Consider the following 224,535-nt stretch of genomic DNA (forward strand, 5'->3'; position numbering starts at 1 on the left):
GATATGAAACCCGGGCCAGGCGCGGACGCCACGAACGTGGCAGCAAAGACTTTTGTGGGGACCACCTCGGAACGAGGTGTTGGGCAGTAGCCAGGTATGCGTGCCGCAGGCGGGAGTCAGACCCCACGCCAGGCCGGCCGTACCCAGCCATGCCCTCTTTTATGCCGCCCCGCAGGCCATGCCTGCGCGGCCTTTTCATGCACCGGCGCCAGCGCCGGCGCGATCGCCTTACAGGCCCAGCGCGGCGATGCCGGCACGCGCGACCTGCGCGTCCTCGGTCGACTTCACGCCCGACACGCCGACGGCACCCACCACCTGCTCATTGCAGACGATGGGCACGCCGCCCTCCAGCATGCCGTGCAGCACGGGCGCCGTCATGAACGAGTAGCGACCGTTGTTGATCATGTCTTCGTAGACCTTCGACTCACGGCGGCCCAGCGCCGAGGTACGCGCCTTTTCGCCGGCGATATAGGCCGAGATCGGCGCGGCGCCGTCCAGGCGCTGCATGCCCAGCATATGGCCGCCGTCATCGACCACGACGATGGACACGGCCCAGTGATGGTTCTTTGCTTCGGTTTCCGCTGCGGCCATGATCTTCTTCACGTCGTCTGCCGTCAGAACCGTCTTTTGCTGCATGCCACTCTCCTGGTCATTGATTTGGATTGAGGCCGAAGTATAGCGCCGCACCTGCGCCATCGTCATGGCAAGCGGGCCGCCATGACCTGCCGCCGGACTCACCACGGCAAAATGGCCCGCGAGCGGGCCATTGGTCATGCGACGGCTGCAGCGGTGCGCTCAGGCGCCGTCGGTAAACGTATCGGGCTTGCCGAGCTTGGCGCCGTCGGTGTACGGGTCAGCCTTGCCGACACGTGCGCCGTCCGTGAACGGATCCGGCTTGCCAACCTTCGCGCCGTCGGTGTACGGGTCGACTGCGCCGATCTTGGCGCCGTCGAGATACGGGTCGACCTTGCCCGCAGCGGCGAACGAGGCGGTGGAGGCAGTGCCCAGGACCGCCAGGGCGGCGGCGGCAATCACGGCTTGTTTGATCTTCATAAGATTCCCCTTGCTTCTTGGTTGGTCAAGGCACCGCCGGCCAGGACAACAGGCGTCATAGCGATGTCACACCATTAGTTTAGGGAAAACCCTTATCCCGGTGCAGGTGACGCTTTGAGCAGTCTGTTCAAATATTTTGACGTCGATCAAGAACCGCTGCTATGTCTGGAACCTGTCGCCCAGCGTTATGTCGTAGTGCAGCGCCAAATAGCAAAGGGCCCGGAACCGGGCCCTTTGCTTCAGGAAAAACTGTGGTCGAAGACCGCGCCTAGTCGCGCCACCGGCCATGTCCGTGACCATGGCCACGGTGATAGCCCGGCGGGCCGTAGTAACCGCGGGGGCCGCCGTAATAGCGCGGCGGGCCATAGTAGCCAGGCCCGTAGTAGACCGGCCGCGGTCGAACCACCACCGGCGGCGGCCCGTAGTAGACCGGCGCTGGCGCCACCACCACCGGCGGCGGACCATAGTAAGCCGGAGCGGGCGGATAATACGCCGGCGCACCAATCACCACGCCCGGAACGCCGACGGCCACGCCGACGCTCACATGGGCCATGGCTGCGCCAGACGCCAACCCGGCGGCAATACCGAATGCTGCAAGCCACCAACGTTTCATATCCGCCTCTCAAAGTGGGAATTCTCTTAACTGGTATTGTAGGGGTTCGGAAATTTCCAGGTGCAACGGCGCACACGACATTGTTACCAGCCGTAACAGTGTCGTCACTTTTCCGTCTGAGGCGGCGGGGCGACGACTGGTTAGTGGTCTGCCCGTCGGCGCACTTGCGTCCGGGATGCCAAGCCACCACAATACCGGGCTTGCCGTGCGGCCGTGGAGAAATTGGTAGACTCAGCAGACTTAAAATCTGCCGCCTTTCCAGGCTTACGGGTTCGAGTCCCGTCGGCCGCACCAGCAAGAGTTGCCAGGCCAGTTGCCGGCCGTTGCTGCCTCAAAGCAAAAAGAGGGAGCCATCGCCCCCTCTTCCGCTTACGTCAGGACCGCGCCCGTCACGCCATCGCGTAGCACATCAGCGCCCCTACCCCCATCAGGAACACAAACAACACCCCTGCCAGCGCCAGCGGCTTGCGGCCGGCGCGCACCAGGTCGCCGATGCGGGTGTGCAGGCCGATCGCCAGCATGGCGCAGGCCAGCAGCCAGTTGTCGAGCGCGATCAGCGGGCCCTTCCAGGCGGTAGGCACGGCGCCGGCGGAATTGACTGCCATCACCGCGACAAAGCCCACGGCGAACCACGGTACCGACTTCATGATGCCGCGCAGGCGGCCGGCACCGGCGCCGTCTTGTGCCGACTGCGATCCGCCCTGCGGCCACAGCGCCATCAGCAGCAGCAGCGGGCCCAGCGCCAGCACGCGCACCATCTTGGCCACCACGGCGGCGTCGGCGGTCGGCTCGCTGATCATCTTGCCGGCGGCGATCACTTGGGCCACCTCGTGCAGCGTGGCCCCGGTGAAGATGCCGAACATGCGCTCGCTGACAGCCCAGTGCCAGTGGCCCGTGGCCAGTTCGTACAAGTAGGGATAGAGCAGCATGCCGACGGTGCCGAACAGCACCACCGTCGCCACCGCCACGGCGGTCTGCTTGTCATCGGTCCGCACCACTGACGACACGGCAATGGCCGCGGCCGCGCCGCAGATGGCGCTGCCGGAACTGACCAGGATGGCCTCGCGACGGCTCAGGCCGAAGAATGCCGTGCCCACCCAGGTGCCGAACAGCAGCGTGGCGACCAGCATGGTCAGCGGCACCGCGATACCCGGCAGGCCCAGCGCGACGATCGAGGCGAAGGTCAGGCGCAGCCCGTACAGCGCCACGCCCAGCCGCAGCAGGTAGTGCCGCGCGACTTGCATGCCGGGCGCCAGCGGCGCCAGCCACTGGCGCGGCAGCGTATTGGCCGCGACCATGCCGGCGCACATGGCCAGCGTCAGCGCGCTCAGCCCGTAGCGCGATACCGCCGGGTGCTCGGCCAGCGCAATCGCCAGCCAGGCGATGCCGCCAAGCGGGAGCAGTGTCAGCAGCCGCTGTGACCAGGGGGGCGGTAAGGCCGGCGCGGCGGCCGGAGTGGTGCGGGGGCTGGAGACGGAAGACATGGCGGGCTCAGGTGATGTGCTTTAGTGACTCCAGCGTAATGGCGCGCACCTAACCCGTAAAACGGGTAATATCGTTATGCGTTATTGATATTTTCGATATGGACCTGCATCCCACCCCACCTGCGGCATCCCGGCCCGAGCAACGCCCGCTGCGACTGACGCTGCGCCAGCTGTCGGTCTTCGTCGCGGTAGCCCAGCATGGCAGCACCATGGCGGCGGCGCAGGCGCTGGCGATGTCGCAGTCCGCGGTCAGTGCCTCGCTGGCTGAGCTGGAGCGCGCGCTGGACAGCCCGCTGTTCGACCGCATCGCCCGCCGCCTCAGCATCAATGAAACCGGTCGGCAGTTTTTCCCGCGCGCGCTGTCGTTGCTGGACCAGGCCCAGGAACTGGAACGTTTTGCCGGCCAGACCGGGGTCCAGCTGCGCATCGCCGCCAGCAACACCATCGGCAGCTATATGCTGCCGCCGCTGCTGGCGGGCTTCCGCCATTCGCGCAGCGGTCCATGCACGCTGGACCTGCGCATCGGCAATACCCGTGAAGTGCTGCAGTCGCTGCTTCAGTTCGAAGCCGATATCGGCCTGGTCGAAGGCGCCAGCCATGAACGCGACCTGCGCAGCGTGCGCTGGTGCGACGACGAGATGGTGGTGATCGTCGGCCCGTCCCATCCGCTTGCCGCCGCCCCGCATGACATGGTGGCACTGCGCGATGCCGAATGGATCGTGCGCGAGCCCGGCTCGGGCACGCGCGAAGTCATCGAGGAGCGGCTGGTGCCGCTGCTGGGCGAATTGCGCTTCGCGCTGGAACTGGGCAATGCCGAGGCCATCAAGCGCGCAGTGATGAGCGGCTTTGGCGTAAGCTGCCTGTCGCTGCACGTGGTGCGCGACGAGCTGGAGCGCGGCACGCTGGTGGCGCTCCGCGAGGGCCTGCCGCACATCGTGCGCCCCTTGCAGTTGGTCGTGCACCAGGACAAGTTCCCGACCCAGGGGCTGCTGGCGTTCACCGAATACCTGCGCACCATGGCGCCGCGCATCGGCGCCTGAACCGGGCGGCGCCGGGCCCCGGCCGCTCAGGCCGGCTGCGGGTCCGCGCCACGGCCGCGGCGCGCCGTGTACAGGTCCAGCATGTGGAACAGCACGGGATTGAGCATAATCGACAGCAGCGCGCCGGCCAGGATCAGCGCCTGGCCGCGCTCCGGCAGGATCTTCAGGTAGACGCCCAGGCTGGCGAGGATGAACGAGAATTCGCCGATCTGCGCCAGGCTGACGGCAATGGTCATGCCGGTCTGCCCCGCATGCCCGAAGGCGCGCACGATGCCCAGCGCCGCCAGCGACTTGCCGACCACGATGATAAACACCGTCGCCAGCACGCCCCACGGGTCATTCACCAGCACCATCGGGTCGAACAGCATGCCCACGGACACGAAGAACAGCACGGCGAACGCGTCGCGCAGCGGCAGCGATTCCTCGGCCGCGCGGTGGCTGAACTCGGATTCCGCCAGCACCATGCCGGCAAAGAACGCGCCGAGCGCGAACGACACCCCGAACAGCGCATAGGCGCCATAGGCCACGCCCAGCGCCGTCGCCAGCACGCCCAGGCGGAACATCTCGCGGTTGCCGGTCCAGACGATGCGTTCGAGCATCCAGGGGATAAAGCGGCGGCCGATCACCAGCATCACCGCGACGAAGGCCGCCACCTTTCCGAGCGTGGCGAAGACTGCCAGCATCACCTCGCCAGTGCCTGGACCGGCATCGCTTGCCGTCTCGCCCGCGCCGGCCAGCAGTCCCGCCATCGCCGGCAGCAGCACCAGCGCCAGCACCATTGCCAGGTCTTCCACGATCAGCCAGCCGACGGCGATGCGTCCCTGCGGCGATTCCACCAGGTTGCGCTCCTGCAGGGCCTTGAGCAGCACCACGGTGCTGGCCACCGATAGCGCCAGCCCGTACACCAGCCCCTGCCCCCACGACCAGCCGAAGCCCCAGGCCACCAGCATGCCCATCAACGTGGCAATGCCGATCTGCACCACCGCGCCCGGAATGGCGATGCGCTTGACCGCCATCAGGTCCTTGATCGAGAAATGCAGGCCCACGCCAAACATCAGCAGGATCACGCCAAGCTCGGCCAGTTCCGGCGCCAGCGCCTGGTCGGCGGTGTAGCCGGGGGTATGCGGCCCCACCACGATGCCCGCGCACAGGTAGCCGATCAACGGCGGCAGGCGCAGCCGGCTGGCGACCGCGCCAAGGATAAAGGCCAGGACGATACCGCCGACGATGGTACTGATAAGCGGGGTGGCGTGATGCATGCGTGCGGGATTCCTCGTGTCAGGGGCTGAACGGCTAACCCGCTCCCTTGCCCTGGCAAGTGGCACAGCGCATCCGGCGCGCACCAGCGGTCAGCGCGGGACAGTCGCCGCGGCCATCGGCAGCCGCATCGGAACGGGGAAGGGAAATGCCGCAGCGGCCCCGGACACGCCGGCGGCGCGTCACGGATCGGGGATGGCGATTGACATGCTGCCCCGCGATCCAAGCCGCGGAGCCCCCCGAAAAGCGTACGACAGGAGTAATGTAACATGCCCGCCACCTGTGGGCGGCGCAGCCCGCGCGGGAAAACAAAAACGGCGCCATAAGGCGCCGTTCTGCTTGCAACTGGAGGCGGAGGTCGGAATCGAACCGGCGTACACGGCTTTGCAGGCCGCTGCATAACCACTCTGCCACCCCGCCAGGTGACGTGCTGCTGGATTGTATCCGCATTCAGCCTAAGCTGCCGCAGCGCTTCGGTACGGCAAGGTGCTGCGCGGATTCAACCCAAACAAAAAGGGAAGCGCTGCTTCCCTTTGGGGATTGGAGCGGGAGACGAGTCTCGAACTCGCGACCTCAACCTTGGCAAGGTTGCGCTCTACCAACTGAGCTACTCCCGCATACAACTCTGACTGCCAGCCCCGCACCGCGAAGATCACGCTGCCGGGCCTTATTTGACCTGGAGCGGGAGACGAGTCTCGAACTCGCGACCTCAACCTTGGCAAGGTTGCGCTCTACCAACTGAGCTACTCCCGCAGGGCACCACTGAAATCAAAACAAGGTGTTTTATGCTGCAAAACGCTGATATCTCACAACATCTTGCGCTAAACCCACCTTATCTCGCTGCTTTCGTTTGTGTCGTCAGCAACGAGAATGAGATTATGCAAAGAACTGCCCTCGCCGTCAACCTCTTTTTCCGATTTCTTTTCATTTTGGCGCGCCTGCCCGCGCCACCACGCCGCTGCGTTCGCGGATCTGCGGCCACGCCAGCTTCATGTAGTAGATCATCGACCAGAGCGTCAGCACCGCCGCCAGGTAGATCATCCAGGTGCCGAGCCGATGGGCATCGAAGCCGAACAGCGGGTCGCTGAACAGCAGCAGCGGAATCGCAATCATCTGCACGGTGGTCTTGAGCTTGCCGAGGAAATTCACGGCGACGCTCTTGGAGGCGCCGATCTGCGCCATCCATTCGCGCAGCGCCGAGATGGTGATTTCCCGCCCGATAATGACCAGCGCGATCAGGTCGGTGACCCGGCCCAGCGCCAGCAGCGACAGCAGCGCCGCGGTCACCATCAGCTTGTCGGCCACCGGATCCAGGAACGCGCCGAACGACGAGGTCTGGTTCCAGCGCCGCGCGAGGAAGCCGTCGAGCCAGTCAGTCACCGCGGCGATGATGAAGAACGCCGCCGCGGTCAGGTTCTTGGTGTGCATCGGCAGCCAGGCATCGGGCAGGTAGAAGACCCCTACCACCAGTGGAATCATGGCAACGCGAAGCCAGGTCAGCAGGATCGGGATATTGAAGGGCATGGAACTCGGACGGCGGGGGACGGTAACCAATCTTGCGATTGTCGCCGATTTCCGGGCCCGATCGAGCATTATTGGCGATTCACGTGCCGGCCCGCACCCTGTACGGGGCCGCAGTCAGTGCAGCTGCCGGTAGATTTCCTCGGCCAGCCCGCGGGAAATGCCCTCGACGCTGGCCAGCTCATCGATGCTGGCGGCCATCACGCCGCGCAGCCCGCCGAAGCGGGTCAGCAGCTTCTGGCGCCGCCGCGCGCCGATGCCCTCGATCTCTTCCAGCCGCGAGGTGGTGCGCGTCTTGGCGCGGCGTGCGCGCATGCCGGTGATGGCAAAGCGATGCGCCTCGTCGCGGATCTGCGCCACCAGCATCAGCGCGGCACTGCCCTGCCCCAGTTCCAGCGCGGGGCGGCCATCGGCGAACACCAGCGTCTCCAGCCCGACCTTGCGGCCCTCGCCCTTGGCCACGCCGACCAGCAGGCCGATATCCAGCCCCAGCTCTTCGAACACCTGCCGCGCCACCTCGACCTGGCCCTTGCCGCCGTCGATCAGCACGATCTGCGGCACCAGCGCCGCGGCCTCGCCGCCGCCTTCGATGCCGCCGTCTTCCTGGATCTGTTCGACCAGCTTCTGGTAGCGCCGCGTCAGCACCTGCCGCATCGCCGCGTAGTCGTCGCCGGGGATGATGTCCTGGATGTTATAGCGGCGGTATTCGCTGTTCTGCATGTCGTGATGGTGATACACCACGCATGATGCCTGCGTGGCCTCGCCGGCGGTATGGCTGATGTCGAAGCACTCGACGCGCAGCAGCGCCAGATCCTCCAGGTCCAGCCCAATGGTTTCCGCCAGCGCGCGCGTGCGCGCTTCCTGGCTGCCCTGCTCGGCCAGCCGGCGCGACAGCGCCAGCGCCGCGCCCTGCTGCGCCATCTCCAGCCAGATCTTGCGCTGGCCTTGCGGCTGGCGCACCAGCGTGACCTTGCGCCCGGCATGCAGCGCCAGCGCCTCGAGCACCGCGGCATCGTCGGGCACATGGCTGACGACGACGATAGGCGGCGCCGGCTGTTCAAGATAGTGCTGCACCATGAAGGCCGACAGCACGCGCGTGGCGATGCGGTCAACGGTCAGCGGCAGCGCGGGGTCCGCGGCGCCGCCGCCGTCGCCGCTATCCTCGGCGCGCTCGTCGGCATCCTCGACGATCATCGCCGCCTCGTCCGCATGGGCCGGGAAGTAGGCCTTGTCGCCGAGGTGGCGGCCGCCACGCACCATGGCCAGGTTGACGCAGGCACGCCCGCCTTCGACCGCCACCGCCAGCACGTCGATGTCGCGCGCCTGCCCGCCCACCTCTTCCACCGCCTGGCGCTTGAGCACGGTCGACAGCGCCGCGATCTGGTCGCGCACCGCCGCCGCCTGCTCGAATTCCAACCGTTCCGCGTGCTGTTCCATCTTGACCTGCAGGCCTTCCAGCACTTCGCTCTGTCGGCCTTGCAGGAAGCGCGCCGCGTTGGCGACATCGCGCGCGTAATCGTCTTCGCTGATGGCGTTGACGCACGGCCCGGTGCAGCGGTGGATCTGGTGCAGCAGGCACGGCCGCGTGCGGTTGTTGAAGACGGTGTCCTCGCAAGTGCGCAGCTGGAACACCTTCTGCAGGATCTGCATGCTCTCGCGTACCGCGTAGGCGCTCGGGAACGGGCCGAAGTACTGGTGCTTGCGGTCGGTCGCGCCGCGGTAGTACGCCATGCGCGGGAAGCGGTGCCCGGTCAGCTTCAGGAACGGGTACGACTTGTCGTCGCGGAACAGGATGTTGTAGCGCGGCGCCAGCGCCTTGATCAGGTTGTTCTCGAGCAGCAGCGCCTCGGCCTCGGTGCGCACTACCGTGGTGTCGATGCGGGCGATGCGCGACACCATCATCGCGATGCGCGGCGACAGCTGGGTCTTGTTGAAGTAGCTCGCCACCCGCTTCTTCAGGTCGCGTGCCTTGCCCACGTAGAGCACATTGCCGTTGGCGTCGAAATAGCGGTAGACGCCCGGCAGGCCGGGCAGGCGCGAGATGACCGGGCGGGCATCGAAGGGCTCGGCCGGAGCGTCGGCTTCCGGCTGTTCTGCCTGCGTTTCGGCCGCTGTTTCGGCGGGCGCCGGCGGCATTACGGCGTGCGCCTCGGCCGGTACTTCATCGGCAGGATTCGGGGAATCGGGTTGCTGGTCTGACATGTGGGGACGGTGACCGCTACGGGCCGGCGCGCGACAATGCCTCGCGGCCTCTAAAATCGCAAGTTTAGAGCAATTCAACGGGCGCCCCGCCGACATCCACCTCTCATGCCTATCCGCTCCTGGGACATCTTCTGCACCGTGATCGACAACTTCGGCGACATCGGCGTCTGCTGGCGGCTGGCGCGCCAGCTGGCGCAGGAGCACGGGCACGCGGTGCGGCTGTGGGTCGATGACCTGGCGAGCTTCGCACGGCTGGCGCCGGAACTCGACACCGCGGTTGCCGTCCAGCACCTTGCCGGCGTGGAAATCCGGCCCTGGCATCCGGCTGCCGCGAGCGGGCAAGCCGACGGTACCGACGGCGCCGTCCCGCACGATGCCGTCATCGAAGCCTTCGCGTGCCACTTGCCGCCAGCATTCCTCGACCGCATGGCGCAGCGCGCGCCCAAACCCGCGTGGATCAACCTGGAGTACCTGAGCGCCGAGCCGTGGGTCCGCGAGCACCACGCAATGCCCTCGCCCCATCCGCGGCTGCCGCTGGTCAAGCACTTCTTCTTCCCTGGCTTCGAGGCGGGCACCGGAGGCCTGTTGCGTGAATCGATGCTGGGTGCGCAACGCCAATCGTTTCTGGACGGTGCGGCTGCGCAGGCATCACTGTGGCACCGGCTGGGCGTGACGCCGGTAACCGACGCGCTGCGCGTAAGCCTGTTCGCCTACCGTAACCCCGCCCTGCCGGCGCTGCTGGAACAATGGCGCGACGGCGCCGAGGCCGTCCATTGCCTGGTGCCGGCCGGCCTGGCCGCCAGCCAGGTGGCGGAATGGCTGGGCGCCCCGCTGGAACCAGGCCGGCCGGTAGCGCGCGGCAGCCTGTGCGTGCAGGCCATTCCCTTCGTGCGGCAGGAGCACTACGACGAACTGCTGTGGGCCTGCGACCTCAATTTCGTGCGCGGCGAGGACTCCTTCGTGCGCGCGCAGTGGGCGGCGCGGCCGCTGGTCTGGCATATCTATCCGCAGGACGACGAAGCGCACCGGGTCAAGCTCGATGCCTGGCTGGATCTGTTCGCCAGATATGGGGCCGCACCGGAAGCGGCCGCCGCGCTCGCCGATTTCTGGCACGCCTGGAACGGCTATGGCAATGCGCCCGACTGGCCACGTTTGCGGGCGCAGCTGCCGGCCCTTGCCGCGATCGCGCCGCGCTGGGAGCGGCGTTTGCAGCATCCGGGCGACCTTGCCGCCAACCTGGTGGCGTTTTGCGAAAATCAGGTAAAATAGCCGGTTGATCCAAATGGCGACCGGGCCGGAGAACCAGGGTCTTGCCCAGCGTGAACCACCGCGCGGGGCAAAGACCTAAAGCAAGCTGGGCACGGGGTCGCGAGCGCGTGGATCCTGGCTCTCGCGGGCTTACCGCGGGCACGCCGGCAGCGCGCCTTCGCCATTCCAAATTCCTAGACTTTATTTTTCAGGAAATCAGTTCAGATGAAAATCGCACAGGAACTCCGCGTCGGTAACGTGTTCATGATCGGCGGCGATCCGATGGTCGTGCAGAAGGCCGAGTACAACAAGTCGGGCCGCAACGCCGCTGTGGTCAAGATGAAGTACAAGAACCTGCTGACGGACGCACCGGGCGAGTCGGTGTTCAAGGCCGACGACAAGTTTGAAGTGGTGGTGCTCGAGCGCCGCGAATGCACCTACTCGTACTTCGCTGACCCGATGTACGTGTTCATGGACGCCGACTACAACCAGTACGAAGTCGAGAAGGACAGCATGGGTGACTCGCTGAACTACCTCGAGGACGGCATGAACGTCGAAGTCGTGTTCTACAACGACAAGGCCATCTCGGTCGAAATGCCGACCACGCTGGTCCGTGAAATCGTCTACACCGAGCCGGCCGTCAAGGGCGACACCTCGTCGGGCAAGGTGCTCAAGGGCGCCAAGATCAACACCGGCTTCGAGCTGCAGGTGCCGCTGTTCTGCAATATCGGCGACAAGATCGAAATCGACACCCGCACCGGCGAATACCGCAGCCGCGCCAACTAAGGCACTGGCTTTGCCCGCTCCAGTGCAGGGCGGCAAATAAAAAATGGCAGCCGCGGCTGCCATTTTTGTTTTCTCCGGACCCTTCGTTCAGGCGATCAGGTCGTGCTCGTTCAGCGTGCGCAGCGCGGCGCGATACTCGCCTTCCTGCTGCAGCTTGTTCCAGTCCAGCGGCTTGCGCCGCGCGAACAGCTTGCGGATGCGGCGCTGCGAGGCCTTGTCGATGCCCACGTCGAGTTCGCCCAGCAGCTGGTCGGCGCGGTCCGGGTGGTTGCAGATCAGCACCATGTCGCAGCCCGCGGTCAGCGCGGCCCGCGCGGCCTCGGTGACGTTGCCGGCGACGCTGGCGCCTTCCATGCTGAGGTCATCGCTGAAGATCACGCCCTCGAAGCCCAGCTGCGCGCGCAGCACGTCCTGCAGCCAGTAACGCGAGAAGCCGGCCGGATTGGGATCGACCTTGGGGTAGATCACGTGCGCCGGCATCACCGACGACAGCGACAGCCCCAGCCACTCATACGGACGCGCATCCTGGCCCAGGATCTCGTCCAGCGCGCGCTCGTCGACCGGGATCGCCACGTGCGAGTCGGCTTCGACGTAGCCATGGCCGGGAAAGTGCTTGCCGCAGTTGCTCATGCCCGCCAGCAGCAGGCCGTGGTTCAAGTGGCCGGCCAGCATGGACACCACGCGCGGATCGGCGTGGAAGGCGCGGTCGCCGATCACGGCGCTGCGGCCGTAGTCGAGGTCCAGCACCGGGGTGAAGCTCAGGTCGATATCGCAGGCCCGCAGTTCCGCGGCCAGCACATAGCCGCACGCGACCGCCGCCTTGGTCGCAGCCAGCACGTCGCGCTCCCACAGCTCGCCCAGGCGGTGCATCGCCGGCAGGTGGGTAAAGCCATCGGTCTTGCAGCGCTGCACGCGCCCGCCTTCATGGTCGATGCAGATCAGCACGTCGTCGCGCACCGCGCGGATCGCGCGCGTCAGCGCCTGCAGCTGCGCGCGCGACTCGAAATTGCGCGCGAACAGGATCACGCCGCCGGTGAGCGGATGCGCGATGCGGCGCGCGTCTTCCGCGTCGAGCTGCTTGCCGACGACATCGAGGACCACCGGGCCCGGCCGCTTGCCGGAATTCTTCTTGGACATGGAAGGGGTTGGGTTCACAAGGCTGTAGGTTGAGACGCCGCCGCGCCGCTGCGCTCGGCAATGGCGAAGGCGACTGCGTAATCATGTTCGTCACTGACACTGACCCGCACGACCAGCCCGCGTTCCGCCAGCCACGCAGCCAGCTCGCCATGGCACACCGCGGTGGGCTCGCCGGACGGCAGGTTTATCAGTTCCATCGCGCGCCACGTCATCGGCCAGCGCATGCCCAGCCCGATCGCCTTGGAGAAGGCTTCCTTGGCGGCGAAGCGCGTCGCCAGGAAGGCCAGGCCGCGCTTTTCGGAACGGGCCTTGCGCGCGTGGTACTTGGCCAGTTCGTCGGGACCCAGCACCTTTTCGGCGAAACGGCCGTTGGTACGGGTCATCACGCCCTGCACGCGGACGATCTGGATGATGTCGGTGCCGACGCCGTAGATCACGCCGGATTGCTCCCGGCGGGATATCGCGTGCCCAACCGCGCGGCCACCATGATGGCCTTCATTTCGCGCACCGCGTTCTCCCAGCCCGCGAACACGGCATGCGCTACGATGGCGTGGCCGATGTTCAGCTCCTGGATGCCAGGGAGTGCCGCGATCGGCTGCACGTTGGTGTAGTGCAGCCCGTGGCCGGCATTGACCACCAGGCCATGCCGCTGCCCGGCATCGACACCGTCGGCGATGCGGCGGAATTCGACGGCCTGCTCGTCGGGCGTATGCGCGTCGGCATAGCGGCCGGTATGCAGTTCAATCACGGGCGCGCCGCAAGCCGCTGCAGCGGCGATCTGGTCGACGTCCGGATCAATGAACAGCGACACGCGGATGCCGGCACCGGCCAGCTGCGCGCACGCGGCCTTGACCTGCTCGAAGCGGCCGGCTACGTCCAGCCCGCCCTCGGTCGTCACCTCTTCGCGGCGCTCCGGCACCAGGCACACGTCCTGCGGGCGGATCTCGCAGGCGATGTCGAGCATCTCCTGGGTGATCGCGCACTCGAGGTTCATGCGCGTGGCCAGTTGCGGGCGCAGCGCGCGCACGTCGGCATCGCGGATATGGCGGCGGTCTTCGCGCAGGTGCAGCGTGATCAGGTCGGCGCCGGCCTGTTCGGCCAGCAGCGCGGCGCGGAGGGGATCGGGGTACACGGTGCCGCGCGCATTGCGCAATGTGGCCACGTGGTCGATGTTGACGCCAAGGTCGATGACGCCCGGATTTGCGTGGAAGATCATGCGAGCAGGTGCAGGAGTAGGTCGGAGTTCTTGTCGGTCAGAGATACTGCAGGTCGATCAGTATCTGGCGCGTCTTCAGCGGCGCGCCTTGCAGATAATAATGCAGCAGGAAACGCATCAGCGCGCGGCTTTGCGCGGCGGTCTGCGCGCGGCTGTAGTCGTCCTGCGCCATGTCCAGCAGCGTCTGGCCAGACACCACCGGCCATGTGGACGGGTCGCTCGGCTGCGCACGGCGCACGCCGCGCTCGGGCTGGTAGACATAATCGAGGCCGGGCAGCACCCGCTCGCCGGTGCTGAGGCACTGGTCGAAGGCCACCGCGAAACCGGTTTCCTGCAGCAGCACGCGCTCGAAACCGCGCAGCACCAGCCCGGCCTGCTCGCCATGCGCCAGCCGCGTCAGCGTCGCCAGGTAATGGCGGAACAGCACCGGATGCGCATCCTCGCGCGGACAGAAGCGCATCAGCAGTTCGTTCAGGTAGAACGCCGACAGCAGCGCGTCGCCGTCCAGCGGCGGCATGCCGCCGACCCACTCGGCCTTGGTCAGGGTCTTGACCTCGCCGCGGCCGCTCCACGATACCGAGACCGGGTGGAAGTGCTGCAGCACCGCGCGCAGCGCCGAATGCGGCCGCTTGGCGCCCTTGGCCACCATCGAGATGCGGCCGTAGTCGCGCGTGAACATGTCCAGGATCAGGCTGGTCTCGCGGTACGGCCAGGCGTGCAGCACGAAGCCGGGCTGTTCGGCCACGCGCGACTCGGGCCGGGCCGGCACGATCCGCATGGCGCGGTCCATCATGGCGCGCGCGGCGGCGTCGGCCATGCCGGGCAGCGCCTTGCTGTCGAGCAGTTCGGCAGCCTCGTCGACCACCGGATCAGCGCGCCGCGACCGTGGCGCAGGCGCGCGGGCAATATCAGCCGTCTTGCTCACCGGTCGCTCGCTGTTGTGCTCACTCGTAGCCGTACGCGCGCAGCCCTGCCTCGTTGTCGGCCCAGCCGCTCTTCACCTTGATCCACATTTCCAGGTAGACCTTGCCGTCGAACAGCTTTTCCATGTCAAGGCGGGCCTCGGTGGAGATCTGCTTGAGCTTGCTGCCCTTGTTGCCGATGATCATGGCCTTGTGCGCATCGCGCTCAACCAGGATGGTGGCAAAGACCCGGCGCAGGCGGCCTTCGGTCTCGAACTTGTCGATGATCACGGTGCTGGTGTACGGCAGCTCGTCGCCGGTCCAGCGGAACACTTTTTCGCGGATGATTTCCGAGGCCAGGAAACGCTCGCTGCGATCGGTCATGGCGTCGGCGTCGTACATCGGCTCGCCTTCCGGCAGGTAGGGCCGGATGATCTCGAACAGCCGCGCGACATGGTCGCGGGTCTTGGCCGACATCGGCACCACTTCGCGGAATGGGAACAGCTGCCCCATCTTCTCCAGGAAGGGCATCATCACTTCCGAGCGGTTTTCGCCAATGCGGTCGAGCTTGTTGGTCACCAGCAGCACCGGCGTGTTCTTCGGCAGCAGCGACAGCACCTTCTCGTCGTCGGCACCGTAGTAGCCCGCCTCGACCACGAACAGCACCAGGTCCACCGACGACAGCGTCGACGTGACCGCGCGGTTCAGCGAACGGTTCAGCGCACTGGCATGGCGGGTCTGGAAGCCCGGTGTGTCGACGAACACATACTGCGCGTCATCCGTGGTCTGGATGCCGACGATGCGGTGCCGCGTGGTTTGCGCCTTGCGCGAGGTGATACTGATCTTCTGGCCGACCAGCGCGTTCATCAGCGTGGACTTGCCCACGTTGGGACGGCCGACGATGGCCACGGTGCCGCAGCGGAACGCCGCGGCCGGGGTATCCGCCGCGTCTTGCTGCGGATGGGTAGATTCGGTCATTCCTTCAACCTGAGAGACAGCTGCGGATCCTGCGGCTGGGGTTGCTTGCGGGTCTTGCCGGTACGCTCGGCGCGGCTGCGCTTGAGCAGCTGCGGCACCAGCTTCTGGACTTCATCCAGTGCCAGCTTGGCGGCGGCCTGCTCGGCGGCGCGCCGCGAGGCGCCGGTGCCGAACACCCGGACTTCCAGTTTAGGCACGGTGCACTCGACTTCAAACTGCTGGCTGTGCGCGGCGCCGTGGGTGGCGATTACGTTATATTGCGGCAGGGCAATCTTGTGGCCCTGCAGGTATTCCTGCAGCAGGGTCTTGGCGTCCTTGCCCAGCGTGCGCGGGTCGACCTGCTCCAGGATCGGGATATAGAGCTTGCGGATCAGCGCCCGCGCAGCATCGAAGCCGGCGTCGAGGAAGACCGCGCCGACAATGGCCTCGAGCGCATCGGCCAGGATTGACGGGCGGCGGAAGCCGCCGCTCTTCAGCTCGCCTTCGCCCAGGCGCAGGGTGTCGGACAGCTGCAGCATCTGGGCGATTTCGTACAGCGCCTGCTGCTTGACCAGGTTGGCCCGCACCCGCGACAGGTCGCCCTCGTCGAGCTTGCCGAACATGCCATAGAGCATGTCGGCCACGGCGCAGTTGAGCACCGAGTCGCCGAGAAACTCAAGGCGTTCGTTGTGCTGGGCGCTGTGGCTGCGGTGCGTCAGCGCCTGTTGCAGCAATTCGGGCTTGCTGAATCGGTAGCCGAGTCGTTGCTGCAAGGCGTCGAGGTTCATATCAGTGCTGCGTTCCTGAATAGGTAATCAACAGGCTCAGGGGTCCGTAGACAGGCACCTCGGTCCGGTACGAAAAATCGACCGACCGGATGGTGCCGTTATCGTCTTCCCGGATCAGCAGGTCTTCGCCCTTGACCGCGGTAATCCGGTCGATGGCGGCCTGCTTCTCGAAGAATTCGACTACTTCACGTTTGTTGGCGGCGCGCTGCTTGGCGTAGCCGGCGGCGCGCTTGACCGAAAAATATTCCACCAGGCTCGGGATCGCGCGCAGCGCCGGCAAGGCGACGCCGACCACGAACACCACGATCACCAGCAGCGTCCACACGGAAAACCCGCCGGCGCCAGCCCGGCGCCGTGCCGGATGGCCGCTTGCCCCCACCTTTCCAAATCGACCCATATCGCGCCTGCCCTCGTTATGTTGAGTGTTCTTGCGCCGCGGAGATGCTTATTTGAACGATCCCACGCGTCCGAAATTGCCCAGGTTCATCCAGATCACGAACGCCTTGCCGACGATATTCTGGTCCGGCACGAAACCCCAGTAGCGGGAGTCCAGGCTGTTGTCGCGGTTGTCGCCCATGACGAAATAGTGACCTGCGGGTACCTTGCAGGTCACGCCCTGCTGATTGTAGGTGCAGTTGTCCCGGTACGGAAAATCCGGGTCCGCGCCGGCGACAAAGGCCGGCCGGTCGGCGTCGTTCAGGATGCCATGATCGACGCCGCCCGGGAGTTTTTCACGGAAATGCCGCGAATAGGCCAGGCGTTCCTCGTCCAGGAAATCCGGCAGCGCGGTGTACTCGGCGGGCTTGCCGTTGATGGTCAGGCGCTTGTTGGCGTACTGCACCACATCGCCCGGCACGCCGATCACGCGCTTGATGTAGTCGAGCGACGGGTCCTTCGGGTAGCGGAACACCATCACGTCGCCGCGCTGGGGCTCGCCCATGTCCATGATCTTCTTGTTCACCACCGGCAGGCGGATGCCGTACTCGTACTTGTTGACGAGGATGAAATCGCCGATCAGCAGCGTCGGGATCATCGAGCCGGACGGGATCTTGAACGGTTCGACCACGAACGAGCGCAGCACGAACACCGCCAGGATCACCGGGAAGAAACTGGCCGAATACTCCAGCCACCACGGCTGGCGCAGCTTTTCCTCGGCCAGGCGCTTGCGCGTGGCGTCGGCATCGGTCGCGCCGAAGCTGCCCTGCAGGCGGCCCTGCTGCGAATCGAACTCGGCCAGCGCGAGCCGCGCCGAAGAGCGGCGCTGCCGCTCGAACACGAGCTTGTCGGCCACCCACGCCACGCCCGTAATCACCACCAGCACAAAAAGGATCAGTGCAAAATTCATGACGGCTTCTGGTTCTTGGAAATCCTGGTACAGCCTGTTCTGTCACCACGCCGACAAGGCTGCCGGGCGTGGCCCTGGCACTGCCCTTGCCCGCGGCAATTTATTTGTCGTCGACTTGCAGAATGGCCAGGAAGGCCTCTTGCGGAATCTCGACGGTACCGACCTGCTTCATCCGCTTTTTGCCCGCCTTCTGCTTTTCCAGCAGCTTCTTCTTGCGCGAGATATCGCCGCCGTAACACTTGGCCAGCACGTTCTTGCGCAGCGCCTTGACGTTCTCGCGCGCGATGATGTTCGAGCCGATCGCGGCCTGGATCGCCACGTCGTACATCTGGCGCGGAATGATCTCGCGCATCTTGGCTGCGACTTCGCGCCCGCGGTATTGCGAGTTGGAGCGGTGCACGATCACCGACAGCGCGTCGACCTTGTCGCTGTTGATCAGGATATCGACCTTGACCACGTCCGACGGACGATATTCCTTGAACTCGTAATCCATCGACGCATAGCCGCGCGACACCGACTTCAGGCGATCGAAGAAGTCCATCACGATTTCCGCCATCGGGATCTCGTAGGTCAGCTGCACCTGCTTGCCGTGGTAGCTCATGTTGATCTGCGAGCCGCGCTTCTGCGTGCACAGCGTGATCACCGAGCCGACATACTCCTGCGGCATATACAAATTCACCGTGACGATCGGTTCGAGGATCGCCTCGATCTTGCTCGGGTCCGGCATCTTCGCCGGATTTTCCACGGTGACCGTGGTGCCGTCGCGCATCTCGACCTGGTACACCACCGTCGGCGCGGTCGTGATCAGGTCCATGTCGAACTCGCGCTCCAGGCGCTCCTGCACGATCTCCATGTGCAGCAGCCCCAGGAAGCCGCAGCGGAAGCCAAAGCCCAGCGCCTGCGACACCTCGGGCTCGAACATCAGCGAGGCATCGTTGAGGCGCAGCTTTTCCAGCGACTCGCGCAGCGCCTCGTACTGGTTGGCTTCAACCGGGTATAGGCCAGCGAACACCTGTGGCTTGACTTCCTTGAAGCCCGGCAGCGGCGCTTCGGCCTTGCGCTGCACGGTGGTGATGGTATCGCCGACCTTGGCGGCCTTCAGTTCCTTGATGCCGGCAATGACAAAGCCCACCTGCCCGGCGGTCAGCACGTCGCGCGGGATCGACTTGGGCGTGAACACGCCCACCTGCTCGACCAGGTGCTGCGAGCCGGTAGCCATCAGCAGGACCTTGTCCTTGGGGCGCAGCGTGCCGTTGACCACGCGCACCAGCATCACCACGCCGACATAGTTGTCGAACCACGAGTCGATGATCAGCGCTTGCAGCGGCGCGTCGGCATCGCCCTTGGGCGGCGGCACCTTGGCGATCAGCGCCTCGATCACGTCCTGCACGCCCTGGCCGGTCTTGGCCGAACACGGCGTGGCGTCCTGCGCATCGATGCCGATGACGTCCTCGATTTCCTGGATCGCGTTGTCCGGGTCGGCTTGCGGCAGGTCGATCTTGTTCAGCACCGGCACCACTTCCACGCCCAGCTCGATCGCGGTGTAGCAGTTGGCCACGGTCTGGGCCTCGACGCCCTGCGAGGCATCGACCACCAGCAGCGCGCCTTCGCAGGCGGACAGCGAGCGGCTGACTTCATAGCTGAAGTCGACGTGCCCCGGGGTGTCGATCAGGTTCAGGTTATAGACCTGGCCGTCGCGCGCCTTGTAGCTCAGCGCGGCGGTCTGCGCCTTGATGGTGATGCCGCGCTCTTTTTCGATATCCATCGAATCGAGGACCTGCGCTTCCATCTCCCGATCCGACAGCCCTCCACAAAGCTGAATGATCCGGTCGGCCAGGGTGGACTTCCCATGGTCGATGTGGGCAATGATCGAGAAATTACGGATATGGTCCATCTAGTGTTCAGGGAAGCGCCGGCTGAGAGCCCGGGCGGCAACAAGCAGTGAGCGGCCCGGCGCCGCGCGCCGCAAGGCGTGCGCGGGCGTACCGCGGGTTCGGGGGCGCAATTTTTGCGCCAATCCGCAATTTTACCGGATTTTCAATGACTTCCGGGTCGTCATCTGGTGCGTGGCGCGGATGCCGGCGGCGCTCAGCGGGCGGCGCGCGCGGCGCCATGTGCGGCAAGCCAGACCCTTGCCACCGCTTCGTCGAGGAAATAGTGACAAAGGGGCGCTGCACCCGCCGGCAAGTCTTCCGGCGTGCCGGGCATCAGCACCGGCACCAGCTCGCCAAAGCGCGCTTCGAGCGCGGCATCGGCGTCGACATCGACCTCATGCAGGGTAAAAGAAAAATCGCGCCGGAGCGGCTCCAGCGCGACTTTCATGTCTTCGCACAGGTGGCAGTACGCCCGGCCGTACAGCGTCAGCGCGGGCGTGGCGGCCATGGCGGATCAGCGCGCCGAGGCGGCGCCGGGTCGCAGCGTCAGCACCTGGGTGGCATCGCCGCGCCGCACGAACACCGCGGCGATGCGGTTCTTGTCCAGGCCGCGCACCAGCTCATTGAACTGGCGCGCGTTGGTCACGTCGGTATCGCCAAGGCGGAGGATGATGTCGCCCGGACGGATGCCGGCCCGCAACGCGGGGCCATCGGCCACCTCAACCTCGACGCCGGACTTGAGCTTGAGCTCTTTCAGGCGCGCCTCGGGCAGGTCGCTGACCACCAGGCCCAGCGCGTTGGGCTTGCCGGCCGGCGGCGCACCGTCGTCCTTGGGCGTCGCACCGCTGCGGGCGCGCGCCTTGCCGTCCGGCTCCAGCTCGGTGACGGTGATGCTGACCTCGCGGGTCGCGCCCTTGCGCCACAGCTGCAGCGGCACGCGCGTGCCGGGCTTGGTCTCGCCGACCATGCGCGGCAGGTCCGAGGCGCGCTCGATATCGCGGCCGTTGAACTTCAGGATGATGTCGCCGGCCTCGATGCCCGCTTTCTCGGCAGGACCGCCGGGCTCGACGCTGCCGACCAGCGCGCCGCGCGCACGGCCCAGGCCCAGCGAATCGGCAACTTCCTTGGTCACGTCGCCGATGGCCACGGCAATGCGGCCGCGCGTCACGCGCCCGGAAGACTTCAGTTGCTCCGACACGCGCATGGCCTCGTCGATCGGGATCGCGAACGAAATCCCCATGTAGCCGCCGCTGCGGCTGTAGATCTGCGAGTTGATGCCGATCACTTCGCCGCGCAGGTTGATCAGCGGCCCGCCGGAGTTGCCGGGATTGACCGCGACGTCGGTCTGGATGAACGGCAGGTAGTCGCCGGTGTCGCGGCCCTTGGCCGAGACAATGCCGGCGGTCACGCTGTTGTCCAGCCCGAACGGCGAGCCGATCGCCAGCACCCACTCGCCGGCGCGAACCTTGTTGGAATCGCCCAGCGGCAGGCGCGGCAGCCCGCTGGCCTCGACCTTGAGCAGCGCCACGTCGGTACGCTTGTCGGAGCCGATCAGCTTGGCCTTGAATTCGCGCTTGTCCGGCAGCGTCACGTAGATGGTTTCGGCATCCGCCACCACGTGCGCGTTGGTCATCACATAGCCGTCCTGGCTGATGATGAAGCCCGAACCCACGCCGCGGCTCTGCTCTTCCTGCTGTGGCGGCTGCCCGCGGCGCGGCGGGGTGCCGGGAGCCGGAGCGCCAGGCATCGGCACGCCGAAGAAGCGGCGGAAGAATTCCGCCATTTCGTCATCGCTGCCGGGCGCGCCGCGCTGGCGCACCAGTTCGGTGGTGCGGATATTGACCACCGCCGGGCTGGCTTTTTCCACCAGGTCGGTGAAATCGGGCAGGTTGTAGTTGGAGGCAGCGGCCTGGGCGTGGCTGACTTCGGCAACGGTCGGGCCGAGCAGCATCATGGCAGCCATGACCACGGCCCGCGCCAGGGCTGGAGATCTGAACATCATCGACAACTCCCGGGATTCAGCGAAAAGAAGAAAAACTGACTGGATGTGATCCCGTGGCGGGGACCCCTGCGCAGGTTTCATGGAGCCGGGCCCGGACGACATCCGGGCACCGGCCGCACCTGCTCAGGCTCAGTGTACCGTCTTGGGCGGGCGGTACTCTACGGCCGTCGCAAACTGGCGCACGGTGCTCGCCGGCACCTCGCCCACCACGGTGATCCAGAAATCGGCAATCCGGCGCACCACGACCTGGGTCGCGCCAAGCGCGGCCACGCCTTCGCGGCGCGCACGTTGCTCGGACACCGGCTCAATGAAGACCGACAGGCCGGTCAGCCCGTCGCTATAGACCACCTGCAGCACCTCGAACACCTGCCCGCGGGCATTGCCCGGGGCCGGGGCGCGCAACTCGCCGAGCGGGCGGCGGACCTCCCTGATCTTCTGGAACCCCTTGAGCGGCACCGCGATCGACCAACCCTCGTCGGCGATGTTGGTGGACTGGTAGGTCACCTCATAGTGATTCCAGCCGCTGGAATTCTTGATCGCGCCAAGGATGCGCTGCTTCTCGGACGGCACGCCGATCTGCACCTGCGAGAACGACACCTGCTCCAGCACCTTGCCGCCGTCGCCGATGGTCTGCGCGCGCATCAGCAGGCCAGAGTTCTTTTCCGCCCACAGCCGCACCGCGTAACGCGCGGCATCGTGCGGCTCCAGCGCAAAGACCTCGCACTCCATGCCGGCCACGCGCTCGGCGGGCATCTTGCGCATGTCGTACAGGTCCAGCACATCGTTCTTGTTGGTGGCGAGCAGCGCGGGGAAGCGGTCCTTGGCTTCCTGCTTCTCCACCACCACCAGCTTGGCTTCAGGAATCAGGCTGTGCACCACGTCGTTCTGCCGCAGCACTTCGCGCGGCTTGCCGTCGAGCGTTTCCAGCCGTTCGTATTCGTTGTGGACGAGATCGCTGTAATGCTGGATACGCGAGGCGTGCATGACGCTGCCGCGCTGATAAATCAGCGTGCCGACATAGTTTTCGCGCTGTGCGGCTTTGTGGATCTTGTTGAGCCAGGCAGTGGCGTCGCGTCGGTTCAGCGTATTGTCCGAGGGCTGCGCGGTCGCCGCTGCAGCGCTCAGACACAAGGCCAGAAAAAAGGACCTGCGCAGGGTCCTAATTCTCTGCGCGCCCGCTACATGGGCGGGCGAACCTCCTTTATGCATGTCCGGCATTATTCCTGCGTATTTTCCTGAGTGAAGTTTGCACCGTTGGCAACCGTGCGCATGGTCGGCACGAAAGCATCCGTTGCCACTGAAGTGCGATGCGCACGCAGGTATTCGTCCAGGCGCGGGTCGCGGATCATCTGCGGGGCATCTGCAGCTACCGTCACGATGCCAGCGGCGTGGGCGGGGGCGGGCTGCTCGGCACGGGCCACCACGGCGTCAGGCGTTCCCACCGTCGCCGGGCCGCGCAGCTGCGGCACTACCACCCAGCTGACCGCGGCCACAGCGGCGGCGATCGCGGTGCCAGGCATCACGCGGCGCACCCACGACGGCCTGACCAGCAGGCGATGGCGCGCGCCAGCCTGCGCCACCGCCGGCACCAGCACGTGCGGCTCGGCTTCCAGGCGCGCGGAGAAACGCGAGAGGAAATCGGCGGTGGAACCCGCCTGCGTCAGGTCTTCGGAACGCAGCGCGTCGCCAATCAACTGGTATGTGGTCCAGTCCGAAATGCCGGCCTCGCTCTTCGCAAGATCCAGCACGGCATTCACTTCATGCGGCGCCAGTTCGCCATCCATCAATACGGAGATCTGCTCCGCTGCTTCCACTACATGAACCGACTGCTTATGAGCCTGACCCATTTCCCACCCCAAGACATTCCATTGAACACCGATAATCCCGTTACTGCTGTCGCTTATCGATGCAGGAATAGGCTGCAACGCTGGCCGCACGACATTCTTCTATATAACTGAACCGCCACTACCACCGCTTGCCCTCTGCCGTTCCCAGCAGCGGACGCAATTTCTCGGCAATCGCCTCGCGCGCCCGGAAGATCCGCGAGCGCACCGTGCCGATCGGGCATCCCATCGCTTCGGCGATTTCCTCATAACTGAGGCCCTCGATCTCGCGCAGCGTGATGGCGGTACGCAATTCTTCCGGAAGTGCTTCCATCGCGCGGTTCACCGTCTCGGCGACTTGCCGCGTGTGGAGCATCGACTCCGGCGTATTGATATCCCTTAGTTGTTCACCGTCCGCAAAAGTTTCAGCCTCTTCCGCATCGATATCGCTGGACGCTTCCGGGCGGCGGCCCTGGGTGGCCAGGTAGTTCTTGGCGGTGTTGACGGCGATCCGGTACAGCCACGTGTAGAAGGCCGATTCCCCGCGAAACTGGGGCAAGGCGCGGTATGCCTTGATGAAGGCATCCTGCGCCACATCCTCGACTTCAGCGGGATCCCTGACCAGGCGCGAAATCAGGCGAATGATCTTCCGATGGTATTTGGTCACCAGAAGTTCAAAGGCCCGCTTGTCGCCCTGCTGGACGCGTTCAACTAGGAGCTGATCGGCTTCGCGTTCGCTCACGTATGGCTCACCTGCAGTGTATCTCTTGGTTTGGTCGTCACGACAAACGTTGTATTTTACCTACGATTCTCAGCCCGCCCGGTGAAGCAACGCGCCTCCTGTGACCGCAAGCTAACAAAATCGTTCCCTGTCCGGGCATCAGGTTGCACCCGCAGTGCAACTCGCGCGGACCGTTGCAGCCACCGTGCCAGCTCGGGACCGGCCGCCTGCCAGGGAAGAAGAATGACGCCGGGCATGGCGGGGTCACCGGGGGCAAGGCACACCACCGCGACGCCTCCCAACTGCCAGCACTGCCGTACAACGGCCTCCCGCCGCGCACCGCCTGGCGCTTCCAGCCAGATACGCAGGGGCCCTTCGGCGTCGGCGTCCTGCACGGCCGTACAGACCCAGCGCAAGCCGCGCCACCATGCCGGCCAGGCGCGCAATGTCGCCACCGTGACCAGCGTGAGTCCAATGCCGGCGGCAAGGTGCCACCACAGGAATCCAGCCTGGCTGCCGGCGATGGCGTGGGCCAGCGTCCGCGCCAGCAGCGCCAGCGCCAGTAATTCGACGGCACAAAACACGAACAGGGCCCACCCCAAAGGGTGGACCCTGCCATGGCGCAGCCCGTGCAGGGCCCGCCTCAACCACGGATCAGGCGCGACGGAAAACAAGCGTGCCGTTGGTGCCGCCGAAACCGAAGTTGTTCTTCACCGCCACGTCGATCTTCATCTCGCGCGCCGTGTTGGCCACGTAGTCCAGGTCGCACTCGGGATCCTGGTTGTCGATGTTGATTGTCGGCGGCGAGACCTGGTTGTGCAGCGCCAGCACGGTGAAGACCGATTCCAGCCCGCCCGCGCCGCCCAGCAGATGGCCGGTCATCGACTTGGTCGAGTTAACCACCATCTTGTAAGCCTGGTCGCCGAAGGCAGCCTTGATCGCATCGGATTCGTTCTTGTCGCCCAGCGGCGTGGAGGTGCCGTGCGCGTTCAGGTAGTGCACCTGGTCGGGGTTGATGCCGGCGTCCTTGAGCGCATTGACCATGCAGCGGCGCGGGCCGTCCATGTTCGGTGCGGTCATGTGGTAGGCGTCGCCGCTCATGCCGAAGCCGATCAGCTCGGCATAGATGCGCGCGCCGCGCGCCTTGGCGGACTCGTACTCTTCCAGCATCATCACGCCCGCACCCTCGCCCAGCACGAAGCCGTCGCGGTCCTTGTCCCACGGACGCGAGGCCGCTGCCGGATCGTCGTTGCGCGTCGACAGCGCGCGCGCGGCGGCGAAACCGCCGATACCCAGCGGCGACACGGTCGATTCGGCGCCGCCGGCCAGCATGGCGTCGGCATCGCCGGCCTGGATCAGGCGGGCCGCCAGGCCAATGCTGTGCAGGCCGGTGGTGCACGCCGTCACGGCTGCCAGGTTCGGGCCCTTGATGCCGTGGATGATCGACAGGTGGCCAGCGATCATGTTGATGATCGAGCCGGGCACGAAGAACGGTGAAATCCGGCGCGGACCCCGCTCGCTCAGCACGGCATGGGTATCCTCGATCATCGGCAGGCCGCCGATGCCCGAGCCGACCAGCACGCCGATGCGCTCGGCATTGGCTTCGGTCACTTCCAGGCCGCTATCCTTCAAGGCCTGCGTACCGGCCGCGATGCCGAAATGGATAAACGTATCCATGTTGCGGGCTTCCTTGGCGGGGATGTAGTCCTCGGCATTGAAACCCTTCACTTCGCCGGCGAAGTGCACGGACAGCGCGGAGTGATCGAATTTGGTGATGGTGGCGATGCCGGACTTGCCGGCTACCAGGTTGGCCCAGCCTTCGGCAACCGTGTTTCCGACCGGAGACACAAGGCCAAGCCCAGTGACGACGACGCGACGACGGCTCACTATGTTTTCCTACGGGTGCGTGAAACGGGAACGGAACGCGGAGCTGCGCGCCGCGGGCCCTGCGGGCCCTGCGGCGAAGCACATTCCATTCTGCTTCTTCGAACAGACGAAAGCCACAGAAAACAGCAAGGCGCGGCCGCAACGGCCCGCCCACCTGCCTTCTGTGGCTCGGAATGCAGAGACGACGGGCTTAGGCCTTGACGTGCGCGGTGGCGTAGTCGATAGCTTGTTGCACGGTCGTGATCTTTTCGGCTTCCTCATCGGGAATTTCCATGCCGAATTCATCTTCCAACGCCATCACGAGTTCAACCGTGTCCAGCGAGTCCGCACCGAGATCGTTCACGAACGAGGATTCGTTCTTGATGTCTGCCTCGGCCACGCCAAGCTGTTCTGCCACGATTTTCTTGACGCGTTGTTCGATATTGTCCATGTAACCCTCCAGGGAAGTTCGACAAAAAGTGGGCGCATTTTAGCAGGTTTGGCACAACAGAAATGCTGCCTGCCAAGCTTTGCAAGAATCGCGCCCGATTGGTTCGGAAAACTACGACTTCCGGCAGCTTCTTCCGGCTTCTTGCCGGAAAATCACTACCGAAAAACCCTCAATTCATGTACATCCCGCCGTTCACATGCAGCGTGGTGCCGGTGATGTAGGCGGCTTGCGGACCGGCCAGGAAGGCCACCGCATTGGCGATATCCTCGGGCTGCCCCAGGCGGCCCAGCGGGATTTGCGTCTTGAGCGAAGCATGCTGCTCTTCCGACAGCGCCTTGGTCATGTCGGTATCGATAAAGCCCGGCGCGACGCAATTGACCGTCACGTTGCGGCTGCCGATCTCGGCGGCCAGCGAACGGGTCATGCCGGCCACGCCCGCCTTGGCGGCGGAGTAGTTCATCTGGCCGGGATTGCCGACCGAGCCCACCACCGAGGTGATATTGATGATGCGGCCCTGGCGCGCCTTCATCATCGGGCGCAGCACCGCGCGCGACAGGCGGAACACCGAAGTCAGGTTGGTCTGGATCACGGCCAGCCAGTCCTCGTCCTTCATGCGCATCGCCAGCTGGTCCTGAGTGATGCCGGCATTGTTGACCAGCACGCCGATGCCGCCGTGGCCCTTGACGATCTCGTCGATGAGCGCGTCGCAGGCGGCGGCATCATTGACGTTGAGCACGGCGCCCCTGCCCTTCAGGCCTTCGGCGCCGAGGTAGTCGGTGATGCCGGCCGCGCCGGCTTCGCTGGTGGCGGTGCCGATCACGGTGGCGCCCTGGCGGGCCAGTTCCAGCGCGATGGCGCGGCCGATGCCGCGCGACGCGCCGGTGACCAGCGCAATCTGGTTATCGAGAAGTTTGGTCATGCGGTTGTCCTGTTGCTTACTTCAGCAGCGCCAGCGTTTCCTGCAGCGAGGCGGGATCAAAGATCGCGCCGCCGCTCAGGCTGCCGTCGATGCGCTTGGTCATGCCGGCCAGCACCTTGCCGGGGCCGCACTCGATCACATGCGTGATGCCTTCGGCGGCCATCTTCTGCACGCACTCCACCCAGCGCACCGGCGCGGCGGCCTGGCGCACCAGCGCATCCTTGATGGCTTCGGGATCGTTGACGATGGCGACGTCGACGTTGTTCACCAGCGGGATCGCCGGCGCCGAGAACGCGAGGCCGGCCATGCGCTCGCGCAGGCGGTCCGACGCGGGCTTGAGCAGCGAGGAATGGAACGGCGCCGACACCGGCAGCGGCAGCGCGCGCTTGGCGCCCTTGGCCTTGGCGATTTCGCAGGCCTTCTCGACCGCGCCCTTGTGGCCGGCGATCACCACCTGCGACGGGGCGTTGAAGTTGACGGCCTCGACCACGCCGGCGGCCGACGCTTCGGCGCAAGCGGCGCGCACGTCGTCATCGGACAGGCCCAGAATCGCGGCCATGCCGCCCTCGCCCACCGGCACGGCTTCCTGCATGGCCTGGGCGCGGAAACGCACCAGCGGCACCGCCTCGGCGAACGGAATCACGCCCGCGGCCACCAGTGCGGAGTACTCGCCCAGGCTGTGGCCGGCCACCAGTGCCGGCGCCGGGCCACCGGCATCCAGCCAGGCACGGTAGACCGCCACGGCGGCGGTCAGCATCACCGGCTGCGTATTGGTGGTCAGGTTCAGTTCTTCGGCAGGGCCTTCGGCGATCAGGCGGCCGAGATCCTGGCCCAGCGCGGCCGACGCTTCTTCGACGGTGGCGCGCACCACGGCGTTGTCGGCGAAGGCATTGAGCATGCCGACCGACTGCGAACCCTGGCCAGGAAATACGAAAGCGAATTTCATCGGATGGAAACCCTAACAAGAAATCACGGGCCGGCGCCGCGGCAGGAATGCCTGCGCGGCACGCCATGGCGCCGGCCGCTTATCACATGCGCAGCAGCACCGCGCCCCAGGTGAAGCCGCCGCCCACGCCTTCCATCAGCACGGTCTGGCCCGGGCGGATGCGGCCGTCGCGCACGGCGACGTCGAGTGCCAGCGGAATCGAGGCGGCCGAGGTGTTGCCGTGCTCGTGCACGGTGGCGACCATGCGCTCGGCCGGCAGGCCGAGCTTCTTCGCCGTGCCCTGCATGATGCGGATGTTGGCCTGGTGCGGGATCAGCCAGTCGACTTCGGCCGAGGTCACGCTGGCGGCTTCCATGGCTTCGCGCGCCACCTTGTCGAGCACGTTCACGGCGAGCTTGAACACCGCCTGGCCGTCCATGTGCAGGAACGGGTTGCCGGTGATATTGCCGCCCGCGACGTTGCCCGGCACGCACAGGATGTCGACATGGCTGCCGTCGGAGTGCATGGCGCTGGACAGGATGCCCGGCTCGTCGGACGCCGCCAGCACTACCGCGCCGGCGCCGTCGCCGAACAGCACGCAGGTGGTGCGGTCGTTGAAGTCGAGGATGCGCGAGAACACTTCGGTGCCGATCACCAGCACGTTGCGGTGCGAGCCGCTGCGGATGAACTTGTCGGCCGTGGCGAGTGCGTACACAAAGCCAGAGCACACCGCCTGCAGGTCGAACGCCGGGCACTGGTTCGTGATGCCCAGCTTTTCCTGCACGATGCAGGCGGTGCTGGGGAACACGAAGTCCGGCGTCGAGGTGGCGACGATAATCAGGTCGATGTCCTGCCGGTCGATGCCGGCGGCCTCGATGGCCTGCTCGGCGGCCTTGACCGCCAGCGCGCTGCTGGTCACATCGGGCTCGGCCCAGTGGCGTGCCGAGATGCCGCTGCGCGAGACAATCCACTCGTCGCTGGTCTCGATGCCTTTTTCGGCAAGCTGCGCGGCCAGGTCATGGTTGGTCACGCGCCGCGGAGGCAGGTAGCTCCCGGTACCGATGATTTTTGCGTACTTGGTCATGTATTGTCGGATCGTATGGCCCGCGGGCACCCTCGACCGGCGCGCGTGGCGCTCAGGCGACGTGGGGGCTGGGATGCGCGCCAGGCGTCTCTGTCTCCGGGGCGGGTTGGGTACCGCCTGCGGCGCTGGATTTATCGGCGAAAGCCCGGGTAATGCGGGCGATCACGCCATTCTTGGCGGCATCATACCCGCGTTTGATGGCCCACTCAAAAGAATGGGCATCGGCCGAGCCGTGGCTCTTGATCACCAGCCCGCGCAGGCCCAGCAGCGAGGCGCCGTTGTAGCGCGCCGGGTCGAGCCGCTGGGCCAGGCGCGACAGCACTGGCATGGCGACCGCGGCCAGCAGCTTGGTGAACCACGAGCGGGTAAATTCTTCCTTGATCATGCTGCCGATCATCTTGGCCAGGCCCTCGGTGCTCTTGAGCGCCACATTGCCGACGAAGCCGTCGCAAACCACGATGTCGGTCGTGCCTTTGAAGATGTCGTTGCCCTCCACGTTGCCGTAGAAGTTCAGCTCCGAGGCGCGCAGCAGTTCGCCGGCGCGCTTGACCACTTCGTTGCCCTTGATGACTTCCTCGCCGATGTTCAGCAGGCCCACCGTGGGGTGTTCCTTGTGATCGACGACGGCCACCATGGCCTCGGCCATGCGCGCGAACTGCAACAGGTGCTCGGGCTCGCAGTCGGCATTGGCGCCCAGGTCCAGCACGGTGGTGCCCCAGCCCTGTTCGTTGGGAATGGTGGTGGCGATGGCCGGCCGCTCGATGCCTTCGAGCGTCTTCAGCACGTAGCGCGATACCGCCATCAGCGCGCCGGTGTTGCCGGCGGAGATGCAGGCGCCGGCCAGGCCTTCCTTGACCTGGGTGACGGCAACGCGCATCGAGGAGTCGCGCTTCTTGCGCAGTGCCACCTCGACCGGGTCATCCATGGTGATGACCTCGGTGGCCTCGACGATGCTGACGCGCGGATGGTCCAGCGCGTGCAGCTTTTTCAGCTGCGCCCGGATGGCGTCGGGCAAGCCGACCAGCACCATCTCGGCATCGTCGTGGCGGGAAAGAAAACTGATCGCCGCAGGCACCGTCACGGAAACACCGTGATCGCCGCCCATGCAGTCGATAGCGATTTTGATCGTCATTGTTCCTGGTACGGATAGCGCGGCGGCGCACGCCATGCCCGGCGGGAATCCCGAGCGCCCAACAAAAAAGCGGCAACGATCTTGCCGCTTTTTTGTGTCTGACCGATTATTGTCCGACCTACAGGCATGCGCGAGCGAGACGCAACGTCACGCCTAGCGAAGCTATCAGTCGTTCTTGGTCTTGATGACCTTGCGACCGCGGTAGTAGCCATTCGGGCTCACATGGTGGCGCAGGTGGGTTTCGCCGGTGGTCGGCTCGACTGCCAGCGGCGCGGCCGACAGGTGATCGTGCGAACGGTGCATGCCGCGCTTGGACGGCGACTTCTTGTTCTGTTGAACAGCCATGATGACTCCTTCGAGAATTTTTCAATATTAACACACGCATCCCGCCCAGGGCGTAGCCGGGGCCCGGCCGGATGCTTCAGATTCACCTGCAAGACCCTGCAGGCCGCGCGTTGGCGGCTTCAGTGCCGGTTCTTCAGGCCGGCCAGCGCCGCGAAGGGCGAAGGCCGCTTTTCTTGCTCAGGCTCAGCTTCAGGCTGGGCCTCGCCGTCCGATCCGGTCACGAGACTTTCGTGCACCGTCGGGCAGACGTCATGCTTGGGTGCAACCGGCAATGCCAGCAGCACTTCATCTTCAATCAGTTCCAGCAGCGAGAACCGTTTCGAGCCGGCGATCACGTCGACTTCGTCGTCGTCCACCGGCGCGGCATCGGCGGCCTCTTCGCTTTCCACCACCTCGAAACGCGTTGCCGTGTCGATCGGCTGGGCATAGGGCGCCAGGCAGCGCTGGCAATCCAGCCACATCCGGCCCTGCACCGTTACGTCGAGGAACAACCGCTGCGCCACCGGGGCGCCGGGCCCGGCCGCCTCTTCGCGCACGAAGCCGGTGGCCGTATAGGCAAGCGTCTCATCGGGTGCCGAGGCTGGCGCTTGCGCGGCGGTCTCGGCTAAGATGCGCGGCAAATCCCGCACCGCCACGTCGCCGGCCAGGCTTTCACCCTTTCGGCACATGGCGAAGAGGTCAAGCGCGCGCAGGTCGATCGGCTGGGTCATGTGCGGGGCTCCTGTCGCAATTCAATGACGGGTTCGCCACATTCCCCACCTGACGGATTGCGGGCCGCGCACATTGGCGGCACTGCGCCCGGGTGCGGATGCGGCTAAACGCGCGATTATACGGTGTAAACCTTCCCGAGGTCAAAGGCCTTGATCCGGAAGCCACTTGGCTCCCTGCTCCGATTCTATTACTTATGTCTCCAGACCCTCGCCCCCGGCTTATCCTCGGCTCCGGCTCGCCCTACCGCCGCGAACTGCTGGAACGGCTGCGCATCCCCTTTGAAGTCGCCGTGCCGGACATCGACGAAACCCCGCTTGCCGGCGAATCGCCCGAGGCCACGGCGCTGCGGCTGTCGCAGCGCAAGGCCGAGGCTATCGCGACTCGCCACCCCGGCGCGCTGGTGATCGGCTCGGACCAGGTGCTGACGCTCGATGGCGCCCAGATGGGCAAGCCGGGCACGCACGACAATGCCGTGGCGCAACTGCGCCGCATGCGGGGGCGCACCGCCACCTTCCACTCGGCGCTGTGCCTGCTGGATTCCCGCACGGGCGCGGCGCAACTGGCCGACGTGCAGACCCGCGTGACATTGCGCGACCTGACCGACGCTGAAATCGAAACCTACCTGCAACTGGAGCGCCCATACGACGTCGCCGGCAGCGCCAAATCCGAGGGACTGGGCATCACGCTGCTGGCGCGGGTCGAGTCCGACGATCCGACCGCGCTGGTCGGACTGCCGCTGATCGCGCTGACCGGCATGCTGCGCCAGGCCGGCTACCCTCTCCTTACCGCATGACCCGCACCCACCCACGATGAGCGGCACCCTTTACCTGATCCCCAATACCCTCGGCAAGCGCGACGAAGCCGACCCGCTGGCCGATGTGATCCCGGCTGGAGTGCAGCAGATTGCAGCCGGCCTGGACTACCTCGTCGCCGAGAACGCCAAGACCGCGCGCGCTTTCCTGAAGAAGCTGGGCGAAACCGCGCCGCTGGCGCGCCCGATCCAGCAGATCGAAATCCGCGAGCTGAACGTCAATACGCGCGCCGATGCCCTGGCGGCGCTGCTGGCCCCGCTGGCATCCGGGCGCGACGGCGGCCTGCTGTCCGAAGCCGGCGTGCCGGCGGTGGCCGACCCGGGCGCCGACCTGGTGCGGCTGGCGCATGCGCGCGGCATCCGCGTGCGGCCGCTGGTGGGTCCCAGTTCGATCCTGCTGGCGGTGATGGGCTCGGGCCTGAATGGCCAGAGCTTTGCCTTCAATGGCTACCTGCCCGTCGATGCCGGGGAACGCGCGCAACGGCTGCGCGAACTGGAACAGCGCTCGCGCAAGGCCAGCCAGACCCAGGTCTTCATCGAAACGCCATACCGTAACGGCGCGCTGCTGGAGGCCATGCGCCAGCATTGCGCCGGCACCACGCTGCTTTCCGTGGCGGTGGACCTGACCCTGCCCAGCGAGGCCATCGTCACGCTGCCGCTGTCGGACTGGCGCCCCGAGCGGATCGCGCTGCACAAGCGCCCGGCGATCTTCTCGCTGCTCGCCATATAACAAGCGGCGGGCCGGCAAAAAACGACAAGGGGGCGTGAACGCCCCCTTTATCCTGACCGGTCACGCCAGGCTTCAGCGCATGCCCTGCATGCCGGTACTCCACAGCATGGTCTTCATCGCCGCCGTGCCGACGGCCGCGCCAAAGCGCTTGGCCACGCGTTCGGCGATGTTCTCCTTGACCGTGTAGTCGACGATGTCCTCGGCCTTGAACAGGTCGCGCGCCACGTAATCGGCACTGCCCAGGCCGTCGGCCAGCCCCAGCGCGACGCTGCGCTCGCCCGACCAGAACAGGCCGGAGAACAGCTCAGGGTCGTCCTTGAGCCGGTCGCCGCGCCCTTCCTTGACCACGTCGATAAACTGCTGGTGGATTTGCTTGAGCATCGCTTCGGCAAAGGCCTTCTGCTTCGGCACCTGCGGCGAGAACGGGTCGAGCATGCCCTTGTTGGCCCCCGAGGTGTAGAGCCGGCGCTCCACGCCCAGCTTGTCCATCAGCCCGGTAAAGCCGAAGCCATCCATCAGCACGCCGATCGAGCCGACGATGCTGGCCTTGTCGACATAGATCTTGTCGGCCGCCGCCGCCACATAATAGCCGCCGGACGCACAGATTTCCTCGACCACCACATAAAGCGGCTTGGAGGGGTAGAGGCCGCGCAGGCGGTGGATCTCGTCGTTGATGAGGCCGGCCTGCACGGGCGAGCCGCCGGGCGAATTGATCTTCAGGATGACGCCGGCGGCGTTGTGATCGGCAAAGGCCGCCTGCAAGGAGGCATTGATCGCTTCGGCGCTTGCCGGCGTGCCGGCGGCGATTTCGCCTTCCAGCGTGACCATGGCGGTGTGGCGGCCCGAGGCGGTAAGGGCGCCATCGCCCTTGAAGTCGAACACCGCGAACAGGATCAGCGCCAGCAGGCCCAGCGTTACCAGGCGGAAGAAGATGCGCCAGCGCCGCGCCGCGCGCTGCTCGCGCAGCGATGCGGTGAGCACCTTTTCAAGCACATCGCGCTCCCAGCCTCCGCCCACCTGTCCGCCCACTTGTCCGCTACTGGTGGCGGCGGCCAGGCGCGCCTTGCGCTCGCGCGCTTCGCGCCGCGTGGCATCATCGCCCGCGCGGAGTTCATCCTCCAGCGGAAAATCGGCATGCGGCGCCGTCACCAGGCGCTCGGACTCCGGCACGGGCGCGGCCCCGGCCGCGGCCGACCCGGCCTCTCCGACGGGCTTGCGCTCGTCCCCCTGCCCCGGTTCATTCAGCTCACCCGAAGGCGGTTTCTGTTGTTCTGTCATGCAAATCGCTCGTGGAAATCCATTCAGGCACCGCCTGAAGGCTCGGCCGCGCGGTACGGCGCCCGCGGCAGCCAGTAGACCTGGCCATCGCGCTCTTCGACGTGCAGCTTGGCCAGGGCGGCGCCGCGGCAGGGACCGCCGACGCACTCGCCGCTATCCGGCGCGTACACCGCGCCATGTGTGGCGCACATCAAGTATAGGCCCGAGGCATCGAAGAACCGTCCCTCCTGCCAGTCCAGTTCCATCGGCACGTGCGCGCACTGGTTCAGGTACGCATGGGCAACGCCATCGAAACGCACCACGAAGGCGCTGATTTCGCGCCGGTCGACCGCAACCGAGAAACGTATGCCAAGTCCGCCCTCCTGCAACGCATCCGCGGCACACAGCCGTACCGGCGCCTGGCCGGAGGGTGCGTCAGGCATGGGCCAGCAGCCACTCGGTGAGGTCGGCGATCGAACTGGCGCAGTGCACCGGCGCCATGGCGCGCAGCGACTCGGCGGGGTGTGCTCCGTAACAGACCCCAAGCCCCTTGGCACCGGCGTTGGCCGCCATCTGCAGGTCATGGGTAGTGTCGCCGATCATCACCGTGCGCTCCACGTCCTGGCCGAGTTCGCGCGTCAGTTCGTGCAGCATGGCCGGATGCGGCTTGGAGAAGGTCTCGTCGGCACAGCGGGTGGCATCGAACAGCGCGGTCAGGCCGCTGGCCGCCAGCGCGCGCTGCAGCCCGACGCGGGTCTTGCCGGTGGCCACGCCAAGAAAATAGTGTTCTCCGCGCAGGGTTTCGAGCATGTCGCGCACGCCGTCGAACAGTACGAGATCGGCGTCGCGGGTCAGGAAATGGTAGCGGTAGCGCTCGGCCAGCCGCGGATAGTCGGCGGGGTCCAGGGTCGGCACCGCATACGACAGCGCATCCTTGAGTCCCAACCCGATGACGTGACTGGCGGCGCTGTCGTCCGGCACGGGCAGGCCCAGGTCCCGGCTGGCCAACTGGATGCACTTGGCGATGGTCGGGGTCGAGTCCATCAGCGTCCCGTCCCAGTCGAAAACGATCAGGTCAAATTGTTGCCTGGCCATGGAAATCCTTGTGGCGTTTGAGGCACTACCCTACTCCGGGGCGTGCAGCTCACGCAATTGTTGCAGGAATCCGACGCATTCGTCGGGCAAGGGCGCTTCCACGGAGAGCGGTTCGCCAGTGGCCGGATGGATAAACACCAGCCGGTGCGCGTGCAGGAACATGCGCTTGATGCCGGGCCTGGCCCCGGAACGCGCCAGCGCCTTGTTCAGCGTGAAATCGCCATATTTTTCGTCGCCGACAATCGGGAAACCCGAATGCGCCAGGTGGACGCGGATCTGGTGCGTGCGGCCGGTTTTCAGTTCAGCCTCCAGCAGCGTGAAACCCGGGAAGGCCTCGACCCGGTTGAACACGGTATGCGAGGCCAGCCCGTCGGCCTGGACCCTCACCCGGCGCTCGCCGTCCGGAGTGCTGTACTTATATAGCGGCAGCTTCACGTGCTGGCGGGCGTTGAGGAACGCGCCGGCGACGCAGGCGAAATAACGCTTGTCCATCGCGTTGGCGCGAATCTGTTCATGCAGGTGGACCAGCGCCGAGCGCTTCTTCGCCAGCACCAGGATGCCGGAGGTCTCGCGGTCGAGCCGGTGCACCAGTTCCAGGAACTTGGCGTGCGGCCTGGCGCGGCGCAGTTGCTCGATCACGCCGAACGCGACCCCCGAGCCGCCATGCACGGCGACGCCGGCCGGCTTGTTGATGACCAGCAGGTGGTCGTCTTCGAACAATACCGGGAATTCCCCGGCCGGCACCATGGCGGCCCCGGATTGCGCAGGCGCCGCCACCCGCATTGGCGGGATGCGCACGACGTCCCCCGACTGGAGCCGATACGTGGCGTCGATCCGCCCTTTGTTGACGCGCACCTCGCCGGAGCGAAGCACCCGGTAGATGTGACTCTTGGGGACCCCCTTGGCGACTTTCAACAGGAAGTTGTCGATGCGCTGCCCTTCGGAGCCTTCGTCAATCGTGACATACGCCACCTGGGGGCTGGCCGGCGCAGCTTCGGCCGCCTTTTCAATTTGATGGCGTAACTCATTCATTTTCAATATAATTTCCTCGCTGTTCCGGCATGTGGCCGGCAGCGCAAGACCTGTGTAAGCGATCGATCTCGAGTTTTATTCGATTTTTCGCATTCTACACTTGGGGTTGCCGCCAGCCCCGCCCGTCTCCCGCAACTTCGCGTTCCGCCAAGCGCCAGACGGGCAAATGGCAGCAAATAGCAGCACGCACGGTGCCGCCGGCATGCAGGAAGTCGCCCAAAGGTGGCTTCGGCACGGGCAGGCGGTGACGTGGGAACTGAGTGTTCAGGTAAAACAGAATTTAAGGGCGGATGCCGCAGCCGGCATCCGCTTCGGTGAGAGAAGTCCCGCCCGCACCGGGAAACGGTGCCGGCCGGCAGGTTGAGCTGCCGCCTGACTGGAAGTTACCGGCGCCCGGTCGCAGAACTCCAAGAAGTAGTAGGTGCGCCCGCCAGGAGAAGTCAGGCAGCAACGGCAACCATGCCGTGTCCGAAAAATTTGCTCTTTGACGCGTCTAGGCCTTCCGCGGCCGGCCGCGATGCCGCCGGCGCTGGTTGCGCCGGCGTCCAGCATCGCCTCCGGCGCAGGAATGCGCCGGATGTCTGCGCAAGAGCAGCCTCCGGTGTCCTCTCCTGCCCTGCGGTCGTTACCCCGACGTCATCGCTCTCTTTCACCCGCGCCCAGCCGCTCGCATGTCTTGCACAGCGGCGCTTTCCGGCAATTCTCGCGCCTCGCTCGCTCCCTCGCGTGCTCCATGGATCGCCGCGGACACCGCCCAGACGGTGCCACCCGCGACACTGGAGTGAGGTATTGCGATGAAACGCATGCTGTTCAACGCGACGCAACAGGAGGAATTGCGCGTCGCCATCGTCGACGGTCAGAAACTGATCGATATCGACATCGAGACTGCCGGGCGCGAACAGCGCAAGGGCAACATCTACAAGGGCGTCATCACCCGCATCGAGCCGTCGCTGGAGGCCTGCTTCGTCAATTACGGCGAAGAGCGCCACGGCTTCCTGCCGTTCAAGGAAGTCGCCCGCGCCTTCTTCAAGGAAGGCATCGACGTGCGCAATGCGCGCATCCAGGACGCCCTGCATGAAGGCCAGGAACTGATCGTCCAGGTCGAGAAGGAAGAGCGCGGCAACAAGGGCGCGGCCCTGACCACGTTCATCTCGCTGGCCGGCCGCTACCTGGTGCTGATGCCGAACAACCCGCGCGGCGGCGGCGTATCGCGCCGCATCGAGGGCGAGGACCGCCAGGAACTGCGCGAGACCATGGCGCAGCTGCAGGTGCCGGAAGGCATGAGCATCATCGCCCGCACCGCCGGCATCGGCCGCTCGGCCGAGGAACTGCAGTGGGACCTGAACTACCTGCTGCAACTGTGGAAGGCCATCGACGGCGCCGCCGGCGACAACAAGGCGCCGCTGCTGATCTACCTGGAATCCAGCCTGGTCATTCGCGCGATCCGCGACTATTTCCAGCCGGATATCGGCGAGATCCTGATCGACACCGACGAGATCTACGAACAGGCCCGCGCCTTCATGAGCGTGGTGATGCCTGACAACATGAACCGCGTGAAGAAGTACCGGGACGACGTGCCCCTGTTCTCGCGCTTCCAGATCGAACACCAGATCGAGTCGGCCTATTCGCGCATGGTGATGCTGCCCTCGGGCGGCGCCATTGTGATCGACCACACCGAGGCGCTGGTCTCCGTCGACGTGAACTCGGCCCGCGCCACCAAGGGCGCCGACATCGAGGAAACCGCGCTGCGCACCAACCTGGAGGCTGCCGACGAAATCGCCCGCCAGCTGCGCCTGCGCGACCTGGGCGGCCTGATCGTGATCGACTTCATCGACATGGAGTCGGGCAAGGCCCAGAAGGACGTGGAAACGCGCCTGAAGGACGCGCTGCGCCACGACCGCGCGCGCGTGCAGATGGGCAAGATCAGCCGCTTCGGCCTGATGGAGCTGTCGCGCCAGCGCCTGCGTCCGTCGCTGTCCGAGGGCTCGCACATCACTTGCCCGCGCTGCAACGGCACCGGCCATATCCGCGATACCGAATCGTCCGCCCTGCAGGTGCTGCGCATCATCCAGGAAGAGGCGATGAAGGAAAACACCGCCGCCATCCATTGCCAGGTGCCGGTGGAGGTTGCCGCCTTCCTGCTGAACGAGAAGCGCCAGGAAATCAACCTGATCGAGCTGCGCTTCAAGGTCAACGTGCTGCTGATTCCCAACAAGCACCTGGAAACGCCGCACTACAAGCTGGAGCGCCTGCGCCACGACGATCCGCGCCTGGAAGACAGCACCGCCAGCTACAAGATGGCCGAGGCTGCCGCGAAGGAACTGGAAGCCGACACCAGCTACAGCAGCCGCCGCAAGGAAGAAGCCAAGCCGCGCCAGGAAGCCGCGGTCAAGGGCATCACGCCTGAGCAGCCCGCCCCGGTTTCGGTGCCGCGCCCCGAGCGCGCCCCGCGCCCGGAAGCAGCGCCCGTGGCCCCGCCCGTGCCGGCCACCAAGCCGGTGGAAGCCGGCGGCTTCATCGCCTGGCTGAAGGGCCTGTTCGGTGCCCGCCCGGCCACCCCGCCGGTGGCGGAGCCGGCCAAGCCCGTAGCCGCCGCGGAAACCCGCAGCGCGGATGGGCGCCGTGAGCGCGGTCCGCGTGGCGAAGGCCGCGGCCAGCGCGGCGAGCGTGGCGAACGCACCGAGCGCGGCGAACGTGGCGAGCGCCAGGGCCGCGGCCAGCGCGGTGAACGTGGTGAACGCGCCGAGCGTGGCGAACGCGCCGAGCGTGGCGAACGCCAGGCCGCCGGGGAGCGCGGCGAGCCGCGCGAGGGCCGTGGCGAACGCCACGGCCGCCAGCCGCGCCAGCAAGGTGAAGGCCAGGCGACGCCGGCCGTGGCGCGCCAGGCCGAGGCCATGCCGGCTGAGCGCGCCCAGGGCGAACGCGCCGAGGCGCGCCAGGAAGGCCGCCGCGACCGCAACCAGGAACGCCGCGAGCGCCAGCGCGAACGCCAGCGCGAGCGCAGCGAACTGCGCGAAGCCGAAGCCGGTGAAGCGCCGCAGCCGGAAGCCATCGCTGCCGCCCAGGCCCTGGGCGTGCTGCCCGAGGCCGTGACGGAAGACATCCACGCCCGCGCCGAACTGCCGGAAGGCGCCGAAGGTGCCGCCGAGACCGCCGAAGGCGAGGAACGCCGTCGCCGCAACCGCCGTGGCCGCAACCGTTATCGCCGCGAACGCGACGAGTCGGTGCAGGGCGCGCCGGGTGAAGGCGAAGGCGCTCCCGAAGACTTCGCCCCGGCCAGCGCCGAAGCGGACGTGCCAGCCGAGCCCGCGCCGCAAGCGGCCGTGACCGCGCAAGCTGCGGCCGAACCCGTCGAAGCCCTCCGCATCGCCGTGCCGGCAGAGGTGACGCCGGCCCCGGCCGCGGAACCCGCCCCGGCGGCCCAGCCAGTGGCCGCGCAAGCTGCCGCACCTGCTGAAGCTGTCACTCCGGTGGCCGTGGCGGTGACCGAGGCCGTTGCCGCCGAAGCCATCGCCGAGCCCGCCGTCAGCGCGGCGGTCGAGACAGCCGTGCCGGTCGTGCCGGCCGCTGCACCGTCACCGGCACCGGCATCCGCGCCGGAGCCCGTGCCCGCGCCGGTCGCGGAAACCGTTCCGGTAGCCGAGCCGGTCGTTCCGACCCCGACTCCGGTCGCCGCCGCGGCCCCGGCAGCGCTGGAAAATCTGGAGCCGATGCTGGCCACCGCCGGCCTGCAATGGGTCCAGACCGACAGCGACAAGCTGCGCACGGCGCAGGAAGCCGCTGCCCGCATCGTGCCGGCCCCGCGCGTGCCGCGCGAGCGCAAGCCGTTGCCGCCGCTGCCCCAGGGTCCGATGATCCTGGTGGAAACCGGCAGCCGCGAAGTGCAGATGGCATCGCAGCAGTAAGCGACGCCGCTGCGCTGCAGCGAAAGCAAGAGGGGACGGCCTGGCCGTCCCCTTTTTTTATGGGCGGCGGGCGCGGGAATCCCCGTCATCACCGGGGGATGCGGATGCCCCGCCCCCGCCTCGGCTAGAATGGCAGCAGAATGCATCCGGCCCCCGAGCGCCCCCGTCGCATCGCCTTTTCGCCTTGCGCCGGCCGCTTCCCGGACGCCGCGCCCACCCACAGGCCATGACCGAATCCGTCATCCCGATTTTCGACCTGCGCGACCATCGCTACCGCTCGATGACGCCCAGCATTCCCGGCAACCTGGTTGCGCCGACCGGTCTGGTGGCCGACAGCCGTGGCCGGCCATTGCACGACCTGCGCATTTCGGTGACGGACCGCTGCAACTTCCGCTGCGTCTACTGCATGCCCAAGGAAGTGTTCGACAAGGACTACACCTTCCTGCCGCATTCCGAACTGCTGAGCTTCGAGGAAATCGAGCGCACCGCGCGCCTGTTCGTTGCCCACGGCGTCGAGAAGATCCGCCTGACCGGGGGCGAGCCGCTGTTGCGCAAGAACATCGAGCACCTGGTCGAGATGCTGGCGAAGATCGAGACCGTGTCGGGCAAGCCGCTGGACCTGACGCTCACCACCAACGCCTCGCTGCTGGCGCGCAAGGCGCGCGCGCTGCGCGACGCGGGCCTGACGCGGGTCAGCGTCAGCCTGGACGCGATCGACGACGCCACCTTCCGCCGCATGAACGACGTCGACTTCGCCGTCGCCGACGTGCTGCACGGCATCGAGACCGCGCAAGCCGTGGGGCTGGCGCCGATCAAGGTCAACATGGTGGTCAAGCGCGGCACCAATGACCAGGAAATCGTGCCGATGGCGCGCCACTTCCGCCACAGCGGCATCATCCTGCGCTTGATCGAGTTCATGGACGTCGGCGCCAGCAACCACTGGCAGATGGATGAAGTGCTGCCGTCGGCCGACGTGGTCAAGCGTATCGATGCCGAATTCCCGCTCGAACCGGTCCAGGCCAATTATTCGGGCGAAACCGCCGAACGCTGGCGCTACCGCGACGGCGCCGGCGAGATCGGCGTGATTTCCAGCGTCACCCACGCCTTCTGCGGCGACTGCAGCCGCGTCCGGCTGTCCACCGAAGGCCGGCTCTACCTGTGCCTGTTCGCCACCGAGGGCTTCGACCTGCGCGCGCTGCTGCGCGGCGGCTACAGCGACCTGGAAATCTCCAACGCGATCGCCCAGGTGTGGCAGGGCCGCTCCGACAACTATTCCGAGCAGCGCGGCGACCCCGCAGTGCGGGCAAGACGCGCCGAGCGCAAGATCGAGATGTCCTATATCGGCGGCTGAACCCGCCGCACCTCCCATCCATGATTGCACGCGACGACATCACCGGCCTGATCCTCGCAGGCGGCAGGGGCAGCCGCATGGGCGGCACCGACAAGGGCTTGCAGCCGCTGCGCGGCACGCCGATGGCCATGCACACGATGATGCGGCTCACCCCGCAGGTGGGCGCGCTGATGATCAACGCCAACCGCAACCTGGCCGCCTATGAATCCTTCGGCGTGCCGGTCTACACCGATAGCGTCCCCGACTTCGCCGGTCCGCTCGCCGGCATGCTGGCCGGCCTGGAGCAATGCACGACTTCGTGGATGGTGAGCGCGCCGTGTGATTCGCCGTTCCTGCCGACCGACCTGGTGGCGCGCCTGGCGCAGGCGATCGAGGCCGAAGGCGCCGAGCTGGCGATCCCGGTCACGCTGGACCAGGACGGCCGGCGCCAGTCCCAACCGGTGTTCTGCCTGATGCCGGTCAGTGCGCTCGACAGCCTGGTGGCTTACCTTTCCGGGGGCGGCCGCAAGATCGAGACCTGGGCCGCCTCGCACCGGCTGGCCGAAGTGCTGTTCGACGACGCTGCGGCCTTCGCCAATATCAACACCCTGGACGAACTGCGCACGCACGAAACGCGCTGAATCCCTGCCGAGCCACCATGCCCTCCCTGCAATCCGTCATTTCCTGCTTGTCCGACTACGATCCCACGGCACTGCCGGTGGACCACGCCAACCGCATCATCGGCGAGGTGGTCGAGCCGGTGCGCGGCATCGAGCAGTTGCCGATCCGCAGTGCGCTGGACCGCGTGCTGGCCGAGGACATCGTCTCGACCATCGACGTGCCGGCCCATGACAACTCGGCAATGGATGGCTATGCCTTCCAGGGCGCGGCGCTGGCCGCGGCGCAGACCACCACGGTCGAGCTCGAGGTGATCGGCAGCGCCATGGCCGGCGGCGCCGGCGCGCTGGCCCCTACCGCCGTGCAGGCGGTGCGCATCATGACCGGCGCCGTGATGCCGGCGGGCTGCGATACCGTGGTGCCGCAGGAGTTCGTCGAGACCGTGGCCGACGGCGCGCGCATCCGCTTTGCCGCCGACTGCGTCCGCATCGGCGACAACCGGCGTTTGCGCGGCGAGGACCTGGCCCGCGGCCAGGCCGCGCTGCAGGCCGGGCGCATCCTGCAGCCGGCCGACCTGGGGCTGCTGGCGTCGCTCGGCGTGGCCGAGGTGCGGGTGCGCAGGCGCCTGCGCGTGGCGTTTTTCTCCACCGGCGACGAATTGCGCTCGATCGGCGAGCCGCTCGACCCCGGCTGCGTCTACGACTCCAACCGCTACACGCTGCACGGCATGCTGCGCCGGATGAACGTCGACCTGCTCGACATGGGCGTGGTGCGCGACCACCCCGATGCGCTCGAAGCCGCGTTCCGCACCGCGTGCGAAAGCGCCGACGCGGTCATCACCTCGGGCGGCGTCTCGGTCGGCGAGGCTGACTACACCAAGCAGATCATGGCGCGCCTGGGCGATGTCACGTTCTGGAAGATCGCCATGCGCCCGGGCCGGCCGATGGCGTTCGGGCGCATCCAGGCCAACGGCGCGAACGCCCACTCGGCGCTGCTGTTCGGCCTGCCCGGCAATCCGGTGGCGGTGATGGTCACCTTCTACCATTTCGTACGCGCCGCGCTGCACCGGCAGATGGGCGCCAGCGTGCCGCCGCTGCCGCTGCTGCGCGTGCGCAGCGCGCAGGCCATCCGCAAGAAGCCGGGGCGCACCGAATACCAGCGCGGCATCCTGGCGCGCGCTGGCGACGGCGAGTGGGAAGTGCGCATCACCGGCCAGCAGGGCTCCGGCGTGCTGCGCTCGATGAGCGAGGCCAACTGCTTTATCGTGCTCGGCCACGAGCAGGATTCGGTCAAGGCCGGCGACGCGGTCGAGGTGATGCTGTTCGACGGGCTGGTTTAACGCCGTTACGGCGGGTCGCGCGCAACCATTCGCTACGCGGCGGTAGCAATGTGTCGTTTTTGTGCTGCACATTTGCCATCGGCGCGCGGTTGTCGCGCGGCTTTCGGCGGCCCCGCGGCCGCCGGACTATGCTTGGCATCGGCCAATCGCTACACTTGGCGCACGATTCAGAAACATTCGAGTATCCCCCGTCATGAATCAGGAGATCGCGTACCTCCACCCCGTCAAGACCGCCCGCGCGCTGGTGCTGGTCTACTTGTGCTTCTCGCTGCCGATCGTGTCGCTGGGCCTGTTTGTCACCTTCGTCCGCTATGGTGACCTGCCGGCCATCACCGTCTTCAGCGCCATCATCCTCAATGCGCTGATCGGCTTCGGCCTGCTGTGGCTGGCCTGCAAGGCCTACAACTGGGTGGCCGCCCGCTTCGGCGGGATCGAAGTCCACGTGCGCGAGTTGTCCCCCGAAGAAGACCGCTGAACGGCGCCAGGTCAGTCGCGGCCGGGCGCCAAGCCGGCCGCCCTTCCCGCTTCTCTCAGATACCTGTCTTGCCGCACGGTCAAGGCTGGCTGTTTTCCGTGCTTTCCGGCGCGCCGTCCACCGGCGTTTCGAGACCAAGGCCGAGCAACTGCTGCGCGGCCTCGCCCGGCAGGGCTTCCACCGTGCGCAGCTTGCGCGCCATCTGCCGCGTGCGCACTTCCGCCTGTTCGATATTGCGCGCGGCACGCTCGAGCGTATCGCGGGTCTTGGCCAGCACGTCGCCGAACTTGCCGAACTCGGTCTTGACTGCACCCAGCACTTCCCACACTTCGCTCGAGCGCTTTTCCAGCGCGAGGGTGCGAAATCCCATCTGCAGGCTGTTCAGCAGCGCGGTCAGCGTGGTCGGCCCGGCCACGGTCACGCGGTAGTCGCGCTGCAGCTGGTCGGTCAGGCCGGGACGGCGCAGCACCTCGGCGTAGAGGCCTTCGGTCGGCAGGAACAGGATGGCAAAATCCGTGGTCTGCGGCGGCGCCAGGTATTTTTCGGCGATGGTCTGGGCCTCGCGCCGCAGCGCCGCTTCCAGTTCGCGGCCGAACGCCAGCACGCCGTCCGGATCGCCCCGCTCTTGCGCGTCCACCAGGCGCTCGTACTGTTCCTTGGGAAACTTGGCGTCGACCGGCAGCCAGACCGGCGCGTTGTCCGAGCCCGCGGCCCTGCCGGGCAGGCGGATGGCGAACTCGACCCGCGCGCCCGAGTTGCGCACGGTCTCGACGTTCTTGCCGTACTGCTCCGGCGTCAGCATCTGCTCCAGCAGCATTTCCAGCTGCACCTCGCCCCAGGTACCGCGCGACTTCACGTTGGTCAGCACCTTCTTCAGGTCGCCCACGCCCTGCGCCAGCACCTGCATTTCGCCCAGGCCGCGATGCACCTGCTCGAGACGGTCCGACACCAGCCGGAACGATTCGCCCAGGCGCTGCTCCAGCGTCGCGTGCAGTTTTTCATCGACGGTGCGGCGCATTTCTTCGAGCTTGGCGGCGTTGTTGGCCTCGATGTCCTGCAGCTTTTTCTCAAGCGTGGCGCGGACCTCGCCCAGGCGCCGCTCGTTGGCTTCGGACAATTGCGCCAACTGCTGCTGCAACCCGTCGCCGAAGCGGCGCAGCGTGCCGCCCTGCTCGTCGCGCGCCTGCTGCGCTTGCAGCATCAGCTGCTGGCGCACCTGCTCGAGCTGCTGGGTGTTGCTCTCGGTCAGCTTGGCCAGTTGCTGGGCGAAGGTGTCGATCTGGTTGTTCTGCAAGGTGGCGATGCCGGTCAGCTGCGACGACAGCGCCTGCTGGAAGCGCAGCATCTGCTGCGCCGATTCGCCGCGGCTGCCGCGCGCGGCCTCGGCCACCTCGGTGCGCACCTCGCGCTCCAGGCGCTCCATGCCGCGCGCGTGGTCCTGCCGCATCTCGTCGAGCTGCCGCGCCATGCCGGCCCCGGACGAGGCCCCCTGCTGCCGCAGCAATAAAATAGCCAGCAGGACGACCGCGAGCAGCGCCGCGGCCAGCGTCAGGAACGGAATCAGGTTCATGCGAGAGACATGCGGTTGACGAAGCGCTGCGCCGGGCTCAACGGCGGTGCGGCATTACTTCGGGATTGATCACGGTCGGCGGATGGCCGGCCTGCGGCCCCTGGTCGAGGGCTGCAATCAGGTTGTCGGCGGCCAGCATGGCCATGGCGCGGCGGGTCTTCTCGGACGCGCTGGCGATATGCGGGGTCAGCACGACGTTGGGCACGGTCAATAGGTCCGGGTGAACCGAGGGCTCGCCCTCGAACACATCCAGCCCGGCGCCGAAGATGCGCTTGTCACGCAGCGCCTGCGCCAGCGCGGCGTCGTCGACGATGCCGCCGCGTGCCAGGTTCACCAGCGTCGCGGTCGGCTTCATCAGCGCCAGCTCGGCGGCGCCGATGGCGTGGTGGCTTTGCGGGCCATAGGGCAGCACCAGCAGCAGGTGGTCCGACTGGCGCAGCAGGTCTTCCTTGCTGACATAGCGCGCGTTGAGCGCGCGCTCGGTGTCGGCCGGCAGCTGGCTGCGGTTGTGGTACAGCACGTTCATGCCAAACCCGCCCGCGCGCCGCGCCAGCGCCTGGCCGATGCGGCCCATACCCAGGATGCCGAGCGTGCTGCCGTACAGGTCCATGCCGACCAGCATGTCGTAGCTCCAGCGCTGCCACTTGCCGGCGCGCAGGTAGTGCTCGGCCTCGGTGACGCGGCGCGCGGTCGCCATCAGCAGGGCCCAGCCAAAGTCGGCGGTGGTCTCCGTCAGCACGTCCGGCGTATTGGTGGCGACGATGCCCGCCGCCGTCAGCGCCGGCAAATCCAGGTTGTTGTAGCCGACCGCCATGTTGCACACGGCGCGCAGCGACGGCAGCCCGGCAATGACATTGCCGTCGATGCGGTCGGCGGCGTTGGCCAGCACGCCGGCCTTGCCCGCCAGCCGCGCCTGCAGCGCCGCGGCGTCGAGCACCGCGTCCTGCTGGTTGTCGTCGACATCGAAATACTGCGCCAGGTGCGCGATGACTTCGGGATAGATGGCGCGGGTGACCAGGACGGACGGCTTCATGGCATCAGATATGGAAGAAGAGGAAGGTCATGATGACGAACAGCGGCACCAGGAAAATGCCGGAGTACAACATGTAGCCGAAAAAGCTCGGCATGCGCACGCCACGGTTCTCGGCAATGGCCTTGACCATCAGGTTGGGGGCATTGCCAATATAGGTGTTGGCGCCCATGAACACTGCCCCGGCAGAGATCGCCGCCAGCGTCGAGGCATCGCGCGTCATCAGCGTGGCGGCATCGCCACCGGCGGTATTGAAAAACACCAGGTAGGTCGGCGCGTTGTCCAGGAAGGACGACAGCACGCCCGTCGCCCAGAAATACATGCCGTCGACCGGCTGCCCGTTGGCGTCGCTGACCGCGCGGATCACCCCCGAAAACGCCCCGTCAGTGCCGGCCTTCAGCATCGCAATGACGGGAATGATGGTCAGGAAGATGCCGGCGAACAGCTTGCCGACCTCGAGAATCGGCTCCCAGTTGAATTCATTGCCCACGCGCGCCGCACGCGGCGTGGCCAGCAGCGACACCACGGCCACCACCACCAGCAGGCCGTCGCGCACCGCGGCCTGCAGCGGCACCTCGGTGCCGAGGATGTCGAACGAGACCCCCGGCTGCCACAGCCCGCTCATCAGCACCAGGCCGACCACGGCCAGCAGCAGCACGAAATTGAACTTGCCTTCGATGGCGATGCCGCCGGAATCCGGGGTAGGGTCATGGCGCGGCGGCAGTTCCTCTTCCTTGTTGTGGAAGTAGTACCGGTCAACTAGATAGAACAGCAGCAACAGTGCTACGCAAATAAATAGCGTCTCCGGGAAGATATTGCGCAGGGTCCAGAAGAAGTCCACGCCCTTGAGGAAGCCGAGGAACAGCGGCGGGTCGCCCAGCGGCGTCAGCGAGCCGCCGGCATTGGCCACCAGGAAGATAAAGAACACCACCACGTGCGCCACATGGCGGCGGTTGTCATTGGCGCGCAGCAGCGGCCGGATCAGCAGCATGGCCGCGCCGGTGGTGCCCATCAAGCTGGCCAGGACCGTCCCCAGCGCCAGGATGCCGGTATTGAGCCCCGGCGTGCCGTGCAGGTTGCCGCGCACGCAGATGCCGCCGGCAACGATATAGAGCGTGGTGATCAGCGCGATGAACGGAATGTACTCGGCCAGCAGCGCATGCACGGCGCTGACCGCGGCGGCATGCGTGCCGAACACGAACGCGAATGGCAGCAGGAACAGCAGTCCCCAGCCGGCGGCGATCTTGCCGTAATGGTGGTGCCAGAACTTCGGCCCCAGCAGCGGCCACAGTGCAATCGACAGCAGGATGCCGGCAAAAGGCAGCCCCCACAGCGGCGACAGCGACGCCCCGTCGAGCCCGGCGGCATGGCCGGCGGCGGGAAAGGCGGCCAGCATGGCCAGCAGCGGCAACAGCACGGAGGCACGTCGCATCAGGCAGGATCTCCTCGGAAATACAGCAATCATGGGGCGCGCACAGGATGATGCCAAGGCGCGCGGGCAAGCCTGCAAGTGTAATGCAAGGCCCTGCCGCGATTACCCTGGCGGCGTGCATTTTGCGGATTGCGGCGCGCCGGTCCGCGCCATGTGGCTCAGGTCCCGTCGACCACGATCACATGCACGCGGTACGGGCCGTGGGCGCCGAGCACGATGGTCTGCTCGATATCGCCCGTGCGCGAGGGCCCACTGATGATATTGGTCGCACGCGGCAGCTCGCCGCGTTCGCTGCGCACCAGCGCAAACGCGTCTTCCAGGCCGGCGACGATGCGCGAGCGCGGCACCACCGCCACATGGGTCTCGGGCAGCAGCGCGGCCGAGGCGAAGGTGGCAGGGCCGGACAGCAGCATCAGCGAGCCGGTCTCGGCGATCGCACAGAAGCAGCCGGTGATGCCGACCAGGTCGCCGTGCTCGCGGTCGGCCACGGCGTCGCGCACCGGCGGGCGGCATTCCACGGCTAGGCCCGCGGCCTGCCACGGCAGCGGGCCGAATTCGTCCCACGCGATCGCGCGCCGCAACAGTTGGAGGCTGTCGAGATAACGCGCGGTGGCCGCGGGCACGTCTTGCATGGTCGCGACGCGGTCCACGGTCGAGGCCATGCGCTGCGCCTGCGCCAGGAAGGCTTCGGCCAGGTCAGGCATGGCGGCCGGACGCGGGCCCTGCGGGTGGCGAGCCAGGTAATCGGCGACGGCGCCGCGCTCGCCCGCGCTCGGCCGTGCCGGCCTGCCCTGGGCGGCTCGGATGCGGGCAAAGATGCGGTCGCGGGCGTCGTTGGTTTCCATAGGGCGGGCTGGGATAGCTAGGCGCAAAAGCGCGATGCGCCGATTATAGGGGCGAGCGCCGCGCCAGCATGGTGTCGCGGCCGACGCACCGGTTGAATGTCGCTAAGCGGCGGACGGCACCGAATACACCTGGCGCAGGTAGGCCAGGTAGCCGGGATCGTCGCACATGGTCTTTTCCGGCGTGTCCGACAGCTTGGCCACCGGCTGTCCGTTACAGCGCACCATCTTCAGCACGATCTGCAGCGGCGTGTAGCCCAGGTCGTTGGTCAGGTTGGTGCCGACGCCGAACGCCAGCCGGCAGCGGCCATGGAAGCGTTGATACAGCTCGATCACGCGCGGGATGTCCAGGCTGTCGCTGAAGATCAGCGTCTTGGTGCGCGGGTCGACGCGGTTGGCGGCATAGTGGGCCACCATGCGCTCGCCCCACAGCACCGGATCGCCGGAATCATGGCGCACGCCGTCGAAGAGCTTGCAGAAATACAGGTCGAAGTCGCGCAGGAAGGCGTCGAAGCCATAGGTATCCGACAGCGCGATGCCCAGGTCGCCACGGTACTCACGCGCCCAGCGTTCCAGCGCAAAGACCTGCGAATCGCGCAGCCGCGGCCCCAGCGCCTGGCAGGCCTGGAGGTACTCATGCGCCATCGTGCCCAGCGGCACCATATTGTGCAGGCGCGCGAAGTGGACGTTGCTGGTGCCCGCCAGTTGCGGACCCAGCAGCCGCCGCATGGTCAGCAGCACCTCTTCCTGCCAGTCGCGCGAGAAGCGCCGGCGCGTGCCGTAGTCGGCGATCACGCAATCGACCTGTGCGGGGGTCTTCAGCAGCGCCAGCTTGGCTTCCAGCCGGCGGCGGCCTTCGGCCAGGTCGGGCCGCGGCTGGGTGCGGCGGAAGTAGACTTCGTTGACGATGGCCAGCACCGGCACTTCGAACAGGATGGTGTGCAGCCACGGGCCGATGATGGAAATCTCGATCTCGCCGTTGCCCTGCGGTGACGGGCGCACCGAGACATATTTCTCGTTCAGGTGGAACAGCCCGAGGAAATCGACGAAATCGCTCTTGATGAAGCGCAGCCCGCGCAGGTAGGCCAATTCGTCGTCGGTGAAGCGCAGCTGGCACAGGTGCGCCAGCTCGGCGCGGATCTCGTCGATATACGGCGTGAGATCGATGCCCGCGTTGCGGCACTTGAAGCGGTATTCCACTTGCGCTTGCGGGAACTGATGCAGCACCACCTGCATCATCGTGAATTTGTACAGGTCGGTGTCGAGCAGAGACTGGATGATCATAGCGAGCCAGACGGCGATGCCGGGTCAGAACGCCATGCTACCTGAAGTCTGCCCGCTGCCGGCTGGCCAGGTGCTGCCGCGCAGCATGCCCGCGTACTGTCAAACCCGCTCGCCGCCCACCATGCGTCAAATCAAAAGTACATAAAGAAATAAGAAAACTATCTGATCCAGCTATATAGACCCGCTATCCTTGCCAGAAGGCTCGGCTACAATATCGGTTTCCGATAGGCCTCGGCCGGCGCTCGCCCAGCCCATGCTGCCCTGCGGCATGCGGGCACCTCAATGTGATGGAAGCGGCGCGTCACGCCGGCAAAAAACGGCCCCATAGTTTCCCATTAAAAGCCGACCCGTTTTCCTGGAACCGAAATGACCCACGTTGTCACCGAATCCTGCATCCGTTGCCGCTACACAGACTGCGTTGACGTGTGTCCGGTCGATTGTTTCCGCGAAGGCCCCAACTTCCTGGCCATCGACCCCGATGAGTGCATCGACTGCGCCGTGTGCGTGGCCGAGTGCCCGGTGAACGCCATTTACGCCGAGGAAGACGTACCGGGCGACCAGCAGCAATTCATCGAACTGAACGCCGAGCTGGCGCGCAACTGGCCCTCCATCACCAAGACCAAGGCCCCGCTGGCCGAGGCCGAGGAATGGAAGGACGCCACCGACAAGCTGCAGTACCTGCAGCGCTGACCGAACCCGAAGGCCGTCCCCACGCGCTTTCCGCAATACCGGGCACCCGTGGCCCACGCAAACGTATCAGGACGAATATGGACTTGAGCATTCCAAATCCCGTCGCCGACACGACCAGGCAGGTCGACGGCGCCAGCCCGGCCGGCGGCCAGCCGCTGGAAATCGATGCGCTGATCGTCGGTGCGGGTCCGGTGGGCCTGTTCCAGGTGTTCGAACTGGGCCTGCTCGAAATCAAGGCCCATGTCATCGATTCCCTGAAGGTGGTCGGCGGGCAATGCGTGGAGCTGTATCCGGACAAGCCCATCTATGACATCCCGGCGGTGCCCAGCTGCACCGGCCAGGAACTGACCGACAACCTGCTCAAGCAGATCGAGCCGTTCGAGCCCACCTTCCACCTGGGGCAGGAAGTCGCCGTGGTCGAGCGCCGTGACGACGGCCGCTTTTTTGTCGAGACCTCGCTCGGCACGCGCTTCATCACCAAGACCATTTTCATCGCCGCCGGCGTGGGCTCGTTCCAGCCGCGCACGCTGAAGGTCGACGGCATCGACAAGTTCGACGGCAAGCAGCTGTTCTACCGCGTCAAGGATCCGAGCCGTTTCCACGGCCGCAACCTGGTGATCGTCGGCGGCGGCGACTCGGCGCTGGACTGGACCCTGGACCTGGTCGGCAAGGCCGAGTCGGTGGTGATGATCCATCGCCGCGACGGCTTCCGCGCCGCGCCCGCTTCTGTCGCCAAGATGAAGGAACTGTGCGAGCAGATGGAAATGCAGTTCGTGGTCGGCCAGATCGGCGGCTATGAAGAGAAGGACGGCGTGCTCACCGAGATCAAGGTTACCGGCGCCGACGGCGTGACCCGCCGCCTGCCGCTGGACGACCTGCTGGTGTTCTTCGGGCTGTCGCCCAAGCTGGGCCCGATCGCAGAATGGGGCCTGGACCTGGAGCGCAAGCAGATCAAGGTGGACACGGAGAAATTCCAGACCAACATCCCCGGCATCTTCGCGGTCGGCGATATCAACACCTACCCCGGCAAGAAGAAGCTGATCCTGTCGGGCTTCCACGAGGCCGCGCTGGCCGCGTTCGGTGCGGCGCCGTATATCTTCCCGGAGAAGAAGATCCACATGCAGTACACCACCACCTCGCCGAAGCTGCACAAGGTGCTGGGCGTGGAATCGCCGGTGTTCGACTGAACTCGCGCGGCACCCGCACGAAGAAACCGCCCACGTGGCGGTTTTTTTTCTGGCACCAAGCCGGAACCGTCGCTATAATGCGGCCTCGCTGTTCAGCGCGACGGTCCGAAGCTGGCTATAAGCCCCTTTGCACCGCCTGCCCCGGCAGCAAGCCAGCCTTCCCGGCACGCTCCGACCAGAACTAAATGTCGAAAGGGTGTTGACGAAGAAATCAGAAACTGGCTATAATTTCTTTCTCAGCTGTTCCCCGATAGCTCAGTCGGTAGAGCGACGGACTGTTAATCCGCAGGTCCCTGGTTCGAGCCCAGGTCGGGGAGCCAACCGATACGGAAGCCCGGTGCAAACGCACCGGGCTTTTTCGTTTTCCGGATTGCCCGTTCCAAGGCTCGACGCGGAGCGCCACGGCCATCCGGCCGCAACGCCCTGCTCTGTCCCTTTCTAGCCGTCCCCCCTATCCCTGCAGCGACGGGGCCGCCGCCTCCAGCGCCGCGGCAATGCCCTGCGCGTTGATTTCCACCCGATGCAGCGGCCCTGCCACCGACAGGCCATAAACGACGCCGCCGATTGTCACCGGCACGGCGATCGCACCAAGGTCGGGAAACGATTCGCCGAAGTTCGGATACCAGCCCTGCTTCTGCCAGCCCTGCATCGCGGCTTCCAGCGCCTGCGCCGAGCTGATGGTGCGCGGCGTGCGCGCGGCAAAGGACAAACCTGACACCAGCTCGGCGCGCGCGCCGGCGCTCAGCGTGCCGAGGATGGCGCGGCCGATCGAATTGACATGCGCATCACGCAGCTCGCCCGGCGCGGCGATATAGCGCACCGGGTTGGGGGACTCGCGCACTTCCAGATACAGCACGCGGCCGTCGTCCTGCAGCTTGCCGAAGACCACGGTCTCGCCGGTGGTGTCGCGCAGCGACTCCAGCACCGGCTGCACCCGCTCCAGCAGCGGGTCGTTGCGGGCGATGCGTTGCGCGATGTCGAGCAGCCGGCGCGTCGGGTAATAACCCTGGCGGCGGCCGGTCTCGTAGAGATAGCCCAGCGAGGCCAGCGTGCGGATCAGCCCCAGGCAGCTCGACATCGGCGCGCCCAGCAGCTTGGCCAGTTCGGTCAGCGTCAGCGAGCGCCCTTCGCGCGCATAGATTTCCATGATCTCGATCACGCGCAGCGCCGTCTTGACGCTGCCGTAACCGGACTTCTCCGCCGCTTCGTTTGCTGCCATCGTTGGCTTCCTCGACTTCAGTATCCGTTGGCCGGGATTGTACGCGGCGGCAGCGCGGCTCAGTCCTCCGTACCCCGGGCTTGCGGCAAGGACTGCGGCCAGCTGCGGAGATTGCCGGGCGTGCGCGAGAAACGCGTGGGAATGCCCACGCCGCGCAGGCGCCCTTCGCTCGGATGGTCGTACTCGAACATCATGCCGGTGGCGCGCAGGTGCGGATCGTCGGGGAGGCTGTCGAAGTGCGGTACCTCGCTATGCGGGATGTCGGCATCGCGCAGCAGCGCCAGCCATTCGGCGGTGGTGCGCTGCGCGACGATCTCGGCCAGCGTGGCATAGAGCGCGTCGATATTGGCGCTGCGCGCGGCCGGCGTGGCATAGCGTGGATCGCTGGCCAGCGGCGCGTGGCCGGACACGTCGAAGAAGCGCTGCCATTGCGCGCTGGTGTAAGGCAGCAGCGCGAGATGCCCGTCGCGGGTACGGTACGGCTTGCGGTGCAGCGACATCACGCGCGGATAGCCGGCCGGCCCGAGCGGCGGGACAAAGGTCTGCCCGGCCAGCTGTTCCGCGGCCAGGAACGACACCAGCGTCTCGAACATCGGCACCTCGATGGCCTGGCCCCGGCCTGAGCGCTCGCGCTCATACAGCGCCATCGGAATCGCATAGGCCACGGTCAGCCCGGCGACCTTGTCGGCGAGGATGGTGTTGACGTACTGCGGCCCCTCGTTCGAGTTGGCGCCCTGGAACTGCGCCATGCCGCTGCGCGCCTGGATGATGTCGTCGAACGCCGGCGCACCGGCATACGGCCCGGCCTCCGAATAGCCATAGGCGCCGCAGTAGATCAGGCGCGGATGCAGCGCGCACAGCGACACATCGTCCAGTCCGAGCTTGCGCAGCGACTGCGGGCGCACGTTCGAGATAAAGACATCGGCGCCGGCAATCAGCGCCTTCAGCGCCGCGAGGTCGTCGGGCTGCTTCACGTCCAGCACCACGAACTGCTTGTTGCGGTTCAGGTTCAGGAAGCTGGCGCCCATGGCCGCATGCCGCGCCGGCTCGGCATGGCGGAACACGTCGCCGGCCGGCGGCTCGACCTTGATCACCTCCGCGCCCATGTCGCCGAGGATCTGCGTGGCATACGGGCCCATCGCCACCGAGGTCATGTCGATCACGCGGATCCCGGCGAGTGGGCCGGTGGGCGCGGTGGCCCCACTGGCCTGTGCTGGCTTGTCTTGCATCGCCGCCTCCGCTCAGTACGACTTGGGCAAACCCAGCACTCGCTCGGCGATAAAGCACAGGATCAGCTGCGGACTGACCGGCGCGATGCGCGGGATATACGATTCGCGCAGCAGCCGCTCGACGCGGTATTCGCGCGAGTAGCCCATGCCGCCCAGCGTCAGGATCGCGGTCTGGCAGGCATTGTGGCCCGCCTCCGCAGCGAGGTACTTGGCGGCGTTGGCCTCGGCGCCGCACGACTGGCCCGCATCGTAGCGCGCCGCGGCCTTGAGCATCATCAGGTTGGCCGACTCCAGCTGCATCCAGGCCTGCGCCAGCGGATGCTGCACGCCCTGGTTCATGCCGATCGGACGCCCGAACACCACGCGCTCCTTGGCATACTGCGTGGCGATGGCCAGCGCAGCGCGGCCGAGCCCGATCGCCTCGGCGGCGATCAGGATGCGTTCCGGGTTGAGCCCGTGCAGGATGTACTCGAAGCCCTTGCCTTCCTCGCCGATGCGGTCTTCGTCGCGGATGAACAGGTCGTCGATAAACAGCATGTTGGTGTCGACGGCGGCACGGCCCATCTTGTCGATCTCGCGGATCTCGATCTTGCTGCGGTCGACCTTGGTATAGAACAGCGACAGCCCTTCGGTCGACTTCTTCACCGACTCCAGCGGCGTGGTGCGCGCCAGCAGCAGCATGCGATCGGCCACCTGCGCGGTGGAAATCCAGATCTTGCGCCCGCTTACCGAATAGCCGCCCGGCACCTTGCGCGCAAAGGTCTTGAGCTTGGTGGTGTCCAGCCCCGCGTCGGGCTCGGTCACGCCGAAGCAGGCCTTCTCCTGGCCGGCGATCAGCGGCGGCAGGAAGCGGCCCTTCTGCGCGTCGGTGCCGAACACCACCACCGGATTCAGGCCGAACACATTCATGTGCACCGCCGACGCGCCGGTCATGCCCGCGCCCGACTGCGAGATGGTCTGCATCACCAGCGCCGCTTCCAGGATGCCCAGCCCCGCGCCGCCGAAGGGCTCGGGCATGGCCACGCCGAGCCAGCCGCCTTCGCACAGCGTCTTGTAGAACTCGTGCGGATAGGTGCCGGACTTGTCGAGGCGGTCCCAGTATTCCATGTCGAACTGCGCGCAGACCTGCTGCACGGCCTCGACGATGGAGGCCTGTTCTTCGGAGAGATCGAAATTCATCGCGTTTCCTGCTTGCTGTCGTTGTCTGGTTCGATGCGGGTTGTTTCTTATTCCGGCTGGATGCCTGCGTCCTTCACCAGCCGCGCCCACTTCTGCAACTCGGCCACGACGAACTGGCCGAGCTCGGCCGGCGTGCTGCCGAACGGCTCGAAGCCCAGCGCGTGGAACTGCGCCGCATGCTGCTTGCTGGCGGCTATCGCCACCAGTTCGCGGTTCAGGCGCTCGACCACCGGTGCCGGCACCCCGGCCGGCGCGAACACGCCGTTCCACGAGGTCACGTCGAAGCCCTTCAGTTCCGGCACGCTCGCCAGCGGCGGCAGGTCCGGCAGCAGCGCGCTGCGCTGCGCGGTGGTCACCGCCAGTGCGCGCAGCTTGCCGGCGCGCACGTTGGCGATGCCGGCGGCAAAGTCGACGAACATCGCCTGGACCTGGCCGCCCATCACATCGGTCATCGCCGGCGGCGTGCTCTTGTACGGCACGTGCAGCATCTTCAGCCCCGCCATCTTCGACAGCGTGGCGCCCGAGACGATGCCGGTGCTGTTGCCGCTGGCATAGCTCAGGCCCGGATGCGCCTTGGCGTAGTCGACAAACTCGCGCAGGGTCTTGACCGGCAGCGCCGGGTTGACCACCAGCATGAACGGCAGGTTGCCCATGCGCGAGATCGGCGTGAAATCCTTGACCGGGTCATAGCGCAGCTGCTTCATCAGCGACGGGTTGGCCGAATGCGTGGTGTTGGTGGTCATGAACAGCGTGTAGCCGTCGGCGGGCGCCTTGGCCACGAACTCGGCGGCGATGGTGCCGTTGGCGCCCGGCTTGTTGTCCACCACCACCGGCTGCTGCAGCGACTCGCCCAGGTACTTCGCGGTCAGGCGCGCCACGGCATCGGTGCCGCTGCCGGCGGCAAACGGCACCACCAGGCGCAGCGGCCTGGACGGGAATGCATCGGTGGCGAGTGCCGGGGTGGCGGCCAGCGCCGCGCCGCATCCCAGCACCAGGCTGGCAAAAGCGTTCTTGAATGACTTCACGGTGGTTGTCTCCTGTCGTTTTGTGCCCTGCCCGTGACCGCGCCTCAGGCGGGCCGTATCACGCGCTCGGGGGATTCCTCGTAAGGTGGGGAATAGATCACCAGAATCTTCGCCGGCTCGTCGCTGACCACCGTGAACACGTGCATCTGGTCGGGCGGGAAGAAGCAGCAATCGCCCGGGCCCAGCTCGCGGCGCTGGCCACCGACCTCGGCGACGGCGCGGCCTTCCAGCACGTAGCAGACCTGCTCGATGCCGGGATGCGCGTGCGGCAGCGCCCCCTTGCCTTTCTCGATGGTGCCGTGGATCACTTCCAGATGGCGCGAGCCCACCGTTTCGGGCGCGATCAGGCGGCGGTTGAGCGTGCCGACATGGTTGGCGGGATGGTAGCCCTCCACATCTTCGGTCGAGACGAAATACACGGGTTGGTCCGGCATGCGGGACTCCTACTTAAATTCACGTTTATGAATATTAGTTTATACATATGAATTTTACCGTCAAACCTTTTCGACGTGTTTGCGGGTTTACCGGGAGCGGTTGGCACGCGCGAGCATCGTCCTCACGCGCCGCGTGATCAGACGGAAATGGATGCGAAGGGAAAGGCCGCGGGCTCAGCCGGCGAAGCGGTAGCCTACGCCGACCTCGGTCAGCAGCCACGCGGGCTGGGCCGGGTCGTCCTCCAGCTTGTGGCGCAGGTGGCCCATGTAGACCCGCAGGTAGTGGCTGCTGTCGGCGTGGGACGGCCCCCACACCTCGCGCAGCAGCTCGCGGTGCGTCATGACCTTGCCGCGGTGCGCCAGCAGCACGGCAAGCAGGCGATATTCGATCGGTGTCAGGTGCACTAGCTCGCCGCGGCGCTTTACTTGCCGGTTGGCGAGGTCGACCGCAATGTCGCCGAACGCCACTTGCGCCCGCCCTTGCGTGCCGGCGCGCGCGTGCCGGCGCAACAGCACGCGCAGCCGTGCCACCAGCTCGCCCACGCCGAAAGGCTTGGTCAGGTAATCGTCGGCGCCGGCGTCGAGCGCGCGGATCTTCTCGGTCTCGTCGGTGCGGGCCGACAGCACCAGCACCGGCACTTCGGTCCAGGTGCGCAACTCGCCGATCAGGGACACGCCGTCGCCATCGGGCAGGCCCAGGTCCAGGATCACCAGGTCCGGCTGGCGCGTGCCGGCGTCGATCAGGCCGCGCTGCAGCGAATCGGCCTCGTGCACGCTGCAGCCCTCGTCCTGCAGCGCCGCGCGCACGAAGCGGCGGATGTGGGGCTCGTCTTCCACCAGCAGCACCGTGGGCGAAAACTCGAATGGCATGACGCGTCGCTTCCTTGCAAGTTTGGCGGGTTCAGGCCGGCAGGCCGGCCGCTTCCGGCTCCAGCACGGGCGGGGTGCCGCGCGGCAGCGTAACCACGAAGCGCGCGCCGGCCCCCTCGCCCTGTGCCCCGGCATGCACCGGCTCGACCCGGATGCTACCGCCGTGCGCCTGCACGATCGCGTCGCACACGGCCAGGCCCAGGCCCACGCCGCTGGTGGCGGATTCGCGCTCACCGCGGGTAAATTTTTCGAACACCTGGCGCGCCATCGCGGCCGGCACGCCGGGGCCGTCGTCCTCGACGATCAGGTTCACGGCGTCTTCGGTCACCTCGCCGCGCAGCCGGATCTCGGTGCCCGGGGCGGTGTACTTGGCCGCGTTCTCGAGCAGGTTGCACAGCACGCGCTCGATCAGCACGCCATCGCACTCCACCAGCGGCAGCGCCGACAGGCCCGCCACCACCACGCGGTGCTGCGCCAGCGCGTCGCGCAGCGACGCCAGCGCCGCGCCGGCCAGTTCTTCGAACGACTGCCATGCCTTGCGCAGCGCCACGTTGCGGCTCTGCAGCCGCGCCATGTCGAGCAGGTTCGCCACCATCGCATGCATGCGCCGCGCCTGGTCGCGCATGGCGCCGACCGTTTCGGCAACGTCCGGGGCCAGCGGCGAGGTGCCGCGCTGCAGGGTCTCGGCCATGCCGATCAGGCTGGTCAGCGGCGTGCGCAGATCATGCGACACCGCGGCCAGCAGCGAGCTGCGCAGGCGCTCCGATTCCATTGTCAACAAGGCCTGCTGCGCGACCTCGACATAATGCAGCCGCTCCAGTGCGATCGCGATCAGCGTGGCGAAGACATCGGCCTGCCGCCGCAGCGCGGGCTGCGCCAAGGCGCGCCAGGCGCGCGGCTCGACCGCGAGCACGCCGCGCACTTGCATCGGCGCTTTCAACGGCAGGTACAGCACGGTGCCGGCGGGCAGGGTGTCGGTGCCGGTGCCGGCCGGCTGGCCGTGGTCGAATACCCATTGCGCCAGCACGTGGTCGATCGCATCGCTCTGCGCGGCCGCGCCGGCTTTCGCGCCGGCCGGGTCATCGGTCTCGGCATCGGGCGCGGCCGAGCGCAATCGCCCCTGCGGCCCGGCCAGGAAGAAGGCCGCGCGCGCGTCGAACGCCGCGCGCAGGAAGCGGCTGCCGATGGCGACGATCTGAGCATCGGTCAGCGCCGCCGACAGTTCGCGCGCCAGTTCGTACAGCGTGCGCGCATCGGTCTCGCGCTGGACCGACACCTGCGCCTGCTCGCGCAGCCCGGCGGTGAGCTGCCCGATCACCAGCCCCACCGCCAGCATCACCAGGAAAGTCACCAGGTACTGCACGTCGCTGACCGCGAACGACAGCCGCGGCGGCACGAAGAAGAAGTCGAACGCGCCCACTGCCACCACGGCGGCAAAGGCACCGGCCGTGCGCCCGTGGCGCAGCGCCACGCCGGCCACTGCCAGCAGAAACAGCATGGCGATATTGACCAGGTCGAACCATGTCCGCGCCAGCGCCGACAGCACGGTGGCGCCGGCGCACCAGGCCACCGCCCACAGCAGGCCCGGCCACTGCGCCGGACTTGCTTCGCCAGCTTGCGGTTCGATGCGACGCACGCTGCCGGGGGCATCGGGTGTGTCATGCCGGACCCCATCGGCAGCGACGCGGATCACGTCGACCTCCGGACACGCCGCGGCCAGCGCATCGGCAAAGCTGCTGCGCCCGAACAGCCAGGCGCGCGCACCCAGCCAGGGCGCCAGTGCCCACGCCAGCCACGCATGCAGGCGCCCGGGCAGCGAACCGCCGCTGTTGCGCCAGCGCGCCGGCGTGCGGCCGATCAATACCTTGGTCAGGTTGTGCCGCCGCACGTAGCCGGCCACCGCGGCCACCATGTCGCTGCCGGCCAGGGTCTCGGTGCGCGCGCCCAGCGACTCGGCCAGCCGCATCGCCTCGTCGAGCTGCGCGCGCGGCGTGTCGGGCGCGGGCGCCAGCCGCGGCACCGACACCGTCACCACATGGCAATCGGCATCCAGCTGCGCGGCCAGCCGGCGCGCGCTGCGCACCACCTGCGCGGCATCGCTGCCGTGGCCGATGCAGGCCAGCACGGCTTCGCGCGTGCGCCACACCGGCGCGATCGCGGCTTGCTGGCGGTAGGCGCGCACATCGTCGTCGACGCGGTCGGCGGTGCGGCGCAGCGCCAGCTCGCGCAGCGCGATCAGGTTGCCCTTGCGGAAGAAGTGCTGCACCGCGTGGCGAGCCTGTTCGGGCACGTACACACGGCCTTCGCGCAGGCGGCGCAGCAGTTCGTCGGCGGGCAGGTCGACCAGCACCACTTCGTCGGCGTCGTCGAAGACCGCGTCGGGCACGGTCTCGCGCACGCGGATGCCGGTGATGCCGGCCACCGCCTCGTTCAGGCTGTCGAGGTGCTGGACGTTGACAGTGGTCCAGACGTCGATGCCGGACGACAGCAGCTCGGCAATGTCTTGCCAACGCTTGGGATGGCGGCTGCCGGGAGCGTTGCTATGGGCCAGTTCGTCGACCAGCACCAGCGCTGGCCGGCGCGCCAGCGCCGCGTCCAGGTCGAATTCCTGCAGCGCGCGGCCGCGATAGTCCAGTTCGCGCCGCGGCAGCTGCTCGAGTTCTTTGGCCAGCGCCTCGGTCTCGGCGCGGCCATGGCTTTCGACCACGCCCACTACGACGTCGCCGCCCTGTTCGCGCAGGGCGCGCGCCGCCGCCAGCATGGCAAAGGTCTTGCCGACGCCCGCCGAGGCGCCGAAGTAGATCCGCAGGCGCCCGCGTGCGGCGCGTTCGCCGTCGGCCCGCAGGCGTTGCAGCAGGTGGTCGGGATCGGGGCGGAGGTCGTCGGCTGGGCGGGGCGCGGGCATGGTTGGGGCGCTCATCCTGCGGCGGCGTGAGCGTAGCCAGATTGTGCCATGCGGGCCGGCGCGTGGCCCGCCGCCGCCTCAGCGCGCCGGCAGCGCATCCAGCGCCAGGTTCAGCTTCAGCACGTTGACGCCGGCCTCGCCCAGCACCGGCAGCAGCGGCTTGTCGGTATGCGCGGCGATCAGCGCGCGCACCTGCGCCAGCGGCAGGCCCCGCGCCTGCGCCACGCGCGCCGCCTGGTATTCGGCCGCGGCCACGCTGATATGCGGGTCCAGGCCGCTGCCGGACGCGGTCACCAGGTCCACTGGCACCGGGGCTGCGTTGCCCGGATCGGCCGCGCGCAGCGCGTCGAGGCGCGCGCGTGCCGCGTCGGCCAGCGCCGGGTTGGCGGGACCCAGGTTGGAGCCGCCGGACGCGCCGCCGTTGTACGGCATCGGCGCGGTTGCCGAGAGCCGGCCCCAGAAGTCCCCGGGCTCGGAGAACGGCTGCCCGATCAGCGCGGAGCCCAGCACCTTGCCGTCGCGCACGATCAGCGAGCCGGCCGCCTGGTGCGGAAAGGCCGCGGCGGCAAGTGCCGTGATCGCCGCGGGGTACAGCAGGCCGGTCAGCAGCGACAGCGCCAGCAGGATGACCAGCGCCGGGCGCATCAGGCCGCCCTGCTCTGTGGTTTGCGCATCGCGCGCGGCATCGGGCGTGATTGGATAGGACATGGTTGCTCCGAAAGTGGTTTTGCGTCGATCAGGCCCAGCCCATCGCGGCCAGCCCCATATCGATCAGCTTGATGCCGGGAAACGGCACTGCGATGCCGCCCAGCCCGTACACCAGGAGGTTGCGGCGCAGCAGCGCGGCGGCGCCGAGGGCGCGATAGCGCACCCCGCGCAGCGCCAGCGGGATCAGCACCACGATGATCAGCGCGTTGAAGATCACCGCCGACAAAATCGCGGAAGACGGCGTCGCCAGGCCCATCACGTTGAGCAGGCCGAGCTGCGGATAGGTGGTGGCAAAGGCCGCGGGAATGATCGCGAAATACTTGGCCAGGTCGTTGGCCACGCTGAAGGTGGTCAGCGCGCCGCGGGTCATCAGCATCTGCTTGCCGATGCCGACGATCTCGATCAGCTTGGTGGGATTGCTGTCGAGGTCGACCATGTTGCCGGCCTCGCGCGCGGCCTGCGTGCCGCTGTTCATCGCCACCGCGACATCGGCCTGCGCCAGCGCCGGGGCGTCGTTGGTGCCGTCGCCGGTCATCGCCACAAGCCGCCCTTCGGCCTGGTACTGGCGGATCAGCGCCAGCTTGGCTTCGGGCGTGGCCTCCGCCAGGAAGTCGTCGACGCCGGCCTCGGCGGCGATCGCGGCGGCGGTCAGCCGGTTGTCGCCGGTGATCATGACGGTGCGAATGCCCATGCGGCGCAGTTCGCCGAAGCGCTCGCGGATGCCGCGCTTGACCGTGTCCTTCAGCTCCACCACGCCCAGCACGCGCACCTCCGCGCCGGCCAGCTCGGCCACCACCAGCGGCGTGCTGCCAGCCCGCGCCACGTCCTCGACCGCATGCGCCACCGCGTCGGGGAACTTGCCCGCTTGCTGGGCCACGTAACGGCGCACGGCATCGGCGGCGCCCTTGCGCACGCTGCGCCGCGACGCGCCCTCGTCCAGGTCGACGCCGCTCATGCGCGTCTGCGCGCTGAACGGCACGAACACCGGCCGCGCCGCGCCCATGCCGGGCGCCTCGACGCCGGCCTGCTGGCGCGCCAGCGCCACGATGCTGCGCCCTTCCGGGGTTTCATCGGCCAGCGACGACAGCCACGCGGCGGCGGCCAGCTGACGCTCGGTCACACCCGGCGCCGGCAGCAGCCGTGCGGCCTGGCGGTTGCCCAGCGTGATCGTGCCGGTCTTGTCGAGCAGGAGCACGTCGACGTCGCCGGCGGCTTCCACCGCGCGGCCCGAGGTGGCGATCACGTTGGCCGCCATCATGCGGCTCATGCCGGCCACGCCGACCGCCGACAGCAGCCCGCCGATGGTGGTCGGGATCAGGCACACCAGCAGCGCCACCAGCACGGTCACGGTAACCGGCAGCCCCGCGCCCGTCGCCACCACGCTGTAGGCGGAGAACGGCAGCAGCGTGGCCGTGGCCAGCAGCAGCACCATGGACAGCCCGACCAGCAGGATGGTCAGCGCCAGCTCGTTGGGGGTCTTCTGGCGCCGGGCGCCTTCGACCATCGAGATCATCCGGTCGATAAAGCTCTCGCCGGGATTGGTGGTGACGCGCACCACGATCCAGTCGGACAGCACGCGCGTGCCGCCGGTGACGGACGAGAAATCCCCGCCCGATTCGCGGATCACCGGCGCTGACTCGCCCGTGATGGCGCTTTCGTCGACCGAGGCCACGCCCTCGATGACGTCGCCGTCGCCGGGAATCATGTCGCCGGCCTCGGCCAGCACCACGTCACCGCGGCGCAGCGTGGTGGCCGGGCGCACCTGCACGGCGCCGTCGCGGCGGCCTTCGGTTAGCACACGCGCGGTCGCGGTACTTTTCAGGCCGCGCAGCGACGCGGCCTGCTGGCGGCTGCGCCCTTCGGCCAGCGCCTCGGCAAAGTTGGCAAACAGCACGGTGATCCACAGCCAGAGCGTGACCGCGACGATAAAGCCCGCGCTTTCAGTGGCATGCGGCAGCGGCGACACTATCGCGCGCAGCGCCAGCAGCGTGGTCAGGATGGCGCCGGCATAGACCACGAACATCACCGGGTTGCGCAGCTGCTCGCGCGGCGACAGCTTGCGCAGCGCCGCGAGCAGCGCCGGGCGCGCCAGTTCGGGCGACAGTATGCGGCGCGGCGCGCGTGCCGGGTGGTGGGTGGCGCCGTCCTCGGCGCGGTCAGTCGCGGCCTGGGGCCGCGTGGTCAGGGTATCGGGTTGCATGATAGACAGGTTCGCGATTGGCGATTCGTCAGGGCGAGCGATCAGCGCGCGGCGCCGGTCAGCACGCCCTGCAGGTGTTCGGCGACGGGGCCCAGCGCCAGCGCCGGGACATAGGTCAGTGCGCCCACCATCAGCACCGAGCCCGCCAGCAGCACCACGAACAGCGCGCCGTGCGTGGGCATGGTGCCGCCGGTGGCCGGCAGCTTCGGCTTGGCCGCCAGCGAGCCCGCCAGCGCCAGCACCGGGATCACGATCCAGAAGCGGCCGAACCACATCGCCGCGGCCAGCAGCGTGTTGTAGAACGGGGTGTTGGCCGACAGGCCAGCGAACGCGCTGCCGTTGTTGTTGGCCGCCGACGACAGCGCGTAGAGGATTTCGGAGAAGCCGTGCGTGCCCGGGTTGAGCACCCCCGCGCGGCCCGCCCCCGCCATCACCGCCACCGCCGTGCCCAGCAGCACCAGCAGCGGCGTGACCAGGATCACGATCACGGTCATCTTCATTTCGAAGGCCTCGATCTTCTTGCCAAGGTATTCCGGCGTGCGGCCGATCATCAGGCCGGCGATGAACACCGCCAGCACCGCATAGACCAGCATGCCGTACAGGCCCGAGCCGACCCCGCCAAACACCACCTCGCCCAGCTGCATCAGCAGCATCGGCACCATGCCGCCCAGCGCGGTGAAGGAGTCATGCATGGCATTGACCGCGCCGCACGACGCCGCCGTGGTGACCGCCGCGAACAACGCGGAGGCGGCCACGCCGAAGCGCGTTTCCTTGCCTTCCAGGTTGCCCGCCTGCAGCGCGGAACCCGCGTGATCCAGCGGCAGCGCGGACAACACCGGCCCGGCCTGCTGCTCGGCGAGCGCGGCCAGGCCAGCCATGGCCACGAACAGCAAGGTCATCGCCGCCAGCACCGCCACGCCCTGCCGGCGGTCCTTCACCATCTCGCCGAAGGTGAAGCACAGCGCGGCGGGGATCAGCAGGATGGCCAGCATCTCGATCAGGTTGGACAGCGCGGTCGGGTTCTCGTATGGATGCGCGGAGTTGGCGTTGAAGAAGCCGCCGCCGTTGGTGCCCAGCATCTTGATCGCTTCCTGGGACGCCACCGGCCCCATCGGCAGCGTCTGGGTGTGCGCCGTGGCCGGACGGGTCAGCGCCTGGCCCCGGGCATCGGTGACGGGCGCGCCGGCGGCGTCGGTCACCGGCTGGCTGTACGTCACCGGACGTAGCAGGGTGGCATCGCGATTGCCGCTGAAATTCTGGATCACGCCCTGGCTGGCGAGCACCAGCGCGATCACCGAGGCCAGCGGCACCAGCACATACAGCGTGATGCGCGTCAGGTCGACCCAGAAGTTGCCGATGACGCTTGCGCGCTGGCGCGCAAACCCGCGGATCAGGGCAAACACCACCGCGATCCCCGTGGCCGCCGAGACAAAGTTCTGCACCGTCAGCGCCAGCATCTGCGTCAGGTAGCTCATGGTCGATTCGCCGGCATAACCCTGCCAGTTGGTATTGGCGACGAAGCTCACGGCGGTGTTGAAGGCCGAATCCGGCGACACCGGGCCAAAGCCCTGCGGATTCAGCGGCAGCCAGCCCTGCAGGCGCTGCAGCGCATAGACCGCCAACGCGCCGAGCAGGTTGAAAACGAGCACGGCCAGCGCGTATTGCCGCCAGCCCATCTGCGCCCCGCCCTGCACGCCGGCGAGCCGGTACAGCGCGCGCTCGAGCGGACGGCCCCAGGCGGTCAGCCGAAAGCCGTCGTCTTCGACCGCGCGGCGCAGGTAGCGGCCAAGCCAGGGCGCCAGCGCCAGCAGGATGGCCAGGTAAAGGGCCAGCAGGCCCGGGAAATCGGTCGGCATCAGAACTTCTCCGGACGGCACAGCGCAATCAGCAGGTAGAGGAAGATGGCCACGGCAAGCACGCCGGCCAGCAGTTCGGTCCAGTCCATCAGCGCTCTCCGCCGGTGGCTGCGCCCGGCTGCGGCCGGTCCGCGGGCAACACCGGCCGCGCCGGGCCCAACAGCCATTCGCATAGCGCAATCAGGGCGACGCTGGCGGCGCCGAAGGCAATCAGAACGAGCAGGAACATCGCATCCATGGCGGGCAGAATCTTGAGTGGCAGACGTCACCCAGATTAGGGATGCGGGGATAAAAACGGGATAGAAAGAGCCGCTGCGCCTGTAAAAACGGTATAAAGACGCCTCGCGGCTCCGCGCGGACCTTGGCGGTTTGTCTTAAGTGCCGGAAAAATAACAATCCAACCCGGCCGCCGCGCGTACATTGCACTGCATTCTTGACAGCGTCGTCGTATACATGCCATAGTTACGGGCGTATAGCATTCATGGAAACCGGTACTGTCAGGCTCCAGTTATGTTTTGGACCTGGCGCTATCACCCCTGACACTGGTTGCACGGACTGAAACGTCCACATCTTTCAGGTTCGCGGGGGCGCACCAGGGCATTAGCCCGGCGTGCAATACCAGTCGCTCCGGCGACCGCAGTTTCCCCCCGTGTGAACCAGCCGCCCCGGCGGCAATCCCCTAAAGGACTGAATTGACTAAGATCGTCTTGAAACCCGGTGAGCCCGTTGAAGTTGCCATGCGGCGTTTCCGTCGCGCCATTCTGCAGACTGGCCTGATCGTTGAACTCAAGAGCCGTACCGCTTACGAGAAGCCGACGACCGAGCGCAAGCGCAAGAAGAAGGCCGCCGAAGCACGCCTGCGCAAGCGCCTGCGCATGCAGATGCTGCCGAAGAAGATGTACTGATTTCAGTACGCTTCGCTGCCTGGAGTATCAGGCAAGAAAGAACCGCCAGTTCGCTGGCGGTTTTTTTATGCCCGCACGCGGGCGGGGGGCTCGCCTGCGGGAACCGCGGCGTCTGCTGCACCGCGCCACCTGAGCGCGGCGCCGATGACCGGCATAATGTCGGCAATTGCGCCGTTGCGGCGCCACACCGGACCCTGCCTTGACTGCCATCCTCGAGTTGCGCAAGGTGCGCAAGCAATACGGCGACACCATCGTGGTCGACGACCTCGACCTGCAGGTATTCCGCGGCCAGTGTTATGGACTGCTGGGCCCCAACGGCGCCGGCAAGACCACCACGCTGCGGCTGCTGCTGGGCCTGACCACGCCCATGGCCGGCACGCTGACGCTGTGCGGCGAGCCCATCCCGGAGCGCGCGCCGCAGGCGCGCATGCGCGTGGGCGTGGTGCCGCAGTTCGACAATCTCGACCCGGACTTCTCGGTGATCGAGAACCTGCGCATCTTCGGGCGCTACTTCGGGCTGTCGTCGGCCGAGATCGAGCGCCGCGTGCCGAATCTGCTGGAATTCGCCCGGCTGGAAAACCGCGCCGACGCGCAGGTGCGCGACCTCTCCGGCGGCATGCGCCGGCGCCTGACCGTGGCGCGCGCGCTGATCAACGACCCGGACCTGCTGGTGATGGACGAACCCACCACCGGCCTGGACCCGCAGGCGCGCCACCTGATCTGGGAGCGGCTGAAGTCGCTGATGGCCAGCGGCAAGACCATCCTGCTGACCACGCACTTCATGGAAGAAGCCGAACGGCTGTGCAACTACCTGTGCGTGATCGACGGCGGCCGCAAGATTGCCGAAGGCAAGCCACACGAGTTGATCGACAGCCAGATCGGCTGCGACGTGGTCGAGATCTATGGCGATGAACTGGACACGCTGCGTGGCGCGCTGACGCCGCTGGCGCAGCGCACCGAGATGAGCGGCGAGACGCTGTTCTGCTACGTGCGCGAGCCCGCCCCGCTGCTGGCGGCGCTGCACGGCAGGAGCGGCGTGCGCTATTTGCACCGCCCGGCCAATCTCGAGGACGTCTTCCTCAAGCTGACCGGCCGCGAGATGCGGGACTGAATGCGGGACTGAACCAAGGGACGACATGAGCGAACAGGATCCCCGCGCGGACGCCACCGACGCCTCCGCCTCCGGCACCGCGGTGCGGCAGACCTATCCGCAGCCGCTGCTGCCGCGCAACCTGCGCAACTGGATGATGGTCTGGTACCGCAACTACATGGTGTGGAAGAAACTGGCCATCCCGTCGATGATCGGCAACCTGGCCGACCCGATGATCTACCTGTTCGGGCTGGGGCTAGGGCTGGGGCTGATGGTCGGGCAGGTCAACGGTGTGTCGTATATCGCCTTCCTGGCGGCAGGCACCACCGCGTCGAGCGTGATGATGTCGGCCAGCTTCGAGTCGATGTATTCCGCGTTCTCGCGCATGCATGTGCAGCGCACCTGGGAAGCGATCATGCACGCCCCCCTGACGCTGGGCGACGTGGTGCTGGGTGAAATCGCCTGGGCCGCCAGCAAGGCGGTGTTGTCGGGGCTGGCCATCATGCTGGTGGCGGGCGCGCTCGGCTATGCGCAGATGCCGGGGGCGCTGCTGGCGCTGCCGGTGATCGTGCTGGCGGGGATCGCCTTCGCCGCGCTGGCGATGATCGTCACCGCGCTGGCGCCCAGCTACGACTTCTTCATGTTCTACCAGACCCTGGTGATGACGCCGATGCTGCTGCTCTCGGGCGTGTTCTTCCCGCTGGAACAGTTGCCCGAGGGCGTGCAGGCCGCCACCAAGGCGCTGCCGCTGGCGCACGCCGTGGCGCTGATCCGCCCGCTGATGCTAGGCCGCCCGGTCGACGGCGCGGGCCTGCACCTGGCCGTGCTGGGCGCCTATGCGGTGGCGGCGCTGGTGGTGTGCCTGGTGCTGTTGCGCCGCAGGCTGCTGCGCTGATACGGGCGCATAGCCCAACAACCAAACCTTCACTAAATGCACCGTTTCTTTCCCGGATTGCGTCGCAACGTGCGCGACGAAAGCAGAAAATCTGCGCCCTTGCCGCGCGCGGCCCTAGCGCTGGCAGCCGCCTGCGCCACGGTATCGCTGGCGGGGTGCATGGTGGTCGGCGCCACCGTGGCCGTCGGCAGCGCCGCGGTGTCGACAGCCGCCACGGTGGGCTCGGCGGCGGTCAGCGTGGCCTCGACCGCGGCCAGCACCACCTATGACGTCACGGCCGCCGGCGTGAAGGCGGTGGCCGGCGGCGACGAGCCGGCCGCACCGGCTGCGCCCCCGGTGACGCAGTAACGCCTCAGTCGCCCAGGCCGCGCAGCAGGTCGGCCTTCAGGTCCGCGACCGACTCCAGCCCCACCGCCAGGCGGATCAGCCCTTCGCCGACGCCCGCGGCCGCCTTGGCCTCGGGGCTCACGCGCGCGTGCGTGGTGGTGTACGGGTGCGTGATGGTGGTGCGGGTGTCGCCCAGGTTGCCGGTGATCGAGCACAGGCGCGTGTTGTCGATCACGCGCCAGGCATTGGCGCGCTGCTGTTCGGGCGTGGCGCCCTTCAGTTCGAACGACACGATCGCCCCGCCGCCGCTTTGCTGGCGCATGGCGATCTGGTGCTGCGGGTGGGATGGCAGCGCCGGGTGGAACACGCGCGCCACCGCCGGGTGCGATTCCAGGAACTGCGCCAGCGCCAGCGCGCTGGACGAATGGCGTTCCATGCGGATCGCCAGCGTCTCCATGCCCTTGAGCAGCACCCACGCATTGAATGCCGACAGCGTCGGCCCGGCGGTGCGCACGAACGGGAACACCTTGCCCATGATGAAGTCGTGCGTGCCCAGCACCGCGCCACCCAGCACGCGGCCCTGGCCGTCGATATGCTTGGTCGCGGAGTGCACCACGATATCGGCGCCGAACTTCATCGGCTGTTGCAGCGCGGGCGAGCAGAAGCAGTTGTCGACCACCAGCAGCGCATTGGCGTCGTGGGCAATGTCCGCGACGGCCGCGATGTCGGCCACCTCGGTCAGCGGGTTCGACGGGGTTTCCAGGAAGAACAGCCTGGTGTTCGGGCGGATCGCCGCACGCCACGCTTCCAGGTCGGTGGGATCGACAAAGGTGGTCTCGACGCCGAACTTGCCGAAGATGTTGTTGAACAGCGTCATGGTCGAGCCGAAGATCGCGCGCGAGCTGACCAGGTGGTCGCCGGCCTGCATCGACGACAGCACCACCGACAGGATCGCGCTCATGCCCGAGGCGGTCGCCATGCAGGCCTGCGCCCCTTCCAGCGCGGCCAGGCGCGACTGGAACATCGACACGGTCGGGTTGGTGAAGCGCGAATAGGTGTAGCCCTCTTCGGAGTTGGCAAAGCGCTCGGCGGCTTCGGCGGCGCTGTTGAAGCAGAAGCTCGAGGTCAGGTACATGGCCTCGGAGTGCTCCATGAAGTCGCTGCGCAGCGTGCCGGCGCGCACGCCAAGGGTATCGATGCCGAGCGATTCGGGATTGAGCGGTTGGTTCATGCTGGTGGCGCGGTCGTACCCGCGCGAATGCGATGGTTTTCGACAAGCCGCGCACCGGCCCGGGTGGTCGGCGCGGGGCCATGAAAAAAGCCCGTGCGATCGGATGGTCGGATCGACGGGCTTGCTGTTCTGCGAATCGCCTTGGGCTTCAGGCTGTGGCGGCCGGCTTCCGGGCACCGCGGCGCCGGCAAGGCGCTGCGCATCGGGAATCGTTGCTGGCCGCCATCTCTTTAGCTGTTTCGGGCTGTACCCGCGTCCGCAAGCTGACTGTCAAATCGACGCCAGGCCATGTTACGGCCGGGCGTCGCATTCGTCAACGCGCCTGGCGCGCCTTACTCGTTGCCGCCGGAGCGCTGCAGGTGCAGCTGCGAGCGCTCGGTGTCACCGCTGGTGCCGTCGCGGTCGGCCTGGCTGCGCGCGGTCTCCAGGCGCTCCAGGTAGGCCTCGTCGATATCGCCGGTGATGTAGCGGCCGTCGAAGCAGGAAGCGTCGAAGTCCTTCAGCGCAGGGTTGATGTCGCGCACGGCCTGCTTCATCGCTTCCACGTCCTGGTACACCAGCTTGTCCGCGCCGATGATCCTGGCGATCTCTTCATGGGTGCGGTTGTGCGCCACCAGTTCGCTGCGGGTCGGCATGTCGATGCCGTACACGTTGGGGAACTTCACCGGCGGCGCGGCCGAGGCGAAGATCACCTTGTTGGCGCCGGCGTCGCGCGCCATCTGCACGATCTCGAACGAGGTGGTGCCGCGCACGATCGAGTCGTCGACGATCAGCACGTTCTTGCCCTTGAACTCCACGCCCATGGCGTTGAGCTTCTGGCGCACCGACTTCTTGCGCACCGCCTGGCCGGGCATGATGAAGGTGCGGCCGACGTAGCGGTTCTTGAAGAAGCCTTCGCGGTAATTGACGCCCAGGCGGTTGGCCACCTGCATCGCGGCCGGACGGCTGGAATCGGGGATCGGCATGACCACGTCGATATCGCCGGCCGACACTTCCTGGCGGATCTTCTCGGCCAGGTAGTCGCCCATGCGCAGGCGCGCGTCATAGACCGGCACGCCGTCGATGCACGAATCCGGGCGGGCCAGGTAGACGTATTCGAAGATGCACGGCGTCAGCACCGCGTTGTCGGCGCACAGCTTGGTGTAGAGCTTGCCGTCGAGGTCGATGAAGATGGCCTCGCCCGGCGCCACGTCGCGCTCGAGCTTGTAGCCGATGCCTTCCAGCGCCACCGACTCCGACGCCACCATCCATTCCTTGCCGGTCGGGGTTTCGACGCTGCCCAGGCACAGCGGGCGGATGCCAAACGGGTCGCGTACCGCCAGCATGCCGTAGCCGGCGATCTGCGCGGCGATGGCATACGAGCCGCGCACGCGGCGGTGCAGGCCGCTGACCGCCTTGAAGATGGTGTCCGGGTCCAGCGCCATGCCGTTGCTGGCGCGCTGCAGCTCGTCGGCCAGCACGTTCAGCAGCACTTCGGTGTCCGAGTGCGTGTTGATGTGGCGGCGGTCGCGGCGGAACATCTCCTCGCGCAGCTGTTCCCAGTTGGTGAGGTTGCCGTTATGCGCCAGGATCACGCCGTAAGGGGCATTGACGTAGAACGGCTGCGCCTCTTCTTCGCTGGAGGCCGAGCCCGCGGTCGGATAGCGCACCTGGCCGATGCCGGCGGCACCCGGCAGGCCGCGCATGTTGCGGGTGCGGAAAACATCGCGCACCAGGCCGTTGGCCTTGTGCATGTGGAAGGTACTGCCGTTGGCGGTGGCGATGCCGGCAGCATCCTGTCCGCGATGTTGCAACAACAGCAGGCTGTCATAAATCAATTGGTTGACGGGCGTGGATGACACCACACCGACGATACCGCACATGCCAAGCTCCCAGGAAAGGCTTTGATTCAGGGGCGCAGCCTGGCCCGGCATATCCTCCGGACCCCAAGGCCTGCGTTACTACCAGCCGCGCAACGTGCCCGGCCCTATGTCTTCACGTTGATGTCTTCACGTACTTCGCCAGCTCCGGCGGCAGCCATGGCTTCACCGATGCCATCGCCTGCATCACATACGGGCGGCTCACCGCATCGCGCCAGAACGGTTCTTCCGGCAATTTCGTCAGGCTGGCCAGTGTCACCATCACCATCACCAGCAACACCCCGCGCAACAGGCCGAACACCAGCCCGAGGCCGCGGTCGGCGGGCTTGAGGCCGGTGGTCTCGAGCAATTGCCCAACCACCATGCCGGCCAGCGAGGCCCCCAGCACGGTGCCGATCAGCAGCACCACGAAGGCCAGCGCATGGCGAGCCAGCTCGCCGCCCGGCAAGGACTCGGGCATCCAGCCCGCCGCTACCGCGCCGTAGCGGAACGCCACCCAGAACGCCACCACCCAGCCGATCAGCGACAGCACCTCGCGCACCAGCCCGCGCAACACGCCCAGCAGGCCCGAGGCCAGCAGGATGAAGACCACGGCATAGTCGAAGAAAGTCGGCTGCATCGTTGCTCGCGGCCGGGCACACGCACCGGCCGCAGTGCCCCTTACTGTTCCACGACCTTCGAGGTCAGTCCCACTGCCCGCACGCGCTTGTCGGCGGCGTCGGCGGCGTCGCGGTCGCTGAAGGGGCCGGCGCGCAGCAGGATGCGCTCGCCATCGGCCAGCACTTTCTTTTCGACATAAGCGGGCACCTTGCTCGCCTTGAGCTTGGCCAGCCAGCCGCGGGCGCGCTCTTCGGAAGAAAACGCGCCGATCAGGATCAGGTACTTGCCGCTGCCGGACTTGGCTTCGGCCTTGGCTTCAGGTTTCGCTTCGGCCTTTGCCTCGGTCCGCTGCGCGGGTTTTTCCGCGGCAGCCGCCGCGGCCTTGGGCGTATTGACGGGATTGACGATTTCCTCGCCGGCATCAAGCGCCGCGGCATCGTTGCGCGCGGCCGGCGCGGGCGGCAGCGGATCGGCCTTGCGCGGCTCGACGCGCGGCTTCTGCGTGCCGGTGACGCCGTTGGCGACCTTGACCGAGACATCGTCCGACACCGGCCGCGGCTTGGTCTCGAACACGATCGGCAGCACGATCACGGCGGCCACCATCAGCACCACGGCGCCGATCAGCCGGCGGCGCGCGCGCTGCTTCTGCGGGAATTCAGGGTCCAGCGTGTCGTCGGCATACTCGTCGGCCAGGCGGCGCGACGCGGCGATGCCTGCACCCGGGTCGGTGCGCTGGCGCCGCGCACGTTCGGGTGCGGGGTCGTTGCCCTTGCGGGAAGAAAACAGCGAAAGCAGGCCCATAGATTGGTTCGGTGATACGGCCAGGTAGGCCGCTCGTTGCGTTTGCCGCTCAGTGATCGGCCAAGGCCGCCGGGGTTGCCAGGTCAGCGCGCGCCGCGACGCCCGCTTCAGTTAGCCTGCGTGGCACGGTAGGCCATCACGCCGGCGACGGTATAGAACGATCCGAAGACCAGAATTCTATCATTCTCGGTGGCTCGCTCGATGGCGTCGCGGAATGCCGCCTCGGGGCTGGAAAAGCAGGCCGCGGTGGCATCCGGTCCGGGGCGGAATCCGCCTGCTTCGAGCTTGGCCAGCAGGTCCGCGGCGCTGGCCGCGCGTTCGGTCGGCAGGTCGCACAGGCACCAGTGGTCGACCTTGTCGGCCACATGCTGCAGCACGCCGGCAATATCCTTGTCCTGCATCGCGCCGAACACCGCATAGGTGTAGCGGAAGAACCCCATGTTCTCCAGGTTCTGCCCCAGGGTGGCGGCCGCATGCGGATTGTGCGCCACGTCGAGGATCACGGCCGGACGGCCGGGCAGCACCTGGAACCGGCCCGGCAGTTCGACGAAGGCCAGGCCGTTGCGGACTTCCTGCGCGCTCACCGGCAGCCGTTCGCGCAGCGCCTGCAGCGCGGCCAGCGCGGCTGCCGCGTTGAGCAGCTGGTTGGCGCCGCGCAGGGCCGGATAGCCCAGGCCGTTGAGCTTGCGCCCGCCGCCGCTCCAGTCCCATTGCTGGCGCTCCTGGCCCTTGGCTGCCTGGAAATGGTAGTCGCGGCCCACCAGCCACAACTCGGCGCCGACCGCTTCGGCGTGCGCCACCAGCGACTTGGGCGGCACCGGGTCGCCGCAGATCGCCGGCACGCCCGGACGGAAGATGCCGGCCTTCTCGAAGCCGATTTCCTCGCGGGTGTGGCCCAGGTACTGGGTATGGTCGATATCGACGCTGGTGATGATCGCGCAATCGGTATCGATCACGTTGACCGCGTCGAGCCGCCCGCCCAGGCCCACCTCCAGGATCATCGCGTCAAGCCCGGCCGCGGCGAAGGCATGGAGGATGGCCAGCGTGGTGAACTCGAAATAGGTCAGGCTGATCGGGTCGGCAAAGCTGGTGCGGGCGCGCTCGACCGCCTCGAAATGCGGCAGCAGCTGCGCATCGGTGGCGATCTCGCCGTTGATGCGGGCGCGCTCGTTGAACGAGATCAGGTGCGGCGAGGTATGGCAGCCCACCTTGTAGCCAGCCTCCAGCAGGATCCGCTCCAGCATGGCGCAGGTCGAGCCCTTGCCGTTGGTGCCGCCCACGGTGAACACCACGGCGTCGATGCGCAGCCCGAGCGCCTCCTTTACGCGCGTGATGCGCGCCAGGCCCATGTCGATGCCCACGGGATGGGCGGTTTCGAGATGGGCGAGCCACTCGGGGAGCGTATGGAAGACAGGCATTTCGGGTGTGCGAGAAAAGCGTTTGCTACCAGATTCGGGCAGGCCGGCGCAAAGTCAAGGCCGGCGCCGCGGGCGTCCAGAAAAGGCGAAAGGCGCGTCAACCACCCGCGCCTTCGGTACCGCGATCGTTGCAGCGTTATGCCACCGCGTCGGCGGGCTGCTTCTGCAGCAGCGCCAGCAGCTGCGCCAGTTCAGCGCGCATCTTGCGGCGGTCGACGATCATGTCGATGGCGCCCTTGGTCAGCAGGAATTCCGAGCGCTGGAAGCCTTCCGGCAGCTTCTCGCGCACGGTCTGCTCGATCACGCGCGGACCGGCAAAGCCGATCAGCGCCTTGGGCTCGGCAATCACCACGTCGCCCAGGAAGGCGAACGAGGCCGACACGCCGCCCATGGTCGGGTCGGTCAGCACGCTGATGAAGGGCAGCTTGCTTGCGCTCAGCTGGTTCAGCATCGCGGTGGTCTTGGCCATCTGCAGCAGCGACAGCAGGCTTTCCTGCATGCGCGCGCCGCCGGTGGCGGTAAAGCAAATGAACGGCACCTTCTGCTCCAGCGCGGCCTGCGCGCCGCGCACGAAGCGCTCGCCTACCACCGAGCCCATCGAGCCGCCCATGAACTCGAACTCGAAGCAGCTCGCCACCACCGGGATGGTGTGGATGGCACCGCCCATCACCACCATGGCATCGGTCTCGCCGGTGTCTTCCATGGCGGCCTTGATGCGGTCCGGGTACTTCTTGGAATCCTTGAACTTGAGCGCGTCGACCGGCACGATCTCCTGGCCGATCTCATAGCGGCCTTCGGCGTCCAGCAGCGCGTCCAGCCGTGCGCGTGCGCGGATGCGCATATGGTGGTCGCACTTGGGGCAGACGTGAAGGTTGGCCTCGACGTCGGTCCGGTACAGGGTGGACTCGCACGACGGGCACTTGACCCACAAACCCTCAGGAATGCCCTTGCGGGTGCTGGGGTCGGTCTGTTGAATCTTGGGGGGCAGGAGTTTATCCAACCAGCTCATGAAAGCTCCTTTCGGATGACTGCGGTCCGCCGGCAGGCCCGTGGTCGGGGCGCCGGTTGGCCGGAAGGCAGGGAATCAACCCGCGAATTTACCATGCCGGCCCGGCCAGCTCGAAGCGCAACGCACGAATTGCGCACAACAATGCACCTTCAGCACGTCCCGAGACCGACAATGGATCACTTCAGCTGTCCAGCGCCTGCCGGATTTCGGCGATGAACGCCTGCAGCGCCGGCACCGCCTGATCGCGCGGGGTATCTTCCAGCAGCTGCACCAGGCGGCTGCCGATCACCACGGCATCGGCCACGCTGCCGATCGCGCGCGCGGTTTGCGCGTCGCGGATGCCGAAGCCCACCCCTACCGGCAGGTTGGCGTGCTGCTTGATCAGCGGCAGGCGCGCCGCCACGCTGTCGAGGTCGATCGCGGCCGAGCCGGTCACACCCTTGAGCGACACATAGTACAGGTAACCGCTGGCCACGCGCGCGACGGCCTCGATGCGCGCATCGGTCGAGGTCGGCGCCAGCAGGAAGATCGGGTCCATGCCGTGGTCGCGCATCAGCCCGGCGAACGACTCGCACTCCTCAGGCGGATAGTCGACCACCAGCACGCCGTCGACGCCGGCCGCGCTGGCGGCAGCGGCAAAGGCCTGCTCGCCCATGCGCTCGATCGGGTTGGCGTAGCCCATCAGCACTACCGGGGTATCGGCATTGGTCTGGCGGAACTCGCGCACCCACTGCAGCACCTGCGTCAGCGACACCCCCTGTGCCAGCGCGCGCTCGGAGGCGCGCTGGATCACCGGGCCGTCGGCCATCGGGTCGGAGAACGGCACGCCCAGCTCGATCACGTCGGCGCCGCCCGCCACCAGCGCGTGCATCAGCGCCACGGTCAGGCCGGGCTCGGGATCGCCGGCGGTGATGAACGGAATCAGGCCCTTCTTCTGCTGCGCGGCCAGCGCCGCGAACGTCTTCTGGATACGGGACATATCAGGGAATCAGGTGAGGCCGCGGCGCCGGCGAGGCATCGTCGTTGGCGGCGGCCAGGGTTGGGGCGGCATCGGGCTCGATCGCGGGCATGGCTTGCGCAGCCGCGGCCACGCGCCCGCACGCCACCTGCACGTACTCCGGGTTGATCTCGTAGCCGACAAAGCGGCGACCGTGGCGCAGGCAGGCCACCGCGGTGGTGCCGCTGCCGGCGAACGGATCCAGCACCAGGCCGCCCGGCGGGCAGCTCGACAGCACCATGCGCTCGACGATCTCGAGCGGCTTCTGCGTGGGGTGGTTGGCGCGCTCGGGGTCCTGGCGGTGGATGCGCGAGACGCTCCACAGGTCCTTGGGGTTGTAGCCCACCTCCAGCCACTTCTTGCCTTCGAAACGCGGCCGGCTGCGCGCCTTCTTGGTCTCGGGGTCATACGGGATGCGGACCGGGTCGAGATCGAAGTAGTAATCACGCGCCTTGGCAAAGAAGCCGATGTTGTCGTGCACCGACGAGAACTTGCGCGTGGTGCCGCCCATGCTGGGCACGCGGCGGTCCCAGATGATCTCGTTGATCATGGTCAGGCGCCGCTTCAGCATCACGAACAGTTCCGGCGAGTACTGCCACGTGCAGAACAGGTAGAGCGTGCCCCTGGGCGCGAGCTTGGGCACCACGGCGTCCATCCAGCGCTCGGACCAGTCCAGGTAGGCCTGGCCCGACAGCAGGTCGGAATCATTGCCATAGTCCTTGCCCAGCCCGTAAGGCGGATCGGCGACGATCAGGTCGACCGAGCCGTCCGGCAGGCGGGCAATGCCCTCGAACATGTCTTCCTGGAACAGGCGCAGCTGGGCGGAATCGGGCGCACCGGCAACATCCGGCGCGCCCGCGCCGCCCACGGCAAGTCCGGTCGGAGGCAGCGCGCGCATCAGAGCTTGAGCCCCGCGCGCTCTGCCACGGTATGCATGTCCTTGTCGCCGCGGCCGGACAGGTTCACCAGCAGGAGCTTGTCCTTGGGCAGCGTCGGCGCCAGCTTGCAGGCATAGGCGATGGCGTGGCTCGATTCCAGCGCCGGGATGATGCCCTCGATGCGGCAGCAGTCGTGGAAGGCCTTGAGCGCTTCTTCATCCGTGATCGGCACGTACTGCGCGCGGCCGCTGTCCTTGAGCCAGGCATGCTCGGGGCCGACGCCGGGGTAGTCCAGGCCGGCCGAGACCGAATGGGTCTCGATGATCTGGCCGTTGTCGTCCTGCAGCAGGTAGGTGCGGTTGCCATGCAGCACGCCCGGCGTGCCGCCGGTCAGCGAGGCCGCGTGGCGGCCGGTGTCGAGGCCGTCGCCGGCCGCTTCCACGCCGATCAGCTGCACGTCCTGGTGCTCGATATACGGGTAGAAGATGCCCATGGCATTGGAGCCGCCGCCGACGCAGGCGATCACGGCATCCGGCTGGCGCCCGGTCATTTCCGGCATCTGCACCTTGGCTTCCTCGCCGATCACGCACTGGAAGTCGCGCACCATCATCGGGTACGGGTGCGGGCCAGCGACGGTGCCGATGATGTAGAAGGTGTTCTCGACGTTGGTGACCCAGTCGCGCATGGCTTCGTTGAGCGCGTCCTTGAGGGTGCGCGAGCCGCTTTCCACCGGCACCACGGTCGCGCCCAGCAGCTTCATGCGGTAGACGTTGGCGGCCTGCCGCTTGACGTCCTCGGCCCCCATGTAGACCACGCACTCCATGCCGAAGCGGGCGGCGATGGTGGCCGTGGCCACGCCGTGCTGCCCTGCCCCGGTCTCGGCGATCACGCGCGGCTTGCCCATGCGCCTGGCCAGCAGCGCCTGGCCGATCACGTTGTTGATCTTGTGCGCGCCGGTGTGGTTCAGGTCTTCGCGCTTGAAGTAGATCTGCGCGCCGCCGAGCGTCTCGCTCCAGCGCTGCGCGTGGTAGATCGGCGACGGGCGGCCGACGAAGTGCTTCAGTTCGCGGCGGAATTCGGCGTCGAACTGCGGGTCCTTCTGGGAGTGCGCATAGGCCTCGCGCAGCTCATCGAGCGCGTGGACCAGCGTCTCGGAAACGAAGGTGCCGCCATAGGGGCCGAAATGGCCACGGGAATCGGGCAGGTCGTACATGTCTAGGCTCTTCGGAACAGCGGCCTTGCCTCGCTCGGCAGGGCTCGCCTGGTTGACTGGGTGCGCGATGCCCGCTCAGGAGCGGCGGGCGCGGTATGCGGAAGGGATCGGGCTTCGACCCGGCTCATCCTGCGCTGGCGCTGCGGACAGCGCGCACGAATTCGGCAATGCGGGCGTGGTCCTTCACGCCCTTGGCGGCCTCTACCCCGCTGCTGACGTCCACGGCGTAGGGGCGCACGCGTTCAATCGCGCCAGCGACGTTTTGCGCGTTCAACCCACCACTCAAAACGATGCGAGGAGCGCCGCTTGCGTTCGGGTTGCCGGTAGCTGGTACCGGGGGAGTAGGCGGAAGCCATGCCGGAGGAATCAGGGTCCAGTCGAAGACGTGGCCGCCACCACCGTAGCCTTCGACGAAGGCATCAAGCAGCAAGGCAGCGGCATCACGGTATTGATCGGCGAATTCTATCAAATCAAGGCCCGGGCGGACACGGGCGGCGCGCAGGAACGGCAGCCGGCAGCGCTGCGCGGCCTGGGTGCAGAACTGCGGGGTTTCGTCGCCATGCAGCTGCAGCAGCGTCAGCGGCACACGCTCGGCCACGTGGGCGATGTCTTCCAGCTCGGCGTTGACGAACAGGCCCGTCACCGCGACGAACGGCCCGGCGGCCTCGGCCAGCGCCGCGGCTTGCGCCACCTCGACGTATCGGGGGCTCTTGGGATAGAACACCAGCCCGATCGCGTCGGCGCCGGCATCGACCGCGGCGCGCACGTCGTCCTCGCGGGTCAGGCCGCAGATCTTGATGCGGGTGCGCTGCGGCAGGTGCGCCGCACTGCCCTCAGGCTGCGTCATCGAACACTCCATGGAACAGGCTCGCGGATGGATCGGCCGCGGGGATCGGGTAAGCATCAGGATACTTGACCCCGACCAGGTAGAGGCCGTCCGGCATGAACGTGGGCGCTGCCAGCTTGCGGTCGCGCCCGGCCAGCACCTGCGCCAGCCACTGCGGCGGGTAGCGACCGCGCCCCACCGCCACCAGGCAGCCCATCAGATTGCGCACCATGTGATGCAGGAAGGCGCTGGCGCGGAAGCGCAGGAACACCCAGTTGCCGTCGTCGCGGATGGTCACGTCGTACATCGTCTTGACCGGCGACTTGGCCTGGCATTCGGCGGCGCGGAATGCGGAAAAGTCGTGCTCGCCGATCAGGTGCGCCGCGGCTGCGCGCATGGCGTCCACGTCGAGCCGTTGCCCGGGCGGCAGCATCTGGTAGCCGGCGCGCCCATGGACCATCGGCACCCGGTGCGGGCCGGTGTAGAGCGCGTAGTAGTACATGCGCTCGTACGCCAGGAAGCGGGCATGGAAGTTTTGATCGACCGGCAGCGCCCATTGCAGCGCGATCGACGGTGGCAGGAAGGCATTGACGCCACGCACCCAGGAAAATGGCTCGCGCTGGAGTTCGGTATCCAGGTGGATCACCTGCCCCAGCGCGTGCACGCCGGTATCGGTGCGCCCGGCAACGGTGGTCAGCAGGCGCACGCCGGCAAAGCGCTCGATCGCGTCTTCGAGGCGATCCTGCACGGTGTTGCGGTGCGGCTGCGACTGCCAGCCGGAAAAGGCGGCACCGTCGTAGTGCAGCCCAAGTGCGATGCGGTTCATGTAAGGGGATAAGGCATGGCGGCGGGCAAGCGATACGCCCCGGAAAAGCAAATGCGCCGGAAGGGACGCTTCCGGCGCATCGCTTCAAGCCGCGGCAGCGCCTGCCGCGGCCGGACCGCCAATGATAGCTCAGGCCACTTCGAGCAGCAGCGAGCGGGCTTCCGCCTGCAGCGGATCCTGCGACTGCTCGACCACTTCCTGCAGCAGCTCGCGCGCGCCCTCCTTGTCGCCGATCTCAATATAGGCGCGGGCCAGGTCCAGCTTGATCTGCATGTCGCGGCCGCCGTCCATGCCGTCGGCCGACAGCGTGCTCGGCGAGACGCTGTGGCCAAGGCCGGCGCCGGTGTCGGGAGCCACCCGCGACAGGTCGATCGGCTCGGCCAGCTTGCCGTCGCGCAGCATGGTGGTGGCCGGCAGGGGCATCGAGGCCTCGTCCAGCGCGGCACGGCCACCGGTATCGCCCTGGGGGGCACTGCCGAGGTCCAGCGACAGTCCCGACATGTCGAACTCAAGCGGGCGGCCGCGGGTCGGCGTGTCTAGCGTGGGCACGTCGTCATCGGCGAGCGGATCGGCGCCGGGCAGGTCCATGTCGAGCCGAACGGCCTCGCCCGGCGCGGGGGTCTCGGTGCCGAACACCATGGCCGCCGAGGCCGGCGCCACGATCGGGTCGCCGGCGGCGGGTGCCGGGAAGGCCTCGAGCGGCAGCGCCAGGTCGCCCAGCGACGGCTCCAGCCGCGCGATCGAGGCGGGACTGTGCGATGGGTCCTGCGTGCGCCACTGGTCGGTTGCGGGCGTTGCCGTCTCTGGGCCGGCGGCCTCGGGCGTTACCACCAGGAACAGCGCATTGCCGGGCTCCAGCGTGCGCCCCATTTCCGCTGCCTTCAGCCATTCCGCTCCGCGTCCGCCGGTCTGGGCGAACATTTCTTCTGCAATCACGCGGAACCCTTCCACATCCTGTCTGTTGCTGTAAATCTCCAGGAGCTTGAGCCGTACCGGCTGCTGCTCCGGGTGTTTCTCCAGGGCTTCGCGCAGGATTTCCTCTGCCTGCACATCGCGCCCGTAGGCGATATAGACCTCGGCCTCGGCGATCGGGTCGACCTCGTTGGCTTCCGGCGTGTTGTTGCCGATGCGGAAGTCGGCGCCGAACACGCTGTGCTGCGAGGTGTCGACGCTCTGGCCCCCAGCGGTGCCGAACAGCGAATTGGCGCCGGCCATCACCGTGCTTTCCTGCGACAGGATGCTGTCGCCGAAGCCGGTGGCCTCGCCCTCCTTCTGCTTCTGGCGGCGGCGATAGATCGCGTAGACGCCCAGCAGGGCCACCACCAGGCCACCGCCCGGCAGCAGCATGGGGTTGGCCAGCAGGCCATCGAGGAACGACGGTTCAGGCACCGGCTCGGGCTGCGCCACTGCCACCGGCGCGGGCTTTGCAGCGGGGACCGATGCCGCGGTGGCGCCCTGCGCCGTGGTGGCTGGCACCGCCGCCGGCTGCGAAGCCGGCGCAGCGGCTACGGCGGACGCCACGGGCGCCACTGCGTCCGCGGCACTGGCGCCGGCCACTGGCGCGGCAGGCGCGCTCGCCGCATTCGCGACCGCTGCCGCGGTTGCCGTGGCCGCAGCGGTGTTCGCCGCCACGGCATCGGCCTTCGGCGGCTGGGCCGGCACCACGGCCGGCGCCGCGGCAGCCGCCCTGGCGGCGGCATCCGCCTTTTCCTTGTCGGCCAGTGCGGCCTGGTTGGCCTGGCTCAGCTTGGCGATCTCGGCGTTCTTCAGCTCGAGCAGCTTCTGCATGTCGCCGACGTTCTTTTCCAGCTGCGCCAGGCGGGCCTCGGCTTCCTTCAGCTGGCGCTCGCGCGCGACGCCGGCTTCGGCCTTGGCCGCGGCGTCGGCCTGCGCGCCACGCGCGGCCTTGCTGAGCTTCAGTTCATCGCGCGGGCCGTCGGTGGGCGCCGCCTGCTCCTGCACCCGGGCGGTCACGTTGCCGGATTGCTGGCGGCCACTGTCGGGCTCGACCGACCGGGCCGCGGCGGCGCTGGCCAGCCGGCTGCGGTAGGCATCGAAGCCCTGCGTGCGTGCCACCACTTCGCGGCGCGCGGCCCTGGGCGTCACGGCCTGCGCCTGCTGCTGGGTCGGCACCTGCAGCACCGCGCCGCTGCGCAGCCGGTTCATGTTGCCGCCAATAAAGGCATTGGGGTTGTTGCGGTAGAGCGCCACCAGCATCTGGTCCAGCGACACCGATTCCTGGCCCTGCACGGCTTCGCCGGCAATGCCATAGAGCGTGTCGCCGCGCTGCACGGCATAGCCACCGCCGGCGGCCATGTCCGTGCCGGCGGCTGGCGCCGCGGCGCGCCTGGCGCTCTGGCGCGCGGGTCGGGCCGGTGCGGCGGGCCTGGCCGCCGCGGCCTCGGCCGCGGGCGCAGCTTGCTGCGTCGGTGCGGGCGGCGCGGCGGCAGGCGCCGGCGCGGCGGGCGCATCGGGCGTGGCCGCTTGCACCACCGTTGCCGGCGAGAAAGTCTGGTTGGCAGGCCGGGCCCCGGCGGGGTCGAGCAGGAAGGTGTAGGCGCGCGAGACCTTGCCGCTGGCCCAGCTCATGTCGACCAGGATATCGACGAAGGGCTCGCTGATCGGCTGGCTGGAACGCACTCGTGCCACGTAACTGCCGTTGGCGCGGCGCTCCACTTCCAGCCGCAGGCTGCCGACGGCTGGCAGATAGGTCAACCCGGCCGCGGCATAGGCGGCAGGTGGCGCCAGCTTGACGCTGAGCCCCGCGGCCTCCTCGGCGGTGACCCCGCTGATGTCGATCTCAGCCTGCAGCGGCTGCCCCAGATTCGACTGAACCCGCAATTGCCCGAACCCCGCAGCATACGCGGCCGGCTGCGCAAGCAGCAGGCCCAGTGCCGTGACGGCCAGCGTTGACCAGCGCTGACGGGCAGTAGGCGCATCTTTCCGGCGATGTTGGCTCACACTCACCTTGTGCTCCGTTATGTTTTAGTAGCGATATGAATCGACAAACCGACCCCATAAACCAGGTCTGCCCGGCTGGCGGGACATTCTGAACGGCCCCTTTGCCAGCCCGTGCGCAGGTGCCGGCACCTGCCGGCGCGGGGCGCATGCCGGCGTATTGTGACGCATCGCCCGGAAAAAGAGGCGCCCGGATACAACAACGCCGCGCATGGGCGCGGCGTCGTAAGCAAAGCGGTACATTCTGTTGCCTGGCTGCAACGAACACAATCAGGCAACAGCGGGCAGCCCGCGATCAGGATTCGATCAGGATACGCAGCATGCGGCGCAGCGGCTCGGCCGCGCCCCACAGCAGCTGGTCGCCGACCGTGAAGGCCGACAGGTACTCGCCGCCCATCTGCATCTTGCGCAGGCGGCCGACCGGGATGGTCAGCGTGCCGGTCACGGCCGCCGGCGTCAGACCGGTCATGCTGGCCTCACGCGTGTTCGGCACCACCTTGGCCCACGGGTTGTGGGCGGCCAGCATGCCTTCGATCTCGTCGAGCGGCACATCCTTGCGCAGCTTGATGGTCAGCGCCTGCGAATGGCAGCGCATGGCGCCGATGCGCACGCACAGGCCGTCGACGGCGATCGGCGTGGCGCCGGTAGCGCCCAGGAAGCCCTCGCCGCGGCCCAGGATCTTGTTGGTCTCGGCGCCGCCCTTCCATTCTTCCTTGGACTGGCCGTTGCCCAGGTCCTTGTCGATCCAGGGGATCAGGTTGCCGGCCAGCGGCACGCCGAACTGCTTGGTTTCTTCCGCCGACAGGCCGTGCTGGGTCGCCAGGATCTGGCGGTCGATTTCCAGGATGGCCGACGCCGGGTTGTCCAGCAGCGGCTTCACCGACGCGTTCAGCGTGCCGAACTGGGTCAGCAGTTCGCGCATGTGCTGCGCGCCACCGCCCGATGCCGCCTGGTACGTCATCGAGGTCATCCACTCGATCAGGTCGGCCTGGAACAGGCCACCCAGGCCCATCAGCATGCAGCTGACCGTGCAGTTGCCGCCGATGAAGTTCTTCACGCCCTTGGACAGCGCGTCCTTGATCACACCCTGGTTGACCGGATCGAGCACGATGATGGCATCGTCCTTCATCCGCAGCGACGACGCCGCGTCGATCCAGTAGCCCTTCCAGCCCGCCGCGCGCAGCTTGGGGAAGACCTCGTTGGTGTAGTCGCCGCCCTGGGCGGTCAGCACCACGTCGCACTTCTTCAGTGCCTCGATGTCGTTGGCATCCTTCAGCGTGGTTTCGTTCTTCGCCATTGCGGGCGCCTTGCCGCCGGCGTTGGACGTGCTGAAGAAGACGGGCTCGATATGGTCGAAATCACGCTCTTCCTGCATGCGCTGCATCAGGACGCTGCCGACCATTCCCCGCCAACCGACGAGACCTACAATCATGATTTACCTCGGATGTGATTTTTACTTCCCCGCCATTTTCCTCGCCCGGCGTGGCTGCGCGGGGAAGACGGGCAGGCACGACGAACGGATCTAGGCGATCGCGGTTTTAATAATGGTTTTAATCGTCGTTGCGGTCTGGCCGAGCGAAGTCGTGCCGACCGGGCCGCGGGTAGCGGTCAGGGCGACAACAGCAGTCAGGGTGGACTGGGAGAATCGGGCCATCGGCAGAGTCTACACGATTTTGCGGCGCTGCCGCAGCGTGGAAACAAGGGGACGAATGAAACAAGGGCACCGCGCCTGCGATGCCCCTTTTTGCATGTGACTTACAGTGCCGCCAGCACCGCGTCACCCATCTCGCGCGTGCCGACCTGCTTGCAGCCCGGCGTCAGGATGTCGCCGGTGCGGTAGCCCTGGGCCAGCACCTTCTTGACGGCGTTCTCGATGCGGTCGGCCTGCTCGGCCTTGTTCAGCGAGTAGCGCAGCATCATCGCCGCCGACAGGATGGTGGCCAGCGGATTGGCCACGCCCTTGCCGGCGATGTCCGGCGCCGAGCCGTGCGACGGCTCGTACAAACCCTTGTTGCTGGCATCCAGCGACGCCGACGGCAGCATGCCGATCGAGCCGGTCAGCATCGCGGCCTCGTCCGACAGGATGTCGCCGAACATGTTGCCGGTGACGATCACGTCAAAGCTCTTGGGCGCCTTCACCAGCTGCATGGCCGCGTTGTCGACATACATGTGCGACAGCTCGACCTCCGGGTACTCCTTGCTGACATCGATCACGATGTCCTTCCAGAACTGGAAGGTCTCGAGCACGTTGGCCTTGTCGACGCTGCACAGCTTCTTGCCACGCTTGGCCGCGGCCTGGAACGCCACGTGCGCGATGCGGCGGATTTCCGGCTCGCTGTAGCGCATCGTGTCGAAGGCTTCGCGCTCGCCCTTGAACAGGCCGTCCGGCGCTTCGCGCACACCGCGCGGTTGGCCGAAGTAGATGTCGCCGTTCAGCTCGCGCACGATCAGGATGTCGAGGCCGGCCACCAGTTCGGGCTTCAGGCTCGACGCACCGGTCAGCTCCGGGTAGCAGATCGCCGGACGGAAGTTGGCGAACAGCTGCAGGTGCTTGCGCAGGCCCAGGATGGCCTGCTCGGGGCGCAGCGGGCGCTCGAGGCTGTCGTACTTCCAGTCGCCGACGGCGCCGAACAGGATGGCATCGGCTTGCTTGGCCAGCTTGAGCGTGTTCTCCGGCAGCGGATGGCCTTCGGCCTCGTAGCCGGCGCCGCCCACCGGCGCGGTTTCCAGTTCGAACTTCTCGTCGAGCGCGTTCAGGACCTTGACGGCCTCCGCAACGATTTCGGGACCGATGCCGTCACCCGGCAGGACTGCGATCTTCATTGTTGTCTTTCCTCGTAGAGCCTTATCCGACCAGGCGGTTGTTCAGCCACGGCATTTTCGCCACGCGCTCGGCTTCATAAGCCTTGATCTTGTCGGCGTGGCGCAAGGTCAGGCCGATATCGTCAAAACCATTCAGCATGCAGTACTTGCGGAACGGGGCGATGTCGAACTCGTAGCCCTGCCCCGACGGCGTCAGCACCACCTGCTTGTCGAGGTCGATGGTGAGCTGGTAGCCGTTGAACGCGTTGGTCTCGTTGAACAGTTGGTCGACCTGTTGCTCGGTCAGCGCCACCGGCAGCAGGCCGTTCTTGTAGCAGTTGTTGAAGAAGATGTCGGCAAAGCTGGGCGCGATCACGGCGCGGAAGCCGTATTGCGTCAGCGCCCACGGCGCGTGCTCGCGCGAGCTGCCGCAGCCGAAATTGCGGCGCGTCAGCAGGATCGATGCGCCCTGGTAGCGCGGCTGGTTCAGCACGAAGTCCGGGTTCAGCGGGCGCTTGCTGTTGTCCATGCCCGGCTGGCCCACATCCTTGTAGCGCCACTCGTCGAACAGGTTCGGGCCGAAGCCGGTGCGCTGGATCGACTTCAGGAACTGCTTCGGGATGATGGCGTCGGTGTCGACGTTCTCGCGGTCGAGCGGCGCGACCAGGCCGCTGTGTACGGTGAACTTTTCCATGTGCTCTGTCCTTGCTTGTTCAGCCCAGCTTGCGGATATCGACGAAATGGCCTTCGATGGCGGCAGCCGCGGCCATCGCCGGGCTCACCAGGTGGGTGCGCCCGCCCGCGCCCTGGCGGCCTTCGAAGTTGCGGTTCGAGGTCGAGGCGCAGCGCTCGCCGGCATCGAGGCGGTCGGCATTCATCGCCAGGCACATCGAGCAGCCCGGCTCGCGCCATTCAAAGCCAGCCGCCTTGAAGATCTTGTCCAGGCCTTCGCGCTCGGCCTGCTCCTTGACCAGGCCCGAGCCCGGCACCACCATCGCCAGCTTCACGTTGGCGGCAACCTTGCGGCCCAGCTTCTGCACCACCCACGCAGCGGCGCGCATGTCCTCGATGCGGCTGTTGGTGCACGAGCCGATGAAGACCTTGTCGATATTGATGCTTTCGACCGGCACGTTGGGCTGCAGGCCCATGTATTCCAGCGCGCGCTCCATCGCGTTGCGCTTGTTCGGGTCCTTTTCCTTCTCCGGGTCCGGCACGCGGTCTTCGATGCTGATCACCATTTCCGGCGACGTGCCCCAGGTTACCTGCGGGCGTACGTCTTCCGCGCGCAGCTCGACCACCTGGTCAAAGTGCGCGCCGGCGTCGGAATGCAGCGTGCGCCAGTAGCGCATGGCCTGCTCCCATTCAACGCCCTGCGGCGCGTACGGGCGCCCCTTGACGTATTCGAGCGTGACGTCGTCCACCGCCACCAGGCCGGCGCGCGCGCCGGCTTCGATGGCCATGTTGCAGACCGTCATGCGGCCTTCCATGGTCAGATCGCGGATGGCCGAGCCGGCGAACTCGATGGTGTAGCCGGTGCCGCCCGCGGTACCGATCTTGCCGATCACGGCCAGCACGATGTCCTTGGCGGTGCAGCCGCGCGGCAGCTTGCCTTCGACCTTGACCAGCATGTTCTTGGCCTTCTTGCCCAGCAGCGTCTGCGTGGCCAGCACGTGCTCGACTTCCGAGGTGCCGATGCCGTGCGCCAGCGCGCCGAAGGCGCCGTGCGTGCTGGTATGCGAGTCGCCGCACACCACCGTCATGCCCGGCAGCGTCGCGCCCTGCTCCGGCCCGATCACGTGCACGATGCCCTGGCGGTGATCGTTCATCTTGAACTGGGTGATGCCGTAGCTGTCGCAGTTCGCATCAAGCGTATCGACCTGCAGCTTCGACACCGGATCGGCGATGCCCTGGCTGCGATCGGTGGTCGGCACGTTGTGGTCCGACACCGCCAGGTTCGCGCTGATGCGCCACACCGGGCGCTGCGCCAGCTTCAGGCCCTCGAACGCCTGCGGGCTGGTCACTTCATGCAGCAGGTGGCGATCGATGTAGAGCAGCGTGGTGCCGTCTTCCTCGACGTGGACGGTGTGGTCATCCCAGAGTTTGTCGTAGAGCGTCTTGGCCATGATGCGATGGCGGGACCGATGACCATGCCTGGGCAGGCCGGCCTGCGGGGACCGCGCAGTAGTTTGCAGGGGTTGTTGTCCGCGCCGCGGTGGGCAACCAGGCAGGCGATCGCGATCGATCACGCCGGGAAGCCGCCTGAAGCGAGCGTTATTTCAAGCGTTGCGGCAATGCTTGACTTGGCAATCGATTATGCCACAGGGGGTATGGAGCGCTGCGGGGTGGGCGGCCGGGAAGCGGCCCCTGATGTAATGTGATTGGCGAAAGGGGGATTTCGCCGATGGCGAAAACGTTCGCCTGGCGCCGGTTTGCTCCCCTCTCCCCGTGAGGGGAGAGGGAGAACACCTTGCTTAGGCCAGTTCGGGTGGCTTGGGAGCACCCAAAACCGACTTCCTTGTCGGCATCGGGGGGGCTTCGTCAGCCGCCCAGGTAGGCCGCCTTGATGCGGTCGTTGGCCAGCAGGTTGGCGCCGGTATCCGCCAGCACCACCTTGCCGGTCTCCAGCACATAGCCGCGGTCCGCCACCTGCAGCGCCTTGTTGGCGTTCTGCTCGACCAGGAACACGGTGACGCCTTCGTCACGAATGGTGCGGATGATGTCGAAGATCTGCGCGATGATCAGCGGCGCCAGCCCCAGCGTGGGCTCGTCCAGCAGCAGCAGCCGCGGCCGGCTCATCAGCGCGCGGCCGATCGCCAGCATCTGCTGCTCGCCGCCCGACATGGTGCCGGCGCGCTGGCCCGCGCGCTGGTTCAGGCGCGGGAACAGCTTGAACACGTGCTCGATGCCCGCCTCGATCTCGTCGCGCCTGGCAAAGAACGCGCCCATCTTCAGGTTTTCCAGCACCGTCAGGCTCGGGAACACGCGCCGGCCCTCGGGCGAGATCGCCATGCCCAGGCGCATGATCTCGTGCGTCGAGCGCTGGGTGATGTCCTGCCCTTCGAACAGCACGCGCCCGCTGGAGGCGCGCGGCGTGCCGCACACGGTCATCATCAGCGTCGTCTTGCCGGCGCCGTTGCTGCCGATCAGGGTGACGATCTCCCCCTTGTTGACTTCGATCGATACGCCCGACAGCGCCTCGACGGCGCCGTAGTGGGTATGGACCCGTTCCAGCTTCAGCATCAGTCCTCTCCCAGGTAGGCCTTGATCACGCGCGGGTCGTTGCGCACCGCTTCCGGCTTGCCGGTCACGATGGGCTTGCCGTGTTCCATCACCAGGATGCGGTCGGACACGCCCATCACCAGGCTCATGTCGTGCTCGATCAGCAGCACGGCAATGCCGAACTCGCGGCGCAGCTGGTCGATCAGCTGCTGCAGCTCGAGCTTCTCCTGCGGGTTCAGGCCGGCAGCGGGCTCGTCGAGCATCAGCAGCCGGGGCTGGGTGATCATGCAGCGCGCGATCTCGAGCCGGCGCTGGTGGCCGTAAGAGAGCGTGCCGGCCTCGCGGTTGGCGACGCTGGTCAGGCCCATGCGCTCCAGCCATTGGCCGGCACGCTGCAGCGCTTCGCGCTCGGCGCGGCGGTAGGCCGGCGTCGCGAACAACCCGCGCAGGATGCCGGACTGCACCTGCAAGTGTTGCGCCACCAGCAGGTTCTCGACCACGGTCAGGTTCCTGAACAAACGGATGTTCTGGAACGTGCGCACCAGGCCCTTGCGCGCCACCATGTGGCTCGGCAGGCCGGCAATGGCATGCCCGTCCAGCGAGACCTCGCCCGCGGTCGGCTTGTAGAAGCCGCCGACGCAGTTGAACACCGTGGTCTTGCCGGCGCCATTGGGGCCGATGATGGCGAAGACCTCATCCTTGCGCACATCGAAATCGATGCCGTCGACGGCCAGCAGGCCGCCGAAGCGCATCTGCAGGCCCGACACCTTCAGCAGTTCTGCCGTGGTATTGATCGGCGCATTCATTGCTGCATTCATCGGGGAAGCTCCACGTGCGGGCGGCTCGCGGGCAGCAGGCCCTGCGGACGCCACATCATCATCAGCACCATCACCAGGCCGAAGATCAGCATGCGATATTCGGCAAAGCCGCGCGCCACCTCGGGCAGCACGGTCAGCAGGATCGCCGCCAGGATCACCCCCAGCTGCGAGCCCATGCCGCCCAGCACCACCACGGCCAGCACCAGCGCCGATTCGATGAAGGTGAACGATTCCGGATTGACCAGGCCCTGGCGCGCGGCAAAGAACGCGCCGCCCAGGCCGGCGAACGAGGCCCCCAGCGTGAACGCCGACAGCTTGATGCGGGTCGGGTTCAGGCCCAGCGAACGGCAGGCGATCTCGTCCTCGCGCAGCGCCTCCCAGGCGCGCCCCATCGGCATGCGGATCAGGCGGCTGGTCACGAACAGCGTGAAGCCGACCAGCAGCAGCGCGATCAGGTAGAGGAAGATCACCATGTGCTGGCTGGCGTAATCCAGGCCGATCAGCTCATGGAAGGTGCGCGCCCCCTCGACGCTGGCGCTGCGCGCCATCTCGATGCCGAACACGCTGGGCTTGGGGATGCCCGAGACCCCGTCGGGACCGCCGGTCAGGCTGGTCAGGTTGTTCAGCAGCAGGCGGATGATCTCGCCGAAGCCGAGCGTGACGATGGCAAGATAGTCGCCGCGCAGGCGCAGCACTGGGAAGCCAAGCAGGAAACCAAAGCCGGCCGACATGGCCGCCGCGATCGGCAGGCATTCCCAGAAGGTCAGGCCGAAGTACTGGTTCAGCAGCGCGTAGGTATAGCCGCCCACGGCATAGAAGCCGACATAGCCCAGGTCGAGCAGGCCGGCATAGCCCACCACGATATTCAGGCCGAGGCCCAGGATCACGTAGATCAGCGCCAGCGTGGCCACGTCGACCGCGCCGCGCGAGCCGAAGAACGGCCACACCAGCCCCACCGCCAGCAGCACCCACACCGCCACGCGCTGCTGCTGCGCGCCCATGGCCGGCAGCGCCGGCAGGCGCACCGCGCTGCCGGCGCGCGACAGCATCGGCTTGAACAGCTGGAACAGGAATACCGCGGCCACGGCGATCCATACGGGCCGCCAGTGCGGTTCCAGCACCACCTTGTAGCCTTCCAGCTTGAGCTGCAGGCCCAGGATGGGGATGGTCAGGATGGCGGTCATCACCGCCGCCGTGATCGCGTTCTTCAACGACTGGCCCGGCGTGGCGCCGCGCACGGCTTGTCCGGCGGACATCGCAGAAACTTGGTTGGTCATGTCTCGCCTCCCTCAGACCTTTTCGACATCGGGCTTGCCCAGCAGCCCGGTCGGACGGAACAGCAGCACCAGCACCAGCAGGCTGAATGCGACCACGTCCTTGTATTCGGCCGGCATGTAGCCCGAGGCGAAGGTTTCCGCCAGGCCCAGCAGCACGCCGCCGAGCATCGCGCCCGGGATGCTGCCGATGCCGCCCAGCACCGCCGCGGTAAAGGCCTTGATGCCGGCGATGAAGCCGATGAAGGGATTGAGCTTGCCGATGGTCAGCCCGATCAGCACGCCGCCCACCGCCGCCAGCATCGCGCCCAGCACGAAGGTGAACGAGATCACCTTGTTGGTGTCGATGCCCAGCAGGTTGGCCATGCGCATGTCCTCGGCGCAGGCGCGGCAGGCGCGGCCCATGCGCGAGCGGCCGATGAACAGCGTCAGCGCCACCATCAGCGCCAGCGTCACGCCGACGATCAGCAGGCGCGAGTACGGCACCGTGACGGTGAAGTCGCCGCCCATCTGGAACTCGATGGCGCCCGAGATCAGCACCGGCACCGACACGTCGCGCGCGCCCTGCCCGATCTGGACATAGTTCTGCAGGAAGATCGACATGCCGATCGCGGAGATCAGCGGCACCAGCCGCGGCCCGCCGCGCAAGGGCCGGTATGCCACCCGCTCGACCGCATAGCCGTAGACGCCGGTGACCAGCACCGAGACCAGCAACGCGGCGCCCAGCACCAGCGGCAGCGGGTAGCCTGCCTGGGCGCCGATGGCGGTGAGCGTGACCAGGCCGACATAGGCGCCGATCATGTAAATCTCGCCGTGCGCGAAATTGATCATGCCGATGATGCCGTAGACCATTGTGTAGCCGATGGCGATCAGGGCATAGATCGCACCCAGCGTCAGGCCGTTGACCAGCTGCTGGGTGAACTGTGGAAGGAATTCATTCATGGGGGAAGCCTCGTAGGCGCCGGAACTGGCCTCGGCACGATGCACCAAAGCCATTCGAACTTGCCAAAGCAAGGTGTTCTCCCTCTCCCCTCATGGGGAGAGGGCCGGGGTGGGGGGTGGTCTGGCGAGGCGCCACATCGAGCGGAGCCGACGGTTTTAACCCACAGCCGTCAGCTTTTGACCCGCCTGCCCTCACCCCCTGCCCCCTCTCCCGCAAGCGGGAGAGGGGGCAACCCGTCGGGATATGAAGCGCCTTAGTTCGCGGCGCTCTTGCTGGCGTCCTTGTGCCAGGTGTAGACCACGAACTTGAAGGACTTCAGGTCGCCCTTGTCGTCGTACTCGACCTTGCCGATCGGGGTCGTGAAGGCGTTCTTGTGCATGTACGCCGCGACCTTGGTGGGATCGGTGCTCTTGGCGCCGGCGATGGCATCGCCGATGATCTTGACGGCGGCGTAGGCCGGCATCTGGAACGGACCGTTGGGGTCACGCTTCTTGTCGGCAAAGGCCTTCACCAGCGCGGCGTTGGCCGGGTCGGCGGAGAAGTCGGCCGGCAGCGTCACCAGCATGCCTTCCGACGACGGGCCGGCGATCGCGGTCACGTCCTTGTTGCCGACGCCCTCGGGTCCCATGAACGCGGCCTTCACGCCCTGCTCGCGTGCCTGGCGCAGCAGCAGGCCCATTTCCGGGTGGTAGCCGCCGAAATAGACGAAGTCCACGCCTTGCGACTTGAGCTTGGTAATCACGGCCGAGTAGTCGGAGTCGCCGGCGTTGATGCCTTCGAACACAGCCACCGGAATCTTGGCAGCTTCCAGGTCCTTCTTCACCGAGCTGGCGATGCCCTGGCCGTACGACTGCTTGTCGTGCAGCACGGCGACCTTCTTCGGCTTGACCTTGCCGATGATGTACTGGGCAGCGGCCGGCCCTTGCTGGTCGTCGCGGCCGATGGTGCGGAAGATGAACTTGCGCTTCTTGGTCTCGGTCAGTTGCGGCGCGGTGGCCGACGGCGTGACCATCACGATGCCTTCGTTCTCGTAGATGTCCGAGGCCGGGATGGTCGAGCCCGAGCAGACGTGGCCGATCACGTACTTGATGTTCTGGCTGACGATCTTGTTGGCCACCGCCACGGCCTGCTTGGGCTCGCAGGCGTCGTCCATCATCACCACTTCGAACTTGTTGCCGCCGGCGCCGCCAGCGGCATTGATCTGTTCGATGGCGGTCAGCGCACCGGCCTTGACCATGTCGCCATACTGCGCCACCGAGCCACTCATCGGGCCGGCAATGGCGATCTTCACGGTTTCGGCGTTGGCAGCGACGCCAAAGGTGGCCAGCATGGCGGCCAGCGAGATGGACGTAAGACGGGACAGCGTCATCAGGAGCTCCTCGATTTATGTTTGGGTCAACCGGGCAGAAACGGTGTGACCTGCGCAATCGAACAACACCCGCGGACTACGAATAAAGACGCCCGAGACGCGGAAGACGGGCCTGCAAGGGAGAGACAGCGTATGCGGGGCCCGGCATGTGTCAGTCCCGCTGAGGTATGGGGACCAAGGTTCGGAAAGACAACGTTTGATGCGTTCTCTATTGCGCAAGCGATTCGCCTGCCCCGCTTGCCGCACCGCATGCCGGAAGGGTGGCCCGGCTGCCGTCGGCAAAGCAGCCCGCATTATAGGGTCAAATTTCCTGCCGTACGCGACTATCGCACAATAAATGCGGAACGAATTTGGGAAAACGCGACACAATCGTCCATGAATTGCGCGCCAGACCATTCAAGGTGCAATTTCCTGCGCTTGCTTGCGCCGCAGTGCACAAGTGCGCCCGGCCCACAAAGACAAACGCCCCGGCGGGCCGGGGCGTCTGCAATTGCTGCACTGCGCAGCGGAGGGCAAGCTCAGCGCTTGGCCACGTCCGGCACGTCGCGGGTGGCGGCGCCGACGAACAGCTGGCGCGGACGGCCGATCTTGTACTCCGGATCGGTGATCATCTCTTCCCACTGCGAGATCCAGCCCGGGGTGCGGGCCAGCGCGAAGATGCAGGTGAACAGCGAGGTCGGGATGCCCAGCGCGCGCTGCACGATACCCGAGTAGAAGTCGACGTTCGGGTACAGCTTGCGGCTGACGAAGTACTCGTCTTCCAGAGCGATCTTTTCCAGCTCCATGGCCAGCTTGAACAGCGGGTCGTTGTGCAGGCCCAGTTCGTTCAGCACTTCATGGCAGGTTTCGCGCATCAGCTTGGCGCGCGGATCGTAGTTCTTGTACACGCGGTGGCCAAAGCCCATCAGGCGCACGCCCGAGTTCTTGTCCTTGACCTGCTTGATGAACTCGGGGATGTTGTCGACGCTGCCGATCTCTTCCAGCATCTTCAGCGCGGCTTCGTTGGCGCCGCCGTGGGCCGGGCCCCACAGGCAGGCGACGCCGGCGGCGATGGCTGCGAACGGGTTGGTGCCCGACGAACCGGCCAGGCGCACGGTCGAGGTTGACGCGTTCTGCTCGTGGTCGGCGTGCAGGATGAAGATGCGGTCCAGCGCGCGCTCGAGCACCGGGTTGACGGTGTACGGGGCGCACGGCGTGGCGAACAGCATGCGCAGGAAGTTGCCCGAGTAGGACAGGTCGTTCTGCGGGTAGATGTACGGCTGGCCGATGTTGTACTTGTACGCCATCGCGACCATGGTCGGCATCTTGGCGATCAGGCGGATGGCCGAGATCTCGCGCTGGTGCGGATCGTCGATGTCCATCGCGTCGTGGTAGAACGCGCTCATGGCGCCGACCAGGCCGGTCAGCACGGCCATCGGGTGCGCGTCGCGGCGGAAGCCGCGCATGAAGAACTGCAGCTGCTCGTGGACCATGGTGTGGTTCATCACATGGCCGACGAATTCTTCCTTCTGCTTGGCGTTGGGCAGCTCGCCCTTGAGCAGCAGGTAGCAGGTCTCGAGGTGGTCGCACTTCTGCGCCAGCTGCTCGATCGGGTAGCCGCGGTACAGCAGCTCGCCCTTGTCGCCGTCGATATAGGTGATCTTGGAATTGCACGAAGCCGTCGACATGAAACCGGGGTCGTAGGTGAACTTACCGGTTTGTCCGTACAGCTTGCGAATGTCGATCACGTCCGGGCCAACCGTACCCGTGTAAATCGGCAGCTCAACGCTGGGGGAACCATCGGAGAACGATAGCGTGGCTTTCACATCGGACGGCGTCATGTCGGATCCTTCAAATGCTGTGAATAATAATGTTGACCAAAACTCAGACCGTACGCAGCAGGGCGATGACTCGCTGCATCGGGGGCGTGTCGAGCTCACCGTCCAGTTCCTTGCGGGCAAGGAGCAGGTCCATCAACTCGTTGTCGCTGAGTTCGAACAGCTGGCTCAGCGCAGCCACATCCTCGTCGGACAGGCTCTCCTCGTAACGGTTGAAGAAACGTTCGACGATGATGTCGTTCTCCAGGAGGCCGCGGCGGGCACGCCAGCGCAACCGGGCGCGCTTGTGCGGATCGGCCTGATGGGAGAAGGTGGTGGCAGGACTCTCGGTCATGGCTTCCTACTTTCGGCGCGCCCGCCAGATATAGCCGCTCTGGCTGACGCGCCGCTTACTGCTTAGACAGCCGCAGGATCACACCGCGCGGCGGACCATCAGCTCCTTGATCTTGCCGATGGCCTTGGTCGGGTTCAGACCCTTCGGGCACACGTCGACGCAGTTCATGATGCTGTGGCAGCGGAACAGGCGGTACGGGTCGTTCAGGTTGTCCAGGCGCTCGCTGGTGGCCTGGTCGCGGCTGTCCGCGATGAAGCGGTAAGCCTGCAGCAGGCCGGCGGGGCCGACGAACTTGTCCGGGTTCCACCAGAACGACGGGCACGAGGTCGAGCAGCTGGCGCACAGAATGCACTCGTACAGGCCGTCCAGCTCGTCACGCTCTTCCGGCGACTGCAGGCGCTCTTTCTCGGGCGGCGGCTCGTCGTTGATCAGGAACGGCTTGATCGAGTTGTACTGCTTGAAGAAGTTCGTCATGTCGACGATCAGGTCGCGCACCACCGGCAGGCCGGGCAGCGGACGCAGCACGATGCGGTCCGGCAGCTCGCGCATGTTGGTCAGGCAGGCCAGGCCGTTCTTGCCGTTGATGTTCATCGCGTCCGAGCCGCACACGCCTTCGCGGCACGAACGGCGGAACGAGATGGTCTCGTCCAGCTTCTTCAGCTTGACCAGCGCGTCCAGCAGCATGCGCTCGTGGCCGTCCAGCTCGACCTCGTAGGTCTGCATGCGCGGCGCCGCATCCTTGTCCGGATCGTAGCGGTAGACTTCGAAAATACGCTTCATTTCTGTGGGTCCTGTTATCTCTACGAGGCGGTGCTCAGAACGTACGGGCCTTCGGCGGCACGCTTTCCACCGTCAGCGGTTCCATCTTCACCGGCTTGTAGTCGAGGCGGTTGCCTTCGCTGTAGAACAGCGTGTGCTTGAGCCAGTTCTGGTCGTCGCGGTTGGGGAAGTCGCTGTGCGCGTGGGCGCCGCGCGATTCCTTGCGGGCCGCCGCCGAGATCATGGTGGCCTTGGCCACTTCCACCAGGTTGGCCACTTCCAGGGCTTCCACCAGCGCGGTGTTGAAGACCTTGGACTTGTCCTTCAGGTGGATGTTGTTGGCACGCTCGGAGACTTCCAGGATGCGCTCGACGCCTTCGTCCATCAGCTTCTGGGTGCGGAACACGCCGGCATGCGACTGCATGTTCTTGCGGATGTCGTTGGCGACATCCTGCGTGTATTCGCCCGAGCTCGTGCCTTGCAGCTTGGCCAGGCGCGACAGCGCCAGGTCGGCGGCATCGGCAGGCAGCGGCTTGTGCTCCTTCTGCTTCAGGTTCTGCGCGATGATGTGGTTGCCGGCGGCACGGCCGAACACCACCAGGTCGAGCAGCGAGTTGGTGCCGAGGCGGTTGGCGCCGTGCACCGACACGCACGAGCATTCGCCGATCGCGTAGAAACCGTTCAGGACTTCGTTCGGGTTGCCGTTCTTGGGCACCACGACCTGGCCGTGATAGTTGGTCGGGATACCGCCCATCTGGTAGTGGATGGTCGGGACCACCGGGATCGGTTCCTTGATCGCGTCGACATTGGCGAACTTCATGCCGATTTCGCGGATCGACGGCAGGCGCTTCATGATGGTCTCGGCACCGACGTGGGTCAGGTCGAGCAGCACGTAGTCGCCGTTCGGGCCGCAGCCGCGGCCTTCCTTGATTTCCTGGTCCATCGAGCGCGAGACGAAGTCGCGCGGCGCCAGGTCCTTCAGCGTCGGCGCGTAGCGCTCCATGAAGCGCTCGCCGTCCTTGTTGCGCAGGATACCGCCTTCGCCGCGCACGCCTTCGGTGATCAGCACGCCCGCGCCGGCCACGCCGGTCGGGTGGAACTGCCAGAACTCCATGTCTTCCAGCGGCACGCCGGCGCGCGCTGCCATGCCCAGGCCGTCACCGGTGTTGATGAAGGCGTTGGTGGAAGCGGCATAGATACGGCCGGCACCGCCGGTCGCGAACAGCGTGGTCTTGGCCTCGAGGATGTAGACCTCGCCGGTTTCCATTTCCAGCGCGGTCACGCCCAGCACGTCGCCGTCCTGGTCGCGGATCAGGTCCAGCGCCATCCATTCGACGAAGAAGTGGGTCTTGGCGCGCACGTTGCGCTGGTACAGCGTGTGCAGCAGCGCGTGGCCGGTACGGTCCGCCGCGGCGCAGGCGCGCTGCACCGGCTTTTCACCGTAGTTGGCGGTGTGGCCGCCGAACGGACGCTGGTAGATGGTGCCGTCGGGGTTGCGGTCGAACGGCATGCCGAAGTGTTCGAGCTCGTACACGACCTTCGGCGCTTCACGGCACATGAACTCGATGGCGTCCTGGTCACCCAGCCAGTCCGAGCCCTTGATGGTGTCGTAGAAGTGATAGTGCCAGTTGTCCTCGCTCATGTTGCCGAGCGAGGCGCCGATGCCGCCCTGCGCCGCCACGGTGTGCGAGCGGGTCGGGAACACCTTGGACAGCACGGCCACGTTCAGGCCGGCTTCCGCGAGCTGGAGGGATGCGCGCATCCCGGCGCCGCCAGCACCGACGATGACCACGTCAAAGCGGCGACGCGGCAATCCAGTCTTGACTGCGACCATTTATTACACCCTCCAGAGAATCTGAGCAGCGTAGCCCGCGCAACCGACGAGCCACAGAATCGTAAGAACTTGCAGCACGAGGCGCACCGCCATCGGCTTCACATAGTCCATCCAGATGTCGCGCACGCCGATCCAGGCGTGATACAGCAGCGACAGGATGGTCAGGAACGTGATGATCTTCATCCACTGGTTGGCGAAGAGCCCTGCCCACGCTTCATACGAAGCGCCGTTCGACAGCAGGAAGGCAATGGCCAGGATCACGGTGAAGACCACCATGACCACAGCCGTGACGCGTTGCGCGAGCCAGTCTTTCAGGCCGTAGTGGGCACCGACGACAAGACGCTTGGGACCGATATTGTTATTTGCCACCTTGATTCTCCTCAGAACAGGCCGAACAGCTTCAGGCCGAAAATCAGGGTAAGCAGCAGGCTGACAACCAGCACGCTGATGGCAGACTTGGCCGAGGCGGGCTTGGAGACACCAACGTGCACATCCAGCAGCAGGAAGCGGATACCAGCGCAGAAGTGATGCAGATAACCCCAGATCAGGGCCAGCACAACCAGCTTGACAAAGCCACCGGACAACAGGGCCGAGAACTTTGCGAAGCTCAGTTCGGAGGTGATGCTCTGCTCAAACAGATACAGGACGAAGGGAAGAAGGAGGAACATCAGTGCACCGCTTACGCGATGCAGGATGGATACCTTGCCGGCCCAGGGCAACCGGTATTTCGCGATCTGCGAAATACCGATATTCCGGAACTCCGGCCTGGCTTGTTTGACGGCTTCAGCCATGCGAGACCCCATTAGCGGTAAACAAAGAAACGAAACTGCCATTGCCCTGCATGCAACGGGATGCACTAGGGCAAATCCATGAGATTTTAGCGCCTTTGTTGCGCGCTGCACCAATAATTTTCAGCTATCGCGCCCCGGCAAGCGCCGCCCGACAATCGCACACAACGCACATTCGACGCGTTTCACCACGCCACGACCACCGCGTCGCGCAACAGCCGGCATTGCGCTGGCAGGTATCCACAATAATCGGCGCACCAATATCAAGCTGGCGCGGATTCAGCTGAGGTCGTTCTGGTAATAGTGCCTGGTCGTCACGTACAGCCCGCGGCGCACTTCCACGGGGCGGTCGCCATAGGTGTAGGAAACACGCTCGACCGACAGCAGCGGCGCGCCCACCGGCACGGACAGCAGCTCGGCCGCCGTTTCATCGGCCGGCACCGCGCGGATTTTTTCCGAGGCGCGAATCATGCGCGTACCGAATTCGGCCTCGAACAACGCATACATAGGGCCCTTCCACTCGGTCAGCTTTTCCGCGGTGAGGCCCTTGAAGTTGGCGCCGAGCAGCCAGATGTCATCCAGCACGGTCGATTCGCCGGAGAAGTTCAGCACGCGGCGGATCTGCACCACGCTGTCGCCGGTGCGGATGTCGAGCAGCCGCGCGATTTCAGCCGGGGCGCGCAGGCGCTTGCATTCCAGGACCTGGCTGGCGCCATAATGGGGTTCGCCTTCGTCGGGGACGAGGCGCAGGAAGCGGAACTTGACCACGTCTTCATGGTGCGTGGTCACGAAGGTGCCCTTGCCCTGGCGGCGTGCCACCAGATTCTCGGCGGCGAGCTCGTCGATGGCCTTGCGCACCGTCCCCTGGCTGACCTTGTAGCGCGACGCCAGCTCCATTTCGCTGGGAATCATCTCGCCGGGCTTCCATTCGCCGGATTGCAGGCTGCGCGTGATCAACGCCTTGATCTGCTGGTAAAGCGGGCTGAATGTGGGCGACGGCACTGACTGCGGACCAGGGATAGGGCCAGATTGCGGGGCGGCCTGCGGCGCGGGAACCGGCGCAGGCGGCGAAAGCGGCTGCGTCCCGGCGCCAGGCGTGGCGGCGCCAGAATCCTGCGCGCCGGGGGCGGCCGCGCCGGTCAGGGACGTAGGCAGGGAGGACATAGCGCGATTTCACCACAAAAGGGCGAGCGACGTCCAGCCTTACGTTAATTGTCTTATGTCTTATATAAGACATATGAATTGACATGAGCGAGAGGCCGGGCCTACACTCGCGCTGGTCCACGCCCGCGACGGCCCGTGCCAGGCCCTCCCGCAACCGCCAGGATAGCGGAATGTACCGGCCAGGCAGCAGCCCGGTCTGGAAATGGCGCCTCGCTTCGCAGTAGACTAACGCTTTGTTGCATCACCATGACCCGTTGTGGCTCTCCCCCACCGGCCCCGCCACCTGGCTCCGGCGGACGGCCGCTCCCCGCTGTGGCGACAACCAGCACCCGGTGACACACCGCGCGCCTTATCCTGGCGCCGGCGCGCCACCGACCGGCATCCCCCCTTCTATCGTTTGGAGATTTACTCATGGCTAAAGCCCCAATGCGCGTCGCAGTGACCGGCGCCGCTGGCCAGATCGGCTACTCCCTGCTGTTCCGCATCGCCAATGGCGACATGCTGGGCAAAGACCAGCCGGTCATCCTCCAACTGCTCGACCTCCCGCAAGCCCAGCAAGCCGTCAAGGGCGTGGTGATGGAACTGGAAGACTGCGCGTTCCCGCTGCTGGCCGGCGTGGTCATCACCGATGACCCCAAAGTGGCCTTCAAGGACGCCGACGTGGCCCTGCTGGTGGGTGCGCGTCCGCGCAGCAAGGGCATGGAGCGCAAGGACCTGCTCGAAGCCAACGCCCAGATCTTCACGGTGCAGGGCAAGGCGCTGGACGAAGTCGCGAGCCGCAACGTCAAGGTGCTGGTGGTCGGCAACCCGGCCAACACCAACGCCTACATCGCCATGAAGTCGGCGCCGAACCTGCCGCGCGAGAACTTCACCGCGATGCTGCGCCTGGACCACAACCGCGCGCTGTCGCAGATCGCCGCCAAGACCGGCAAGCCGGTGTCGTCGATCGAGAAGATGTTCGTGTGGGGCAACCACAGCCCGACCATGTACGCCGACTACCGCTACGCCACCGTCGACGGCAAGAGCGTCAAGGACCTGATCAACGACCCGGTGTGGAACAACGACGTGTTCCTGCCGACCGTCGGCAAGCGCGGCGCTGCCATCATCGAGGCGCGTGGCCTGTCGTCGGCGGCTTCGGCTGCCAACGCCGCCATCGACCACGTGCATGACTGGGTGCTGGGCAGCAACGGCAAGGTCGTCACCATGGGCATCCCGTCGAACGGCGAATACGGCATTCCGGCCGACACCATGTTCGGCTACCCGGTGACCTGCGCCAACGGCAAGTACGAGATCGTCAAGGGTCTGGAGATCGACGCCTACAGCCAGGAAAAGATCAATATCACCCTGAAGGAACTGGAAGAAGAAAAGGCCGGCGTGCAGCATCTGCTGGGCTGATCTTCCGAGCGCCAGAAAAAAGACCGGGGTTCCGCAACGATTCAAGAATCGGCGCGGACCCCGGTTTTTTCATAGGCAACGGCCCTGCGCCCTGCCCTGTCCGCCAACTTCAATCTCCGAATCAACGTGCATCCTTCCGAGGTCTTGTTCCAGGGCGAAGCCATCCCGGTCCAGTTGCCGGTGTGTGACCATTACGCGGGTAGCGAAAAGCTGATGCGCAAATCGCTGGCCCTGCAGCAAGAGCTTGGCCCGGTCTTCGACATCACCTTCGACTGCGAGGACGGCGCCGCCGTGGGCCATGAGCGCGAGCACGCTGAGCTGTGCGCGCAGCTGGTCAACGGCCCGCTCAATGCCCACAACCGGGTGGGCGTGCGCATCCATGACCCGGCCCACCCCAGCTGGCGCCAGGATGTCGACGTGCTGGTGCGCGCCGCCGGCGCAAGGCTGGCCTATGTGGTGGTGCCCAAGGTCACCGACGTGGTCGAGGTCGCGCGCGTGACCGACCATGTCAACCAGGTGGCGCGCAGTGCCGGCATCGCCCGCCATATCCCGATCCATGTGCTGATCGAAACCCATGCGGCGCTGGAGCAGGCCTTCGATATCGCCGCACTGGTGCAAGTGGAATGCCTGAGCTTCGGCCTGATGGACTTTGTCTCGGCCCACCATGGCGCGATTCCCGGCGAAGCCATGCGCTCGCCGCAGCAGTTCGAGCACCCGCTGGTGCGCCGCGCCATGCTGGAGATCTCCGCCGCCTGCCACCGCTATGGCAAGGTGCCCTCGCACAACGTCAGCACCGACGTGCAAGCGCCGCAGCGCGCCGGCGACGATGCGCTGCGCGCGCGCAGCGAGTTCGGCTACCTGCGCAAGTGGAGCATCCATCCGGGCCAGATAACCCCGATCGTGGCGGCGTTCCGCCCGGGCGCCGACGAGATCGGCGCGGCCAGCCAGATCCTGCTGGCGGCGCATGAGAACAACTGGGCGCCGATCCGCCATGAAGGCCAGTTGCACGACCGCGCCAGCTACCGCTATTACTGGTCGCTGCTGCAGCGCGCGCAGGCCACCGGCACGCCGCTGCCAGCCACCGTGGAAGCGCTGTTCTTCGGCTGAAGCCGATACCGATACCGATACCAAGAACCCCTCCGGGCAGCGCCCAAGGAGACACGGATGTCCGCCTCGAAGTTCGTTGCACCCGACGCCGCGCCGAGCGCGCCGGCGGCGCCGCGGGTCAAGAAATCCGTCGCCCTGTCGGGCGTGACCGCCGGCAACACCGCGCTGTGCACCGTCGGCCGCACCGGCAATGACCTGCACTACCGCGGCTATGACATCCTCGATATCGCCGAGACCTGCGAGTTCGAGGAAATCGCCCACCTGCTGGTGCACGGCAAGCTGCCGACCAAGTCCGAACTGGCCGCCTACAAGGCCAAGCTCAAGACCCTGCGCGGCCTGCCCGCCAACGTCAAGGCCGCGCTCGAATGGGTGCCCGCCAGCGCGCACCCGATGGACGTGATGCGCACCGGCGTGTCGGTGCTGGGCACGGTGCTGCCGGAGAAGGAAGACCACAACACCCCGGGCGCGCGCGATATCGCCGACCGCCTGATGGCCAGCCTCGGTTCGATGCTGCTGTACTGGTACCACTACAGCCACAATGGCAAGCGCATCGAAGTCGAGACCGACGATGAATCGATCGGCGGCCACTTCCTGCACCTGCTGCACGGCGACAAGCCGTCGGCGCTGTGGGAGCGCGCCATGAACACCTCGCTCAACCTGTACGCCGAGCACGAGTTCAACGCGTCGACCTTCACCGCGCGCGTGATCGCCGGCACGGGTTCGGACATGTACTCGTCGATCGCCGGCGCGATCGGCGCGCTGCGCGGCCCCAAGCACGGCGGCGCCAACGAAGTCGCGTTCGAGATCCAGAAGCGCTACGACAACCCCGATGAGGCCCAGGCCGACATCACCCGCCGCGTCGAGAACAAGGAAGTCGTGATCGGTTTCGGCCACCCGGTGTACACCACCGGCGACCCGCGCAACCAGGTGATCAAGGAAGTGGCGAAGAAGCTGTCGAAGGACGCCGGCTCGATGAAGATGTTCGACATCGCCGAGCGGCTGGAAACGGTGATGTGGGACATCAAGAAGATGTTCCCCAACCTGGACTGGTTCAGCGCGGTCAGCTACCACATGATGGGCGTGCCCACCGCGATGTTCACGCCGCTGTTCGTGATCGCGCGCACCTCGGGCTGGGCCGCGCACATCATCGAGCAACGCATCGACAACAAGATCATCCGCCCCAGCGCCAACTACACCGGTCCCGAAAACCTGAAGTTCGTGCCGATCGGCAAGCGCAAGTGAAGCCGGCCCAACAGCGGCGCCGATTATGTAACCAAAGCCCAGAGCACTACGCCACCCCGGCCAAATCGTAGAGAATAGCGGCGGAAATTATCCCGGCGTCGCCTGCTTTGCCGGCGGCGAATGACGAAAAATCGATTTCAGCATCCGAAAGGGCCCTCCCAACATGAAACATCTTGTCCTTGCCGCCTGCATCGGCGCATTCAGCCTGACCACTGCCACCGCCGTCATGGCGCAGGAACCGACCAAGAAGACCACCACCAAGAAGAAGGCGTCGACCAAGAAGGCCGCCGCCGGCACGGCCGCGGCGGCCGGCGCTGCCGCGGCGGTGACGCCGAACGGCGAAAAGTGGCAGTGCGAACTGGGCAACAGCCTCTATATCGCCGGCGACATGCTGCGTGACGAGGTCCTGACCGTGCACTGGCAAGGCCGCGACTACAAGTTGCCGCGCCAGCCCACGGTGACCGGCGCCGACCGCTACTACGATGCCCGCACCGGCCTGGACCTGGTGGTGATCCCGAGCAAGGCCATGCTGTTCAACAAGAACCTGGGCCAGCGCCTGGCCGACGATTGCCAGAGCGCCGCCATGCAGGCCGGCGCCGCGGCCCCGACCCAGGCCGGCGGCCTGCGCGCGCCGGCAACCACGCCGTTGCTGGTCACGCCCCCGGGCGGCCCGACGCAGGTGCCGGGCGGTCCGCTGCTGCAGACCGAAGGCGGCCAGCAACCCACTTCGCCCAGGCCGTAAGACCTTGGCGGGGCGTTGGCGGCCGCAGGCGGGCCGCCAACGCCTTTTTTGCCTTGTCGGGGCGGTCTTCCCCGGCCAGGCAGGCGCCTGCGCCGGGTTTTGCCCGGCGCGATGCCGCCTGGGGTGGCGGCGGCGCCGCGCGCCGGTTAGAGTATGCAGTTGCAGTGCGCTGCCGGCCTCGGACCGCGGTCAACACCGCGGCAGCGCATCGGGGTCCCGATTCAGGTCCGAGCCAAATGCCATCGCATCATCCTTCGATCGGAGTACGGCAATGCCCCACAACCTCAAGAACACGCTAAAAGAATTCAGTATCGGCTCTTCCGGCAAGGGCCAGTTTTACTCGCTGCCCCAGCTGGGCGAGGCGCTGGGCCTGGACATCGGCCGCCTGCCGGTGTCAATCCGCGTGGTGCTGGAATCGGTGCTGCGCAACTGCGACGGCAAGAAGGTCACCGAAGAACACGTGAGGCAGTTGGCCAACTGGAAGCCCAACGCGGATCGCGTCGACGAGATCCCCTTCGTGGTGGCGCGCGTGGTCTTGCAGGACTTCACCGGCGTGCCGCTGCTGGCCGACCTGGCGGCGATGCGCAACGTCGCCGAGAAGATGGGCAAGAACCCCAAGCAGATCGAGCCGCTGGTGCCGGTGGACCTGGTGGTCGACCACTCGGTGCAGGTTGACCATTTCCGCGAAAAGAAGGCGCTGGACCTGAACATGCAGCTGGAATTCCAGCGCAACAACGAGCGCTACCAGTTCATGAAGTGGGGCATGCAGGCGTTCGACACCTTCGGCGTGGTGCAGCCGGGCTTCGGCATCGTGCACCAGGTCAACCTGGAATACCTGGCGCGCGGCGTGCACAAGAAGGATGGCGTCTACTACCCCGATACGCTGGTGGGCACCGATTCGCACACCACCATGATCAATGGCATCGGCGTGGTCGGCTGGGGCGTCGGCGGCATCGAGGCCGAGGCCGGCATGCTGGGCCAGCCGGTGTACTTCCTGACGCCGGACGTGGTCGGCGTGGAGCTGAAGGGCCGCCTGCGCGAAGGCGTCACCGCCACCGACCTGGTGCTGACCATCACCGAGATGCTGCGCAAGGAGAAGGTGGTCGGCAAGTTCGTCGAGTTCTTCGGCGAAGGCACCGCCAGCCTGGCCCTGCCCGACCGTGCCACCATCGGGAACATGGCGCCCGAATACGGCGCCACCATGGGCTTCTTCCCGGTGGACGGGAAGACCATCGAGTATTTCCAGGGCACCGGCCGCACCGACGAGGAAATCGCCGCGTTCGAGGGCTATTTCCGCGCGCAGAACATGTTCGGCATTCCCCAGGCCGGCGAGATCGACTACAGCAAGGTCGTGACGCTGGACCTGAGCACCGTGGCGCCGTCGCTGGCCGGGCCGAAGCGCCCGCAGGACCGCATCGAGATCGGCAACGTCAAGAGCACCTTTGCCTCGCTGTTCAGCAAGCCGGTGGCGGAGAACGGCTTCAACAAGGATGCCGCCGAGCTGGACCGCAGCTACCGCACCGCCGACGGCATCGAAGTCCGCAACGGCGACGTGCTGATCGCCGCCATCACCTCCTGCACCAACACCTCCAACCCGAGCGTGCTGCTGGGCGCCGGCCTGCTGGCCAAGAAGGCGGTCGAAGCCGGCCTGAGCGTGGCGCCGCACATCAAGACCTCGCTGGCGCCGGGCAGCCGAGTGGTCACCGAATACCTGAAGGCCGCCGGCCTGCTGCCGTACCTGGAAAAGCTGGGCTTCGGCGTGACCGCCTATGGCTGCACCACCTGCATCGGCAATGCCGGCGACCTGACGCCGGAACTGAACGACGCCATCACCAGCAATGACCTGGTGGCGGCGGCGGTGCTGTCGGGCAACCGCAATTTCGAAGCCCGCATCCACCCGAACATCCGCGCCAACTTCCTGGCGTCGCCGCCGCTGGTGGTGGCCTATGCCATCGCCGGCAATGTCACGCGCGACCTGATGACCGAGCCGGTGGGCAAGGGCAAGGGCGGCCGCGAGATCTGGCTGGGCGATATCTGGCCGACTTCTGAAGAAATCCACGCGCTGATGAAGTTCGCGATGGACGCCAAGACCTTCAAGGGCAACTACGAGCAGGTCAAGAAGCCGAGCAAGCTGTGGGGCGCGATCCAGGGCACCAAGGGCCAGGTCTACGACTGGCCCAAATCCACCTATATCGCCGAGCCGCCGTTCTTCCAGGACTTCAGCATGGAGCCGTCGGCGGCCTCGGCCAGCGTGCGCGGTGCGCGTGCGCTCGGCATCTTCGGCGACTCGGTGACGACCGACCACATCTCGCCGGCCGGTTCGATCAAGGACACCTCGCCGGCAGGCAAGTACCTGCTGTCGCACGGCGTGCTGAAGGCCGACTTCAACAGCTACGGCTCGCGCCGCGGCAACCATGAGGTGATGATGCGCGGCACCTTCGCCAACGTGCGCATCAAGAACCTGATGATCCCGCCGACGGCAGACGGCGCGCGCGTGGAAGGTGGCATCACCATCCACCAGCCCACCGGCGAACAGATGTCGATCTATGACGCGGCGATGAAGTATGTCGCCGAGGGCACGCCCACGGTGGTGTTCGGCGGCGAAGAGTACGGTACCGGCTCGTCGCGTGACTGGGCGGCCAAGGGCACCCAGCTGCTGGGCGTGAAGGCCGTGATTGCGCGCAGCTTCGAGCGCATCCACCGCTCCAACCTGGTCGGCATGGGTGTGCTGCCGCTGCAGTTCAAGGGCACCGACAGCGCCCAGACGCTGGGCATCACCGGCAACGAGACCTTCGACATCGAAGGCATCGAGGGCGAGCTGAAGCCGCAACAGGACGTGGTGCTGGTGATCAAGCGCGCCAACGGCGACGTGCAGCGCGTGCCGGTGCTGCTGCGCATCGATACGCCGATCGAGGTCGACTACTACAACCACGGCGGCATCCTGCCGTTCGTGCTGCGCCAGTTGCTGGCCGCCTGAGCGCACGCCATGGGCGCCTCCCGCGCCACGTCTCTTTCGGGACGTGAGCGGGCGGCGTTTTTCATTGGGATTGCGCCCCGGGCATCACCTGAAGCGCTGCCCGGCGCGTGTAAGTTCCACGCAAGCCATGGCTGCCAAACTGTGTCCCACAACAACGCGGTCGAATGACCGGAAGCCGGACCCCGGCATCACCCAGAACCAGGAGACACCATGGTCAAGATCCTTATCGCTTTCATCGTGGTCGCAGGCGCGGCCCTCTACCTGCTGACCAAGGGCGGCAGCGACGTGTCGATTTCCGGCGAGTCGCACAGCGTCGAAAGCCCTGCGCCCGCAGCCCCGGCAGCCGCCGCCCCGGCCGAGAAATAATTCCCCGCAGGCAGCAGCGTTCACACCGACCGCACGCATATAGCGGTCTCCCTGTCAACGCAACGAGTAGAATACCGTTTTACGCAAAAAACGGACGGTTTCTTTCTATGGCAGGTTTTCGCCCCAAGGCTTCCCCGCGACTCTCTCCCGACGCCGAGCGTCTGGTCGCCGATGCGCTCGCTCTCGACGCATCGGGCAGCCGCATGGAGGATGGATACTGGGAGCGGCGGCTTTCGCAGCGCCTTGGCCGCCTGCTGAAGAACGGTAGCCAGACCGCGCTCGACGCGGCGCTGGAGCACCTGTTCAAGCACAATGCGGACGCCTCCGACGTGCTGGCCGAGCAGGCCGAGACACTGGCCGAATCCGCCAGCATCGAGGTCGATGGCCAGCCCTATGACGCGCTGCTGATCGCCGCCCCGATCCTGGCGCACACCCGCTACGCCATCCCGTCCGGCGCGCTCAAGCCGGAACTGGCGCAGACGCTGGCCGTGCACCTGCAGGCGCACGTGCTGGCCAACGGCACCAAGGTGTCACTGTCGCCCTACCTTTACAGCATCGACCAGCTGCCGCGCACCCACAGCGATACCTTCGCGCTGACGCACAAGCTGGCGGCGGCGGCGCTGGCCGGCGTGGTGCCCAAGGTCGACCTGCGCGACCTGCCCGAGACCGCGCCGATCCTGGCCGACCCGCGCTACCTGCTGGCGGTGGTGGTGGCGCCGCGTGAACAGGCGCTGTTCCGCTGGCAGGAAGACGCCAAGGAGCACCACGCCGAGCGCTCGACCTGCCTGGAACAATGGCGCAGCCAGGTGCAGCCCTCGGTGGCGCTGCTGCTGCCGGGCTGCGAGTTCGAGCTGCTGCTGCCGGACGCGTTCTTCCTGTCCTGCCGTGAGTCCGACAAGAGCATCCGCCCGCTGACCGTGCGCGCCGCCGTCAACTACCTGTGTGGCACGCTGGATATCTCCGCCGGCCAGCTGGCCGCGGTGGTGGCGGCCTTCGGCGAAGAGGTGGTCGAGGAATACCGCGTCGGCTTCACCATGCGCGGCGAGAAGGATGTGATCTACGGCATCGTCTGGCCGGTCTACGGCCGCGAAGCCGGCGAAGTCGATGCCGATGAAAAGGGCAACCCGCTCGAGCAAATCTGCGAGGAACTGCGCAATGCCGGCGTCGAGGACATCTTCCGCCACGCCGCGCTGTTCGATCCGGAATATTGCGAAGACTGCGGCACGCCGCTGTACGCCGACCGCAATGGCGAGATCGTCCATGCCGAACTGCCCGAGGACGCGCCCACGCAGCAGCCGCTGTTCCACTGACGCGAACTGGCGCGCCAGACAGCGAAGCGGCCCGCGATGCGGGCCGTTTTCATTGGGCGTTCAGACGGGCTGGCGCTCGCTGACGCAGCGCCACAAGCCATGGCCTGAGGCCCCGTACTTGCGCTCGAACGGCGTCATCGGCTGCGCCGGCGCCCAGGCCTCGACCCGCGCCGGTCGCCCTGCCAGCACCAGCGCCTGCGCAAACTCGTCGATATAGATGCGCCAGTTGCTGCGGCACTCCAGGTAATCGCCGCACGCTGCCAGCGCCGGGAACACCGCGTGCCCTTGCCAGCGCCGGCCTAGATGGCCGATCTTGGGCCAGGGGTTCGGGTACAGCACGTAGTGGCGTGCTACCGGCACCGCATCCGCCTGCAGCAGCCGCCAGACATCGACCAGGTCGGCGCGGGCCCAGCAGAAATTGGCGGGCATCGGCGCGTCGCCCCACCAGTCCTTGCCGGCGGCGAGGCGCTTCTCGGACTGGTCGACGCCGATGACGAAGTGGTCCGGGAACTGCGTGGCCAGGCGCAGCGTGCTTTCGCCCACGCCGCAGCCGGCATCGAGTATCAGCGGCGCGCCGCCTGCCTGCTGCCAGCGCTGCAGCGCCGTGGCCAGCTCGCGCCGGCTGGGCTCGCCAATGGGCTTGCGGAACGGTTCGGCGAGGTGGCGCGCGACGCGCGCGGCCAGGTGTTCGTGGACATCGGACTGCGCCGAGACGATGGTGCGGGAATTGGCAAACATGGGCGCCATTTTACCGGGCCGCCCTGCCGGGAAAGGCCCGGCATCGCCAAACGCCTGCAACCATGTCACTTTAGCGGCACAATGCGGGACAAACCCGTCTGCGAACCGTCCGCGCCCGCGCGGACCCGTCCGAGGAGCCCGCCCGATGACCACGATCCACGCCTTGCCGCCGCAACGTCCGCCGCGCCGCCCTGCCCACCCCGCGCGCCGCGCGGTCCTCCATGCCGCCGCGGCGCTGGTGCTGGGCAGCGCCGCCTTCACGCTGCTGCCGGCCGGCGCCGCGCATGCCGAAGACCTGCGCATCGGCCTGGCCGCCGATGTCACCTCGATGGACCCGCACTGGAACAATGCGGGCCCCAACAACGCCATCGCCCTGCATATCTTCGAGTCGCTGGTGTTCATGGACAAGAACGCCCGCTACATCCCCGGCCTGGCGTTGTCGTGGAAGCCAGTCAACGCCATCACCTGGGAAATCAAGCTGCGTCCGAACGTGAAGTGGCACGATGGCTCGCCGTTTACCAGCGAGGACGTCAAGGCCTCGCTGGAGCGCCCGGAGAAGCTGACCAACAGCCCCGGCTCGTTCACCAGCTACACCAAGCCGATCGCGCGCATCGACACGCCCGACCCGCTGACCGTGCGCCTGACCATGAGCGTGCCCAACTACGCCAACCTGGCCAATGACCTGAACAGCGTGCCGATCATGCCGAAAAAGATCGCCGCCACGCTGACCCAGACCGATTTCGATTCAGGCAAGGCCATGATCGGCACTGGCCCGTTCAAGTTCGTGCGCTTTGCGCGCGGCCAGGAGATCGTGATGGAGCGCAACCCCAACTACTGGGGCCCCAAGCCCGAGTGGGACCGCGCGGTGTTCCGCATCATCACTGACAACGGCGCGCGCAGCGCGGCGCTGCTGGCGGGCGACGTCGACGTGATCGAGAGCGTGCCCTCCGCCGACGTGGCGAAGCTGAAGCAGAATCCCAAGTTCAGGATCGAGCAGCAGGTGTCGTGGCGCGCCATCTTCTGGCAGATGGACCAGTCGCGCGACAACCCGCCCTTCGTCACCGACAAGGCCGGCAAGCCGCTCGGCAAGAACCCGTTCAAGGACGCGCGCGTGCGCGCCGCGGTCAGCAAGGCGCTGAACCGCGACGCCATCGTCAGCCGCATCATGGAAGGCCTGGCGGTGCCGGCCTCGTCGATCGTGTCGCCGCAGATCTTCGGGCATCCCGGCACCAAGCCCGAAGCCTACGACCCGGAGGGTGCGAAGAAACTGTTGGCCGCGGCGGGCTACCCGGACGGTTTCGGCCTGACGCTGCACGCCACCAACAACCGCTACCTGAACGACGCCGCCGTGGCGCAGGCCACCGCCAGCATGCTGACCCGCATCGGCATCCAGACCAGGGTGGAAACCATGCCGGTGGCAGCTTACTTCACGCGCGCGCGCGAGGGCGAGTTTGCCTTCCAGATGCTGGGCTGGGGCTCGGCCGCCGCCGATGTGGCGCTGCGCTCGATCACCGGCACGCCCAATCCCAAGACCGGCTACGGCACCTGGAACTGGGGCAAGTACAGCAACCCGCAGCTGGACCAGCTGATCGAGAAGTCGCTGACCACGGTCAGCAGCGACAAGGCGCGCGAGGAAAACGCCCGCGTGGCGGCCAAGTTTGCGCTGGCCGACCACGCGATCATTCCGTCGCACAGCCAGCTGGCGATGTGGGCGATGAAGAAAGGGCTGAAGTATGAGGCGCGCACCGACGAGTGGTCGCTGGCGCAGTTTTTTCACAAGGAGTGAGGGCGACCGCCTGCTGAGTTTTTTCCCCTCTCCCGCGTGCGGGAGAGGGGCGGTAGTGAGGGGCGGCGCTTCAAAGGCTGAGGCCGGTGGGTTAGAACCGAGGGCTTCGCTTGGCTTGGTGCCTGGCTAAACCACCCCTAACCCCGGCCCTCTCCCCATGAGGGGAGAGGGAGAACACCTTGCTTGGGCGAGTACGGGCGGCTTGGGCGCACCCAACACCGCTCTCCCCTTTTTTGTTCTCGCTTAAATCCTCAGCCGCTCGTCTTGCCGCGCATTCGCCGCGCGCAGCTTCTTCACCCAGTCGCGCGCCGGCAGCCCGGTGGTGTCCTCGACCACGTCGGCACGCGCTTCCAGCACTTCCCACGATACATCGATCTCCGGCCCGTTGAAGGCCAGCGCAATGATGTTGCCGTCATGCACTTCCGGGAACACCAGCACGCGGTTGTCGAAGGCCTCGCAGATGCGTTCGATGTTCTTCGGGAAGCTGTCGTGGTCGCCGAACAGGTTGATCGTCATCACGCCCGGCGCCTTAAGCGTGCGGCGGCAGGCGCGGTAGAACGCGGTGGTGTCCAGCACCGGGCCGCGCGCGGTGGCGTCGTACAGGTCGACCTGCAGCACGTCAATGGCGCCGGTGTGGGCGCCGTCCATCACGTAGTCCCAGGCGTCCTGCTCGCGCACGGTCAGGCGCGCATCGTCCTCGCGCAGCCCGAACATGCTGCGACCGGCGATGATCACGGCGGGATTCAGCTCCACCGCGGTCACGCGCGCGCGGCTGAACTGGCGGTGGCAGAACTTGGTCAGCGCGGCGGCGCCCAGCCCCAGCTGGACCACGTGGAATTCTTCAACCGACGGCGACAGGAACAGCAGCCAGGCCATCATCTGCTGCGCGTATTCCAGCTCGATCGCGTCGGGCTTGCGCAGCCGCATCGCGCCCTGGACCCATTCGGTGCCGAAGTGCAGGTAGCGCACCCCTTCCATCTCCGAGAATGTCACCGGCGCGAAGCGCGGCGTCATGCGTTTTTCTGCGCGGTCCGGCGCCTCGCCACGGGTGCGCGTGCCACGTGCTGGACGGCGCGAGGCCACGGCTTCAATCGATTTGCGTTTCAGTAGGGTCATGTCGTCGAGAAAGGCGTTCGTCCCCCGTGCCGGCAATCGGCGGGAGCGAACGCGGATTTACTTGCCCAGCGCTGCCTGCGCCCGCTGCAGCCATGCGCGGTTGTGGTCGCGGGCGTGGCGCGGCCAGTGGCGGGCGTCGTGGAGGATATCGGCATAGAGCTGTTGCGCGCGCTCGCGGTCGGCCGGGTCGGGCTGGGCCGCCAGCCAGTCGGCAAACAGGCAGCGCGGCGCGGCGTCGCTGGCGCTGGTCAGCGCCTGCTCGAAGGCCGCCCGGGTGCCGGCCGCGCCGGTCGCCGCCAGCGCGCGGGCGTACAGCAGGGCCGGCTCAGGCTGCTGGCGCGCGTGCGGATTGGCCGCGAACAGCTTTTCCAGCGTCGCCAGTGCGCCGGGCGCATCGCTGGTGGCGAACTGCGCCTGCGCCAGGCCCTGCAGCAGCGCGGGATCGGTCGCGAACGGGCCGTTGGCCGCCGCCTGGTAGTGCTGCAGCGCCTCGGCCGGCTCACCGGCGGCCAGCAGTGCCGAGCCCAGGCGCATGCGGTGCGCCACCGTCGGGGCCCGATCGAAATCCGCGCGGGCCTCGCGCACCGCGCGGTTGGGATCGACCAGCTGCGTGATGGCGCGCGTCGCCGCGCGCGCGCCGCGCGACTGGCGCAGCCCGGGCAGGTAGATCGCAAAGAAATAGACCACGCTGCCCAGGCCGGGGAACAGGAACAGGATCAGCAGCCAGTACATGTTCTGGTGCGTGCGCACCGCGTGCACGGCAAAGAACAGTGCGACGATGATATGGATGCTGATGCCGAAGATACGCATAGGGGAAATCACCTTTGAAGCCATGGCGGGCGCGCCAGCCGCCGGCATTGTGACAGAAAGGCGCGGCGGGCCCGGCACAGGCCTCAGGATGCCAGAAGCGACTGGCGTCAGCAAAAGGCGGCCGGTCGCTCAGGCCAGCAAGCCGCGCCACAAGGCCAGCTTCTGCTCGAAGTTGCGCGCCGCATGCGCCGGGCTGGACGATGGCAGCACCACGGTTTCGTAGCCCTGCGCGGCAAACTGGGGCGCAAAGCGGCCTGAGGTGCCCCCATTGAAGCCGATGCGCCGCAGCGACGGCGCCAGTGCGCGCAGGCGCGTGAAATCGTTGGCCTGGGGGTAGCGGATATTGCTGTCGAGGCTGCCTTCGCGTTGGCACGCGCCCAGCACGTCCCATACGCCGATGCGATGCGCCAGCAGCCGCACCAGCCGTTCGGCATAAGGCAGCTCCGGCAGCGGCTCGCCGGTGAGCGCGCCCAGCAGCGGCCAGAACTGGTTGCGGGGATGGGCGTAATACTGGCGCGCGGCCAGCGAGGCGGCGCCAGGAAAGCTGCCCAGCACCAGCACGCGGGTGTGCGCGTCGATGACGGGCGGCAGGCCCTGGTGGAGGTCGGTGGCAGGGGGCGTGTTGGCGGACATGGCAAACAGGGCTATGCAGACGGCCGCGAGTGTTGTCTCCCCTCTCGCATTTATGTGAGAGGGGAGACAACCGGCGGTGTGCAAGGCCGAACCGCGGCCGTCAGGCCAGCAACTTGTTCACGCGCTGCACGTAGGCCGCCGGGTCTTCCAGCATGCCGCCTTCGGCCAGCAGCGCCTGGTCGAACAGCACCTGCACGCGGTCGCTGAAGGCATCGCCCTCGGGAAGATCGCGCAGCTTCTGCACCAGCGCGTGCTCCGGGTTCAGCTCGAGGATGGGCTGGGCGTCCGGCGCCTTCTGGCCGGCCTGCTTGAGCAGGCGCTGCAGGTAGCCGCTCATGTCGCCCTCGTCCGAGACCAGGCACGAGGCCGATGCGGTCAGGCGCAGCGTCACGCGCACGTCCTTGGCCTTGCCTTCCAGCACGGACTTGGCGCGGTCGACCACGTCCTTCCAGTCGGCTTCAGCCTTCTGCTGCTCGGCTTTTTCGGCTTCGTCGGCGAGCTTGCCCAGGTCCAGGTCGCCGCGCGCCACCGAAACCAGTTCCTTGCCGTCGAATTCGCGCAGGAACGACAGCATCCATTCATCGACGCGGTCGGTCAGCAGCAGCACTTCGATGCCCTTCTTGCGGAACACTTCCAGGTGCGGGCTGTTCTTCGCGGCGGACCAGGTGTCGGCCGTGACGTAGTAGATCTTGTCCTGCCCTTCCTTCATGCGGCCGACGTAGGCGGCCAGCGCCACGTTCTGCTCGGCGGTGTCGTTGTGCGTGGAGGCAAAGCGCAGCAGCTTCGCCACGCGCTCCAGGTTGGCCTGGTCTTCACCGATGCCTTCCTTGAGCGCCTGGCCGAATTGCTGCCAGAAGGTCGTGTACTTGGCGCGCTCGGCCTCGTCTTCACTGTCGGCCAGCGCTTCCAGCATCGACAGCACGCGCTTGGTGCAGCCTTCGCGGATCGCCTTGACGTCGCGGCTCTCCTGCAGCAGCTCGCGCGAGACGTTCAGCGGCAGGTCGGCGGAATCGACCACGCCCTTGACCCAGCGCAGGTAGCCGGGCAACAGCTGCTCGGCGTCGTCCATGATGAAGACGCGCTTGACGTACAGCTTGAGACCCGCCTTGTGGTTGCGGTCCCACAGGTCGAACGGCGCGCGCGCCGGGATGTACAGCAGCTGGGTGTATTCGCTGCGGCCTTCGACGCGGTTGTGGGTCCACGCCAGCGGCGTCTCGTTGTCATGCGCGATGTGCTGGTAGAAGGCGGTGTACTGCTCGTCGGTGATGTCGGACTTGGCGCGGGTCCACAGCGCGCTGGCCTGGTTCACGCTCTCCCACTCGTCGGTGCGCTTGTAGGTGCTGGCTTCAGCGTCCCACACTTCCTTGGGCATGCGGATCGGCAGCGAGATATGGTCCGAGTACTTCTGGATAATGCTCTTCAGGCGCCATGCCGAGAGGAAATCGTCCTCGCCCTCGCGCAGGTGCAGCGTGATGGTGGTGCCGCGCTCGGCGCGCGCAATGGCATCGATGGTGAACTCGCCGTCGCCGGTGCTTTCCCAGCGCACCGCGTCTTCGGCGCCCAGGCCGGCGCGGCGCGTTTCCACCGTGACCTTGTCGGCGACGATAAAGGCGGAGTAAAAGCCCACGCCGAACTGGCCGATCAGCGCGGCGTCCTTCTGCTGGTCGCCGGACAGCTGCTGGAAGAACTCCTTGGTGCCCGAACGGGCGATGGTGCCGAGGTTGCGGATAGCCTCGTCGCGGCTCATGCCGATGCCGTTGTCGGTGATCTTCAGCGTGCGCGCCTGCGCGTCGGCCTCGATGCGGATCGCCAGGTCGGCGTCGTTCTCCAGCAGGGACGGATTCGCGATCGCCTCGAAGCGCAGCTTGTCAGTGGCGTCCGAAGCATTCGAGACCAGCTCGCGCAGGAAGATTTCCTTGTTGCTGTACAGCGAGTGGATCATCAGGTGCAGCAGCTGCTTCACTTCCGCCTGGAAGCTCATCGTCTCGTGCGGTGCGGTCATGGTTCTCCTCTTGATAACAGGCGAATCTGGATGGGTTGGGTGGCCGCGGGGGCCGTGCCGGCAAAAATAGGGACGCCCGGGCCATTTTCAAGACCCGGGGGCGCAGCGACTGCCCGCGCTACAGGCGTTCGAGCTGCCGCGCCAGGAAACGCAGCATGTCGGGATCGCCACTGCTGGCAACGTTGAAGCGCATCCACCCGGACGGCATCTGCGACGGCGAGAACAGGCTGCCCGGGGCGAACAGGTAGCCCTCTTCATGGCCGGCGGTGGTAATGGCGTTGGAATCGCGGCCGGTATCGGCCCACAGGTACATGCCGGCATGCTGGCCGGGAAACAGCCGCAGCCCCAGCCCTTCCAGCGCGCGCCGGGTGTCGTCGCGGGCGCGGTCGAGCCGGCTGCGCACGCGCTCGACGTGCTTGCGGTAATGCCCTTCGGTCAGCACCTTGTACAGCACCCGCTCGTTGATCTCCGGCGTGGCCAGCCCGGCCAGCAGCTTGCTGTCGGTCAGCGCCGCCGCAGTCTCAGGGTGCGCGGCGATAAAACCAACGCGCAGGTTGGCCGCCAGCGTCTTGGAAAAGCTGCCCAGGTAGATCACGCGGCGCAGCTGGTCCAGGCTGGCCAGCCGGGTGGCGGCGTGGCCGGGCGGGCACAGGTCGCAGTAGATGTCGTCCTCGACGATCAGGAAGTCATACTGCTCGGCCATGCGCAGCAGCTGGAAGGCCTTGGCCGCCGACAGCGAGGTGCCGGTCGGGTTGTGCAGCACCGAGTTGATCACGAACAGCTTGGGGCGGCGCGCCTGCACGATGCGCTCGAGCGCCTCCAGGTCGGGCCCTTCGCCGGTGTAGGGCACGCCGATCACCTGCGCGCCCTGCGCGGCGAAGCGGCCGAACATCACGAACCAGGCCGGGTCGCCCACCAGCACCGCGTCGCCGGGCTGCAGGTAGAGCCGGGCGATCAGGTCGAGCGCCTGGGTGATGCCCGAGGTCAGCACGATCTGCTCGGCGCCGGCGCGGATCTCCAGTTCTTCCAGCCGCGTGCGCAGCTGCTGGCGCAACGGCAGGAAGCCCTGCGGCGTGCCGCTCGCCAGGAAATGGTTGCCCGGCTGGCGGCCCAGCCCACGCAGCGCGCTGGCGATCAGCTCGCCGTCGAGCCAGTCATTGGGCAGGAAGCCCAGGCCCGGCGCCTTGTGCGCCTCGGCGGTATGGAACATGCTGCGCAGCAGCCAGGTCACGTCGATCTTGCGCGCCACCGCGGCGTCGCGGGGGACCGGCGCCGCCGGCGCGGCCGGGGCCCGCTCGCGGACGTAGAAGCCCGAGCCGCGGCGCGATTCCAGGTAGCCCAGCGCCACCAGCCGCTCATACGCCTCGACCACGGTGAAGCGCGAGATGCCCTTCTCCTGCGCCAGCTGCCGGATCGACGGCATGCGCATGCCGGCGCGGAACACGCGCTCGTCGATGCGCATGCGCGCCCATTCGGTCAGCTGCTCGACCAGCGTCATCTGCGCGGACGGGACCGGGTCCGGCAGCCGCGCCGTGGGCGGCAACACCAGCTGCAGCGCGCGCGCCGGCGCGCTGCCCGATGCGGCTTGCGGGCCGCCTCGGCTATCCTTCTGGCGGGCCATGGCGCCGCGCTGGCCGACGCTGTCGCCCGCGGCGTCGCCGCTGCTGCTGTTGGACTCCATGTGCTGCTCCTGCAACTGTACTGAAGACGATCCGCTGAACTGTACCGGTACTGTACCGAGTACCTTGTCTACCATCAATGCCAACATGAAGCTAGCTCTCGATCACCTCGTGGTTGCCGCCGCCGACCTCGACGCCGGCACCGATTACGTTGCCGGCGTGCTGGGCATTGCGCCCCAGGGCGGCGGCGCGCATGCGGCCATGGGCACGCACAACCGCGTGCTGGGTCTGTTCGGCGGCATCTACCTGGAAGTGATCGCGATCGATCCGGCCGCTGCCCAACCCGCGCGGCCGCGCTGGTTCGGCCTGGACACCGAGGCGGTACAGCAGCGCCTGCGCGATGGTCCGTTCCTGCTGCACTGGGCGGCGCGCGTGGAACGGCCGGCCGACCTGAGCCGATGGCAGGCGCAGTATCCCGAACGCATCGCCCCAGTCATCCCCATGAGCCGGGGCAGCCTGCACTGGCGCATCACCGTGCCCGCCGACGGCAGCCTGCCGGCCTGGGCGGGCGAAGCCGGCAGCGCCGGCGACGGCGCGCTGCCCAGCCTGATCCAGTGGGATGTGGCCGCCTGGCCCGGCGCCAGCCTGCCGCGGCAGGACCTGGCGCTGCGCCGGCTGGGCGCGCGCCATCCGCGCGCCGAGCTGCTGCGCCAGGGGCTGGACTGGATGGGCGCCGACCACCTTCTCGCCGTGGAGCAGGACGACGGTCCGCCTGCACTGGTCGCCGAAATCGAAACGCCGCAGGGCATCCGTACCCTGCGCTAGCCATACCCATAACAAGACCAAGGAGCCCCCGATGTCCGCCACCCGCAAACGCTTCGACGAAGACCCGTATCTCGACCACTGCACCGCCACCGTTGTGGCCGCCAGCGCCGAAGGGATCGAGCTCGACGAGACCGTGTGCTATGCGCGCAGCGGTGGCCAGGCCGGCGACACCGCCACGCTGGCGCTGCCTGACGGGGGCACCGTGGCCATCATCGACACGGTCTACGCCGACGACCGCAGCCGCATCCTGCATGTGCCGGCGGCCGGGGCGCCGCTGCCGCGCGTCGGCGAGCGCGTCACGGTCGCGATCGACTGGGCCCGCCGCCACCGGCTGATGCGCCTGCACACCTGCCTGCACCTGCTGGGTTCGCTGATCCCGGTGCCGGTGACGGGCTGCGGCATCTCGCCGGAATCGGCGCGCATCGACTTCGACCTGCCCGAGTCCACGCTCGACAAGGCTGACCTGACCGAGCGCCTGAACGCGCTGATCCGCGCCAACACCGCGGTGCGCACCACTCTGATCACGCCGCAGGAACTGGCCGCGCAGCCCGACCTGGTGCGCACCATCGGCGCGGCCCCGCCGGCAGGCACGGCCAGCATCCGCATCATCGAGATCCCCGGCGTGGACCGCCAGCCGTGCGGTGGCACGCACGTGGCCAACACCGGCGAGATCGGCGCGGTGGTGGTGACCAAGATCGAAAAGAAGAGCCGCACCAACCGGCGCGTGGCGGTGGCGTTCGCATGACGACGTCCGGAGTGCTGGCCGGCCTGCTCACCGGCCTGAGCGCGGCGCAGTTCGCGGCGCTGCTGACGCTGCTCACGGTCGGCTTGTTCACACCCGGGCCCAACACCACCATCGCCGCCGTGACCGGGGCAAACTTCGGCCTGCGCGCCACGCTGCCGCACTGCGTGGGCGTCGCGTTCGGCTTTGCCAGCATCCTGGCGCTGTGCGCGCTCGGAGTAGGCGCGCTGATCCTCGGTCAGCCGGCGTTGGCCGCCGTGGTGCACGCCGCCGGCGTGGCCTACCTGCTGTGGCTGGCGTGGAAAATCGCGCGCAGCACGGCGCTGGCGGAAAAACAGGTGCTGCGCCCGCTCAGCGTGTGGCAGTCGGCAGCGCTGCAGTACGCCAACATCAAGGCGTGGATGCTGGCGCTGGCGGTGGCAGCCTCGTACATGGCGGGCGCGGCGTCGCCGGTGCAGCGCGTGCTGCTGGTGTGCGGCGTATTCGGGGTGCTGGGCTTTGTCAGCAACGGCGTCTATGGCGCGGTGGGCGCGTCGCTGCGGCAGTGGCTGCAGCAAGGCCGGCGCGTGCGCTGGTTCAACCGGGCCATGGGGGCGGCACTGGCGCTGACAGCGCTGTGGATCGCGCTCGGGGCCCGTCCCGGCGTGCCCGCGGCAGCCTGACCAGGATTGCCCCGAGTTCAACCTCCAGAGGCCAACCATGCCCGCCAGCCGCCCCGCTCCGCATCCCCCTTCTTCGACGCCTCCGTCATCGGCCGCGCCCGCCTCGGGCGGCATGCTGCTGGGCCTGATCGGCGTGGCGATCTTCAGCCAGACGCTGCCGTTCACGCGCATGGCGGTGGCGGAACTGGACCCGGTCTTCGTCGCGCTGGCGCGGGCCGTGCTGGCCGCCCTGCTGGCGCTGGCGTTGCTGGCGTGGCGCGGCGCGCTGCACGCCAGCCGGCGCCCGCGCGGCGGGCAATGGCCGCGGCTGGCCGTCACCGCGCTGGGCGTGGTGGCGGGCTTCCCGCTGTTTTCCTCGCTGGCCATGCGCGAGGTCCCGGCCAGCCACGGCGCCATCGTGATCGGCCTGCTGCCGCTGGCGACCGCGGTGTTCGCCGCCTGGTTCGGGCGCGAGCGGCCATCGGCTGCCTTCTGGCTGTCGGCGCTGGCCGGCAGCGCGCTGGTGGTCGGCTTTGCCGTGTGGCAAGGCGCCGGCGGCCTGCAGCATGCCGACTGGTACCTGTTCGGCGCGGTGCTACTGGGCGCGCTCGGCTACGCCGAGGGCGGCAAGCTGTCGCGCGAGCTGGGCGGGCTGGAAACCATCAGCTGGGCGCTGGTGGTATCGCTACCGCTACTGGTGCCGGTGGTGGCCTGGCTGGCGCTGCGCGACCTGCCGGCGATCACCGCGGCCTCGCCGCGGGCCTGGGGCGGCATGGCCTATGTTTCGGTGTTCTCGATGTTCGTGGGCTTCCTTTTCTGGTACGCCGGCCTGGCAAAAGGCGGCGTGGCCCGCGTCGGCCAGATACAATTGCTGCAGCCGTTCCTGACGCTGGCGGGCGGCGCGCTGATCCTGTCCGAGCCGCTTGACGCCCCCACCCTCGCCTTCGCGGTGGCGGTGATTGCCGTGGTGGCCCTGGGCCGCCGCGCCGCCGTGCAGCAAGCCGCACCCGCCCCCGCCCCGGAACCCCCACCGATCCTTCCCGGACGCATTCACTGACTGGAGCCTACATGTCCCAAACCTCGGTCTACGATATCCTTGCCCGCCTCGGCATTGAACTGCCGGCCGTCAGCGCCCCCGCCGCCGCCTACGTGATGGCCGCGCAGACCGGCAACACCGTGTTCCTGTCGGGCCATATCGCCCGCAAGGACGGCAAGGTATGGGCCGGCAAGCTGGGCCAGGACATCGACACCGAAACCGGCAAGGCCGCCGCCCGCGCCGTCGCCATCGACCTGCTGGCGACGCTGCATGCGCATGTCGGCGACCTGAACCGCGTGACCCGCATCGTCAAGGTGATGAGCCTGGTCAATTCGACCACCGACTTCACCGAGCAGCACCTCGTCACCAATGGCGCCTCGGAGCTGCTGGCCGAAGTCTTCGGCGACAAGGGCAAGCACGCCCGCAGCGCGTTCGGCGTGGCACAGGTGCCGCTGGGCGCCTGCGTCGAGATCGAGCTGATCGCCGAAGTGCAGGGCTGAACCGCGCTTGCGCATTGACTGAGCGGCAGGCCGTTGCCGGCGCCGCTCGCACCAGAATCACCGCAGACCACAAGAGACACATCATGAAATGGGCCATCTCCCGCCGGGCGCAGCAACTGACCAGCTCGGCCATCCGCGAAATCCTGAAGGTCACCGAGCGTCCGGAAGTCATTTCGTTCGCCGGCGGCCTGCCGTCGCCGGCGTCGTTCCCGGTAGCGGCGATGGAAGCCGCGACGGCCCGCGTGTTCGCCGACAACCCGCAGGCGGCGCTGCAATACGCCGCGACTGAAGGCTACCTGCCGCTGCGCGAGTTCATCGCCCGGCGCCATGACGTGGCGGTCGAGCGCGTGCTGATCACCACCGGCTCGCAGCAGGCGCTGGACCTGATCGCCAAGGTGATGATCGACCCGGGCAGCAAGGTGATGGTGGAAACCCCCAGCTACCTCGGCGCGCTGCAGGCGTTCTCGCTGTTCGAGCCGGAATTCGTCTCGATTCCCAGCGACGACAAGGGCCTGCTGCCCGAGGCGCTGACGCCCGAGCTGACCGCCGGCGCCCGCTTCCTGTACGCCCTGCCCAACTTCCAGAACCCGACCGGGCGCCGCCTGCCGCTGGAGCGCCGCCAGGCGCTGGTAGCGCGCGCGCAGGAACAGGGTGTGCTGCTGGTCGAGGACGACCCGTACGGCGCGCTCAGCTACACCGGCGACCAGCTGCCGAGCCTGCTGTCGATGAACCCCGATGGCGTGATCTACATGGGCTCGTTCTCGAAGATCCTGGCGCCCGGCATGCGCCTGGGCTATGTGATCGCCCCGCCCGAGCTGCACTTCAAGCTGTGCCAGGCCAAGCAGGCCTCGGACCTGCACACGCCCACCTTCACCCAGCGCGTGGCCTACGAAACCATCCGCGACGGCCTGCTCGACACCCATATCCCGACCATCCGCGAGCTCTACAGCAAGCAGTGCCAGACCATGCTGGACGCGCTCAGGCGCCACATGCCCGAGGGCGTCAGCTGGAATGCGCCCGAAGGCGGCATGTTCATCTGGATGGAGCTGCCCGAGGGCCTGGACAGCATGGTGATCCTGGAAGAAGCGGTGAAGCGCAACGTCGCCTACGTGCCGGGCGCGCCGTTCTACGCCGGCAACCCCAAGCGCAACGCGCTGCGCCTGGCCTTTGTCACGGTGCCGGCGGAGCGCATCGAGCAAGGCGTGGCGATCCTCGGCGAACTGTTCCGCGAAGCCATTGCCGCGGCCCGGCAGCCGCGCGCGGCCTGAGCCAGGGCAAACGGGCGCACCTCACTTGGGAGACGACATGTTGCGTATCTGGGGCCGGCTTTCCTCCATCAACGTGCAAAAGGTGGTCTGGTGCGCGCGCGAGTTGCACCTGGACCATGAGCGCGTCGATATCGGCGTGACCAAGGGCGACCTCGACACCGAGGCCTATGTGCGCCTGAACCCGAACCGCCAGATCCCCGTGATCGAGGATTTCCGCGGCACCGATGTCGGCGGCGAGCCGTTCGTGCTGTGGGAGTCCAATGCGATCGTGCGCTACCTGTGCGCGCGCTACGGCGAAGGCACGCTGTGGCCCGAGGATGTCAAGGCGCGCGCTTCGGCCGACCGCTGGATGGACTGGCAGACCACCGCCTTCAGCCCGGCCATGGTGACGGCATTCCTGAACCTGGTGCGCAAGCCCGCAGCCGAGCGCGACCAGGCCGCCATCCAGGCCTCGTGCGAGCGCACCGAGCCGCTGGCCGCGCTGCTCGACAAGGCGCTGGCCGGACGCGAGTTCGTCGGCGGCGATCGCTTCACCATGGCCGACATCTCGCTGGCCTGCGCCGCGCACCGCTGGATGGGGCTGCCGCGCAAGCACCAGCCGCGCCCCGACCTGGAACGCTGGCTCAACGCCATGCGCGCCCGCCCCGCCGCCGGCGGCATCCTGGAACTGCCGCTGCGCTGAGGCGCGGCGGTTTCCGCCCAGCGCTCCCCGCCTACTTCGGCGCGCGCGAGCCCGACGCGGCGGTAAAGATCCCCAGCCCGATAAAGGCCGCGCCGGTCAGGTAGCGGCCCAGCGCGCGCACCCGGCCGGCGCGGCGCAGCGCCGGCATCACCGCGGCGGCGGCCATCACATAGCATGCGTCGGTGGTCGCGGCGATCAGCACGAAGGCCACGCCCAGCGCCAGGCTCTGCGCCAGCGCCGATCCCGCCGGGTTCATGAACTGCGGCAGGAAGGCCGCGAAGAAGATCGCGGTCTTGGGGTTGAGCAAGGCCACCACGAAGCCATCGCGCACCACCTGGCGCAGGCTGCGCGGCGACGCTTCCGCGGTACCGCCCTCGGCGCCGGTGCCGCCGCCGCGCAAGGCACGCAGCCCCAGCCAGATCAGGTAGGCCGCCCCGGCGTACTTGACCACCGTGAAGGCCAGCGCCGAGACCGAGAACAGCACCGCCAGGCCCAGCGAAGCGCCGATGGCGTTGCCGAGGTTTCCCAGCGCCACCGCGCCGATCGAGGCCAGTCCGGCCTGCCGCCCCTGTGCCAGCGTGCGCGTGACGATATAGACCACGGCCGGGCCCGGCGTGATCGCCAGCGCCAGGCTGGCCACCACGAATGCCATCAGCAACGGCCACGGCGGAAGCAACTCAGTCATGGGAAAACCTCGCCTGGAAGTGGGATGGCGCCGGCCGGATGCCGGCGCGCTGTCCGCCAGTATGGCGCCACGGCCGCGTCCGCGCCAGCGGCCGGAATCGTTGCCACGGCCAGCCATGCGGCGTCGCCGCTGGCTTGCATACTTTTGCAACGGGCGCTGTTTAGAGTACTCTGGCCGGTGTGCCGCAAGGGCCCCATGTGCGCCGCCCTGCTCGTCGGGGCAAACCCTGATCCCTGAATGTGGCTCATCGCAGGCATGACGCGATATACGGGGGCCGCGGTGGGGCCTTTTCTAAAATCCTTGTTCTTTGCCGGCACGGCGGATGCCGCACGCCGGTGCAAAGCGCATGCGGTGGTTCCAGGGCACGCAGATCGCCCGGTCACCTGAGCCAAACCAGAGGAGGATTTCGATCGTGTGGAGTCAAGTCTATGACCCGCTAGGCAATATGGCGCTGTCGACCATTGCCGCGGGGATACCCGTCGCCGTGCTGCTGATCGCACTGGCGTTCTTTCATATGCAGGCGCATCTGGCCGCAGGCCTGGCACTGGTAGTGGGCGTGGTGGTGGCCGCCGCGGTATTCGGCATGCCCGCCGCGATGGCCGGCAAGGCCGCGGGGCTGGGCATCATTTCCGGCTTGTTCCCGATCGGCTGGATCGTTCTCAACATCATCTTCCTGCACCGGCTGACAACCCTGAACGGATCGTTCAAGGTGTTGCAGGGCTCTATCTCTGGCGTGACCGAAGACCGCCGCCTGCAGCTGCTGCTGGTAGCGTTCAGTTTTGGCGCCTTCTTCGAGGGCGCGGCCGGCTTCGGCACGCCGGTGGCAGTGACCGGCGCCATCCTGATCGGCCTGGGCTTTTCGCCGCTGGCGGCCTCGGGCCTGGCGCTGATCGCCAACACCGCGCCGGTGGCGTTCGGCGCGCTGGGGGCGCCGATCATCGGCCTGTCGTCGGTGACGGGCATCGACCAGGTCACGCTGTCGGCCATGATCGGCCGCCAGCTGCCGTTTTTCTCCGTGCTGGTGCCGTTCTGGCTGATCTGGGCCTTCGCCGGGTTCCGCGGCATGCTCGCGATCTGGCCGGCGATCCTGGTGGCCGGCGTGACCTTCGCCGTTCCGCAATTCCTGGTGTCGAACTTCCACGGCCCTTGGCTGGTGGACGTGATCTCGTCGCTGGTGTCGATGGGCTGCCTGACCCTGTTCCTGAAGATCTGGCATCCGAAAGAGATCTGGACTTCGACCAAGATCCTCGGCCGTCACGACGAGTCCAGGGTCGACCATCCCGAAGCGCTCGAAGCCGACGCCCGCGCTACCGCCGCTTCGGCCGGCATCTCCGTGGTGAAGGCCTGGATGCCGTGGGTCATCCTGACCGTGTTCGTGTTCGTGTGGGGCATCCCCGAGTTCAAGAAGATGATGGACGCCGTGTGGCAGTTCAAGTTCCCGGTGCCCGGGCTGGACAAGGCCATCATCAAGCATCCGCCGGTCACGCCCAAGGAAATCGCCGAACCGGCCGTGTTCCTGTTCAATGTGCTGTCGATGGCCGGCACCGGCATCCTGGTATCGGCCGTGGTCGGTGGCCTGCTGATGGGCTACTCGGTGCCGCGCCTGCTCAAGGAATACTGGGAAACCATCAAGCTGACCAAGTTCTCGCTGCTGACCATCAGCGCCATGTTCGGCATCGGCTACCTGACCCGCTATTCGGGCCTCGACGCGACACTGGGCCTGGCGTTTGCGCAGACCGGCGTGCTCTATCCCCTGTTCGGCACCATGCTGGGCTGGCTGGGTGTGGCGCTGACCGGCTCCGACACCGCCTCGAACGTGCTGTTCGGCGGCCTGCAGAAGACCACCGCCGAGCAGCTGGGCCTGTCGCCGGTGCTGATGGCTTCGGCCAACAGCTCGGGCGGCGTGATGGGCAAGATGATCGACGCGCAGTCGATCGTGGTGGCCTCGACGGCGACCAAATGGTACGGACACGAAGGCGACATCCTGCGCTATGTGTTCTTCCATTCGATCGCACTGGCCATCCTGGTCGGCATCTTCGTGACGCTGCAGGCCTATGTGCCGCCATTCACGCATATGGTTATCCACTGATGCTGCGGCCGCGGCCGCATGTCATTGCAGACCAGGCCCCGCTCCGGCGGGGCTTTTCCATGGCGCGACGCGCGTATCATGTTGCGTCTGCTCCGCCGCACGCGCGCCCGTCCCACGAAGACACCGGGCACGCCTGGCACAACGGGAACCCGCCATGTTGCGTCGCCTGGAAAGACTGATCGATCCCTTCCGCCACATGCCTGACCGGGAGCCGCCGGGCCAGGTCCTGCGCTTCTACACGTGGTACCTGCGCGAAGTCTGGGGCGTATTCGTGCTGCTGTTGCTGGTGGGCCTGGTCGGCGCGCTGATCGAAGTGGCGCTGTTCAGCTTCCTCGGCCGGCTGGTCGACATGGCGCAGACCACGCCCGGCGCGGAATTCTTCACCCGGCATCGCAACGAGCTGGTGTGGATGCTGGTGGTGGCTGTGCTGCTGCGGCCCGTTTTTTTGGGCCTGCACGACGTGCTGGTGCACCAGGTCATCAATCCCAGCCTGTCCAACCTGATCCGCTGGCAGAACCACCGCTACGTGCTCAAGCAGAGCCTGTCGTTCTTCCAGAACGACTTTGCCGGGCGCATCGCCCAGCGCATCATGCAGACCGGCTTCTCGTTGCGCGACTCCGCGGTGCAGGCCGTCGATGCGCTGTGGCACGTGCTGATCTACGCGGTCAGTTCGCTGGTGCTGTTCGCGCAGGCCGACTGGCGGCTGATGATCCCGCTGCTGCTGTGGATCGGCTGCTACGTCGCCGCGCTGCTGTACTTCGTGCCGCGCGTGAAGCAGCGCTCGGTGGTCGCCACCGAATCGCGCTCGCGGCTGATGGGGCGTATCGTCGACGGCTACACCAATATCACCACGCTCAAGCTGTTCGCCCATACCCGGCAGGAAGAAGACTATGCGCGCGACGCCATGTCCGAACAGACCGAGAAGACACGGCAGGCCGGGCGCATGGTCAGCGGCATGGACGTCGCCATCACCTCGATGAACGGCGCACTGATCGCCGGCACCACCGGGCTGGCGGTGTGGCTGTGGAGCACCGGGCATGTCACCACCGGTGCGATTGCGCTGACCACCGGGCTGGTGATCCGCATCAACAATATGTCTGCCTGGATCATGTGGGTGGTCAACGGTATCTTCGAGAACGTCGGGCAGGTGCAGGACGGCATGAAGACCATCGCGGTGCCGCGCAAGGTGACCGACCGCCCGGGCGCGCAGCCGCTGCGCGTCACGCACGGCGAAGTCCGCTTCGAGCAGGTGGGCTTCCACTACGGCAAGGGCTCGGGCGTGATCGAGGGCGTCAACCTGACCGTGCGGCCGGGCGAGAAGATCGGCCTGGTTGGGCCTTCCGGCGCCGGCAAGTCGACGCTGGTCAACCTGCTGCTGCGCCTCTACGACGTCGAGCGCGGCCGCATCCTGATCGACGGCCAGGATATCGCCACGGTCACGCAGGAAAGCCTGCGCGCGCAGATCGGCATGGTCACGCAGGACACCTCGCTGCTGCACCGCTCGATCCGCGAGAACCTGCTCTACGGCAAGCCCTCCAGCACGGAAGCCGAACTGGCCGCGGCGCTGCACCGCGCCCGCGCCGACGAGTTCGTCCCCGACCTGGTCGATGCCCACGGCAACACCGGGCTGGAAGCGCAGGTCGGCGAGCGCGGCGTGAAGCTGTCAGGCGGCCAGCGCCAGCGCATCGCGATCGCGCGGGTGCTGCTCAAGAACGCGCCGATCCTGATCCTCGACGAAGCGACTTCGGCGCTGGACTCGGAAGTGGAAGCGGCGATCCAGGAAAGCCTGGAAACGCTGATGCAGGGCAAGACCGTGATTGCCATCGCGCACCGGCTGTCGACGATCGCAAGGATGGACCGGCTGGTGGTGCTGGACAACGGGCATATCGTGGAGAACGGCACGCACGCGGAATTGCTGGCGCAGGGCGGGCTGTATGCGCGGCTGTGGGCGCATCAGACCGGGGGATTCGTGGGAGTGGATTGAGGCGTTTCCCAGCCGATTGGGTGCTCCATCTCCCGCTTGCGGGAGAGGGGCTGGGGTGAGGGCGGGAGCGTCTTCGAAGTCAGGCCTGCGGTATGCCACCGCCTGCCCTCACCCCTGCCCCTCTCCCGCAAGCGGGAGAGGGGAGCAAATCAGGGGCGATTCAATTGCCAGCAGGCGGCTCCACCCGCACCGGGTCGATCCTCGGCTCCTTCAGCTTCGCCTCGAGTTGTTTGCCCTTGCGCGCGCGCTTGCCCACATAGGGCAGCAGCGACGCCCCGGCCAGCTTCTGCGACGACGGCTTGCCGCCGCGGCCAGCGCCGGACAGCACCAGTCCCGGCGCACCCACCGCCACCGCCTGCAGCAGCTTCTCCTTGGGCTCGAGCTCCATCAGGATCACGCCGCGCCCGCCGGCGGACAGCACCTTCACTTCATCCAGCGCCACCAGCAGCAGGCGGCCGTTGCCGGACAGGCACGCGGCATGGGTAGCCTCGTCGCCCAGCGGCGCCGGCGCCAGCGGGGTGTCGCCGTCGTCGAGCGTCAGGAACGACTTGCCGCCCTTCTGCCGGCTGATCATGTCAGCGACCCGGGTCTGGAAGCCATTGCCGCCCGCGGTGGCGATCAGCATGCGCTGTTCGGCCGCCCCGGCGAAGGTATGCGCCACCTGGCTGCCGGATTGCAGCTCGATCAGCGTGGTGATGGGCACCCCGTCGCCGCGCCCGCCCGGCAGGCCGGCGACCGGCACCGAATAGACCCGGCCATTGGTGCCGAACGCCAGCAGCACGTCGACGGTGCGGCATTCGAAGGTGCCATACAGCGCATCGCCAGCCTTGAAGGTGAATTGCTGCGCGTCGTGGCCATGGCCCTGGCGCGTGCGCACCCAGCCCTTCTGCGACATCACCACCGTCACCGGCTCGTCGATCACGCGCACCTCGGCCGCGGCGCGGCGCTCTTCCTGGATCAGCGTGCGGCGCGGATCCTTGTCTTCCGGGCTGTACTGCTTCGCGTCGGTCTCGATCTCCTTGATGATGCGACGGCGCATCATGGTCTCGGACTTGAGCAGCACGTCCAGTTCGGCCTGCTCCTCGCGCAGTTCCTTCAGTTCCTTCTCGATCCGGATCGCTTCCAGGCGCGCCAACTGGCGCAGCCGGATTTCGAGGATGTCCTCGGCCTGGCGGTCGCTCAGGCCGAAGGCCTCGATCAGCGCCGGCTTGGGCTCGTCGCTCTCGCGGATGATGCGGATCACCTCGTCGATATTGAGCAGCACCAGCATCCGGCCTTCGAGGATGTGGATGCGGTCCTCAACCTTGCCCAGGCGATGGCGCGTGCGCCGCGTGACGGTGTCGAAGCGGAACGCGATCCACTCGGCCAGGATTTCGCGCAGGCCCTTCTGGCGCGGGCGTCCGTCGGTGCCGATCATCACCAGGTTGATCGGCGCCCCGGATTCCAGGCTGGTATGCGCCAGCAGCGTCTGGATGAACTCCTGCTGGCCCACGTTCTTGCTCTTGGGCTCGAACACCAGCCGCACCGGCGCGTCCTTGCCGGACTCGTCGCGCACCGCGTCGAGCACCGCCAGCACGGTGGCCTTGAGCTGCTGCTGGTCTTGCGTCAGCGCCTTCTTGCCGGTCTTGATCTTGGGGTTGGTGATTTCCTCGATCTCTTCCAGCACCTTCTGCGCCGAGGTATTCGGCGGCAGCTCGGTCACCACCAGCTGCCACTGGCCGCGCGCCATTTCCTCGATGGTCCAGCGCGCTCGCACCTTCAGGCTGCCGCGGCCGTTCTCGTAGATCTGGGCAATGTCCGCCGCCGGCGAGATGATCTGGCCGCCGCCGGGATAGTCCGGCCCCGGCATCAGCGCCAGCAGCTCGGCCAGCGAGATATTCGGGTTGCGGATCATCGCCACGGTGGCGCCGGCGACCTCGCGCAGGTTGTGCGGCGGGATCTCGGTGGCCATGCCCACCGCGATGCCCGAGGCGCCGTTGAGCAGCACGAACGGCAGCCGCGCCGGCAGCAGCCTGGGCTCCTGCATCGAGCCGTCGTAGTTGGGGATGAAGTCGACCGTGCCTTCGTCGATCTCGTCGAGCAGCAGCCGCGAGATCGGCGTCAGGCGGGCTTCGGTGTAGCGCATCGCCGCGGCGCCATCGCCGTCGCGCGAGCCGAAGTTGCCCTGCCCGTCGATCAGCGGATAGCGCAGCGAGAAGTCCTGCGCCAGCCGCACCAGCGCGTCATAGGCGGACTGGTCGCCATGCGGGTGGAACTTGCCCAGCACGTCACCGACCACGCGCGCCGATTTGACCGGCTTGGCGTCGGCGCGCAGCCCCATCTCGTGCATCGCGAACAGGATGCGCCGCTGCACCGGCTTCTGGCCGTCGGCCACCTCGGGCAGCGCGCGGCCCTTGACCACGCTGACGGCGTAGTCCAGGTAGGCGCGCTCGGCGTAGCGGGCCAGCGTCAGCGAATCGGCCGGCTCTTCAGGTTGAAACGTGATGTCTTGTTGTTCCATGGATAGGCAAGGATTCGGCGCGCCACGCGTTGGACTTCAACGGCGGGCGCACCGGGTGGCTTGTGATTCGTGGGTGCCGGTCAGGGCATGGCACGGCGCGCGCCGATCACCATCTTCACGCGCGGACCGTCGTCGCTAGCGCTGGCGTGCTTGAGCACCACGCCCTGCTGTGGCTGGTACAGCCGGTAGAACTGCAGCACGGTGCTGACATACTGCCGGGTTTCCGGATAGGGCGGAATACGGTTGTTGTAGCGCTGCACAGCGCCCTCGCCGGCGTTATACGCCGCCAGCACCAGCTCGAGGTTGTTGGGGAACTGCTGCATCAGCCAGCTCAGGTAGCGCACGCCGGCGGTAATGTTGGTGCGCGGATCGGCCAGCTTCTGTTCGACGGTGCGGCGCGCATCCGCGCTGACGCCAAAGCGCGCGCCGGTATCGGGGATCACCTGCATCAGGCCGATCGCGCCCTTGGGCGACACCGCCGCCGGGTTGAAGCCGGACTCCACCGCCATCACCGCCTTGACCAGCGCGGGATCGACATCCTGCTTGCCGGCGATCTGGTGGATCAGCGGCTCGACGGTCTTGATGTTGGGATGGTTGACGACGTAGCGGTACAGCTTGTGCTGTTCCAGGTCGATGTCCCCGCCCGCGGGCTGCGCCTGCCGTACGGACAGGCGCGCGGAGTCGAGCTTGCCGCCGTCCTTCATGAACAGCTTGTAGCGCGCGTCCAGCTTCTGGTCGGCAAAATGGGCCACGCCGTCGGCATCGATGTAGCCCCACAACTCGGCATGCGCCGCCGGCACGCAGGCAAGCCCGGCCAGCGCCAGCAGCACTGCCGTCGCCTTGCGCCATGGGTTGCCGGGGGTTCTCGTCTTCATCGTGCGTTCCAGAGTACGGCGGACCGGAGCCGGCATTATGCGCCAATCGGGCGGGGCCGGCACCGGACCGGCCCCGCCCGCGGCGCCGCGGCCCGGCTCAGATATCGGCCTCGACCTCGTTGCCCTTCTCTTCCAGCCAGCTGCGGCGCTGGGCGGCCTCGCCCTTGCCCATCAGCATGTTCATCATCTCGACGGTCTGCGGCAAGTCGTATTCGCCCAGCATCACGGGCAGCAAGCGGCGCGTATCGGGGTTCATGGTGGTTTCCCACAGCTGCTCGGCGCTCATCTCGCCCAGGCCCTTGAAGCGCGAGATCTGCCACGAGTTTTCCTTGACGCCGTCCTTGAGCAGCTTGTCCTGGATGGCTTCGAGTTCGCCTTCGTCGAGCGCGTACAGCTTCTGCGCCGGCTTCTTGCCGCGCGCCGGGGCATCGACGCGGAACAGCGGCGGACGCGCCACATAGACGTTGCCGGTCTCGATCAGCTTGGGGAAGTGGCGGAAGAACAGCGTCAGCAGCAGCACCTGGATATGCGCGCCGTCGACGTCGGCATCGGACAGGATGCAGATCTTGCCGTAGCGCAGGTTGGACAGGTCGGGCTCGTCACTGGCGCCGTGCGGGTCCACGCCGATCGCCACGGCGATGTCGTGCACCTCGTTGTTGGCAAAGAGGCGGTCGCGCTCGGTCTCCCAGGTGTTCAGCACCTTGCCGCGCAGCGGCAGGATGGCCTGGAACTCCTTGTCGCGGCCCATCTTGGCCGAGCCGCCGGCGGAGTCGCCCTCGACCAGGAACAGCTCGTTGCGGGTGATGTCGGTGGACTCGCAGTCGGTCAGCTTGCCGGGCAGCACGGCCACGCCGGAGCCCTTCTTCTTCTCGACCTTCTGCGCCGCGCGCGTGCGCGCCTGGGCCTGGCGGATCACCAGCTCGGCCAGCTTCTTGCCGTATTCGACATGGTGGTTCAGCCACAGCTCCAGCGCGGGGCGGCTGAAGGTGGACACCAGCCGCACCGCGTCGCGGCTGTTCAGGCGCTCCTTGATCTGACCCTGGAACTGCGGGTCCAGCACCTTGGCCGACAGCACGAACGAAGCACGTGCGAACACGTCTTCGCTCATCAGCTTGACGCCCTTGGGCTGCAGCGCATGCATCTCGATAAAGCTCTTCACCGCCTGGAACAGCCCTTCGCGCAGGCCGGATTCATGCGTGCCGCCGGCCGGCGTGGGGATCAGGTTGACGTAGGACTCGCGCACCGGCGCGCCATCCTCGGTCCAGGCTACCACCCACGACGCGCCCTCGCCGTCGGCAAAGCCTTCCTCGCCGGGATTGGCATCGGAGTCGGCGAAGTGCTCGCCCTCGAACATCGGGATCACCAGTTCGGCGCCACTGCCCTGCGCCAGCGCCTCCACCAGGTAGCCCTTCAGGCCCTGGTCGTACTGCCAGGTCTGGCGCTCGCCGGTTTTCTCGGTCACCAGCGTGACCTTCACGCCCGGCAGCAGCACCGCCTTGCTGCGCAGCAGGCGCTGCAGCTCCGCCAGCGGGATCGCGGCGGAATCGAAGTACTTCGCGTCCGGCCATACCTGCACGCGGGTGCCGTTCTTCTTTTCGCCGCGCTCGAGCTTGCGCGAAGCCAGCGGCACGGTCACGTCGCCGCCGGAGAAGGTCAGCGTCGAGCAGATGCCGTCGCGCCACACGGTCACGTCCAGCTGGGTCGACAAGGCATTGGTCACCGACACGCCCACGCCATGCAGGCCGCCGGAAAACGCATAGGCGCCGCCCTTGCCCTTGTCGAACTTGCCGCCCGCGTGCAGCCGGGTAAAGACGATCTCGACCACGGGCACGCCCTCTTCCGGGTGGACGCCCACCGGGATGCCGCGGCCGTCATCTTCCACGCTGAGGCTGCCGTCGCGATGCAGGGTCACCAGGATCTCGGAACCGTGGCCGCCGAGGGCCTCGTCCGAGGCATTGTCGATCACCTCCTGAACGATATGCAGGGGGTTGTCGGTCCGGGTGTACATGCCGGGACGCTGCTTGACCGGCTCCAGGCCCTTCAGGACCCGGATGGAAGATTCGCTGTACTGACTGGTTTTGCTCGCCATGGAGTCGCTACGAAAGTGAGGGGCCGGCTGCCGCGAGGCGTACAACTGTGCACGCGCCGGGGCACCGGGCACTGCATTGTAATGGAAGCGCGCGACGCCAATCCTGCAGAAAAAAGCCGCCGCCCTGCAGCGGGCGCGGGGTCGGGCTTGCCGGGCCGCCGGCGCTTTTTGCCGGGGCGCGGCAGGTGCCGGCGGCGCCGTACGCGTTTTCCCGAGCCGGAGTAAACTCCCCTCCACCCGGTCCCGGCAAGCCTGATTGCCGTTCCGGCGCGGTAAAACAACAAGCAACAGACCATCCCCGTCAGCGCCGCCTCACCCGCGCGACCGCACACCGAGCCAAGACATGCAGAACCGACAACTCTCCCTGACCACCGTCCTTGTGTGCGGTGGCTTGCTGGTCACGCTCTCGATGGGCATCCGGCACGGCTTCGGCCTGTTCAACCTGCCGATCACGCAGGCCCACGGCTGGAATCGCGAGACCTTCGCCTTTGCGCTGGCATTGCAGAACCTGATGTGGGGCGCCAGCCAGCCGTTCGCCGGGGCCCTGGCCGACAAGTTCGGCGCGCTGCGCATCATGCTGGTGGGCGTGGCGCTGTACGTGGCCGGCCTGGTGGTGATGGCGCTGGCGACCAGCGGCACCGCCTTCGCCACCGGTGCCGGCGTGATGATCGGCATCGCCCAGTCCGGCACCACCTACAGCATCGTCTACGGCGTGATCGGCCGCGTGGCCAGCCCGGAAAAGCGGGTGTGGGCGATGGGCATCGCCGCCGCCGCGGGCTCCTTCGGCCAGTTCCTGATGATTCCGGTGGAACAGGGGCTGATCTCCGGCCTGGGCTGGCAGAACGCGCTGTACGTGATGGCGCTGATGGCGTGCGTGATGCTGCCGCTGGCACTGACCCTGCGCGATCCGCGCGAGGCCGCCCATGGCGGTGGCCACCACCAGACCATCGGCCAGGCCATCCATGAAGCCTTTGGCAACCGCAACTTCCAGCTGCTGACGCTGGGCTACTTCGTGTGCGGTTTCCAGGTAGTGTTTATCGGCGTGCACCTGGCACCGTATCTGAAAGACCAGGGCCTGACGGACCCGAAGGTGGCCGTGGTGGCGCTGGCGCTGATCGGGCTGTTCAACGTGTTCGGCACCTATACCGCCGGGGCCCTGGGGCAGCGGCTGCCCAAGCGCTACTTGCTGTCGGCCATCTACCTGACGCGTTCGGTGGTGATCGCCGGCTACCTGATGCTGCCGCTGACCGTGGCCAGCACCTGGGTGTTCGCGGCGCTGATGGGCTTCCTGTGGCTGTCGACGGTGCCGCTGACCAACGGCATCATCGCGCAGGTATTTGGCGTGAAGTACCTGTCGATGCTGTCCGGCGTGGTGTTCTTCTCGCACCAGATCGGCAGCTTCCTGGGCGCGTGGCTGGGCGGCTACCTCTATGACCGCACCGGGGGCTACAACACGGTGTGGGTGATTGCGATCGGGCTGGGCGTGCTGGCGGCACTGGTCAACCTGCCGATCCGCGAGCAGGCGCTGGTGCGGGCGCAGCCGGCGGCGGCGTGATGGCCTCCGGACGGACGGCCATGGCGAAGGCGGCCGGGCTGGCGGTGCTGGCGGGGGTGCTGGTGCTGGGGTTCGTGGGGTATTTGCGGCCTGCGTTTGTGGTGGGGGTGGCTAATATGGTGTTGGCTTGGTGTGGGTGAGGGGTTTTTTGCGGGCGTTTTTTTGGGTGGTCGCTAGTGGTGACATGCTGTCGGCTGTTGGACCGCGTGGTTCCGCCCTGCTGGGCGGGTCACTTTTTGTCCGAGCGACAAAAAGTAACCAAAAAGCGCGTTTACTGCCCTGCGGGCGGCATGTCTTATCGTAGTGGGCGTTGGGTTTTCGTACGGGGCTTGGCTTCCTCACAAAGCTAGACTGCCTGCCGCAGGGGTGCGCGACGGTGGGAGGGGCGTTGAAGGGATGGTTGAACGAGCCCAGAGCGGTGGGTGGCCGCCTGCTGCTGGCCTTGCCGTAGGAACGCCTACGGCTGCGCTGCGCGCAGGCAGTATCGCCGAGCAGGGGCCCTGGCTCGGCACGCGTCGCTGCGCTCGCTTGGTGCTTGCGGGCGCGAGGGATCCAGTTCTGCCATTTTTGGGCCGGCGCATAGCGCAGCCGAAGGCGTCCCTACGATAAGGTCCGCAGCAGGGACCACCCACCGCTCTGGGCGGGCCTGTCAGGGTTTTTGTGTTCAGGGCAGTTAAAGGCTCACCGTCGACTTGACCGGTGAGCCAGCATTATCTCAGCGATGCGGGTGGGTGAAGCGCTCCTCATAGAGAATCGCAAACTGGTTCATGGCAGCCTTCCAGTCATGCGTTGAACTGCCCCACTTGCCGGTGATGTTGCGCAAGGCTAGCCATAGCAGCTTCGTTGCCGCTTCATCACTGGGGAAGTGTCCCCGGGTCTTGATGATCTTGCGCAGTTGCGCATTGATGCTTTCAATGGCGTTGGTCGTGTAGATGATCTTGCGGATTGCCGGCGGGAACGTAAAGAACGGGATCACCTGATCCCAGGCACGACGCCAGGATGCGGCAATGGGGGGATACTTCTTAGCCCACTCTCCCTGCTCGAAGGCTGCCAACTCGGCCAGCGCCGCCTCAACAGTGGGCGCGGTGTACACGGGCTTAAGCGCCGCCGCCACGACCCGGCGCTCTTTCCAACCGGCGTAGCCTAAGCTGTTTCGGATCAGATGCACGATGCAGGTCTGTAGCGTCGTGTGTGGGAACACCGCGTTCAGGGCCTGCTCCATGCCCTTGAGGCCATCGGTGACCGCGATCAGGATGTCCTGCGTGCCACGAGTCTTCAGGTCGTTGAACACCTTCATCCAGAACTTGGCGCCTTCGGTGCTCTCGATCCACAGGCCCAGGATGTCGCGCGTGCCGTCGGGCAGCACGCCCAAGGCAAGGTAGACGGCCTTGTTGCGCACCACCCCGTCCTCGCGCATCTTGACCCGCAGCGCGTCGAAGAACACCACCGGGTACATCGCCTCCAGCGGGCGGGCCTGCCAGGTGGTGACCTCGTCCATGACCGCATCGGTCACCGAGCTGATGAACTCGGGCGATACCTCGGTGCCGTACTGCTCGGCCAGGAACGCCTGGATCTCGCGCACGGTCATGCCCCGGGCGTACATGGCGATGATCTTGTCGTCGAACCCAGTGAAGCGCCGCTCGTGCTTGGGGATCAGAATTGGATCGAAACTGCCGTCGCGGTCGCGCGGAATGTCTATCCGCAGCGGGCCGTCGTCGGTCAGAAGGGTCTTGGCGCTCTTGCCATTGCGCTGGTTGGCCGTGCCGGCCGGGCGCTCGGCGCCAGCCGCGTAGCCCAGGTGATGGCCGAGCTCAGCGCCCAGGGCGCGTTCGATCAGGGCCTTCTTGAACGCCATCGAAGCGTCCTGGACCGCCTCCGCAGTCATCGGGCCCTTGACGAAATGGGTAATCAAGTCCTCGGGGATGGTCGGCAGCTCACGGTCGGCGGCCTGGCTCGTCTTGGTTCTGCGTGGCATACATGCTCCTTGGCGACATGTTATGCCCTAAACACAAAATTTCTGACAGGTCCCTCTGGGCTCGTTCAAACCCCACTCCAACGCCCCACCCACCGTCGTGCACCCCCTGCGGCAGGCAGTCCAGCTTTGTGAGGAAGCCAAGCCCCGTACGAAAACCCAACGCCCACTACGATAAGACATGCCGCCCGCAGGGCAGTAAACGCGCTTTTTGGTTACTTTTTGTCGCTCGGACAAAAAGTGACCCGCCCAGCAGGGCGGAACCACGCGGTTCAAAAGCCGACAGCATGTCACCAACAGCGACAAACACCGCCCCAAACCAAATCCCTTACACCCCCTCTCCCTTCCCCTTCCCCTCCAACCCCTCCCACCTCTCCAACGCCTCCAACAATTCCATCTCGATCTCATCATGCCGCGCGGCCAGCAGAGCCGCCTTGGCCGCATCACTGACATACAGCGACCCATCTTCCAGCTGCGCCGAGATCGTCTTCTGCTCGCTCTCCAGCGCCGCGATGCGCTCGGGCAGCGCGTCCAGTTCCCGCTGCTCCTTGTACGACAGCTTGACGGTTCGATTGGCCCCACGCGCCTCGCGTGAGTCCTTGCCCCTGGCCGGCTCGACCGCCTTCTGCTCGGCAGGCTTGCGCGCCGCCTGCAGCGCGGCGCTGCGGGCCGACTGTTCGACCCAGTCGGAATACCCACCCACCGATTCGCGCCAGACGCCGTCGCCTTCGGCAGCCAGCGTCGAGGTCACCACGTTGTCGAGGAAAGCGCGGTCGTGCGATACCAGGAACACGGTGCCGCCGTAGTCCTGCAGCAGTTCCTCCAGCAGTTCGAGCGTGTCGATGTCGAGGTCATTGGTGGGCTCGTCCAGCACCAGCACATTGGCCGGGCGCGCGAACAGGCGCGCCAGCAGCAGCCGGTTGCGCTCGCCCCCCGACAGCGACTTGACCGGCGAGCGCGCGCGCTCCGGCGCAAACAGGAAGTCGCCCAGGTAGCTCATCACGTGCTTGCGCTGGCCATTGACCTCGACCCAGTCGCTGCCCGGGCTGATGGTGTCGGCCAGCGATTTCTCCAGGTCCAGCGCGGTACGCATCTGGTCGAAATACGCCACCTGCAGGTTGCTGCCGTTGCGCACGGTGCCGCTGTCCGGCGCCAGTTCGCCCAGGATCAGGCACAGCAGCGTGGTCTTGCCGGCGCCGTTGGGGCCGATCAGGCCGACCTTGTCGCCGCGCATGATGGTGGCGGTGAAATCGCGCACCACCACCTTGTCGCCATACGCCTTGCTGACATCCGTCAGCTCGGCCACGATCTTGCCGGAGCGGTCGGCCTGCGACACCTCCAGCTTGACGTTGCCCTGCAATTCGCGGCGCGCGGCGCGCTCGTTGCGCATCGCCACCAGCCGCTGGATGCGCGACACGCTGCGCGTGCGGCGCGCTTCCACGCCCTTGCGGATCCACACCTCTTCCTGCGCCAGCAGCTTGTCGAACTTGGCCTGCTCGACCTGCTCGGCGGCCAGCATCTCTTCCTTGCGGGCCTGGTAGGCGGCGAAGTTGCCAGGGAACGACACCAGCCGCCCACGGTCCAGTTCAACGATGCGCGTGGCGACGCGATCCAGGAAGGCACGGTCGTGGGTAATCAGCAGCACGCTGCCGCGGAATTGCAGCAGCAGGTCTTCGAGCCAGCGGATCGCTTCCACGTCGAGGTGGTTGGTCGGCTCGTCGAGCAACAGGATGTCGGGCTCGGCCACCAGCGCCTGCGCCAGCGCCACGCGTTTCTGCAGGCCGCCCGAGAGCGCGTCGACGCGCGTGTGCGGATCCAGCCCCAGCCGGGCCAGCGTGGTTTCCACGCGGGTGCGCAATTGCCACGCGTCGGCGGCATCCAGTTCCGACTGCAGCCGATGCAGCTCGGCCAGCGCGGCTTCGTCGTCATGATGCTGGGCCACGCGTTCTGCCGCGGCCTCATAGGACACCAGCAAGTCGTGCGCATCGCCCATGCCCTGCGCGACGGCGTCGAACACGGCGATGCCCGGCGCGAACTGCGGCTCCTGCGGCACGTAGGCGCTGGTCACGCCGCTCTGGCGCGCGATCAGCCCGTCATCGGGGGCCGACAGCCCCGCCACGATCTTCAGCAGCGAGGACTTGCCCGAGCCGTTGCGTCCGATCAGCCCCACGCGCTCGCCGGCCTCCAGCGAAAAGTCGGTGTGATCGAGCAGGGCCACGTGCCCGAAGGCAAGCTGGGCGTCGGTGATGGAAAACAGGGCCATGGGAAGGAAGACGAAGCAGCGAGGGAAGAAGGGACGGGCCGGCGCGGGCGCGCCCGGCGGCAGCCCGCATTGTAGACGACCGGCAGCAGGACCGGCCGTGGCAAAAAAGAAGGGCCCGCGCACTGCGGGCCCAAGAGTCTCTCCTCGGTGCCCTGCTCGCAAGGCACGAAACCAGCATAACAACGGCCCACCGCCGGCTCCAGTCGGACAAGTCCGTAAGGGAAAGCCCCGTGAACGACGGCCGCCGCCCTGCGGCCCCGCCGCGCCGGGCCAAATTGGTACGGCCAAGCCACTCATGCGAAGATGGCGGCCGTACCCAAGTGCCTGCTGCCCTGCCCATGACCACCGCTTCGCTGAAAATTTCCGATCTGTCCGTGTCGGCGCTTGTCGCCGGGCTGGTCGCCACGCTCACCGGCTATACCAGTTCGCTGGTGCTGATGATCCAGGCGGGGCACGCGGCCCACCTGACCGACGCGCAGATCTCGTCGTGGATCTGGGCGCTGTCGATCGGCATGGGGATCACCACCATCGGCCTATCGCTGGCGCTGCGCGTCCCGATCGTGGTGGCATGGTCGACGCCCGGCGCCGCGTTGCTGATCGCCAGCCTGCCCGGCGTGCCGTATGCCGAAGCCATCGGCGCCTTCCTGCTGGCCGCGTTGCTGATGACGGCGGCCGGCATGACGGGCTGGTTCGACAAGCTGATGCGCGCCCTGCCCGCCAGCATTGCCTCGGCCCTGCTCGCGGGCATCCTGTTCCGCATCAGCGTGGACGTGTTCGTGCAGGCGCAGCACCAGACCGTGCTGCTGCTGGCGATGTTCGCCGCCTTCCTGCTCGGGCGGCGGCTGTGGCCGGCCTATGCGGTGCCGGGGGTGCTGCTGGCCGGGGTGGCGGTGGCGGGCGTGCTGGGGCAACTCGATTTCTCCGGCGTGCGCCTGGAGTTGGCCGTGCCGGTGTGGACCACGCCGGCGTTCTCGATGCCGGCCTTCATCAGCCTGGCGATCCCCTTGTTCATCGTCGCGCTGGCTTCGCAGAACATCCCTGGGCTGGCCGTGCTGCAGGCCGACGGCTACCACGTGCCGGCCTCGCGCCTGATTACCGTGACCGGCCTGGCCTCGGCCGCGCTGGCGCCGTTCGGCTCGCATGGCATCAACCTGGCGGCCATCACCGCGGCGATCTGCACCGGCCCGCAGGCCGATCCCGACCGTCACCGCCGCTATACCGCAGCAGTGGTCTGCGGCGTCGGCTACCTGGTCGCGGGCACGCTTGCCGCCAGCATCGCCGCGCTGTTCGCCGCCTTTCCGCAGGCGCTGGTGGTGGGCGTGACCGCGTTCGCGCTGATGGGCTCGATCGCCAACGGCCTGACCGTGGCCATGCAAATCCCGGCCGAGCGCGAAGCCGCCCTGCTGACCTTCATGATTACGGCCTCCGGCATGACCCTGGCGGGCATCGGCTCGGCGTTCTGGGGCGTGGTGGGCGGCGTGCTTGCCTACCATGTGCTGCGGCCCCGGCGGGCCTGACGGCAGGGCCGCGCCGGGACGCTACAGCAGCAGGAAAGCCAGGTCGGACAGGCCGATTTCCTCGGGCGCCACGCCCTTGCGGCGCTGGAACAGGATGTGCTGCAGCACGCGGTCGCGGTCCCCGGCAAAGGCCTGCGGATCCAGCCGCAGCGCCACGCGCGCGTAGTGCTCGGCCAGCAGCCGGTAGACCCGGTGCCGCACCACCAGCATCTCGTTGTCGGCATGCAGCCGGCTGATTGCGCTGGTGTGCTCTTCTTCCAGCTGGCGCATGCCCACGACTACCCGGGCGTGCATGCCGCGGTAGCGGTCGGCCTCCGCATGGGCCTTGCGCAGTTCCTCACGCAGCGCGCGCACTTCCTGCATCAGCCTCAGGTTGTGCTGCACCCCGCGCTGAATCCGCGCGGCTTCTTCCAGCGCGTGATCAGCCGCCGCAATGGTGTCTTGCCACGGATTCGTGTCAGGCGCCATGGCCGTGTCCCCGGACGCCGATGACGCCGGGACGGCCGCGCCGTCGATGCCAGTGTGTTGCATACCGCTCCCCTATCCCCCGCGCCCGCCGCCGGCATCGTGCGTGCCGGCTTGGTCAGGCAAACTTCCGCGACTGCCTCGAAGACCGTCCTGCCGCGGGCCAGCGTGCGCCCGCCCGTTGCGGTCCGGATCGGCACATTCAATCCTGCATGGCCGCTTCGCACAACCACCGCGAGGGAGGGACGCGGCTTTGGCGCAACATGCGCGGGACGCTAAGATGCCGGCTCAGGCCCATGCCGGCCAACCATTTCTGCACGCCATGAACGGATACCTGCTGCTCGCCCTCGCCATCGTCGCCGAAGTCATCGCCACCAGCAGCCTCAAAGCCTCGCAGGGCTTTACACGGCTGATGCCCAGCGTGCTGGTGGTCACCGGCTACGTCGCCGCCTTCTATCTGCTGATGCTGGTGATGCGCACCGTGCCGGTCGGCATCGCCTACGCCATCTGGAGCGGCGCAGGGATCGTGCTGGTCTCGCTGATCGCCGTGGTGTTGTACCGGCAGGTGCCGGACCTGGCGGCTTGTGTCGGGATCGGGCTGATCATTGCCGGCGTGGCGGTGATCCAGCTGTTTTCGAAGACCAGCGCGCATTGATGAGGCATGGGTGCGGCATGGGTGCGGCGCGATCCGTTTCGCTGCACGTGCCCCCAGCCCAATGTCAGGATCCCTCCGATTTCGCCCGCCGCTTATCTTCATGTCGCGTCAGGCATTTCTGCAGGAAGCGGAACAGGTTGGTGCCGCAATGCACGTGCACGCGCGGCAGGCCGAAGGGATTGTCATCGGCACATGCCAGGCCACGCTGCGTCAGCGTGGCGTTGTCGAACCCGGACTCGCGCACCATGTCCCGGTGGAGCGGAAGTTGTTCGCCATACGGGTAACAGAACGCGGTGACCGGCATCGACACCAGGTCCTCCAGGGCTGCTTTCGACGTTTCGATTTGGCGGCGCGCTTCCTCCGGCGACAAGGCGGGCAAATGTACGTGATCGACCGTATGGGCGCCGACTTCGTTGCCCAGGCGTGCCCACTCCCGAACTTCGCCGGCATTCATCAGCGGTGCAGGCGGAATGCCCTGGCCTGCGTCCCAGACATTGCTGCCGTCGATCTGGCCAGACACAAAGTAGTTGGTGGCGCTGAAGCCAAACTCGGCCAGGACGGGTAACGCATGGCGATGGACATTGCGGAAACCGTCGTCAAACGTGATCCCGAACACCTTGCCCGTCCGCTCCCCCCGCACATAGGGCATGAGCTCGCGCATCGACAGGCCGCGATAGCCGAGCCGGCGCATCCACGCAAGCTGCTGCCGAAATTGCGCGGGACTGACGGTCAGGCCGCGAAATGGCGTGCCCGCGGGCGGCACGATATCAATCTGGTGATAGGTCAGGATCGGGATCGACATGGCGGAAGAAAGGCGCGGCTTTACTGGCTGAGGCTACGCTTAGGCGCGGCAGGAAGCACGTGGAACCGCGCACCGCGCGCGAGGGCCGCCTGATACACCGCGAGGGTGCCGGCGACGAAGTAATCCATGCCGAAGCAAGTCGCGCTTTTCGCCAGGGCAGCCTGCCCCATCTCGCCGAGCCGGCCAGGCGTAGCCAGAATCTGCTCGAGACGCGCCTTCACTGCCGCAATGTCAGCGCAGGGTACGACCCAGCCGTCCTGTCCATCGGTGACATTCTCCGGCAGGCCGCCGGCATCGCTGACCAGTACCGGCAGGCCCATTGCCATCGCCTCACGGCAGGCAAATGACAAGGTCTCGCTTCGCGACAGCACAAAGGCGGCATGCCCCGCGGCCAGGGCCGGGCGAACGTCGTCGAGCAAGCCAGTAAACACGACTTGATCGGTGAGACCCAGCGCGGCAACTTTACTCGTCATGCAGGGCAAGGGCGCCTCGCCGGCCAGGATCACGCGCACACCGCTGCGCACGTGGCACGGCAGTTGCGCAACAGCTTCGAGCAAGTCCGTCCATCCCTTCTCGTAACGGGTGCCGGCAGTGCTGACAAAAACGGTGCAAGCGGCATCGGGACCAAAGTACCGCGCCCGCGCAGCCTCGACGTACGCAGGCGGGGGCGGTGCGAAATAGCCGGAATCGACGCCATGCGGAACAGTGGTCCTCGGCACACGGCAGTATGGAGACGAGCGCAGCTTGCGCTCGACATAGTCACTGACCGCAATCACATGATCCGTACCAATCCAGGCGCGCAGCCAGTTTCCGAAACTTCTGCTGCGATGGTCGTTGTGTTTCGTATAGATGACGCGGGGACGGCGCAAGGCAATGAGGCGTACCAGCGAAACCAGCTTGTGGTCCGCCGAGCCGTTGACATGGATGATATCGAACCGCCCCAGGCTGATGAGCCACCAGAGCGTCCAGACTTCGCGCAGCCAGCGTAGCCCTCGGGGCGCATAGTCCACCGCGACCACGCGCACCGCCGGGCGGCCGCTCGCAAGCCGGTATAAACGGCTGGTGCGCGGAACGGCCACGGTGACTTCATGCTGCGGCGCCAGTCGCGTCAACAGATTGACGACGTAAGTATCATGCCCCCCACCGTTTTCGCGGTGGAAGTTCGTGAAAAGCACTCTCAAGTTCTCCTCCACTGAGTGCTCTTTTATGCTCAGAGCATTCTCTTTTTCTTACAATTCATTACGCAAGACCTGTAAGGAAGGTGGCTCAAAACCGCCTTCAGGCATGGGAAGACTAATAATCCTTGCGTCCATCCCCTTGAAAGCAAAAGATAAACCGATTACAACGCTTCCAACAATTGGTCGAATCCCTGCCCGCTAAACCGTATCGGCGGCATCGGCCCGGTAAGATTTTGTAACGCCTTAAGAACCATTCTCGTTGACGCGGGCCAGCACGGACGGCAAGGCGGAGGTCCGACTTGCCGCAGCGACTTTATGCAGCCATGCAGCGCCGGGATCCGATGGTGATCAGTAACTGCGGCGGAGACAGAATCCGCGGCAAATGATTTGTCCTGATATGCCTGTTGCCCTGTTGGGGCTCGCATCACAAACCGACGTCACGAGCGCAGATCAAAGGAAACTGCGTAGCCTGCGCCAGCGCCGCGATCGTGACTTCAGCTCGCCGATCTCCCGGTAGGCGTCGTTCCTGTCCTTGTAGGCGGTATCGGCGCGCTGCTCGGCCAGGTCGGCCCGCGCCTTAGCCTTGTCGAGCTGCTCGGACAGCCGAGCGATGATGTCGACCGGCGCCTGGGTCTCCGCGCCGTCGACCTTGTCGGTGCGCCATGCCTTACGGATGAACCAGACTGCTCCGCAAACTGCGGCGAGAATGAAGCCCAGCGCGCCGCCAGTGCCCCCCGGCACGTTCAATTCGTTCAGGTCCATCATTTCCCCGTTCACGCCAGAAACTGCGCGCGCTCATCCAGACGGCGCCGCGTAAGCCCTTCCATTACTCGGCCCGCGGCGCGGTTCCAGCGCGGGAACTCGTCGGCGGCGCCGCGGTAGTCCCCGGCATTGAGCTTGCGCAGTAGCGTCGAAGACTCGAAGTTGCGGACGCCGATGTTGTAGACCAGCGATACCAGGGCATCGAACTGGTTCTGACCGACCTGTACGCGGACCAGCCGGCTTACCGCGGCCTCGCGTAGGGCCAGATCATCCATCAGCAGGGCGGCGGCCTCGGGTTCATCGATTACCAGGCCTGGACGAACGTCCGGCCCGGTGTGGCCATACCCGATGGTCCAGGGCGCGCCGCAGTAGCCGGGTCTGGATAGGCCTTCAACTCCAGACCCTCCCTGCGCTTCAATTGCTCAATACCATCAGGTGATGTGCGCAAGCATAGCTCCGGAAACAAAAAAGCCCGCACGTGGCGGGCAGTAGCCCCTACGACAGGGGCGCGTCGAACGTTGTTATCATGGCGCCAAACCACCACAAACAACGAAAATGAAAGTCGGAGACCTTGTTGCAGGTACAGTTTGGATGCCTGGCACCGCATACGAGACGGAAACCAAGCCAGAGATCTCCGTTCTTTTGCCTACATTTAGGCGCGGCGCGAGCGGGATGTTTCTAGACTCTGTGAAGTCGATACTCTCTCAAACGCTGAGCAACATTGAACTCATTATCATCGACGATGCAAGTTCGGATGGAACGTTTGAGCAGATCGTTGAAATCCAGAAGCTTGATTCCCGAGTGAGTTGTCTTCGCCATCCGAAGAATCTCGGTTTGCCGGCGATCTCGGAGTACGAAGGTTACTTGCGCGCACGGAGCGAAAAAATCTCCTTTGCTTTCGACGACACGACCTTCAACCCCGATGCGTTGGAGCGGCTACTTGAGGAATCTAAGCGGACTCCTCACGCCGTCGTGTTCGGACATATCGAACTTCCGATGCGTGACGCTTTCACGGGCGTCATCACCACAGTCAAGCTGGGCTCACAGATCTCGCAAGGGCTACTGCGTTCTAGCAACTTCATTCCAAACAGTGCCGTCTTAGTTCCGCGTCACATTCTGGATGATGTTGGCCTGTATGACCCACACATCGTGCTCGCGAGAGTCTGCGACTGGGACCTATGGCGGCGCATCGCCGAGCGCTATGAATTGCGGTTCGTTGACGTATCCGTTGGACGTGAGAACGGAGTCATATCCAGCGACAGTCTTGGGAACACATACTCCTATGATGCGTGGGCAGCTGAAGAATGGTGCCGAACGGCCAGAAACGAGCGACTGCGGCCAAGCAATTTCCACCATTACGAGGTGCTCGGCAGCGATCCCAGTCACGGAGCCAGTACACGGGACATCTGCAATGCACTGGCGACGAAGCATGCACAGTCTCGCGGCTGGGATCTTGCTAACAGCGAATTGTCTGATCATGTCGAGGACGGCTATACCCTGATCGTGGCGATCAGTTACGACGCGTCAGTTTCTCTTTGCTTCGATCTCTTGCCGCAGCATCTCGCGAAGCGTGTGCGAGTCGCGATCTATACGACTGGCGGAGGCCTTGAAGAACTCGCACGCGCGACGAGCGTTATCTTCGTGCGAGGGGTTGAATCGTATCGAGTATGGATCGACGCGGCAAAGGCCATGCAGATTCCAATGTATTACATACTGGACGACAACCTCCCCCTCCTAGCAGAACATCATGAGTACTCGGCACCTGGCGAGGACTTCAGCCTGGATACATTTAGGAAGTCGCTTACGATCTTTGAGTCCGTATTTCTCACAAGTGAGAAATTGGTCGGGTACTTCCGCGATCATGACCTCCATCATGATCCGATTTACTACCCGGTTGCATGTGCCGATCAAAGGCCCTTGTATGTCGACTTCCACCATCCGAAGATCGAGGGGGAGATCACCCTCGCTTTTGCCGGCGGAACCCATCGCACCAAAGGACTCTGGGACGTCATCTTTCCAGCCCTCACGAAGCTGTGTGCTGATGAAACGCTAAGAGTCCACTTCGTGATCCCGCAAACTGCAGAGCTCGAGCATCTCGATAGGTTGCGTCGCCTTCCAAGCAATCTTCGCGTATCGATGCTTTCCTTCGAGCCATGCTATATGTTCGCAATGCGACGATTTGCGCGCTACAAGCCGGACATCGTTTTGCATGCTCCAAGTGCGACTCGGAACAATCCATACAAGACCCTGCATCCGGTGCTAGCCGCACACCTGCTCGATGCAGTTGCAGTCATGCCTAACACTCCACCCTACGACGAAATCTCTCAGCGCAACTGTGCTGTGATCGTCAACGACCCGTTCAACAGCGATTCGTGGTATCGAGAGTTGCGATCCCTTGTTCAAAAAGAGCGAGACGTCGACGCATTGAAGGCCGGCAACGCCTCGTTGTGCGCACAGATGTTTTCCTGCGAGAGGAACGCCGAAATCTTCCGTGAAATGAACAGGAGGCACGGTGGCGAACCTTCTTGGGCAGTGCAATCGCACAGGCTTCACAAGCTCAACAGCTTCATGCTCAAGCTCGGCATCAAGACCGGGATAGTGACCGCGAATGCCGAGCATGCCAAAACCATGGCCGCTCAGGCGGAAGTGTTCTCCGCCTTGGAAGCCACCGCTGCTGAAAGGCAACGGCATATCGAGGCAGCCGCTGCCAGACAACAAGAACAAGCCGACGCGATCATCGAGAGCATGGCGCACGAGCTCGACCAATACCGAGCAGCGCAAGGAAACACCTGGCGAAATCGCTTTGGACTGGTCAAAGTCGATTTGTGGGACGACGTTTCACCAAGTTTCCGCGATGTTAAGGCATTCAGCGAATCTGCCGGCTGGCGTCAGCGGCGGTCAGCCCTCGGTCTTAGTGAATCACTCCACAGAATCCCTTACAGGGAATATCGCATCACGCCTTACAAGCACGGATTATTGCGAGCCGTCCGATTCGCCGTCGCCGCCGCTTGTCAGCCCAAAGGTCTCCTTGGCCTCGAGGTCGTTTCCCCCGACAACACCATTCTCGACCATGTAGTGCTTCAGATAGCTGAGCAGGACCTTCACCAGCCTGTCGAATTCAAGACCAGGTCTGTGCACCTCACAAGTCCAGGACCTTGGAAGTTAAGGATATTTGTACAGTCGAGACTTCCTGTTTATCTGTACGAATTTAGTAACCGCCGGCTCTTCGGCCTGAAGAAGGAAACGCCGACTCCCTTCATGGAGTTGTTGATCGAATAGGCGGCCAGTCTTCCACCTTCAACTATCGTCCATGTTGATCTGGACGCGTGCTGCAGCAGGGATGCTTTCTAGGAATCGCAACAGGCGCGGGTCGTCTTCAACGACCGCTCCCTGGAAGGGAACGCATCAGATTCCTGCGCACAAGAAAAGACGGAGACGATGATTGTCTCCGTTTCATCAGAGAACTCAACAAAACATGCTTGCCTCCTCAGAAACTATACGAGCTTATGTTGATGGTGAACGACGGTGTGCCTGCAGTACTGCTGGATTGGTAGTACAGCGACTGGGCCAGCGAGATATCAGTTCGCATGAATGGGACGGTGTAGTTTTGCGCACCACTAGTGCCAAAGGACGAGCTGGAGCTTCCGCTGCCAACGGCATCCGCCGCCACGGCGATGGCGACAGTCGCGCGCGCGCGAGCCGAGCTGGACGCCTTCCTGCCCAAAGTCGAAGCGCTGCGCGCTGCTGCCGGCGGCAAGGTGGCCGGCATGCCGCGCGCCTGCCCCGAATGCGGCGCCATGTTGCTCTTCCTGGCCGGCCAGCTAGCGAAGTACGAGCCGACCCAGGCAGATCCGGAAACCGCGGCCCGCCTGCCCGAGTACGAGCGCAGCCTCAAGGTGCTGGAAAACGCCCCGAAGAGCCGCGCAGCCGAGCGTGACGCGGCGGACGCCGCTGCCAAGCAGCTCCAGCTGCTGCGCAAGGACGCCGCGGCTGACGCGGCCGGCGAGAACGGCGAGCTGCGGTCGAAGATCGAGAACGAGCTGTCGATTCTGCAATCCGCTATCGGTAAGGTCAGCGAGGAACTCGAAGCCGCGCGCGCCGCGCGCCGTGCGATCGCCCAGGCCGCCGAGCAGACGGCCAAGGCGGCCCAGAACCACGCCGACGTGGTCGCATGGGAGGCGCTGGCCGACGCTTTCGGCCCCAGCGGCATCCCGGCCGAACTGCTGTCCGAAGCACTGGACCCGATCAACGAGCGCCTGGCGGCCGCTGCCGTCGAATCGGAATGGATGCGAATCGGCATTGGCGCCGACATGGCGATCACCGGCGACGGCGGGCGCCCCTACGCCCTGTTCTCCGAGTCTGAAAAGTGGCGCGCCGACGCGCTGCTGGCCGAGGCCATCTCGCGCCTAACGGGCATGCGCCTGCTGGTGCTGGACCGGGCTGACGTGCTGATTGGCGCTGAGCGCGACCGGCTCTTCTGGTGGCTGGACGATCTAGCCGCGGCGGGCGAAATCGATACCGCGCTGGTCTTCATAAGCCTCAAGGCGCCGCCGGGCGCACTGCCTGAATCGATCACCGCCTACTGGATAGAGGACCACCAGGTAGGAAGCATCAGGGAGGCCGCATAACCATGAACGCCGAACCCCAACGCCGGATCATCCGGCTGCCCGAAGTAAGCCAGCGCGTGGGCCTCGGCAAGACCGCGATCTACGAACGGATCAAGGAACACACGTTCCCCGCGCCGATCAAACTGGACCGCGCCAGCGGCTGGATTGAGGAAGAGGTCCAGAAGTGGGTCGACGAGCGGATCGTCGCGACGCGCGGGGGACACTGATGCGAACGCTGGCAGAAGTGGAATCGCTCCTGGTGGTCGCGCGCGACACCAATGTCGCGCTCGCCGCGCGCGTGGCGCAGCTCGAACGCCTGGCACGCGAGCTTAAGTGCGCCGCGGTGAAGCACCCGCACCAGCCGCTGTCGCGCTGGGTGAAGTTCGGGCCGATGGCCGCCCTCCTCGCATCGATCGAGGATCAATGACATGAGCGAATCGACGACACCATTCAAGGCGAATTGCTACAACGGCCATCAGACCTACCCCGTCACCACGGAAGGTCGAATCCGTGCGGTTAAGGGGTTCAGCCGCGCGCAATGCCACGCAGCAGTTGAGGTACCAGGCCTGCAGAGGACCGTCGAGCGCGCCGTGCAGGTGCGCATGCGCCAACTGGACTCCATAGATAGCAAGGAGCGGGCATGACACGGCCATGGCATGTGATCGTCTTCCGTGATGCCAACCGGAAGAACATCGTGCTCGAGAACCTCGAGCTCATCAGTCGCGCAGAGCTAGCGCGCCGCAACCACCCCAAGAACAAGTCCCCTGAGCTGTTCCGCTTGATACAGCTCAAAGGCGCAATTGCGCGCCAGGTCAATCGAATTGCCCGCGAGGCAAAGGAGAAGCAGTCATGAGCTCGAACAACATCAGCACCGTCCGTCAGCATCTGCTGGACACCCTCGCGGACCTGCGTAACCGCGACAACCCAATGGACGTCGACAGGGCCCGCGCGGTCGCGGACGTGGCGCGCGTCCTGGTTGATAGCGCCAAGGTGGAGGTCGACTTCGTCAAAGCGTCTGGCGCGAGCGGTTGGGACTTCCTACAGCCCGAAGCGCCCCAGGGCGACGCCCCTGGCCTACCACCCGGCATCACCGGTATCCGTCGCCATGTTCTCAAGTGACCGCTGCCATGCCGCTGAGGGTACGGCCAAGAGCCAATAGCTGACGGTCGCTGCGGCAACGGAGTACCCACGAGGACGGATCAGGCCTTCGAATCGCTTCCCGGCTCACCTTTTATGACATCAAGCTCCTTTCCAATAACTTTGGAAAGGTTAGAAAGCTGCCCAACAAGATAATCCTCCGCGGTGGCTGGAGGCAGTTTTGTGCGAGCAACATGGATTACGGCGATTAACAGGTTTGTGGCATCTCGTGCGGAAATCAAAGCTGTTGCGCGGCGCTCGTCTAGTTCCGACAAGGGCAGCATAGAAATTGCTGCTCGCAAGTCACGCACCCGCTCCATCGCATAATCGCCAAAATTGTCCACAAAAGCCTTCTCGCTGACACCCTTCAGCTCCACCGTAACGTCGTACAGCTTCTGCACTGTCCAAATTGCCAACGCCAGCACCCTGTTGAACTTAGCCCTTTCTGCAGCAGCTTCCCGGTCCCTCTGCAAATGGTGCTGCAGAAAGACGACGCCGAAAGCTCCGACGATTGCAATCATCGACGCAACGGACTGGGCGAGCGACAGCCAATCGCCGCGATGGAAGGAATTCATCGAGACCCAACAGATTTTTAAGTACAGAAGGAACGCTCCAGTATTTTCGGCGGCGCTATGGTGCGCGCATCCTCGACGACATGGAAGAAACTTCGATTCTTCCCAGGTATTACATGGTATTTCCTGTATTCACACTCTACAGCACTTACCTGTAACGCACACCTGCAGCGTTATTCGAATTCTTTGCCGAGCAACTTGGCTGCAGCCCGTACTTGAGAGACTCCACTTTCGTCCAGCAGCTTCTTCAACTCATTCACCGAGCTTGCTTCGGCGTACTGTGAAAGCCTACCGATTGAGTTGCCCTTCAAGAACTTCTCGATCTGTGCTGACGAACTGTTCTGGTAGTACTTCTGGAATGCAGCCGCGGCGCTATCGGCAAGGGATGGCGACACTAGTTTCATGAGTGCATTGGTGGAAGAGTTGCGGCTTTTTCCGATAGCTTCATCGCTGGCCAGCGTCACATCGACCGAACTGCGCTTCAAGCGCTCCATCTCTTTCCTAGCCTTCGCCAAAGTCTCCTGCACTTCTTGGCCCTCCTGCCGGCTTTGCTGAGCTTCCGTCAGAGCCGCATCCATACTGGCAAGGGCTTCGTCGCGCTCCCCCTTGGCCGCCTGCAATTGAGCATCAGCAGCACTCAATGAACTAGCGAGTTGCAACACAAAGCTGCCCATCTCATCTGCTGAGCCGGCCATTGAAGATTGCGAGGAAATACCCAATCAGCGCGTTGTCCGAAAAATTGGGATATCGAATCTTGTGATCAATTTCGCTCCAGCCCTCCTCGAATATTGTGCGCACTTGGATCTCGACTGAAACCTTCCGCATGCCAGGCTGGCTGGTTGCGACATAGTGAACGGAGCGATAGCCGGCACCGTGCTCCTTTACGTCTAAACCACGCTCGCGAAGGGACTGCCGGAACTCCTCGGGATCACCTGCGCGGACGTAGGCCGTTGGCGCCTCGGCCAGAGGCCAATTGCTTCGAATGCCCTCATCGATTTGAAAACAATCGTTCTTGAAGAGATGTAGCGCTCGTATTCCCACAAGGTCCGTTACTACCCCGTGATAATTTTGTACTGTGATCGCCCTGTATTTCTCCACATGCACGGCGCACTTACGGACGATCTTTTCCAGCAGATGCTCGGCATCCTTTACCCCGAAGCGCACATAATGCACACCACTGATTCGCTGAATCGTTCTGGCAAACATCTCCGCCGTCGTGACTAGCTGGTCGTGGTTTGCAGTGTGGTCCGCACCGATGGCCTTCAGTACGTCCCAGTCGCACTCGCTCTTGATCCAGTCATCCTCACTGATCCGGTTCCGATGGCGAAACTCATCCAGAGTCATCTCGTTCACAGTCGCTCCCCCTTGTTCATTATTCCGTAGCGAATCGGTTCGCTCGTTACCAGTGAGGCAAGATGATCAGCCCATACCTGCATCATCTGCCGCCGCTCGACTAAGTACCGAGCATGGTTGTAAGCCGCCCTCACCTTGTTTCGCTCAACGTGTGCCAGCTGCCGCTCCATCACATCTGGTCGAAACCCTAGCTCATTTAGCGCGGTCGAGGCCACCCCACGGAAGCCGTGCCCCGTCATGCGTGAGTGGTACCCCATCCGGTACAGCGCATAGAGCATTGTGTTGTTGCTGATGTACCCGGTCTTGCCTCGCGGGCTGTAGAAGAGGTGGTCACGGTGCCCGGTGATCTCACGCAGCTAAGCCAAGACGGCCAAGGCCTGCGTTGACAGCGGCACGATGTGCGGTCACGCATCTTCATCCGGTCGGCGGGGATGCGCCACTCGGCCTTGGCCTCGTCGATCTCGGTCCACCGCGCCTGGATCATCTCTGTGGTGCGCACGAATGTCAGCGTCATGAATTGCAGCGCCAGGCGCGTCACCGCGTCGCCCTCGTAGACATCGATGTCGCGCAGCAGCTGCGGCAGCTCCAGCTGTGACACACGCGCCTGATGCTGGACCGGCTCCGACTTCAGCGCCGCGGCGCTGTCGATGTTGGCGGCCGGGTTGCGATCGCACAGCCCGTAGATGATCCCGTACTGGAAGACGGCGCGCATGCGCTGGAGGATCCGCTTCGTGGTGTCGCGCACGCCGCGGGCTTCGACTTTCCTCAACAGATCCAGGACGGCCGGTGCCCTTATGTCTGCGATGGGCGTGCCGCCCAGCGTCGGGAAGACGTCGTTCTCCAGTCAGGCCAGCACCTTGCCGGCGTAGACCTCGTTCCAGTTGCCCGTCTGGGTGGCGTGCCAGTCCCTGGCCACGGCTTCGAACGACGGCTTCCGCTCCCGGACGGCCGCACGTACTTGAAGCGCCACAGCTTGCGGCCATCCGGCATTACCTCGATATACAGGCCGCCGCCGTCGAAAACCTTGTAGGCTTCTCACGTGTCTTGGCATTGCGGATTTTGGTATTGGTTAATGGCTCGAGCGTGCGGGGCATCGCTTTAGGGGCACCCAAAATAGGGGCCTTCGAAGAGACCCGTAAGAATGCCCCAAAAAGTGACGGATGCGAACGCTCAAAGGCGAACCTTGGCGAACACCGATTCTGCGTAGAGCCTTGACGTACTTGGTGATGGAGAACTTTTGCGAACTGCCGCGAAGTATTCTATGGTCCCGCCGACAGGAATCGAACCTGTATCTAGCGCTTAGGAGGCGCTCGTTCTATCCATTGAACTACGGCGAGGGACAGGACTGCCAGGACCGGAAGCCGCGGGCGCGGTGATCCTGGAGACGGGCCGGAGTATATCAAAATCCGCACGCCTGCGGCCTGGCGCCGCCGCAGTGGTGGGGGTTCACCGACACTGGCATGCCGGGGTGTCGGCAGGCAACCAACGCGGCGCGGCTAGGTGCCGGCGGCGCTTCGTTCCCGCTTGGCCCGGAACCCGCGGCAGGCCATGGTTTCCGGTCGGCGCCGGTCCGCCATGCGGCCGTGGCACGCCGCTTGCTCACTGTCCGTACCGCCCCGGCGCAACGCCGCTTCCCCCGGAGACCGCATCATGGCCAACCTTTCGATCCGTGACCTTGCCAGCTGCCGCGAACTGGCTCCCGCCGCCATGGCGCGCGTGAGCGGCGCAGGCGGACAGTGGGTGTTCGGCTGGATCCGCCCGTTCGTGCCGTCGTCGCCGGCGCCGCTCGGCGCGGTGATCAACTTTTACGAGATCAACTACAGCTTCTATGCTGATCAGATGAACAACCAGTTCCAGAACATTGATATCCGCAACAACGCGCCCAATGCCAACATCAATGTCCGGGCCGACCAGGGTGCCAGGAACGACGGCCGGCTGGTCTGATCCGGTGCGGAATTGAGCGCTGGTGCGTCCGTGGCCAAGGCCTCGGGCGCGACCGGCGCGGTGGCGTAGACCGGGCGGATGCGGAGCGGAGACGAGATTGGGTTGCGACTCGCATTTCCGGTGGACCTCGGCGGCGTGCACGGACGTCGGGCGCGTGCGCGAGCGCAATGAGGACGCTTGCCTGGACCTGCCCGGACAGGCGTTGTGGGCCGTGGCCGATGGCATGGGCGGCCATGCCGTCGGCGATTTCGCCAGCCAGGCGGTGGTGCGGGCGCTGGCGGCGCTGCCGCCGCAAGCGCGGCTGGAAGACCGGATCGACGCCACGCGCGCGGCCTTGCAGGGCGTGAACCTGGCGCTGGTCGACGAAGCCGCGCGCCTGGGCGTGCGCTGCATCGGCAGCACCGTGGTGGTCCTGCTCGCCGGCGACAGCCGCTGTGCCTGCCTGTGGGCCGGGGACAGCCGCCTGTACCGGCTGCGTGGCGGCGAGCTGGCGCGCCTTACGCGCGACCACAACCAGGTCGAGCGCCTGCTGGCCCGGGGCCTGATCACGCCGGAGCAGGCGCGTCACCATCCCGCGCAGAACACCATCACGCGCGCCGTCGGCGCGGCTTCGACGCTGGCGCCGGAGCAACTGCTGACAGACGTGGCCGACGGCGATGTCTACCTGTTGTGCAGCGACGGCCTGAGCAATGAAGTCGACGATGACGAGATCGCCGCGGTGCTGGCGCAGCAGGACGTGGCGCAGGCCGCGCTGACGCTGGTGCAGAAGGCGCTCGATGCGGGTGGGCGCGACAACGTGTCGGTCGTGGTGCTGCGCGCGGCCGATCCTTACGGATCGGACCGGACGCTGGTCAACCCGGAGCTGGACGCCTGAAGCCTCGCGCGCCCTACCCCTTGCCGCCTTCGGCCTGCCGGCTGGCGCGGAAGTCCTTGGAGTGGATGCCGTGCTTCTTCAGCAGCATCTGCAGGTGCGAACGGTTCATGTCGAAGCGCCGGGCCAGTTCGGCGACCGTGCCGCCCACCTCCTGCAGTCCGCGCTCAAGGAAGGCGCGCTCGGCCTCGTCGCTGGCCGCGCGCTTGGCCTCGCTCAGCGATGTCGCCATGGCAATGTCCGCGCCGGTTGCGCCGGTCGCGCCGGTGCCGACCACCGCCAGCGCGGCGGGCTTCGGCCGGAGGTCCTGCGGCAGGTGCGGCAGGTCGGCGGTATCGCCGGCGAGGCAGCTCAGCCGGTACAGCAGGTTGCGCAACTCGCGGATATTGCCGGGGTAGTCGTAGTGCAGCAGGAAGTCGCGCAGCCGCGGCGTCAGCCTGACCGGCGCGCGCCTGAGCATGCCGGCGGCCTCGTCGCTGAAGAACGACACCAGCAGCGGGATCTCGTCGCGCCGCTCGCGCAGCGACGGCAGGCTGACGTGGATCACGCTCAGGCGATAGAACAGGTCTTCGCGGAAGGTGCCGGCCTGGCTCATCCGGCGCAGGTCCTTGTTGGTCGCCGCGACGATGCGCGCGTCGACCGAAATGATCTCGTCCGAGCCGACGCGCTGAATTTCGTGCGCCTCCAGCACGCGCAGCAGCTTGACCTGCCCGGTCAGCGGCAGTTCGCCGATCTCGTCGAGGAAGATGGTGCCGGTATGGGCGCTTTCGAACTTGCCGCGCCGGTCGTTGCTGGCGCCCGTGAAAGCGCCTTTCTTGTGGCCGAACAGTTCGGACTCGAGCAGGCTGTCGGGGATGGCGCCGCAGTTGACCGAGATGAAGGGCTTGTCGGTGCGCGAGCCATTGGCGTGAATCACCTTGGCCATCAGCTCCTTGCCGGTGCCGCTCTCGCCGTCGATCAGCACCGGCAAGTCGGTCGGCGCGGCCTTCTCGGCGATTTCCAGCGCTTCGAGCAGGCGGGGGTTGTCGCCGAAGGTCCCTTCAAAGATAAAGCTGCGCTCCATCAGCGCCTGCCGGCGCTCGCGCGGCAGGCGTTCGACCTCCGGCTGCGGCGGCGCGGCTTCGGCCGACGCCGCCTGCACGAAACGCTCCTTGTGCGACAGGCCCATTACCTCGTCGCGCAGCGTGGTGGCCTGCTTGAGCAGCTTCTCGATCTCGGGCCGGTCCAGCTTCGACGCCCAGCGCAGCGTCGAGCGCAGGATCTCGATCTTCTCGATCAGCCCGGCGAACGACACCGGCGAAGTCACCGAGACGGGGGTGGCACCCTGGTTGTATAGCTTCATGCGGCACTCAGTTGCTTCTGCACCAGTTGGAAATACATGCCCTTGCGTTCCAGCAGCTCTTCATGCCGGCCCTGCTCGACAATGGCGCCTTCATACAGCACCAGGATCTTGTCGGCCTGCATGATGGTGCTGAGCCGGTGCGCGATGATGACCGCGGTGCGCCCGCGCAGGATTTCCTGCATGTTGGCCAGGATGTTGCTCTCCGACTGCGTGTCCAGCGCCGAGGTGGCTTCGTCGAACACCAGGAGGCGCGGGTCGTGGTACAGCGCGCGCGCAATGCACAGCCGCTGGATCTGCCCGCCCGAGAGGCCGATGCCGCGCTCGCCCACGACCTGTTCGTAGCCCAGCGGCAGCTTGCTGATAAAGGCATGCGCGTCGGCCATGCGCGCCACTTCCTCGATGCGGCGCCGGTCCGGGCTGTCGTCGCCGCAGGCGATGTTCTCGGCGATGGTCCCGGAGAACAGCAGGTTGGACTGCATCACGTAACCCACCTGGGCGCGGTAGAACGCCGCGTCGATCACGTTGAGGTCATAGCCATCCACCGTCATCGAACCCTCGGTGGGCTTGTAGAAGCCCACCAGCAGCTTGGCCAGCGTGGTCTTGCCCGAGCCGCTGCGCCCGACGATGGCCACCATCTCGCCGGGCCGGATGGCGAAGCTGATGTTCTCCAGCACATAAGGCGTGTCCTCGCCGCCGTAGCGGAAGTACAGGTCCTTCATCACGATCTCGCCCTGCAGGTCGGGCAGCATCACGCGCGACAGCACGTCCTGCGGCTTCTGCTCGGGCTCCAGGTCGAGCACGTCGCCCAGGCGCTCCATCGCCACGCCGGCGTCGTTCAGCTGGCCCCACAGCGCCACCAGCCCCATCAGCGGCGCCAGAACGCTGCCCATGAACGCGTTGAAGGCAATCAGCTGGCCGATGGTCAGCTCGCGCTCAAGCACCAGCGTCGCGCCCGCCCACAGCACGGCGATGGTGGTGGCGGCATTGAGCAGCTGGCTCGCCAGCCCGACCAGGATATGGAACGCCTGCGCCTTGTACTGCGCCTCCAGCGCCTTGGTGTACTTGCGCTCCCAGCGCAGCCGCACCGGGCGCTCGATGCCCATGCCCTTGACGGTCTCGGCGCCGCCCAGGGTCTCCATCAGGTAGGCCTTGGCATCGGTCGAGGCGGCGAAGACTTCGCGGGCATAGGCCTTGACCCGGGGCGTCACCACCACCGTCAGCGCGGCGATCGGGATCACGAAGGCAATCAGCAGCAGCGTCAGCTTGACGTTGTAGAGAAACATGATGGTGAAGTAGATAAACACCATCAGCAGGTTCAGCGCCGTGGTCACCGTGGATTCGGTCAGGAAGGCGCGGATGGTCTGGTTCTCCTGGAAGCGCGCGAAGATGTCGCCGGTCTTGCGCTTGGCGAAGAACGACAGCGGCAGCGACAGCGTGTGCTTGAAGAAATGCGACATCATGGCGAAATCCATGTTGCGCACCATGAAGTTGGCCAGGTAAGCGCGGATCGTCGACATCAGCTGCGAGAACACGCTGGAGATGACCAGCCCCGCGATCAGCAGGTGCAGCAGCCCCACGTTCTGGTGCACCACCACGCCGTCGAGGATGTTCTGGATGATCAGCGGCGGCACCACGCCCAGCATCTGGATCACGAAGGTCGCCAGGAACAGGTGTGCCAGGATTTTCTTGTACGGCGCCAAATAGCCGATGAAGCGCAGCCATGGCGAGCGCTGCACCGACAGCTGCGTCAGGCTTTCGCCCGGCGAGAACAGCAGGCACGTGCCGCTCCAGCCCCGCTCGAATTCCTCGGCGCTCATCTTGCGGAAGCCGATGGCCGGGTCGGCCACCCATACCCAGCGCGACGAGATGCCGTACACCACCACGTAGTGGTAGCCCTCCCAATGGACGATGAACGGCAGCTCGAAGCCCATCAGCGAATCGCGCGTGCATTGCACCCCGCGCGTGGTGAACCCCAGCGATTCGCCCGCCCGCGCCAGGCTGTCGAGCGTGGCGCCCTGCGTGGTGACATTGGCCAGTTCGCGCAGCTTGCCCAGCGTCATCGGGATGCCGTAGTGCCGGCAGATCATCGCCAGGCAGGCCGCCCCGCAATCCATTTCCTCGGCCTGCTCCACCAGCGCGAAACGGCGGATCAGCTTCTCGCCCAGTTCGGGCTTCGAGGCCAGGTCGAGCAGCACCGGGCGCTTGCGCCGCTCGGCTAGCTTTTTTTGCCGGTGCAGCTCGCGATCGAGCACCCGGATGCGCTCCTCCAGCACCTCGCGCAGGCGCGGATTGCGCTCCAGGATCAGCTGTACGGTTTTCTCGGGAATCACCAGCAGGCGCACGTCGGTCTCGGCAATGGCCGAGGCCAGCTGTTCCTGCCGCATCACGCAGGCGCGCTCGCCGAAGATATCGCCCTGGCCCAGCGTTGCCAGCGGAAACTCGCTGCCCTCTTCGCTGCGCACGATGCGCACAGTGCCCTGGCGCACCACGTACAGGCGCCGGTCCTCGCGTCCGTCCTGCTTCAGGATTTCGCGACCGGCCGCCACGCGCTTGACGCCGACGCTGCGCACCGCGTCCTCCAGCTCCTGCTTGTCGAGCTTGCCGCGCAGGTCGAACAGCCGCGCGACAAAGCCGCCGGCCGAGCTGATCGCGACATAGCTGGTGATGAATGCCAGCGCGGCGGGGTTGCCCGCCACCACCGGCTCGCTCACGCTGCGCGGGATCATCAGCAGTTCGGTCTTGCCCGAGGCGCGCACCGACGACTCGTGCCGGTAGTCGCGCAGCAGCGCGATATCGGCAAAGACCTCGCCGGTCTTGCGCACCCCCATGCTGATTTCCTTGCCGTGCTCTTCGTTGAACACGCGCACCGAGCCGGACTTGACGATAAACAAGCCCGGCGCGGCTTCGCCGGCATTGCAGACGGTGTCGCCAAAGCCGAAGCTCAGCACCTGCGCGGCGTCGGCCAGCCGCGCCAGCTCCTCCGGCGTCAGCACTGACAGGATCTCGACGCCGGCCAGGAAAGCGGCCAGCGCCGGCCCCGCCTCCGGCTGCTGCGGTGCGGCGGTGGCGGCGCCAGCGCCGGCCGGCCCGGCTTCGCTAGCGGGCTTCGATGACATGTTCCTGCGCCCGGGCCATCAGCCAGTCCTCGCGCAGCAGGCGGCGCACTTCGACCGCCACCTCGCTGTCGAGCGTGGCCGGGTGCTTGTCGCGCACCAGGAAGACCTCGAAGAACGAGCGGTCGGCGGCCGGGAACGGCCCCAGCAGGTCGCCCGGCTCCGCGTTGAAGACCTTGGCCTCGATGTCGGTCTTGAGCGAGCCGCGCAGCACCTTGCCGATCTCGCCGCCGCGCTCGCGCGTGTCGGCGATGGAGTGCTCGCGCGCCATCTCGGCAAAGGCCTCGGGGTCGTCCTGCAGGTACGAGATCAGTTCCTTGGCCTTGCCCTCGCTGTCGACCACGATATGGCTGACCTCGATGCTGTCGAAGCGCGGCGAGTTCAGCGCAAAGTACTCCTGCACCGCGGCCTCGCTGCACACCTGCTCCATCATGCGCTCCTGGTACAGGCTGTCGGTGATGAAGGCCTCGAACTCGTCGAGGCTGACGTTCAGCGCATCCAGGTAGTGGTTCATGTCGGCGGCGCGGTGCAGGCCCTGCACGCGGCGGAACTGGTCGGCGCGTTCCTGGATCTGTTCCGGCGTGACCACCAGCCCTTGCCGCCTGGCCGCGTGCACGGTCAGCTTGTCGCGCACGATCTGCTCGACCAGCCCTTCAAACTGCCCGGTCAGCTTGAGCAGGCGCACGAATTCCTCGACGCCAAGCACCTCGTCGTCGATACGCACGATGCCAGTCATGTTTCCTACTCCTTTGACGGCCTGGCGCGGCTGCGCGCCCGGCTGTCCAGATGCTGTTGCGGTGTGCCACCGCGGCGCTAGCCGGCCACCTCGCGGAAGGGGTCAAGCCCGAGATCGATCAGGCGCCGCGCGCGCACCACGATCTCCGCCGTGGCAGTCATGCCATAGCGCAGCGGATACTTGTTGTCGGCCACGGTGTAATAGTCGCGCGCCAGGCGCACGCGGCCCTCGTAGACCGGCTGCTTGTCAGGCCCGCCCGGCTTGGTCGCGGGCGAGATGAACTCCAGCGTGCCGTCGATGATCCCGTAGCGCTGGTACGGGAACGCATTGAACTTGAGCTTGACCGGCAATCCCTCGCGCAGGAAGGCACGGTCGCGCTCGGCAATCACGATCTTCACCACCGGGCGCGCATCCTTGGGCGCTATGCCGCCCAGCGGCGTATTGGCCTGCACCTTGTCGCCGCGCTGGGTCGAGGTGACGTCGGTGATCACGCCGGACACCGGCGCCAGGATCAGCAGGAAGTTGTCCTTGTCGATATTCTCGAAGCGGATGCGAGCGGCGGCGTCCGCCACCAGGCGCGCGGTCTGCACCTGCAGGCGCAGCTTGTCCTCGGTATTGGCGATCTCGCGCAGCGCCGCGTCGTACTGCACGCGCAGGCCGGCGAGGTCCTGGCCGCTGCTTTCCAGCTCGGAACTGGCCTGGGTCAGTTCGCGGCCCAGGCGCGCTTCCAGTTCGGTCAGCCGCGACTGCGCCACGCGCAGGGTGTTCTCCGCATCCTGTGCGGCGGCGCGCTTGGCGTCGACCTGCGATTGCGACACGCCGCCGCCGCCGGGCAGCGCCAGCAGGCGCGCATAGCGGTCCTGCTCCTGGCGCGCGAACTCGCGCGCGCGCCGCGCGTTCTCGAGGTTGCTGCGCGCTTCCTGCAGCTGGGCGCGCTGCTGCTCGGCAAGCCGCGTGGTGCCTTCGGCAATGCGGGTCTCGTGCTGGCGCGTGGCCACGTCGATCTGCTGCTTGAGCGCCGCCGCGCGGCGTTCCATCAGCGCCTTCTTGTCAGGGAACTGCTTCCACTCGCGTTCGGAGTCTTCCAGCTTGAGCTGCGCCTCCAGCGCGTTGGCGGCGGCCTCGATCGCGCCCCGCGCATTCAGGCGCGCCAGCACATCGTCCTTGGACACGGGCTGTCCTTCCGCCACGTAAAGATCGGCAAGCTCGCCGTCCACCGGGGCATAGAAGCGCCGCACCTCGGATTCCGGTGCCAGCGCGCCCTGCGCGGTGACGATGACATCGGCGTGCCCGACGAACGACCACACCAGCCCGCATAGCACCAGCGCAAAGGTGGTGACGATGGTCAGCAGGCCCAGGCGCGAGGGCTCGGCGCTGAGCAGGCCGATGCCTTCGGCGCCGTGGTCTTCCAGCGCCTCGGACAACGGCTTGAGGCCGGCGTGGCGGGCATCGTCCTTCATGGCTTCCCCGCCGGACCTGGTGGCGTGGCCGCGGCCGCCGCGGCCGATGCTGGCGCCTTGCCGGTGTCTTCACCGCCGATCAGCTCGAGCTTGGCCTTGAGCACGGCGGGATCGAGCACCGTGCCCAGTTCGCGCAGCGCGTGCCGCTGCTGGTCCGCCTCGGCGCGGATCTCTTGCTCGACCTTGGCCAGCTGCGCCAGGTCGGCGCTCTCGCCCGCACGCAACTGCGTGAAGATCCGCATGCCCTGGCGCGCGTCGTCCTGCGCCTGTGACAGCAGCCGCGCCTGCGCGCGGAACCTCGGCGAGATGCCGGGCTCGAGCCGCTGCTCGCCGCCGATCACGCCGTTGGCGCGATACTGCTTCCATGCCGCGACCGCGCTCGCCATCAGCTCGCGCGCGCGGCGCAGGGCACTGTCGCGCACGCCGTTGACATCGGCCTCGACGGCCTTGGCGAAATAGCGGTCTTCGTCCGCATCGAGCAATGCGTAGAAGTCCAGCAGACGATCCTCGTGGCCACGGCTGCCGCGCGCGGCCTGCAACGCGGCATACTGCGCCGCGACCTTCTGCTTGTGCGCCAGGTCGCGCGCCAGGTCGTCGGCCCACGGCCCGCCACGGATCTGCCCGAGCGCGGCCAGCGCGGCGCTGCTGTCGCCCTGCTGCCAGGCCCTGGCCGCACTCGCATACTGGCGCGCCAGGTCCGGCGGCGGCAGGCGCGCGGCCAGCCTGGCAAGCTGCGCCTGGAACGGCGGCGTGGCGAAACGGCTGTCGCCCAGCCGCGCCACCAGTTGCCCCGGCCGGCGCGCGCGCAATGCCTGCATCAGGCTGGTGTAGCGATCCAGGTCCGACTGCACGCGTTCCACGCCGGCCAGGCGCGGATACTTCTCGCGGTATTCGGCCAGCACCGGCTGCAAGGCCTCGGGGCGGTCGCGGCCCAGTTCGGCAGTGATGCTGGCATTGAGCCGGTCGATCGCCGCCAGATAGACCGAGGCATCGTTCTGCAGCCGGCGCACATCGCTGAGCGCATCGGCATACAGGTCGCGGAACGCCGGCACCTCGCCCGCGATGCGCCCGAGCGCGCGCTGGTGCGCGGCGGTGTCCTGGTTCCAGTACGCCAGCAGTTCGCGGATCGGCGCCTCGTCGGTGTAGAGACGGATCGGCGCATCGGCGCCGCGCGGCGCGGTGAAGCGTTCCAGCCTGCTGATCCAGTCGAGTTCGGCCACCAGCGGCCGCGCCTCCGCGTTGTGTGCGCCGAGCGTGCGCATCCGCGCGAGCACGGTTGCGGCACCGGCCATGTCGCCGGCCTTCAGCCTGGCGGCGAAATCGGGCACATAGGCCCGCAACAGGGCTTCGGTACCGACCGCCTGAACCCGGAGATCGCCGGGATCTCGCGCCAGATAGCTGTCGGCCGCCTGCGCCGCGCCCGCGTGGTCGCCGGCGGCGAAGCGTGACTGCACCGCGCGCTCCGGCGCGCCGCGCCAGTAGACCAGCGCGCCCGCGACCAGTGCGAGCAGCAGCAACGCCCCACCCCAGCGCGCCGCGCGCCGTGTGCGCGCCGTGTCGTCGAGCCCGAACAGACGCGCGCCTTCCGCCACCAGCAACGCGCCGCGGCCGCGTCGGTGCCCCTGCGTGCCGTCTTGCGCAGTGGTGGCAGCGGCGGCCAGGGCCTCGGCCTCGGCGTTGACCTCGTCCTCCTGATGGGCGGCGTAGTCGACGCAGAAGATGTCGAGGAAGGAATCGGGCGCGCCGACAAAGGTGGTGTGGTCACCGTCGTCGCGGGCGCCTGGCGTGGCGGGGTCGGACGCGGCCGGCGTGTCCGCCGCGGCGACGGGCTCCAGCAGCGAGCGCGTCGCGGTGGCATCGCCATCGCCGGCGTAGCGGATCTGCGCCTGGTAGACAAAGTGGTTGCCGCCAAACGCGATCCGGTCGCCATCGTCCAGCGGCACGCCGTGGTCAGCCAGGCGCTTGCCGTTGACGAAGGTGCCGTTGGTGCTGCCGAGATCCTCGATGAAGGGGATACCGCCCTTGAGGTACACATGCGCATGGCGTCGCGACAGGTAGTTGACCTGGTGCGGATAGCTGTCGCGAAAGCGCGCGAAGGCATCGTCGCCCTTGCTGATCAGGTACGGGAACTGTTCCACGTGCAGCGGCTGCAGGCCGACGTCATGGCGCTCCGGCACCAGCGTCAGCGCCACGCGCGGCGGCTCCGGCTGCGGCGCGCGCGGCGACAGCCGCACCCGGAACGACAACGCCGGCCCGAAGGCCACTTCATCGCCATCGCTGAGCTGCGCCGGCTGGCGCGCCACCGCAGCGCCGTTGACGCGGGTGCCGTTCTTGCTGCCGAGGTCGGCGACATAGACCGCGCCATGCTCGGAAAAAATCCGCGCATGGCGCCGCGACAGCGGCGCCGCCAGTGCTTCCGGGTAGGCCGCGAACGGCAACTCGCTGCGGCCGACGGCGAAGAGCGCTTCATCGATGCGGATTTCGCCAAGCTCGGGGCGCGTCACGGGCGTCAGGAACACATCGAATTCCTGCGCCGCGTCCTGCGCGACGTCCCGAGCGAATCCCTGGGCCATTTTCACCGGCATTTCCATGATCAGTGCTTCGTCAGGAGCCATGTTTCCAGCGAGCCAACAGCGCGGCTGCCGCGGCGGCAGGCCAGGGGGATGAAGCGACTAAGAACATAGTAGGCGACGGCTTAGGCTAGTCAATCGACGGCGGCAGGCGTGGTTGGGCTGGCAGCGGCATCGCCGCGCGGCAAGCCGCCGGCCCGGCGCGGCATGCCGCGCAAGCGTTGCGCAACGCGCGGCTTGCGCCAGCATCGCTGGCACCACTTATTGCGGCGGATTCAGGGCGGTGTTGCGCACATCCGCCGCGGGCCAGCCGCCGCCGAGCGCCTTGTAGAGCGTGATGGTGTCGCCCAGGATTTGTTGGTGGACCGCCAACAACTGCAGCTGCGCGGCCAGCAGAGAACGCTCGGTTTCGAACACTTCGAGCTGCGAGACCACGCCTTCCTTCAGTTGCGCCTCGATCTGCGCGGACACGACGCGCAACTGCTCCACCTGCTGCTGCAGTTCGATGCGCTGCTTCTTGTGGGCGTCGACATTGACCAGCGCGGTCTCGACTTCTTCGAACGCGGTCATCACGGTGCGGCCATATTCGTTTTCCGCCACGCCGACCTGCGCTTCGGTGGTCTTCACCCGCGCCCGCACTCCGGGGTCCAGCATCGGCAGGTTGATGCTCGGCATGAAGCCGAAGGTGAAGGACTTGAGCAGGTCGCTCAGCGCGAAGCTGGCAGTGCCGCCGCGCGCGGTCAGGCTGATGCTGGGCAATTGCGCCAGGCGGGCCTGGCCGACGATGTTGTAGGCGGCCAGCACGCGGTACTCCGCCGCCACCACATCCGGGCGCCGCGCCAGCAACTGCGACGGCAGCCCCGCCGGCACCGCGGGCGGCTGCACGCGGTCCTGCAGGCGTCCTGCCGGCACCTTGAGATTGCCGGCGGGCACGCCCACCAGCGTCGCCAGCGCGTTCTCCGCCACATCGCGCGAACGGCGCAGCTCGAGCAGGTCCTTGTTCAGGCGATTGATTTCCGCCTGCTGCTGCATCACGCGGATCTTCGGCACCAGCCCGTTCTGGTACATGGCCTGGTAGGTGGACAGGATCTGCCCGTTCTTGGCCACGGTGCGCGTCTGCTGCTCGATCTGCTCGTCGAACTGCAGGATCTGGAAGTAAGTGGTGGAGACATTGGCCACCAGCGTCAGGTAGCCGGCGCGCCAGTCCGCCTCGGTGGCACGGAACTCGGCGGCCTGCGCCTGCACGCCCTTCTCCACCTTGCCCCAGATATCGATGTCCCAGTTCAGCTGGGCACCGACGTTATAGGTCCAGGTGGACTTCTGCCCGGTGCTCTTTTCGAAGCTCGCGCCGGCGCCGACATCGATCACCGGCAGCCCGCCGGCGCGGGCCTCGCTGATCTGTGCGTTGGCCACGCGGATGCGCGCCGCCAGCACCTTGATGTCGTAGTTGCCGGCCAGCGCGCGTTCGACCAGCTGGTTCAGGTACGGGTCCTTGAAGCCGAGCCACCAGTTGGGCTGCACCGCTTCGGCCGGCGATACCGTGATCGATTCCTGGCGCGACCATTCGGCCTTGGCCGGCGTCTCGGGACGCTGGTACACCGGCGGGCGGAAGTCGGCACAGCCCGCCAGCATGGCCAGGCTTGCCGCCAGCGCGGCAAACCAGGCGGCACGGCGCGGCACGCGGGTCACCGCAAGCACGGACGGGGGATTGGGGCACTCGGGCACGGTGATTTCCTGCGTGCGACGGCGGTGGCCGGCATGGCTTTGCGTCTTGCCGTTGCCGCTTGGCCGCCGCGTCTGTCTGTATTGTGGTGCGCGCGGGCGCGCGCTCCAACCCCGACAAGCACGGGGTCAGTCAAAACGCCGCGGGGACGCCCCCGCGGCGCAGCGCCATCTCAACCATCCTCTCAACGAGAGATATTGTTGCTGGCGTTCTGGTTGGTATCCACATGCGAACGGACATGGTCGAGGAAGGCCGAGCCATTGCCGTTCAGGTTGGTCACGGACTGCATCTGCGCGATCTCCTGCACGGCGGTGATGCTCTTATCGAACGACAGGTTCAGCGGCTGGAACACAGGCACGAACGGCAGCAGCGCGCGGCCGCCGCGAACGGCTTGCATGCCCTTGCGGTCCAGGGTTTCGGCGGTGGTCAGGTCGGTGAGGGTCAGCGTGGTCATGATGGTCTCCGGTAGAGGAAGGTATTGCCAGGGGTTTCGGGTTCGAGCATCGGGTAGGTGTCGCGCTCGGGAGGGACAAACGCAGGGACTGTGCCAGCGCGCCTGCGAGGCGGGTCGCGATGGTGGAAGTGCCTGTAAACACGGGGGTTTTTCGCTGTCCGCGCGTGGCCGGTGACGGGTGCGCCAGGCTAAAGCCAGTGCGAGGTGGCGGGAGGCCGCCAACAGATCGCAGGGGCGTTGTTGGGACCAGGCCAACAACCGGCGCGGTCGTCGTGCCGGCACCCTGGATATCTACTTCACGTAGATCGTGATTCGCTTCGAATACACCGGCGGGTTGGTCGGTATGTGCTTGTCGTCTCCCATCAGCAGCTGCAGCGTATGCTTGCCCGGCGCCAGTTCGATCGCGGTCTCGGTCTCCCCCGCGCCGAAATGCAGGTGGTTGCGGTCGTTGGGAATCTCCTTGTCCATCGGCGGCAAGTCCACGTCGATCAGCAAGTGATGGTGACCGGTATTGGGAAACTTCACGTCCTTGGGCGCCACCCCCATGTTGCGCAGCCCGAACCACACCTTGAACGGCTTGCCGGCCGGCAAGGTCTGCCCGTCATTGGGCCAGCCGATGTACAGATAGGCATTGGCCGGCGCGGGCGTGGATCCGCCCTGCACCCATGCGGGCAGCAACAGGCTGACGGCGAAGACAGCCGCGGCAAGTAGTCGGGACATGGCGCTCTCCCCTGTTGGTTTATCGGCCTCGGCCGGCGTGCGCGGCGCACGCGGCGCCGCGATTTGCCGCTATTTCACCGTGACTGTGATCTTCTTCGAATAGACCGGCGGCTCGAACGGCACATGCCTGGCGTCGCCTATCAGCAATTGCAGCGTGTGCTTGCCGGGCGGCAGCTCGATGCGCGCGTCGGTCTCGCCCGCGCCGAAGTGCAGGTGGTTCTTGTCCGACGGGATTTCCTTGTCGAGCGGCGGCAGCTCGGTATCGATCAGCAGGTGATGGTGCCCGCAGCGCGGCGATTCAACGCCCTTGGGGCAGACGCCCATATTGCGCAGGCCCATGCGCACCCAGAACTTGCCGCCACCAATGACCGCGCCGTCGTACGGCCAGATGATATAGACCTCGGCATTGGGCGGCGCTGCCGTCGACAACGACAGCGAAGGCGCGGCGGCCAGCGTGGCCGCCGCCACCAGGCGGAGCAGGAATCGTCTGGACATACGCGTCGCCTCCCGGAGATCTATCCCGAAACCCGATCACGTTGTCCCGAAAGCCCCTTCTTGTTGCTTGTTGGTCAGCGCTCGGCGATTCGTCATTCAGGTTAGGACGCATGCCAGGAAAATGCGACCCCGGCGTGCCGCAGCCGGGTGGCGATGCCCCGCCGCGGACACACGCGCTGTGCTATCTTGAAGCAAGCCGGTCGACGTCCCGGCAACACCACAATGCGCCCGGCGCATGCCGGCGCATACCGGCATGCAACGCAAGCGCGGCGGCTCCAGCGAGGTGTGAAGATGTGGCGCAACCTACCAGTCGTACGCGTGGCTGCGATGATCCCGACAGCCGCCACGGCAGCGCTCCTCGCCACTGCGATACCCGTGGCCGCGGCTGGTGAATCGCCGCAAGCCCGGCCGCTGCTGCTGGCCGGCATCCTGCCCAAGAACACCGACGAGCAGTATGAGCTGAGCTTCTGGGAATCGATCAAGAACAGCAACTACGCCGCCGACTACGAGGCCTACCTGAAGCAGTACCCCAACGGCCGTTTCGCCGGCCTGGCCAAGGCGAGGCTGGAGCGCCTGGCGGCCAGCGCCCCTGCTCCGAAGGCGCAGGCGCCAGCACCAGCGCCGCCGCCACGCGCCGGCGCCACCGCCAGCGGCCAAGTCTCGCGTTCCCCGGCGCCTGCAGCAGCCCCGGCGCCACCGGCTTCGGCCGCACCTGCGGCTGCGCGGCCGTCCGCGCCAGCGGCCGCAGCGCCGCGCACCGGCACGGCAGGCGAAGGCGTGGTCAGCACCACCCTGCGCACCGCGGAGATCCGCGATTGTCCGGCCTGCCCGGCGCTGGTCACGGTGCCGGCCGGCAGCTTCACCATGGGCAGCAGCGCCAGCGACCCGGCCGAAAAGCCGCCGCATCACGTCGCCATCGCCCAGCCCTTTGCCATCGGCCGTTATGAAGTCACGGTGGAACAATGGAACGCCTGCGCCGACGCCGGCGGCTGCCAGCGCATCCCCACTACCGCCGACAGCGCGAAGAACGCACCGGTGCGCGACGTCAGCTGGGACGACGCGCAGCAGTATGTGGCGTGGCTCAGCAAGACCACCGGCAAGAGCTACCGGCTGCCCACCGAGGCGGAATGGGAATACGCGGCGCGCGGCGGCAGCGCCACCGCTTACTGGTGGGGCGACCAGATGCGCAAGGGCAATGCCAACTGCAAGGACTGTGGCGATCCGTGGAACCAGGACGCGCCGGCGCCCGTGGGCTCGTTCGCACCCAATCCCTACGGCCTGCATGACGTCAACGGCAGCGTGTGGGAATGGGTGGCCGATTGCTGGCACAGCTCATACAAGGGCGCGCCCGCCGACGGGCGCGCATGGAACGAGAACGCCTGCGGTGCGCGCGTGATCCGTGGCGGCTCGTGGCGCGAAGGAGCCAGCTACATGGTGTCGTCGACGCGCTTCAAGTACAGCCCGAGCGTGCGGCAGTCACAGAACGGCTTTCGCGTGGCGCGCGACATGAAGTGAACCGGCGGCTGGCGGCGTAAAGCGCAAGCCGGTCGGGACCGCCCTCAGCGCGCGCGCGTGGAAATCTGCACCAGGTCCGCGCTGATGCGATCCCGGCCATAAGTGCGCGCCATCTGCGCCAGCGGTTTTTCCAGCGCCCGCAGGTACGCCTGCCGCGACTCCACCTCGGCACGGCGCGACGCGAACAGCGGCGCCGGCGTGGTCAGCAGCACCACCAGTTCGTTGCCGAAGGGCGCCGAAACGATCCAGTCGCCACTGTCGCCGATCGAGGCGTTATACGCGGGCGGCGCCTGGTGCGCCGGAATGCGCTGGCTCGGCACCATATGCGCCACCTTGCCGTCCGCCGCGAAATAGTCGACGTAAACGTAGGAGTCCTGCGCCGGCGTGCGCAGCTCGAGCACCATCGGCGCGCCCTCGGTCAATTGCGTGCCCTTGCCGCGCAACTGCAGCGATGACGCCGTCGCGCCCTGCCGCAGGCCCGACCAGTACGGCGCGATCAGCGCGGCCACCTCGCATTTGTCGGCAGCCAGCGGCTGGGCCTCCACCACCACCTCCCGCAGCGCCTTGGCCCCCGGCAAGCCGCCGAGCTGTTCGCGCAGGCGCGCGGCACCCACGCTCTCGGCCAGGTAGCCGCGCACGTGCAGCGTCTGCCCCTGCCGCGCGGCCGCAAGGAGCGAGCACGGCACCGCCGCCAGCAGCTTGCCGACCTCGGCCATCGACAACTCCGCCGCAGCGGCTGCTGCAGGCGCCGGAGGCGCTGCGGGGGCAGGCGCGGGGGCGGCTGGCGCCGCGGGCGCCGGCGCGGCGGCGCTGACCGGGGCGGTCGCGCGGGAATCCGCGGCGGGGGCTTCGGCCTGGCGCTGCGAATGCCAGGCGTAGTAGCCGAGTGCGGCCACACCGGCCAGCACGGCCAGCGCGCCGCCCGCCATCAGCGGCTGGGCGCGGCGCGCGGGCGCGGCCGGCGCCGCGCTCATGCCCTGCAGGAAGCGCGCGACCGTCGGCGTGCGCGTCTCTCGGTCAAGCGAAAGTGCCTCGCGCAGGGTCTTCCATTGTGTGCGGCCCAGCTGCGCCAGCGGCGCCGGCTTGAGCCCGGCTTCGCGCGCCTGGTTGGCCGAGAGCCGCTGGTAGGGATGCTTGCCGCTCAGCAGCTCGTAGGTCACGCAGGCCAGCGCATAGATGTCGTCGCGGGGATCGGGCTCGCGATGCTCGAACATCTCCGGGCTCGCATACGCCGGCGTCATGCCGCCCAGCGAACCGGGATCGAAGACCGTGCGGTCGGATTCGTCGGCCGGCGGCAGGAAGCCGCGCGCGATGCCGAAGTCGATCACCTTGACCTCGCCGTTGTCGGTCAGGAAGACATTGGCGGGCTTGAAATCGCAGTGCACGAAGCCGCGCTCGTGCGCATACGCCAGCGCATTGCCCATGCCGTGGATGATGGGCATGGCGCGCGCCATCGGCATGCCGGCGAAGCCCGGGGCCTTGAGCACATGGTTGAGCGACGAGCCCGACAGGTACTCCATGGTGAGGAAGACTACCGGCCCGTCGCGGTCGAAGTCATAGACCGTGACGATGTTGCGGTGGGCCAGCGTCTGCGCCTTGCGCGCCTCGCGCTGCAGCGCCATCAGCGACTTGGGATGGCCGCTGAACTGCAGGTTCAGCACCTTGATGGCGATATACGGCCTGCGGTCCGAGGCTTCCAGCTTGCGCAGGTCGAGCGCCTTGTAGACCGTGCCCATGCCGCCCACGCCCAGGCATTCCTCCAGCACGAAGCGGCCGTTCAGCGTATCGCCCACGCCCTTGGTGGCCGGCGTCTGCGGCAGCGTGCCGGCTTCGGGCGAGGCGGCATACATCGAGCCGGTTTCGGTCCCGGCCAGGCGCGTGGCGTCGGGGGCGCTATCGCCAACGCCATCGTATTGCGTGGCGCCGCGGCGCTCGATGCGGCGCATGACTTCGGCATAGACCGCGGGCGGAAACGGAAAGCGCGTGTTTTCCTCGATCACGACACGTGCGGCCTGGCTGGGCGTGGTGGGGTCTTGCGCCAGCGCCGTTTCGAACGACGCGACAAACTCGTCGTCGGAGAGACCGCCGTTCTGGAACTTGCGGATCAGGTCTTTGAGACTGGCCACGGGATGCCCCGACATGGTTGCTGGCAGGACGCGTCCCACCCTGCGGATATGCCCTCTCTTCGATGGATACTAGTGCGCACCCAAGGCATGCGCAAACCGCGCGCGGCCACCGTGCAACGCCGCGCGCGTGCGGCCCGGCGCCGCCGCTGCCACTGCGGTGCGCGACTGTCGCGGCGGCGCCAACACCGGCGCCGCGCCTGTTGGCCGCGGCCCGTCATTCGCGGCCCGCATGCGCGCTGGATGGCCGTGCGCCCAAGCCAACATTGAAACTGAATCCCCCATGTTTTCAGGCAGTTATGCGCAACCATCGGGCGTTTCCAAGGCCTTGGCATGGTCCCTGCGTTAGTACCTTCGAGCGCGACACCAACCCGATGCTCGAACCCCAACCCAAACGCAGCACCTTCCTCTACCAGGAGACCATCATGACCACGCTGACCATCAAGGACCTGTCCTCCACCGAAACCCTGGACCGCAAGGGCATGCACGCCGTGCGCGGCGGCCTCGCCTACCTGCCGTTTGCCGCGGTCTACAGCCCGGTGAACCTGTCGTTCGACAAGAGCATCACCGCCGTGCAGGAGATCGCGCAGATGCAGTCCGTCACCAACCTGAACGGCAACGGCTCGGCCTTCCTGGACCACGTCAAGTCCGACGTGCGCACCAACCAGAACGCCACCAACAACATCTACGGCTGAGCCCTCGCGCCAGCAGACTGAACCGAAACACTGACCATCGATACCGGAGACCATCATGACCACGCTGACCATCCAGGACCTGTCCGCCGCCGCAACCCTCGACAGCAAGCGCATGCAAGCCGTGCGCGGCGGTATGTCGTACCTGCCCTTCGCCGCCGTCTACACGCCGATCAAGGTGTCGGTCGACCACAGCATCAGCGCCGTGCAGAACATCGCGCAGATGCAGTCCGTGACCAACCTGAACGGCAACGGCTCGGCCTTCCTGGACCACGTCAAGTCTGACGTGCACACCAACCAGAACGCGACCAACAACATCTTCGGCTGATACCCGATGCGCAGCGCGCGCGGAGAGCCTGCCTGAACGCAGCAACCTCCGCGCCAGCTGCCCCGGCACCCCCATCAAAGGAGCATGACCATGTCAACCATCCTCGTCCGCGACCTGGCCCTGAGCAAGGAACTCGATCGCGCCTCGCTGTGCACCGTACGCGGCGGCAATTCGTGGCTCGCCCGCGGTGTCGGCGATGTCGGCCCCCTCGCCAACGTTACCGTCAACGTCAACCAGAACATCGCCCAACTGCAGAGCATCAACGTCAACACGCTCAACAACAGCTTCGTCGGCCCCGGCGTCGGCCCGGTGGGGGTCAACGTCAACCCGTCGCAATGGGGCGGCAACTTTGCCGCAGTCTGAGCGCAACCCGAGGCGGGCCCGCGCAGGAACGCGGGACCGCCTCGCCTATACTGAAGCGGTCCCGCGGCCGCAGGGCCGCGGCCCCGCTTGACCGGAGACCGCCATGGCAGTGATCGTCATCAAGGATTTGCCCGACAGCATGGATCTCGACCGGCAGGCCATGACCACCATCCTCGGTGGCGGGCGCACCGCGGCTGGCCAGCCATGGCATGGCTTGCGCCACCAGGGCGCCGCGCGCATCGTCGACTACCCGGGGGGCTTGCCCGGCAAGCGCCATGTGATGCCGCGCGAGGCACCGCGCGGCCGCCTGCCGCGCAAGGCCGCCGGCAACGACGCCGAGGGCTGAACAGACCGGCCCGCGCAAATGAAAAGCCCGCCATCGCTGGCGGGCTTTGGATGCGGACGGGCCCGGACCGCCCGGGTCACGCGGTCAGCAGTTCGGTCATACTGTTTCCCTGCAGGCTTCCCATGATTCCGCCCATGACGCGGACGCCCATCCGGACCACCCGGAGAGTCGCAGGAAGACTGGCGCGTGGATTCAATGACCGCAATGCTTGCCGCGAACAGCAGCGCAATGCCGCTGGAGGAGGTCAAGCGGGAACGTGTTCGTCCGCCCCGTGCGGGCATCCTGTGTGCTCGCGCCTCCAGTATAGGCGGGGCTTTTCCGCTTTCAACCAGCGGCCGGCCAGCCGATACGGCAGGTGACTGGCGGCTGACATATCCGGTTACGTTTTCGCAGTGCAACAAAATTCTGGCACTCTGCTATAATCCGCGCCGTGAGTTTCGCAACTGTGAGATCCGCCAAACGCCCGGCTTCCTGCCGCGGCGAATCCGCTGCCCTCCCAAGCTCTGTTTCCTCGCTGCCGGACGCCTAGTCATCACAATCTGGCCCCAGCCGCCCAGCAGAACGCACCGCTCACCTGACGTCGCCTCGTCTCCGATCCTGTTGAACAGCCTGAACTGAGCTGTTTGCCTGCCAGGGACCCGGCCGGACCGCTCCGCGGAAACCAGCCACCACCCTGCCTGCCGCCGTACTGCCAGCTGTGTCTGTCGTAACGGCCTCACCGATTGGCGCCGAAGCCTTTTTAAGACTTTGCACTGCGCCCACCCCATTCTGCGTTCCGGGGTGCCATGCATTTATTTGACCATTCCGACATGACCCAGCACGACATTCGTGCGGAGCAAGCTATTGCCTCCGCGACCGACGCTTCGATCACTTCCGACGCTGCCCAGAGCCCGCTCGACAAGCTCGACGCCCTGCTCAACCCCAGCCCGGCAGTGGAAGCCCCGGCCGTGGAAAGCGGTTTCGCCGCGCTTGGCCTCGATCCGGCCATCCTGCGCGCACTCTCCGAACTGAACTACAACACGCCCACGCCGGTGCAGGCCCAGGCCATCCCGGCCTTCATCGCCGGCCGCGACCTGCTGGTCTCGAGCCAGACCGGCTCGGGCAAGACGGCGGCGTTCATGCTGCCCGCGATCCAGCGCATCAGCGAAATGCCGGCGCCGCAGCGCGCCACCGAGCCCGCCAAGCGCATGAAGGGCAAGCGCCCGCGCCCGTCGCCGGCCCAGCCGGCGCTGCTGGTGCTGACGCCGACGCGCGAACTGGCGCTGCAGGTGACCGAGGCCGCCGCCAAGTACGGCCGCAACCTGCGCCGCATCGTCTGCGCCAGCATCCTGGGCGGCATGCCCTACCCCAAGCAGCTGGCCGCGCTGGCCAAGATGCCTGACATCCTGGTGGCCACGCCGGGCCGCCTGCTCGACCATATCGATGCCGGCCGCATCGACCTGTCGGCGCTGCAGATGCTGGTGTTCGACGAAGCCGACCGCATGCTCGACATGGGCTTTGCCGACGACATCGACGCCATCGTCAATGCCACCCCGGCCTCGCGCCAGACGCTGATGTTCTCGGCCACGCTGGATGCGCGTATCGCCCAGCTGGCCTCGCGCCAGCTGAAGGATCCGCAACGCATCGAGATCGCCGCGGCCCGCGCCGACCAGAGCCATATCGAGCAGCGCCTGCACTTCACCGACGACATGTCGCACAAGGAGCGCCTGCTCGACCACCTGCTGCGCGACGCAACGCTCAAGCAGGCCATCGTCTTCACCGCGACCAAGCGCGATGCCGATTCGCTGGCCGAGCGCCTGTCCGACACCGGCTTCTCCGCCGGCGCGCTGCATGGCGACATGACCCAGGGCGCGCGCAACCGCACCCTGACCGCGCTGCGCCGCGGCAACCTGCGTGTGCTGGTTGCCACCGACGTGGCCGCGCGCGGCATCGACGTGCCCGACATCACCCACGTGGTCAACTTCGACCTGCCCAAGCAGGCCGAGGACTACGTGCACCGCATCGGCCGTACCGGCCGCGCGGGCCGCTCGGGCACCGCCATCAACCTGGTGAACCACAACGACATGTTCCAGTGGAAGCGCATCGAGCGCTTCACCAACCAGCGCATCGACGCTTCGGTAATCGAGGGCCTGGAGCCGCGCCGTTCGCCCAAGCCGCGTTCGAACTTCGGCGGCAAGCCGGGCGGCCGTGGCGACTTCCGCGGTAACGGCGGCGGCAATGGCGGCTACCGGGGCGGCGAGCGCAGCTTCGGCGACCGCAAGTTCGGCGGCGGCGAAAGCCGCACCGGCTTCGGCGAGCGCAAGTTCAGCGGCGACAGCCGTGGCTTCGGCAACCGTGCGGAAGGCGCGCGCCCAATTGGCGACGACAACCGCGGCGGCTTCGGCAACCGTGAAGGCGGCTACCGTGGCCAGGGCGGCCAGGGCACCGGCTACCGCGGCGCCAGCGACGGCGCCCGTGGCTTCGGCAACCGTGAAGGCGGCCGCACGTTCGGCGACGATAACCGCGGCGGCTTCGGCAACCGCGACGGCGCCGCCCGCAGCTTCGGCGACGCCAACCGGGGCACCGGCGGCGGCTACCGCGGCAACGGCGAAGGCCGCAGCTTCGGCAACCGCGACGGCAACCGTGACGGCAACCGCAGCTTTGGCGGCGGCTTCGGCGGCAATGGCAACGGCAACCGCAACAGCCGCTCGCGCTACGAGCGTTGATCGCGCGGTGCGCTGAGCGCACCGGCCAGACAGCAGACAGGGCACCCTCGGGTGCCCTGTTTTTTTTGCCGTGCGCGCCGTGCTACAGCGCGCAGGTGCGGAAGCCGATGAAGGACAGGTCGTCCTCGGGCAGCCGTGCCCAGCGCGCGCGCACGTGCCGCAGCCGCGCCGGGCTGGCAAACGAGACGCCGCGCACCGCCTGGTGCGTGCCGAAGCGCCCCACTATCCCGCCTTCGGACGGCGCAGCAACAAAGCCCGCATACGGCTCGTATGGCGTGGCCGTCCACTCGCGCAGCGCGCCCCACTGCAGGCCCCGGTTCTGGGTCGCGGCAAGTTCCCATTCGGATTCCGCCGGCAGGCGCCGCCCGGCCCAGATGCACCACGCCTGCGCCTCGTACAGCGTGACATGGCGCACGGCTTCGTCGGGATTGAGCGTGCGCAGCGTGCCGAAGCGCTCCAGCATCCACGCGCGCGATTCCGGATGGCGCGACCAGTACCGCGGCGCCGAGCGTTCCTGCGTCATCAGCCATTGGCGCCCCGCCGACGACCACCACGCCGGATGCTCGTAGCCGCCGTCCTCGACGAACTCCAGGAACTGCGCGTTGCTGACCAGCGCCATGTCCATCTCGAACGCGGGCACGTAGGTCGGCTGCGGCGGCAGTTCGTCGGGCCAGGCAAAGCCGTCGGCATCGCTCCAGCCCAGCGTGAAGCGTCCACCCGGGAAATGCAGCGTGCCGCCATGCCCGGCCGGCTGCGCCGCAGCGGCGCCGATGGCCTCCGCTGGCGCCATGCCAAGCGCCTGCAGCAGCGCGGCCACGCTCTCGCCCTGCGCATCTTCATGCAGCAGCGCGCGGCGGTACGGGTACAGGGTCAGGTCGGTGTCGTCGGGCAGCAGCGCGATCCGGCGCAGCACGCCGTCGAGCACGTCGGCGGCATAGCGCTTGACCACGGCGACGTCGGGCAGCGCGATCTCCCAGCGCTCGTCTGGCCCGATGCGATCGGGGTCGAACCATTCATCGGCGCCGTCCAGCAGCGACGGTTCCGACGCCACCGGCACCGGCACGCCGCCGCGGTCGAGCTGGCGCACGCCGCGCAGGCACCACCACTCCGCATGCCAGGCGACGTGACCGAGCGTCCACAGCGGCGGCTCGGCATCGTACTGGCGCGGTACGTCCCAGGCGCGGCGCGTCTGCCCGAACGGCGCCAGCCACGCGAGCGTGCGGCTGCGCGCGTCGACCAGTGCCTGCGCCAGCCCTTCGCGCGGCAGCCGGCGCGGGTCCGACCACGTCGCCTTGCCGCCGGTGAAGTAGAGATCGGGAAGCATGGGGAAGCCGCTCATCGGGGAAATCCGCGCAGGGAATGGAGGGTGGACCGGCAGCGATCCGGGCAGGCGGCAGCCAGCTGCCGCTGGACCACCGCGGACTTGGCGCGCCACGCCCGGCTGCGGCCATTATGACACTACCCGCCGCTCGGACCCGGACCCGGACCCGCCCCGGCAGGCCGCAGGTCATCCGCGCGCGTGGAACACCGCGAACCAGCCGCGCGGGTCGGACCAGTACACCGGGTCGTCAAAGCCGGCGGCTTCGAGCAGCAACGCGAAGTCCTCCGGGCGGTACTTGTACGAGTCCTCGGTATGGATGCGCTCGCCGGCGGCAAACTCGCGCGTGCCGCCGTCCCACTGCACGCGCACGTCGCGGCACGCCTGCAGGTGCATCTGGATGCGCGAGGCCTGGCGATCGAAGCTGGCCAGGTGGCGCCAGTCGTCCAGCGCGAAATCGGTGCCGACGATGCGGTTCACATTGCGCAGCAGGTTGCGGTTGAAGGCCGCGGTGACGCCCAGCGCATCGTCATACGCCGATACCAGCGTGGCTTCGTCCTTGTGCAGGTCCACGCCGATCAGCACGCCGTCGCCGCGCCCGGCCGCGCCGCGCAGGCGCTGCAGCAGCGCCAGGGCCTCCACCGGCGCGAAATTGCCGATGCTCGAGCCCGGATAGAAGAACAGGCGTCTGCCGCGCCTGACCTGGGCCGGCAGGTCGAACGGCGCGCACAGGTCGGCGCCCAGCCCCAGCATCGGGATGTCAGGATGCTGCTGCTGCAGCGACGACAACGTGGCGCGCAGAAAGTCTACCGAGATATCCACGGCCACGTACTGCGCCGGGCGCAGGCTGCCGAACAGCCGTGCCGCCTTCTCGCAGTTGCCCGCGCCCAGGTCCACCAGCACGCAGCCGCTTCCCGCGCGCGCCGCGATGGCGGGCGCGGCGCTGGCAAAGATCGCGGCCTCGGTGCGGGTCGGGTAGTACTCGGGCAGGTCGGTGATGGCTTCGAACAGGCGCGAGCCCAGCACATCGTAGAAGAACTTGGGACTGATCGCCGCCTGCGCCGCGCGCAGGCCGGACAGCACCTGCTCGCGCAATGCGCCACTGTCTTCCCGGTATTGCTGCACGAACTCCGGCTGGCGCTGGGCGCGGCCATTGGCCAGCGCCACCAGCGCGGGCGGCGCCGCAGCGTGGCCGTTATGGTGGTTCAGGGGCGGGAGGGGTGTCTGCGGGGCTTTGTGGTGTGAGGGCGGGTTCGGCGGGTTCGGGACAGCCGGCATGTCGTTTTCCTTGTGTGGTCGCAAATGGGCACTGCTTCACTGCGTATTCCCCAAGGCCGCGCTGTGCATGTCAGGCGCGCCGGTCTCCGCAATGCCCGCCTGTGCTGTCCGCGACGCATCGGTCGGAGCCGAACCTCAAGGATAGGCCGATCCGGCGGATCGCGCAGCCCCATGGCCGCCACAGCGAGCCGATTACGGCACCTCGACGAACTTGAGTCAGTATCTTTCCTTATGGGGCATGTCCCTTCGAGTTCGTTTATAATCCCGCCCAGCGCGTCCCCGGAAGGGGTCGCGTCCCTCAAAGGGGAGTAGCTCCGGGGCGCAAGCCCTTAGCACAATCGTCATTCCGGGACCGATGTCCCCGGTTGTGCTGACCACCGGTGCGCATACCGCGCCAGTGGTCGAGCAAGACCTTTGCAACCTGGTTTCCATGGTTTGCAAAGGCGGCCCCAACCCTCCCGTGCTCCAGGAATCCAGGCGAACCCAACACGCGCCCCGCGCTGTTTCGTACCCTGAGGAGAGTTCATGGAGTGGTTTACCGATCTGTTCACGATGCAGTTCCTGACGGCACTGCTGTCCATCGTCGTCATTGACCTGGTGCTGGCCGGCGACAATGCCATCGTGATCGCGCTGGCGGCGCGCAACCTGCCCGCCCACCTGCAGAAAAAGGCCATCGTCTGGGGTACCGTGGGTGCCGTGGTGGTCCGCTCGGCCATGACGATCGGCGTGGTCTGGCTGCTGAAGATCCCGGGGCTGATGCTGGTGGGCGGCCTGGCGCTGGTGTGGATTGCCTACAAGCTGCTGTCCGACGAAGGCGACGGCGACGAGCATGGCAGCGGCGCCTCGACGCTGTGGGGCGCGATGAAGACCATCATCATCGCCGACGCGGTGATGGGCGTTGACAACGTGCTGGCCGTGGCCGGCGCCGCGCACGGCAGCTTCCTGCTGGTGGTGCTGGGCCTGCTGATCAGCATCCCCATCGTGGTGTGGGGCTCGAGCCTGGTGCTCAAGCTGATGGCCCGCTTCCCGGTCATCATCTACCTGGGTGCCGGCGTGCTGGCGTTCACGGCGGTCAAGATGATCGTGCACGAGCCGATGATCAAGGCGTTCTTCGAAGCCAACCCGGTGGTTAACTGGGGCCTGTACGTGCTGATCGTCGGCGGCGTGCTGGGCGCCGGCTACCTGGTGCAGAAACGCCGCGGGCAGCAGCAGGAGCAGCCGGCCGGCAGCCACTAAGCCTGCCCCGGCGCCAGGGCCCTGGGCCCTGGCCTTGCCGTAAAAGACGGGCCGCCCGGAGGGGCGGCCCGTCTTGCTTTAAAATGCCAGCTTCGCGGGCGCAGGCGCCCGCGCCACCTCTTCCATCCCGCCCCGCGCCGATGAAACAGTACCTCGACTTCATGCGCCATGTTTACGAGCATGGCACCGACAAGGCCGACCGCACCGGCACCGGCACGCGCTCGGTGTTCGGCTACCAGATGCGCTTCGACCTGCGCGAAGGCTTCCCGGTGGTCACCACCAAGAAGCTGCATTTGAAGTCGATCATCTATGAACTGCTGTGGTTCCTGCAGGGCTCGACCAATGTGCGCTGGCTGCAGGAGCATGGCGTCACCATCTGGGACGAGTGGGCCGACCAGAACGGCGAACTGGGCCCGGTCTATGGCTCGCAATGGCGTTCGTGGCCGGCGCCGGACGGCCGCCATATCGACCAGATCACCGAACTGGTGGCGCAGATCCGCGCCAACCCGGATTCACGCCGCCTGATCGTTTCAGCCTGGAACGTGGCCGACATCCCGCGCATGAAGCTGCCGCCCTGCCATGCGTTCTTCCAGTTCTACGTGGCCGACGGCCGGCTCTCGTGCCAGCTGTACCAGCGCAGCGCCGACATTTTCCTGGGCGTGCCGTTCAATATCGCCAGCTATGCGCTGCTGACCCACATGATGGCGCAGCAGACCGGGCTGGAAGTGGGCGACTTCATCTGGACCGGCGGCGACTGCCACCTGTACAACAACCACTTCGAGCAGGTGCAGACCCAGCTGGCGCGCGCGCCGCTGCCGCTGCCGCAGCTGAAGATCCTGCGCCAGCCCGACAGCATCTTCGACTACCGCTACGAAGACTTCGAACTCGCCGGCTACCAGTCGCATCCCGCCATCAAGGCACCGGTGGCCGTATGACGCTGCTGACCTTGGTTGTAGCGCGCGCCCGCAACGGCACCATCGGCCGCGACAACACGCTGCCGTGGCGCCTGCCGGAAGACCTGGCGCACTTCAAGCGCACCACCATGGGCGCGCCCGTGATCATGGGGCGCAAGACCTGGGATTCGATCGGCCGCCCGCTGCCGGGGCGCCGCAATATCGTGGTCAGCCGTAATCCCGACCTGCGCATCGAGGGCGCTGAGGTCGCTTCGTCGCTGGAAGACGCGCAGCGCCTCTGCGTGGGCGTGGAGCAAATCTTCCTGATCGGCGGCGCGCAGCTGTATGCCGAGGCCATGCCGAGCGCGGACCGGCTGGTGGTGACCGAGATCGACGCCGATGTGGAAGGCGACGCCTTCTTCCCCGAGATCGACCGCACGCAATGGCTGGAAACCGCGCGCGAGACCCATCATTCGGCAGCGAATGGCTTTGACTATGCCTTCGTCACGTATGAGCGGCCGCCGTCGGAGGAATCCTGACCGGAAATAAAAAAGCAGGCGATGCCTGCTTTTTTATTTGACTGACGCGCTGCTCAGTTGCCGGCAATCGTCATCTGCTCAAGCAGGATCGAACCGGTTTCCTTGGTGCCGCGCACCAGCGCATCCGCGCCGATGGCGACGATCTGGCGGAACATCTCGGCCATGTTGCCGGCGATGGTGATTTCCTCGACCGGGTACTGGATCACGCCGTTCTCGACCCAGTAGCCCGACGCGCCGCGCGAATAATCGCCGGTGACGTAGTTGACGCCCTGGCCCATCAGCTCGGTCACCAGCAGGCCGGTGCCAAGCTTGCGCAGCATCGCGGGGAAGTCATCGCCGGGCTGGGTCAGGTTGCTTGACAGCGTCAGGTTGTGCGAGCCGCCGGCATTGCCGGTGGTCTGCATGCCGAGCTTGCGCGCCGAGTAGGTCGACAGGAAATAGCCCTGCACCACCCCGTCCTTGACCACGTCGCGCTCGCGGGTACGCACGCCTTCCTCATCGAACGGGGCGCTGCCCATGGCCCCGGGCGTGTGCGGCTGCTCATGGATCTGGATATGCGGCGCGAACACGGCCTGGCCCAGCGAATCGCACAGGAAGGTGGACTTGCGGTACAGCGCGCCGCCCGACACCGCCTGCACGAAGGCGCCCAGCAGCCCCGCGGCCAGCGGCGCCTCGAACAGCACCGGGCAGCGGCGCGTCGACAGCTTGCGCGCCTGCAGCCGCGCCAGCGCGCGCTCGGCGGCGTAGCGGCCGATGTCCTCGGGCGCGGCCAGCGCCAGCGGCGAGCGCTTGGACGAATACCAGTCATCGCGCTGCATGCCGCTGCCGCTGCCGGCGATCGGCGCGCACGAGATGAAATGGCGCGAATACGGATAGCCGCCGCTGAAGCCGCGCGTGGTCGCCAGCACAAACTGCGAATGCTGGGCCGAGACGCTGGCGCCGTCGCTGTTGCGGATGCGCGGAGAGACCGCAAAGGCGGCGGCCTCGGCGCGGGCGGCGATGTCGATGGCGGCTTCGGCGTCCAGCGCCCACGGGTGGAACAGGTCCAGGTCCTGCGGCGCGCGCTCCAGCAGTTCTTCTTCGGCCAGGCCGGCGCAGTCATCCTCGGCGGTGAAGCGGGCGATGTTGTAGGCCGCCTCGGCGGTGGCGCGCAGCGCGGCCGGAGAGAAATCCGAGGTGCTGGCGTTGCCGCGGCGCTTGCCGATCATCACCGTGACCCCAACCACCTTGTCGCGGTTCTGCTCGATGGTTTCCACCTGCCCCTTGCGCACCGACACGGACAGGCCGCTGCCTTCCGAGATCTCGGTGGCGGCATCGGTCGCCCCCAGTTCGCGTGCCACCCGCAGCACATCGGCGGCCATCTCGCTGAGCTGGGCCTGGGTGTAGGTGAAATGCGCGGTCTGTTCGGCGATCTGGTCCATGCTGGGCGGGGTGTCATCAAAAGTCCAAGCGGCAATCATAGCAAGATAAAATGCCGGGCATGACGCGAAATTCCCGTAACCCCCAAGGCTCGCGCTTTCCCGGAGGCTTTGCGCCCGAACCGGAAGACGACGAGCCGAAAAGCAAATCGCAGCGCAAGCGCGACATGACCGCCCTGCAGGACCTTGGCGCCGAACTTGAAGCGCTGGCCAAGGACCGCCTGGCGCGCGTGCCCATGCCCGAAGCGCTCGCCGACGCCATCCACCAGGCGCGCCGCATCAACAGCCACGAAGGCAAGCGCCGTCAGATGCAGTTCGTGGGCAAGATCATGCGCGGCCTCGAGGACGACGAGGTCGAGGTGATCCGGCAAGCGCTGGAGGGCTTCAAGGGCACCAGCAAGGCCGAGACCGCCCGCATGCATCTGATCGAGCGCTGGCGCGAGCTGCTGCTGGCCGACGACGCAGCGCTGACGCGTTTCCTGGCCGAGCATCCCGGCATCGACGTGCAGGCGCTGCGCAACACCATCCGCAATGCGCGCAAGGAAAAAGAGCTGAGCAAGCCGCCGCGCTATTTCCGCGAGCTGTTCCAGGCGATCAAGACGGCGCTGGACCTGAAGGACGGCAAGGCCGGCGCCGCCGAGGAACCCTCCCCTACCCCGGAGCCCGACGCATGACCCAGACTACGCAGCCGGTTGTCCGCAACCATCCCGACGAACTCGTTGTGGGCTTTGTTTCGATCTCGGACCGCGCCTCGGCCGGCACCTACCAGGACGAAGGCATCCCGGCGCTGCGCGAGTGGTTCGGGCGCACGCTGACCTCGCCCTGGCAGGCGGTGGAGCGCCTGATCCCCGACGAACAGGCGCAGATCTCGCGCACGCTGATCGAGCTGGTCGACGTTGCCGGCTGCGACCTGGTGCTGACCACCGGCGGCACCGGCCCGGCGCGCCGCGACGTGACGCCCGAGGCCACGCTGGCCGTGGGCACCAAGGAAATGCCGGGCTTTGGCGAGCAGATGCGCCAGGTCAGCCTGCATTTCGTGCCGACCGCGATCCTCTCGCGCCAGGTGGCGGTAGTGCGCGAAACCGCCAGCCGCGCCGCGCTGATCATCAATCTGCCTGGCCAGCCGCGCGCGATCCGCGAGACCCTGGAAGGCCTGCGCGACGCCGACGGCAAGCCGGTGGTGCAAGGTATCTTCGCCGCGGTGCCGTATTGCATCGACCTGATCGGCGGGCCCTACATGGAAACCAACGAGGCCATCGTCAAGGCCTGGCGCCCCAAGAACGCCGTGCGGACCAAACCGTCGGCCTGACCGCCCCGGTCGGCCCCCTCGCCCGCCGGCACGCGCCGCGCGGGCTTCCTGCCTTAGCGCAGGCCCAGGTACAGCCCCACCGGCACGAACACCACCGCGGCGATATTGCCGAGGAGCACGATCGACGCCACCTGGTCCGGTTCCTGCCGGAAGTGGTCCGCCACCAGGAAGTTCAGCACCGCCGGGGGCAGCGCCGCAAACACGAAGAGCAGCCCGCGCTGCAGTTCGGTCAGCGGCACCCACTGCGCCAGCGCCAGCGCCACTGCGATGCCAGTCAGCGGGCATGCCGCCGCGCCGACCAGCCCCATGCCCCAGTTGCGCAGGCTCACGTCCTTCATGCGCACGCCCAGTGCAAACAGCATCAGCGGCACGGTGGCATCGCCCAGCAGCTTGACCGACTGGTAGACCGGATCCGGCAGCGTGAACCAGGGCCGCGCCAGCGCCAGCGCCACACCCGCCACGGTGGCCAGCACCATGGGGTTGCGCGCGATCTGCGCCAGCGACGCATGGCGGTTGACGATCTTCATGCCGATGGTGAAGTGCATCAGGTTCGACGCCGCGAACAGCGCCACCGCGGGCGCCAGCCCGGCGGGGCCGAAAGCGAACACGGACAGCGGCAAACCCATGTTGCCGCAGTTGTTGAACATCATCGGTGGCACGAAGGTGCGCGGATCGGCCTTCATCCACCGCGCCAGCCCCCACGCCAGCACGCCCGAGCCCAGCACCACCGCCACCGCGCAAGCCAGCAGCACCAGCTGGTCGGCGAGCACGAAGTCCTTGCTGACGAAGGCCGACACCACCAGCAGCGGCGCGATCACGTCCAGCGTGGCGCGGTTGATGCCCGCCATGTCAGGGTGGGCCTTGCGCCCGTACAGCCACCCGACCAGGATGATCAGGATGACCGGCGTGATGATGGAGACGATGCGCTCTAACATGGGCAGGCGGGCGGGCAGCGCGCCGCCTGCAAGGGACGGCGCGCCGGGAATGGTGGTGGGCTTGTGGGGCGTCCGGCTTACTGCGCCGGCGTGCCGGCGGCCGGTGCCTCGGCAGACGGTGCCGCGCCGGGCGCAGCGTGGCGGATGAAGTGCGTGCGGTAGTAGCGCAGTTCCTCGACCGACTCCAGGATGTCGGCCAGCGCCGTGTGCAGCTGGCGCTTGACGAAGCCCTTGTGGATGGCCGGCTCCCAGCGCTTGCACAGTTCCTTCAGCGTCGACACGTCCAGGTTGCGGTAGTGGAAGAACGCCTCCAGCTTGGGCATGTAGCGCGCCATGAAGCGGCGGTCCTGGCAGATCGAGTTGCCGCACATCGGCGACTTGCCGGCCGGCACCCAGCGCTTGAGGAAGGCCAGCAGCTCGGCCTCGGCCTGCTCTTCGGTCAGCGTGGAAGCCTTGACCTTGTCGATCAGGCCCGAGCGGCCATGGGTGCCCTTGTTCCAGTTATCCATGCCGTTCAGCACGGCATCGCTCTGGTGGATCACCAGCACCGGGCCTTCGGCCAGGATATTGAGTTCGGAGTCGGTGATCACGATCGCAATTTCGATGATGCGGTCGGTATCCGGCTGCAAGCCGGTCATTTCCATGTCCAGCCAGATCAGGTTGTTTTCGCTTTTGACGGATTTGGCGGCGGCTTGGCTTGTCATCGGGACAGCGGGAGATAGGGATTTGGGGGAAGCGCGCGCGGCGGGGCCGGGCGCGAACAATTTATAATTCTCGCATATCCGTCCGGGACGGCTGCCTGCGCACCAGCGCGGCGCCGTTTTCGGAAGTCCCGGACCGCCGCCTGCCCCACCCCGCGGCGCGGTCCCCACGGGCACCCGTCGCCTGCAACGCCGGGCGCCCGCACCCACAAGGCGCTTGCCGATGTTCACGATTGTCTTTCTCGCCGCCCTGGTGCTGATGGTGCTGACCAAGCTGTGGCTGGCCGCCCGCCAGGTGCGCCATGTCGCGCAGCACCGCCATGCCGTGCCGGCGCGCTTTGCCGACACCATCAGCCTGGCCTCGCACCAGAAGGCCGCGGACTACACCATCGCCCGCACCCGGCTGTCGATGCTCGAAGTGCTGGCCGGCGCCGCGGTCCTGATCGGCTTTACCATGCTGGGCGGGCTGCAGTGGCTCAACCAGTCCTGGCTGGACGTCTTCGGCCCCGGCTATCTCTACGGCGTGGCGCTGGTGGCCAGCGTGGCGCTGATCGGCGGCCTGGTCGACCTGCCGTTCTCGCTGTATGGCCAGTTCGGCATCGAGCAGCGCTTCGGCTTCAACAAGATGACCTTCGGCCTGTGGCTGGCCGATGTGGTCAAGATGCTGCTGGTGGCCAGCGCGCTCGGCCTGCCGCTGCTGCTGGCGGTGCTGTGGCTGATGGAGCGCGCCGGCTCGCTGTGGTGGGTCTGGACCTGGCTGGTGTGGATGGCCTTCAACCTGTTCCTGCTGGTGGTGTTCCCCACCTTTATCGCGCCGCTGTTCAACAAGTTCGAGCCGCTCACCGACGCATCGCTGCGCCAGCGCATCGAAAGCCTGATGCAGCGCTGCGGCTTTGCCAGCAAGGGGCTGTTCGTGATGGACGGCAGCAAGCGCAGCGCGCACGGCAATGCGTACTTCACCGGCTTCGGCGCCGCCAAGCGCATCGTCTTCTTCGACACGCTGCTGTCGCGCCTGTCGGGCGACGAGATCGAAGCGGTGCTGGCGCACGAGCTGGGCCACTTCAAGCGCCGCCACGTGGCCAAGCGCATCGCCGTCACCTTCGCGCTGAGCCTGGTGTTCCTGGCGCTGCTGGGCTGGCTGGCCACGCGCAGCTGGTTCTACACCGGGCTGGGCGTGGTGCCCAACCTGGGCGTGTCCAACAGCGCGCTGGCGCTGGTGCTGTTCTTCCTGACGCTGCCGGTCTTCACCTTCCTGCTGGGGCCGCTGGCGAGCCAGTCGTCGCGCCGCCATGAATTCGAGGCCGATGCCTTCGCCGCCGACCAGACCGACGCCGGCCACCTCGTATCGGCACTGGTGAAACTGTACAAGGACAACGCCTCGACGCTGACGCCCGACCCGCTCTACAGCGCCTTCTATTACTCGCATCCGCCCGCCGCGCAGCGGATCGACCGCCTGCTGGCGCACGCATGAGCCGCGCCACGCGTCACCGCAATGCCGGCGGCGGCACCAACGCCGGCAGCTCGACCGAAACCGCGCTGATCATCGCTGCACACGGCCGCCACTATGTGGTCGAGCTGGGCGACGGCAGCCGCATGCATGCCTTCCCGCGCGGCAAGAAGAGCGACTGCGCTGTGGGCGACCAGGTCAGCGTCGAGCGCGCCGCCGCCGACCAGTGCGTGATCACCAGGGTCGCGGCGCGCAAGAACCTGCTGCACCGCTCGGACCAGTTCAAGTCCAAGCTGCTGGCGGCCAATATCGACCAGGTCATCATCGTGCTGGCGACCGAACCGGGATTCTCCGAAGACCTGCTCGGGCGCGCGCTGGTATCGGCGGAGGCGCTGGAGATCCGGCCGCTGGTCGTGCTCAACAAGACCGACCTGCCCGAGCGCCTGGAAGAAGCGCGGGGCCGCCTGGCGCTGTACCGCGAGCTGGGCTACGACACGCTGGAACTGTCGGTGCGCGCCGATCCGGCGCATGCGCTGGCCGCGCTCAAGCCGCGCCTGGCGGGACTGGCCAGCATCCTGATCGGCCAGTCGGGCATGGGCAAGTCGTCGCTGCTGAACCTGCTGATCCCCGGCGTGGATGCGCAGACCCGCGAGATCTCGGCCAAGCTGGATTCCGGCAAGCACACCACCACCTTTACCCGGCTCTACCACCTGCCGGACGACTGGGGTACCGTGGATGGCCGCCAGGGGGCGCTGATCGATTCGCCGGGCTTCCAGGAATTTGGCCTCTACCACCTCAGCGAGGGCATGCTCGAACGCGCCTTCCCGGAATTCCGGCCGCTGCTGACCGCGTGCCGCTTCTACAACTGCCACCACGTGAACGAGCCGGGCTGCGGCGTGCTGGCGGCGGTGGCATCCGGCGCCATTTCCGAGCGCCGGCACCAGCTCTACGCGCAGTTGCTGCACGAATCCAGCCAGCAGAAACCGTGGTGAAGCCGTGGTAAGGTAAGCGCACCTGGGTTCCCGGTGTGCTGCCATGAAACTGCTGCTGTCCGCCACCTCCCTCGTCCACGCGGCCCATTGCCGCAACGTCCTGCGCGCGGCCGGCATCCGGGCGGAACTGCGCAATACCTGGCTGGCCGGCGCGACCGGCGAGATCCCCTTCCGCGAGAGCGCGCCGCAGGTATGGCTGGTGGATGACGAGATGGAAGCCCAGGCGTGGGCGGTGCTCAATGCCGCGGCCAATCCGGTGCCGGGTCCCAGCTGGCAATGCAGCCATTGCGGGGAATGGCATGAGGCGCAGTTCGGCGCCTGCTGGCGGTGCGGGGCGGCCCGCGACTAGCGGGTGCCAGGCAGCCGGCCGCAACCGGCCGGCCCGGCTTTCAACACGCTGCTCAGCCCACCCACAGCGCCAGCGACAGCATCGCCAGCAGCAGCATCCACAACACCACCGCGCGCCAGACCAGCCCCACGGCCGACTGCAGCGTGCGCACGCCGGGCTCGGAGCCGAACTCGGGCGGGGCCGGCTCCGGGCCGCCGTTGACGCCATCGGCGTGTTCCATGCCGGGTGCATAGTCCACCGCCGGGCCGGCCACGCTGGTGCGCAGCACCACGGTGGAGTCATCCTCGGCCAGCGGCGTGCCCAGCCGCACGCCCAGCGCGCCGCCCCCGCTCGCCAGCAGGATGCCGTTGACGGCATCGTTCCACTTGCGCGCATGGTTGCGCCAGGCGTAGACCGCGTCCTCGAAGTTGCCGACGATGGCAAAGCCGATCGAAGTCAGCCGCGACGGGATCCAGTCCAGCACGTAGAAGGCGCGCGCGGCGAAGCGGCCCAGCGCCGGGCTGCGCTCGGTCGACGGCAGGTTCCAGTGGCGGCCCAGGTATTCAGCGGTGCGGTACAGCACCACGCCACCGGGGCCAACCGGCACCAGGAACCAGAAGAACACGCCGAATACGTGCCGGTGCACGGCGATGATCGCCGCTTCCAGCGTATGCCGCACGATCTCGGACACCGGCATCTCGATGGCGTCCAGCCCGGTCCACTCGTGCAGCAGCGTGCGCGCGGTATGGATATCGTCGCGGTTCAGGGCCTCGTGGATGTCGGTGAAGTAGTGGCTGAACTGGCGGAAGCCCAGCGTCATGTACAGCACCAGCACATTCCACGCGAGCGTCAGCGCCACGCTGATCGAGGCCAGCAGGTAGTGCACTACGATCACCCCCAGCGTCAGCGGGAGCACCACCGTCAGCCAGGCCAGCGCTGCGTCGCGCGGCCGGCCGGTGTCGAAGGCGTGTTCGGCGCGGTCGCCGAGCGCGCGCACGATCTCGTAGATCGGATTGTTGCGGCCCAGGGCGCGGAACTGCTCGGCAATCAGCGCCAGGAGAATGGAAACAAAGGTCATCTTGGTACGGGGTGTTCCAAGGGCACGCCGGCCCGTTCGGGCTGGCCGGCGATGTGCCGGCGCAGGCGCAATGCATAGCGAGAAGATAGCACAGGGCTACCCGCCGGCACCCCGGCGCGCCGCGCAAACGGCAAAAAGCCCGCCATGGGGCGGGCTCCAGCGCAGGACCGGAAACGATGTCAGGGCAGGTCGAACACCAGCACCTCGGCGCCATCGCCGCCGGACAGCGCGACTTCGGCGACGTCCTCCAGCCGCGCGGCGTCGCCGGCCTCGAGCGCCTTGCCGTTGACCGTCACCCGGCCGCGCGCCACATGCACATAGGCGCGGCGGCCCGGTGCCAGCGCCAGCGCGGCGGCTTCGTCGGCGTCGAACAGGCCGGCATAGAGGCGGATGTCCTGGTGCACCACCACCGAGCCCTCGGCGCCGTCGGCACTGGCTACCAGGCGCAGCCTGCCGCGCTTGTCGGCCGCGTCGAAGTGCTTTTCCTCGTAGCCGGGGTCGATGCCGTTCTCGGCCGGGATGATCCAGATCTGCAGGAAATGGGTGGTGTCGTGCTGGGCGTGGTTGTACTCCGAGTGGCGCACGCCGGTGCCGGCGCTCATGCGCTGCACGTCGCCCGGACGGATCACGCTGCCGTTGCCCATGCTGTCCTTGTGCGCCAGCTCACCTTCCAGCACGTAGCTGATGATCTCCATGTCGCGGTGGCCATGGGTGCCAAACCCCATGCCCGGCGCGACGCGGTCTTCATTGATGACACGCAGCGGACCGAACTGCACATGCTGCGGGTCATAGTAGTCGGCGAACGAGAACGAATGATGGGACTTCAGCCAGCCGTGATCGGCGTACCCACGCTCTGCGGACTTTCTGATTTCAATCATTTTGATGGCCCTCCTTGAGCCGTTTTGGCCGCCTGCCCTGGCTTTATAACCCTGCTGCGGCCTGCGTTTTCGCTTTGGATGCTAGGCAGTTTAGGGCTTGAGGCGTATATTTACGGGGATCCGCTTAGAAGTAGTCATTCAGAATTTCTGAACATGGCCCTCTCGCTAGAATCCCTCGAAGTCCTGGACGCCATCGAACGCAAGGGCAGCTTTGCCGCCGCTGCCCACGAGATGGGCAAGGTCCCGTCCGCGCTAACCTACGTGGTGCGCAAGCTTGAAGAAGACCTCGACGTGCTGCTGTTCGACCGGCGCCGCCATCGCGCCGAGCTGACGCCAGCGGGCCGGGCGCTGCTCGATGAAGGCCGCCACCTGCTGCACGCCGCCGACGACCTCGCCCGGCGCGTCAAGCGCCTGGCCACCGGCTGGGAGGCCACCCTCACCATCGTGGTCGACGACCTGATCAACTTCCGCGCGCTGCTGCCGGTGATCCACGACTTCTATGCCGAAAACACCGCCACCCGGCTGCGCTTTTCCAAGGAGGTGCTGGGCGGCGCGTGGGACGCGCTGGTCAGCAACCGCGCCGACCTGGTGATCGGCGGCGCCTACGACGCGCCCAGCACGCAGGGCTTCCAGATCCGGCCGCTGGGGTCGATGCCGTTCGTGTTCGCCGTGGCCGCGCACCATCCGCTGGCCACCGAGGAAGGCCCGCTCACCACCATCCAGATCGCCAGGCACCGCATCGTCGCGGTGGGCGATACCTCGCGCAACCTGCCGGCCCGCACCCATGGCGTGCTGGCCGGGCAGGACGTGCTGGTGGTGCCGACCATGCGCGACAAGCTCGAAGCGCAGATCCGCGGGCTGGGCTGCGGCTGGCTACCGGCGCCGATGGCGCAGCCGCATATCGAGAGCGGCGTGCTGCAGGCGCGCGAGACCGTCGAGGTACGCGCCCCGGGCAACTTCAAGGTCGCGTGGCGCACCAGCAACCGCGGCAAGGCGCTGCAGTGGTGGGCCGGCAAGCTGGAAGACCCGCGCCTGGCGCAGGCGCTGCTGCAGCAACCCGATTTTGCGGGCTGAGGGCAGCCTCATGGCAGTCACGGCAGCCCCTTCGGCAACGGCAGTGCCGGCGCTTGCCGCGGCCGCTTATCGCGGCCGCTTCGCGCCCTCGCCCACCGGGCCGCTGCACATGGGCTCGCTGGTCACCGCGCTGGCCAGCTGGCTGGACGCGCGCGCGCATGGCGGGCAATGGCTGGTGCGCATCGAAGACATCGACACCCCGCGCTGCGTGCGCGGCGCCGACCACGACATCCTGCACACGCTGGAGCGCGTCGGCATGATGCCCGACGAGCCGCCGGTGTGGCAGAGCCGGCGCGAGTCGCACTATGCCGCAGCGCTGCGGCGGCTCGATGCCGCGGGGCAGCTTTACCCGTGCGGCTGCTCGCGCAAGGAGATCGCCGATTCGCTGGTGCATGTGCGCGAACGGCACCAGACGCTAGGCTATCCCGGCACCTGCCGCCACGGTTTGAACGGCAAGCTGCCGCGCGCCTGGCGCGTGCGCGTGCCGGACGGGCCGGCCGCGACCGTGTGCTTCGACGACCGCTGGCAAGGACGCCAGTGCCAGGACCTGGAAACCGAGCTGGGCGACTTCGTGCTGCGCCGCGCCGACGGGCTGTGGGCCTACCAGCTGGCGGTGGTGGTCGACGACGGCCTGCAGGGCATCACGCATATCGTGCGCGGCGCCGACCTGCTCGACTCCACGCCGCGGCAGATCCACCTGCAGCACCTGCTCGGGCTGCCCACGCCGGCCTACCTGCACGTGCCGGTAGTGGTGAACCAGGCGGGTGAAAAGCTCAGCAAGCAGAGCGGCGCGCAGGCGATCGATACCCGCGCGCCGCTCGACGCGCTGCGCGAGGCAGGTGCCCACCTCGGGCTGTCGAACCACGCAGGGAATATCAAGGACTGGCTGGCGCAGGCCACCGACGGCTGGCGCGCGCGGCTTTCCACCTTGCCGCAACCGGCCCCAGCCTAGCCGCGCCAAAACAAATGGCCCGCGCAGGCGGGCCATCTTCAGGACGACAGCAACAACTCCGTCAGGACTTGCGCGGCACGCCGCCCAGCAAGGCCGCCACCGGCCGCTTGGGCGCCTGGCGGCCGCGCGTGAGCGCAGCGGCGACTTCGTCGGCGGCCTTGGCCTGCGCCACGCTGGCGGGACTCGGCTCATACGGGCGCGAGAAGAACGGGTCGTCCGAAGCGCGGAACACCTGGCGGTTGGCGCCGTGGTCGTGGCGGCGCGGACGTTCTTCGCCCTCGGTGCTGCCGCGCGCGCGGCGCACGTCGCCGCGCTCGCGGCGGCGCTCGCCGTCGGCCTGGCGGGCGCGCTCGCCGGTGGGGTCGAAGCCTTCCAGCTTGGCCCGCGGAATGCTGCGCTTGATCAGTTTTTCGATATCGGACAGCAGGCGCTCGTCGTTGCCGGGCACGTAGATCGACAGCGCATCGCCGCTGGCGCCGGCGCGGCCGGTACGGCCGATACGGTGCACGTAGTCCTCGGCGCTGTACGGCACGTCGAAGTTGATCACGCACGGCATGTCGGGGATATCGAGCCCGCGCGCCGCCACGTCAGTGGCGACCAGTGCATCGATGGTGCCGCTCTTGAAGCCGTCGAGCGTCTGCATGCGCTCGGTCTGGGTCTTGTCGCCGTGGATCGCGGCGGCATTGATGCCCTCGCGCTCCAGGTGCCGTGCCAGCCGCGAACAGCCGATCTTGCTGTTGACGAAGACGATGCACTGGCGCGAGAGCCCTTGCTCGGCGCGCTGCTTGAGCAGGTGCACCACCGCGGCCTGTTTGTGACCATCCTCGACCTGGTACACCGCCTGGCGCACGTTCTCGTTGGTCGAATTGCTGCGCGCCACTTCGATGGTGACCGGCTGCTTCAGGTAGCTGGAGGCCAGCCGCTTGATTTCCGGCGAGAACGTGGCCGAGAACAGCAGCGTCTGGCGTTGCGCCGGCAGCAGGTTGATGATGCGCTGCAGGTCCGGCAGGAAGCCCATGTCGAGCATGCGGTCGGCTTCATCGAGCACCAGCATCTGCACCTGCGACAGGTTCACCGCCTTCTGCTGCACGTGGTCGAGCAGGCGGCCGGGCGTGGCCACCAGGATCTCGACGCCGCGGCGCAGCGCGTCGGTCTGCGGGTTCATGTCGACGCCGCCGAACACCACCGTGCTGCGCAGGTCAGTGTGCCTGGCATAGCGGGCGACGTTGTCGTAGACCTGGTCAGCCAGCTCGCGCGTGGGGGTCAGCATCAGCGCGCGCACCGGATGGCGCGCCGGCGAGGCGCTGGCATTGGCCATGGGCAGCAGGCGCTGGATGATCGGCAGCGCGAAGCCCGCGGTCTTGCCGGTGCCGGTCTGCGCGGCGCCCATCACGTCCTTGCCCAGCAGCACGACCGGAATGGCCTGTGCCTGGATCGGCGTGGGAGAGGTATAGCCCTGGTCGGACAAGGCACGCAGGATGCGCGCGTCCAGGCCGAAGCTGTCGAAGGTCTGCACAGCGGTCGGAACCGCGGTGATAGGTTCTGGTGCGTTCGTAGTGGTCATGGGTATCGGTATTGGCGGGAGGCGAACCCGGCACAAACGGATACGCGTCTGGAACTCATCTCGCCCTGAATCTCGCCTGGCGCCGGCAAGGTTCCGGCGCGGCCCTGCTGCCTGCAGCATTTGGCCAAGAGAATCAAAGACTTAGATTTTAGCATCTCTGCCCGCGCAGTGGGCGCTCTGGCGCCGCCGTACGGCAGCCGCGACAGCAGGCGCCAGCGGCGGTCCGGCGCGCGCATTGTCAAGACATTGTCATATCGGCCAAGCAAGATGCCGGCGGCGCGGCGGCCATGCCGGACCGCGCGGCGCCTTCCACATCGAGACTGACATGGACTTTGAGCTGTTTCGCCAGACCTGCCAGCAATTCCTGCGCACCTCCAGCCAGTTCCTGGGACTGGCCGCTGCCGGCCGCCACGCGGCGCTCCCGATGCCGACGCTGCCCGCCCTGCCGGCCAGCCCGCCCCAGGGCAGGCAGCCCGCCTGACCCGCGGCGGGCCGCATACCGGCCCGCAAGACCGGCCTCGGCACCACTCAGTCGCCGCGGATGCCGTTGTCCTGGATTACCTTGCCCCACTTGCTGTAATCGGTTTTCATGCGCGCGGCCAGCTGCTCGGGGGGCATATAGGCGGCCACGGTGCCGGCCCCCAGCATCTTCTGCTGCACGGTCGGATCGGCCAGCGCCTGCTTCAGCTCGGCCGACAACGTCGCCACCACCTCCTTGGGCGTGCCGGCCGGCGCCAGCAGCCCGCCCCAGGCGGTGGCATCGAAGCCCGGGAAGCCCTGTTCGGCGACCGTCTTGACCTCCGGCGTAAAGCTGACCCGCTTGCTCGATCCGACCGCGATCGGGCGCAGCTTGCCGGCCTTGATATGTGGCAGCGCCGCGATCATGTCCGAGAACATCATCGGCACCTGGCCGGCCAGCAGGTCGGCGATGGCGGGGGCGCTGCCCTTGTAGGGCACGTGCTGCACGTCGAAATGGCCCAGGTTCTTCAGCAGCTCGGTTGACAGGTGGCCGAAGCTGCCATTGCCGGCGCTGGTGTAGTTGAGCGCGCCCGGCCTGGCCCTGGCCTTGGCGATGTACTGCGGCAGGCTGGTCACGTCGGGCATCGCCTGCGGGTTGACCACCATCACGATCGGCAGGTCGTAGGCCGCGCCGATGGGGGTGAAGTCCTTGAAGATGTCATAGCCCTTGCGGTGGATCAGGTGCGGCGCCAGCAGCGTGGGCGTGGCCAGCACCAGCAGGGTGTAGCCATCGGCGGGACTCTTGGCGACGTTTTCGGCGCCGATGGTGCCGGAAGCGCCCGGGCGGTTATCCACCACCACCGGCTGCTTCAGCGATTCGCTCAGCTTCTGGCCGATGATGCGTGCGGCGGTATCGGTCGGGCCGCCCGGTGGGAACGGCACCACCAGGCGGATCGGCTTGCTGGGATAGGTCTCGGCCAGGGCCGGCGCGGCGGCGAGCGGCAGCATGGCGCTCAGGAGGACGGCGCCCAGGCGGCGCTGGAAGGTACGGCGGCTGGTGTTCTGCATGGTGTGGCTATGTCCTGCGGTAAATCGCGATAAATCAGAATCGATGCGCGGCCCAGGGCCGCGCCGGGATGAAGCGACTGCGCTTGCGTAACGTCATGACAGATCTGGCGTGCCTCCTTGCGAGCCGGTCATGGCCGGCCCGTCCGATGGAATGGTGTTGTGGTGCGGCGGCCGTTACAGGCGCAGGGTCCCGGCCTGGAACAGCCGTGCATCCATCTCGCGCAGGTCCGGCGCCACCGCCACGGGGGTTGCGCACTGGTCCAGCACATCGCGCTGCAGGTCGACGCCGGGGGCGATCTCGACCAGCGTGAGGCGGGCTTCGCCGTCCTCGCTGGCGCGCATCTCGAACACCGCGCGTTCGGTGATGTACACCACCGGGATGCCCAGCGACGCCACGTAGGGGCCGTTGAAGCTCAGGTGCGACACCTCCGGCACGATCTTCTTCACGCGGCCTTCGCGCACGATCTGCAAGCTGCCGTCGCCCGCGCGCACTTCCAGCCCGCCCGCCGTCAGCGTGCCCATGAACACCACCGCGCGCGCGCTCTGGGTGATGTTGATGAAGCCGCCGACGCCGGCAATCAGCGCGCCCTCGCCTTCGCCAAACTTGCTGACGTTGACGTTGCCCTCGCCATCCAGTTCGGCCAGGCCGAGGATGGCCAGGTCGATGCCGCCGCCCTCGTAGAAGTCGAACTGCGCCGGCTGGTCCACCACCGCTTCCGGGTAGGCCGAGGCACCGAAACTGAGGCCATCCGCAGGCGTGCCACCGATGGGGCCGGCTTCCACGGTCAGGGTGAAGCCGTGCAGCCCGGCCTGGTGCGCCAGCATCCCCACCGCCGCCGGCATGCCTACCCCCAGGTTGACCACGCGCGGCGCGCGCCGCGCCAGCTCCATCACCGCGCGGCGCTGCACGATGGTGCGCGCGTCGAGCGGCCCCGCCGCGGGCGACGGCGCAGCCGCCTCGTCGGCGGCGTCCGTGCCCTGCCAAGGTGTCACGTAGGCCGGGTTGAAGGCCTCGGCAAAGGTCATCTGGTGGTTGGCGGGGTTGTCGCAGACCACCACGTAGTCGACCAGGATGCCGGGCACGTGGATGGCCTGCAGGATCTCGTGGTGGTCGACCACGCTTTCGACCTGCGCGATCACGATGCCGCCCGAGTTATGCGCGGCCTGCGCCAGCGCCAGCAGCTCGTGGTGGAAGGCTTCGCGATGGGTGCTGAGGTTGCCGCGCGCATCGGCCGCGGTGCAGCGGATCAGCGCGCAGTCGATGGGGAAGCTGGGGTAGAACAGGTACTCGTCGCCGCGGAAGTCGACCGCATCGACCCAGCATGCCTTGCCCTCGGCAATCGCCCGGCGTGCGCGCTGGTTGACCGCCCCGCCATGGTAGCGCGCGTCCTGCGCGGTACGCGGGTCGACGAAGGTGTGCAGCCCGATCTTGGTCATCACGCCAGGCTTGCCGCCGGCGATGGCGCGGTACAGGTGCGTCAGCACGCCTTGCGGCAGGTTGTAGCCCTCGCACTGTTCCGCCATGGCCAGCGTGGCCAGCCGGGTGGCCGAACGCCAGTGGCCGCCGACCACGGTGGCGGTCATGCCGGCGTTGCCGAAATGGTTCACGCCGCGCGCGCCGCGGTCGCCCTGGCCGGCCGAATACACCAGGGTCAGGTCGCGCGGCAGCCCGTTGTGCAGGAAGCGCTGCTCCAGCGCCTCGGTCACGGCCTCGGCGTGGCCGGCCCCGACAAAGCCCGCGCTGGCCACGGTCCAGCCGTCCTGCACGAGCGCCGCCGCTTCACGCGCGGTGATTACCTTCATCGTTGTCTCCGGTTCTGGTGATGCCGTCCCGCATCGGTGGCGGCACGTTTTTCCGTCGATCTTGTTTTGCGAACATTTGTTCGGAAACCGCTATCATACGGAGATGCAGCCCACCGGCGCAAGTCCTGCCGGCATCGGTGTGCCTGTGCTTTAGCGTCCATTTCAATCCATCTCCCCCCAAACAGCCGCCATGCCGCAAGCCGAAGCCGCCAAGAAAGACGAACTGCTGGAATCGCTGAGCAAGGGCCTGGCGCTGCTGCGCCTGCTTGGCGCCGGGGCGGAGCGGCTGACCATGCAGGATGTCGCCGAGCAGCTCGACGTGACCCGGGCCGCCGCGCGGCGGCTGCTGCTGACGCTGGAACACAACGGCTACGTCGCGCAGGACGGCCGCCACTTTGCGCTGACGCCGCGGGTGATGGAGCTGGGCTACGCCTACTTTGCCTCGATGAGCCTGCCGCAACTGGCGCGGCCCTACCTGCAGGGCCTGTGCGAGTCGCTCGGCGAAAGCTGCTCGCTGGGCGTGCTCGATGCGGATTCCGTGGTGCTGGTGGCGCGCGAGGAGCCGCGCCAGCTGCTGCGCGTGGACATGGCGCTGGGACGCCGGATGCCGGCCTATGCGCATTCGCTTGGCCGCGTGCTGCTGGCGGGCCTGGACGACGGCGCGCTCGAGACCTACCTGGCGGGTGCGACCCTGCGCAAGCTGACGCCATTCACGGTCGGCTCGCGCACGACGCTGGCGCGCACGCTGCGGCAGGTGCGTGCCGACGGCTACTGCGTGCTGGTCAGCGAACTGGTCGATGGCTATGCCGGAATCTCGGTGCCGCTGCGCGACCAGGCCGGCAAGGTGGTCGCCGGGCTCGGCTTCAGCATGGTGCTGGGCAGCCGCGACCGCGCCCACCTGGAAGCGCGCTTCCTGGCGCCGCTGCGCGAGGCCGCCGCCCGTATCGAAGCCATCCTGCAGGCGCGCTGAGCCGCGCCCCGGCTCATGTAGAAAAGCCCCGCGTGCCGGGGAGGCAGCGGGGCTCAAATGGTAGCGGGGCAATCTGTTCGACCACCCACGCCGTCGATCTTGGCGCATCGCGCCGCGGCGGGCATCCCCCAAATGCGGGCCATCGCCAGGACCGCGTGGCTGGCAGGCTGCAGGCGCGCCCTGCAAAGCCAGTCAATCATGGCCTTGTCACACGCTTGAAGGAATCCGGGTTTTCGCCGAGCGGGTTTTCGCCAGCTTCCGGTGAGCCGCCGGATGCGGTCTACTGGTCTCACATCGACGCCCCTGGCACCGCCAACCCGGATTGCCACCGCCGATGGTGCTGCAGAACTAGTCCAATGACCGGGAGACAGACCATGGTGACGAAGAAAGAAGAGGCTTTCGTACTGAAGAACCTTCTCGCCCTTGCCGCAGTGGAAACCCTGGGCGGGGCGATCGCCCTGGGCATGGTCTTCCACCTGATCTGAGCCACCACCCGGGCGCCGGCGCTGCCACGCCGGCGCCCGGCCCGCTCACGCTTCGACAATCACCTCGAAGCCGCCAAAGATCATCCGCTGCCCGTCGAATGGCATCGGATCCATGCCTTCCTTCAGGCGCGGGTCCGCCATCGCCGCCTTCAGGCCGGTGTCGCGCTGCTCGCGCGACGGCCACAGGATCCACGAGAACACCACCGCTTCATCGTCCTTGCGCTGCACCGCCATCGTAAAGGACGTGACCTTGCCTTCCGGCACATCGTCCCCCCAGCATTCCACCACTTTCAGCGCGCCGTGTTCCTTGAACACCGCGGCGGCCTTTTGCGCCATCTCGCGATATCGGTCGCGATTGGCCTGGGGAACGGCAAGCACGTATCCGTCGATATAGGACATGGACTTCACTCCTGGTGAGGTTGAATTCGCTTGCGTCGGCTAGAACGCAAACGCGTCTGACTACCATAGTCCATTGCCGCGGCGTCAGCGCGTGTTTGCTGGCGTTTCCGGATGGCTCCGGAAGTCGGCCATCACCACCGTTTCCGCTACCCCGTCTGCAGCAGCGAGTGCCATCGAAGCCATGTCATCGGCACGTCACCGCCCCTGCCTACACTCGCCTGGCCCCGGCTTCCAGCGGCCGCCACGACAACCCCAGGTGAATCCATGCTCTCCCGCAGACTGCCCACCACCCTGGCCGCGATGCTGATCGCGGCGACATTGCTCTCCGCTTGCGGCGGCGGCGACGGCGACGGCGCCACCCTGTCGCAAGCCGCGGCGCTCACGCCGGCCGCCGTGCCGGGCAAGCCGGGACAGCCCGGCAGCAAGCCGGACCAGCGGCCCGAACCGGTCATCCGCTGCGCTCCCTGAACCCCTCCGCAAGCTCGCACGCCCATCCGATAAAACCATGGTCTCTCGCCGCAATTTCCTGCAGGCCGCAGCCGGCACCGGCTTCGCCGCCGCCGCGCTGGCCGCGTTCCCGCCCAGCATCCGCAAGGCCCTGGCCATCCCGGCCAACAATGCCACCGGCACCATCAACGATGTCGAGCACGTGGTGATCCTGATGCAGGAGAACCGGTCCTTCGACCACTACTTCGGCACGCTGCGCGGCGTGCGCGGCTTCGGCGACCGCTTTACCATTCCGCTGCCCGACGCGCGCAACGTATGGCAGCAACAGCGCGCCAACGGCGCGGTGCTGACGCCGTACCACCTCGACGGCACCAGCAACAACGCGCAGCGCGCGGCCGGTACCCCGCATGCGTGGCTGGACAGCCAGCAGGCCTGGGACCACGGCCGCATGGCCAACTGGCCCACGTACAAGACCAGCACGTCGATGGGTTACTTCAAGGAACAGGAGATCCCGTTCCAGTTCGCACTGGCCAACGCCTTTACCCTGTGCGACGCGTACCACTGCTCGATGCACACGGGCACGGACGCGAACCGTGCCTTCCACCTGACCGGCACCAATGGCCCGACCGCCGCCAATGTCGCCTTCGTCAACAATGAGTGGGACGCGATCGACGGCCTGCCGGCCTCGGCCAACACCGGCTACACCTGGAAGACCTACGCCGAGCGCCTGGAAGCCGCCGGCATCAGCTGGATCTGCTACCAGAACATGCCGGACGAATGGGGCGACAACATGCTGGGCGCATTCCAGCAGTTCCGCCAGGCCAACCTCGCGTCGGGATATCCGGTGTCCAGCGGCGGCGCGCCGGGTGCGCCCTATGCCAACACCGGCCAGCCGCTGCCCTACCACGCCTACGATGCCGCCACCGACAACCCCGGCAACCCCCTGTACAAGGGCGTGGCCAACACCCTGCCCGGCAGCCGGCCCGACGAGTATCTCGACGCCTTCCGCCGCGACATCCGCGCAGGCACGCTGCCGCAGGTCTCGTGGATCAACGCGCCATCGATCTATTGCGAGCATCCCGGACCTTCCAGCCCGGTGCAGGGCGCCTGGTTCCTGCAGGAGGTACTGGATGCCCTGACCGCCGTGCCCGAGGTCTGGAGCAAGACCGTGCTGCTGGTCAACTTCGACGAGAACGACGGCTATTTCGATCACGTCCCCTCGCCCTCGGCGCCATCGGTGAATCCCGAGCAGACGCTCGCCGGAAAGTCGACGCTGAGCGACGCCGAGATGCAGGCCGAATACTTCAACCAGCCGGCACCGCCGGGCAGCCGGACCCAGCCCGCGCCGGACGGCCGCGTCTACGGCCCGGGGCCGCGCGTGCCGCTGTACGTGATCTCGCCGTGGAGCCGCGGCGGCTGGGTCAACTCGCAGGTGTTCGACCACACTTCCGTGCTGCGCTTCCTGGAAGCGCGCTTCGGCGTGGCCGAACCCCATATCAGCCCATTCCGCCGGGCCGTGTGCGGCGACCTGACCAGCGCCTTCAACTTCAGGACACCCAACACCGAGGCGCTGCCCACGCTCGGCGGGCGCATCACGCGCAGCGACGCCGACCAGCTGCGCCGCGCGCAGCAGGCCCTGCCAGCGGTGCCACTGCCCGCCGACATGCAGATGCCGCAGCAGGCCGCCGGCACCCGCCCATCGCGCGCGCTACCGTACGAACTGCACACCAGCGCGCGCTGCAGCGCCGTGGGCGAGGTCGAGCTGGTGTTTGCCAACACCGGCACCCAGGCCGCGGTGTTCCATGTCTACGACCGCCACCAGCTCGGACGCATTCCGCGCCGCTATGTCGTGGAAGCGGGCAAGTCGCTGAGCGATACCTGGCACGCGTTCCAGGACAATGCCGGGCAATACGACCTGTGGGTGCTCGGGCCCAACGGCTTTCACCGGCATTTCCGCGGCGACACCAGGCGCATCGGCGACACCGGCATCGCCCCCGAGATCCGCGTCTGCTACGACATTGCCAATGGCGATGTCTACGTCGACCTGATCAATGCCGGCCGCCAGGCGTGCCGCTTCAACGTGCAGGCGCTGGCGTACCGCAGCGATGGCCCGTGGCCGGTCACCGTCGGCGCCAACGGCGACAAGGCGGTGCACTGGTCGCTCGAGCAAAGCGGACAGTGGTACGACTTCGCCGTGACGTGCGACAGCGACCCGGCCTTTTATCGCCGCTTTGCCGGGCGGGTGGAAACCGGCCGGCATACGGTCAGCGATCCGGCGATGGGATCGCCGGCCGCACCGGCCTGAGCCACTCGGCCTGCTCCTTGGCTCAGGCGTCCCCCGCTGCGCCCTGCCCCGCCACGTCCGCTACCGCAGCGCGCGGCATCGGCTCCGCCAGCGCCGACTGCAGCCATCGGGTCCAGGCCGGCACCAGGGCGGCGCCCAGCGCGGCGGACTGTGCCGCACAGGCCTTGGCGGCCTCCTGCCAGTCCCCCAGCGCGCGCAGCGTTGCCAGGCCGAGGTCGTTGCCGTCGCGCGCATCGCCGACATCTTCCAGGTAGCGCGCCACCGCTTCGCGCACGGCGTCGTTGTAGCCGGCCCTGGCCTGCGACGCGCGCGCGGCGAGGTCCGCCTCCATCGCATCCAGGCCGCGCCAGGCATGCGCGATGGCGGCCAGGTCGAGGCGGTCGCGCTCCGCGCGCCACCATTGCGACTGGTGCGCGGCGCGTTCCTCGCCATACCGGTTCAGCGCGGCCAGTGTCTGGCGCGCCAGCGTCCGCGCCAGCCTGGGGTCGGCGGCACTGAACGGCGCCTGCGCGAGCGCGGCGGCGGCTTGCATATGGCACAGGGCGAGTTCCAGCGCGGTACGGCTGGCGCTTTCCCATTGGGCTTGCAGGATCGACAGCATGGCAGATCTCCTTGCGGGATGAAGCAGTGGCTCGGACGGGGCGGTGGCGGCCGCGCTCACTGGCGCGCCGCGCCGAGCTGGCGGACCATGCGCATGACCGCGGCCATCTGCGGCGCCTCGCGCGAAAAGAAGTCCGGCTGGGCCGGGTCGGCGCTGGTATAGCCCCAGAAATCCCAGCAGCCGAGTGGGTTGTGCCGCGACGCGCCGACCTGCGGGAACAGCACCACGATGCGGTTGGCGTCGGCACTCTCCAGGTAGCCCGCGCCCCGCACGAAGCGCTCGCCGACGGCGGTCGCGCCTTGCAGGCAGCCATGGAAGGCAACGTGGACGCGGCAACCCGCGCCGCCATCGGCAGCGCCCGTGCCGCACTGGGCGGGCACGTAGACATAGCCGCTGTCGGCGAGCAGCGCCTTGCCGCCGGGATCGAAGGCGCGCTGGTCAAAGCGCATCAGTTCGCCCGACGGCCGCGCCGCCGGCTTCAGCTCGCCATAGATCCACTGCAGGATCTGCCGTGCCTGCTCGAGCCCGCAATTGTTGAGGTAGGGCGACGCGCTCACCGCGCAGGCGGCATCGCCGGCCTGGCTGGTGATAAAGGCATGGCCGGCCGCGACATCGGCGACGTACTGCAGGTGCGATGCCGGCACGCCGGCGAGCGTGTAGAAGCGCCCCACCTGCGCCGCCACGCGCGGCAGCACGGTCTTGTCCTGGGTGCCGGCAAACACGTAGACGCGCTGGCGCGCCAGGTTCTGCACGGCGTCGATGCGGCCATCGCGCGCGAAGGTGCGCGCCGCGTCCAGCGCCGCCTGCCCGTCCGGACCGGTATCGCCGACCGGCTGCATGCATTGGGTTGCGGCCGCGGTGGCGGGCGGCGTGGGCGCGAACAGGCCGGCGCAGTAGAACGGCCCGCCCGCGACCACGCCGGCGCCGACCATGGTCGCGGAATACGCAACGTGGAACTGCGTGGCCATGAATGCGCCTGACGACAGCCCGGACACCGAGGTCTGCGCCACGTCCGCACCCAGCGCGGGCAGCGTCTGCGCCGCGGCGCCGGCGCTGGCGCCGAGCGCGCAGGCCGCGGCAAGGGCCCGGTAGCGGGCGGTTGGCTTGCATCGGATCATGATGGTTCCTTGCACGGCGACTGGGATCGAAAGGCCGGACAGGTCCCGGCGCGCAGCACACCAGTCGCCATGCGGCGGCTGCATGGTCCATTGTCGGAAGCCACCACCGTGCCGGGCCATTGGGCAAATGCGGTACCGCGCAACAGTGCGTGGCTGGGCTATGCCGGCGCGGCGCCGCGGGTCTGGTCGCGCGGCAGCGCCAGCCATCCCCGGCGCACGCACAAAAACAGCAGGGCGCAGACATTGCCTGCGCCCGTCTTCTGCAGCAGCCGCGCGCGATGGGTGCGCGCGGTCTGGTCGCTGATGCCCAGCGCGCGTGCGATTTCCTTGTCGCTCAGGCCGCGCCCCAGCCATTCCAGATATTCACGTTCGCGTTGCGAGAATGGATTATCCGCGGGAGCGGGCCCGCTTTTTTAAACAGCTCGCGCTGGCGCGCGAGATAGTACATCGTCAATTGCGAGGATTTGCGCAATTGCATTTTCGCGAGCAGATGCTCGCGGTGCTTGCGCGCCGTCGATACCGAGAATGCAAGACGTGCGGCGATCTCGCGATCGCTCATGCCACGGGCAATGCAGGCGAGCACCGTCTCTTCCCGCGTGGTGAGGTTCATGCGGAGGGCTCCATGCGTTGGAACGAATGGTTCCGTCGCAGGAGCGGCAGCCGCGCGTCTAACTGTGCGTCAGTGCATCACAGGACCCTTAGTGCAAGGCTAGTTCGGACCTACGAGCGGCACCGGGGGCGGCCCGGTCGGGCTCCAGATCACTGCTTTTTTTTCGATGTCTTGCGGTGTTGCGCCGGCATGGTGGTTCGCACTTCCCGACAGTGCGATCCGGAATATCCGGATGCGGGCAGCAGTGGCGAATTCTAGGTGCTGGCTTTTGTATTTAAAAGCCAATTCATGCTGCGCGATTTTTAATTCTGATTGTTGCCCGGCATTATCCACTGCCAATACCGCATTTGCCCAATGGCGATAGCGCGGGCCAAAAACCAAGAATGAGTCCACCTGCCCCGGTGCCGCGCAAATGCGCAGCAAGGCGACAGGCGCGGCATCGGCGCCCGCTACGCGCGGCGCCGCCTCAATTCACTCAATCCACGCAGTTGCTCAAAGGAGTCGTCATGACCTACCCCATCCACACTGCCGTACTGGCGCCGCAGGGTGTTCTCGGCAATCTCGTCAGCGGCATCGGCAGCCTGCTGCCGTTCTCCGCGCAGCCGATGCTGGTGCCGCAGAGCGCGATGAACGACGCGGTGGCCCCGGCTGTGCGTGACGGCGTGCAGGCCGTGGTCACGCACTACGTGAACCCGGTGATCGGCCATGTCGCCGGCGCCGCCGCCGGCGCGCTGGCCCAGCATATTACGTTCCCCGAGCCCGGCCATACCGGCCCGATCGGCACCGTCATCTCGACCCACGCCCCGGGGTTCATCCAGGCGGCCGGCACTGCCGCCGGCTATCCCACGGTGGCCATTCACGGCGCCAACATCGTCCGCGAAGGCGCCCGCTACCTGCCGTTCTCTGCCTTGCCCACCGTCACGCTGGCACCGCAGGGCGTGTTCGGTTCGCTGATCGGCGCGGTGGCACCGACCCTCGGCCATGCCGTGGGGGGCCTGCTGGGCAACGCCGGCGTGGGCCAGCAGATCGGCACCGTGGCCGGGCATCTCGGCGGGCTGCTGCCGTTCTCGGCCCAGCCGCAGGTTGCGCTGGCACCGCAGGGCGTGTTCGGTTCGCTGATCGGCGCGGTGGCGCCGACCCTTGGCCATGCCGTGGGCGGCCTGCTGGGCAATGCCAATGTGGGCCAGCAGATCGGCACCGTGGCCGGCCATCTCGGCGGGCTGCTGCCGTTCTCGGCCCAGCCCCAAGTGGTCTACGCATGACCGCGCACAGGATGCCCTGCGCATGACCCCAGGCGCCTGACGGCGCCTCGCCGCGGGCCCGCGTTAACGCGCCGGCCCGCCCGAACCGATACGCGCGCCTGCTGGCGCCGGTGGAGAAAGCAAATGGAACGAGACAAGAAAGCTGACGCCGCGCGCGCCGGCGCAGGCAGCCATGGCGGCTCGGCTGGCCGCGAGGCCGTGGCGCTGGACGCTGGCCGCAAGCAATACCTGATCGCGCCGCGGCGCCACGCGCTGGCGCAGCAGGCGGGCGTGACGCCGATGTCGGCTGGCGAACTGCACAGCACGGTCACGCAGCTGCCCGGTGTGGAAATCGTGGACGTGGTCGAAGGCCACAAGAACACGCACCTGCATTCGGTGCGCCCCGACGAGGCCGCCAAGACCTATGTGGTCAAGCTCGACGCCGCGCACGCGCAGATGCTGCAGGCCACGGCGCCGCCGCACATGATCGTCGAGGAAGACCATCCGCTCGGCTATGGCCGCAAGTCCGAAGTCGAGACCTCCGACCGGCTGCATCCGCAATCGGCCTTCGACGGCCCGGTGTCGCGCCAGGTGCTGGTGCGCGTGCTGGGCACCGGCGACGCGCCGCTGGCGGGCGTGGCCATCACGCTCGCGGGCGATGGCTTTCCCGCGACCGCCACCACCGACGCCAGCGGCGAAGCCACGCTGGCGCTGGTGCAGCAGCAAGCCGGGCCGGCGCGCTCGCTGTTCGTGCGGCCGCTCAGCGGCTACTGGAACAAGTACCTGCTGTCGCCCCAGGTGGTGTCCGGCCAGCCCAACGTGGTGCGCGTGACGCCGTTGTCGCAACCGAATCCCGACGTGCCGCCGCAGGCGCGCTTCGGCTGGGGCCAGCGGCTGATGGGACTGGACCGGCTCACGCGCAGCTTCGGCGGCCGCGGCGTGCGCGTCGCGGTGGTCGATTCCGGCGCCGATGCCGCGCACCCGCTGCTGGCGCATATCCGCCATGGCAGGGACCTGACCGGCACCGGCACCGACGACACCTGGCGCCTCGACACCATCGGCCATGGCTCGCACTGCGCCGGCGTGATCGGCGCGCGGCCGCAGCCGGGCGAGCCGGGCCGCGCGTCTGCCGAGGCCCAGGCCACCATGCTGGGTTTCGCGCCCGAGGCAGAGATGCATGCGCTCAAGATCTTTCCCGGCGGGCAGTTCAGCACGCTGCTGCAGGCACTCGACTACTGCGTCGACCACGACATCGACGTGGTCAACCTGAGCCTTGGCGCGCCCCAGCCGTCGCAGGCGGTGGAGCAGAAACTGATCGAGGCCGTGCACAGCGGCGTGGCCTGCATCGTCGCCGCAGGGAATTCGGGCGGGCCGGTGCAGTACCCGGCGGCCTCGCCGTCGGTGCTGGCGGTATCGGCGCTGGGCCTGCAGAGCGAATTGCCGCATGACGTCTGGGAGCGTACGCAGGTGGTACAGCATGCTGCCACGCGCGCCGGGCTGTTTGCGCCGACGTTCTCGTGCTTCGGCCCGCAGATCGCCGTGTGCGGCCCTGGCGTGGGGATCATTTCGACCGTGCCGGGCGCCGCCTTCATGCCCGACTCCGGGACCTCGATGGCCGCGCCCCATATCGCGGGACTGGCGGCGCTGCTGCTGTCCGATCCGCAATTGGCCGCGTGGATGGGGCCGCGCGGACCGCGCCGCGTCGCGGCGCTGTTCCAGCTGATCCGCGCCATCAGCTCGCCGATCGTGGCGCACGACCCCGAGAACCGCTTTGGCGTCGGCCTGCCGCAGCTGCAGAACCTGCAGCGCCTGCTGGGCCGTCCGCAGTAGCACGCGCCTTCCCGCTTCGCGGGCAATGCGGCCCGGCGTGCCGGGCCGCCGCTTCCGTCTTCCGACATCATGCGCACTCTCGATTTCACCTCGGCGCCATTGCGCCGCGCCGCTTCCGCCGCGGCAAATTCCGGGGCAGCCAGCCCGGCGGCGGCAACGCCGGCGCCGGCATGGCCGCGCGGACTTGCGGCTGCGCCGGCCAGCCTGCTGACCCTTGACGGGCAACTTCGGCATGAATGCGAAGCCATGGCGAGCCATGCCTTGCGGCTGGGCCTCCCGCTGCCTGCGGGCTGGATCGTGCTGCTCGGTCAAGAGCGCGAGGCGGCCGCGGCCGGCGATGCGTCGCTGCCGGCAGGCGCCGCCGCGCCAGCACCTTCGTCGCTACCGCAAGACGTGCCGGCCGCTTCCACGCGGCAGCTCGCGCAGCTTCACCAGGACCTTGCCCGGGCCATCGCGCCTGCCACGCCGCAATGCATCGCGCTGCTCGACGACGAGCGCCGCCGCGCGCATCCGCTCGCCTGCCTCGGACCGGTGCCGCTGGTGCGCACCCTGACCGGCACCGCGGTGTGCTGCCTGTTGGCGGTAGTGCTGACCGGCCTGCCCGCCGAGGTGTCGATGGAGAACATGCGCGCGGGCATCCTGGCCTCGTCGGGCCGCACGCTGCTGTTCAACATGCTGTTCCTGCTGTTCTGCGCCGGGCTGGGGGCCTCGTTCGCCTCGCTGTTCCAGGTCCACGGCTATATCGCCAAGGGCACCTATGACCCCAAGTACGACGCCGCCTACGCCGCGCAACTGATCCTTGGCGTCATGTCCGGCCTGATCCTGGTAGAGATGCTGCCGCCGCAGTTGTTCGACTCGGCCGGCATGCGCAGCTTCGGCAAGCCGGCGCTGTCGATGCTGGGCGGCTTCTCCGCGACCGCCGTGCATCGGCTGCTGCAGCGCATCGTCGAGATCGTCGAAACCGCGGTGCGCGGCAACGCGCCGCGCGAACCGCGCAAGGAGTGAACGCCATGCTGTTTCTCTACAGCCTGCCCAGCACCGGCATGGCCGCGCTCGTGGTGTCGGCCATCGTGGTGCTGGTGCTGGCCGGCTATGCCATCGCCCGCCGCTTCACGCTGATCGAAATCGATGCCGAGCAGCGCGCGATGGCGGTGTCGATGGTCTCGATCATCACCACCATCAACTCGCTGCTGGTGGCCTTTGCCGCCATCAACGTCTGGGACACCTACAACTCCGCCGACCGCACCGTAGCCGCCGAAGCCGCCGCGGCGGGCGAACTGGCGCGCGACCTGGCCGCGTTCGACAGCAGCGCCGCCGATGCCGCCGGCCAGGCCTTGCGCACCTACCTGGTCATGGTGGTGCACCAGGAATGGCCGCAGATGCAGCGCCACGGCAAGCCCGATGCGCACACCGAACAGCGCTTTGACGCGATGTTCGACCTGGCCAACCGGATCCGTCCGCTGGACAGCCGCCAGACCGTGCTGCTGGCGGAGGTGCTGACGCGTGTCAACGAGATGGTCAAGTACCGCCAGCAGCGGGTCCTGACGCTGCACGCCGCGATGCCCAACACCTTGTGGGGCGTGATCGTCATCGTCAGCGCGCTGTCGTTCGCGCTGCTGTACGTGCTGCCGGCCACGCCCTTCAACCTGGCGCTGATCACCGCCTGGGCCGTCACCATCGGCCTGGCGTTCTTCTTCCTGCTCGCGGTCGATCGCCCGTTCGCGGGCGAATTCAGCGTCAGCGCCGACCCGCTGCAACACACCATCGACACCCTGGTGGCCAACGGCACGTGGCCCGCGCAGTAGCCGTGCCGGCACCGACATGAGCCACCGCTAACACAGCACGCCATCACTACAAGGAGACCAGCCGATGCAAATGACACCAGAACAGTTCCGCGCCGCCACCGGCCTGAGCGAGCCGCAGTGCGCGCGCTGGTTCCCCCGCTTGCGCGACGCCATGCAGGCCTACGACATCGCGGGCGCGGCACGCATCGCCGCCTTCCTGGCACAGACCGGCCACGAGTCGCTCGGCTTCCAGTTCACCCATGAGCTGTGGGGACCGACGCCGGCGCAGGCGCTGTACGAGCCGCCTTCGCGCAAGGCCATGGTGCTCGGCAACGTGCGACCGGGCGATGGCAAGCGCTTCCGCGGCCGGGGGCTGATCCAGATCACCGGCCGCGCCAACTACGCGGCGTGCGCCGCGGCGCTGGGCGTCGACGTGACCGCCACGCCCGAACTGCTCGAACAGGACGCCTGGGCCGCGCGCTCGGCGGCGTGGTGGTGGCGCGCGCACGGCTGCAACGCGCTCGCCGACAGCGGCGATTTCATCGCGCTGACGCGGCGCATCAACGGCGGCACCAACGGCCTGGAGGACCGGCTGCGTCGCTGGAAGGTCGCCACCGCCGCGCTGTGCTGACGCTGTCACCGCATCTCCCGCATCTGGCGCAATGACCGATCATCCGCCGACGCCGCGCCTGCGCCAGCCCGTTTCAGCGGGAGTCCGCGGCAAGGCCTGACGAGCAAGGGGAACACCATGTCGAAGATCATCGTCTATTCGTGGAACAGCCAGGGCAACCACACGCGCGCAGACAAGCAGCGCGCCATCGACCGCATGGCCGCGACCGGTCCCACCATCATCATGCTGCAGGAGGGCGGCAGCGAGAAGCTGGTGAGCAGCGGTGCCGCCGCCAACTGGAAGGTGTTTGATGGATGCACGGTCGGGGCATACGATGAGCGCTGCACTCCATACGTGTTGCTGGAGACAACCTTCGCGGCGCAGGTGCGCGCCACGCAGGTCGACATTGTCGACGAGCGGGACGGCGTGGTGCTTGCAGGTGGCGTCGCCGGCCGCACCGCCAGCGGCGTCGCCATCGACAAGGTGCTGTTCATTTCATGGCATTCGATCGCCGCGCCGCAGAACGGCGACACGCGCGCGCTGCTGCGCGCTTTCGACAAGGCCAGCTGCTACGAGAAGTACGACCTCATCGTCATCGGTGGCGACTTCAACGCCAGCCCGGAAGACATCAGCGCGATGCTGGGGCGCGAAAACGATCGTACCCAGGCCAGGCTGAGGTATGCGTACCGCCAGGTCTTCTACTGCGGCAAGGCCACCCACCGCGGGCGCCAGGAGCGAGAGCTCGACTTCTTTGTCGTGCTGGCGAAGCGGCAGGTGTCGGCGACGGTCGAGCTGATCGAACAGATGCCGAGCGATCACGATGCGGTCAGGATGGTGCTGGAGCATTGACGGCGGTGCGGCGATGAATTGCCGTCTGCCACAGCCATGACAGCGCTGGCCAGGCGCTGGATGCGCAACGCGGGGCGGCGCCGCCATGAAAAAAGGGGCTACGGCATTCACCGTAACCCCTTTCCGACTGCATTGGTGGGCCTCCCGTGAGTCGAACACGGCACCAACGGATTATGAGTCCGCTGCTCTAACCAGGCATGAGCTAGAGGCCCTTGGAAGCGTTTAGTTGCCTTCCAGGAAACTCTTCAGCTTGTCCGAGCGGCTCGGGTGGCGCAGCTTGCGCAGGGCCTTGGCCTCGATCTGGCGGATCCGTTCACGCGTGACGTCGAACTGCTTGCCGACCTCTTCCAGCGTGTGGTCGGTGCTCATTTCGATGCCGAAGCGCATGCGCAGCACCTTGGCTTCGCGCGGCGTGAGCGAGTCCAGCACGTCCTTGACGACGTCGCGCATGGAGCCGTGCAGCGCCGCCTCGGCCGGGGCCAGCGTGTTGGTGTCCTCGATGAAGTCGCCCAGATGGGAGTCGTCGTCGTCACCGATCGGCGTTTCCATGGAGATCGGTTCCTTGGCGATCTTCATGATCTTGCGGATCTTGTCTTCCGGCATCTCCATCTTCTCGGCCAGCGTTGCCGGATCCGGCTCGTTGCCGGTTTCCTGCAGGATCTGGCGCGAGATGCGGTTCATCTTGTTGATGGTCTCGATCATGTGCACCGGGATGCGGATGGTGCGCGCCTGGTCGGCGATCGAGCGCGTGATGGCCTGGCGGATCCACCACGTGGCATACGTCGAGAACTTGTAGCCGCGGCGGTATTCGAACTTGTCCACCGCCTTCATCAGGCCGATGTTGCCTTCCTGGATCAGGTCAAGGAACTGCAGGCCGCGGTTGGTGTACTTCTTGGCAATCGAGATCACCAGGCGCAGGTTGGCCTCGGTCATCTCGCGCTTGGCTTCGCGGGCGCGCCGCTCGCCTTCGGCCATCTTGCGGTTGACGCCCTTCAGTTCCTTCAGCGGCAGCACCACGCGGGCCTGCAGGTCGATCAGCTTCTGCTGCAGCTCGTGCACGGCCGGCACGTTGCGCTCGACGATGGTGCTGTACGGCTTGCCATCGGCAACCACGGTGTGGATCCACTCGAGATTGGTCTCGTTGCCCGGGAAGCGGGCGACGAAATCGGCGCGCGGCATGCCGCACTTGTCCACGATGGTATTCAGGATGGCGCGTTCGAGCTTGCGCACTTCGTCCACCTGGCCGCGCAGCGTGTCGCACAGGCGCTCGACGTTGCGGGCGGTGAAGCGGATGCCCATCAGTTCGGCCTGAATCGCTTCCTGGGCCTTGACGTAGGGCTTGGAGTTGTAGCCTTCCTTCTCGAACGCACGGCGCATCTTGTCGAACTGCTCGGCGATCACGCGGAATTTCTCCAGCGCGTTCTGCTTCAGTTCTTCCAGCTGGCGCGCTGAGGCACCGGCGCCGGCACCGCCTTCCTCGTCGTCTTCCTCGTCGGCGTCTTCGTCGTCGTCGGAATCGAGCTCTTCATCGGCGGCGGGCGCGGCGGCCGCGGCCGGGGACTCGGCCACTTCCTCGGCGTTCGGGTCGATCAGGCCGTCGACGAATTCGTCGATCTTGATCTCGTCGTTGGCGACGCGCTCGGCATGGGCCAGGATCTCGGAGATGGTGACCGGGCAAGCCGAAATCGCCATCACCATGTCCTTCAGGCCGGCCTCGATGCGCTTGGCGATCTCGATTTCGCCTTCGCGCGTCAGCAGCTCGACCGTGCCCATCTCGCGCATGTACATGCGCACCGGGTCGGTGGTGCGGCCGAACTCGGAGTCCACCGTGGACAAGGCCGCCTCGGCCTCTTCCTCGGCTTCTTCCTCGCTGGTGGCGGACGGGGCGTTGTCGTTGAGCAGCAGCGTCTCGGCATCGGGCGCCTGTTCATAGACGGCGATGCCGATGTCGTTCAGCGTGGCGACCAGCGTGTCGATCGTTTCCGAATCGACCATGTCGTCCGGCAGGTGATCGTTGATTTCCGCGTAGGTCAGGTAGCCGCGCGACTTGCCGAGCTTGATCAGCGCCTTGAGCTTCTGGCGACGCAGCTCGAGTTCTTCCTCGGTGCCTTGCTGGGTCGAGGCGAACTCCTTGAGCAGGGCCTTTTCCTTGGCCTTGCGGTCCTTGGCTTTCTGCTTTTCGGTCTTCGGCGCCGCGGCTGGTGTTGCCGCCGGGCGCGTATCGTTCTCGTAAAACTCTTCAGTCACGTCGTCTGTTGTGCTGTCGTCGTGCTGCATCTCGGCCTTGGGCTTGCGGCCACGCTTTTTCGGCTCCGGCTTGATTGCCGGCGCAGCGGGACGCTCGGATGCAACGGATGCAGGGGTCGCGGCACGCGCCTTGGTTGCCGTAGTGGCCGCGCCTTGCTTGGCGCCTCCGCTCTTGGCGCCGGCGGCTGCCGCTCGCTTGCTCTCGACTTCGGTATTCTGCTGTTTCGCCACGGTGATACTCTTGCCTTTCACTGGTGCAGATGCTGATGCAGACGCGGCAACCTTGCCGCTCGTACTGGCGCTCTTGCCGCTCTCGCGTGCCGAAGTCGAGGCCTTTGTCTCTTTGGATGTGCGGGTTCTGGTGGGAGTCGTCACGGCGGGCGCTTGCGCGCGGCGCACGGACTTTGATGGCGCAGACCGGGCTGGCGTCTTGACGGTCGCGGTCGATGTCTTCGCCGCCGTGGTTTTCACAGACGCCTTGCCGCTCCCTGATTGGGGAGCTTTAGAGGTAACCCTTTCGGTTGCTTTGGCCTTTGCCATTGGCACGCTCACTTTCACCAGAACTGGAGAGAAAGATTTCGCAATCCAAACCGGCTATTGTAGCACGCCACGCATAGCCGGCTCCCTGTCAGGTGAGGTTTTCACCTGAAAAATCAAGGCTTAAGCTCGGCACAGCCGGGCCCGGTCCCTGATCCAATGCTCATCCAACGCTTGCTGCCGCCTCCCGGTTGAAGGCCAGGGCGCCCGCCGGCGCCTCAGCCCAGTTGGCGCCGCCGGTGGATTTCACCCACCAGCCAGCGCATGCGCTGCTTGGCCGCTTCGTCGGCCGTGCCGGCCACCACTTCGGCCTGCAGGCTGTCGAGTTCGCGCCGCAGCGGCTCGGCCAGCAACTTGGTGATGGCCGCGTCGAAATCCTGTATGGCGGGTGCTTCTTCAATCTCTTCTCGCAGCACCGCCGTGCGCGCCGCGGCATATACCTCGGCATATGGCGACTGGGCCAGGTGCTCGCTGAAGGCCGCAAAGTTCACCTCGCCCTCGACGCCGTCGCACGCGCTGACCAGGTGCGCCAGCACTTCGCTGTCCGCGCCTTCCCCGTCCAGCAGCAGCGCGCGCGCATCTTCATCGAGCCGCGCCGACAGCGCCGGGTAGCACATCAGCAGCTGGATCACCCGCTGCTCCAGGCCGGTCGGGGCCTGTCGGCGCGCGCGCGGACGCGGCTGGGCGAAGCGACCGACCCGCGCCGGATCGCTGCGCAGGCCGCAGATCGCCTCGATCTCCGCCGGGGTCGTCCCCGTGGCATCGGCAAGTTCGCGCACAATCTGTAGCCGCAGCCCACCCGCGGGCATGGCCTGCAGCAACGGCTTGGCCTCGTACTGGGCGCGCGCACGGCCCTCAGGCTGGCGCAGATCGAGTTCCTCGGTGACCGATTGCAGCAGGAAGCGCGACAGCGGCATCGCATTGCGCACCTGCGCGGCAAAGGCTTCGGTGCCCTCTTCGCGCACATAGCTGTCGGGGTCGTGCTCGGCCGGCAGGAACAGGAAACGGATGGTCTTGTTGTCGGCCACGTGGGGCAGGCAGGCTTCCAGCGCCCGCCTGGCGGCGCGTCGGCCGGCCGAGTCACCGTCGAACGAGAACACCACCGCATCGGTCTGGCGCAGCAGCTTCTGCACGTGCACAGGCGTGCACGCCGTGCCCAGGGTGGCGACGGCATTGGCAAAACCGAGCTGGGCCAGCGCCACGACGTCCATATATCCTTCGACCACCAGGACATAGCCGGTTTCCCGGATTGCATGGCGGGCCTCGAACAGCCCGTACAGCTCCGTGCCCTTGCTGAACAGCGGGGTCTCGGGCGAGTTCAGGTACTTGGGCTCGCCCTGCCCCATGACGCGACCCCCAAAGCCGATCACCGCGCCCTTGGTGTTGCGGATCGGAAACATGATGCGGTCGCGGAAGCGGTCGTAGCGCCGCGGCTTGCCGTCCGCGTCGCGCTTGTCACTTTCGATCAGCAGGCCCGCCTCGACCAGTGGCGCCGCCACATTGTCGTCGCGATAACTGCCGAACACCGCTTCCAGCCCCTGCCAGTCGTCCGGCGCATAGCCCAGGCCGAACTGACCGGCAATCTCGCCGGTCAGCCCCCGGCCCTTCAGGTACTGGATGGCCTGCGGGGCGCCGCGCAGCTGGCGGCGGTAGAAATCGGTGGCGCGGGCCATGGCGTCGGACAGCGCCACCGAGCGCGCCTGCTGCTCGGCACGCTGGCCGGGCGGCAGGCGGTCGCGCTCTTCCGGCACGGTCATGCCGACCGACTGGGCCAGCTCCCGCACCGCCTCCGGATAGGACTGGCCCGAAAACTCCATCAGGAAGCCGATGGCCGAGCCATGGGCGCCGCAGCCGAAGCAGTGATAGAACTGCTTGGTCGGCGACACCGTGAACGACGGGGACTTTTCGTTATGGAACGGGCACAGGCCCATGAAATTGGCGCCGCCCTTTTTCAGCTGCACATACTTGCCCACCACATCGACAATGTCGACACGGTTGAGCAGGTCCTGAATAAAGGATTGCGGAATCACCCGACTGACCGTCCTGAGGCTTGGCCGTCCCACGGCGGGCGGCCCTTTTTGGAATGCGTGACCGGTGCGGCGCCCGGCTGCTATCGGATTATTGTAGTGCAGCGGGGTACTGCCGCCCGGATTGCTTCACATCTGCACGCAACTCCTGCAATCACCCAGGATTTTGCCCACATCGTGCTTACAACCGATTAAATCAGTATTTACTTTGGTGCAAGCGCCGCCTTGACCAGGGCCGATACGGCGGTCATGTCGGCACGGCCAGCCAATTTGCCCTTGAGCACGCCCATCACCTTGCCCATGTCCTGAGGACCCGCGGCACCGGTGGCGGCGACCGCCTGCTCCACCTCGGCGGCCACTTCGGCATCGGACAGCGCCGCGGGCATGTAAACCTTCAGCACCTCAACCTCGGCGAGCTCCTTATCGGCCAGGTCGTTGCGGCCTGCCTGCTGGAACTGCGCGATCGAGTCCTTGCGCTGCTTGATCAGCTTTTCGACCACGACAAGCACCGCGGTGTCGTCCAGTTCCACGCGCTCATCGACTTCGCGCTGCTTGATCGCTGCCAGCAGCAAGCGGATGGTGCCAAGGCGCTCCGTTTCGCGGGCGCGCATGGCGGTCTTCATGTCTTCGCTGATACGGGCTTTGAGGGACATCGTGATCTTCCAGAAAGTAGGCGGGCGCTTACACATGGCGACGGATGCCGCGCTCTGCAAGGCCCACAACGCAAAAACCCGCCGAGCCGACGCCACAGCGGGTGAGGAACAAGCGCGAAGCCAGCGTCAGTACAGCTTCTTCGGCAGCATCTGGCTGCGGATGCGCTTGTAATGGCGCTTCTCTGCGGCAGCCTTCTTGCGCTTGCGCGCGGCGGTCGGTTTTTCGTAAAACTCGCGGGCCCGCAACTCCGGGAGCAGCCCGTTCTTCTCGATGGTGCGCTTGAAACGGCGCAGGGCAACTTCGAAAGGCTCGTTATCCTTGAGACGGATCGTAGTCATTTGGCCGGAAATGAAAGGACTCTCGGGATGGCAGCGATACGAAGTTCGGAATTGTAGCACCAACAATTCGGCGCGGAAGTGGCGCGAAATGGACACCGCGCACGTGGCGGATAGGGCGCATCCGGGACATCAGGGCTCCGCCTCAGGCCACCGACTGACCCGCCCGCGCCGTCCGTGCCGACTCTGCCGCAGCCTGCCCCGCCGCCACCGCCGAGGCCCAGGCCCACTGGAAGTTGTAGCCGCCCAGCCAGCCGGTCACGTCGACCACTTCGCCAATGAAATACAGGCCCGGCACGTCGCGCGCCATCATGGTGGCCGACGACAGCGCGCGCGTATCGACCCCACCCAGCGTGACTTCGGCCTTGCGGTAACCCTCGGTGCCGGACGGCACGATGCGCCAGTCGTTGAGCGCGGCGCCCAGCTTGCGCAGGGCCTTGTCGGTCACATCGTGCAGCGGCATCGTCGCCGCGACGCCCGCGGCGGTACACCACGCATCGGCCAGCCGCGATGGCAGCCGCTGCGCCAGCAGGTTGCCCAGGTGCTTGCGGCTGCCGGCCTTTTGCGCCAGCAGCCACGCGGCGGCGTCCTCGCCGTCGAACAGGTCGATGGCGATCGGCGTGCCGGCACGCCAGTAGCTGGAGATCTGCAGCACCGCCGGCCCCGACAGGCCGCGGTGCGTCCACAGCAGGTCCTCGCGGAACGCGCCGGCGGCCTTGCCGCTGCCGCTGGCGATATCCACTTCCAGCGACACCCCTGCCAGCGGCGCGAACGGGGCCCAGTCCCTGCCATCGAAGGTCAGCGGCACCAGCGCCGGGCGGGTCTCGACGATGCCCAGCCCGAACTGCCGTGCAATGCGGTAGCCAAAGTCCGTCGCGCCGATCTTGGGGATCGACAGGCCGCCGGTGGCCACCACCAGGGCCCCGGCGCGGACCGTGCCCGCGGCGGTGAGCAACAGGAAGTCATCCCCCTCGCGCCGGACTTCCGCCACCGTGCAGCCGGTCTGCCAGCGCACCTGTCCCGCGTCGCATTCGGCGCGCAGCATGGCGATCACGTCTTCGGCGCTGTCGTTGCAGAACAGCTGGCCGCGATGCTTCTCGTGCCAGTCGATGCCGTAGCGGCGCATCAGGCCAAGGAAATCCTGTGGCGTGTAGCGCGCCAGCGCCGAGCGGCAGAAGTGCGGATTGGACGACAGGTAATTGGCGGGACCGGCCTGCAGGTTGGTGAAATTGCAGCGGCCGCCGCCGGAGATGCGGATCTTCTCGGCGAGCCGGGTGGCATGGTCGATCAGCACCACGCGCGCGCCGTTCTGCCCCGCCACGGCGGCGCACATCATGCCCGCGGCGCCGGCGCCCAGCACCGCCACGTCATACCGGCCGGTCCGGGCCTGGGCTGCCCCGCTCATTGCACGCCTCGCGAATCCATGTGTCTTGCCACCGCCTGAGAAAGGGCAGATTGTAGCGAAAAGCGCGCCGCGCGCCGCTGTGCTACCCTGCGCGCTTCCTGCAAACCCTTGTTTCGACGGCTGTTTCCCTGAGCGGCGACGGCGTCATGCTCCCATGCTTGTCCTCGGCATCGAATCTTCCTGCGACGAAACCGGCCTCGCCCTTTATGACACCGGCGCCGGCCTGCTCGCGCACGCGCTGCACTCGCAGATCGCCATGCACCGCGACTACGGCGGCGTGGTCCCCGAGCTGGCATCGCGCGACCATATCCGGCGCGTGCTGCCGCTGCTGGAGCAGGTGCTGGCCGACGCCGGCCGCACCCGCCAGGACATCGACGCGATCGCCTTCACCCAGGGCCCCGGGCTGGCCGGCGCGCTGCTGGTCGGCGCGTCGGTGGCCAATGCGCTGGGCTTCGCGCTGAACGTGCCGATGGTGGGCGTGCATCACCTGGAAGGGCACCTGCTGTCGCCGCTGCTGACGCGCGAGCCGCCGCCGTTCCCGTTCGTGGCGCTGCTGGTGTCGGGCGGGCATACGCAGCTGATGGAAGTGCGCGGCATCGGCGACTACACGCTGCTGGGCGAAACCCTGGACGACGCCGCCGGCGAGGCGTTCGACAAGACCGCCAAGCTGCTGGGCCTGGGCTATCCGGGCGGGCCGGAAGTGTCGCGCCTGGCCGAGTTCGGCGTGCCCGGCGCATTCGAGCTGCCGCGCCCGATGCTGCATTCGGGCAACCTCGATTTTTCCTTCGCCGGCCTGAAGACCGCGGTGCTGACGCAAACCCGCAAGCTGGCCAATACCTGCGAGCAGGACCGCGCCAACCTGGCGCGTGCCTTTGTCGAGGCGATCGTCGATGTGCTGGCGGCCAAGTCGATGGCGGCGCTCAAGCAGACCGGGCACAAGCGGCTGGTGGTGGCGGGCGGCGTCGGCGCCAACCGGCAACTGCGCGACCGGCTGGACCAGTTGGGCAGGCAGCGCAAGCTCGAGGTGTATTACCCTGACCTGGCCTTCTGCACCGACAACGGCGCAATGATTGCGTTCGCCGGCGCGATGCGCCTGCAGGCCGCGCCGGAATTGGCGCGGCATGAATACGGCTATGGCGTGACGCCGCGCTGGGACCTGGCCGATATCCGGTTGCCGTCCGCCGCCTGACGCGCCAGAAAAAAGCCACCGCACTACGCGGTGGCTTTTCCAAGCCGCGGCAACGATCAGCCGACGCGCTTGTCCCGCTCGATCACCGCATACGCACTGTGGTTGTGGATCGACTCAAAGTTCTCCGCCTCCAGCACATAAGCCACGATGCGGTCATCCGCGTTCAGCCGCATGGCGATGTCGCGCACCAGGTCCTCGACGAACTTGGGGTTCTCGTAGGCACGCTCGGTCACGAACTTCTCGTCGGGCCGCTTGAGCAGCCCCCACAGTTCGCACGAAGCCTCTTCCTCGGCCATGCGCACCAGCGCTTCCACCGGCAGTTCGCCGGCGAGCTCCACGTTCATGGTGATATGCGAGCGCTGGTTGTGCGCGCCGTACTGCGAGATCTTCTTCGAGCACGGGCACAGGCTGGTCACCGGCACCAGCGCCTTCAGGAACACCCGCGTGGCGCCGTCGCGCACCTCGCCGGTCAGCGTGACTTCGTAGTCCAGCAGCGACTCCACGCCGGACACCGGCGCGATCTTGCTGATGAAGTACGGGAACGTAACCTCGATGCGGCCGGCCTCGGCTTCGAGCTTTTCCAGCATCTTGTCCAGCATCAGCCGGAAGCTGGCCAGTTCCAGCGGCGCGCGCTCTTCTTCCAGCAGCGCCACGAAACGCGACATATGCGTGCCCTTCTGGTCGGCGGGCAGGTGCACGTCGAGGTTGAAGGTGCCGACGGTCGGCACGATGCCGGCCGGGGTCTTCAGGGTCACGGGATAGCGCACGCCCTTCACGCCGACACGCTGGATCGGGATCTGGCGGGTGTCGGGGCTCGACTGGACGTCGGGCATGATGAAGGCGGGGTTGATGTCATTCATCTACGGTTTCCTCCAGGGCGGCGCCAGCACAGCGCCAGCCCTTACGGTCGCGGCATTTTCGCAGTCCCTCCATGCCGCGCAACGAGTGTGAAACCACGGGACCCGGCACTGGCGTGCCGGCCCGCAGCTGCGAACACAAAAAACGGAGTTTAAGGGAATTCCGACGCACCCGTCGTGCGGGGTCCCGAATTCCCTAGGTCTGGCAGGGTGTCAGGCCACGCGCGAGGCGACCGTGACCTTGGGCTGGTCCAGCCCGAAACGCTCGCGCACCGAGCGTTCGATGCCGGCCGCGTCGAGGCCGCATTGCTGCAGCAGGTAGGCCGGATCGCCATGGTCGACGAAGCGGTCGGGCAGGCCCAGCGTCAGCACCGGCTTGTCGATGCCGGCCTCGGCCAGCGCCTCGAGCACGGCGCTGCCCGCGCCGCCCATCACGCTGCCCTCTTCCACCGTCACCAGGTAGTCGTTCTCGGCAGCCAGGCGCTTGACCAGCGCCACGTCGAGCGGCTTGACGAAGCGCATGTCGGCCACGGTCGCGTCCAGCGCCCCGGCCGCGCCCAGCGCGGGCTGCACCATCGAGCCGAACGCCAGGAAGCCGACGCGCTGCCCGGCGCGCGCGCCGCCCTCGCGCCGCACCACGCCCTTGCCCACCGGCACCGGGGCCAGGTCGGCGGCAATCGCCGCGCCCGGGCCGGAGCCGCGCGGATAGCGCACCGCGCTCGGGCAGTCCTGCTGGAATGCCGTGGTCAGCAGCTGGCGGCACTCGTTCTCGTCGGACGGCGTCATCACCATCATGTTGGGGATGCAGCGCAGGTAGGCGATATCGTAGGCGCCCGCGTGCGTCGCGCCGTCGGCGCCGACCAGGCCGGCGCGGTCCAGCGCGAACACCACCGGCAGGTTCTGCAGCGCCACGTCGTGGATCAGCTGGTCGTAGCCGCGCTGCAGGAAGGTCGAGTAGATCGCCACCACCGGCTTCAGTCCTTCGCAGGCGAGGCCGCCGGCGAAGGTCACCGCATGCTGCTCGGCGATGCCGACGTCGTAGTAGCGCTCCGGGAAGCGCTGCTCGAACTCGACCATGCCCGAGCCCTCGCGCATCGCCGGGGTGATGCCGACCAGGCGCTTGTCGGCCGCGGCCATGTCGCACAGCCAGTCGCCGAACACCTGGGTGTAGGTCTTGCGCGCGGGCTTGGCGGCCGGCCGGATGCCTTCGGCGGGATTGAACTTGCCGGGGCCGTGGTACAGGATCGGGTCGGCCTCGGCCAGCTTGTAGCCCTGGCCTTTCTTGGTGACGACGTGCAGGAACTGCGGGCCGCCGCCTTCGAGCGCGCGCTGGCGGATGTTCTGCAGCGTCGGCACCAGCGAATTCAGGTCGTGGCCGTCGATCGGGCCGATGTAGTTGAAGCCGAATTCCTCGAACAGCGTCGCCGGCACCATCATGCCCTTGGCGTGTTCCTCGAAGCGCTTGGCGAACTCCAGCACCGGCGGCGCCACCGACAGCACCTTTTCGATGCCCTTCTTGGTGGCCGCGTAGAACTGGCCGCTCAGCAGCCGCGCCAGGTGGCGGTTGAGCGCGCCCACCGGCGGCGAGATCGACATGTCGTTGTCGTTGAGCACCACCAGCAGCGGCAGGTCCTTGTAGACGCCGGCATTGTTCAGCGCCTCGAAGGCCATGCCCGCGGTCATGGCGCCGTCGCCGATCACCGCCACCGAGACGCGCTGTTGGCCCAGCGTGCGCGCGCCCAGCGCCATGCCCAGCGCGGCCGAGATCGAGGTCGACGAATGCGCGGTGCCGAAGGTGTCGTATTCGCTCTCGCTGCGGCGCGGGAAGCCCGAGATGCCGCCCCACTGGCGCAGCGTATGCATGCGTTCGCGGCGGCCGGTCAGGATCTTGTGCGGATAGCTCTGGTGGCCCACGTCCCACACCAGCCGGTCGTCCGGGGTGTTGAAGACATAGTGCAGCGCGATGGTCAGTTCAACCGTGCCCAGGTTGGACGACAGGTGGCCGCCGGTCTGCGAGACCGACTCCAGCACATAGGCGCGCAGTTCGTCGGCCAGGGTCTGCAGCTCGCGCCGGTCGAGCTTGCGCAGGTCCGCGGGGGCGTCAATCTTGTTGAGGAGTGCGTAGGTCATGATGTCCGTTCGGCCGGCTCTCAGTTTAATGCGTGCGCAGCACGATCAGGTCCGCCAGGTCGCGCAGGCGCGCGGCGCGCTCGCCAAAGCCGGCCAGCGCCTCGTACGCCTCGGCGCGCAGCGACCCGGCCAGTTCGCGTGCCGCGTCCAGGCCCAGCAGCGACACGTAGGTCGGCTTGTCATGGGCGGCGTCCTTGCCGGCGGTCTTGCCCAGCGTCGCGGTATCCGCGGTGACGTCCAGAATATCGTCAACCACCTGGAACGCCAATCCCACGGCCGCCGCATAGCGGTCCAGCGCGGCCAGGCCCTGGGCATCGATCTCGCCACACAGGGCGCCCATGCGCACGCTGGCGCGCAACAGCGCGCCGGTCTTCATGCGGTGCATGGCCTCGAGCGCGTCGCGCGTCATGGCCCGGCCCACGTGCTGCAGATCGATCGCCTGGCCGCCGGCCATGCCTGCCGATCCCGACGCCCGCGCCAATTCGGCCACCAGCTGCAGCCGCACCGCGGGCGCAATCGGCCCGGCCTCGGCCAGCACGATGAACGCCTGGGTCTGCAGCGCATCGCCAACCAGCAGCGCGGTGGCCTCGTCATAGGCCTTGTGCACGGTGGGCCGGCCGCGGCGCAGGTCGTCGTCGTCCATGCACGGCATGTCGTCGTGGACCAGCGAGTAGGCATGGATCATCTCCACCGCGCAGGCGGCCGCGTCGCAGGCCGCCGGGGCCGCGCCGCTGACTTCGCCGGCGGCATGGACCAGCAGCGGGCGCACGCGCTTGCCGCCGCTCAGCGCAGCATAGCGCATCGCTTCGTGCAGGGTGTGCGGCACCGTGCCGGCATCGGGCAGCGCGGCGTGCAGGGCGGCCTCGGTGCGCGCGCCCTGCGCCTGCATCCATTGTGCGAAGTCGCTCATGCCTCGTCCGTCCCCTGTGCACCGTTGGCACCATTGCTGTCGCCCGCCAGCGGCTTGAGCGCGTCGCCCTCCAGCACCCGCACCTGCTGCTCGACCCGCTCCAGCTTCTGCTGGCAGTAGCGCACCAGTTCAGCGCCACGGCGGTATGCCGCCAGCGAGGCCTCGAGCGGCAGTTCGCCGCTTTCCATGCTGGCCACCAGCGTTTCCAGTTCGGCCATCGCCGCCTCGTAGGAAGCGGGCGGCGCCGCGGCGGCGTCGGCGGTGTTGTCGGTCTGGACCGGATCGGTCATCGTTTTTGGCATATCAGGCCCTGGAATCTGGAACCGGGGGAAACCCGGGTGGGGAAGCCCGGATTTTACGCCAAAGCGCGGGGCTGCCCCATCTTGCAGCCGTCTGCTGTGCCCCGATCGGGTGCCATCGTTGCATAAGTGACTTGTGCGCTCGGGTCGTCTTTCCGAATGCGGCCGCTACGGCACCCCGATGACGACCCGGGTCGACTTTTTCGCTAAAAAGGCAAAAAAATCAGTCCCTTAACTTTTTGGGTCGGGTACAATCTTTCGTTCGCCGCCAGGGGTCGCGAGAGCGTTCCGCCGGGCGGCAGTCTTTCCCAAATCGATTCCATTTTCGATGGTTGGGTTGTTCACTGCTTTCACCTGTTCATCTGGGAGTGGGGATAATGTCCAATCTCAGCACCGCGCTCAACCTGGCGCCGGCTGATTCGCAACTGCCCGTCGGCGTCTACTTCGACGAAGCGCTGCATCAACAAGAACTCGAACGGCTGTTCAGGCATGGTCCGGGCTATGTCGGCCATGAACTGATGGTTCCGGAAACCGGCGACTACCACACGCTCAAGGCCGAGGACGAAGGCCGCATGCTGGTGCGCAACGCCGCCGGCGTCGAGCTGATGTCCAACGTCTGCCGCCACCGCCAGGCCATCATGCTGAACGGCCGCGGCAACAAGCAGAACATCGTCTGCCCCCTGCACCGCTGGACCTACGACCTCAAGGGCGAACTGCTCGG

Annotated in this window: 209 protein-coding genes, 7 tRNA genes and 1 pseudogene (1 of these 217 only partly in view); 76 read left to right on the forward strand and 141 right to left on the reverse strand. The window is 67.0% G+C overall.

The genetic code is table 11. The features are described 5' to 3' along the window. Positions 1–228: 228 nt before the first annotated feature. The 3 genes from ACOCMH_RS27355 to ACOCMH_RS27365 form a co-directional block, all read right to left on the reverse strand. Positions 229–636: a heme-binding protein gene (locus ACOCMH_RS27355; RefSeq protein WP_171517754.1), complete on the reverse strand. Its 408-nt coding sequence runs from the start codon at positions 634–636 to the stop codon at positions 229–231. Positions 637–795: 159 nt separating this feature from the next. Continuing rightward, positions 796–1,053: a hypothetical protein gene (locus tag ACOCMH_RS27360; protein WP_427310315.1), complete on the reverse strand. Its 258-nt coding sequence runs from the start codon at positions 1,051–1,053 to the stop codon at positions 796–798. Between the two features lie 268 nt (positions 1,054–1,321). Next, positions 1,322–1,666 carry a hypothetical protein gene (locus ACOCMH_RS27365; protein WP_171517756.1) on the reverse strand — a complete coding sequence of 115 codons (345 nt, stop codon included), beginning with the start codon at positions 1,664–1,666 and terminating at the stop codon, positions 1,322–1,324. A gap of 207 nt (positions 1,667–1,873) precedes the next feature. On the opposite strand from ACOCMH_RS27365, the gene ACOCMH_RS27370 reads away from it, so the two are divergent. Beyond that, positions 1,874–1,960 (forward strand) — tRNA-Leu (locus tag ACOCMH_RS27370). Positions 1,961–2,055: 95 nt separating this feature from the next. Here the strand turns inward: ACOCMH_RS27370 and ACOCMH_RS27375 are convergent. Continuing rightward, complete coding sequence (locus ACOCMH_RS27375) at positions 2,056–3,150, reverse strand: YeiH family protein (protein WP_427310317.1); 1,095 nt, start codon at positions 3,148–3,150, stop codon at positions 2,056–2,058. Positions 3,151–3,248: 98 nt separating this feature from the next. Here ACOCMH_RS27375 and ACOCMH_RS27380 point away from each other — a divergent pair, with 98 nt between their 5' ends. Beyond that, complete coding sequence (locus ACOCMH_RS27380) at positions 3,249–4,190, forward strand: LysR family transcriptional regulator (protein WP_427310319.1); 942 nt, start codon at positions 3,249–3,251, stop codon at positions 4,188–4,190. Between the two features lie 26 nt (positions 4,191–4,216). Here the strand turns inward: ACOCMH_RS27380 and ACOCMH_RS27385 are convergent, their stop codons facing one another. The 6 genes from ACOCMH_RS27385 to uvrC form a co-directional block, all read right to left on the reverse strand. Beyond that, entirely contained in the window at positions 4,217–5,449 is a 1,233-nt protein-coding gene (locus ACOCMH_RS27385) for a cation:proton antiporter (protein WP_427310321.1), read from the reverse strand. 344 nt (positions 5,450–5,793) lie between these two features. Then, positions 5,794–5,867, reverse strand: a tRNA-Cys gene (locus tag ACOCMH_RS27390). Between the two features lie 121 nt (positions 5,868–5,988). Continuing rightward, positions 5,989–6,064, reverse strand: a tRNA-Gly gene (locus ACOCMH_RS27395). A gap of 60 nt (positions 6,065–6,124) precedes the next feature. Next, positions 6,125–6,200 (reverse strand) — tRNA-Gly (locus ACOCMH_RS27400). Positions 6,201–6,371: 171 nt separating this feature from the next. Next, the gene (gene pgsA / locus ACOCMH_RS27405; protein WP_427310323.1) at positions 6,372–6,971 is read right to left on the reverse strand and encodes a CDP-diacylglycerol--glycerol-3-phosphate 3-phosphatidyltransferase; all 600 of its coding nucleotides are present in this window, start codon (positions 6,969–6,971) and stop codon (positions 6,372–6,374) included. A gap of 114 nt (positions 6,972–7,085) precedes the next feature. After that, positions 7,086–9,104 carry an excinuclease ABC subunit UvrC gene (uvrC, locus tag ACOCMH_RS27410; protein ID WP_427313378.1) on the reverse strand — a complete coding sequence of 673 codons (2,019 nt, stop codon included), beginning with the start codon at positions 9,102–9,104 and terminating at the stop codon, positions 7,086–7,088. A gap of 171 nt (positions 9,105–9,275) precedes the next feature. On the opposite strand from uvrC, the gene earP reads away from it, so the two are divergent. Together earP and efp are read left to right on the forward strand one after the other, a co-directional pair. Further along, a complete protein-coding gene (gene earP, locus ACOCMH_RS27415) occupies positions 9,276–10,439 on the forward strand; it encodes an elongation factor P maturation arginine rhamnosyltransferase EarP (RefSeq protein ID WP_427310325.1) in 1,164 nt (387 codons plus the stop codon). A 204-nt stretch (positions 10,440–10,643) separates the two neighbouring features. Next, complete coding sequence (efp, locus tag ACOCMH_RS27420; protein WP_010814696.1) at positions 10,644–11,204, forward strand: elongation factor P; 561 nt, start codon at positions 10,644–10,646, stop codon at positions 11,202–11,204. A gap of 87 nt (positions 11,205–11,291) precedes the next feature. Here efp and nagZ read toward each other — a convergent pair whose 3' ends face one another. The 23 genes from nagZ to ACOCMH_RS27535 all read right to left on the reverse strand — a co-directional run bounded on the left by nagZ (position 11,292) and on the right by ACOCMH_RS27535 (position 31,401). Further along, positions 11,292–12,341: a beta-N-acetylhexosaminidase gene (nagZ, locus tag ACOCMH_RS27425; protein ID WP_427310327.1), complete on the reverse strand. Its 1,050-nt coding sequence runs from the start codon at positions 12,339–12,341 to the stop codon at positions 11,292–11,294. A gap of 14 nt (positions 12,342–12,355) precedes the next feature. Further along, the gene (acpS, locus tag ACOCMH_RS27430; RefSeq protein WP_427310329.1) at positions 12,356–12,778 is read right to left on the reverse strand and encodes a holo-ACP synthase; all 423 of its coding nucleotides are present in this window, start codon (positions 12,776–12,778) and stop codon (positions 12,356–12,358) included. Beyond that, positions 12,775–13,557 (reverse strand): pyridoxine 5'-phosphate synthase, encoded by a 783-nt coding sequence (gene pdxJ / locus ACOCMH_RS27435; protein WP_427310331.1) that lies wholly within the window; start codon positions 13,555–13,557, stop codon positions 12,775–12,777. Before pdxJ ends, acpS begins: the two co-directional genes overlap by 4 nt. A 37-nt stretch (positions 13,558–13,594) precedes the next feature. Then, positions 13,595–14,482, reverse strand: a complete 888-nt coding sequence (gene recO, locus ACOCMH_RS27440) for a DNA repair protein RecO (protein WP_427310333.1) — start codon at positions 14,480–14,482, stop codon at positions 13,595–13,597. A 19-nt stretch (positions 14,483–14,501) separates the two neighbouring features. Then, positions 14,502–15,437 (reverse strand): GTPase Era, encoded by a 936-nt coding sequence (gene era / locus ACOCMH_RS27445; RefSeq protein WP_171517767.1) that lies wholly within the window; start codon positions 15,435–15,437, stop codon positions 14,502–14,504. Beyond that, a complete protein-coding gene (gene rnc, locus ACOCMH_RS27450; protein WP_012353305.1) occupies positions 15,434–16,204 on the reverse strand; it encodes a ribonuclease III in 771 nt (256 codons plus the stop codon). Before rnc ends, era begins: the two co-directional genes overlap by 4 nt. Position 16,205: 1 nt before the next feature. Beyond that, positions 16,206–16,601 carry a DUF4845 domain-containing protein gene (locus ACOCMH_RS27455; protein ID WP_427310336.1) on the reverse strand — a complete coding sequence of 132 codons (396 nt, stop codon included), beginning with the start codon at positions 16,599–16,601 and terminating at the stop codon, positions 16,206–16,208. A 48-nt stretch (positions 16,602–16,649) separates the two neighbouring features. After that, complete coding sequence (gene lepB / locus ACOCMH_RS27460; protein WP_171517769.1) at positions 16,650–17,549, reverse strand: signal peptidase I; 900 nt, start codon at positions 17,547–17,549, stop codon at positions 16,650–16,652. A 100-nt stretch (positions 17,550–17,649) separates the two neighbouring features. Then, complete coding sequence (gene lepA / locus ACOCMH_RS27465; protein ID WP_427310338.1) at positions 17,650–19,443, reverse strand: translation elongation factor 4; 1,794 nt, start codon at positions 19,441–19,443, stop codon at positions 17,650–17,652. Between the two features lie 194 nt (positions 19,444–19,637). After that, entirely contained in the window at positions 19,638–19,931 is a 294-nt protein-coding gene (locus ACOCMH_RS27470; RefSeq protein WP_427310341.1) for a glutaredoxin family protein, read from the reverse strand. 6 nt (positions 19,932–19,937) lie between these two features. After that, a complete protein-coding gene (locus ACOCMH_RS27475; RefSeq protein WP_427310342.1) occupies positions 19,938–21,425 on the reverse strand; it encodes a DegQ family serine endoprotease in 1,488 nt (495 codons plus the stop codon). A 129-nt stretch (positions 21,426–21,554) separates the two neighbouring features. Then, positions 21,555–22,634, reverse strand: coding sequence for a MucB/RseB C-terminal domain-containing protein (locus ACOCMH_RS27480; RefSeq protein ID WP_171517773.1), 1,080 nt, complete (start codon positions 22,632–22,634; stop codon positions 21,555–21,557). Between the two features lie 8 nt (positions 22,635–22,642). After that, positions 22,643–23,272 (reverse strand): sigma-E factor negative regulatory protein, encoded by a 630-nt coding sequence (locus ACOCMH_RS27485; protein ID WP_427313379.1) that lies wholly within the window; start codon positions 23,270–23,272, stop codon positions 22,643–22,645. A 118-nt stretch (positions 23,273–23,390) separates the two neighbouring features. Beyond that, positions 23,391–23,990, reverse strand: coding sequence for an RNA polymerase sigma factor RpoE (gene rpoE / locus ACOCMH_RS27490; RefSeq protein WP_010814682.1), 600 nt, complete (start codon positions 23,988–23,990; stop codon positions 23,391–23,393). Between the two features lie 56 nt (positions 23,991–24,046). Beyond that, positions 24,047–24,643 carry a hypothetical protein gene (locus tag ACOCMH_RS27495; RefSeq protein WP_427310344.1) on the reverse strand — a complete coding sequence of 199 codons (597 nt, stop codon included), beginning with the start codon at positions 24,641–24,643 and terminating at the stop codon, positions 24,047–24,049. Beyond that, the gene (gene fabF / locus ACOCMH_RS27500; RefSeq protein WP_427310346.1) at positions 24,624–25,856 is read right to left on the reverse strand and encodes a beta-ketoacyl-ACP synthase II; all 1,233 of its coding nucleotides are present in this window, start codon (positions 25,854–25,856) and stop codon (positions 24,624–24,626) included. Before fabF ends, ACOCMH_RS27495 begins: the two co-directional genes overlap by 20 nt. 190 nt (positions 25,857–26,046) lie before the next feature. After that, positions 26,047–26,286: an acyl carrier protein gene (gene acpP, locus ACOCMH_RS27505; protein WP_008644813.1), complete on the reverse strand. Its 240-nt coding sequence runs from the start codon at positions 26,284–26,286 to the stop codon at positions 26,047–26,049. Between the two features lie 169 nt (positions 26,287–26,455). Continuing rightward, positions 26,456–27,205: a 3-oxoacyl-ACP reductase FabG gene (fabG, locus tag ACOCMH_RS27510; protein ID WP_427310349.1), complete on the reverse strand. Its 750-nt coding sequence runs from the start codon at positions 27,203–27,205 to the stop codon at positions 26,456–26,458. 16 nt (positions 27,206–27,221) lie between these two features. Next, on the reverse strand, positions 27,222–28,151 hold the full coding sequence (gene fabD, locus ACOCMH_RS27515; RefSeq protein ID WP_427310351.1) for an ACP S-malonyltransferase: 930 nt from the start codon (positions 28,149–28,151) through the stop codon (positions 27,222–27,224). An 82-nt stretch (positions 28,152–28,233) separates the two neighbouring features. Continuing rightward, positions 28,234–29,214, reverse strand: coding sequence for a beta-ketoacyl-ACP synthase III (locus tag ACOCMH_RS27520; RefSeq protein WP_427310352.1), 981 nt, complete (start codon positions 29,212–29,214; stop codon positions 28,234–28,236). A 52-nt stretch (positions 29,215–29,266) separates the two neighbouring features. Continuing rightward, positions 29,267–30,346, reverse strand: coding sequence for a phosphate acyltransferase PlsX (gene plsX, locus ACOCMH_RS27525; RefSeq protein WP_427310354.1), 1,080 nt, complete (start codon positions 30,344–30,346; stop codon positions 29,267–29,269). Positions 30,347–30,511: 165 nt separating this feature from the next. Beyond that, positions 30,512–30,691 (reverse strand): 50S ribosomal protein L32, encoded by a 180-nt coding sequence (gene rpmF / locus ACOCMH_RS27530; protein WP_010814675.1) that lies wholly within the window; start codon positions 30,689–30,691, stop codon positions 30,512–30,514. Between the two features lie 119 nt (positions 30,692–30,810). Continuing rightward, positions 30,811–31,401, reverse strand: a complete 591-nt coding sequence (locus ACOCMH_RS27535; RefSeq protein WP_427310356.1) for a DUF177 domain-containing protein — start codon at positions 31,399–31,401, stop codon at positions 30,811–30,813. A 194-nt stretch (positions 31,402–31,595) separates the two neighbouring features. Between ACOCMH_RS27535 and ACOCMH_RS27540 the strand changes: the two genes are divergently transcribed. Further along, entirely contained in the window at positions 31,596–32,195 is a 600-nt protein-coding gene (locus tag ACOCMH_RS27540) for a Maf-like protein (RefSeq protein WP_427310357.1), read from the forward strand. A gap of 16 nt (positions 32,196–32,211) precedes the next feature. Continuing rightward, a complete protein-coding gene (locus ACOCMH_RS27545; RefSeq protein WP_427310359.1) occupies positions 32,212–32,943 on the forward strand; it encodes an SAM-dependent methyltransferase in 732 nt (243 codons plus the stop codon). Between the two features lie 72 nt (positions 32,944–33,015). On the opposite strand, the gene ACOCMH_RS27550 is transcribed toward ACOCMH_RS27545, so the two are convergent. From ACOCMH_RS27550 to ACOCMH_RS27565, 4 genes are read right to left on the reverse strand one after another with little or no spacing between them, the layout of a single operon-like run. Further along, positions 33,016–34,221, reverse strand: a complete 1,206-nt coding sequence (locus ACOCMH_RS27550) for a S49 family peptidase (protein ID WP_427310361.1) — start codon at positions 34,219–34,221, stop codon at positions 33,016–33,018. A 23-nt stretch (positions 34,222–34,244) separates the two neighbouring features. Next, positions 34,245–34,643 (reverse strand): Rieske (2Fe-2S) protein, encoded by a 399-nt coding sequence (locus ACOCMH_RS27555; RefSeq protein ID WP_427310363.1) that lies wholly within the window; start codon positions 34,641–34,643, stop codon positions 34,245–34,247. Beyond that, positions 34,636–35,295 carry an HAD-IA family hydrolase gene (locus ACOCMH_RS27560; RefSeq protein ID WP_427310365.1) on the reverse strand — a complete coding sequence of 220 codons (660 nt, stop codon included), beginning with the start codon at positions 35,293–35,295 and terminating at the stop codon, positions 34,636–34,638. Before ACOCMH_RS27560 ends, ACOCMH_RS27555 begins: the two co-directional genes overlap by 8 nt. Positions 35,296–35,325: 30 nt before the next feature. After that, positions 35,326–36,327, reverse strand: coding sequence for an RluA family pseudouridine synthase (locus tag ACOCMH_RS27565; protein ID WP_427310367.1), 1,002 nt, complete (start codon positions 36,325–36,327; stop codon positions 35,326–35,328). Positions 36,328–37,121: 794 nt separating this feature from the next. Here ACOCMH_RS27565 and ACOCMH_RS27570 point away from each other — a divergent pair. From ACOCMH_RS27570 to ACOCMH_RS27590, 5 genes are all read left to right on the forward strand, one after another. Next, positions 37,122–40,232 (forward strand): Rne/Rng family ribonuclease, encoded by a 3,111-nt coding sequence (locus ACOCMH_RS27570; protein ID WP_427310369.1) that lies wholly within the window; start codon positions 37,122–37,124, stop codon positions 40,230–40,232. A 226-nt stretch (positions 40,233–40,458) separates the two neighbouring features. Then, on the forward strand, positions 40,459–41,583 hold the full coding sequence (gene moaA, locus ACOCMH_RS27575) for a GTP 3',8-cyclase MoaA (RefSeq protein WP_427310371.1): 1,125 nt from the start codon (positions 40,459–40,461) through the stop codon (positions 41,581–41,583). A 20-nt stretch (positions 41,584–41,603) separates the two neighbouring features. Continuing rightward, complete coding sequence (gene mobA, locus ACOCMH_RS27580) at positions 41,604–42,203, forward strand: molybdenum cofactor guanylyltransferase MobA (RefSeq protein ID WP_427310373.1); 600 nt, start codon at positions 41,604–41,606, stop codon at positions 42,201–42,203. Positions 42,204–42,220: 17 nt separating this feature from the next. Beyond that, positions 42,221–43,519, forward strand: coding sequence for a molybdopterin molybdotransferase MoeA (gene moeA / locus ACOCMH_RS27585; RefSeq protein ID WP_427310375.1), 1,299 nt, complete (start codon positions 42,221–42,223; stop codon positions 43,517–43,519). 193 nt (positions 43,520–43,712) lie between these two features. Next, positions 43,713–43,994 carry a hypothetical protein gene (locus ACOCMH_RS27590; protein ID WP_018005172.1) on the forward strand — a complete coding sequence of 94 codons (282 nt, stop codon included), beginning with the start codon at positions 43,713–43,715 and terminating at the stop codon, positions 43,992–43,994. A 79-nt stretch (positions 43,995–44,073) separates the two neighbouring features. Here ACOCMH_RS27590 and ACOCMH_RS27595 read toward each other — a convergent pair whose 3' ends face one another. From ACOCMH_RS27595 to pncB, 5 genes are all read right to left on the reverse strand, one after another. Continuing rightward, on the reverse strand, positions 44,074–45,564 hold the full coding sequence (locus ACOCMH_RS27595; protein ID WP_427310378.1) for a DNA recombination protein RmuC: 1,491 nt from the start codon (positions 45,562–45,564) through the stop codon (positions 44,074–44,076). Positions 45,565–45,601: 37 nt separating this feature from the next. Next, positions 45,602–46,597 carry a 2-hydroxyacid dehydrogenase gene (locus ACOCMH_RS27600; RefSeq protein ID WP_427310380.1) on the reverse strand — a complete coding sequence of 332 codons (996 nt, stop codon included), beginning with the start codon at positions 46,595–46,597 and terminating at the stop codon, positions 45,602–45,604. 4 nt (positions 46,598–46,601) lie between these two features. After that, positions 46,602–48,026 (reverse strand): sodium:proton antiporter, encoded by a 1,425-nt coding sequence (locus ACOCMH_RS27605; protein ID WP_427310382.1) that lies wholly within the window; start codon positions 48,024–48,026, stop codon positions 46,602–46,604. A 158-nt stretch (positions 48,027–48,184) separates the two neighbouring features. Beyond that, positions 48,185–48,871 carry a LutC/YkgG family protein gene (locus ACOCMH_RS27610; RefSeq protein ID WP_427310384.1) on the reverse strand — a complete coding sequence of 229 codons (687 nt, stop codon included), beginning with the start codon at positions 48,869–48,871 and terminating at the stop codon, positions 48,185–48,187. Between the two features lie 102 nt (positions 48,872–48,973). Continuing rightward, a complete protein-coding gene (gene pncB / locus ACOCMH_RS27615) occupies positions 48,974–50,152 on the reverse strand; it encodes a nicotinate phosphoribosyltransferase (RefSeq protein ID WP_427310386.1) in 1,179 nt (392 codons plus the stop codon). Positions 50,153–50,518: 366 nt separating this feature from the next. Between pncB and fdxA the strand changes: the two genes are divergently transcribed. From fdxA to ACOCMH_RS27630, 3 genes are all read left to right on the forward strand, one after another. After that, entirely contained in the window at positions 50,519–50,842 is a 324-nt protein-coding gene (gene fdxA / locus ACOCMH_RS27620) for a ferredoxin FdxA (protein ID WP_061957871.1), read from the forward strand. A 77-nt stretch (positions 50,843–50,919) separates the two neighbouring features. Further along, positions 50,920–52,029 (forward strand): NAD(P)/FAD-dependent oxidoreductase, encoded by a 1,110-nt coding sequence (locus ACOCMH_RS27625; protein WP_236901459.1) that lies wholly within the window; start codon positions 50,920–50,922, stop codon positions 52,027–52,029. Between the two features lie 244 nt (positions 52,030–52,273). Beyond that, positions 52,274–52,349, forward strand: a tRNA-Asn gene (locus ACOCMH_RS27630). 131 nt (positions 52,350–52,480) lie between these two features. Here the strand turns inward: ACOCMH_RS27630 and ACOCMH_RS27635 are convergent. The 12 genes from ACOCMH_RS27635 to ACOCMH_RS27690 form a co-directional block, all read right to left on the reverse strand. Next, complete coding sequence (locus ACOCMH_RS27635; protein WP_427310389.1) at positions 52,481–53,248, reverse strand: IclR family transcriptional regulator; 768 nt, start codon at positions 53,246–53,248, stop codon at positions 52,481–52,483. 59 nt (positions 53,249–53,307) lie between these two features. Next, positions 53,308–54,477: a CaiB/BaiF CoA transferase family protein gene (locus ACOCMH_RS27640; protein ID WP_427310391.1), complete on the reverse strand. Its 1,170-nt coding sequence runs from the start codon at positions 54,475–54,477 to the stop codon at positions 53,308–53,310. Between the two features lie 12 nt (positions 54,478–54,489). After that, complete coding sequence (locus ACOCMH_RS27645) at positions 54,490–55,656, reverse strand: acyl-CoA dehydrogenase family protein (protein ID WP_427310393.1); 1,167 nt, start codon at positions 55,654–55,656, stop codon at positions 54,490–54,492. A 47-nt stretch (positions 55,657–55,703) separates the two neighbouring features. Next, positions 55,704–56,681, reverse strand: a complete 978-nt coding sequence (locus tag ACOCMH_RS27650; RefSeq protein ID WP_427310394.1) for a Bug family tripartite tricarboxylate transporter substrate binding protein — start codon at positions 56,679–56,681, stop codon at positions 55,704–55,706. A gap of 44 nt (positions 56,682–56,725) precedes the next feature. After that, positions 56,726–57,115, reverse strand: coding sequence for a cupin domain-containing protein (locus ACOCMH_RS27655; RefSeq protein WP_427310396.1), 390 nt, complete (start codon positions 57,113–57,115; stop codon positions 56,726–56,728). Positions 57,116–57,289: 174 nt separating this feature from the next. Continuing rightward, entirely contained in the window at positions 57,290–57,985 is a 696-nt protein-coding gene (gene kdpE, locus ACOCMH_RS27660; RefSeq protein ID WP_427310398.1) for a two-component system response regulator KdpE, read from the reverse strand. 31 nt (positions 57,986–58,016) lie between these two features. Next, a complete protein-coding gene (locus ACOCMH_RS27665) occupies positions 58,017–60,890 on the reverse strand; it encodes a DUF4118 domain-containing protein (protein ID WP_427310400.1) in 2,874 nt (957 codons plus the stop codon). Between the two features lie 78 nt (positions 60,891–60,968). Then, a complete protein-coding gene (gene kdpC / locus ACOCMH_RS27670) occupies positions 60,969–61,598 on the reverse strand; it encodes a potassium-transporting ATPase subunit KdpC (protein ID WP_427310402.1) in 630 nt (209 codons plus the stop codon). A 28-nt stretch (positions 61,599–61,626) separates the two neighbouring features. Further along, positions 61,627–63,798, reverse strand: a complete 2,172-nt coding sequence (kdpB, locus tag ACOCMH_RS27675) for a potassium-transporting ATPase subunit KdpB (protein WP_427310403.1) — start codon at positions 63,796–63,798, stop codon at positions 61,627–61,629. Positions 63,799–63,839: 41 nt separating this feature from the next. Then, positions 63,840–65,654: a potassium-transporting ATPase subunit KdpA gene (gene kdpA, locus ACOCMH_RS27680; protein WP_427310405.1), complete on the reverse strand. Its 1,815-nt coding sequence runs from the start codon at positions 65,652–65,654 to the stop codon at positions 63,840–63,842. Continuing rightward, positions 65,654–65,743 carry a potassium-transporting ATPase subunit F gene (locus tag ACOCMH_RS27685; RefSeq protein ID WP_111517532.1) on the reverse strand — a complete coding sequence of 30 codons (90 nt, stop codon included), beginning with the start codon at positions 65,741–65,743 and terminating at the stop codon, positions 65,654–65,656. The genes kdpA and ACOCMH_RS27685 overlap by 1 nt, the downstream gene beginning before the upstream one ends. After that, a complete protein-coding gene (locus ACOCMH_RS27690; protein ID WP_427310408.1) occupies positions 65,743–65,892 on the reverse strand; it encodes a hypothetical protein in 150 nt (49 codons plus the stop codon). The genes ACOCMH_RS27685 and ACOCMH_RS27690 overlap by 1 nt, the downstream gene beginning before the upstream one ends. Positions 65,893–66,346: 454 nt before the next feature. Between ACOCMH_RS27690 and rpsU (ACOCMH_RS27695) the strand changes: the two genes are divergently transcribed. The 4 genes from rpsU (ACOCMH_RS27695) (at position 66,347) to ACOCMH_RS27710 (ending at position 68,892) form a co-directional block, all read left to right on the forward strand. Next, positions 66,347–66,559 carry a 30S ribosomal protein S21 gene (gene rpsU / locus ACOCMH_RS27695; protein WP_010814647.1) on the forward strand — a complete coding sequence of 71 codons (213 nt, stop codon included), beginning with the start codon at positions 66,347–66,349 and terminating at the stop codon, positions 66,557–66,559. 199 nt (positions 66,560–66,758) lie between these two features. Next, the gene (nodI, locus tag ACOCMH_RS27700; protein WP_427310410.1) at positions 66,759–67,670 is read left to right on the forward strand and encodes a nodulation factor ABC transporter ATP-binding protein NodI; all 912 of its coding nucleotides are present in this window, start codon (positions 66,759–66,761) and stop codon (positions 67,668–67,670) included. A 25-nt stretch (positions 67,671–67,695) separates the two neighbouring features. Then, positions 67,696–68,544: an ABC transporter permease gene (locus ACOCMH_RS27705; protein WP_427310412.1), complete on the forward strand. Its 849-nt coding sequence runs from the start codon at positions 67,696–67,698 to the stop codon at positions 68,542–68,544. Positions 68,545–68,643: 99 nt separating this feature from the next. Continuing rightward, entirely contained in the window at positions 68,644–68,892 is a 249-nt protein-coding gene (locus ACOCMH_RS27710) for a hypothetical protein (RefSeq protein WP_427310414.1), read from the forward strand. A gap of 4 nt (positions 68,893–68,896) precedes the next feature. On the opposite strand, the gene ACOCMH_RS27715 is transcribed toward ACOCMH_RS27710, so the two are convergent. The 29 genes from ACOCMH_RS27715 to ACOCMH_RS27855 all read right to left on the reverse strand — a co-directional run bounded on the left by ACOCMH_RS27715 (position 68,897) and on the right by ACOCMH_RS27855 (position 100,608). Then, positions 68,897–70,102 (reverse strand): O-succinylhomoserine sulfhydrylase, encoded by a 1,206-nt coding sequence (locus ACOCMH_RS27715; RefSeq protein ID WP_427310416.1) that lies wholly within the window; start codon positions 70,100–70,102, stop codon positions 68,897–68,899. A gap of 332 nt (positions 70,103–70,434) precedes the next feature. Continuing rightward, positions 70,435–71,964, reverse strand: a complete 1,530-nt coding sequence (purF, locus tag ACOCMH_RS27720; RefSeq protein WP_427310418.1) for an amidophosphoribosyltransferase — start codon at positions 71,962–71,964, stop codon at positions 70,435–70,437. 112 nt (positions 71,965–72,076) lie between these two features. Further along, positions 72,077–72,580 (reverse strand): CvpA family protein, encoded by a 504-nt coding sequence (locus ACOCMH_RS27725; protein ID WP_427310420.1) that lies wholly within the window; start codon positions 72,578–72,580, stop codon positions 72,077–72,079. Between the two features lie 41 nt (positions 72,581–72,621). Then, positions 72,622–73,362: an SPOR domain-containing protein gene (locus tag ACOCMH_RS27730; protein ID WP_427310422.1), complete on the reverse strand. Its 741-nt coding sequence runs from the start codon at positions 73,360–73,362 to the stop codon at positions 72,622–72,624. 107 nt (positions 73,363–73,469) lie between these two features. Continuing rightward, complete coding sequence (gene folC, locus ACOCMH_RS27735; RefSeq protein ID WP_171517813.1) at positions 73,470–74,780, reverse strand: bifunctional tetrahydrofolate synthase/dihydrofolate synthase; 1,311 nt, start codon at positions 74,778–74,780, stop codon at positions 73,470–73,472. Positions 74,781–74,916: 136 nt separating this feature from the next. After that, positions 74,917–75,789 (reverse strand): acetyl-CoA carboxylase, carboxyltransferase subunit beta, encoded by an 873-nt coding sequence (gene accD, locus ACOCMH_RS27740; protein ID WP_171517814.1) that lies wholly within the window; start codon positions 75,787–75,789, stop codon positions 74,917–74,919. Positions 75,790–75,970: 181 nt separating this feature from the next. Further along, positions 75,971–76,768, reverse strand: coding sequence for a tryptophan synthase subunit alpha (trpA, locus tag ACOCMH_RS27745; protein ID WP_427310425.1), 798 nt, complete (start codon positions 76,766–76,768; stop codon positions 75,971–75,973). 1 nt (position 76,769) lies between these two features. Then, on the reverse strand, positions 76,770–77,684 hold the full coding sequence (locus ACOCMH_RS27750) for a DNA-methyltransferase (protein WP_427310427.1): 915 nt from the start codon (positions 77,682–77,684) through the stop codon (positions 76,770–76,772). Further along, the gene (gene trpB, locus ACOCMH_RS27755) at positions 77,684–78,877 is read right to left on the reverse strand and encodes a tryptophan synthase subunit beta (RefSeq protein ID WP_427310429.1); all 1,194 of its coding nucleotides are present in this window, start codon (positions 78,875–78,877) and stop codon (positions 77,684–77,686) included. The genes ACOCMH_RS27750 and trpB overlap by 1 nt, the downstream gene beginning before the upstream one ends. A 124-nt stretch (positions 78,878–79,001) precedes the next feature. Beyond that, positions 79,002–79,724, reverse strand: a complete 723-nt coding sequence (locus ACOCMH_RS27760; protein WP_427310431.1) for a phosphoribosylanthranilate isomerase — start codon at positions 79,722–79,724, stop codon at positions 79,002–79,004. Further along, entirely contained in the window at positions 79,711–80,529 is an 819-nt protein-coding gene (truA, locus tag ACOCMH_RS27765) for a tRNA pseudouridine(38-40) synthase TruA (RefSeq protein ID WP_427310433.1), read from the reverse strand. The genes ACOCMH_RS27760 and truA overlap by 14 nt, the downstream gene beginning before the upstream one ends. Positions 80,530–80,658: 129 nt before the next feature. Beyond that, positions 80,659–83,496, reverse strand: coding sequence for a FimV/HubP family polar landmark protein (locus ACOCMH_RS27770; RefSeq protein WP_427310435.1), 2,838 nt, complete (start codon positions 83,494–83,496; stop codon positions 80,659–80,661). A gap of 286 nt (positions 83,497–83,782) precedes the next feature. Further along, complete coding sequence (gene asd / locus ACOCMH_RS27775) at positions 83,783–84,919, reverse strand: aspartate-semialdehyde dehydrogenase (RefSeq protein WP_171517821.1); 1,137 nt, start codon at positions 84,917–84,919, stop codon at positions 83,783–83,785. Between the two features lie 90 nt (positions 84,920–85,009). After that, entirely contained in the window at positions 85,010–85,141 is a 132-nt protein-coding gene (locus ACOCMH_RS27780) for a hypothetical protein (RefSeq protein ID WP_272871743.1), read from the reverse strand. A gap of 101 nt (positions 85,142–85,242) precedes the next feature. Beyond that, positions 85,243–86,310: a 3-isopropylmalate dehydrogenase gene (gene leuB / locus ACOCMH_RS27785; RefSeq protein ID WP_427310437.1), complete on the reverse strand. Its 1,068-nt coding sequence runs from the start codon at positions 86,308–86,310 to the stop codon at positions 85,243–85,245. 22 nt (positions 86,311–86,332) lie between these two features. Next, positions 86,333–86,983 (reverse strand): 3-isopropylmalate dehydratase small subunit, encoded by a 651-nt coding sequence (gene leuD, locus ACOCMH_RS27790; protein ID WP_427310439.1) that lies wholly within the window; start codon positions 86,981–86,983, stop codon positions 86,333–86,335. 19 nt (positions 86,984–87,002) lie between these two features. Continuing rightward, entirely contained in the window at positions 87,003–88,412 is a 1,410-nt protein-coding gene (leuC, locus tag ACOCMH_RS27795; RefSeq protein ID WP_427310440.1) for a 3-isopropylmalate dehydratase large subunit, read from the reverse strand. A 415-nt stretch (positions 88,413–88,827) separates the two neighbouring features. Next, positions 88,828–89,529, reverse strand: coding sequence for an ABC transporter ATP-binding protein (locus ACOCMH_RS27800; protein WP_171517825.1), 702 nt, complete (start codon positions 89,527–89,529; stop codon positions 88,828–88,830). After that, complete coding sequence (gene livG, locus ACOCMH_RS27805; protein WP_427313381.1) at positions 89,529–90,302, reverse strand: high-affinity branched-chain amino acid ABC transporter ATP-binding protein LivG; 774 nt, start codon at positions 90,300–90,302, stop codon at positions 89,529–89,531. The genes ACOCMH_RS27800 and livG overlap by 1 nt, the downstream gene beginning before the upstream one ends. A 20-nt stretch (positions 90,303–90,322) precedes the next feature. After that, entirely contained in the window at positions 90,323–91,582 is a 1,260-nt protein-coding gene (locus ACOCMH_RS27810) for a high-affinity branched-chain amino acid ABC transporter permease LivM (RefSeq protein ID WP_427313382.1), read from the reverse strand. Between the two features lie 33 nt (positions 91,583–91,615). After that, complete coding sequence (livH, locus tag ACOCMH_RS27815) at positions 91,616–92,542, reverse strand: high-affinity branched-chain amino acid ABC transporter permease LivH (protein ID WP_018005204.1); 927 nt, start codon at positions 92,540–92,542, stop codon at positions 91,616–91,618. Between the two features lie 254 nt (positions 92,543–92,796). Continuing rightward, a complete protein-coding gene (locus ACOCMH_RS27820; RefSeq protein WP_427310441.1) occupies positions 92,797–93,912 on the reverse strand; it encodes a branched-chain amino acid ABC transporter substrate-binding protein in 1,116 nt (371 codons plus the stop codon). Positions 93,913–94,430: 518 nt separating this feature from the next. After that, positions 94,431–95,732 (reverse strand): citrate synthase, encoded by a 1,302-nt coding sequence (gene gltA, locus ACOCMH_RS27825; protein WP_171517827.1) that lies wholly within the window; start codon positions 95,730–95,732, stop codon positions 94,431–94,433. A gap of 43 nt (positions 95,733–95,775) precedes the next feature. Next, complete coding sequence (locus ACOCMH_RS27830; RefSeq protein ID WP_012353370.1) at positions 95,776–96,063, reverse strand: succinate dehydrogenase assembly factor 2; 288 nt, start codon at positions 96,061–96,063, stop codon at positions 95,776–95,778. Positions 96,064–96,141: 78 nt separating this feature from the next. Then, positions 96,142–96,843, reverse strand: a complete 702-nt coding sequence (locus tag ACOCMH_RS27835; protein WP_011298473.1) for a succinate dehydrogenase iron-sulfur subunit — start codon at positions 96,841–96,843, stop codon at positions 96,142–96,144. A gap of 34 nt (positions 96,844–96,877) precedes the next feature. After that, a complete protein-coding gene (gene sdhA, locus ACOCMH_RS27840) occupies positions 96,878–98,656 on the reverse strand; it encodes a succinate dehydrogenase flavoprotein subunit (protein WP_171517829.1) in 1,779 nt (592 codons plus the stop codon). Positions 98,657–98,659: 3 nt separating this feature from the next. Then, entirely contained in the window at positions 98,660–99,025 is a 366-nt protein-coding gene (gene sdhD, locus ACOCMH_RS27845; protein ID WP_012353372.1) for a succinate dehydrogenase, hydrophobic membrane anchor protein, read from the reverse strand. 11 nt (positions 99,026–99,036) lie between these two features. Beyond that, positions 99,037–99,447: a succinate dehydrogenase, cytochrome b556 subunit gene (sdhC, locus tag ACOCMH_RS27850; protein ID WP_012353373.1), complete on the reverse strand. Its 411-nt coding sequence runs from the start codon at positions 99,445–99,447 to the stop codon at positions 99,037–99,039. Between the two features lie 276 nt (positions 99,448–99,723). Next, positions 99,724–100,608 (reverse strand): GntR family transcriptional regulator, encoded by an 885-nt coding sequence (locus ACOCMH_RS27855; protein WP_427310443.1) that lies wholly within the window; start codon positions 100,606–100,608, stop codon positions 99,724–99,726. Between the two features lie 411 nt (positions 100,609–101,019). On the opposite strand from ACOCMH_RS27855, the gene ACOCMH_RS27860 reads away from it, so the two are divergent. The 7 genes from ACOCMH_RS27860 (at position 101,020) to ACOCMH_RS27890 (ending at position 109,747) form a co-directional block, all read left to right on the forward strand. Then, complete coding sequence (locus tag ACOCMH_RS27860; protein WP_427310445.1) at positions 101,020–102,003, forward strand: malate dehydrogenase; 984 nt, start codon at positions 101,020–101,022, stop codon at positions 102,001–102,003. Positions 102,004–102,129: 126 nt separating this feature from the next. After that, complete coding sequence (locus tag ACOCMH_RS27865; protein WP_427310447.1) at positions 102,130–103,110, forward strand: HpcH/HpaI aldolase/citrate lyase family protein; 981 nt, start codon at positions 102,130–102,132, stop codon at positions 103,108–103,110. Between the two features lie 57 nt (positions 103,111–103,167). Then, the gene (prpC, locus tag ACOCMH_RS27870) at positions 103,168–104,352 is read left to right on the forward strand and encodes a bifunctional 2-methylcitrate synthase/citrate synthase (RefSeq protein WP_427310449.1); all 1,185 of its coding nucleotides are present in this window, start codon (positions 103,168–103,170) and stop codon (positions 104,350–104,352) included. A gap of 163 nt (positions 104,353–104,515) precedes the next feature. After that, positions 104,516–105,094 (forward strand): hypothetical protein, encoded by a 579-nt coding sequence (locus tag ACOCMH_RS27875; RefSeq protein WP_427310451.1) that lies wholly within the window; start codon positions 104,516–104,518, stop codon positions 105,092–105,094. Between the two features lie 271 nt (positions 105,095–105,365). After that, entirely contained in the window at positions 105,366–108,071 is a 2,706-nt protein-coding gene (gene acnA, locus ACOCMH_RS27880; RefSeq protein WP_427310452.1) for an aconitate hydratase AcnA, read from the forward strand. Positions 108,072–108,281: 210 nt separating this feature from the next. After that, positions 108,282–108,437: a hypothetical protein gene (locus tag ACOCMH_RS27885; RefSeq protein WP_427310453.1), complete on the forward strand. Its 156-nt coding sequence runs from the start codon at positions 108,282–108,284 to the stop codon at positions 108,435–108,437. 107 nt (positions 108,438–108,544) lie between these two features. After that, positions 108,545–109,747, forward strand: coding sequence for a DUF2863 family protein (locus tag ACOCMH_RS27890; protein WP_427310454.1), 1,203 nt, complete (start codon positions 108,545–108,547; stop codon positions 109,745–109,747). 60 nt (positions 109,748–109,807) lie between these two features. Here ACOCMH_RS27890 and trmB read toward each other — a convergent pair whose 3' ends face one another. Continuing rightward, positions 109,808–110,494 (reverse strand): tRNA (guanine(46)-N(7))-methyltransferase TrmB, encoded by a 687-nt coding sequence (gene trmB, locus ACOCMH_RS27895; RefSeq protein WP_427310456.1) that lies wholly within the window; start codon positions 110,492–110,494, stop codon positions 109,808–109,810. Positions 110,495–110,630: 136 nt separating this feature from the next. On the opposite strand from trmB, the gene ACOCMH_RS27900 reads away from it, so the two are divergent. Then, positions 110,631–112,271 carry an ABC transporter substrate-binding protein gene (locus tag ACOCMH_RS27900; RefSeq protein ID WP_427310458.1) on the forward strand — a complete coding sequence of 547 codons (1,641 nt, stop codon included), beginning with the start codon at positions 110,631–110,633 and terminating at the stop codon, positions 112,269–112,271. 243 nt (positions 112,272–112,514) lie between these two features. Here ACOCMH_RS27900 and ACOCMH_RS27905 read toward each other — a convergent pair whose 3' ends face one another. The 5 genes from ACOCMH_RS27905 to ACOCMH_RS27925 all read right to left on the reverse strand — a co-directional run bounded on the left by ACOCMH_RS27905 (position 112,515) and on the right by ACOCMH_RS27925 (position 118,513). Beyond that, positions 112,515–113,387, reverse strand: a complete 873-nt coding sequence (locus ACOCMH_RS27905) for a spermidine synthase (RefSeq protein ID WP_427310460.1) — start codon at positions 113,385–113,387, stop codon at positions 112,515–112,517. A gap of 57 nt (positions 113,388–113,444) precedes the next feature. After that, positions 113,445–114,197 carry a hypothetical protein gene (locus ACOCMH_RS27910; protein ID WP_427310462.1) on the reverse strand — a complete coding sequence of 251 codons (753 nt, stop codon included), beginning with the start codon at positions 114,195–114,197 and terminating at the stop codon, positions 113,445–113,447. Between the two features lie 129 nt (positions 114,198–114,326). After that, positions 114,327–114,830, reverse strand: coding sequence for a DNA-deoxyinosine glycosylase (locus ACOCMH_RS27915; protein WP_427310464.1), 504 nt, complete (start codon positions 114,828–114,830; stop codon positions 114,327–114,329). A 100-nt stretch (positions 114,831–114,930) separates the two neighbouring features. Beyond that, positions 114,931–116,832, reverse strand: coding sequence for a molecular chaperone HtpG (gene htpG / locus ACOCMH_RS27920; protein WP_427310465.1), 1,902 nt, complete (start codon positions 116,830–116,832; stop codon positions 114,931–114,933). Positions 116,833–116,950: 118 nt separating this feature from the next. Next, complete coding sequence (locus tag ACOCMH_RS27925; protein ID WP_427310467.1) at positions 116,951–118,513, reverse strand: PLP-dependent aminotransferase family protein; 1,563 nt, start codon at positions 118,511–118,513, stop codon at positions 116,951–116,953. 85 nt (positions 118,514–118,598) lie between these two features. Between ACOCMH_RS27925 and ACOCMH_RS27930 the strand changes: the two genes are divergently transcribed. From ACOCMH_RS27930 to ACOCMH_RS27960, 7 genes are all read left to right on the forward strand, one after another. After that, positions 118,599–119,276 (forward strand): VOC family protein, encoded by a 678-nt coding sequence (locus ACOCMH_RS27930; protein ID WP_427310468.1) that lies wholly within the window; start codon positions 118,599–118,601, stop codon positions 119,274–119,276. Between the two features lie 31 nt (positions 119,277–119,307). Continuing rightward, a complete protein-coding gene (locus tag ACOCMH_RS27935) occupies positions 119,308–120,021 on the forward strand; it encodes an alanyl-tRNA editing protein (protein ID WP_427310470.1) in 714 nt (237 codons plus the stop codon). Further along, positions 120,018–120,680 (forward strand): LysE family translocator, encoded by a 663-nt coding sequence (locus tag ACOCMH_RS27940; RefSeq protein ID WP_427310471.1) that lies wholly within the window; start codon positions 120,018–120,020, stop codon positions 120,678–120,680. The genes ACOCMH_RS27935 and ACOCMH_RS27940 overlap by 4 nt, the downstream gene beginning before the upstream one ends. Positions 120,681–120,717: 37 nt before the next feature. Then, positions 120,718–121,716: a DMT family transporter gene (locus ACOCMH_RS27945; RefSeq protein ID WP_427310473.1), complete on the forward strand. Its 999-nt coding sequence runs from the start codon at positions 120,718–120,720 to the stop codon at positions 121,714–121,716. A gap of 11 nt (positions 121,717–121,727) precedes the next feature. Beyond that, positions 121,728–122,195, forward strand: coding sequence for a RidA family protein (locus ACOCMH_RS27950; RefSeq protein WP_427310474.1), 468 nt, complete (start codon positions 121,728–121,730; stop codon positions 122,193–122,195). 83 nt (positions 122,196–122,278) lie between these two features. Then, a complete protein-coding gene (locus ACOCMH_RS27955; RefSeq protein ID WP_427310476.1) occupies positions 122,279–123,463 on the forward strand; it encodes a PLP-dependent aminotransferase family protein in 1,185 nt (394 codons plus the stop codon). A 37-nt stretch (positions 123,464–123,500) separates the two neighbouring features. Further along, a complete protein-coding gene (locus ACOCMH_RS27960) occupies positions 123,501–124,145 on the forward strand; it encodes a glutathione S-transferase family protein (RefSeq protein ID WP_171515932.1) in 645 nt (214 codons plus the stop codon). A 31-nt stretch (positions 124,146–124,176) separates the two neighbouring features. On the opposite strand, the gene ACOCMH_RS27965 is transcribed toward ACOCMH_RS27960, so the two are convergent. Further along, positions 124,177–124,830 (reverse strand): LysE family translocator, encoded by a 654-nt coding sequence (locus ACOCMH_RS27965; protein WP_427310478.1) that lies wholly within the window; start codon positions 124,828–124,830, stop codon positions 124,177–124,179. Positions 124,831–125,242: 412 nt separating this feature from the next. Here ACOCMH_RS27965 and ACOCMH_RS27970 point away from each other — a divergent pair, with 412 nt between their 5' ends. Together ACOCMH_RS27970 and ACOCMH_RS27975 are read left to right on the forward strand one after the other, a co-directional pair. Further along, entirely contained in the window at positions 125,243–126,919 is a 1,677-nt protein-coding gene (locus ACOCMH_RS27970) for an L-lactate permease (RefSeq protein ID WP_427310480.1), read from the forward strand. 154 nt (positions 126,920–127,073) lie between these two features. After that, positions 127,074–128,903 (forward strand): ABC transporter ATP-binding protein, encoded by a 1,830-nt coding sequence (locus tag ACOCMH_RS27975; protein ID WP_427310482.1) that lies wholly within the window; start codon positions 127,074–127,076, stop codon positions 128,901–128,903. A gap of 160 nt (positions 128,904–129,063) precedes the next feature. Here the strand turns inward: ACOCMH_RS27975 and parC are convergent, their stop codons facing one another. The 3 genes from parC to ACOCMH_RS27990 all read right to left on the reverse strand — a co-directional run bounded on the left by parC (position 129,064) and on the right by ACOCMH_RS27990 (position 134,367). After that, complete coding sequence (parC, locus tag ACOCMH_RS27980) at positions 129,064–131,403, reverse strand: DNA topoisomerase IV subunit A (RefSeq protein WP_427310484.1); 2,340 nt, start codon at positions 131,401–131,403, stop codon at positions 129,064–129,066. Positions 131,404–131,483: 80 nt separating this feature from the next. Then, positions 131,484–132,278: a lytic transglycosylase domain-containing protein gene (locus ACOCMH_RS27985; RefSeq protein ID WP_427310486.1), complete on the reverse strand. Its 795-nt coding sequence runs from the start codon at positions 132,276–132,278 to the stop codon at positions 131,484–131,486. A gap of 97 nt (positions 132,279–132,375) precedes the next feature. Then, a complete protein-coding gene (locus ACOCMH_RS27990) occupies positions 132,376–134,367 on the reverse strand; it encodes a DNA topoisomerase IV subunit B (RefSeq protein WP_427310488.1) in 1,992 nt (663 codons plus the stop codon). 343 nt (positions 134,368–134,710) lie between these two features. On the opposite strand from ACOCMH_RS27990, the gene ACOCMH_RS27995 reads away from it, so the two are divergent. Next, complete coding sequence (locus ACOCMH_RS27995) at positions 134,711–135,922, forward strand: MFS transporter (protein ID WP_427310490.1); 1,212 nt, start codon at positions 134,711–134,713, stop codon at positions 135,920–135,922. Between the two features lie 715 nt (positions 135,923–136,637). Here the strand turns inward: ACOCMH_RS27995 and ACOCMH_RS28000 are convergent. Together ACOCMH_RS28000 and ACOCMH_RS28005 are read right to left on the reverse strand one after the other, a co-directional pair. Beyond that, positions 136,638–137,897, reverse strand: a complete 1,260-nt coding sequence (locus ACOCMH_RS28000) for an IS256 family transposase (protein ID WP_427310492.1) — start codon at positions 137,895–137,897, stop codon at positions 136,638–136,640. Between the two features lie 325 nt (positions 137,898–138,222). Beyond that, positions 138,223–140,157: an ATP-binding cassette domain-containing protein gene (locus ACOCMH_RS28005; RefSeq protein WP_427310494.1), complete on the reverse strand. Its 1,935-nt coding sequence runs from the start codon at positions 140,155–140,157 to the stop codon at positions 138,223–138,225. Positions 140,158–140,495: 338 nt separating this feature from the next. Here ACOCMH_RS28005 and ACOCMH_RS28010 point away from each other — a divergent pair, with 338 nt between their 5' ends. Next, positions 140,496–141,674, forward strand: a complete 1,179-nt coding sequence (locus ACOCMH_RS28010) for a benzoate/H(+) symporter BenE family transporter (RefSeq protein ID WP_427310496.1) — start codon at positions 140,496–140,498, stop codon at positions 141,672–141,674. Positions 141,675–141,695: 21 nt separating this feature from the next. Here ACOCMH_RS28010 and ACOCMH_RS28015 read toward each other — a convergent pair whose 3' ends face one another. Continuing rightward, the gene (locus tag ACOCMH_RS28015) at positions 141,696–142,205 is read right to left on the reverse strand and encodes a hypothetical protein (RefSeq protein ID WP_427310498.1); all 510 of its coding nucleotides are present in this window, start codon (positions 142,203–142,205) and stop codon (positions 141,696–141,698) included. Positions 142,206–142,461: 256 nt separating this feature from the next. Between ACOCMH_RS28015 and ACOCMH_RS28020 the strand changes: the two genes are divergently transcribed. Next, positions 142,462–142,794: a DMT family transporter gene (locus tag ACOCMH_RS28020; protein ID WP_171515944.1), complete on the forward strand. Its 333-nt coding sequence runs from the start codon at positions 142,462–142,464 to the stop codon at positions 142,792–142,794. A 64-nt stretch (positions 142,795–142,858) separates the two neighbouring features. On the opposite strand, the gene ACOCMH_RS28025 is transcribed toward ACOCMH_RS28020, so the two are convergent. The 4 genes from ACOCMH_RS28025 to ACOCMH_RS28040 form a co-directional block, all read right to left on the reverse strand. After that, positions 142,859–143,596, reverse strand: coding sequence for a polysaccharide deacetylase family protein (locus tag ACOCMH_RS28025; RefSeq protein WP_427310500.1), 738 nt, complete (start codon positions 143,594–143,596; stop codon positions 142,859–142,861). Positions 143,597–143,616: 20 nt separating this feature from the next. Continuing rightward, positions 143,617–144,777, reverse strand: coding sequence for a glycosyltransferase (locus ACOCMH_RS28030; RefSeq protein ID WP_427310502.1), 1,161 nt, complete (start codon positions 144,775–144,777; stop codon positions 143,617–143,619). A 447-nt stretch (positions 144,778–145,224) separates the two neighbouring features. Further along, entirely contained in the window at positions 145,225–145,539 is a 315-nt protein-coding gene (locus ACOCMH_RS28035) for a hypothetical protein (RefSeq protein WP_427310504.1), read from the reverse strand. 8 nt (positions 145,540–145,547) lie between these two features. Further along, positions 145,548–145,955 (reverse strand): lysozyme, encoded by a 408-nt coding sequence (locus ACOCMH_RS28040; protein ID WP_427313383.1) that lies wholly within the window; start codon positions 145,953–145,955, stop codon positions 145,548–145,550. A gap of 136 nt (positions 145,956–146,091) precedes the next feature. Between ACOCMH_RS28040 and ACOCMH_RS28045 the strand changes: the two genes are divergently transcribed. The 7 genes from ACOCMH_RS28045 to ACOCMH_RS28075 all read left to right on the forward strand — a co-directional run bounded on the left by ACOCMH_RS28045 (position 146,092) and on the right by ACOCMH_RS28075 (position 151,262). Then, entirely contained in the window at positions 146,092–148,815 is a 2,724-nt protein-coding gene (locus tag ACOCMH_RS28045) for a glycosyltransferase (RefSeq protein ID WP_427310506.1), read from the forward strand. A gap of 395 nt (positions 148,816–149,210) precedes the next feature. Next, a complete protein-coding gene (locus tag ACOCMH_RS28050) occupies positions 149,211–150,164 on the forward strand; it encodes a hypothetical protein (protein WP_427310507.1) in 954 nt (317 codons plus the stop codon). A 2-nt stretch (positions 150,165–150,166) separates the two neighbouring features. Further along, positions 150,167–150,370, forward strand: coding sequence for a helix-turn-helix transcriptional regulator (locus tag ACOCMH_RS28055; RefSeq protein WP_427310509.1), 204 nt, complete (start codon positions 150,167–150,169; stop codon positions 150,368–150,370). Next, positions 150,370–150,570: a hypothetical protein gene (locus ACOCMH_RS28060; RefSeq protein ID WP_427310510.1), complete on the forward strand. Its 201-nt coding sequence runs from the start codon at positions 150,370–150,372 to the stop codon at positions 150,568–150,570. Before ACOCMH_RS28055 ends, ACOCMH_RS28060 begins: the two co-directional genes overlap by 1 nt. Position 150,571: 1 nt before the next feature. Next, positions 150,572–150,787, forward strand: a complete 216-nt coding sequence (locus tag ACOCMH_RS28065) for a hypothetical protein (RefSeq protein WP_427310512.1) — start codon at positions 150,572–150,574, stop codon at positions 150,785–150,787. Further along, a complete protein-coding gene (locus ACOCMH_RS28070; protein ID WP_427310514.1) occupies positions 150,784–150,996 on the forward strand; it encodes an HNH endonuclease in 213 nt (70 codons plus the stop codon). Before ACOCMH_RS28065 ends, ACOCMH_RS28070 begins: the two co-directional genes overlap by 4 nt. Beyond that, entirely contained in the window at positions 150,993–151,262 is a 270-nt protein-coding gene (locus ACOCMH_RS28075; protein WP_427310515.1) for a hypothetical protein, read from the forward strand. Before ACOCMH_RS28070 ends, ACOCMH_RS28075 begins: the two co-directional genes overlap by 4 nt. A gap of 80 nt (positions 151,263–151,342) precedes the next feature. Here the strand turns inward: ACOCMH_RS28075 and ACOCMH_RS28080 are convergent, their stop codons facing one another. The 5 genes and pseudogenes from ACOCMH_RS28080 to ACOCMH_RS28100 all read right to left on the reverse strand — a co-directional run bounded on the left by ACOCMH_RS28080 (position 151,343) and on the right by ACOCMH_RS28100 (position 154,542). Beyond that, positions 151,343–151,855, reverse strand: a complete 513-nt coding sequence (locus tag ACOCMH_RS28080) for a hypothetical protein (protein ID WP_427310517.1) — start codon at positions 151,853–151,855, stop codon at positions 151,343–151,345. A 170-nt stretch (positions 151,856–152,025) separates the two neighbouring features. Further along, the gene (locus tag ACOCMH_RS28085; protein ID WP_427310519.1) at positions 152,026–152,526 is read right to left on the reverse strand and encodes a hypothetical protein; all 501 of its coding nucleotides are present in this window, start codon (positions 152,524–152,526) and stop codon (positions 152,026–152,028) included. A 1-nt stretch (position 152,527) separates the two neighbouring features. Continuing rightward, positions 152,528–153,196: a hypothetical protein gene (locus ACOCMH_RS28090; RefSeq protein WP_427313384.1), complete on the reverse strand. Its 669-nt coding sequence runs from the start codon at positions 153,194–153,196 to the stop codon at positions 152,528–152,530. 5 nt (positions 153,197–153,201) lie between these two features. Further along, positions 153,202–154,299: pseudogene (locus ACOCMH_RS28095) on the reverse strand (tyrosine-type recombinase/integrase). A gap of 168 nt (positions 154,300–154,467) precedes the next feature. Then, positions 154,468–154,542 (reverse strand) — tRNA-Arg (locus ACOCMH_RS28100). Positions 154,543–154,855: 313 nt separating this feature from the next. Between ACOCMH_RS28100 and ACOCMH_RS28105 the strand changes: the two genes are divergently transcribed. Then, on the forward strand, positions 154,856–155,149 hold the full coding sequence (locus ACOCMH_RS28105) for a hypothetical protein (protein WP_427310521.1): 294 nt from the start codon (positions 154,856–154,858) through the stop codon (positions 155,147–155,149). 97 nt (positions 155,150–155,246) lie between these two features. Then, on the forward strand, positions 155,247–156,023 hold the full coding sequence (locus tag ACOCMH_RS28110) for a PP2C family protein-serine/threonine phosphatase (protein WP_427310522.1): 777 nt from the start codon (positions 155,247–155,249) through the stop codon (positions 156,021–156,023). Positions 156,024–156,036: 13 nt separating this feature from the next. On the opposite strand, the gene ACOCMH_RS28115 is transcribed toward ACOCMH_RS28110, so the two are convergent. The 9 genes from ACOCMH_RS28115 to ACOCMH_RS28155 all read right to left on the reverse strand — a co-directional run bounded on the left by ACOCMH_RS28115 (position 156,037) and on the right by ACOCMH_RS28155 (position 168,633). Beyond that, the gene (locus tag ACOCMH_RS28115) at positions 156,037–157,362 is read right to left on the reverse strand and encodes a sigma-54 interaction domain-containing protein (RefSeq protein WP_427310524.1); all 1,326 of its coding nucleotides are present in this window, start codon (positions 157,360–157,362) and stop codon (positions 156,037–156,039) included. Further along, positions 157,359–160,478 (reverse strand): peptidase domain-containing ABC transporter, encoded by a 3,120-nt coding sequence (locus tag ACOCMH_RS28120; protein WP_427310526.1) that lies wholly within the window; start codon positions 160,476–160,478, stop codon positions 157,359–157,361. Before ACOCMH_RS28120 ends, ACOCMH_RS28115 begins: the two co-directional genes overlap by 4 nt. Beyond that, on the reverse strand, positions 160,459–161,211 hold the full coding sequence (locus tag ACOCMH_RS28125; RefSeq protein ID WP_427310528.1) for a peptidylprolyl isomerase: 753 nt from the start codon (positions 161,209–161,211) through the stop codon (positions 160,459–160,461). Before ACOCMH_RS28125 ends, ACOCMH_RS28120 begins: the two co-directional genes overlap by 20 nt. Before the next feature lie 77 nt (positions 161,212–161,288). Beyond that, positions 161,289–162,671 carry an HlyD family efflux transporter periplasmic adaptor subunit gene (locus tag ACOCMH_RS28130; RefSeq protein WP_427310529.1) on the reverse strand — a complete coding sequence of 461 codons (1,383 nt, stop codon included), beginning with the start codon at positions 162,669–162,671 and terminating at the stop codon, positions 161,289–161,291. Further along, positions 162,668–165,286 carry an FHA domain-containing protein gene (locus ACOCMH_RS28135; protein ID WP_427310531.1) on the reverse strand — a complete coding sequence of 873 codons (2,619 nt, stop codon included), beginning with the start codon at positions 165,284–165,286 and terminating at the stop codon, positions 162,668–162,670. Before ACOCMH_RS28135 ends, ACOCMH_RS28130 begins: the two co-directional genes overlap by 4 nt. A gap of 216 nt (positions 165,287–165,502) precedes the next feature. After that, positions 165,503–166,966, reverse strand: a complete 1,464-nt coding sequence (locus ACOCMH_RS28140; RefSeq protein ID WP_427310532.1) for an efflux transporter outer membrane subunit — start codon at positions 166,964–166,966, stop codon at positions 165,503–165,505. A 182-nt stretch (positions 166,967–167,148) separates the two neighbouring features. Next, entirely contained in the window at positions 167,149–167,418 is a 270-nt protein-coding gene (locus ACOCMH_RS28145; protein ID WP_427310533.1) for a hypothetical protein, read from the reverse strand. A 291-nt stretch (positions 167,419–167,709) separates the two neighbouring features. After that, positions 167,710–168,138, reverse strand: a complete 429-nt coding sequence (locus tag ACOCMH_RS28150) for a DUF4399 domain-containing protein (RefSeq protein ID WP_427310535.1) — start codon at positions 168,136–168,138, stop codon at positions 167,710–167,712. Between the two features lie 69 nt (positions 168,139–168,207). Then, entirely contained in the window at positions 168,208–168,633 is a 426-nt protein-coding gene (locus ACOCMH_RS28155; RefSeq protein ID WP_427310536.1) for a DUF4399 domain-containing protein, read from the reverse strand. 327 nt (positions 168,634–168,960) lie between these two features. On the opposite strand from ACOCMH_RS28155, the gene ACOCMH_RS28160 reads away from it, so the two are divergent. Next, positions 168,961–170,148 carry a formylglycine-generating enzyme family protein gene (locus ACOCMH_RS28160; protein ID WP_427313385.1) on the forward strand — a complete coding sequence of 396 codons (1,188 nt, stop codon included), beginning with the start codon at positions 168,961–168,963 and terminating at the stop codon, positions 170,146–170,148. Between the two features lie 44 nt (positions 170,149–170,192). Here the strand turns inward: ACOCMH_RS28160 and ACOCMH_RS28165 are convergent, their stop codons facing one another. Further along, positions 170,193–172,289, reverse strand: coding sequence for a protein kinase domain-containing protein (locus tag ACOCMH_RS28165; RefSeq protein ID WP_427310538.1), 2,097 nt, complete (start codon positions 172,287–172,289; stop codon positions 170,193–170,195). A gap of 407 nt (positions 172,290–172,696) precedes the next feature. On the opposite strand from ACOCMH_RS28165, the gene ACOCMH_RS28170 reads away from it, so the two are divergent. From ACOCMH_RS28170 to ACOCMH_RS28190, 5 genes are all read left to right on the forward strand, one after another. Further along, positions 172,697–172,966 carry a hypothetical protein gene (locus ACOCMH_RS28170; RefSeq protein ID WP_171516117.1) on the forward strand — a complete coding sequence of 90 codons (270 nt, stop codon included), beginning with the start codon at positions 172,697–172,699 and terminating at the stop codon, positions 172,964–172,966. 55 nt (positions 172,967–173,021) lie between these two features. After that, positions 173,022–173,291 (forward strand): hypothetical protein, encoded by a 270-nt coding sequence (locus ACOCMH_RS28175; RefSeq protein WP_427310540.1) that lies wholly within the window; start codon positions 173,022–173,024, stop codon positions 173,289–173,291. 90 nt (positions 173,292–173,381) lie between these two features. Beyond that, positions 173,382–173,654 (forward strand): hypothetical protein, encoded by a 273-nt coding sequence (locus tag ACOCMH_RS28180; protein ID WP_427310541.1) that lies wholly within the window; start codon positions 173,382–173,384, stop codon positions 173,652–173,654. Between the two features lie 103 nt (positions 173,655–173,757). Continuing rightward, entirely contained in the window at positions 173,758–174,000 is a 243-nt protein-coding gene (locus ACOCMH_RS28185) for a hypothetical protein (protein WP_427310543.1), read from the forward strand. An 809-nt stretch (positions 174,001–174,809) separates the two neighbouring features. Continuing rightward, positions 174,810–176,705: a DEAD/DEAH box helicase gene (locus ACOCMH_RS28190; RefSeq protein ID WP_427310545.1), complete on the forward strand. Its 1,896-nt coding sequence runs from the start codon at positions 174,810–174,812 to the stop codon at positions 176,703–176,705. Positions 176,706–176,787: 82 nt separating this feature from the next. On the opposite strand, the gene ACOCMH_RS28195 is transcribed toward ACOCMH_RS28190, so the two are convergent. Beyond that, entirely contained in the window at positions 176,788–178,044 is a 1,257-nt protein-coding gene (locus ACOCMH_RS28195; protein ID WP_427310547.1) for an SUMF1/EgtB/PvdO family nonheme iron enzyme, read from the reverse strand. Between the two features lie 168 nt (positions 178,045–178,212). After that, entirely contained in the window at positions 178,213–179,301 is a 1,089-nt protein-coding gene (gene egtD, locus ACOCMH_RS28200) for an L-histidine N(alpha)-methyltransferase (protein WP_427310549.1), read from the reverse strand. Positions 179,302–179,826: 525 nt separating this feature from the next. Between egtD and ACOCMH_RS28205 the strand changes: the two genes are divergently transcribed. The 3 genes from ACOCMH_RS28205 (at position 179,827) to ACOCMH_RS28215 (ending at position 181,969) form a co-directional block, all read left to right on the forward strand. Then, complete coding sequence (locus ACOCMH_RS28205; RefSeq protein WP_427310551.1) at positions 179,827–180,537, forward strand: TerC family protein; 711 nt, start codon at positions 179,827–179,829, stop codon at positions 180,535–180,537. A gap of 140 nt (positions 180,538–180,677) precedes the next feature. Continuing rightward, on the forward strand, positions 180,678–181,472 hold the full coding sequence (locus tag ACOCMH_RS28210) for a thymidylate synthase (RefSeq protein ID WP_427310553.1): 795 nt from the start codon (positions 180,678–180,680) through the stop codon (positions 181,470–181,472). Then, positions 181,469–181,969 (forward strand): dihydrofolate reductase, encoded by a 501-nt coding sequence (locus ACOCMH_RS28215; RefSeq protein ID WP_171515972.1) that lies wholly within the window; start codon positions 181,469–181,471, stop codon positions 181,967–181,969. The genes ACOCMH_RS28210 and ACOCMH_RS28215 overlap by 4 nt, the downstream gene beginning before the upstream one ends. 53 nt (positions 181,970–182,022) lie before the next feature. On the opposite strand, the gene pmbA is transcribed toward ACOCMH_RS28215, so the two are convergent. Continuing rightward, a complete protein-coding gene (gene pmbA, locus ACOCMH_RS28220; RefSeq protein WP_427310555.1) occupies positions 182,023–183,390 on the reverse strand; it encodes a metalloprotease PmbA in 1,368 nt (455 codons plus the stop codon). Between the two features lie 59 nt (positions 183,391–183,449). On the opposite strand from pmbA, the gene yjgA reads away from it, so the two are divergent. After that, entirely contained in the window at positions 183,450–184,061 is a 612-nt protein-coding gene (gene yjgA / locus ACOCMH_RS28225) for a ribosome biogenesis factor YjgA (RefSeq protein WP_427310557.1), read from the forward strand. Continuing rightward, entirely contained in the window at positions 184,058–184,696 is a 639-nt protein-coding gene (gene mog, locus ACOCMH_RS28230; protein ID WP_427310559.1) for a molybdopterin adenylyltransferase, read from the forward strand. The genes yjgA and mog overlap by 4 nt, the downstream gene beginning before the upstream one ends. Before the next feature lie 53 nt (positions 184,697–184,749). Here mog and ACOCMH_RS28235 read toward each other — a convergent pair whose 3' ends face one another. Continuing rightward, positions 184,750–185,631 carry an AEC family transporter gene (locus tag ACOCMH_RS28235; protein WP_427310561.1) on the reverse strand — a complete coding sequence of 294 codons (882 nt, stop codon included), beginning with the start codon at positions 185,629–185,631 and terminating at the stop codon, positions 184,750–184,752. Positions 185,632–185,708: 77 nt separating this feature from the next. Then, positions 185,709–186,335 carry an oligoribonuclease gene (orn, locus tag ACOCMH_RS28240; protein ID WP_427310563.1) on the reverse strand — a complete coding sequence of 209 codons (627 nt, stop codon included), beginning with the start codon at positions 186,333–186,335 and terminating at the stop codon, positions 185,709–185,711. Positions 186,336–186,555: 220 nt separating this feature from the next. Here orn and ACOCMH_RS28245 point away from each other — a divergent pair, with 220 nt between their 5' ends. The 3 genes from ACOCMH_RS28245 to ACOCMH_RS28255 are packed head-to-tail and all read left to right on the forward strand — an operon-like array spanning position 186,556 to position 189,120. Beyond that, positions 186,556–187,803, forward strand: coding sequence for a M48 family metallopeptidase (locus tag ACOCMH_RS28245; RefSeq protein ID WP_427310565.1), 1,248 nt, complete (start codon positions 186,556–186,558; stop codon positions 187,801–187,803). Further along, the gene (gene rsgA / locus ACOCMH_RS28250) at positions 187,800–188,771 is read left to right on the forward strand and encodes a ribosome small subunit-dependent GTPase A (RefSeq protein WP_427310567.1); all 972 of its coding nucleotides are present in this window, start codon (positions 187,800–187,802) and stop codon (positions 188,769–188,771) included. The genes ACOCMH_RS28245 and rsgA overlap by 4 nt, the downstream gene beginning before the upstream one ends. 43 nt (positions 188,772–188,814) lie before the next feature. Continuing rightward, the gene (locus ACOCMH_RS28255; protein WP_427310568.1) at positions 188,815–189,120 is read left to right on the forward strand and encodes a putative signal transducing protein; all 306 of its coding nucleotides are present in this window, start codon (positions 188,815–188,817) and stop codon (positions 189,118–189,120) included. A 52-nt stretch (positions 189,121–189,172) separates the two neighbouring features. Here the strand turns inward: ACOCMH_RS28255 and ACOCMH_RS28260 are convergent, their stop codons facing one another. Beyond that, a complete protein-coding gene (locus tag ACOCMH_RS28260) occupies positions 189,173–190,177 on the reverse strand; it encodes a CobD/CbiB family protein (protein ID WP_427310570.1) in 1,005 nt (334 codons plus the stop codon). Positions 190,178–190,356: 179 nt separating this feature from the next. Then, entirely contained in the window at positions 190,357–191,055 is a 699-nt protein-coding gene (locus ACOCMH_RS28265) for a pirin family protein (RefSeq protein ID WP_427310572.1), read from the reverse strand. Positions 191,056–191,208: 153 nt separating this feature from the next. Between ACOCMH_RS28265 and ACOCMH_RS28270 the strand changes: the two genes are divergently transcribed. Further along, the gene (locus tag ACOCMH_RS28270) at positions 191,209–192,129 is read left to right on the forward strand and encodes a LysR family transcriptional regulator (RefSeq protein ID WP_092307103.1); all 921 of its coding nucleotides are present in this window, start codon (positions 191,209–191,211) and stop codon (positions 192,127–192,129) included. Positions 192,130–192,139: 10 nt separating this feature from the next. Continuing rightward, positions 192,140–193,081 (forward strand): tRNA glutamyl-Q(34) synthetase GluQRS, encoded by a 942-nt coding sequence (gene gluQRS, locus ACOCMH_RS28275; protein ID WP_427310574.1) that lies wholly within the window; start codon positions 192,140–192,142, stop codon positions 193,079–193,081. A gap of 61 nt (positions 193,082–193,142) precedes the next feature. Here the strand turns inward: gluQRS and ACOCMH_RS28280 are convergent, their stop codons facing one another. Further along, positions 193,143–194,645 carry a DEAD/DEAH box helicase gene (locus ACOCMH_RS28280; protein WP_427310576.1) on the reverse strand — a complete coding sequence of 501 codons (1,503 nt, stop codon included), beginning with the start codon at positions 194,643–194,645 and terminating at the stop codon, positions 193,143–193,145. A 325-nt stretch (positions 194,646–194,970) separates the two neighbouring features. On the opposite strand from ACOCMH_RS28280, the gene ACOCMH_RS28285 reads away from it, so the two are divergent. Then, positions 194,971–195,126: a hypothetical protein gene (locus tag ACOCMH_RS28285; protein WP_171515984.1), complete on the forward strand. Its 156-nt coding sequence runs from the start codon at positions 194,971–194,973 to the stop codon at positions 195,124–195,126. A 47-nt stretch (positions 195,127–195,173) separates the two neighbouring features. On the opposite strand, the gene ACOCMH_RS28290 is transcribed toward ACOCMH_RS28285, so the two are convergent. Both ACOCMH_RS28290 and ACOCMH_RS28295 read right to left on the reverse strand, forming a co-directional pair. Next, on the reverse strand, positions 195,174–196,172 hold the full coding sequence (locus tag ACOCMH_RS28290; RefSeq protein WP_427310578.1) for a Bug family tripartite tricarboxylate transporter substrate binding protein: 999 nt from the start codon (positions 196,170–196,172) through the stop codon (positions 195,174–195,176). Positions 196,173–196,346: 174 nt separating this feature from the next. Continuing rightward, positions 196,347–197,975, reverse strand: a complete 1,629-nt coding sequence (locus tag ACOCMH_RS28295) for an acyl CoA:acetate/3-ketoacid CoA transferase (RefSeq protein ID WP_427310580.1) — start codon at positions 197,973–197,975, stop codon at positions 196,347–196,349. A gap of 190 nt (positions 197,976–198,165) precedes the next feature. Between ACOCMH_RS28295 and ACOCMH_RS28300 the strand changes: the two genes are divergently transcribed. Then, positions 198,166–198,945, forward strand: coding sequence for an IclR family transcriptional regulator domain-containing protein (locus ACOCMH_RS28300; protein ID WP_427310582.1), 780 nt, complete (start codon positions 198,166–198,168; stop codon positions 198,943–198,945). Between the two features lie 530 nt (positions 198,946–199,475). Here the strand turns inward: ACOCMH_RS28300 and ACOCMH_RS28305 are convergent. Continuing rightward, entirely contained in the window at positions 199,476–199,829 is a 354-nt protein-coding gene (locus ACOCMH_RS28305) for a DUF1428 domain-containing protein (protein ID WP_427310583.1), read from the reverse strand. A gap of 264 nt (positions 199,830–200,093) precedes the next feature. Here ACOCMH_RS28305 and ACOCMH_RS28310 point away from each other — a divergent pair, with 264 nt between their 5' ends. Together ACOCMH_RS28310 and ACOCMH_RS28315 are read left to right on the forward strand one after the other, a co-directional pair. Further along, on the forward strand, positions 200,094–200,297 hold the full coding sequence (locus tag ACOCMH_RS28310; protein WP_427310585.1) for a hypothetical protein: 204 nt from the start codon (positions 200,094–200,096) through the stop codon (positions 200,295–200,297). Positions 200,298–200,334: 37 nt separating this feature from the next. Further along, complete coding sequence (locus tag ACOCMH_RS28315) at positions 200,335–202,581, forward strand: phosphocholine-specific phospholipase C (RefSeq protein ID WP_427310587.1); 2,247 nt, start codon at positions 200,335–200,337, stop codon at positions 202,579–202,581. 22 nt (positions 202,582–202,603) lie between these two features. Here the strand turns inward: ACOCMH_RS28315 and ACOCMH_RS28320 are convergent, their stop codons facing one another. The 5 genes from ACOCMH_RS28320 to ACOCMH_RS28340 form a co-directional block, all read right to left on the reverse strand. Continuing rightward, positions 202,604–203,182, reverse strand: coding sequence for a hypothetical protein (locus ACOCMH_RS28320; RefSeq protein WP_427310588.1), 579 nt, complete (start codon positions 203,180–203,182; stop codon positions 202,604–202,606). A gap of 56 nt (positions 203,183–203,238) precedes the next feature. After that, positions 203,239–204,300: an extracellular catalytic domain type 2 short-chain-length polyhydroxyalkanoate depolymerase gene (locus tag ACOCMH_RS28325; RefSeq protein WP_427310590.1), complete on the reverse strand. Its 1,062-nt coding sequence runs from the start codon at positions 204,298–204,300 to the stop codon at positions 203,239–203,241. 158 nt (positions 204,301–204,458) lie between these two features. After that, positions 204,459–204,659 carry a response regulator transcription factor gene (locus ACOCMH_RS28330; RefSeq protein WP_427313386.1) on the reverse strand — a complete coding sequence of 67 codons (201 nt, stop codon included), beginning with the start codon at positions 204,657–204,659 and terminating at the stop codon, positions 204,459–204,461. Then, entirely contained in the window at positions 204,635–204,910 is a 276-nt protein-coding gene (locus ACOCMH_RS28335; protein ID WP_427310592.1) for a response regulator transcription factor, read from the reverse strand. The genes ACOCMH_RS28330 and ACOCMH_RS28335 overlap by 25 nt, the downstream gene beginning before the upstream one ends. Positions 204,911–205,009: 99 nt before the next feature. Next, on the reverse strand, positions 205,010–205,291 hold the full coding sequence (locus ACOCMH_RS28340) for a hypothetical protein (RefSeq protein ID WP_427310594.1): 282 nt from the start codon (positions 205,289–205,291) through the stop codon (positions 205,010–205,012). Positions 205,292–205,416: 125 nt separating this feature from the next. Here ACOCMH_RS28340 and ACOCMH_RS28345 point away from each other — a divergent pair, with 125 nt between their 5' ends. From ACOCMH_RS28345 to ACOCMH_RS28370, 6 genes are all read left to right on the forward strand, one after another. Next, on the forward strand, positions 205,417–206,172 hold the full coding sequence (locus ACOCMH_RS28345) for a hypothetical protein (protein ID WP_427310596.1): 756 nt from the start codon (positions 205,417–205,419) through the stop codon (positions 206,170–206,172). 123 nt (positions 206,173–206,295) lie between these two features. Next, positions 206,296–207,981, forward strand: coding sequence for a S8 family serine peptidase (locus ACOCMH_RS28350; protein WP_427310597.1), 1,686 nt, complete (start codon positions 206,296–206,298; stop codon positions 207,979–207,981). Between the two features lie 69 nt (positions 207,982–208,050). Further along, positions 208,051–208,986, forward strand: a complete 936-nt coding sequence (locus ACOCMH_RS28355; RefSeq protein ID WP_427310599.1) for a hypothetical protein — start codon at positions 208,051–208,053, stop codon at positions 208,984–208,986. Positions 208,987–208,991: 5 nt separating this feature from the next. Beyond that, the gene (locus ACOCMH_RS28360) at positions 208,992–209,786 is read left to right on the forward strand and encodes a DUF4239 domain-containing protein (RefSeq protein ID WP_427310601.1); all 795 of its coding nucleotides are present in this window, start codon (positions 208,992–208,994) and stop codon (positions 209,784–209,786) included. Positions 209,787–209,856: 70 nt separating this feature from the next. Continuing rightward, entirely contained in the window at positions 209,857–210,396 is a 540-nt protein-coding gene (locus tag ACOCMH_RS28365) for a glycoside hydrolase family 19 protein (protein WP_427313387.1), read from the forward strand. Positions 210,397–210,513: 117 nt separating this feature from the next. Further along, on the forward strand, positions 210,514–211,224 hold the full coding sequence (locus tag ACOCMH_RS28370) for an endonuclease/exonuclease/phosphatase family protein (RefSeq protein ID WP_427310603.1): 711 nt from the start codon (positions 210,514–210,516) through the stop codon (positions 211,222–211,224). Positions 211,225–211,357: 133 nt separating this feature from the next. On the opposite strand, the gene ACOCMH_RS28375 is transcribed toward ACOCMH_RS28370, so the two are convergent. Next, positions 211,358–211,436 (reverse strand) — tRNA-Ile (locus ACOCMH_RS28375). Between the two features lie 10 nt (positions 211,437–211,446). After that, complete coding sequence (gene rpoD / locus ACOCMH_RS28380) at positions 211,447–213,723, reverse strand: RNA polymerase sigma factor RpoD (RefSeq protein ID WP_427310605.1); 2,277 nt, start codon at positions 213,721–213,723, stop codon at positions 211,447–211,449. On the opposite strand from rpoD, the gene ACOCMH_RS28385 reads away from it, so the two are divergent. Further along, positions 213,713–214,120 carry a hypothetical protein gene (locus ACOCMH_RS28385; RefSeq protein ID WP_427310607.1) on the forward strand — a complete coding sequence of 136 codons (408 nt, stop codon included), beginning with the start codon at positions 213,713–213,715 and terminating at the stop codon, positions 214,118–214,120. The genes rpoD and ACOCMH_RS28385 overlap by 11 nt on opposite strands. 106 nt (positions 214,121–214,226) lie before the next feature. On the opposite strand, the gene dnaG is transcribed toward ACOCMH_RS28385, so the two are convergent. The 4 genes from dnaG to ACOCMH_RS28405 all read right to left on the reverse strand — a co-directional run bounded on the left by dnaG (position 214,227) and on the right by ACOCMH_RS28405 (position 218,429). Next, positions 214,227–216,038 (reverse strand): DNA primase, encoded by a 1,812-nt coding sequence (dnaG, locus tag ACOCMH_RS28390; protein WP_427310609.1) that lies wholly within the window; start codon positions 216,036–216,038, stop codon positions 214,227–214,229. A 200-nt stretch (positions 216,039–216,238) separates the two neighbouring features. Further along, positions 216,239–216,688 carry a GatB/YqeY domain-containing protein gene (locus ACOCMH_RS28395; RefSeq protein WP_427310611.1) on the reverse strand — a complete coding sequence of 150 codons (450 nt, stop codon included), beginning with the start codon at positions 216,686–216,688 and terminating at the stop codon, positions 216,239–216,241. A 126-nt stretch (positions 216,689–216,814) separates the two neighbouring features. Continuing rightward, positions 216,815–217,027, reverse strand: a complete 213-nt coding sequence (gene rpsU / locus ACOCMH_RS28400; RefSeq protein ID WP_171516120.1) for a 30S ribosomal protein S21 — start codon at positions 217,025–217,027, stop codon at positions 216,815–216,817. A 142-nt stretch (positions 217,028–217,169) separates the two neighbouring features. After that, the gene (locus tag ACOCMH_RS28405) at positions 217,170–218,429 is read right to left on the reverse strand and encodes an NAD(P)/FAD-dependent oxidoreductase (RefSeq protein WP_427310613.1); all 1,260 of its coding nucleotides are present in this window, start codon (positions 218,427–218,429) and stop codon (positions 217,170–217,172) included. Between the two features lie 154 nt (positions 218,430–218,583). Here ACOCMH_RS28405 and tsaD point away from each other — a divergent pair, with 154 nt between their 5' ends. Then, positions 218,584–219,618: a tRNA (adenosine(37)-N6)-threonylcarbamoyltransferase complex transferase subunit TsaD gene (gene tsaD / locus ACOCMH_RS28410; protein WP_427310615.1), complete on the forward strand. Its 1,035-nt coding sequence runs from the start codon at positions 218,584–218,586 to the stop codon at positions 219,616–219,618. Between the two features lie 56 nt (positions 219,619–219,674). Here tsaD and folE2 read toward each other — a convergent pair whose 3' ends face one another. The 4 genes from folE2 to ACOCMH_RS28430 form a co-directional block, all read right to left on the reverse strand. Next, a complete protein-coding gene (folE2, locus tag ACOCMH_RS28415; protein ID WP_427310617.1) occupies positions 219,675–220,478 on the reverse strand; it encodes a GTP cyclohydrolase FolE2 in 804 nt (267 codons plus the stop codon). Positions 220,479–220,688: 210 nt separating this feature from the next. Next, positions 220,689–222,605 (reverse strand): 1-deoxy-D-xylulose-5-phosphate synthase, encoded by a 1,917-nt coding sequence (gene dxs, locus ACOCMH_RS28420; protein WP_427310619.1) that lies wholly within the window; start codon positions 222,603–222,605, stop codon positions 220,689–220,691. A gap of 25 nt (positions 222,606–222,630) precedes the next feature. Then, entirely contained in the window at positions 222,631–223,515 is an 885-nt protein-coding gene (locus ACOCMH_RS28425) for a polyprenyl synthetase family protein (RefSeq protein ID WP_427310621.1), read from the reverse strand. Further along, positions 223,512–223,817: an exodeoxyribonuclease VII small subunit gene (locus ACOCMH_RS28430; protein WP_427310623.1), complete on the reverse strand. Its 306-nt coding sequence runs from the start codon at positions 223,815–223,817 to the stop codon at positions 223,512–223,514. Before ACOCMH_RS28430 ends, ACOCMH_RS28425 begins: the two co-directional genes overlap by 4 nt. A gap of 374 nt (positions 223,818–224,191) precedes the next feature. Here ACOCMH_RS28430 and ACOCMH_RS28435 point away from each other — a divergent pair, with 374 nt between their 5' ends. Next, a protein-coding gene (locus ACOCMH_RS28435) for an aromatic ring-hydroxylating oxygenase subunit alpha (protein WP_427310625.1) crosses the window boundary here: on the forward strand, positions 224,192–224,535 show its start. The gene runs 760 nt beyond the window's last position; the window shows 344 of its 1,104 coding nt (coding positions 1–344); its start codon is at positions 224,192–224,194; its stop codon lies beyond the right edge, outside the window.

This window comes from Cupriavidus sp. H39 (genome assembly GCF_050271075.1).
GTDB lineage: Bacteria > Pseudomonadota > Gammaproteobacteria > Burkholderiales > Burkholderiaceae > Cupriavidus > Cupriavidus necator_B.

Bases quoted from the DNA above. Each gene is read 5' to 3' on its own strand.
- ACOCMH_RS28080 (WP_427310517.1), bottom strand. From the start codon at position 151,855: ATGAATTCCTTCCATCGCGGCGATTGGCTGTCGCTCGCCCAGTCCGTT.
- ACOCMH_RS28270 (WP_092307103.1), top strand. From the start codon at position 191,209: ATGGCCCTCTCGCTAGAATCCCTCGAAGTCCTGGACGCCATCGAACGC.
- ACOCMH_RS28280 (WP_427310576.1), bottom strand. From the start codon at position 194,645: ATGACCACTACGAACGCACCAGAACCTATCACCGCGGTTCCGACCGCT.
- ACOCMH_RS27995 (WP_427310490.1), top strand. From the start codon at position 134,711: ATGCAGAACCGACAACTCTCCCTGACCACCGTCCTTGTGTGCGGTGGC.
- ACOCMH_RS27610 (WP_427310384.1), bottom strand. From the start codon at position 48,871: ATGGAAACCAACGACGCCCGCGACCGCATCTTTGCCCGCATCCGAGCC.
- mobA (WP_427310373.1), top strand. From the start codon at position 41,604: ATGATTGCACGCGACGACATCACCGGCCTGATCCTCGCAGGCGGCAGG.
- ACOCMH_RS27605 (WP_427310382.1), bottom strand. From the start codon at position 48,026: ATGCGACGTGCCTCCGTGCTGTTGCCGCTGCTGGCCATGCTGGCCGCC.
- ACOCMH_RS27385 (WP_427310321.1), bottom strand. From the start codon at position 5,449: ATGCATCACGCCACCCCGCTTATCAGTACCATCGTCGGCGGTATCGTC.
- ACOCMH_RS27355 (WP_171517754.1), bottom strand. From the start codon at position 636: ATGCAGCAAAAGACGGTTCTGACGGCAGACGACGTGAAGAAGATCATG.
- ACOCMH_RS27365 (WP_171517756.1), bottom strand. From the start codon at position 1,666: ATGAAACGTTGGTGGCTTGCAGCATTCGGTATTGCCGCCGGGTTGGCG.
- rpsU (WP_171516120.1), bottom strand. From the start codon at position 217,027: ATGACTACGATCCGTCTCAAGGATAACGAGCCTTTCGAAGTTGCCCTG.
- htpG (WP_427310465.1), bottom strand. From the start codon at position 116,832: ATGACCGCACCGCACGAGACGATGAGCTTCCAGGCGGAAGTGAAGCAG.
- ACOCMH_RS28105 (WP_427310521.1), top strand. From the start codon at position 154,856: ATGGCCAACCTTTCGATCCGTGACCTTGCCAGCTGCCGCGAACTGGCT.
- ACOCMH_RS27910 (WP_427310462.1), bottom strand. From the start codon at position 114,197: ATGCGTATCTTCGGCATCAGCATCCATATCATCGTCGCACTGTTCTTT.
- ACOCMH_RS27715 (WP_427310416.1), bottom strand. From the start codon at position 70,102: ATGAACCAACCGCTCAATCCCGAATCGCTCGGCATCGATACCCTTGGC.
- ACOCMH_RS27760 (WP_427310431.1), bottom strand. From the start codon at position 79,724: ATGACGCAGCCTGAGGGCAGTGCGGCGCACCTGCCGCAGCGCACCCGC.
- pmbA (WP_427310555.1), bottom strand. From the start codon at position 183,390: ATGGACCAGATCGCCGAACAGACCGCGCATTTCACCTACACCCAGGCC.
- ACOCMH_RS28160 (WP_427313385.1), top strand. From the start codon at position 168,961: ATGATCCCGACAGCCGCCACGGCAGCGCTCCTCGCCACTGCGATACCC.
- ACOCMH_RS28165 (WP_427310538.1), bottom strand. From the start codon at position 172,289: ATGTCGGGGCATCCCGTGGCCAGTCTCAAAGACCTGATCCGCAAGTTC.
- ACOCMH_RS28090 (WP_427313384.1), bottom strand. From the start codon at position 153,196: ATGACTCTGGATGAGTTTCGCCATCGGAACCGGATCAGTGAGGATGAC.
- rnc (WP_012353305.1), bottom strand. From the start codon at position 16,204: ATGAACCTCGACGCCTTGCAGCAACGACTCGGCTACCGATTCAGCAAG.
- ACOCMH_RS27480 (WP_171517773.1), bottom strand. From the start codon at position 22,634: ATGCATAAAGGAGGTTCGCCCGCCCATGTAGCGGGCGCGCAGAGAATT.
- uvrC (WP_427313378.1), bottom strand. From the start codon at position 9,104: ATGCCGCCGGCGCCCGCCGAAACAGCGGCCGAAACGCAGGCAGAACAG.
- ACOCMH_RS27855 (WP_427310443.1), bottom strand. From the start codon at position 100,608: ATGTCCTCCCTGCCTACGTCCCTGACCGGCGCGGCCGCCCCCGGCGCG.
- ACOCMH_RS27485 (WP_427313379.1), bottom strand. From the start codon at position 23,272: ATGGGTCAGGCTCATAAGCAGTCGGTTCATGTAGTGGAAGCAGCGGAG.
- ACOCMH_RS27835 (WP_011298473.1), bottom strand. From the start codon at position 96,843: ATGAAGCGTATTTTCGAAGTCTACCGCTACGATCCGGACAAGGATGCG.
- ACOCMH_RS28070 (WP_427310514.1), top strand. From the start codon at position 150,784: ATGACACGGCCATGGCATGTGATCGTCTTCCGTGATGCCAACCGGAAG.
- ACOCMH_RS27925 (WP_427310467.1), bottom strand. From the start codon at position 118,513: ATGGAGTCCAACAGCAGCAGCGGCGACGCCGCGGGCGACAGCGTCGGC.
- ACOCMH_RS27905 (WP_427310460.1), bottom strand. From the start codon at position 113,387: ATGACCCTACTGAAACGCAAATCGATTGAAGCCGTGGCCTCGCGCCGT.
- ACOCMH_RS28300 (WP_427310582.1), top strand. From the start codon at position 198,166: ATGCCGCAAGCCGAAGCCGCCAAGAAAGACGAACTGCTGGAATCGCTG.
- acnA (WP_427310452.1), top strand. From the start codon at position 105,366: ATGCCCCACAACCTCAAGAACACGCTAAAAGAATTCAGTATCGGCTCT.
- ACOCMH_RS27955 (WP_427310476.1), top strand. From the start codon at position 122,279: ATGAAATGGGCCATCTCCCGCCGGGCGCAGCAACTGACCAGCTCGGCC.
- leuB (WP_427310437.1), bottom strand. From the start codon at position 86,310: ATGAAGATCGCAGTCCTGCCGGGTGACGGCATCGGTCCCGAAATCGTT.
- ACOCMH_RS27990 (WP_427310488.1), bottom strand. From the start codon at position 134,367: ATGGCGAGCAAAACCAGTCAGTACAGCGAATCTTCCATCCGGGTCCTG.
- ACOCMH_RS27600 (WP_427310380.1), bottom strand. From the start codon at position 46,597: ATGAAGCCGTCCGTCCTGGTCACCCGCGCCATCTATCCCGAAGTCATC.
- ACOCMH_RS28305 (WP_427310583.1), bottom strand. From the start codon at position 199,829: ATGTCCTATATCGACGGATACGTGCTTGCCGTTCCCCAGGCCAATCGC.
- kdpC (WP_427310402.1), bottom strand. From the start codon at position 61,598: ATGTCCTATCCAATCACGCCCGATGCCGCGCGCGATGCGCAAACCACA.
- ACOCMH_RS28150 (WP_427310535.1), bottom strand. From the start codon at position 168,138: ATGTCCCGACTACTTGCCGCGGCTGTCTTCGCCGTCAGCCTGTTGCTG.
- ACOCMH_RS28115 (WP_427310524.1), bottom strand. From the start codon at position 157,362: ATGAAGCTATACAACCAGGGTGCCACCCCCGTCTCGGTGACTTCGCCG.
- ACOCMH_RS28180 (WP_427310541.1), top strand. From the start codon at position 173,382: ATGTCAACCATCCTCGTCCGCGACCTGGCCCTGAGCAAGGAACTCGAT.
- parC (WP_427310484.1), bottom strand. From the start codon at position 131,403: ATGGAACAACAAGACATCACGTTTCAACCTGAAGAGCCGGCCGATTCG.
- ACOCMH_RS28245 (WP_427310565.1), top strand. From the start codon at position 186,556: ATGTTCACGATTGTCTTTCTCGCCGCCCTGGTGCTGATGGTGCTGACC.
- ACOCMH_RS28120 (WP_427310526.1), bottom strand. From the start codon at position 160,478: ATGTCATCGAAGCCCGCTAGCGAAGCCGGGCCGGCCGGCGCTGGCGCC.
- ACOCMH_RS28315 (WP_427310587.1), top strand. From the start codon at position 200,335: ATGGTCTCTCGCCGCAATTTCCTGCAGGCCGCAGCCGGCACCGGCTTC.
- ACOCMH_RS28310 (WP_427310585.1), top strand. From the start codon at position 200,094: ATGCTCTCCCGCAGACTGCCCACCACCCTGGCCGCGATGCTGATCGCG.
- leuC (WP_427310440.1), bottom strand. From the start codon at position 88,412: ATGGCCAAGACGCTCTACGACAAACTCTGGGATGACCACACCGTCCAC.
- ACOCMH_RS27945 (WP_427310473.1), top strand. From the start codon at position 120,718: ATGCCCGCCAGCCGCCCCGCTCCGCATCCCCCTTCTTCGACGCCTCCG.
- ACOCMH_RS28425 (WP_427310621.1), bottom strand. From the start codon at position 223,515: ATGAGCGACTTCGCACAATGGATGCAGGCGCAGGGCGCGCGCACCGAG.
- ACOCMH_RS28430 (WP_427310623.1), bottom strand. From the start codon at position 223,817: ATGCCAAAAACGATGACCGATCCGGTCCAGACCGACAACACCGCCGAC.
- ACOCMH_RS27550 (WP_427310361.1), bottom strand. From the start codon at position 34,221: ATGACAGAACAACAGAAACCGCCTTCGGGTGAGCTGAATGAACCGGGG.
- ACOCMH_RS27685 (WP_111517532.1), bottom strand. From the start codon at position 65,743: ATGGACTGGACCGAACTGCTGGCCGGCGTGCTTGCCGTGGCCATCTTC.
- ACOCMH_RS27725 (WP_427310420.1), bottom strand. From the start codon at position 72,580: ATGCAGCCGACTTTCTTCGACTATGCCGTGGTCTTCATCCTGCTGGCC.
- ACOCMH_RS27750 (WP_427310427.1), bottom strand. From the start codon at position 77,684: ATGCGCGCGCTGCCTCCGACCGGACTTGCCGTGGGCGGCGCGGGCGCG.
- lepB (WP_171517769.1), bottom strand. From the start codon at position 17,549: ATGAATTTTGCACTGATCCTTTTTGTGCTGGTGGTGATTACGGGCGTG.
- ACOCMH_RS27645 (WP_427310393.1), bottom strand. From the start codon at position 55,656: ATGAATTTCGATCTCTCCGAAGAACAGGCCTCCATCGTCGAGGCCGTG.
- ACOCMH_RS27810 (WP_427313382.1), bottom strand. From the start codon at position 91,582: ATGTCCGCCGGACAAGCCGTGCGCGGCGCCACGCCGGGCCAGTCGTTG.
- ACOCMH_RS27935 (WP_427310470.1), top strand. From the start codon at position 119,308: ATGTCCGCCACCCGCAAACGCTTCGACGAAGACCCGTATCTCGACCAC.
- ACOCMH_RS27690 (WP_427310408.1), bottom strand. From the start codon at position 65,892: ATGGATGCGATGTTCCTGCTCGTTCTGATTGCCTTCGGCGCCGCCAGC.
- ACOCMH_RS28085 (WP_427310519.1), bottom strand. From the start codon at position 152,526: ATGGGCAGCTTTGTGTTGCAACTCGCTAGTTCATTGAGTGCTGCTGAT.
- era (WP_171517767.1), bottom strand. From the start codon at position 15,437: ATGACCGAATCTACCCATCCGCAGCAAGACGCGGCGGATACCCCGGCC.
- ACOCMH_RS28130 (WP_427310529.1), bottom strand. From the start codon at position 162,671: ATGAAGGACGATGCCCGCCACGCCGGCCTCAAGCCGTTGTCCGAGGCG.
- ACOCMH_RS27475 (WP_427310342.1), bottom strand. From the start codon at position 21,425: ATGATGTTCAGATCTCCAGCCCTGGCGCGGGCCGTGGTCATGGCTGCC.
- asd (WP_171517821.1), bottom strand. From the start codon at position 84,919: ATGATTGTAGGTCTCGTCGGTTGGCGGGGAATGGTCGGCAGCGTCCTG.
- ACOCMH_RS28325 (WP_427310590.1), bottom strand. From the start codon at position 204,300: ATGATCCGATGCAAGCCAACCGCCCGCTACCGGGCCCTTGCCGCGGCC.
- ACOCMH_RS27830 (WP_012353370.1), bottom strand. From the start codon at position 96,063: ATGACCGAGAGTCCTGCCACCACCTTCTCCCATCAGGCCGATCCGCAC.
- accD (WP_171517814.1), bottom strand. From the start codon at position 75,789: ATGAGCTGGTTGGATAAACTCCTGCCCCCCAAGATTCAACAGACCGAC.
- prpC (WP_427310449.1), top strand. From the start codon at position 103,168: ATGTCCGCCTCGAAGTTCGTTGCACCCGACGCCGCGCCGAGCGCGCCG.
- folE2 (WP_427310617.1), bottom strand. From the start codon at position 220,478: ATGAATGACATCAACCCCGCCTTCATCATGCCCGACGTCCAGTCGAGC.
- ACOCMH_RS28395 (WP_427310611.1), bottom strand. From the start codon at position 216,688: ATGTCCCTCAAAGCCCGTATCAGCGAAGACATGAAGACCGCCATGCGC.
- ACOCMH_RS27860 (WP_427310445.1), top strand. From the start codon at position 101,020: ATGGCTAAAGCCCCAATGCGCGTCGCAGTGACCGGCGCCGCTGGCCAG.
- ACOCMH_RS28190 (WP_427310545.1), top strand. From the start codon at position 174,810: ATGACCCAGCACGACATTCGTGCGGAGCAAGCTATTGCCTCCGCGACC.
- ACOCMH_RS28135 (WP_427310531.1), bottom strand. From the start codon at position 165,286: ATGGCTCCTGACGAAGCACTGATCATGGAAATGCCGGTGAAAATGGCC.
- ACOCMH_RS27665 (WP_427310400.1), bottom strand. From the start codon at position 60,890: ATGCCCGCGCCCCGCCCAGCCGACGACCTCCGCCCCGATCCCGACCAC.
- ACOCMH_RS28175 (WP_427310540.1), top strand. From the start codon at position 173,022: ATGACCACGCTGACCATCCAGGACCTGTCCGCCGCCGCAACCCTCGAC.
- pdxJ (WP_427310331.1), bottom strand. From the start codon at position 13,557: ATGATCTTCCACGCAAATCCGGGCGTCATCGACCTTGGCGTCAACATC.
- ACOCMH_RS28065 (WP_427310512.1), top strand. From the start codon at position 150,572: ATGAGCGAATCGACGACACCATTCAAGGCGAATTGCTACAACGGCCAT.
- plsX (WP_427310354.1), bottom strand. From the start codon at position 30,346: ATGACGATCAAAATCGCTATCGACTGCATGGGCGGCGATCACGGTGTT.
- ACOCMH_RS28025 (WP_427310500.1), bottom strand. From the start codon at position 143,596: ATGTCGATCCCGATCCTGACCTATCACCAGATTGATATCGTGCCGCCC.
- ACOCMH_RS28360 (WP_427310601.1), top strand. From the start codon at position 208,992: ATGCTGTTTCTCTACAGCCTGCCCAGCACCGGCATGGCCGCGCTCGTG.
- ACOCMH_RS27780 (WP_272871743.1), bottom strand. From the start codon at position 85,141: ATGGCCCGATTCTCCCAGTCCACCCTGACTGCTGTTGTCGCCCTGACC.
- ACOCMH_RS27820 (WP_427310441.1), bottom strand. From the start codon at position 93,912: ATGACGCTGTCCCGTCTTACGTCCATCTCGCTGGCCGCCATGCTGGCC.
- ACOCMH_RS28370 (WP_427310603.1), top strand. From the start codon at position 210,514: ATGTCGAAGATCATCGTCTATTCGTGGAACAGCCAGGGCAACCACACG.
- rpmF (WP_010814675.1), bottom strand. From the start codon at position 30,691: ATGGCTGTTCAACAGAACAAGAAGTCGCCGTCCAAGCGCGGCATGCAC.
- ACOCMH_RS27965 (WP_427310478.1), bottom strand. From the start codon at position 124,830: ATGACTGAGTTGCTTCCGCCGTGGCCGTTGCTGATGGCATTCGTGGTG.
- ACOCMH_RS28125 (WP_427310528.1), bottom strand. From the start codon at position 161,211: ATGACTGGCATCGTGCGTATCGACGACGAGGTGCTTGGCGTCGAGGAA.
- ACOCMH_RS28335 (WP_427310592.1), bottom strand. From the start codon at position 204,910: ATGAACCTCACCACGCGGGAAGAGACGGTGCTCGCCTGCATTGCCCGT.
- ACOCMH_RS27940 (WP_427310471.1), top strand. From the start codon at position 120,018: ATGACGACGTCCGGAGTGCTGGCCGGCCTGCTCACCGGCCTGAGCGCG.
- efp (WP_010814696.1), top strand. From the start codon at position 10,644: ATGAAAATCGCACAGGAACTCCGCGTCGGTAACGTGTTCATGATCGGC.
- orn (WP_427310563.1), bottom strand. From the start codon at position 186,335: ATGACAAGCCAAGCCGCCGCCAAATCCGTCAAAAGCGAAAACAACCTG.
- ACOCMH_RS28195 (WP_427310547.1), bottom strand. From the start codon at position 178,044: ATGAGCGGCTTCCCCATGCTTCCCGATCTCTACTTCACCGGCGGCAAG.
- ACOCMH_RS28260 (WP_427310570.1), bottom strand. From the start codon at position 190,177: ATGACCTTTGTTTCCATTCTCCTGGCGCTGATTGCCGAGCAGTTCCGC.
- ACOCMH_RS27375 (WP_427310317.1), bottom strand. From the start codon at position 3,150: ATGTCTTCCGTCTCCAGCCCCCGCACCACTCCGGCCGCCGCGCCGGCC.
- ACOCMH_RS28265 (WP_427310572.1), bottom strand. From the start codon at position 191,055: ATGATTGAAATCAGAAAGTCCGCAGAGCGTGGGTACGCCGATCACGGC.
- trpB (WP_427310429.1), bottom strand. From the start codon at position 78,877: ATGTACGACCTGCCCGATTCCCGTGGCCATTTCGGCCCCTATGGCGGC.
- dxs (WP_427310619.1), bottom strand. From the start codon at position 222,605: ATGACCTACGCACTCCTCAACAAGATTGACGCCCCCGCGGACCTGCGC.
- acpP (WP_008644813.1), bottom strand. From the start codon at position 26,286: ATGGACAATATCGAACAACGCGTCAAGAAAATCGTGGCAGAACAGCTT.
- ACOCMH_RS27545 (WP_427310359.1), top strand. From the start codon at position 32,212: ATGAGCGGCACCCTTTACCTGATCCCCAATACCCTCGGCAAGCGCGAC.
- sdhC (WP_012353373.1), bottom strand. From the start codon at position 99,447: ATGGCTGAAGCCGTCAAACAAGCCAGGCCGGAGTTCCGGAATATCGGT.
- trmB (WP_427310456.1), bottom strand. From the start codon at position 110,494: ATGGCGCCCATGTTTGCCAATTCCCGCACCATCGTCTCGGCGCAGTCC.
- ACOCMH_RS28215 (WP_171515972.1), top strand. From the start codon at position 181,469: ATGACGCTGCTGACCTTGGTTGTAGCGCGCGCCCGCAACGGCACCATC.
- lepA (WP_427310338.1), bottom strand. From the start codon at position 19,443: ATGGACCATATCCGTAATTTCTCGATCATTGCCCACATCGACCATGGG.
- ACOCMH_RS28355 (WP_427310599.1), top strand. From the start codon at position 208,051: ATGCGCACTCTCGATTTCACCTCGGCGCCATTGCGCCGCGCCGCTTCC.
- kdpB (WP_427310403.1), bottom strand. From the start codon at position 63,798: ATGCAACCCGATACCCTGACCACGCGGCCCCAGGCCGCGACTGACCGC.
- ACOCMH_RS28035 (WP_427310504.1), bottom strand. From the start codon at position 145,539: ATGATGGACCTGAACGAATTGAACGTGCCGGGGGGCACTGGCGGCGCG.
- mog (WP_427310559.1), top strand. From the start codon at position 184,058: ATGACCCAGACTACGCAGCCGGTTGTCCGCAACCATCCCGACGAACTC.
- ACOCMH_RS27885 (WP_427310453.1), top strand. From the start codon at position 108,282: ATGGTCAAGATCCTTATCGCTTTCATCGTGGTCGCAGGCGCGGCCCTC.
- ACOCMH_RS27890 (WP_427310454.1), top strand. From the start codon at position 108,545: ATGGCAGGTTTTCGCCCCAAGGCTTCCCCGCGACTCTCTCCCGACGCC.
- ACOCMH_RS28320 (WP_427310588.1), bottom strand. From the start codon at position 203,182: ATGCTGTCGATCCTGCAAGCCCAATGGGAAAGCGCCAGCCGTACCGCG.
- ACOCMH_RS28020 (WP_171515944.1), top strand. From the start codon at position 142,462: ATGAACGGATACCTGCTGCTCGCCCTCGCCATCGTCGCCGAAGTCATC.
- ACOCMH_RS27960 (WP_171515932.1), top strand. From the start codon at position 123,501: ATGTTGCGTATCTGGGGCCGGCTTTCCTCCATCAACGTGCAAAAGGTG.
- yjgA (WP_427310557.1), top strand. From the start codon at position 183,450: ATGACGCGAAATTCCCGTAACCCCCAAGGCTCGCGCTTTCCCGGAGGC.
- ACOCMH_RS28405 (WP_427310613.1), bottom strand. From the start codon at position 218,429: ATGAGCGGGGCAGCCCAGGCCCGGACCGGCCGGTATGACGTGGCGGTG.
- pncB (WP_427310386.1), bottom strand. From the start codon at position 50,152: ATGATCATCCAGTCTCTGCTCGACACCGACCTGTACAAATTCACGATG.
- kdpA (WP_427310405.1), bottom strand. From the start codon at position 65,654: ATGCCGACCGATTTCCCGGGCCTGCTGGCCCTTTACCTGGCCATCCTG.
- ACOCMH_RS27555 (WP_427310363.1), bottom strand. From the start codon at position 34,643: ATGCCTGACGCACCCTCCGGCCAGGCGCCGGTACGGCTGTGTGCCGCG.
- ACOCMH_RS28350 (WP_427310597.1), top strand. From the start codon at position 206,296: ATGGAACGAGACAAGAAAGCTGACGCCGCGCGCGCCGGCGCAGGCAGC.
- ACOCMH_RS27455 (WP_427310336.1), bottom strand. From the start codon at position 16,601: ATGGGTCGATTTGGAAAGGTGGGGGCAAGCGGCCATCCGGCACGGCGC.
- ACOCMH_RS27360 (WP_427310315.1), bottom strand. From the start codon at position 1,053: ATGAAGATCAAACAAGCCGTGATTGCCGCCGCCGCCCTGGCGGTCCTG.
- egtD (WP_427310549.1), bottom strand. From the start codon at position 179,301: ATGCCGGCTGTCCCGAACCCGCCGAACCCGCCCTCACACCACAAAGCC.
- fabD (WP_427310351.1), bottom strand. From the start codon at position 28,151: ATGAAATTCGCTTTCGTATTTCCTGGCCAGGGTTCGCAGTCGGTCGGC.
- ACOCMH_RS28055 (WP_427310509.1), top strand. From the start codon at position 150,167: ATGAACGCCGAACCCCAACGCCGGATCATCCGGCTGCCCGAAGTAAGC.
- ACOCMH_RS27730 (WP_427310422.1), bottom strand. From the start codon at position 73,362: ATGGGCCTGCTTTCGCTGTTTTCTTCCCGCAAGGGCAACGACCCCGCA.
- fabG (WP_427310349.1), bottom strand. From the start codon at position 27,205: ATGACCAAACTTCTCGATAACCAGATTGCGCTGGTCACCGGCGCGTCG.
- ACOCMH_RS28185 (WP_427310543.1), top strand. From the start codon at position 173,758: ATGGCAGTGATCGTCATCAAGGATTTGCCCGACAGCATGGATCTCGAC.
- purF (WP_427310418.1), bottom strand. From the start codon at position 71,964: ATGTGCGGTATCGTCGGTGTGGTGTCATCCACGCCCGTCAACCAATTG.
- ACOCMH_RS27535 (WP_427310356.1), bottom strand. From the start codon at position 31,401: ATGACCCAGCCGATCGACCTGCGCGCGCTTGACCTCTTCGCCATGTGC.
- ACOCMH_RS28255 (WP_427310568.1), top strand. From the start codon at position 188,815: ATGAAACTGCTGCTGTCCGCCACCTCCCTCGTCCACGCGGCCCATTGC.
- ACOCMH_RS27985 (WP_427310486.1), bottom strand. From the start codon at position 132,278: ATGAAGACGAGAACCCCCGGCAACCCATGGCGCAAGGCGACGGCAGTG.
- ACOCMH_RS27520 (WP_427310352.1), bottom strand. From the start codon at position 29,214: ATGACCAAGTACGCAAAAATCATCGGTACCGGGAGCTACCTGCCTCCG.
- trpA (WP_427310425.1), bottom strand. From the start codon at position 76,768: ATGTCCCGTATCCAGAAGACGTTCGCGGCGCTGGCCGCGCAGCAGAAG.
- ACOCMH_RS28010 (WP_427310496.1), top strand. From the start codon at position 140,496: ATGACCACCGCTTCGCTGAAAATTTCCGATCTGTCCGTGTCGGCGCTT.
- ACOCMH_RS28210 (WP_427310553.1), top strand. From the start codon at position 180,678: ATGAAACAGTACCTCGACTTCATGCGCCATGTTTACGAGCATGGCACC.
- ACOCMH_RS28345 (WP_427310596.1), top strand. From the start codon at position 205,417: ATGACCTACCCCATCCACACTGCCGTACTGGCGCCGCAGGGTGTTCTC.
- ACOCMH_RS27975 (WP_427310482.1), top strand. From the start codon at position 127,074: ATGTTGCGTCGCCTGGAAAGACTGATCGATCCCTTCCGCCACATGCCT.
- ACOCMH_RS27540 (WP_427310357.1), top strand. From the start codon at position 31,596: ATGTCTCCAGACCCTCGCCCCCGGCTTATCCTCGGCTCCGGCTCGCCC.
- ACOCMH_RS28005 (WP_427310494.1), bottom strand. From the start codon at position 140,157: ATGGCCCTGTTTTCCATCACCGACGCCCAGCTTGCCTTCGGGCACGTG.
- ACOCMH_RS28155 (WP_427310536.1), bottom strand. From the start codon at position 168,633: ATGTCCAGACGATTCCTGCTCCGCCTGGTGGCGGCGGCCACGCTGGCC.
- ACOCMH_RS27930 (WP_427310468.1), top strand. From the start codon at position 118,599: ATGAAGCTAGCTCTCGATCACCTCGTGGTTGCCGCCGCCGACCTCGAC.
- livH (WP_018005204.1), bottom strand. From the start codon at position 92,542: ATGAATGAATTCCTTCCACAGTTCACCCAGCAGCTGGTCAACGGCCTG.
- ACOCMH_RS27705 (WP_427310412.1), top strand. From the start codon at position 67,696: ATGAGCGAACAGGATCCCCGCGCGGACGCCACCGACGCCTCCGCCTCC.
- ACOCMH_RS28045 (WP_427310506.1), top strand. From the start codon at position 146,092: ATGAAAGTCGGAGACCTTGTTGCAGGTACAGTTTGGATGCCTGGCACC.
- ACOCMH_RS27800 (WP_171517825.1), bottom strand. From the start codon at position 89,529: ATGCTGAAGCTGGAACGGGTCCATACCCACTACGGCGCCGTCGAGGCG.
- earP (WP_427310325.1), top strand. From the start codon at position 9,276: ATGCCTATCCGCTCCTGGGACATCTTCTGCACCGTGATCGACAACTTC.
- kdpE (WP_427310398.1), bottom strand. From the start codon at position 57,985: ATGCCATTCGAGTTTTCGCCCACGGTGCTGCTGGTGGAAGACGAGCCC.
- ACOCMH_RS28145 (WP_427310533.1), bottom strand. From the start codon at position 167,418: ATGACCACGCTGACCCTCACCGACCTGACCACCGCCGAAACCCTGGAC.
- nagZ (WP_427310327.1), bottom strand. From the start codon at position 12,341: ATGTCCAAGAAGAATTCCGGCAAGCGGCCGGGCCCGGTGGTCCTCGAT.
- ACOCMH_RS27640 (WP_427310391.1), bottom strand. From the start codon at position 54,477: ATGCAAGACAAGCCAGCACAGGCCAGTGGGGCCACCGCGCCCACCGGC.
- ACOCMH_RS27625 (WP_236901459.1), top strand. From the start codon at position 50,920: ATGGACTTGAGCATTCCAAATCCCGTCGCCGACACGACCAGGCAGGTC.
- moeA (WP_427310375.1), top strand. From the start codon at position 42,221: ATGCCCTCCCTGCAATCCGTCATTTCCTGCTTGTCCGACTACGATCCC.
- ACOCMH_RS28235 (WP_427310561.1), bottom strand. From the start codon at position 185,631: ATGTTAGAGCGCATCGTCTCCATCATCACGCCGGTCATCCTGATCATC.
- ACOCMH_RS28285 (WP_171515984.1), top strand. From the start codon at position 194,971: ATGGACTTTGAGCTGTTTCGCCAGACCTGCCAGCAATTCCTGCGCACC.
- sdhA (WP_171517829.1), bottom strand. From the start codon at position 98,656: ATGGTCGCAGTCAAGACTGGATTGCCGCGTCGCCGCTTTGACGTGGTC.
- ACOCMH_RS27380 (WP_427310319.1), top strand. From the start codon at position 3,249: ATGGACCTGCATCCCACCCCACCTGCGGCATCCCGGCCCGAGCAACGC.
- ACOCMH_RS27560 (WP_427310365.1), bottom strand. From the start codon at position 35,295: ATGGCCAGGCAACAATTTGACCTGATCGTTTTCGACTGGGACGGGACG.
- ACOCMH_RS27565 (WP_427310367.1), bottom strand. From the start codon at position 36,327: ATGAATGAGTTACGCCATCAAATTGAAAAGGCGGCCGAAGCTGCGCCG.
- gluQRS (WP_427310574.1), top strand. From the start codon at position 192,140: ATGGCAGTCACGGCAGCCCCTTCGGCAACGGCAGTGCCGGCGCTTGCC.
- moaA (WP_427310371.1), top strand. From the start codon at position 40,459: ATGACCGAATCCGTCATCCCGATTTTCGACCTGCGCGACCATCGCTAC.
- ACOCMH_RS28015 (WP_427310498.1), bottom strand. From the start codon at position 142,205: ATGCAACACACTGGCATCGACGGCGCGGCCGTCCCGGCGTCATCGGCG.
- ACOCMH_RS27470 (WP_427310341.1), bottom strand. From the start codon at position 19,931: ATGGCCGCCACGCCCGCGCTGACGCTGTACGGCCGGGCGTACTGCCAC.
- ACOCMH_RS28170 (WP_171516117.1), top strand. From the start codon at position 172,697: ATGACCACGCTGACCATCAAGGACCTGTCCTCCACCGAAACCCTGGAC.
- ACOCMH_RS27875 (WP_427310451.1), top strand. From the start codon at position 104,516: ATGAAACATCTTGTCCTTGCCGCCTGCATCGGCGCATTCAGCCTGACC.
- ACOCMH_RS28060 (WP_427310510.1), top strand. From the start codon at position 150,370: ATGCGAACGCTGGCAGAAGTGGAATCGCTCCTGGTGGTCGCGCGCGAC.
- ACOCMH_RS27570 (WP_427310369.1), top strand. From the start codon at position 37,122: ATGAAACGCATGCTGTTCAACGCGACGCAACAGGAGGAATTGCGCGTC.
- folC (WP_171517813.1), bottom strand. From the start codon at position 74,780: ATGCCTGTCTTCCATACGCTCCCCGAGTGGCTCGCCCATCTCGAAACC.
- truA (WP_427310433.1), bottom strand. From the start codon at position 80,529: ATGAACCGCATCGCACTTGGGCTGCACTACGACGGTGCCGCCTTTTCC.
- fdxA (WP_061957871.1), top strand. From the start codon at position 50,519: ATGACCCACGTTGTCACCGAATCCTGCATCCGTTGCCGCTACACAGAC.
- pgsA (WP_427310323.1), bottom strand. From the start codon at position 6,971: ATGCCCTTCAATATCCCGATCCTGCTGACCTGGCTTCGCGTTGCCATG.
- ACOCMH_RS27915 (WP_427310464.1), bottom strand. From the start codon at position 114,830: ATGTCCGCCAACACGCCCCCTGCCACCGACCTCCACCAGGGCCTGCCG.
- ACOCMH_RS28000 (WP_427310492.1), bottom strand. From the start codon at position 137,897: ATGCCACGCAGAACCAAGACGAGCCAGGCCGCCGACCGTGAGCTGCCG.
- ACOCMH_RS27595 (WP_427310378.1), bottom strand. From the start codon at position 45,564: ATGAACCTGATTCCGTTCCTGACGCTGGCCGCGGCGCTGCTCGCGGTC.
- ACOCMH_RS27590 (WP_018005172.1), top strand. From the start codon at position 43,713: ATGAATCAGGAGATCGCGTACCTCCACCCCGTCAAGACCGCCCGCGCG.
- ACOCMH_RS28205 (WP_427310551.1), top strand. From the start codon at position 179,827: ATGGAGTGGTTTACCGATCTGTTCACGATGCAGTTCCTGACGGCACTG.
- ACOCMH_RS27900 (WP_427310458.1), top strand. From the start codon at position 110,631: ATGACCACGATCCACGCCTTGCCGCCGCAACGTCCGCCGCGCCGCCCT.
- ACOCMH_RS28290 (WP_427310578.1), bottom strand. From the start codon at position 196,172: ATGCAGAACACCAGCCGCCGTACCTTCCAGCGCCGCCTGGGCGCCGTC.
- gltA (WP_171517827.1), bottom strand. From the start codon at position 95,732: ATGACGCCGTCCGATGTGAAAGCCACGCTATCGTTCTCCGATGGTTCC.
- ACOCMH_RS28365 (WP_427313387.1), top strand. From the start codon at position 209,857: ATGACACCAGAACAGTTCCGCGCCGCCACCGGCCTGAGCGAGCCGCAG.
- ACOCMH_RS27655 (WP_427310396.1), bottom strand. From the start codon at position 57,115: ATGCCGGACCAACCCGTGTATTTCGTCTCGACCGAAGATGTGGAGGGC.
- ACOCMH_RS28295 (WP_427310580.1), bottom strand. From the start codon at position 197,975: ATGAAGGTAATCACCGCGCGTGAAGCGGCGGCGCTCGTGCAGGACGGC.
- ACOCMH_RS27635 (WP_427310389.1), bottom strand. From the start codon at position 53,248: ATGGCAGCAAACGAAGCGGCGGAGAAGTCCGGTTACGGCAGCGTCAAG.
- ACOCMH_RS28075 (WP_427310515.1), top strand. From the start codon at position 150,993: ATGAGCTCGAACAACATCAGCACCGTCCGTCAGCATCTGCTGGACACC.
- rsgA (WP_427310567.1), top strand. From the start codon at position 187,800: ATGAGCCGCGCCACGCGTCACCGCAATGCCGGCGGCGGCACCAACGCC.
- tsaD (WP_427310615.1), top strand. From the start codon at position 218,584: ATGCTTGTCCTCGGCATCGAATCTTCCTGCGACGAAACCGGCCTCGCC.
- ACOCMH_RS27950 (WP_427310474.1), top strand. From the start codon at position 121,728: ATGTCCCAAACCTCGGTCTACGATATCCTTGCCCGCCTCGGCATTGAA.
- ACOCMH_RS28050 (WP_427310507.1), top strand. From the start codon at position 149,211: ATGGCGACAGTCGCGCGCGCGCGAGCCGAGCTGGACGCCTTCCTGCCC.
- leuD (WP_427310439.1), bottom strand. From the start codon at position 86,983: ATGGAAAAGTTCACCGTACACAGCGGCCTGGTCGCGCCGCTCGACCGC.